The following is a 230,686-nucleotide window of genomic DNA, read 5'->3' as shown; positions in this document are numbered from 1 at the left end:
CAGGATGTATCGGCTCGCGCCCTTCGGGTGACGCATGTGGTTGGCGCGCTCGTTGACGATCGCATCGAAGCCGGCGCTGAGCATGCAGGCGAACCACTTCTCGGTCGCGGCGCCGGTCGTCGGGTCGGTGAAGCGCATCAGGGCGGCGTCGATCGTGCGCGGCGGGCGCTTCAGCGCGGCATCCAGGTGGCGGATGGCGGCCTCGGTGTCGTCGTGCGGGATGCCGAGCCCGCGCGCCATGTCGTTGCCGGTGCCCGACGGCACGAGGCCCATCGGCACCTTCGTGCGGGCGAGCAGGTTCGCGGCGAGATTGACCATGCCGTCGCCGCCGACCACCACGAAGGCATCGGGCTTCGAGCGGATCGCGCGCTGGGCCGAGGCGATCAGCTGCTCGAAGTCGGGCTCGGTGAGCGAGGTGACCTCGTGGCCGGAGGCGCGGAGCGTCCCCACGAGGGCGGGGCCCACGGTCGATTTGGCGCCGAACGAGGCACTGGGGTTGATGGCGACGACGACGCGTCGCGGACGGTCGTCGTCGCGCGGCATGCCTCGCATCATGGCAGAACGCCGCGTCCGCTCCGAGTCGGCGCGCTCCCCCAGTGCGGGGCGCGCGGGCGCACTTAGGCTCGACGCGTGGCTGAGGTGCGGCACGGACTGCGGCGGGAGATCGTCGACGAGGATGCGCGCGACCGCCTCCTCGCTGCGCACACCCGGCTCGGTCTCGACGGGCTGCTCGGGGCCGCCCGCCGCGCGACCGGATGGGCCGCACGTCTGGGCCTGCGCCGTGACCCGGCCGTACCACGAACGCGCCGCATGACGCGCATCCGCTCGACCGCGCCGGCCGCGACGCACACCCTCCGCTGGCACCGGCTCGACGACTGGAGTCAGCGCTGGTGGCCGCAGGGCATCGAGGTCATCCGCCGAGACGGGCGCCGCGTGCTGCTCGTCAGCTGGTACGCGCAGAAGCGGCGCGGCGCGAGCCAGGGATCGCGGCTCAGCATCGTCGACCTGGATGTGCGGCGCCCCCGCTACTGGAATGTGCTGCTCGTGAACGCGGTCACCGACGACGCGGCGTCGGGTGGCGTGCGCTTCGAGCCCGTCGAGGTGCACGCGGGCGGCATCGCCGTGACGGGCGATCGACTGCTGGTCGCGGCCGCGAGCGGCGGGCTGCGCGAGTTCCGGCTCGGCGATCTGCTTCTGCTCGGCGGATCGGGTCGTGCCCGAGCCGGCATCCCCTGGGCCGCCGGCCGGCTGCCGTTCGGCCACCGGATCGTGCTGCCGCAGCACCGCGCCTACTCCTCGCTCGGGGCGCGCGGCCGCCTGCGCTTCTCCTTCATCTCGCTCGAGAGCGGGAAGGCGGGCGGCACCGCGGACGTGGGCACCGGCACCGGCACCGGCACCGCCGGCGCCTACCTCGTCGCCGGCGAGTTCAGCTCGACCCCCGCGGGCGGTCGGCTGCTGCGCATCCCGCTCGACGCCGACGCCCTGCTCGACGGCTGCGGCGCCGACGACGAGCCGGACCGCATCCCGATCGACGACGTGCACCAGCCGGGACTCCGCGGACTGCAGGGCGCGGTCGTCGTCGACGGCACCTGGTTCCTCACCTCGACGAACGGCGACCGCCGCGACGGCGACCTCTGGGTCGGCGGGGTCGGCGACAGCGCGATCGGCACCGGCGCACCGCCCGCGTCGGCTGCGGCCGCCCCCAGCGTCGCCCACGACGACCGCGCCGCCGAGCTCGAGATCGTCGGCGGCTTCGTCCGCCACCGCGAGGTGCTGCCCTCCGGCCCCGAGGACATCGCCGTCGACCCCGACCGCCGCCGCCTCTGGACCCATAGCGAGTGGCCCGGCCGCCGCCGCGTCGTCGCGCTCGACCTGCGGCGCTGGACCCGGTCCTGAGCCCGCGGCGGGCCGCGCCATCCTGAGCACGCACCCGGCGCACCGCATCCGCGTCGCCGGTGCGCGCTAGCGTCGGCGGCATGAAGCTGACGAAGTACGAGCACGCCTGCCTGGTGCTGGAGAAGAGCGACGAGAAGCTCGTCATCGATCCGGGTTCGTTCACCACTCCGCTGTTCGACCTCACGAAGGTCGCCGGCATCGTCATCACCCACGAGCACGCCGACCACTGGACGCAGCAGCAGGTCGAGCGCGTCCTCGAGCTCAACGAGGGCATCCCCGTCTACTCGACCGCTGCCGTCGCCGCCGCCGCGACCGGGTTCGACGTCACCGTCGCCGTGCCGGGCGAGACCGTCGAGGTGGGTCCGTTCACGCTGAAGTTCGAGGGCGGGCGCCACGCGATCATCCACTCCTCGATCCCGCAGATCGACAACGTCGCGGTGCTCGTCGACGGCACCCTGTTCCACCCGGGCGACTCGTTCACGATCCCCGAGGAGCCGGTGGAGGTTCTCGCGGTGCCGTCGAGCGCGCCCTGGCTGAAGGCGGCCGAGTTCATGGACTACGTGCTCGCGGTCAAGCCGAAGCGCACCTTCCCCATCCACGAGATGATCAACTCGCAGGCCGGCAAGGCGATGGCCGAGACCCGCATCGCCGACATGGTCGCGCAGGTCGGCGGCGAGGGCTTCGTGTTGCAGCCCGGTGAGTCGATCGAGCTCTGATCCGGAGCCGGCGCCGGGGCCGCCGGCGAGGCTGCCTGCAGGGCCGCCCCTCGAAAGGGGCGCGCTCGAACTGGGACTGAGATTTCCCGCGCGCGAGGCGCAGGGTGGGCACCGTGAGCACACTCGACACCTCGGCCGTATCCCTCGTGGATGCCGTCGTCGCGTCCGTGCTCGAGCCCTCGGCTCCGGACTCCGAGCCGGCGCCGGTGTCGGCTCTGCGTCACGCGAACGGCGGCGCCGCCGGCGTGATCCTCGCGGACGACGCCGACGAGCCCGTCGCCGACCGGGCTTCCGCCCGCGGCGGACTGCCGCCGGTCGTCTTCGCGACCCTCTCGCTCGGTCTCGGCTCGATCGCCGCCGTGCTCTCGGCGATGCAGGGGACGATGGTCATCGCCGCCGGAGCCGGACTCGTCGGCATCATCGCCGGGCTCATCGTGCTCTCCCGCCGACGCGGTCGCGGCGAGGCGGTCGCGCTCTTCGGGGCCACGCTCTCCTTCTCGGCGGTCTCACTAGCGCTGATCTTCGGCTACACCTCGGCCCCGATCGCGTCCGACTCGGCACTGGCCGGCACCGCAGCGGCCGCGTCGGTCACCGACGACGCCGCGGCGGCGCAGCCCGTCGCCTCCCCCGCTTTCGGCCACACCGTGCACGTCGGCGGCTTCGACGTGACGGTCTCGACGCCCGGCGACTTCGAGCCCACGCGGCGCGCGACCGGCGACGACCAGGATGCCCAGCGCGTCATGACCGTCACCGTCACCAACACCGGCTCGAAGACGGCCGACCTCGATCTGCTCTTCTCCGCCTCGGCGAACGGCGTCGCCGCGACCCCGATCCTCGACCGCCGCGCCGGGATCGACGCCGGCCACACCGGCGAGCTCGAGGCCGGCGACAGCGCGACCTTCCTGCTCGCCTACTCGACCGACGCACCCGACCAGCTGAAGGTGCACGTCGCCTCCGGCTTCTCGTCGGCGACGATCGGCTGAGCTAGCGCGAGCGCCGATCGCGCAGCGCCGCGATCACGATCTGCACCGCCGAGAAGGCGATGAGCAGCGCGAAGAGGATGTTGGCCACCAACGGCGACAGTCCGAACGCGAGAGCGACGCCGCCGAACGACGAGGCGACCGCCGCGACGCCGAGCACCAGCCCCTCGGCCGGGCGGACGAGGTGGGCCCGCACGTTCGCGATCGTGCCCGAGAGCGCGGTGAGGATCATCGCGGCGAGCGAGGTGCCCTTCGCGAGCAGGTCGTTCGCCCCGAACACGGCGATCAGCACGGGTACGACGAGGATGCCGCCGCCGATGCCGAACAGCCCCGACGCGATCCCCATCACGAGTCCCAGCGCGACCAGCCCGATGACGCTCGGCGGCGTGATCGCGAACTCGCCGCCGCGCGACGGCACCTCGATCAGAGTGCGCACGGCGACGACCACGAGCAGGGCGACGAAGAGCCAGCGCAGCCAGCCGAGCGGCAGGCGGCGCAGCAGCCGCGATCCGATCTGCGCGCCGACGATGCCGCCGACGCCGATGATCGCCGCGGCGAGCAGCTGCACCTGGCCACCCGCGGCGTAGCTCGCGGTTCCGGCGATCGCGGTCGGCACGATCGCGGCGAGCGAGGTCGCGGCGGCGCGGCGGTGGTCGAAGCCGACGATCGTGGTGAGCAGCGGCACCATGATGATGCCGCCGCCGACGCCGAACAGTCCCGAGAGGAAGCCGCCGATCAGCCCGACGACGAGCAGGCCGATCCAGTGGCGCACGGGCGAGACGGCGGGGGCGAGGGAGGCTGGCGTGTCGGGCATCCTCGCTAGCCTGTCAGACCGTGGGCTACCTGCGGATCGGCGACGACGACCTCTACGAGGAGGTCGCGGGATCCGGCGACCCGCTGCTCCTGCTGCACGGCGGTTTCTGCTCGCTCGAGCACCTGCGCGCGCAGGGCGAGGCGCTCGTCGCCGACGGATATCGCGTGCACGCCTACGAGCGCCCGGGCCACGGTCGCACGGCGGATGTCGAGGGCCGCTACTCCTACGACGTCGCACTGGCCTCGCTGATCGGCTACCTCGACGCGCACGGCCTCGAGCGGATGGATGTCGTCGGCTTCAGCGACGGCGCCATCCTCGGTCTGCTGCTCGCGCGCGAGCAGCCCGACCGGGTGCGCTCGCTCGTCGCGATGAGTGCGAACCTCGACTACTCCGGTTTCAGCTTCGCGGTGGATGCGCCGGACGCCCCGGCGGGGGCGCGGGTGCTGACGGAGCTCCGAGCCGCCGATGCGGCCGATGCCGCCGATACCGCCGCATCCGCCGCGCCGAAGCCCGACCTCGAGCGGATGCACTACGACCGGCTCTCCCCCGACGGCCCCGCGCACGGCGACGCCGTCATGGCGAAGCTCGTCGAGCTCTGGACCGAGCAGCCGCGCATCGACACGGCCTCGCTCGCCGCGATCACGGCGCGCACGCTCATCCTCTCGGCCGACCGCGACTCGGTGCGGGTCGATCACAGTCTGCTCATCGCGGCGTCGATCCCAGATGCGCAGCTCGCGATCGTGCCCGGGTCGAGTCATGACCTCGTCGCCGACCGGCCCGCGCTGGTCGAGACGCTCATCCGGGAGTTCCTGGCCGGCAGCTGACGCCGCGCACGCGTCGCGACCGCGACCTCAAGCGCGCGTGCGCCGCAGCAGCCAGACGAAGTACGGCGCCCCGATCAGCGCGATCACGAGCCCCGCGGGGATCTGCGACGGCGCGATCACGGTGCGCCCGAGCGTGTCGGCGAGACACACGAGCAGGGCCCCGAACAGCAGCGACACGGGGATGATGCGCCCGTGCCGCGCGCCGACGAGCGCCCGAGCGAGGTGCGGGGCCACGAGCCCGACGAAGCCGACGACGCCGACCGCGACGACGCTGAGCGTCGCCAGCAGTGCCGCGACCGTGAGCAGCAGCAATCGTGTGCGCCCGACCTGCACGCCCATGAGTCGCGGAGTGTCGTCATCGATCGCGACCAGATCCAGTCGGCGGCGCAGGCCGAACACGAGCGGGATCGCGAGCACCAGCCCGATCGCGATCGGCAGCACGTCGACGAACTCGCGCCCGTAGGTGGTGCCCGACAGCCAGGTGAGGATGCGCGGCGTGTTCCACGGGTCGGATCGCAGCAGCAGGAACGTCGTCAGCGCGCTCAGGCCGTAGCCGAACCCGATGCCGACGAGCACGAAGCGCTCGGGCTGCAGCCCGCCCCGCGCTGAGAGCAGCGCGACGGCGGCGAAGGTCGCGAGGCCGATCACGACGGCGAAGAGCACGAGCAGCGGGCGGCTTCCGCCGAGCGCCGTCACCACGATGACCGCGCCGAGGCCCGCGCCCGCGCTGATGCCGAGCACTCCCGGTTCGGCCAGCGGGTTGCGCACCGTGCTCTGCACGACGGTTCCGGCGAGCGCGAGTCCGGCGCCGGCGAGCAGCGCCGCGAGCACCCGCGGCACCCGCTCGTCGAGGGCGTGACCGATCAGGTCGGGCGCGACCCCCTGCAGCCAGAGCGCGACATCGCCGAGCTTGAGCCACAGGCTGCCGGCGAGCACGCCGAGCACGAGCGCGGCGACGGCCAGCACGATCGCCCCGACGAGGATCACGACGAAGCGCCGACGCGTGCGCGCCCGCAGCTTCGCTTGGGGCGGGGTGCGCGCGGCCGACGCGGCCCGGATGCGCAGCGCCAGCAGCACGATCACGACCGCGCCGAGAAGTGCCGTCGGCACACCCGTCGGCACCACCGTCGCGCCCTCGGATCCGAGAATCGCCCGCACCACCGCATCCGCCAGCAGGATCAGCAGGGCCCCGAGCAGACCCGACACCGGCAGGAACAGCACGTGCCGGTTGAGCGAGCGGATGCGCCCCGCGAGCAGGCGGGCCACGACCGGCGCCGCGAGCCCGACGAAGGCGATCGGGCCCGCGACCGTGACCGAGGTGCTGGTCAGCAGCACCGCGCCGACGACCGCGATCACCCGCGTCGAGCGCACCGGCACCCCGAGCGAGGCCGCCGCGTCATCGCCGAGCGTGAGCAGGTCGAGCCGGCGCGCGAGCAGGATGCCGACCGCGACGACCGCGACGATCAGCGGCACCGCACGCAGCGAGGCATCGAGGTTGAGCTGCGCGAGCGAGCCGCTCCCCCACGCGAACAGACCCGTCGTGCTCTCCTTGAACAGGATCAGCAGCACCGCGCTGGCGGCGTCCAGCGCCATCGCCATCGCCGAGCCGGCGAGGATGAGCCGGGTCGTCGCCGTCGCCGCGCCCGCCCCCGCGATCGACAGCACGAGCGCCGCTGCGAGCAGCCCGCCGATGAACGCGACCCCGCCCGACGCCCAGAGCGGGATGCTGATGCCGAACGCTGCGACGGCCGACACCGCGAAGTACGAGCCGGCCGTGACCGCGAGAGTGTCGGGCGAGGCGAGCGGGTTGCGCGTGACCGACTGCAGCAGCGCGCCCGCGACGCCGAGCGCGACGCCGACGGCGACACCCGCGAGCAGTCGAGGCAGGCGGGATCCGGTCAGCACGTCTTCGACCGGCACTCCGCCGACCGTCTCCTTCGCGCCGGTCGTCAGGCGCAGCAGGTCGAGCGGCCCGATGCCCGAGGTGCCCTGCGTCAGGTGCCAGGCGCCGACCACGACGACCGCGACCGCGAGCCCGATGAGCACGAACGCGCCGATCGAGCCTCCGCGGAGGCCGAGGCGGGGGCCGACGCTGGATGCGGCGATCACGGAGCCCGCCGCATCCGGACGCGCCGATGCGCCCTCCGACTCGGTGTCGGAAGGCGCATCGCGCTCGAAGGTCGAACTCACGTGGCGGTGATCACTCCGTGGTCAGGCGGGCCGCCGGCATCCACCCGCGGCCCCGGGCTCAGGAGCTGAGGGCTCAGGAACCGAGGATCGTGTCGACGTAGGCGTCGATCGCGAGCTGGTTCGACTTCGGACCGCCCGCGCCCCACACGCCGGCCGGGAACGCGTGGGCGCGTCCGTCCTTGACCGACGGCAGCGCCGTCCAGATCGGGCTCTTCTCGAGCTCGGGCACGTAGCTGCCCTCCTCCTGGTCGTTGGAGTAGAAGAGGTTCGCGTCGCCGACGGCCGTCAGTCCCTCGATGTCGGTCTGGCCGAGGCCGTAGGCCGGGTCGACGCCGCCGGAGCCGTAGGTCTTGTCGATGTCGTCGGTCCAGGCGCCCTCGAGGCCGAGCTGCTCTCCGAGCGCGGTGAACAGCGCGCCCTGGCCGTAGGGGCGGATGACGACGTTGCCGCCCTCGATCCAGCCGTCGAAGAAGAGGAACTTCTTGGTCGGCAGCGCCACGTCGGCGACCTTGGTCTTCGCCTCGGCGAGGTGCTCGTCGAACTGCTTCAGCACGGCATCCGCGCGCTCGGTGCGACCGGTGGCCTCGGCGATCGTCGAGAACACGTTCTTCATGTTGCCGATCGGGTCGCTCGTGTCGGATCCCTTGGTCACGAGCACCGGCACGTCGCGCTTGAGCAGGCGGGTGACCTTCTCGTCGTCGGCGCTGAAGGCCTCGACGATGATCAGGTCGGGCTTCTGCGCGTAGATCGCGTCGAGGTCGGGCTCCTCGCGAGTGCCGGCGCTCTTCACGCTCTTCGGCAGCGTCTCGGCCTTGACCCAGGTGCCGTAGCCCTCGGGGTCGGCGACGGCGACGGGCGTGACGCAGAGCGTCAGCGCATCCTCGATCTGCTGCCACTCGAGCACGGCGACGCGCTTCGCGGGGGCGTCGAGCTTCACGGTGCGGCCGACCACGTCGGTGATCGTCACCGGGTCGGTCGAGGTCGTCGTCGTGTCGGCCTTGCAGTCGGCGGAGGTCGGCTTCGCCGGGGCGTCGGAGCCCGCGTCGGCGACGGTCGTGGTTCCGCAGGCGCTGAGGGCGAGCGCGACGGCCGCGGCCGTGGCGGTCGCGGCGAGCAGGCGCAGTCGGGTCATGGGGTGGATCCTCTCGGGGTGGATGCGCGGCTCGGCCCGGCCTTCGCACGGGCGGATGCTGTTCCGCGTCGCGCAGGCTCGCGGCCGGCCGCGTCGCGCGGCCTCGCGCGGTGGCGTCCGGTCGTGCGGTGCAGGGTCGTACGCGCTCGGCCGACGGTGCGGCGCTCTGCTCCCGGCCCCGCTCGCGCAGCGCCGGTCAGGTAAGCCTTACCTTGCCTCGAACACCCTAGGTCGCGCGTCATCGTGTCGGCAACCCGGCGCATCCGACACCCGATCCACGTTTCCGGCCAGGCCTCTCGTTCCGCCCCAGATCGGGCCCCGACTCACTGGCGCGCGGCGAAGGCGCCGGGCGTCACGCCGATCACGCGACGGAACGCGGCGATGAAGGTGCTCGCCTGCGCGTACCCGAGCTCGTCGGAGACCGAGCGCACGTCGCCGCCCTCGGCGAGAAGCAGCAGCGCGTGATGCACGCGCCGCGTCTGCCGCCACTGCGCGAACGAGAGCCCCGTCGCGCCCCGGAACGCCCGCGTGATCGTCCGCTCGCTCGCGTCGAGCTGCGCAGCCCAGTCCTCCAGCCCGCGCGGATCGGCGGGATCGTCGAGCAACGCCGTCACGATCGGCGCGATGCGCGCGTCCTGCGGTACCGCCAGAGCGAGTGGATGCGCGGCCGGCTCGATCACGTCGAACACCACCGCCTCGGCGCGCGCTCGCGCCGCCGCATCGAGGTCGGGTCGCGCCAGATAGAGCAGCAGCGATTCGAGCACGGGCGTCATCTCGATCTCGGTCGCGCCGCTGGCGATGCTCCGCTCGCGCGGGTTTCCGACACCTGGGGTTGCGTCACCCTGGATCTCGTCGCGCGTGCGGTCATCGCCCAGCCGGCTCGCGACGTCGTCCGGCGTCGCGTCCACCTCGAAGAACGCGTCGAACAGCTCGCCGCCCGCGGTCAGCCGCCCGGCGTGCTCGACGCCCGCCGGCATCCACAGCCCGCGGCCTTCCGCGATCGTGAACACCCGATCGCCGACGCGCGAGGTCATCGTGCCGCCGCGCACCCACACGAGCTCATGCATCGAATGCGCGTGCGGCACCCACTCAAGCGGAACGTCGGCCACCTCGGATCCGGTGCGGATCACCCGTGGCGTCGCGTCGCCGCCCGGTGGATCGGCCGTCGCCGCCGTGAACGCCCGCACCTCGGTGCCCGGCTCCCGCGCCCACGATCCCCGGGCGCCGTCCGTCGTGGAGGATGCGGGAGCACGTCGCTCGGCTCGAGTGCGCGCCCGGGTCATGCGCCTGAGTGTAGAGCGGGCGAGGAGCGCGGCAGGACCGGCGGAATCGCTCCGGACAAGCAAAAAGCCCCGACGCTGTCGGGGCTGTGAAAAAAGAGCGGGGCTTCGAAAAGCTGGGGTACCTGGACTCGAACCAAGAACAACGGTACCAGAAACCGCCGTGTTGCCAATTACACCATACCCCAAGGCCGTTCCCGAAGGACCGGACCGAGGAATCACTCTACCCTACGCGCGAGCTCGCTCTGACCACTCGCCCACCGACGGCGTCGGCCCGGGCGCGTCTAGCATCCGCCCACCCCGTCAACCCCACCCGGCCGACCGGGCTCCGCGAGAGTACGCACTTTGCGGGCCGACACGCAGGCCGGCGCGAGCAAAGCACGTACTCTCGCGGAGAAGAACAGCCGCTAGAGCAGGCTCTTCGTGTGCCAGACCGTCTTGGTCTCGGTGAACTGGCGGATGCGCTCCAGCGACGGCGCCGCCGCATCCGGGCCCTGCTCGGGCCAGGAGACGCGCGTCACGCTCTCGGCGGCCGCCTGCTCGAGCGCGACCCAGTCGAGGTCGCCCGCGCCGACGAGGTCCAGTGCGTCCACGTCCTGGTGGGATGCGAGCCAGGGCGCGATCTCGGCCGGCGAGCCGGTGAGCACGTTGACGACACCGCCGGGCAGGTCGCTCGTCGCGAGCACCTCAGCGAGGCTGATCGACGACAGCGGGAACCGCTCGCTCGCCACCACGACGACCGCGTTGCCGGTCACGAGAGCTGGGGCGATCGCACTGACCAGGCCGAGCAGCGAGCTGTCCTGCGGCGCGACGATCGCGACGACGCCCGTCGGCTCCGGCACCGAGATGTTGAAGTAGGGGCCGGCGACCGGGTTGGCGTTGCCGGCGACCTGGGCGAACTTGTCCGTCCAGCCCGCGTACCAGACCCAGCGATCGATGGCCTCGTCGACCTGCGCGGTCGCGGCGGCGCGCGAGACGCCCTCCTGCTGCACTATCTCGTCGACGAACTGCGCGTGACGGCCCTCGAGCACCTCGGCCACCCGGTAGAGCACCTGGCCGCGGTTGTAGGCGGTCGCGCCCGCCCAGCCGCTGACGGCGCCGCGGGCGGCGATGACCGCATCCCGGGCGTCCTTGCGCGAGGCGAGCGCGGCGTTCGCGAGGAACTCCCCCGCGGGCGTGCGCACCTCGACGGTGCGTCCCGACTCGCTGCGCGGGAACTTGCCGCCCAGGTAGAGCTTGTACGTCTTGGGCACGGCGAGGCGGGTCACTTGGCGGCCTTCCGGGTCGAGGTCTTCGCGGGCTTGGCAGCGGCGGCTTTGGCAGCCGGCGACTTGGATGCGGCGGGCTTGGTCACGGCCTTCGCGACACGCTGGGCGACCGACGCGGCGGCACCGGCCGCACCCGCAGCAGCGCCCGCACCGCCCGAGGCCGATGCGCCGAGCGCCCCCTGCGCACGCGCCGGAGCCGGCGCGTCCGCCGCCTGCAGGTAGGCGCCGATGCCCTGGCGTCCGCCCTCGCGGCCGTAGCCCGACTCCTTGTAGCCGCCGAACGGCGACGCGGGATCGAAGGTGTTGAAGGTGTTCGACCAGATGACGCCGGCCTTGAGCTTGTCGGCGAGGGCGAGCGTGCGCGATCCCTTCTCGCTCCAGATGCCGGCCGAGAGGCCGTAGGGCGAGTTGTTCGCCTTCGCGACCGCCTCGGCGGGGGTGCGGAAGGTCAGCACCGACAGCACCGGTCCGAAGATCTCGTCGCGCGCGACCGTGTTCGAGGTCGCGACGTTCGTGAGGATCGTCGGGCGGAACCAGAAACCCTCGCTCGGCAGCTCGCACTCGGGGCTCCACGCCTCGGCGCCCTCGGCGATGCCCGCCTCGGTCAGCGCGGTGATGCGCTGCAGCTGCTCGGCCGAGTTGATCGCGCCGATGTCGGTGTTCTTGTCGAGCGGGTCGCCCACGCGCAGGGTGCGCATGCGCTGTTTGAGCCGGTCGATGAACTCGTCGTGGATGCTCTCCTGCACCAGCAGACGGCTGCCGGCGCAGCAGACCTGACCCTGGTTGAAGAAGATGCCCTTCACGACGCCCTCGACGGCCTGCTCGATCGGGGCGTCGTCGAACACGAGGTTCGCGCCCTTGCCGCCGAGTTCGAGCGTGAGCTTCTTGCCCTGCCCAGCGATCGTCTGCGCGATGCGCTTGCCGACCGCGGTCGAGCCGGTGAAGGCGACCTTGTCGACGCCGGGGTGCGCCACGAGCGTCGCGCCCGTCTCGCCGGCACCGGTCACGATGTTGACCACGCCGGCGGGCAGGTCGGCCTGCTGCAGGATCTCGGCGAACACGAGCGCCGTCAGCGGCGTCGTCTCGGCCGGCTTCAGCACGACCGTGTTGCCGGCCGCGAGCGCCGGCGCGATCTTCCACGCGAGCATCATCAGCGGGAAGTTCCACGGGATGACCTGCGCCGCCACACCCAGCGCGCGCGGCGCCGGGCCGAGGCCGGCGTAGTCGAGCTTGTCGGCCCATCCGGCGTAGTAGAAGAACCAGGCCGCGACGGTCGGGATGTCGAAGTCGCGCGTCTCCTTGATCGGCTTGCCGTTGTCGAGGCTCTCGGCCACGGCGAGCTCGCGGGCGCGCTCCTGAACGAGTCGCGCGATGCGGAACAGGTACTTGCCGCGGTCACGGCCGCTGAGGCGCGACCAAGTGGTGTCGTAGGCGCGGCGGGCGGCCGCGACCGCACGGTCGATGTCGGCCGCATCCGCCGTGGAGACCGTCGCGATCCGCTGGCCCGTCGAGGGCGCGATCGTGTCGAAGGGAGCGCCGTTGCCGTCGACGAACTCGCCGTCGATGAAGAGGCCATAGGCGTCTTTCAGCTTGAGAACCGACGTCGACTCCGGCGCCGGTGCGTACTCCAGAAAGCTCATTGTCCGTATCTCCGCAGTTCTCAGTCGATCGTCACGTAGTTCGGGCCGCTGTACCGGCCGGACGCGAGCTTCTGCCGCTGCAGCAGCACGTCGTTGAGCAGCGACGAGGCGCCGTAGCGGAACAGGTGCGGCACGAGCCACTCCTCGCCCAGCGTCTCGGCGACCGTCACGAGGTACTTGATCGCGTCCTTGGAGGTGCGGATGCCGCCGGCCGGCTTCACGCCGATCTTCTCGCCCGTCCAGCGGTGCCAGTCGCGCACGACCTCGAGCATGAGCAGCGTGACCGGCAGCGTCGCCGCCGGGCTGACCTTGCCGGTCGAGGTCTTGATGAAGTCGCCGCCGGCGAGGATCGCCAGCACCGAGGCGCGGCGCACGTTGTCGTAGGTGTTCAGCTCGCCGGTCTCGAGGATCACCTTGAGGTGGGCGTACCTGCCGTCCGTCTTGCGGCAGGCGTCCTTGACCGCGACGATCTCGTCGAAGACCTGGCCCCAGCGCCCCGAGAGGAAGGCGCCGCGGTCGATGACCATGTCGATCTCGTCCGCGCCGGCGGCCACCGCATCCCGGGTGTCGGCGAGCTTGACCGCGCGGGAGGCGCGTCCGCTCGGGAACGCCGTCGCAACCGCGGCCACGCTCACGAGCCCCTGGTCGGGGTCGCCGTGGGCAGCGCCGAGCGCCTCGACCGCGTGCGGCACCATGTCGCCGTACACGCAGACCGCCGCGACGCGCGGCGTCGCCAGGTCGGTCGCGTCGGGCACGAGCGCCTTCGCGACGAGCGAGCGCACCTTGCCGGGGGTGTCGGCGCCCTCGAGGGTCGTCAGGTCGATGAGCTCGATGATGCGGTCGAGCGCCCACTTCTTCGAGCTGGTCTTGATCGAGCGGGTGCCGAGGCCGGCCGCCCGCTGCTCGAGGCCCACCGCATCCACTCCGGGCAGGCCGTCGAGGTAGCCCTTGAGGGCCGATTCGCTCACGTCGCCGCCGAGGATGTCGACCGCGCGCTGCGCGGGGGCGACGGCTCGCTCCATGGTCATTCCAGTCGTCCTCTCTGCCCGGCGCGCGACAGCGCGACGCACGGGGTTCCAGGATGTCACGACCGGGCCCTCCGGTCAGCGTCGTCCTGCGCCGTCCGACGACACAGGGCCGCGTCACCGCGGCGTCGGGCGCGGGATCCGTGCGTGGCACCCGGTAGATTCGTGCGGGTGAGTCACCCCGAGCCCCGCCGTGTTCTCGGCTGGCCGGTTCGCACCGTGGTGATCACCGCCGCGATCGCCGTCGTCGTGCTCGTCGTCGCGATCGTCGCGGCGCGCTGGTGGCGCGGAACCGCGGTCGGCACCGACTTCCTCGCGGCGTACCCCGGCGAGGTACCGCCGGCGGCCGGCACGCCGATCGGCTTCCCCGCCTGGCTCAACTGGTCGCACGCGCTCAACTCGTTCTTCCTCCTCTTCATCGTCGCGTCGGGACTGCGCATCCGCTCGAAGCAGCGCCCGCCCGCGTTCTTCACCCGCGACCCCGAGCGCTTCCCGAACCTCAAGGGCAAGCCGACCCGGCTCAGCATCCACACGTGGTGGCATCTGGTCGTCGACTCGCTGTTCGTGCTGAACGGCGTCGTCTTCGTCGTGCTGCTCTTCGCGACGGGCCAGTGGATGCGCATCGTCCCGCTCAGCTGGGACGTGCTGCCGAACGCGGTGTCGGCCGGCGTGCAGTACCTCTCGCTCGAGTGGCCCGTGCACCACGGCTGGACGAACTACAACGGACTGCAGCAGCTCAGCTACTTCGCGACCGTGTTCCTCGCAGCGCCCCTCGCGCTGCTGACCGGCCTGCGGCTCTCCCCCGGCTGGCCGGCCTCCTGGAAGCGCCCCAGCGGGTTCCTCGGCGACCTGTTCGCCCGTCGCGTCCACGCCCTGGTGCTCTGGTACTTCGTGGTCTTCACGATCGTGCACGTGGGCTTGGTGCTCACGACGGGCGCCCTGCGCAACCTCAACACGATGTACGCCGCACGGGATGCGACGGATGCGGTCGGACTGATCGTCTTCGTGGTCTCGCTGCTGCTCGCGGTCGGCGCCTGGTTCCTCTTCGGGCCGGGACGCGTCATCGCCCTGGCGAAGCGCGCCGGCAACGTGCGCGAGATGCCGGCCCCCAAGAAGCCGTAACGCGCTCTGCGGATCCGGCCCCAGCGGCGCTCAGGGCAGCTGCCACACGAATAGCGACTTCTGCGAGACCGAGCTCCGGACCGCAGAACACCCGTCGGTCACCGCCGCCGGCGCGCTCCAGTCGTCCCCTGACGGCATGGCGGAAGGTCTGGCTCACTCGGATACGGGCGCCGGAACAGCAGCCGCCGAAGCCAGTAGATGAGAGCTAGCGCGGCGACGACCAACGGGATGGCGACGGGCCAGGCGGTCGAGAACCCCACGAGCAGCGCGAGCGCTTCGAAACCGATGAGGGATGCCGCGCCGAGAAAGACACCGGCCGACAGCGTGTGCGCTCGCCACCAGGTGGCGCGGACCAGTCGACGCGTCCAGACCATGACGACGCTCATCGAACCAGGCTACGGGCCGCCTCGACGGCGCGTTAAACAAAAGAAGCCCACCCGTGAAAACGGGTGGGCTTCTCTCGAAAGAAGTCCGGCGGTGTCCTACTCTCCCACGAGGTCCCCCTCGCAGTACCATCGGCGCAGAAGGTCTTAGCTTCCGGGTTCGGAATGTAACCGGGCGTTTCCCCTTCGCTATGGCCGCCGAAACACTATTGATTTAGCGTGTCTGCAGACCTGAAACGATGTTCAGGTGTGCGGTATCCCGACCGTAAATCGGGAACCACAAAGTGGACGCGAGCAACAAAACTTTTGTGTGTTGTCAAGTTATCGGCTTATTAGTACAGGTCAGCTGCATGGGTCTTTAGTCCCCACTTCCACATCCTGCCTATCAACCCAGTAGTCTAGCTGGGAGCCTCTCCCCCGAAGGGATGGAAATCTCATCTTGAAGCCGGCTTCCCGCTTAGATGCTTTCAGCGGTTATCCGTTCCGAACGTAGCTAATCAGCGGTGCTCCTGGCGGAACAACTGACACACCAGAGGTTCGTCCATCCCGGTCCTCTCGTACTAGGGATAGATCTTCTCAAATTTCCTACGCGCGCAGCGGATAGGGACCGAACTGTCTCACGACGTTCTAAACCCAGCTCGCGTACCGCTTTAATGGGCGAACAGCCCAACCCTTGGGACCTACTCCAGCCCCAGGATGCGACGAGCCGACATCGAGGTGCCAAACCATGCCGTCGATATGGACTCTTGGGCAAGATCAGCCTGTTATCCCCGAGGTACCTTTTATCCGTTGAGCGACAGCGCTTCCACAAGCCACTGCCGGATCACTAGTCCCGACTTTCGTCCCTGCTCGAGCCGTCACTCTCACAGTCAAGCTCCCTTGTGCACTTACACTCGACACCTGATTGCCAACCAGGTTGAGGGAACCTTTGGGCGCCTCCGTTACTTTTTGGGAGGCAACCGCCCCAGTTAAACTACCCACCAGGCACTGTCCCTGAACCGGATCACGGTTCGAAGTTAGATATCCAGAGTGACCAGAGTGGTATTTCAACAATGACTCCACGAACACTGGCGTGCCCGCTTCAAAGTCTCCCACCTATCCTACACAAGCCACACCGAACACCAATACCAAGCTGTAGTAAAGGTCACGGGGTCTTTCCGTCCTGCTGCGCGTAACGAGCATCTTTACTCGTAGTGCAATTTCGCCGAGTTCGCGGTTGAGACAGCTGGGAAGTCGTTACGCCATTCGTGCAGGTCGGAACTTACCCGACAAGGAATTTCGCTACCTTAGGATGGTTATAGTTACCACCGCCGTTTACTGGGGCTTAAATTCAGAGCTTCGTCGAAACTAACCCTTCCTCTTAACCTTCCAGCACCGGGCAGGCGTCAGTCCGTATACATCGTCTTGCGACTTCGCACGGACCTGTGTTTTTAGTAAACAGTCGCTTCCCACTGGTCTCTGCGGCCCTGCAGCGCTTCCCGGAGTAAATCCGTTCACGCCTTAGGCCCCCCTTCTCCCGAAGTTACGGGGGCATTTTGCCGAGTTCCTTAACCACGATTCTCTCGATCTCCTTGGTATTCTCTACCTGACCACCTGAGTCGGTTTGGGGTACGGGCAGCTAGAACCTCGCGTCGATGCTTTTCTTGGCAGCATAGGATCATCAGATCTTGCCCTTGCGGGCTCCCCTTCAGGTCTCAGCCTTATATGAGAGACGGATTTGCCTATCCCTCGGCCTACACCCTTGGCCTCGGACAACCATCGCCGAGGACTGACTACCTTCCTGCGTCACACCTGTTAATACGCTAGCCGCACCAGCATGGGGTCGAGCGTTAGGCCGGCAGCTTCACCCCGAAGGGATCCGTCAGCCGGATTAGGACTCTTAGCACCACTGGATTAGCTTGGGCGGTTCTTCGCCGGTACGGGAATATCAACCCGTTGTCCATCGACTACGCCTGTCGGCCTCGCCTTAGGTCCCGACTTACCCAGGGCAGATTAGCTTGACCCTGGAACCCTTGGTCTTTCGGAGGACGTGTTTCTCGCACGTCTTTCGCTACTCATGCCTGCATTCTCACTCGTGTGGCGTCCACGGCTGGATCACTCCGCCGCTTCACTCGCCACACGACGCTCTCCTACCAATCCGCACGGCTGGACCACGAAGGCCTACCAATAATGCGAATTCTACGACTTCGGTGGTGTGCTTGAGCCCCGTTACATTGTCGGCGCGGAATCACTTGACCAGTGAGCTATTACGCACTCTTTCAAGGGTGGCTGCTTCTAAGCCAACCTCCTGGTTGTCTCTGCAACTCCACATCCTTTCCCACTTAGCACACGCTTAGGGACCTTAGTCGGTAGTCTGGGTTGTTTCCCTCTCGACGATGAAGCTTATCCCCCACCGTCTCACTGCTGCGCTCTCACTTACCGGCATTCGGAGTTTGGCTGACGTCAGTAACCTTGTAGGGCCCATCGGCCATCCAGTAGCTCTACCTCCGGCAAGAAACACGCAACGCTGCACCTAAATGCATTTCGGAGAGAACCAGCTATCACGAAGTTTGATTGGCCTTTCACCCCTATCCACAGCTCATCCCCTCGGTTTTCAACCCAAGTGGGTTCGGTCCTCCACGACGTCTTACCGTCGCTTCAACCTGGCCATGGATAGATCACTTCGCTTCGGGTCTAGGGCATGCGACTCAAACGCTCTATTCGAACTCGCTTTCGCTACGGCTACCCCTCACGGGTTAACCTCGCCACATACCGCTAACTCGCAGGCTCATTCTTCAAAAGGCACGCTGTCACCCCTGCTAGGGAGGCTCCAACGGTTTGTAAGCAGACGGTTTCAGGTACTATTTCACTCCCCTCCCGGGGTACTTTTCACCTTTCCCTCACGGTACTTGTCCGCTATCGGTCATCTGGGAGTATTTAGGCTTACCAGGTGGTCCTGGCAGATTCACACGGGATTTCTCGGGCCCCGTGCTACTTGGGATACTCTCCATCGCTGCGCCACATTTCGACTACGGGACTGGCACCCTCTGTGGTCGGCCTTTCAAGACCGTTCGTCTATATCGCGCACGTCAATGTGAACTTCGGCAGAAGTTCGTGAAAGTCCCACAACCCCGACCATGCAACGCCTGCCGGCTATCACACATGATCGGTTTGGCCTGTTCCGGTTTCGCTCGCCACTACTAACGGAATCGCGGTTGCTTTCTCTTCCTGTGGGTACTGAGATGTTTCACTTCCCCACGTTCCCTCTACCCGCCCTATATATTCAGGCGGGAGTCACCAGGTCGCACAAGTACGCACTGGCGGGGTTTCCCCATTCGGACATCCTCGGATCAAAGTTCGCTTATCAACTCCCCGAGGCTTATCGCAGATTGCTACGTCCTTCTTCGGCTCCAGATGCCAAGGCATCCACCGTCTGCTCTTAGAAACTTGACTACATGAGTTTTGTTAGAATCGATCGGCAGCACCATAAAGATGCTGCAGATTGACCAATGATCTATAAAAATAGAATCATCTTGTAGATGAGATCTTTCGATCTCTATCTAAGATGCTCGCGTCCACTGTGTAGTTCTCAAATTACGGGCGGTACCCCCGCGTCCTGGTCACTGACCAGTCGGCAAGAGGTCCGCAAAGAGCCTCAGTCACCCGAGTCCCTCAGGACCCAACAGCGTGCACGCGCCGACTGCCCCGACCAGACCCTTTCCTTGCCTCACAAGTGAGGCCGTACTGAGATCCAGACGATCTATCCGACGCCTATGTCAATGTTCCACCCATGAGCTGACCACCGGACAACGTGTGTGTCCGAAGTGGCTCTGGAACCAGACGAGCTGGTCCAAATGCTCCTTAGAAAGGAGGTGATCCAGCCGCACCTTCCGGTACGGCTACCTTGTTACGACTTAGTCCTAATTACCGATCCCACCTTCGACGGCTCCCTCCACAAGGGTTGGGCCACCGGCTTCGGGTGTTACCGACTTTCATGACTTGACGGGCGGTGTGTACAAGGCCCGGGAACGTATTCACCGCAGCGTTGCTGATCTGCGATTACTAGCGACTCCGACTTCATGAGGTCGAGTTGCAGACCTCAATCCGAACTGAGACCGGCTTTTTGGGATTCGCTCCACCTTACGGTATTGCAGCCCTTTGTACCGGCCATTGTAGCATGCGTGAAGCCCAAGACATAAGGGGCATGATGATTTGACGTCATCCCCACCTTCCTCCGAGTTGACCCCGGCAGTCTCCTATGAGTTCCCACCATAACGTGCTGGCAACATAGAACGAGGGTTGCGCTCGTTGCGGGACTTAACCCAACATCTCACGACACGAGCTGACGACAACCATGCACCACCTGTATACGAGTGTCCAAAGAGTTGACTATTTCTAGCCCTTTCTCGTATATGTCAAGCCTTGGTAAGGTTCTTCGCGTTGCATCGAATTAATCCGCATGCTCCGCCGCTTGTGCGGGCCCCCGTCAATTCCTTTGAGTTTTAGCCTTGCGGCCGTACTCCCCAGGCGGGGCGCTTAATGCGTTAGCTGCGACACGGAAACCGTGGAATGGTCCCCACATCTAGCGCCCAACGTTTACGGCGTGGACTACCAGGGTATCTAATCCTGTTCGCTCCCCACGCTTTCGCTCCTCAGCGTCAGTAACGGCCCAGAGAACTGCCTTCGCCATCGGTGTTCCTCCTGATATCTGCGCATTCCACCGCTACACCAGGAATTCCATTCTCCCCTACCGCACTCTAGCTGGCCCGTACCCACTGCAGACCCGAGGTTGAGCCTCGGGATTTCACAGCAGACGCGACCAACCGCCTACGAGCTCTTTACGCCCAATAATTCCGGATAACGCTTGCACCCTACGTATTACCGCGGCTGCTGGCACGTAGTTAGCCGGTGCTTTTTCTGCAGGTACCGTCACTTTCGCTTCTTCCCTGCTAAAAGAGGTTTACAACCCGAAGGCCGTCGTCCCTCACGCGGCGTTGCTGCATCAGGCTTTCGCCCATTGTGCAATATTCCCCACTGCTGCCTCCCGTAGGAGTCTGGGCCGTGTCTCAGTCCCAGTGTGGCCGGTCACCCTCTCAGGCCGGCTACCCGTCGTAGGCTTGGTGAGCCGTTACCTCACCAACAACCTGATAGGCCGCGAGTCCATCCTTGACCAAAATTCTTTCCAACTCCTAGCCATGCGGCTGAAGCTCGTATCCGGTATTAGACGTCGTTTCCAACGCTTATCCCAGAGTCAAGGGCAGGTTACTCACGTGTTACTCACCCGTTCGCCACTGATCCAGAAGAGCAAGCTCCTCCTTCACCGTTCGACTTGCATGTGTTAAGCACGCCGCCAGCGTTCATCCTGAGCCAGGATCAAACTCTCCGTAAATGAATGACAGCCAGCCGACCGAAATCGACTGACAAATCTTTTGCCCGATCATCGCGGGAAAACGCGACAACCAGACGAGTTTGATCTGACTGAAAGGATCATCATACTGACAATCCGTCAATCCAAAGGAATCTCTCACCCCACGACCGAAATCGCGGAGCCGAGGTTATTTGGCATTTGACATAGTGCACGCTGTTGAGTTCTCAAGGATCGGATGCTCGAAGATCTCACCCTCGCGGGTTCGATCCAAGGCGATCGTCTACCAAGCCATCCCGGTGGGCAGCCGGCTTGCGGGGGTAAAGACCCTGCGAAGCACCGCGCGCTGATCAGGTCAGCGACTCGTCGGAGTGGCGAACCCCATCCAGTAGTTCAGATGGGGGCTTGTCGCTCTTGAGGCCAGGATCCGGGCGGCTGAGCCGCTCTCCGTGTCCCGCTCCTTTGGGCTGACGAGGGATTACTTTACGTACGTCGCGGGGCCGGCGCGAATCATCCGCGCATCCCGGGCGTGTCGCCCGGTTTTCCGGGATGGCGCCGAGCCAACGGCCCGCCGGCTACAGCGTCTGGCGGAAGCGTTCGAGGCGCGCGAGCGTCGACTCCTTGCCGAGGATCTCCATCGACTCGAAGAGCGGCGGGCTGATGCGGCGCCCGCTGACGGCGGTGCGCAGCGGGCCGAAGGCGACGCGCGGCTTGAGTCCGGCGCCTTCGATCAGGGCGACGCGCAGCGCCTCCTCGATCTCCACCCGCCCGAACGAGGTCAGCTGTTCGAGCGCCGCCGTCGACGACTCGAGCACGAGCTTCGCCTCGTCGGCGTTCTTGGGCAGCGCGTCGGGCGCGAACTCGATCTCGGCATCGGGCGTGAACAGGAACGCGAGCATGTCGCGCGACTCCCCCAGCACGATGATGCGCTCCTGGATGAGCGGCGCCGCCTCACGCAGGATCGCCTGCTGCGCGGCGGTCGGCGGGTTCTCGACGTAGCCGGCCAGGTACGGCGCGATCCGCGCCTCGAAATCGTCGGGCTGCAGCATCCGGATGTGGTCGCCGTTGATCGAGTCGGCCTTCTTCTGGTCGAAGCGGGCCGGGTTCGGGTTCACATCCCTGATGTCGAAGGCCTCGATGAACTCGGCCGTCGTGAACACGTCACGATCGGCCGCGATCGACCAGCCCAGCAGCGCCAGGTAGTTCAGCAGCCCCTCGGGGATGAACCCCCGATCGCGGTGGTGGAACAGGTTCGACTCGGGGTCGCGCTTCGAGAGCTTCTTCGATCCCTCGCCGTAGACGAGGGGCATGTGCGCGAAGCGCGGGATGAAGTCGGCCACCCCGATCTCGATCAGCGCCAGGTACAGCGCGATCTGCCGGGGCGTCGACGACATGATGTCCTCGCCGCGGAAGACGTGCGTGACGCCCATGAGCGCGTCATCCACCGGATTGACGAGCGTGTAGAGCGGGGCGCCGTTGGGCCGCACCACCACGAAGTCGGTGAAGCTGCCCGCCGGGAAGGTCACGTCGCCGCGGATCAGGTCCTCGTACGACAGGTCGCTGTCGGGCACCCGCAGGCGCAGACTCGGCTGCCGGCCCTCGGCTCGGAAGGCCGCGCGCTGCTCGTCGGTCAGATCGCGCTCGTGGTTGTCGTAGCCCTGACGCGGGTCGCGACCGGCGGCACGGTTGCGCGCCTCCATCTCCTCGGGGGTGACGAAGCTCTCGTAGACCTTGCCCGCATCCTTCAGCCGCTGGATCACGTCCTGGTAGATGTCGCCGCGCTGCGACTGGCGGTACGGGCCGTTCGGTCCGCCCTTCTCGACGCCCTCGTCCCAGTCGAGGCCGAGCCAGGTGAGCGCCTCGACCAGCTGCTCGTAGCTCTCCTCACTGTCGCGCGCCGCATCGGTGTCTTCGACGCGGAACACGAGCTTGCCGCCCGTGTGCCGGGCGTAGGCCCAGTTGAAGAGCGCCGTGCGCACCATTCCCACGTGCGGGGTGCCGGTGGGCGAGGGGCAGAAGCGGACCTTGACGTCAGGTCCGGTGGCGGTGGTGAAAGGCAGGGCTGACATCGAGGTCAAGGGTAGTGCGGGCGGGGGCTCAGTACTGCTCGACGTACTTGCCGTAGGCGAGATCGTCCGTCACGAACACGTAGCCGACGCCGGTGCCGAGCTCGAGCTGCAGAGCGAGGCGGTCCACGCGACCGCACTCGGGGAACTCGTCGTACTGCAGGAAGGCCGGGGTGCCGCCCACCTTCTCGGGCGCGATGCTGGACCAGACGTCATCGCCGACCCCGCCATCCGCTTCGGGCACGAAAGCCGGATCGAGCTGAGTCGCCAGCTTCGCGACCTCGACCTCGTCGTGCCGCGTCGGCCCGGTCCGCAGCGGCCTCGTCGGCACGACCGGCGAGCCGCCGGGCTGGATGACGACCGCGCTCTCGCCCTGCTCCGGGTCCCAGGTCGGCAGCCCGGGTGCGGCGCTCACGAACAGGTAGGCCGTGTGGCCGGCGCCGCCCGGCACCACATCGTCGTTCAGCGCGATCTGCGCGACGAAGGTCATCGGCGTGCCGAGTCGGCGGCTCGACGGCCACTGCGGGGCCGCGCGCCAGACCGGCTGCCCGCCCCGGCTGGTCGTGCTCGACGTCACGCGCCCGTCACGCCAGGTGATGTAGCCGGCGCGGCGCGGCAGGGAGGGGTGCACCGGCAGCGCGCGAGGACACGAAGCCGTGTGCGGCGCGAACGGGGCGGCGGGCACTCGCGACGGCCGCGAGTTGGGCGTCGGCATCGTGAGGTCGGGATCGTCTCCGGCCGGGTCATCGCTCGGCATGACGCTGGGCTGAGCGGAGGCGCCGTCGAGCACGAAGACACCCCAGCTCTCGGAATCGTCATCCGAGCCGGCGGAGGAGCATCCGCTCATCCCCACCATGACGGCGACGAGGGCCGCCACCGAGATCATGAGCCGATATCCGGTTCGCACGGGGCCAGGCTAGGTGCGACGACCGCCGGCGGGGACCCCCGCGTCCGGGGTACCGAGCGCGCAGGGCGCGGTCGGGTGGGGCGAGAGCGGGGTCGGGTCAGCGAGCGGCGGATCCGCTGATGACCGCGACGTCCCCGGCGGCGCGGGCGCGCCAGAGCAGGAGGGCGACGGCCGCGGCGACGAGGGCGATCGCGGTGAGCGCGAGACCCGGGTAGCCGAGGCCGGCGAGCACGGGGCCGGCAAGGGCGCCGCCGAGCGCGCCCGAGGAGCTCATCACCAGATCCGCGCGGCCCTGGGTGCGGGTGCGCCGGTCGGCACTGGTGGAGGCGGAGACCATCGCCGAGGCCGAGACGGTGGAGGCGCTCCAGCCGAGCCCGATAAGGATGAGCGCGGCGACGACCGCGCCCTCGACCTCGCTGCCGAGCGCCGCCAGCACCAGAGCGAGAAGCAGCGTCCCCTGGCCGAGCGCGATCACCGCGGTGCGTCCGAGTCGGTCGGCGAGCACGCCCCAGAGCGGCGAGAGCGCGTACATGCCCGCGACGTGCAGGCTGATGGTGAGTCCGACGATCTCGAGCGTCGCGCCGCTGTGCGTGAGGTGCACCGGCGTCATCGCCATGACCGAGGCCATCGTCGCGTGACTCAGCGCGAGGATCGCGATGCCGATGCGAGCCGAGCGCGGATCGTCGCGATCGATGGCGGGGGCGGGGCGGGATGCCGGTGTCGACGCGCGCGCGGAGGACGGCGGCTCGGCGGACTTCGGCGGTCCGGCGGGCGAGCCCGCCGCATCCACCTCGGACGACGACGCGAGATCGGCGGCGGGATCGGCGGCAGCACGAGCGGCGGTCGCGTGCGCGAGAGCGCGGGCCAGCCGCAGCGGGTCGGGGCGGAGTCCGAGCGCGTAGATCACCGCTGCGACCGCCTGCGCCGCGATCGTCAGCAGGAAGGGACCCGCGAGCTCGGGGAGGCCGAGCGAGAGACCGAGCCGATTGCCCGCCGAGATGAGATTGGGGCCGACCACCGCGCCGAGCGTCGTCGCCCACACCACGATCGACAGGTCGCGTCCGCGCGTCGACGGCGCCGAGAGATCGGTCGCGGCGAAGCGGGACTGCAGGTTCACCGCCGTTCCGACGCCGATCAGCACGAAGGCGATCAGCAGCAGCGGAAACAGCGACCAGAGCGCGGCGAGGATGCCGAGCACTCCCCCGAGCGCCGCCGTCAGCGCACCCGAGGCGAGCGCCGACGAGCGCCCGGCGCGCTGGGCGAGCGCCGCGAGCGGGATCGCCGCCAGCGCCGATCCGACGGTCGATCCGGTCGTCGCCGAGCCCGACCAGGCCTCGCTGCCGGAGACGAGCGTCGCCAGCAGCGCCCCCGCCGACAGCGTCGACCCCATGCCGAGCCCGGAGAGCACCTGACCGGCCACCAGGACCGAGCGGGTGCGCCGGTGCACGCGCACCGCATCCACCGCCATCGGCAGCTCGGACGGGCTCGAGCTCACGGCGCTACCGGGTCGCCGCGATCACGGGCGGCGTCGGCATCAGCGCGGGTCGCGGTTCAGCGCCGGGTTGGAGAGACGGCCGAGGCCCTCGATGTCGATGTCGACCGTCTGGCCGTGCTCGAAGCTGCCGAGACCGTCGGGGGTTCCGGTGACGATGACGTCGCCGGGCAGCAGCGTCCACACGTCGGTGATGAATTCGATGAGCTCGGGCAGCTTGTGCAGCATCTCGCTCGTGCGGCCGCTGCGGCGCTGCTCGCCATCGACGTAGGTCGTGATCTGCAGGTCGCTCGGGTCGATCTCGGTGTCGATCCACGGGCCGAGCGGGCAGAAGGTGTCGTAGCCCTTCGCGCGCGCCCACTGGCCGTCGGCGAACATCTGGTCGCGGGCCGAGACGTCGTTCGCGATCGTGTAGCCGAAGACGATCGACTGCCAGTCGGCGGCCTTGACCTGCTTGGCGACGCGGCCGATCACGACGGCGAGCTCGCCCTCGTGCACGATGCGCCCCTCCACCGGCGGGATGCGGATCGGGTCGCCAGGGCCGACCACCGCGGTGTTCGGCTTGAGGAAGATGAGCGGGTCGCCGTCGGTGTCCCAGTCCATCGACTTCGCGTGGGCGCCGTAGTTCATGCCGACGCAGACGACCTTCGAGCGCGGGATGACCGGCGCCAGAAGGCGAGCATCCGCGAGGGGGACGCGCTCTCCCGTCGTCTCGTAGCCCGCGAACATCGGGTCGGCCTTGAGGACGACGATGTCGTCGTCATCGATGACTCCGAAACGCGGGTCGTCGTCTCCGGTGCTGAAGCGCGCGACTCTCACCCGACGATCCTACCGACGGGGATGCGGCAACCGTTGAACGATTCCGACAACGCGGTGCCGCGATCGGTGGCGATGAGTGCGGATTCCGCCAATGCAGGACGGCGGATGCGACGGAAAGCGTCGATCTGCATCGCACGCACCCTCGGCGAGATCGCCCGTGACCACTATGACCGCATCCCCCGTCGTGTGCGGGTCGGCCGCGTCGCCGATCAGCCGAAGCGGCCGTTGACGTAATCGGCGGTGCGCTCGTCCTGCGGGTCGCCGAACATCGCATCCGTCGCCCCGTGCTCGACGATGCCGCCGGGCTTGCCGGCGCCGGCGAGGAAGAACGCGCACTGGCTCGAGACGCGCTGCGCCTGCTGCATGTTGTGCGTGACGATGACGATCGTGACCTCGCTGGCGAGCTCGAGCATCGTCTCCTCGATCACACGGGTCGAGGTCGGGTCGAGAGCCGAGCAGGGCTCGTCCATGAGGAGCACGCGCGGCTGGACCGCGAGCGAGCGGGCGATGCAGAGACGCTGCTGCTGGCCGCCGGAGAGTCCGCCGCCGGGCGCGCGCAGACGATCGCGCACCTCCTTCCAGAGGCCCGCCTTCTGCAGCGAGGTCTCGACGAGGAAGTCCTTGCGGGCGCGATCGGCCCGGATGCCGGTGAGCTTGAGCCCGGCGATCACGTTGTCGTAGATCGACATCGCCGGGAAGGGGTTCGGCTTCTGGAAGACCATGCCGATCGCCTTGCGGGCGTCGGTGAGGCGCTTCTGCGGCTCGTAGATGTCGTCACCGTCGAGCAGCACCTCACCGGCGAGGCTCGCCGAGGGCACCAGCTCGTGCATGCGGTTGAGGATGCGCAGGAACGTCGACTTGCCGCATCCCGACGGGCCGATCAGCGAGGTGATCTGGCCGGCCGGCATGGTGAGCGAGACACGATCGAGCACCTGGTGGTCGCCGAACCAGGCGGTGATGCCGCGCGCTTCGAGCATCGCGAGAGGCTCGCGCGGGGTCTCGGGATACGCCGCGGCCGCGGCGGCCTGGTACGCGCCGCTGAAGCCGGCGTCGCCGTAGCCGGGGATGACCGACGGCGCCGCGGAGGCGTAGTGCGGGTCGGCTTCGAGCCGCGCGTCGGCGACGGGCGAGGTGGCCTCCGCGCCGCCGAAGCCGGTGGAGGCGTAGCCGGGGTACGCGGCCGCGGCGGGCACCGGGGTCGGGACGGGCGGCACGAAACCGGTCGCGGGCTCGACCAGCGCCGGGGCCTCGGCGGTCGCGGTCGGAGCGGACCCGGTCGGAGCGGCGGCGGTCCCGGTCGCCGGGTTCGCGGCCGCCGGGTTCGCGGCCGCCGGGGCCGGGGTCGCCGGCAGGACCTCGGTCACCGGGTCGCGGTGCGCATCAGTCATGAGAGATCTCCTCGGGATGGATTCAGAGCACGTTCGGCAGCAGCGGCACGATGCGATCGGCGGCGAGCAGCACGGCGAGTGCGACGACGGGGGCTCCGACGAGCCAGGTCTTGCGGCTGCCGACGCGGCGGCGAGCCCAGACGGCGCCCAGGTGAGCGGCGAGCAGGAACTGCAGGGCGAAGACCAGGCTCCAGACCTCGCGGGTGTCGGCCTGCAGCGCGCGCTCCTCCGGAGGCAGCGCTCCCGTGGTGGTCCAGCGGGCGCCCGCATCCATCACCGGGCTGACGAGGCGCGCATCCACGTAGACGACGCCGTTCGGCGCGAAGGCGGGACCGCGGGCGCTCTGCAGCACGAGCCGGCTGCCGCCGCGGGCCAGCGCGGCCGGCGTCGGGTCGCCGGCATAGCGCACGCCGATGACCTCGAAGGTGCTGCTGCCCTGGCCGGTGCGCACCGTGAAGCGGTCGCCGGGGGCGAGCTCCTGGATGTGCGAGAACGGTCCGCCGTACGCCGCCGCGCGCCCGATGAGCACGCTGACACCGGGCTGGCCCGGCAGCGGGGTGTCGCGGCGGTGGCCGGCGCCGGTCTTGAGGGTGTCGGAGTCGGTGCCCTCGACGAGCACCTCGTTCACCCCGATCTGCGGGATCGAGAGGATGCCGACCGGCGAGGTCGAGCGCAGCATCTTGCCGGTGTAGTCGGCTTCGCTGACCGGCGCGGTGCCGGCGGCGAGCTGCGCGCGGAAGGCGTCGCGGAGGCGCTGCTGCGACTCGAGGTGCTGCAGCTGCGAGAGCACGACCACCTGGAGCAGGAAGGCGAAGAGCAGGAGCACCGCGGTGATGATCACGCTGCGCGACACGGCCTGCGCGGGCGACAGCGGGGCGAGCAGCACGGGCGGCTTCGGCACGCGGCGCGGGGGTCGCGGCACGGGCGGGTACGCGGTGTATCCGGGTTGGGCGGGCGGCGCCTCGACCGGCACCCCGCCGGCAGGTGACGCGGGAGCGGGGGCCTCGATCACGCTCATGCGAAGGCCTCCTGCACGGCGACGCGAGGGCGACGGACCGCGGCGGAGATACCCCAGCCGGCGCCCGCGGCGACGATCACGCCGAGCAGGATCGCCCACGGCGCGATCACGATCGACTGCTCGCGGGTCAGCTTGGCCAGGTCGATGCCGTCGACCGACTTCGGCGGGGTCGCCTCGAGGTGCGAGGTGACGAAGGTCCACTGCCCGACGCCCTCGACCTGCGTGCGCACGGTGCGGTCGGTCTTCGGGGCGAGCACGACGGTGCGCTCGACCGGGCCGCCGATGCGGTTGCCGAAGGGACCGGTCATCCAGAGGCGCAGCTTGACCGACATGGCCGAGGATGTGCCGTTGCGCAGCGTGACCGCGGTGCTGAGCGCGCCCCGGTTCGGCAGCGGCGAGATCTGGTAGCCGAGACGCATCCCGCCGATCGAGAAGGCCGCGTCGGCCGCGGCCGAGGCCGCGGGCTTGCCGTCGGGAGTCGCGCCCGTGTCGACGGCGTCGCCGCCACCTGCCGTCGAGCCGGAGCCCGAGGTCGAGCCGAAGCCCGACGAGCCCGATCCCGAGCCGCCGAAGCCGCCCGAGTCGCTGCCGCCGAAGCCGCCGGAGTCGGATCCGCCCGTCGGCGTCGAGCCGTCGTCGGTGACCGTGACCGAGATCGGGTAGTCGCCGCCGCCGTTCAGGTCGTCGGCCGCGAAGGCCGCGACGGGAGCAGCCGCGGTGATCGCGACGGCTGCCGCGCCGACCAGCAGGGCTGCCGTGAGCATCCGCTTCATCGGTCGGCTCCGAGCTTCTCGGGGGCGCCGCTCTGTCGGGGCGACGAGGCCTCGCTGCGGGCCTGCTCGGCGACGTGCGCCATCCACGCCTCGGCGCGGCGCGCATCGGCGCGGGCGCGGAGGCGGGTGACGAGGATGACGAGACCGATCACGAGCAGCACCGCCAGCAGCAGCCAGGGCACGGCCGCGAGCGAGGTGCTGCGCTCGGTCGTGACGAGCGACGGAGGCTGGATGGCGTCGGGCGAGATCTGCGGAGCGAGCGTGATCGTCGGCTCGAGGTAGCCCAGCGCGGGAACGCCGTGCAGGGTGACGCTCAGCTCGCGCACGTTGCCGGGCAGCAGCTCGGGGAAGTCGGGGCGGGCCTCGGGCGAGGAGAGGCCGAAGCCGAACCAGGTGCGCAGGGTGACGACCGCGAGGCCGCCGAGGGCGACGTTGCCGGTGTTCTTCACCGTCATGTCGATCTTCACGGTGCCGTCGAGCGGGTTCCAGCTGTAGCCGTAGTCGGCCTTCATCGAGCTGACGGTGAGGGCCGCCTGGATGTCACCGGGCACGCGCACGTAGAGGCGCGTCGCGACGCGGCGGTCGACGAGCACCTGCCCGTCGGGGCTGACGGCCGAGAGCACGACGCCGCCGGCGTGGTCGCCGGGGCCGGCATCCGCGGGCACGTCGACCGCGAAGGCGACCGCGCGGGACTCGCCCGGCGCGAGGTCGAGGGTGGCGCGGGGCTGGCCGCCGAAGGTGACCCAGCCGCCGACATCCTTCGCAGTGTCGTCGGTGGGCAGCAGGCCCCAGGAGCCGTCGTCGGTGTTGAAGGCGTCGGTGCCGAAGACGGTGACCGTCTGGCGGGTGGTGCCGGTGTTCTTCACCAGGTACTCGTCGTCGAGGTGCTGACCCGGGCCGACCTGGTAGGTGAAGCGGGTGCGGCCATCGGCGGCGCCGGCCTTCGCGGGCGCGCCCGAGATGCCGATCGTGTCGTCCGCGCGGGCGGAGACGGCCGGGGCGACGCTGAGCAGCGTGGCGGCGGCGACGAGCGCGAGAGCGGCGGCGGCGAGGCGCGCGGCCGGATTCGCGGCGGAGGTCCAGGTGGGCACAGTGTATGAAGCCATCGGTCATTGGCCGCGCGGCGTCCGTCAGGTGAACGCCGACTTAAGTGCGGCCGGGGTGGATCGGGCAGGGCTGAGGCCCCGGACGAGGCCCGCCGTCGCGTGCGACGACGAGCCCGCCCAGGGCCTCGAGAGTGTTACTTCGAGACGAGCGTCAGCGTCACCTTGGAGGTGTACGTGCCGGCCTTCGACTTCGCCGGGGCGACGAAGGTGAGGTCGGCGTCGACGACGCTGGTGCCGCTCGTGCCGGCCGCAGCCGACGCGAACTTGTTGTCACCGGCGGTGCCGGCCTGGTTTCCCGCCGCCGCGGCCGCGGGGCCGGAGGTGACGAGGGGCTTCACACCGAGCTGCTTGGCGTCGATGTCGTCAGCCGAGGTTCCACCGGTGAGGCTGAACTTCGCGACGCCGCTGGTGAGGTCCCAACCGGGGGTCGACGACACGCGGCCGTCCTTGATGGTGACCGAGCCGAGCTTTCCGGTGGAGGTCGAGAGACCGTTCACCAGGGCCGCGGTGCCGAGGGTCGCCTTCGCGCCGGCAGGAACCGAGAGCTCGAGCGCGCCATCCTGCGCCGCGACGGTCGTCGCCGAGACGTCGACCGAAGCGGTCTGCGTGCCGGCCGGCGGGTCGGTCGGCGTGGTCGACTCGGCGGGCGAGTCGAAGGTGTAGGTGTCGGTGCCCTTGACGATGTGGACGGTGTTGAAGATGACGCCGCCGTCCGCGATGGCCGTGCCGGTGTTCTTGGTGAACGCGATGCCGACGCTGTAGTCGCCACCGATCGCCTGGATCGACGCCGCGTTGCCGTTGGTGAGGCTCGCCAGGTCGGCGCTCGGCAGCTGGACGTCCTTGGTTCCGCGCTTGAAGGCGCCGGCTCCGGTCGCGATCCAGTTGGTGATGGTGCGCTCCTCGCCCGGCTTGGAGAGGAACATCACGACCTCCTCGGCGTCAGTCGAACCCTTGAAGTTCGACCACGTCGCGGTGGGGCTGGCCACAGGGCTGTCGCCCCAGTGGAGCACCGTGTCAGCCGCGTACGGCTGAAGGGTGGTGCCGTTGAGGGTGTACCACTTCGCGGCAGAACCGGCAGGGGTGGCCGTTGCGGCGTTGGCCGCCGCGACGGGGCTGATCGCGGCGAGCGCGACGGCGAAGACGCCGGCGATCGCGATGCGTCGCTTGGTGATGATCATTTCGGGATTCCGTTCAGGATCAGAGCGTGACGAACGCGGGCTGCGGCGTGGTGTTCGCCGTCGGGAGGAAGCCGTAGGCGGTCTTGACCGCGCCGGCGCTGTTCGGAGTCGAGCCGTAGTTGATCAGGCTGCGCGGGTTGGTCGGGTCGAACAGACGCGCGAGCGTCGCGTCGTAGTTGCCGCGGCCGCCCGTGAAGTTCTGCTGGACGCGCGAGCGCTCGACGACCAGGAAGGTGTCACGACCGAACTTCGCGTCGGCGTAGTAGGTCGGGTTCGCCTCGAGCGCCGGAGCGGTGCCGGTCACGGGGACGACGCCGGTGACCGCGCTGCCCAGCGACGCGCCGGTGGTGCTGTTGACACCCGAGACGCCGTTGGCCTGAGCGACCCAGCTCGCCACCGAGAAGGGGATGATCTCGCCGGCGTTGAGCACGGTCGCGTCGTTCTCGGCCGTGACGTTGCCGTTGTCGTTCACGGCCGGCGCGCTGTAGACGCTGTTGACCGCGGTGTAGCCGAGGGCACCCAGGAAGAAGCTGCGGGTGCCCGAAGCCGTCTGAGGAAGGCGAGGCTTGATGTCAGCGCCGCCGACGTTGGTCAGGGTGCCGTCATAGATCTGACGGAGCTGGGCAGCGCTGAGGTTGGCCCACGACGCATTGCCGCCCTTGTAGGCGTAGCCCACCGCGTCACGCGCGAACGGGTAGTAGAGGAGCTTGCCGTCAGCATTGGCGTTCGAGCCGGGCGCACTCGAGGAGCGCGCGATGTCGACCTGATTGGTGATCGCGACGGCCTTCACGTTCGGGCTGGTCGTGGCGGAGTAGTTGACGCCGGTGATCGAGGCGCGCAGAGCGGTGACTCCCGCGCCGGAGCCACCGGGACGGCCGAAGAAGGCGCCGTTGGGCTTGGTCTGGACCGCAGGGGATCCGAACGCGTCGAACGAGCCGAGCGTGGCGCCGTTTCCGGTGGTGACGCGCACGAGCGAGCCGGAGATGTCGGTGCCGTTGATGAGAGCGTTGGCGGAATCCTGCAGCGTGTCGGAACCGACCAGCACATAGCTGTTCGAGACCGGCTCCGCGAAGGCGGGGGCGACGAGCGCGGAGCCGGCGACGGCCACCGCAGCGACCGCGGCGAAGGCCGCGATCTTCTTGATCTTCAAGGGAGTGCTGTCCTTTGTCTCAGGGTGGGTTCCGCGCACGTCCCAGTCGGTCGTTCGCGGCTTGGTGCGGGGCGCCGGATCCCAGTCCGGTGCAGCGTGCCCCGCCAAGATCGGGATCAGAGGCGTCTCCGGAAGAGCGAGATGCCGGGCACCGCGAGGGCGCCGAGGAGGCCGGCCAGGAGACTGAGCGGCACGACCGAGTCGAGGCCGCCGGTCTTCGGATCGGCCGGGGTGCGGGAGGCGGAGAGGGAGCTCGCGAGATCGCCGGACGCCGCCGGGTCGCTCGTGCCGGCCGCGCCGGACGCGTCGGGCGAGCCGAATCCGTCGCCAGCCGAGCCGAAGCCCGCATCCGCTGACCCGAAGTCGGAGCCGGGCGAAGCGAGCGAGCCGTCGCCCGAGGCGTCGGTCGGCTGCGTGGCCGTCGTGCCGGCCTGGATCTTCGCGGCAGCGGCGAGCGCCTGGTCGCGCCAGCCCTGCGGCAGTGGTGCGTAGCCCTCGGGGAGCTGTCCGACCCCTTGTCCGGTCGTCTGCGCCGCATCCGATACGGCATAGCGGATGAAGGCGGCGAAGCTCGCTCGCAGGGTCGCATCGGACATCTTCGGGCTCACGGCCGCGTAGACGGGGACCGTCAGAGGGTAGGCGGTCGGGGCGGCGGCTGCGGCCGCTGAGGTGTTGTCGAGCGAGTAGACCTGACGCTGAGTCGGCGTCGCGGTCATCGCCGCCGCCGCCGCCAGCATCGATTCCGCGCTCGGTGCGACGAACTTGCCCGCCGCATTGCGCAGGGAGGCCGTGATGGTCTGGTAGCGCGACGCAGCCGACGTGTCGGTGACGCCGATGACCGCCTGAGCGCCGGGGAGGTCGCGACCGGTCTTGTCGTACTGAGGAGGCGCTGCCTGCGCATTCCATCCTCCGAGCACCTGGCCGTCGCCGCGCAGCGTCTTGTACGCGGAGGTGTCGAGGTCGTTGACGAAGGGTCGCCAGGTGACCAGATTGATCGGACCACCCGTCGCGGATTCGGCGGTCTCGACCGGGTCCGCCTTCGGGAACGTGTCGTTGGGATAGGTGATGGCGAGCGTCTGATCACCCTCGCCCCGCGGTGCGAAGTCGACCGAGTCCGACGCCCACTTGTTCACGGTCATGCCCCACGGATCGGGCTTGCCGCTGAGGAAGTCGCGGGCGTCCTGATCGGACATGACGTATGCCCAGATGGCCCACGCGGAGTCGGAGCGTCCCTGCGGGACGAGAGCGTCGGCGATCGCGGGGGTGGCGATCGCCTGGTACTTCCATTCCGGGTCGTTGATCGCCTGGAAGTCGGGGTCGAAAGCGATGTTCCGTGGATTCTTCGCGATGTGCGAGCGGTCGGAGAAGTAGGGCAGCGCATCGCGGTACGAGCTGGTGAGCAGCTTCGCGACGAGTCGCGGCGTCAGGTTCATGCTCGTGAACGGCAGCTTCGCCCTTTCGAGGTACTCGTCGGGGGTCGAGCCGCTCAGGCTGGGCTGGCGATCGATGGCGAACGAGATCGCGAGCCCGGTCAGCGCGACCGGCGCGTACTGGAGGTCGTCCTCGATGTCGCCCTGGAGCGGACGAGATGACAGCGCCATCGGGCCGGAGTTGGCGCCGTTCGCGATCGCGAGGGCATCGGATTCCGTGCCGGAGAGGATCGTGTAGGCGTCGCCGCCCTTCGCCGTGCAGAGGGTCGGCTGCCACGACGCCACGGCGCCCGCCATCAGCTCGCTTCCCTGCAGCTGACGCTCAGCCGCACCAATCGCGCACACGTCGCCGATCGGGCGGAAGTCGAGCCGAACTGCGATCCGGTGCTTCCACTGGTCCCAGAACAGGGCGGACTGGTCGACCTGCCGACTGCCCGTGTCGGCAGCACCCCGCGGTACTGCGACGAGCCAGCAGGCGCGCCCCGTGACCGTGCCGTCAGCGGCGCGATTCGCGTCACCGCACCCGAGACCCGGCGCCTGGACCTTGGTCTGCATCTCGAACTTGATGCTTCCGGTGCCGTCGGCACCGGAGCCGGCCCACGGCACCTCGTTGGTCGTGTACTTCGTGAAGAACTGGTTCGTGTTCGGGTCGATGCCCGGCATCCGCTGGCCGTCCTTGACGTTCGTGTACAGCGTCCCGTCGACCGCCTGGAACGGGATCGACGTGTAGTCGTTCTGCGAGAACTCCGAGGCGGAGAACGCCACGTCCTGCGGGGCGGCGCCGTTCGCGTCGTGGAACTTGTCGCGAGTCGCGCCGGAGGTGTTGAAGCCTCCGTACTGGCAGGTGGTGCGGTCGGGCTGCGCGGGCTGACCTGCCGGAACCGACGAGTCGTCGCCCCAGCACTGCATGAACTGGAGGAAGTCCTTCCCGCCGTTCTGCTGGCTGGGCTGAGTGGACGGCTTGCCGCCGCTCCAGCTGACGACCACGGCCTGCGACACCAGCCCCTCTGTCTGCGCGACGGTCAGCTTCAGGTCGGGGAACGGAGCGGTCGCGATGTCGGCATCCTGGTCCTTCGCGCTGACCGTCACCGCCGAGCTGTCGTCGGCCTTCGCGGCGGGCGCCGGCGCCGTGACGACCAGGCCGACGCCGAAAGCGAAGCCGGCGCTGAGCAGGCCGGCGATCAGCGAGGCGCCGTACTGACGGGCGCGGCGCGGCTGCGGGGCGGGTGCGGACACGAGGATCTCCAGGCGGGTTCGGGTCGGACTCCCGAGGAATCCGACGAAAGGCTCGGCGCGGTGAGTGACATCGCGGTGAACGGATGGGGAAGGAGCACACGCCGCTGAACGGCTCAGGGGTGCGTCGGCGTGGCGGTGCTGCTCGGGTGAGCGCGCACGCCGGATGACGGCTCGGCGGGGTCGGTCCTCAACGACTCCGCCGAGCCGGGCGCGAGAGGGCGCGAAGGCGGAGCCTCAGCTCCCGTGGCGGCGGTCGGCGGTACGCATCCGCCGTGACAGCAGCGGCGGCAGCACGACGGCGCCGACGAGCAGCAGCACGCCGATCACCATGGCGATCTGCGGTCCGCCGAAGCCGTCGGAGGGCAGCTCGTAGGGCTTCGACACGGCACCCGCGTTGGTGCTGCTGACCAGCTGGCCGTTCTCGTCGTACTGAGCCTCGCCCCCGGCCGCACCCGCGCCGTCGCCGGTCGTCGCGCCGTCACCGCCGGCGCCCGAAGCGGCGCCGCCCGATCCGCCCGATCCGCTCGCGCCGCCGCCGGCGCCCGACGCCGAACCGCCCTTGCCCGAGCCGCTGACCGCGGTGTCGGTCTTGGCGCCCGCGGTGCCGGTCGTGCACTGATCCGGCCCCTTCTTGTCGCAGGCGGCCGGCTGCGGCGCGGTCTGCGCGAGCACGTTGTCACGCTCGCTCTGACCGGGCTTGAAGGTCGGGTTGTTGCACTTGTTGATGTCGACGTTGACGCCCGCGGCGCCGGGGATGCGGGCGATCTGCGTGAATCCAGCCTTCACCAGGTTCATCGGCAGCGGCGAGTAGCCGAGCGCCGAGGCCTGCTGCTGACCCTCGCAGAGCATGTAACTCGCGAAGGTGCCGAGCGTGGTGCCCTTCTGCTCGGTGAAGATGCCCCGCACCTTGAGCGGCACGATCATGTAGCTGTAGCTCGACAGCGGGTAGTTGCGCGGGTCGCCGTTCGTGTAGACGCCGTCGAGGTTCTGGGTCAGATCGCTGTTGATGCCGGCCTGCATGAGCGCGACGGCGACGGAGGCGGCGGTCGGCTCGACGTAGTAGCCGGAGGCGTTGAGCACCTTCGCGACCGGGAAACCGGACTTCATCGCGTAGCTGTACTCGACGTAGGTGATCGCGCCCTCGCCGTAGCTCTGGCTGACGTAGCCGGCGACGCCGAGCGAGCCGTTCTGCGCCTTGATCGCGCCCTTCACGGGGTACTGCGAGGTGAGACCGCTGCGGCCCGAGAAGGCGGACCACTGCGACTGGTACTGCTTCGCCATCCAGAGCGTGAACTGCGCCGTCGAACCCGAGCCGTCGGAGCGCACGACCGGCGTGATCGCCTTGTTCGGCATCGCGAGACCCGGGTTGTCGGCCGCGATCGCCTTGTCGTTCCAGTTGGTGATCTGGTTGGTGAAGATCTTCGTGATCGTGTCGCCCGACAGGCGCAGGTTGGTGACGCGCTTGCCGCCGATCTTGAGGTTGTACATGAACGACGTGCCGCCCGCGACGATCGGCATGTAGGCGAAGCTGCCCGCCTCGGGGTTCTCGGGCTGCGCGCCGGGGACGTCGGGCACGGTCTGGAACGGGATCTCGCTCACCGCATAGTCGACGGTGCCGTTGATGAAGTCGGTGCGGCCGGCCGACGAGCCGGTGCCGTTGTAGTTCACCTGCATGCCGTAGTTGGTGGCGACGTTGCGGCGCCACTGGTCGAGGGCGTTCTGCGACCAGGTCGAGCCGGAGCCCGAGATCGCGACGTAGCTCGCGGCGTGCGCGGGGCCGGTCGCCCCGGAGCCGACCGAGATCAGCGCGGCGAGCGCCACGGTGGAGATCGCGGCGGCGACGAGGCGCCGGGCGGTCGTGCGGATCATCGCGGGGTCTCCTCGGAGTCGGATGCGGTGTCGGGTGATGCGGCTGTGCTGGATGGCGATGCGGTGTCGGGTGATGCAGCGCTGCTGGTCGCGGGCTCTGCGGCGGGCACGGCCGGCGGCACGGCGCCCAGCTCCGCCTCGATGGCCGCGTCGGAACCCGGGTCGGGCTCCGCCTCCGGCTCGAACGGCAGCGGGTCGAACTCGGTGGCGACGACGTGCGCCGAGACCGACGCGAGCGACACGGCGGCCGCGGCCGACGTCATCCGCTCGAGGTCGTCACGCGAGCGCTGCGCGGCACGGCGGCGCTCGCCGGTCGACTGCACGCCCGGCGGGCGCCCGCCGATGACGCGGGCGACGAGGAACAGCAGCAGCACGAGCAGCACGAGCGCGGCGGCGGTTCCGAATCCGCGGGCGATCATGGTCGGCTCGGGCGACTTCACGAACTCGAAGACCTGCAGCGGCAGCGAGATCATCGGCCCGCTGAAGGGGTTGAGGTTCATCACCGCGGTGACGCCCGAGGTCAGCAGCACGGGCGAGGTCTCGCCGATGCCGCGCGCGGTTCCGAGGATGACGGCGGTCACGAGACCCGAGCGGGCCGTCGGCAGCACGACGTGCCACACCGTCTTCCAGCGGTTCGCGCCGAGCGCGTACGAGGCTTCGCGCAGATTGCCGGCGACGAGGCGCAGCACCACATCGGAGGCGCGGATGACGATCGGCAGCATCATCACAGTGATCGCCATCGACGCGGCGAAGCCCGAGCGCTGGTGCGTGACCAGCTGCACGATCGCGGCGTAGACGAAGAGACCGGCGACGATCGAGGGCAGCGCGGTCATCGCATCCGAGATCGTGCGCACGAACCGCGCGAAGCGCCCGCCGACCTCGTTGAGGAACACCGCGGTGAGGATGCCGAGGGGCACCGTGATCACGAGGGCGATGCTGATCTGGATGAGCGTGCCGAGGATCGCGTGCAGGATGCCGCCGTCGGTCAGCGGGTCGAGCGGGCCGGCGAACTCCATCGTCTGCGTGAAGAAGTTCAGGTGGCCGAGCGCGTCGGAGCCGCGCACGAGCGTGAAGCCGACGACGAAGACGAGCGCCGTGAACAGCACGACGCCGGCGCTGATCATCAGCACCGTCATGAGGCGGTCGGTGACGGCGCGGCGATCGCTGCCGATCGCGACCAGCAGGGCGTAGAAGCCGAGGAAGACGACGTAGCCGATGACGAGCGCGCCGAAGGCGCCGGTCAGCGGGCTGAACCACCAGTAGATGAGCGCGGTGAAGCAGATCGCGGCGACGATCGAGCCGATCGCGTCGAACTTCGCCGCCAGCGTCGACTTGCCGAGCCCGCGTCGCGGCGGCTCGGGCACATCCGTCAGATCGGGGATGCTCGTGCGCGGGGGGACGCGCGGCGCCGGGCGCACCGGGCGCGTCGGGGCGGGGAGCTCGGGCTCCATCTCGGCGCGGATCTCCTCGAGGAGGAGCTGCGGGTCGACCTGCTGCAGTGTCATGGCGGTGTCAGTTGGTCTGGGCGCCGGAGCGCGAGCGGGCGACGACCAGCGAGGCGCCGAAGTTGATCACCAGGGTGATGAGGAACAGCGCGAGGCCCGCGGCCATGAGCGCCGACAGGCCGAACTGGCTCGACTCGCCGTAGCGCAGCGCGATCAGCGCCGAGACCGAGTTGCCGCCGGTCTTCAGCACCTCCCAGTTGAAGCTGAACAGCGGCGAGATGATCATGTAGACCGCGATCGTCTCGCCGAGCGCACGGCCCAGTCCGAGCATGGTCGCGCCGATCACGCCGCCGCGGCCGAAGGGCAGCACGACCGCGCGGATCATGCCCCAGCGGGTCGCGCCGAGCGCCAGGGCGCCTTCGCGCTCGCCGACGGGCGCCTGCGAGAAGGCCTCGCGCATGACCGAGGTCTGCGTCGGCACGACCATCAGGCCCACGATGATGCCGGCGATGAAGGCCGACGAGGTGAAGGCGCTGTCATCGCTGAGGGCGTGACCCTGCGCATCCGTCACCCGCAGGAAGGGCAGGGCCCAGCCGACGTAGGTCGAGAGCCAGCGCGACACCGGGATGATGTTGTCCTGCAGGAAGAACAGGCCCCACAGCCCGAACACGACACTCGGCACGGCGGCCATCAGGTCGACGAGCGTGACGAGCAGGCCGCGCAGCCGGCCGCGGGCGATCTCGGAGATCAGCAGCGCCGTGCCGAGCGCGAGCGGAACGCTCACGCACATCGCGACGATCGCGATCGTAACCGTGCCGAAGAGCACCGCCGCGATGCCGAAGTGCTTCGTCTCGGGCGACCACTGCTGCTCGAACAGGAACGACGGGCCGGCGGCGCCGATCGCCTGCGCACCGCGCAGCGACAGGAACAGGCCGACGGCGAGCATGATCGCGACCGTGATGCCCCCGGCCGAGAAAGCGGTGCGGCGGAAGACGGCGTCGGCGAACGACGGACGCGTGCGCAGCGAGCGCGGGCGGATGTCAGCGGCGGTCACGAGCGGATCCTCGGGTGGAGTGCGGGGCGGATGAGTCGGGGCCGCGGCGAGCGCGGGGCGGGCGCGGAGAGCGATCCCGGTGAGCTGTCGAGCGGGGACGCCAGGGCGGTTCCGCCCGGATTCCCAGCAGGGTCGAGACAGTTGAACCGCGGCAGGTGAACACGAGGAGTCCAGGTCATGAAGGCCCCCTGGCCGCTGACGGGGACGGCGAGGGGCGCGCCGGCGACGGGCTCGCGCTGGGCGCACGGCTCGTGACGCGCAGCTCGATGACGGTGCCGATCGCGACCGAGGTGCCCGCGATCGGGCTCGTGCCGGTGGCGACGAGGGCCGTGCCGGAGTCGCCGGTGCCGGCGCCGGTGCTGCCGCCCGAGCCGGAGCCCGAGCCGGAGCCCGACCCGGCTGCGGCGCCGGTGACGTTCGAGCCGAAGCCGGCCGCGGTCAGGGCGTCCTGCGCGGCGGCGACGGTGAGACCGGAGACCTCGGGCACCCGGTTGCGGCCCGAGGCGACGACCAGGTCGACGCGCGAGCCCGCCACGGCCGTGGCCGGGGCGCTCAGCACGGTGCTCTGCGCCTGCGGCGAGTCGCTCTCGCTCACCACGCCGACCGCGAGCCCGAGCTCGGCCAGGCGTGAGGTGGCCTCGCCCAGACCCATGCCGGCGAGATCGGGCAGCACGACGTCGAGCGCCGCCGTCGGCGCGGTCGGCTGCTGCGCCGCCCGGGTCGGCCGGGCGGAGGCGCTCGCCGAGGCTGTGGGGCTCGCCGAGATCGTGCCGTGCTCGCGCACCGAGTCACGGCCGCCGCCGGCGTCGGCGAGCGCCGGCAGGGTCGCGATGCCCGCGACGCCGAGCAGGATGGCGACGGCGGCGATGAGGCCGCCGCGACCGCGGGCGGGCGAGCCGACGGGGTGTGCGGCGCCCGAGGAGGTCGGGTCGGTGCCGGACGGCGCTGCGGTGGATGCCGCGCGCTCGGCTCCGGCGCCGAGGCAGGCGGCGCTCGTCGATCCTGCCGTCGCGATCGGCCTGGTGCGCCGCTGCACGATCTCGGTGCGCGCGTCGCGCGACGCCGCAGCGCCCGTGGCGGCGGCGCCCGCTGAAGCCCCGGATGCCACGGGCGCACCGCCCGCGTCGAGCACGCGTGTCGGGGCGTCCGCGCCGGTCGCCGGCCCGATTCCGGTCGCCGTGCGCCCGAGGGGTCCTGCCGTCCGTCCGCTCGTGTCGGTCGCTCCTGCGGGCCCCGCCGAGGCGTCTGCGATCGGACCGAGGCTCGCGAGCGCATCCACCATCCGCCGCCGCAGCTCCTCGGCGTCGCGCGGACGCCGCAGCGGCGACGCGGAGAGCGCCTCGGCGAGCACACGATCCACCTCGATCGGCACGTCAGCTCCGTCGACCGAGGCGATCGGCGGCGTCAGCACCCCGCCCGCCAGCAGGGCGTCGCGCCGGGCTCCGCGGTAGGGCGGGAGCCCGGTCGCGGCGGCGAAGAGCACCGCGGCCGCCGAGAACAGGTCGCCGCGGCGGTCGAGCGGCAGGCCGGCGAGCTGCTCGGGTGCGGCGAAGTCGGGGTTCGCGACGACGCGCGGCGCCGTGCGCGACTCGGGCTCCGAGCCCGCTCCCCGATCGACGTCGCCATCCGGCTCCGCCGTCGGGTCGAGCCCGAGCACGTCGTCGCCGAGGCTCGCCTCGCCCGACCAGGCCAGCCGATCGACGTCGATGAGCTGCACGTCGGCCGCGCGGACGGGACCGGATGCCGGCACCAGCACGTTCGAGGTCGACACGTCGCGATGCACCAGCCCCGAGGCGTGCACGGCAGAGAGAGCGGAGAGCAGCCCGTCCGCGAGCTCGCGCACCTCGATCGGCGCGAGCGCGGCGCGACGCAGCCGCCGGGCGAGCGGCTCGCCGTCGGCCCAGTCGAGCGCGATCCAGCAGACGACCGTCTCGCCCGAGCGCTGCTCCCCCGCTCCGCGGATCGCGATGACGTTCGGGTGCGCGACGCGGTGCTGCGCTCCCGCGAGGAAGCGCTCGCGGTCGATCGCGCGCACGGAGAGGTGGGGATGCAGCACCTTCAGCGCCGCCCGCTCCCCCGTCGCGACGTGCGTCGCCGCGAAGACGGATGCCGTCGCACCGCTGCCGCTCAGCTCGCCCAGGCGGTAGCCGCCGATCAGGTCGGGATCCGCCGAGGACGAGGATCCCGCATCCGACGACATGCTCGGGTCCGCGGGCGAGCTCACACCCGGGCGCCGCGCCCGAGCTGCGGGTGCGACACCCGCGCGACCGGGGCGACGGTCGCGATCACGAGCGCCTCGAGCGCCGCGAGCAGCGACTTGCGGCGGTCGCGATCGGTCGAGTACCAGCGCGCGCAGGCGATGACGGGCTCGTCGTCGCGCCGCAGGAACCAGCCGAGCGCCGAGCCGTTGAGGTCGCGCACGAGGCGCGGGTCGAGCGCGGTGACGTCGGCGAGCACGGCGGTGGCGTCGGCGACCGCCGCGGCGGCCGACTCGAAGACGGCGACGCTGCGGGCGAGCATGCGGTGGTTCGAGCCGGCGAGGTGCCAGACGGCCGGCTGCGCGCCGCGGTCGGCGTCGATGACGACACGGGCGATGCCGTTCGGGCGCGGCGCGGGGCGATCTCCGGCGAGACCGGCAGGCGTCGGGCCGAGCTCGGCCAGCGGTCGGGCCGGGCGGCCGTCGACGCCCAGCACGACGCCGGCGACGCGGCTCGAGTGCTCGCGCCACGGGGTGATCTTGGGGCTGGCGACGGAGTCGAAGGTCGTGACGACGATGCGCGCGGCAGAGGCCATCGGGCACATCCTTCGGGCTCGGATTCGGGTGGGGCGAAGGAAGATTCGAGCCGCAGGATGAACGCGCCCGCGCGGAATGGTGAACGGGAACAGAACCGGATCAGGTCTCGTGGCACCAGTTCGGGGGTCGACCGTTGTGACCCGTCAACGAACAGACGACAGGCGTCGCGCAACTGTGACCCGTGAGGCTGGTGGGACCTCTCCGGCGCCGCTGACGACGACGGCGCCGCCCCGAGCGGATGCTGCGGGACGGCGCCGGAAGAGCGGTTCGGGAGTCGGACTCAGTCCTCGACGTCGAGACGCACGGTCCAGCCGTGGCGGTCCTCCACGCGGCCGTACTGGATGCCGGTCAGCTCCTCGCGCAGCGACAGCGCGATCGACTCGGCCGGCACCGGGAACTCGATGCGGAGATCGGCGTTGCGCAGCACGGCGATCGGGGTGACGACGGCGGCCGTGCCGCACGCGAATGCCTCGACGATCTCGCCCGAGGCCACGCCCTCGCGCACCTCGTCGATCGACACTCGACGCTGCTCGGTCGTGTAGCCGCGGTCGCGCCCGAGCTGCAGCAGCGAGTCGAGCGTGATGCCCTCGAGGATCGAGTCCGACTCGGGCGTGATCAGCTTGCCGTCGCGCGTCACGAGCACGACGTTCATGCCGCCGAGCTCTTCGAGGTACGTGCCCTCCTCGGCATCCAGGAACAGCACCTGCTGGCAGTCGTTGGCGTAGGCCTCCTGCTGCGCGACCAGCGAGGCGGCGTAGTTGCCGCCGGTCTTCGCCGCGCCCATGCCGCCGTGGCCGGCGCGCGTGTACTTCGTCGACAGCCAGATCTCGAGCGGCTCGATGCCGCCGGTGAAGTACGCGCCCGCGGGGCTCGCGATCACGTAGTAGTTGACCTTCTTCGCCGCACGCACACCCAGGAACGCCTCCTTGGCGAACATGAAGGGGCGCAGGTAGAGGCTCGTCTCCGGCGCGCTCGGCACCCAGTCGGCATCCGCCTGGATCAGCTGCTTGAGCGAGTCGAGGAAGTGGGCCGTCGGCAGCTCGGGCAGCGCGAGACGTGCGGCCGAGCGCTGCATGCGCGCGGCGTTCGCCTCGGGACGGAAGGTGCGGATGCCGCCGTCGGCCCAGCGGTACGCCTTCAGCCCCTCGAAGACCTCCTGCGCGTAGTGCAGCACCGACGCGGCCGGGTCGATCGAGATCGGGCCGTAGGGCTGCACGCGCGGGCGGTGCCAGCCGCCCCACTCCGACCAGCAGATGTCGACCATGTGATCGGTGAAGAACTGGCCGAAGCCGGGGTTCGCGAGGATCTGCTCGCGCTCCTCGACGGTCTTGGCGTTCTCATTGCGGGTCACGGCGAAGGTGAGGTCCTTCGGGGCCATCGGCAGCTGGATGGGCATGTGCTCTCTCCGGGGTCGTGGGATGTCAGTGGGTGGGCGCCGCCGCCGCGACGCGCTGCGCGATCGCCGCCCCGACCTCGGAGGTCGTGCGGGTCGCGGAGCCGCGCTCGGCGAGGTCGGCGCTGACGGCCGCGGTCACGCGGGCGGCCGCCTCCGGGAGCCCGACATGGTCGAGCAGGAGCGCCGCCGACAGGATCGCGGCAGTGGGATCGGCCTTCTGCTGCCCGGCGATGTCGGGAGCAGAGCCGTGAACCGGCTCGAACATGCTCGGGAACGCGCCCTCCGGGTTGACGTTGCCCGAGGCGGCGAGCCCGATGCCGCCGCTGATCGCGCCGGCCAGATCGGTCAGGATGTCGCCGAAGAGGTTGTCGGTGACGATGACGTCGAACCTAGCAGGGTCGGTCACCAGGAAGATCGTCGCCGCATCCACGTGCAGGTAGTCCCAGACCACGTCCGGGTGATTGGCCGCCTCCTCCGCGACGAGGCGCGACCAGGTGGAGCCCGCGTGCGTCAGCACGTTCGTCTTGTGCACCAGCGTGACCTTCTTGCCGCGCTTCTCGGCCAGCTCGAAGGCGTGCTTCACGACGCGCTCGACCCCGTGCGCGGTGTTGATGCTCACCTCGGTCGAGATCTCGTGCGGCGTGCCCTGACGGATGACGCCGCCGTTGCCGACGTACGGCCCCTCGGTGCCCTCGCGCACGATCACGAAGTCGACCTCGCCCGGGTTCGCGAGCGGGCTCGTGACCGAGGGGTAGAGCTTCGTCGGGCGCAGGTTGACGTAGTGGTCGAAGGCGAAGCGCAGCTTGAGCAGCAGTCCGCGCTCGATGATGCCGCCCGCGAGACGCGCGTCGCGGGGGTCTCCGCCCACCGCCCCGAACAGGATCGCCTCGTGCTGCGTGAGCGAGGCCAGGTCGCCGTCGTCGAGGATGTGGCCGGTCGCGAGGAAGTGCTCGGCGCCGAAGGGGTACTCGGTGGTCGTCACCTCGACGTCGGACCCGACCGCGGCCGTCAGCACGGCGAGCGCCTCGGCGACCACCTCGACTCCGATTCCGTCTCCGGGGATGGTGGCGAGGTCGAGAACGCGGGTCACGCAGGGGCTCCTGTCGGTGCGGGAACGGAAGTCGCCAGCCGCGCGGCGGAGCCGCCGTCGACTGCGCGCTCAGCCTACTCCGGCGGTTCCTGGCCCTCGTTGCGACGGCGCTCGCGCCCGCCCGCGCTCAGCCGAGCGTGGAGAGGTACCCGGCGAGGGTGCCGACGAGCGAGACACGACGAGGTTCGCGCCGCAGGATCGCGTCCGGTCGGCGCGGACGACGACGCATCCTGTGGATGGCACACGTGACCCCGTCGCCCGGAGAGGCGACGGGGCCACGTGGTCGGTCGATCGGCCGTCGTCGCGTGGACGGCAGACCGCACCGGAGCGGACCGCCCGCTGCAGCGGCGCAGGCCTCAGATGAAGCGGTAGAACAGGCTGCTGAGCCAGCTGAACGCGAAGCTCAGCACGATGTAGGCCGACAGCGAGAGAGCGATCGCCGCGGGGACCTTCGACGGCTCACGTCGCACGAGCGACAGGATGGCCAGCACGCCTGCGACGAGGGCGATCACCACGACCAGGATGCTGCCGACGAACGTCAGGGTGTTGGCCGCGTCGAGCGCGCCGCTGCTGACGCTGTAGATGAGGGGCGACAGGAGCGCGCGCAGCAGATCGACGATCACCGCGATGAGCACGATGCCCGCGCCGATGCCGCCGATGCCCCAGCGGGTGAGCAGGCTGCCGGAGCGCGGCGCCGCGGCATAGCCGGGGTTCGGGTTCTGACCCGGTGCGCCGTACTGCGGAGCCGCCGTGTACTGCGCGTTCGCGGCGCCGTAGGCGCCGGCCTGAGCCTGCTGCTGCTGCGCGTACTGCTCCGCGCCCGGCTGCTGCGGCTGCGGTGAGCCGCCCTGCTGCGGTGCGGCGCTCTCGGCGGGGTCGGGGTTCTCGACGCCCTGCTCGTGACCCGGCGTCGCCGACGGCGCGGGCTGCTGCTCGTGCTGCGGCGGAGCCTCGTGCTGCGTCGGCTGCTGCGGAGCCCCGAACTGACTCTGCTGCTGCTGCGGAGTTCCCGGCTGCTGCGGAGTCCCGTACTGCCCTGGCTGCTGCGGAGCCCCGTACTGGCCCTGCTGCTGCGGAACGCCGTACTGGCCCTGCTGCTGCGGAACGCCGTACTGGCCCTGCTGCTGCGGAACGCCGTGCGGCTGCTGCGGCTGCTGGGGAGCCCCGTACGGCTGCTGCGGCTGCGCGCCGTACCCGCTGTACTGCTGCGGAGCGCCGTACTGCCCCTGCTGCGGCGGAGCCCCGAACTGACCGGACTGCTGTCCCGGCGCGGCACCCGGCTGCGGGGCGCCGTACTGCCCGGGCTGCTGCGGAGCGGACGGCTGGGCGGGAGCGGACGGCGCCGCCGGCGCTCCGGGCGCTGCGTGCGCAGGTCCGGCGTCGGGCGCGAGCGCGGCGTCCGGTCCAGCCGCGGGAGGCGGTGCAGCCGCGGGATGCGGAGCGGGCACGGAGTCTCCGCTCGGTGCGGCGGGCGGCGCCGAGATGCCGACGGGTCCTGCCGGCGGCGGGGTGATGCCTGCCGGCGGAGCGCCGATCGGCTGCGGCGAGGGAGCCTCACCAGGAGTCGCGCCGGGAGACGCGGAACGGGGCGCGCGGGAGAAGTCGCTGCGCAGGCGCGTCTGCTCCGCATCCTCGTCGAGCGCGTCTGACGGCTCCGGCGCCGACGTCACGGGCGGCTGCGGCTGCTTCGACTGCTCGGCCGGCTGCTGGGGGTCGGTCACGGGGAGCTCCTCACGCGCCGCCCGACGGCGGCTTCGCCTCCAGCCTAGGAGTGCGAGCAGAACTCCGCACCGGCCCGCGCCCCGATGCGACACGCGGCGACGCGACACGACGCATCCTGTTCACCGCGATGCGGGCGAGCCGGCCCGCCACCTCCGGAAGGCCGACGGCCCCGGCGTTGCGGGAGCGTCGGGGCCGTCGGGGCCGTCGAGTGCACGGTCGCGGACGACCGGATGCGGCGACTCAATCGAGCACGATGTCGATCTCGCGCAGCAGGCTCGCGTCGATCGCGGTGCGCACCTTCTCGAGCAGCTCCTCGGGAACGCGCGAGTCGACCGTCAGCACGCTGAGGGCCTGACCGCCGGCGCTCTGGCGGGCGATCTGCATGCCGGCGATGTTGATCTCGGCCTCGCCGAACTCGCGACCGTAGACCGCGACGATGCCGGGGCGGTCGGTGTAGAGCATCACGATGAAGTGCTCGGCGACCGGCAGCTCGACGTCGAAGCCGTTGATCTCGACGATCTTCTCGATCTGCTTCGGGCCGGTCAGGGTGCCCGACACCGAGATCTGGCTGCCGTCGGCGAGGGTGCCGCGCAGCGTGATCAGGTTGCGGTACTCGGGGCTCTCGGGGTCGGTGAGCAGGCGCGTTCCGACGCCGCGCTGCTCGGCGAGCAGCGGCGCGTTGACGTAGCTGACCTGCTCGGTGACGACGTTCGAGAAGACGCCCTTGAGCGCGGCGAGCTTGAGCACGCTCACGTCGTAGTCGACGAGCTCGCCGCGGATCTCGACATCCAGGCTCGTGATCGCGCTGCCCGCGAGACCCGAGAACACCTGGCCGAGCTTCTCGGTCAGCGGGATGCCGGGGCGCACGTAAGGGTCGATGACGCCGCCGGCGACGTTGACCGCATCCGGCACGAGCTCGCCGCCGAGCGCGAGGCGCACGGAGCGGGCGACCGAGACGCCGGCCTTCTCCTGCGCCTCGTCGGTCGAGGCGCCGAGGTGCGGCGTGACGACGACGTTCGGCAGGGCGAGCAGCGGCGAGTCCTTCGGGGGCTCGCTGACGAAGACGTCGAGTCCGGCGCCGGCGATCACGTTCGCCTGCAGGGCCTCGAACAGCGCCGCCTCGTCGATCAGGCCGCCGCGGGCGACGTTGACGATGTAGGCCGTCGACTTCATCTTGGCGAGCTGGTCGGTGCTGATCATCCCCGTGGTCTCGGGGGTCTTCGGCATGTGGATCGTGATGAAGTCGCTCTGCTCGAGCAGCTCGTCGAGGCTCAGCAGGGTCACGCCGAGCTGCTGCGCGCGGTTCGCGGTGACGTAGGGGTCGTAGGCGACGACGTTCACGCCGAAGGCCTGCAGGCGCGCGGTGATGAGCGCGCCGATGCGGCCGAGGCCGATGATGCCGACCGTCTTCTCGTAGAGCTCGGTGCCGGTGTACGACGAGCGCTTCCAGGCGCCGCCGGCGAGGCTCGCGTGCGCGGCCGGGATGTGGCGGGCGAGGCTGAGGATGTGGCCGACCGTGAGCTCGGCGGCGCTGATGATGTTCGAGGTCGGCGCGTTGACGACCATGACACCGGCTTGCGTGGCCGACTTGATGTCGACGTTGTCGAGCCCGACGCCGGCGCGGGCGACGACCTTGAGGCGCGGCGCCGCGGCGATCGCCTCGGCGTCGACCTGGGTCGCGGAGCGGATGAGGATCGCGTCGGCCTCTGCGAGCGCAGAGAGCAGAGCGGGGCGATCGGTGCCGTCGACATCGCGGATGTCGAAGTCGGGCCCGAGGGCGTCGACGGTGGCGGGCGAGAGCTGTTCGGCGATCAGGACGACCGGCTTTGACACAGGCGTAGCGGCTTTCGGTGCGACGGCGGGGGATGCCCGGTCTCGCGGAGCACCGCGTGGGCGATGCCGCATGGTGCAGTCGAGCGGCCAGAGGCGCTGCGGCCGGAGGCGCGCTGTCCGGGCGCGACCAGCCTAGTGCAGGCGCCGAGGGCCTCCGTTCCCGGTGACCTCGCGCGACCGGGCGCCGCCGGGCCGTCGCACGTGGCTCGGATGCGGCGGCGCGGAACCTGCGGCGTCCGGGCCGCTCGCGGGCACGCCGGGCGGCTTTGCGCCCGCGTCCATGCGCCGTGGGTAGCGTCGGGGCGTGCCCGACTTCCGCCGCTCCCCCGTCGCCGCCCGCCGCGTGCGCCAGGTCGCGGTCGCCGCGGCGGCCGCGGGCGGGCTCGCGATCGTGTTCGTGCTCGCCGTGCAGACCGCGCGCGGGCAGCACGTCGAGCAGGGCGTGCTCGACCTGGCCGCCTACTCGGAGTCGTCGGCGCTGCTGGCGCTGGTCAGCATCCCGGCCCTCGTCGTGGCCTGCGTGGTCGTCGCCGGCATCGCCCTGGTGCAGCGCCGCGTCGTCGGGGCAGTCGCCGGCGTGGCCGTGATCGGCGCCGCGAACGTGCTCGGCCAGGCCCTCAAGCACCTGTTGCTCGAGCGTCCGAATCTGGCGGTGGATGCCGCGAACACCTTCCCCAGCGGGCACGCCGTGGCGGTCGCCTCGGTGCTGTTCGCCCTGCTGCTGGTGAGCCCGGCGCCGGCGCGTCTGGTGCTCGCGCCGGCGAGCGCCCTGCTGCTCGGCGCCGTCGCCGTGCAGCTCGTGCACCTCGGCTGGCATCGCCCGAGCGACGTGCTCGGCGGAGTTCTGCTGGCGGCGTCGCTCGCCGCGATCGGCGCGCTCGTGCCCGGTGCCGCCCCGGCCGTCGCGCCCGGACTCCCCCGTCGCGCGACCCGCACCGTCGGCACCGCGCTGGTGGCGCTCGGCGGCGTGGCGGCGATCGTCGCGACGGCCGCCGGGACCGTGCGGGCGCTCGACCTGACGCATGCCTCGATCGTGACCGCCGCCTACGCCTACGGCATGGTCATCGCCCCCGCGCTGCTGGCGCCGGCGGCGCTGCTGTGGGCGATGCCGGTGAACCGGCCCGGAGCGCGAGCGGATGCCGCGCGCGGCTCCGGCCGCACGGGCGGCATCGCGAGCGACACCCGAGTGAGGCTGCGGCTCGACGACCGGCTCACGGTCGATGACGCGCGGAGCGGATCGGGGCGACCCCGCGCCGCGAGGGACGATGCCGACCGATCCATGAATCGCGCCGCATGACCGCCGTCGACGTCGTCGCCGCCGTGCTGCGGGTCGTGCTCGCCGTGCTCTTCGTCGGCATGGGCGTGCTGCACTTCGTCCCCTCGGTCGCCCGGGGGATGCGGGCCATGATCCCGCCGATGTTCCGCCGCCCCGGCTGGCCGTCGCCGCACGCGCTGGTGGTCCTGACCGGGCTGTGCGAGATCCTCGGCGGCATCGGACTGCTCGTGCCGGGCCTGCGCCTGGTCGTCGGCGTGCTGCTCGTGCTGTTCCTGATCGCGGTGTTCCCCGCGAACGCCTACGCCGCCGCGAACCCGGAGCGCTTCGGCCGCACCGCGATCCCGTTCCTGCCGCGTCTCGTCGGCCAGGTCGTGCTCGGCGCGCTCGTGCTGCTCGCCGCCTTCGGCTGAGCGGCGCGCACCGGGTCTGCCCGCGTGCAACCAGGCCGAGGGTGGCCAGAAACTGCACGCGACACGCCGCCGCGGCGAGGCATTTCTGGCCACCCATGCTTCCCGCACATCCAGGGTGGCCAGAAACAGCACGCGACACGCCGCCACAGCGAGGCATCTCTGGCCACCCATCGATCGACTTCTCGCGAGGGGAGGCCGACGCCCGAGACCCCCGAGCGAAGCGGCCTCGGCGCCAGGTCCGCGGCGGCCGGAGCAGCCGCGGGTCAGGAGAGGCGCACGCCCGCCAGGGTGAACCAGTCGAGCGAGAAGCCCAGGGCCGCGTTCGCCGCGAGGGCGACGATGAGGATGAGGGCGCGCTCGAAGGTGGGGCGACCGCGGCCGGCGGACAGCGACGCCACGAAGAGCACGACCGGAGCCGCGACGGCGGCGATCAGCGTCGCCCAGGGGATGTCGGAGTAGCCGTTCGCCTGCAGGTACCGGGGCAGTCCGACCAGGTTGCCGAGCGCGGCGTAGCCGCTCACCAGGAACAGGAACGCGAAGACGATCGCGACGATCAGGTCGGCGACGCCGAAGCGCTGCCGGCGGAGGGTGCCGTCGATCTCGACGTCGTCGTACTCGTCGTCCTCGTCGCCATCCAGATCGCTCTCGAAGGGCTCCGCATCGCGCAGTTCGGCCGGCAGGTCGTCGTCGACGCCCGAGTGCTCGAGGTCGCGGGCTCGGCCGTCGCGCTTCGCGCTCTCGTCGCGGGTCACAGCAGGCTCCCCATCAGGTAGGGCCACGGCAGCAGCAGCGGCGTTCCGAGCAGCATCCAGCCGGCGCGCACGAGCAGGCGCGCGTCGCGGGTGAGGTGCACGACGGTCACGAACCAGAGCGCGCTCGCGACCAGCGCGAGGAACTGGCTGATGCGGGCGATCGCGTCGACCCAGCCGGTCGATCCGCTGCCGAGGGCCGTGCCGACGATGCCCTGCACCGCCAGGATCCAGCCCACCGTGAAGGCCAGGTAGACCACCGCGAAGACGCCGGTGACGAGCAGGCGGACGGGGTCGCGGCGCGGACGCTCGCCGTCCACGGCCAGGTCGGCTTCGAGGTCGGCGGCGGCGGCGGCGCGCTCAGCGTCGTCGTCGAGCTCGACGTCACGCAGCGGACGCCCGTCGACGATCGACGAGCGCGGACGTCGCGTCGCCGACGCCGAGCGCGGGTCGGTCAGCGAGGTCGTGCGACCGAGCTCGTCGTCGCCCTCCCAGCTGAGGGCGTCGTCCTCGTCGGCCGTGTCGTCGTCCAGCTCATCGTGCTGGTCGTCGGCGTCAGCGAGCTGGTCGGGCTCGTCGGGCTTGCTGTCGTCGCGCTCCGCCATGCCTCAGCGGTCCAGGCGCAGCTGCACGACCTCGACGAGCGAGTCGAACAGCGGATGCCCGGGCTCGATCCCGGTGATCTCGCGCGCCAGCTCGGCGGCCGGTCTGCCGCTCGCGAGCAGCGCCTGCAGCTCGACGCTCTCCGCGTCCTCGGGCACGTCGAAGCGCAGCGCGGCGCCGACGGCGTTGAGCAGATCCCAGGCGGGCAGTCCGCGCTCGGCCAGCTCGGCGGCGGGGCCGATGAAGCGCTCGTGGCGGCTCAGCTTGCGCAGCGGGCCTCGGCCGACCCGCTCGCAGGTGTCGGGCAGCTCGGGGTTCGAGATGCGCTTGAGCGTCTTCTCGATGTAGGCCTGCTGCTCGTCGTCGCTGAAGCCGTGCTTCGCCACGAGCAGCGCCTTGGTCTCGGCGAGCACCGCGCGCACCTCGGCCTGCAGCTCGGGGGTGGCGAGGGCCTCGCGGATGCGCGTCCAGCCCCGGTCGAGCCCGTGGTAGGCGGCGGCGGCGTGCGCCGTGTTGACGGTGAAGAGCTTGCGCTCGATGAAGGGGCGCAGGTCGTCGACCCAGGTGACGCCGTGGATGTCGGGGGTCGCGCCGGGGAACGGCGTGCGGTCGACCACCCACTCGTGGAACGACTCGATCGTCACGTCGAGGCCGCCGTGCTGCTCGGGCACGATGCGGTCGATCGCGCAGTTCGCGAAGATCGCGTTCGGCTCGGCGTTGAGCTTCAGCACCTCGGCGGCGAGGATGTCGGTTCCGCCGATCGCGTTCTCGCACGCGATCACGACGAGCGGGGCCGCATCGGGGTCGCGCAGCGCGAGGCCCTGGGCGATGACGGGGGCGACGAAGGGCAGGATGCGGGCGCCCACCGCGGTCGTGACGACCTCGGCCTCGGCGATCGCGGCCACCACATCCGACTCCTGCGAGCGGCTGTTCAGCGCCCGGTAGCCGTCGACGACCTTGTCGACCGCGCCCTCGCCGATCTCGTGCACGAGGTAGCTCGGCTGCGCCTGCAGCGCGCCGATGAGCTCCTCGTTGACGTCGGCGAAGACGACCTCGTATCCGCTCTCGTGCAGGAACTGGGCCACGAAGCCGCGGCCGATGTTGCCGGCACCGAAGTGCACCGCTGATCTGCTCACGCCCTCCATCATGCCGTGCCCGCGGCTGTACGCGACCCGCGGATGCGCCCGGGCGCGGCGGCAGGGCACGACGACGGGGCGGCGGCGCCCGGTGATCGGCGACGGGTCGCCGCGACACGCGCGGGCGGAGGTTCAGGTGGAGCCTCACGGATGCGGCGCACGGCGCGCGGTGCCAGGATCGAGGGATGGAATCGGAGCGGTCGGTGCGGGAGCGTCTCTCCTCCGCCTCCGTGACCGTGGTCGGCGCCGGCGCGATCGGCTCGCGTGTGGCGACGACGCTCGCCGCCTCCGGCGTCGGCACGATCGAGATCGTCGACGACGCCCGCGACGGCGAGACCTGGCGGGCCGAGACCGTCGCCGGGGCGATCGCCGCGACGGTGGCGACCACGCATCCGCAGACCGTCGTGCGCGCCCGCCCGACCCGGCTGGCCGCCGGCAGCACCTTCGATCTGCTGCTCGACGCCGATCTCGTGATCGACGCGAGCGACGACCCGGCGACCCGCTACGCCAGCAACGACGGCGCGGCCGTCGTGAGCATCCCCATGGTGTGGGCGACCGCGGATGCCGAGGGCGGCGAGATCGGCAGCGGCTGGGACGAGATCGAGCTCGATTACCGCGATGCGCACCCCGAGCACGCGGCCGACGGCGAGCCGGCATCCGGCGCGCGCCGTCGGCCGGGCGAGCCCTCCCTCGCCCTCGTCACCGCGACGGCGGCCCTCGCCTCCGAGTTCGCGCTGACGCTGCTGCGCGACCGCGGCACGGCCGGGCTGCTCGTGCTGCTCGACCGCACCGGCACGGTCGGCGAGCGGATGCTGCTCAGCCGCGCCGAGCAGGTGCGGCCGGGCTCGATCGAGGAGGTCACGGCGCCGGTCGAGCATCCCGACGATCTCGGCGTCTCGGCGGTCGAACTGGCGCAGCTGCTCGCGCCCGAGAGCCTCGGGCTGGTCGAGGAGCGCCCCGTGCTGCTCGACGTGCGCGAGCCGGCCGAGGCCGAGATCGCGCGCATCCCCGGATCGCTGCTGATCCCCTTCGGCGAGCTGACGCTGCGGATGGGCGAGCTCGATCCGGCGAAGCCGCTCGTCGTCTACTGCCACCACGGCATCCGCTCGGATGAGGCGCTCACGATCCTGCGCCGCCAGGGCTTCGCCGCTCGGCACCTCACGGGCGGCATCGAGTCGTGGTCGCTCACGGTCGACCCGGCCGTGCCCCGCTACTGACCTCGCCGGCCTGGCTCCGCGAGAGTACGCGGATTGCGCGCTCAGGACACCCTCGGCAGGCGCAAAGTGCGTACTCTCGCGGAGAACGCCGGGACGAGGGCGGATGCGGTCAGCTGCGGCCGGGACGGGTCGTCGGCAGCAGGGCCAGGTCGCGCGTCGAGGGCTTCGCAGGGCCCGCCGTCGTGAGCCCCGTCGTGGCGACCCGCTTCGCGTACTGGAAGGTCACGTGCGCGGTGAACTCGTCATCCGCGTCGCCGTAGCGGTCCTGCGTGCCGGCGGCGATCACGTTCCACGGGCGGTCGTTCGACGGCGAGGCGTCGCTGCCGTTGTCGGCGAGGAACTGCTCGTAGTCGTAGGGGTACGACGCCGTGGCCTTCAGCTGGGTCGAGAAGGTGTCGACCGCGATCGTGCCCGAGGCGAGGTCGAGCTGCAGCAGGCGCTGGAATCCGGTCGCGCGCTGACCCGTGTGCGTGCGGAACTCCTGGTAGTCGGCCAGCAGCTCGACCACGTCGTGACCCGGCAGACCGCCCGCATCCTCGGTCGTGATCTGGCCGATGCCGTGGAAGTGCCCCGACAGCACCGCGATCACGTTGCGGTTCGGCGCGACCACGCGATCCCACAGCTCATCGGCGCGCGACACCCAGCGCGACGAGCTCGACCGCTGCGCGGGCGCATCCCGCAGCTTCGGGCTGAGGTGCTCGTGCGTCGAGACGACGACGTTGCGGTCGGGATGCGCGGCCACGACCCGCTCGGCCCAGTCGATCTCGCGCTCGCCGTAGGCGTAGGGCAGCGACAGCATGAGGAAGTCGGCGCCGCCGGCGCTGATCAGCGAGTAGTTGGCGGCGTTGTCGCCCGGCGCGATGGATCCGCCGTACCAGGGCTGCGCGGCGTAGCGGTCGGGGCCGAAGAACTCGTCGAAGAGCGTGTAGTCGATGCCGCGCTTCGAGTCGTGGTTGCCCGGCAGCACGCTGTTGGGCACGCCGGCGCGGTCGAGGATGCCCTGGATGCTCGACGCCCGCGCGAACTCGGCGCGCGCCCGCACGTCGCTCTGGTCGGGGTCGACCCAGTTCTGCACGAGGTCGCCGGTGTGGGTCGCGAAGGCGATCTTGCGGCTCGCGGCGTTGTCGGCGATCCAGCTCAGCTCCTCGGCGTAGACCTCGGGGTAGGCGTCGCTGAGGTACTGCGTGTCGGTGACGTGCGAGATCGCGAGGTCGTAGTCGTCGGGGTTCTCGAGCCGGCCGTCGATCCCGCCGTCGATCGTGGCCTTCGTGCGCGGGCCGTCCTGCACGAGGGCGATGACCTTGCCGTCGCGGATCTCGCCGGCCTTCAGCGCGCCGCTCAGCGCGATCGGGGCGCCGGATGCGGTCGGGTCGGTGCCGGCGGCGAGGCGACGCCACTCCGAGCCGGTCCAGACCGAGAGCTGCAGCTCGTTGCGGCCCGTCGTCGCGCCCGCCCAGCCGATGCGGCTGCCGGTCTTCAGGCCCGTCGCATCCAGCTCGAAGCGCTGGTATGGGTAGCCGTAGGCGTGATCGACGGCCTCGGGGGATGCCCCGGGTGCGCTGCCGTCGGCGGGCGAGGTCGCGCCGATCGACGCCGGGTCGAGCGGCGTCTCGCCGTCGGCGTGCGCGGCGGTGAGCCGGCCGTTCTGGCTCGCGCCCGACCAGGCGCGCAGCACCGTCGCGGCGGTGCCCGCCAGGGGCTTGGCGGTGGATGCGGCGCCGGTCTTCGCGGCATCGGCCTTCGCGGCATCGGTCTTCGCTGCGCCGACTCCGGTCGGCGCCGTACTCGCCGTCGTGTCGGCTTCCGCCGCGGGGGCCGAGCCCGTCGCCGTGTCGCCCGCGCGCGCCTCGGTCTCGGCGCGGTAGTCCTCGTCGAGCTTCGCGCGCTGACCGGGGGTCGCCTCGGCGGCGCGGAAGTCGTCGGCGTCCGACCCCGTGAAGGCGACGCGCTGGAAGCTCTGGCCGCGCATCCGGTCGACCAGATAGGTCGTGAGCGTCAGCCCCTTCGAGCAGGGGCTGACCGTGTCGATGCTCGAGTCGAGCTCGTTGCGGCCGTAGACGCCGACACTGTCGACCCGCTCGCCGCGCTCATCGGCCAGCCAGACGCCGGTGCCGAGGAAGCTCAGGGTCGTGTCGTAGCTCGCCTGCGCGCCGCGCGCGTCGGTCGTGCCGGCGCGCGCCACGGTCCAGGTCGCGCCAGGCTTCAGCTTCGTGCCCGCCGGGATCGTCGTCTGCACGGCGGGCGCGCGGAGGCCATCGGCCATGCAGCGGCGCAGCGTCCAGCCGCCGACGTCGATCGTGCGCTCGCCGTAGTTGGCGATCTCGATGAAGTTGCGCTGCGTCAGCTTCGCCGGCAGCACCGGAGCGCCCGGGTCGTTCGCGATCTCGCTGATCGCGACGCCGCGCTCCGCCTTCGCGGGGTAGGCGAACGCCGTGCGGAACACGCTCGACTCCCGCGTCGCGTTCGCGGCGCCGGGGGTGCGCGGGGCGATGATCCAGCCGGGGGTGGATGCGGCTGCCGCAGCGTCGCCCGCATCGGCGCTGGCGGCTGCGCTCGACCCCGGCTCGGCCCGCTGCCACGACTCGTCGGCCACCGCATCCAGGATCGCCGGCAGCTTCGCGTCGCCCTCCTGGCAGGCGCTGTCGCCGTACTGGCTCACGGCGACGCGGTCGGCGAGCAGACCGGCCTTCGTGCGCAGCAGGGCGCCCGAGCCGGCGTCGGCGAATCCCGTCTCGTAGCGCGCATCCGCGTCGCCCGCGAAGCCCGTCCCGGCCGCGAGCCAGCGCGCGCCCGGCGCGAGCTCGGTGCCGGCGGCGATCGTGGTCTGCAGGTTGCCGTGATCGAGCCGGCCCGAGGCGGTGCAGCGCAGCAGCTGCCAGCCGCCGATGTCGACGGGCGCCGACCCGTCGTTGCGCAGCTCGACGAAGTCGTCGGCGCTGCCCTTCTTGCCGGCGGTCGCGAACTCGGAGATGACGACGCCGGAGTCGTCGCGCGCCGGGGCGGCGGTCGCGTTGGGCGCGTCGATCGTGGCCGGCGCGGCCACCCAGTCGAGCTCGCTGTCGCCCGTGATCGCGCGGCGCTGCCAGCTCTGGTCGGTCGAGATGTCGAGCGAGTTCGGCAGGTTGCGCGCCGAGCCGGTCGACGGCGTGCACTCGCTCGCCGTCATCCAGGGCTGATTCGGGTAGACGCCGACGCGGTCGGCGACGCGGCCCTGCGGGTCTTCGAGCCAGATGCCGAAGCCGGTGGAGGCGTAGGGCTGCATCGTGTGCAGAGCACCCGGCATGCCGATCTTGCTGATCGTGAGCAGCTGCCCGGGCGCGAGCGTCTGGCCGATGAGATCGGCCTCGACGTCGTTGTCGTTCGCGCGCAGACCGCCCGAACTGCAGCGGTAGACCTTCCAGCCGTCGAGCTGGACCGCATCCGAGCCCCAGTTGCGCAGCTCGACGAAGCCGTCGCTGCGTGAGCGCGAGGAGCCGTTGCTCAGCTCGTTGATGAGCACGCTCGTCGTCGGGGCGTTGACGACGCCGCGGGAGCCGGCTCCCGGCTCGGGTCCTTCGGAGGTGTCCTCGCCGGCGGCGCTCGCCGAGCCGGCCGCGCTCGGGGCGGCGCCGCTGTTCGCGGAGCCGGCGCCGTCCACGGCGCCCGGCGTGCTCGCGGCACTCGGTGCGACGGATGCGGCGGCACTCGCCGCGCCCGGCGCAGCGCGTTCCGCGGCGCTCGCGGGGTCGCTCGCCGGTCCCCCGGCGGCCACACCCCCGAGAAGGATGATCGTGGCGGTCAGAGTGGCGAGGACGAGCCTGAGCACGCGGCCAGGTTCGACATCGCAGATGAACGGCTCGCCTCATCCACCCCCGTGTCGGGTGAACCGCGCATGCCCAGCGCCGCAACGCTGAGCCGACCCGCATCGGAACGCCCCCGCTCGCCCCGACCCGCGCCGGGAACGCGCCGGGAACGCCGGAGGGCGGCCCCGCTGCTGCGGGACCGCCCTCCGGGACGTGCGTGCGACGGGAGCCGCGAGAGATCAGCGCGCGGCCGAGCCCTCGACGTAGTCGGTGTCGGTCTGCTTCCACGCGAACAGCGCGCGCAGCTCCTTGCCGGTGCTCTCGATCGGGTGCGCGGCGGCCTTCTCGCGCAGCGCGAGGAACTCGACGGCGCCGTTGTCCTGGTCGTCGATGAAGCGCTTCGCGAACGCGCCCGACTGGATGTCGGCGAGAACGGCCTTCATGTTCTCCTTGACCGACGGGTCGATGACGCGCGGGCCCGAGACGTAGTCGCCGAACTCGGCCGTGTCGCTGACCGACCAGCGCTGCTTGGCGATGCCGCCCTCCCAGATGAGGTCGACGATGAGCTTGAGCTCGTGCAGCACCTCGAAGTAGGCGATCTCCGGCTGGTAGCCGGCCTCGACGAGGGTCTCGAAGCCGTACTGGATCAGCTGCGAGGTGCCGCCGCAGAGGACGGCCTGCTCGCCGAAGAGGTCCGACTCGGTCTCCTCGGTGAAGGTCGTCTTGATGACGCCGGCGCGGGTGCCGCCGATGCCCTTCGCGTAGGAGAGCGCGAGGTCCCAGGCCTGGCCCGAGGCGTCGTTCTCGACGGCGATGATGTCCGGGATGCCGCGGCCGGCGACGTACTCGCGACGCACCGTGTGGCCGGGGGCCTTCGGGGCGATGAGGATGACGTCGACGCCCTCGGGCGCGTCGATGTAGCCGAAGCGGATGTTGAAGCCGTGCGCGAAGGCGAGCGCCTTGCCCTCGGTGAGGTTCGGCTTCACCGAGTCGGTGTAGATCGAGCGCTGGTGCTGGTCGGGCGCGAGGATCATGATGACGTCGGCCCACGCCGTGGCGTCCGCGACGTTGAGGACCTCGAAGCCCTCCTCCTGCGCCTTGGCGGCCGACTTCGAGCCGTCCTTGAGCGCGATCTTGACCTCGACGCCCGAGTCGCGCAGGTTCTGCGCGTGCGCGTGACCCTGCGAGCCGTAGCCGACGACGGCCACCTTCTTGCCCTGGATGATCGACAGGTCCGCGTCGTTGTCGTAGAAGATCTCAGCCATCTGCCTTGGTATCTCTCTCTGTTGGGGGTGCTGGATCCGGCTGCGTGAGCCGGGATCGGATGCGGGCTCGGGCCCGCGAGTCGGTGCGGCGCACACGGCGCCGCGGGAGGTCAGCCGCGCAGCACCCGTTCGGTGATGCTCTTCGCGCCGCGCCCGATGGCGAGCAGGCCCGACTGGGCGATCTCCTTGATGCCGTAGGGCTCGAGCACGCGCAGGAACGCCTGCACCTTGCCGCTGTCGCCGGTGACCTCGATGACGAGGGCGTCGGTGGCCACGTCGACGACGCGGGCGCGGAACAGGTTCACGGCCTCGAGGATCTGCGAGCGGGTCGTGTTGTCGACGCGCACCTTGATCAGCAGGTGCTCGCGCTGAACCGACTGGTTCGGGTCGAGCTCGACGATCTTGATGACGTTGACCAGCTTGTTGAGCTGCTTGGTGACCTGCTCGAGCGGCAGCTCGTCGACATCCACCACGACGGTGATGCGCGAGAGGCCCTCGATCTCGGTCGGACCGACCGCGAGGCTGTTGATGTTGAAGCCGCGGCGCGCGAACAGTCCGGCGACGCGGGTCAGCAGACCCGGCTTGTCCTCGACGAGGAGGCTGAGCACGTGAGTCGTCATGGCTTTACTCCTCTCCCCACTCGGGGGCGTGGTCACGGGCGTACTGCACCTGCGAGTTGCCGACGCCCTGCGGCACCATCGGCCACACCATCGCGTCGCGGCTGACGACGAAGTCGATCACCACGGGGCGGTCGTTCGTCTCGATCGCGAGCTTGATGGCCGCGTCGATCTCCTCCGGCTTCGTGACGCGGATGCCGAGGGCGCCGTAGGCGTCGGCCAGCTTCACGAAGTCGGGGATCATGCGGGTCTGCTCGGTCTCGTTCACCGAGCCGGTGTTGAGGTCGGTGAAGGAGTGGCGGCCGTCATAGAACAGCGTCTGCCACTGGCGCACCATGCCCAGCGAGCTGTTGTTGATGATCGCGACCTTGATCGGGATGTCGTTGATCGCGCAGGTGGCGAGCTCCTGATTGGTCATCTGGAAGCAGCCGTCGCCGTCGATCGCCCACACGAGGCGGTCGGGCTCGGCGACCTTCGCGCCCATCGCGGCCGGAACCGAGTAGCCCATTGTTCCGGCGCCGCCGGAGTTGAGCCAGGCGTGCGGGCGCTCGTACTTGATGAACTGCGCGGCCCACATCTGGTGCTGGCCGACGCCCGCGGCGTAGACCGCCTCGGGGCCGGAGAGCTCGCCGATGCGCTGGATGACGTGCTGCGGCGACAGGAGTCCGTCATCCGGCTCGGTGTAGCCGAGCGGGTAGGCGGTGCGCAGCTGCTCGAGGCGCTCCCACCACGGCGCGAGGTCGGCGCGCGACTCGGCGGTGATCTCCTTGTAGGCGGCGATCAGGTCGATGAGCACCTCCTTCGCGTCGCCCACGATCGGCACGTCCGCGTGACGGATCTTGCCGATCTCGGCCGGGTCGATGTCGACGTGCACGACCTTCGCGTCGGGCGCGAACTCGCTCGGCTTGCCGGTGACGCGGTCGTCGAAGCGGGCGCCGAGGCTGAACACCAGGTCGCTCTCCTGCAGACCGAGCACCGCGGGAACGGCGCCGTGCATGCCGGGCATGCCGAGGTTCTGCCGGTGCGAGTCGGGGAAGACGCCGCGCGCCATGAGCGTCGTGACGATCGGCGCTCCAGTCAGCTCGGCGAACTCGAGCAGCTCGGCCGCAGCCTCCGCGCGCACGGTGCCGCCGCCGACGTAGAGCACCGGGCGGTGCGAGGAGGCGAGCAGCTCGGCCGCGGCGTGGATCTGCTTGCCGTGCGCCTTCGTGACGGGGCGGTAGCCGGGCAGGTCGACGGCCGAGGGCCAGATGAAGGGCGCCGAGTTCTGCTGGGCGTCCTTCGTCACATCCACCAGCACCGGGCCGGGGCGGCCGGTCGTGGCGATCTGGTAGGCGCGCGCCAGAGCGAGCGGCACCTCCTCCGGCGTCTTGACCAGGATCGAGTGCTTCGTGATCGGCATCGTGATGCCGACGATGTCGATCTCCTGGAAGGCGTCGGTGCCCATCAGCGTCGAGAAGACCTGGCCGGTGAGGGCGATCATCGGCACCGAGTCCATGTAGGCGTCGGCGATGGCCGTGACCAGGTTGGTGGCGCCGGGGCCGGAGGTCGCGATCGCGACGCCGACCCGTCCGCTCGCCGCGGCGTAGCCCTCGGCCGCGTGGCCGGCGCCCTGCTCGTGGCGCACGAGGATGTGGCGCACCTCCTTCGAGGCCATCAGCTCGTCGTAGAACGGGATGATGGCGCCGCCCGGCAGACCGAACACGTCGGTGATGCCGAGCTTGGCGAAGGAGGCGAGGATGGCGCCCGAACCGGTGAGCACCGGCGGCTCACCGGAGTTCGGGCGGGCGGCAGGCGCGGGAGATGCGTCCGCAGTCATGGGGAACCCTTCGTGTCGAGGTGTCTGACGACGCGGATGCGCACGATCGCGCGGTGCCGCGCCGAAGCGGAGAGGAACTACCCGGTGACCGCGCCTTCCGCAGCGGAACGCACGAGCTTCGAGTACTTCGCGAGAACGCCACGGGTATAGCGCGGGGGAAGCGGAGCCCAGCCGTCACGGCGGGCTTCCAACTCGGCCTCATCGACGATCAGGTCGATGGACCGGGAAGCGATATCGACCCGTATCAGATCACCATCGCGCACGAAGGCGATAGGACCTGCGTCCACTGCCTCGGGTGCGATGTGGCCGATGCACAGGCCGGTTGTGCCGCCTGAGAATCGTCCGTCCGTCAACAGTAGTACATCGGCGCCGAGGCCCGCGCCCTTGATGGCCGCCGTGATGGCGAGCATCTCGCGCATGCCCGGGCCGCCCTTCGGGCCCTCGTAGCGGATGACCACCACGTCGCCCTTCTGGATCTCGCCGTTCGTCAGCGCGTCCATCGCCGCGCGCTCGCGCTCGAACACGCGGGCCGGGCCCTCGAAGGTGGCGGCGTCGAAACCGGCCGTCTTCACCACGGCGCCCTCGGGGGCGAAGGAGCCCTTGAGGATCGTGAGTCCGCCGGTCTCGTGGATGGGGTTGTCGAGCGTGCGCAGCACCGAGCCGTCGAGCGCCGGCGGGTTGATGTCGGCCAGGTTCTCGGCCATCGTCTTGCCGGTCACGGTCATCACGTCGCCGTGCATGAGTCCGGCATCCAGCAGCGCCTTCATCAGCACCGGCAGGCCGCCGCGGCGGTCGACGTCGTTCATGACGTACTGGCCGAAGGGCTTGAGGTCGCCGATGTGCGGCACCTTCGAGCCGATGCGGTTGAAGTCGTCGAGGGTCAGCTCGACCTGCGCCTCGCGGGCGATCGCGAGCAGGTGCAGCACGATGTTGGTCGAGCCGCCGAGGGCCATGCCGACGGCGATGGCGTTCTCGAAGGCCTCCTTGGTCAGGATGTCCTTGGTCGAGATGCCCTTGCGCAGCAGGTTGACGACGGCCTCGCCCGAGCGGTGCGCGTAGTAGTCGCGGCGGCGGTCGTAACTGGGCGGACTGGCGGATCCGGGGATCGACAGGCCGAGCGCCTCGGCGACGGAGGCCATCGTGTTGGCGGTGTACATGCCACCGCACGCGCCCTCGCCCGGGGCGAAGGCGCACTCGATCGCGTGCGCATCCTCTTCGCTCATCAGGCCCGCCTTGACGGCGCCGACCGCGGCGAAGGAGTCGATGATCGTGATGTCGTGCTCGCTGCCGTCGCTGAGACGCACCCAGCCGGGGGCGATCGAGCCGGCATAGAGGAACACGCTCGGCAGCTCGAGACGGGCCGCGGCCATGAGCATGCCGGGGATCGACTTGTCGCAGCCGGCCAGCAGCACCGAGCCGTCGAGGCGCTCGCCCTGCATGACCGTCTCGACGCTGTCGGCGATGACCTCACGGCTGACGAGGGAGAAGTGCATGCCCTCGTGGCCCATCGAGATGCCGTCGCTGACCGAGACGGTGCCGAACTGCAGCGGGTAGCCGCCGCCGGCGTGCACGCCCTCCTTGGCGGCGCGCGCCAGGCGGTCGAGGCTCAGGTTGCACGGCGTGATCTCGTTCCACGAGCTCGCGATGCCGATCTGCGACTTGTCCCAGTCGGCGTCGCCCATGCCGACTGCGCGGAGCATGCCGCGGCTGGTCGTGGCTTCGATGCCATCGGTGACAGTGCGGGAGCGGGGCTTGTGATCGATCTGCGACGCGGCGGGCGCGCCGGAATCCTCAGGAGTTGCCGGCATGGGTCGAGTCTAGGACTCGCCGGGGGTGCGGATGTGCGGCGGCGGATGACCGTCGGGTGACGGCGACGGGCTCGCGTCGGCCACTCGGCGCGATCGTGCGGGGTGCTCGCCGGGGTCGCGCCGGGGGCGCGCGGGATGCGCGCCGGATGCGCGCGTTAGCGTGAGGGGATGACCGAGCGCCCCGTCGCCCTCATCACCGGAGTCGGGCGACGCATCGGCATCGCCGCCGGCATCGCAGCGAAGCTCGCCGCCGACGGCTGGGACATCGGCTTCTGCCATCTGCCCGAGGTGGATGCGCGCTTCGGCGTCGACGGAAGCGAGGCCGAGGCGATCGCCGAGGAGCTGCGCGGGCTCGGCGCGCGGGTGTCACGGCGCGCGGTCGACCTGGGCGACCCGGAGGTGCCGGCGCAGCTGGTCGCGGTGGTCACCGCCGAGCTCGGCGCGCCGACCGCGCTCGTGCTGAGCCACGCCGAGAGCGTCGACTCCGACATCTTCACGACCAGCGTCGAGGCCTTCGACCGGCACCACGCGGTCAACGCGCGGGCGGCGTGGCTGCTCATCCGCGAGTTCGCGCTCGGCATCCCCGCGCGAACGGGAGCGGCGGGCGAGTCCGATGATCTCGGCGCCGGCGCGATCGTCGCGCTCACGAGCCCGCACGTCGCGCACAACCTCGCCTACGGCGCGAGCAAGGGCTCGCTCGACCGCATCGTGGTCGGCGCGGCGACCGAACTGGCGCCCCGCGGCATCCGGGCGAACATCGTCAACCCGGGTCCGATCGACACCGGCTGGATGGATGACGCGATCCGTGCATCCGGAATCACCGCACAGCCCACGGGACGCTTCGGCCGCCCGTCCGACACGGCCGAGCTGGTGTCGTTCCTCGTCTCGCCCGCCTCGGCCTGGATCACCGGCCAGACCATCTTCAGCGACGGCGGCTTCGCGCTGTAGCGCGGGAACGTCTTCGCGTCCCGACCAGAGCCCGCCGGGTCAGGCGTCGGCGCGGTCGATGTCGTCGACGAGCTCGTCGGCGACGAGCAGCTCGCGGCGGAAGTTGCCCGTGCGATAGCCCGCGCGACCGACCATGTGGCCCGAGATCGGCGTCGTCAGCACCTGGAACAGCAGCACAGGCGCGAGGGCGAGCAGCGTCGTCCACTGCCGGTCGTTCACCGCGATGGCCGCGAGCACGAAGGCGAGTCCGAGGATCTGGGGCTTCGTCGCCGCGTGCAGACGGCTCAGCGCATCCGGGTAGCGCAGCAGGCCGATGCCGGCGAGCAGCGAGAGCCCGCCGCCGAGCACGAGGAAGAGCGCGGTGACCGCGTCGAGGATCGTGTCGAGGATGTCGGCGTTCATGCGCGCTCCCCCGTTCCCCTGCCCGTCACTGCGTTCGCAGCGCCAGAGGCGTGCAACGCATCGCGGCGATCCGTGAGCGCGTCGTCGTCGTCGGCTGCCGCATCCGCCGCCGCCTCGGCCGCGTTGCGCTCGGCCTGCTCGCGCTCGAGGCGCTCGCGCTCGGCGCGGTCCTGCTTGGTGACGTAGCGGGCGACGGCGATCGTGCCGAACAGCGCGGTCGCGGCGAGCGCGACGAGCAGCGGGATGGTGCGGGTGTGGCCGTCGAGGATCATCTCGATCCCCAGTCCGAGCATGAGGCAGCTGATGAGCACGTCGGTCGCGATGAGACGGTCGAGGATGCTCGGCCCGCGCACGATGCGGACCACGGCCAGCAGGGCGGTCACGAGCACGAGCGCCCCGGCGACGGCAACGCCGACGGACACGAGATCGATTCCCGGGGTCATCGCGAGTCCTCCTGATCCGAGGAGCTGCTCTTCGGCGCGATCTCCTCCGGCACGATCCCCTCCGGCTGGGTCGCCGGCGACGCATCGACGGCGCACACGCGCTCGACGTCGCGCTTCGACCCGACCGCCATGACGACGCGGCGCTCCATGCGCAGGGCCTGGCGGCGCACCCGCTCGACGCCCGCCTCATCCGTCACGCCGATCGCGTGCAGGAAGATCTTCGAGCGCGCCCGGTCGACCTCGATCACGATCGAGCCCGGCACGAGCGACACGGCGATCGAGGTCAGCGTGAGCACGAAGTCGCTCGAGGTGCGCAGGTTGACCTCGACGACGGCGTTGCCGCGCACACCGTGACGGCTGAGGGCGAGGCGCGCGATCTGCACCGAGGCCGCGACGAGCTCGCCGGCGACGGCGCCGATCAGCACGAGCAGACGCCACGGGTTGAAGCGGCCGGACAGCTCGACCGGCGGCAGCCAGAAGGTGCGGCCGACGATCACGGCGACGATCGCGCCCGTGACGAGGCCGAGCACGCTGACGTCGCGCCAGAGGGCGATCCAGAGCAGCACGAGGGCGACGAGCAGCGGCAGCTGCTGCACCAGGATCCAGCGCTTGCGCGGGGCGGCGCCGTTCGCCGAGCCGATGGCTCCGGCGTCAGCGTCGGTCGCGAGCACGGCGCGGTCGACGGCGCCAGTCGAGGTGGATGCCGCGACGGATGCAGAGCCGGCCCCCGATCCGCGCGAGTCAGGTCGACGCGGGTTCTCAGCCATGCGATCCCCCCTCCGTCGCGGTGCCGTCGCCGATTCCGGGCACCCCGTCGGGGAACACGGCCGAGATGTAGCTCGAGCTCTCGAGGCTCTGCCCGGCGCGCTCGGCGAGCTCGTAGAGCGGGCCGGCGCCGATCGTCAGGGCGACGGAGACGAGCACCATGCCCGCGGTCGCGCCGACGAGCAGGGTCGGGGCCGCGCCGCGGCGCCTGCCCTGCGTCGACGGATGAGCGGCGACGGCGCGGCGGGCGTCGTCGCGGGTCGGCACGGCGCGATCAGCGGCGGCCGCGCTGGTCGGCGACTCGGGTCCGGTCGACGAGGGCGAACCGGGGCCGGCGGCCCGCACGACTCCGGTCGGCGCCGCGGCGGTCGAGGACGGCGAGGATGCCGTCGCACTCGACGCGCGCGCGCGCCGCCACCCGGCCGCACGACCTCGACGACGTTCGTCTGCGCATCCACCGCCGTCAGCGACAGCGCACCCGAGTCGGTGCCCGGCTCGCCGGATCCCGCCGCGATCGGCTCGGGTCGCGGCCGCCAGAACGCGAGGCTCCAGGCGCGGATGAGCGCGTAGAGCGTGAGCAGCGAGACGAGCGCGCCGACGCCGATGCCGACCCAGGCGAGCGGCGTGCCGTTCTCGGCGCCCGCCTGGAACAGCCCGAGCTTGCCGAGGAACCCGGAGAACGGCGGGATGCCGCCGAGGTTGAGCGCCGGGATGAAGAACAGCACGGCGACGAGCGGCGAGGCCTGTAGCAGTCCGCCGAGCCTGCGCAGCGAGGTCGTACCTCCGATGCGCTCCACGAGTCCGGTCGCGAGGAACAGGGTCGTCTGCACGACGATGTGATGCACGATGTAGTAGATCGTCGCGGCGGTGCCGACGGCCGAGCCGAGCCCGACGCCGAACACGAGATAGCCGATGTGGCTGACCAGCGTGAACGACAGCATGCGTTTGAGGTCGGTCTGCGCGATCGCGCCGAGGATGCCGACGAGCATCGTCAGCGAGGCGACGACGAGCAGCACGGCGTTGAGCTCCGGCCCCGGGAAGAGCAGCGTCTCGGTGCGGATGATCGCGTAGACGCCGATCTTGGTCAGCAGTCCGGCGAACACGGCCGTGACCGGTGCGGGGGCGGTCGGGTACGAGTCGGGCAGCCAGAACGACAGCGGGAACACGGCCGACTTCACCCCGAAGCCGAGCAGCAGCATGACGTGCAGCACGATCTGCGTGCCCTCGGGCAGCTCGGCGATGCGCAGCGCGAGGTGCGCGAGGTTCACGGTGCCGGTCGCGCCGTAGAGCATCGCGATCGAGGTGAGGAACAGCATCGACGACACCAGACTGACCACGATGTAGGTCTGCCCGACGCGGATGCGCGACTCCGAGCCGCCGAGGGTGATCAGCACGTAGCTGGCCACCAGCACGATCTCGAACCCGACGTAGAGGTTGAACAGGTCGCCCGCGATGAAGGCCGTGAACACCCCCGCGGCGAGGATGAGATAGCTCGGGTAGTAGATCGACACGGGCGTCTCGTCGTGCCCGTCGGCGAGGCCCTGCCCCACCGAGAACAGCAGCACCGCGAGCAGCACGATCGCCGAGACGGCGACGAGCAGTGCCGACAGCCGGTCGACGACGAGGGCGATGCCGAAGGGCGCCGCCCACCCGCCGACCTGCATCACGAGCGTGCCGTGCAGGTCGACGACGACGAGCAGCACGCCGCCGAGCACGGCGACGCCGGCGAGCACCGCGACGGCGATGAGGCGCTGGATGCGCGGACGCCCGGCGAGCGTCAGCGTGATCGCGGCGCCGAGCAGCGGGGCCAGGACGACGAGGGGCACAAGCGAGGTCATCGGGTCGTCCCTTCAGTCGTCGTGGATCGGGAGTCGGAGGCGGAGCCGTCAGGCTCGTGGCCGGCAGAGTCGAGGCCGTCGCCGTCGTCCGGCTCACCTTCTTCGTCGGAGTCGGGCACGGCATCCGCCCCGCCCGTCTCGTCGGCGAACTCGCTGTCGCCGGCCCTGGTGTCGCCGTCGATCTCCTCTTCGGGAACACCCTCGGTGCGCACGGCGACGTCGGCCTCGTCGACCTCGACCTCGTCGGGGCGCCCCAGCTTCCACGAGCGGTAGATGAGCGCGAGCAGGAACGCCGAGACTCCGAAGGTGATGACGATCGCGGTGAGCGCGAGGGCCTGCGGCAGCGGGTCGGTGGTCGCGCCGCCGGCGCCGTCGGCGATCGGGGCGCCGCCGGGCACGCCCGCCATCGACAGGATCAGCAGGTTCGTCGCGTTGCCGACGAGCAGGAAGCCCAGCAGCACGCGGGTCATGCTCTTCTCGAGCATGAGGTAGACGCCGCAGGCGAAGAGCACGGCCATCGTGATCAGCAGCACGAGCGAGAGACTCACGAGCGCACCCCCTCGGCGGTCGGGCCGGCGTTCGACGACGACACGGCGGATGCGGCATCCGGCTCCGGCAGGTCGCTCGCCGCAGCGGCGCCCGGGTCGTCGCCCTCCCCCTGCGCGACCTCGTACTGCCGGTCGACCTCGGCGCCGAGGCTGCGCAGAACGTCGAGCGCGAGTCCGATCACGACGAGGTAGACGCCGACGTCGAAGAAGGTCGAGGTGACGAACTCGAGGTGACCGAGCACGGGCACCTCGGCCTCGAACCAGGTCGAGGTGAGCGCGTCGGCGCCGAGGAACAGCGGAACAGCGGCGGTGCCGGCGGCGAAGATCATGCCGAGGCCGAGCACGCGCCCGGCGTCGAAGGGCGCGGCCGCGGCGAGCTCCTCGCGGCCGCCGGCGAGGTAGCGGCCGACGAGAGCGAGGCCGACGACGAGGCCGCCGGCGAAGCCGCCGCCCGGCGCGTTGTGCCCGGCGAAGAGCAGGTAGACCGAGAACACGACGAGCGCGTGGAACACCAGACGCACGACGACCTCGAGCAGGATCGAGCGGTTGCGCTCGCCGAGGGTGCGGCCGGCGAGCAGCCAGGCGCTGCGGCCGGGCTCCCAGCCGGGCGCGGCCGCGGCGGTGGCACGGCGCTCGCGCAGGGCGTCGCGCTGCTCGCGGCGACCGGGGCGGCGCAGGCGGTCTTCGCGGGTGCGCACGAAGACGAGGCTCGCGACGCCGGTCGCGGCGGCGATGAGCACCGAGAGCTCGCCCATCGTGTCCCAGCCGCGCAGGTCGACGAGGGCGACGTTGACGACGTTCTTGCCGTGGCCGAAGGTGACGGCGAGGTCGGCCCAGTCGACCGAGACGGGGGATGCGGTGCGCGCCGCCGTCACGACGACCGCGACGACCGCCATGAGCACGCCGACGGCGATGCCGATGATCGCGCGCACGACCGGCATGGCGCTGCCGTTGCGCTCGCCGAGCCGCGCGGGCAGGCGTCGCAGCACGAGCACGACGGCGACGAGGGTGACGGTCTCGACGAGCAGCTGGGTCAGCGCGAGGTCGGGGGCGCCCTGCAGCGCGAAGAGCGCGGTCATGCCGGTTCCGGTGACGCCGACGAGCACGACCGCGGTGAAGCGCTTCTGGGCCCGCGCGGCGGCGATCGCGGCGACGATCATGAGCGCGCTGACGGCGACCTGGGCCCAGCCGTCGGCGAGGCGAAGCTCGGGGATGCGCGCGCCCGAGGCGACGACGGCGGTGCCGACGGCGCCGATCGCGACGACGAAGATCACCCCGAGATAGAAGGGCAGCGAACCCCGCTGGGTGGCGCCCGTGACGCGGGCGGCCACGACATCCACCCCGTGCATCGCGGCGCCGTAGGCCCGCGGCGCGAGGCTCTCGCCGGGGGCGTCGGCGGTGCGGCGGCCGACGAGCAGGAACAGCGCGACGCCGAGCACGAGCGTCAAGGCCGAGAGTCCGAGCGCGGGCTCGAGCCCGTGCCAGAGCGCCAGGTGGTAGTGCGCTTCGCCGTGCGAGGAGGCGTCGGCGCCCGCCCGGTTCAGCACGGGGTCGATCAACCCCGAGAGCGGGCCGAGGGCGAGCCCGACCGCGGCCAGCAGCACGGGCGGCGCGAGGAAGCGGGCGTCCGGATGCGCGACCGGCTTGCACTCGGCGACGCCGGGCTTGCGGGCGAAGGCGCCCCAGAGGAAGCGCAGGCCGTAGGCGAGGGTGAGCGCCGACCCGGCCACGACGACCACGAGCACGGCGACGAGCGAGCCGTCGTCGTGGGCGCCCTCGATGAGCCCGGTCAGCACGGTCTCCTTGGCCACGAAGCCGAGCGCCGGCGGCAACCCGGCCATCGACAGCACCGCGGCGAGCGCCGTGATCGCGAGCACCGGGCGCCGACGGCCGAGACCCGAGAGCTTGCGCAGATCGCGGGTGCCGTGATCGTGGTCGATGATGCCGACGGTCAGGAACAGGGTCGACTTGAACAGCGCGTGGCTGAGCAGCAGGGCGACCGCGCCGAGCGCCGCGATCGGGGTGTCGACCACGGCCATCGCCGTGAGGAAGCCGAGCTGCGAGACCGTGCCGTGCGCGAGCACGAGCTTGAGGTCGCTGTGCCGCAGCGCGGTGAGCCCGCCGAGCAGCATCGTCGCGAGACCCAGGACGAGCAGCGTCTCGCGCCAGCCGGGCGCATCCGACAGTCCCGGAGTCAGGCGCAGCGCGAGGTACACGCCCGCCTTCACCATCGCCGCGGCGTGCAGGTAGGCGCTGACCGGCGTGGGCGCGGCCATCGCGGCCGGCAGCCAGAAGTGGAAGGGGATGAGCGCCGACTTCGACGCGACGCCCACCACGATCAGCACGGCGGCGACGCCTGCGATCGGGCCGGTGGGGTGCGCCTCGACGACCCCGGCCAGCGAGGAGGTGCCGGTCTCGACCCGCAGCAGCACGAGGCCGACGAGCATCACGAGCCCGCCGAGGGTCGTGACGATGAGCGCCTGCAGCGCCGCGCGGCGGCTCGTCGCCTTCGCGGCGAGGTGCGCGATGAGCAGGTAGCTCAAGACGCTCGTCGCCTCCCAGAACATGAACATCACGAACATGTCGTCGGCGATCACGAGGCCGTACATCGCACCCGCGAATGCGGTCAGCACCCCGGCGAAGCGGCCGAGCGCCGGGGCTGTCGGCGCGAAGTAGCGCGCGCAGTAGAGCAGCACGAGCGCGCCGACGCCGGCGACGATGAGCGCCATCGTGGTCGAGAGCCCGTCGAGGCGCAGCGACAGGTCGACGCCGAGCGCCGGGATCCACGGCACGACCTCGCGCACCGCTCCTCCGGCGACGACCGTGGGGAGCTGGGCGAGTGCGTGGACGAACGCCGCGGTGGGGATGAGCGCCGCGATCGCGAAGGCCGATCGGCCCAGGAGGCGGATGAGAACCGGCATGACGACACCCCCGAGCGCGAATGCGAGCAGGAGCACGGTCATCTGGTCTCCTTCTCGTCGGGTGCCCGGGGCCGAGAACGAGGTCACGGCAGACGGCGAGGGTGTGCTGCTTGGAGTCTACCGGGCGACACCTGTATGCCGCCGGGTGCGGTCGGGGCCAGCACGGAGGGCACCGCCGCCCCGCGTTGTTAGCGTGCGAGGAGAACTCCGCTCACGGTGGCCCCCGACTCCTGAGGATGCGTGCCATGCCGACTCGCGCGATCACCGGCCTCGGCGCCGGAGCTGCCGTCGCCGTCGCCGGCTGCGCTGTCGCGGGGGCGATCGCGATCGGCCAGCACTCCCCCGTCGCCGTCACGGCGAAGGAGGCGAACACCTTCATGGCGCACGTGATCGAGTCGGGCGCGGGCGTCGGCGAGCCGAGCACCGACGCCGTCGCCTTCTGCAACGACTACGCCGACGATCCGAACCGCTGCTCGGAGTCGGTCGCCGCCGCGCAGAGCGACGATCGCGATCCGGGCCTGAAGGAGGTCACGATCAGCACCCGGTCGGCGTCCGACGGACGCGTGATCGTCACCGTCACCGGCCGCGACGACGACGGGGCGAAGGTCGTCTCCGACGTCGAGCTCATCGCCACCGACGCCGGGATCCGCGCGATCGACCCCGTCTACTGGGTGCCGCGCACGATCACGAAGGGCTGAGAGCCGGGGCCGTCTCCGTCCCGGCGGGCGCGGCGACCGCAGTCGAAGCCTTTCCCGCTTCCGCTCTCTCTCCCGACACCGGGATCGCGGCGAGGTCGGTGTCGCATCCGACCAGACCGGATCCCCACCAGCCGCCGTCGGGCCGACCCGGCTCGGGATCGGAGGCGCGGTCGGGGTCGGATGCTGAGTCGTAAGCGCGCTCCTCGGCCAGCTCGATGACGTGATCCAGTCGGTCGCGCGCCTGCACGAGGCGGTCGATCTGCTCGGCGATGCGGTCGCGGTCGGCGCGGAGCCGCGCGCGCTGGGCCCGCGTGGTGCGGCCCGAGTGCGTGCACGGCAGCAGCTCGCGGATGCTCGAGCTGGTCATGCCGGCCGCGAACAGCTGCTGGATGAACGCGACCCGCGCCGGATCGAGCGCGTCGAACTCGCGCTGGCCACCCGGGGTGCGGTCGGGGGCGATGAGCCCCTGCTCCTCGTAGTAGCGCAGCGAGCGCACGCTCGCGCCGGTCGCCGCGGAGAGATCGCCGATGCGCATGGATGCGTTCCTTCCTCGCTGGTGCGGTCTGGGATGCGAGTGATGGTCGAGGTGCCGACGCGGTCGTCGAGACGCCCGCTTGCACCTCACATTGATGTCAGGTCTTACGGTAACCCGGCGCGTCATCCGCGCGCTCGCATCGACAGCCCCGCCCACCGGCGGCGGCAGCAAGGAGAACCATGAAGATCGACGGAACCGTCGCCCTCGTCACCGGCGCGAACCGCGGCATCGGCCGCCGGCTCGCCGAGCAGCTGCGGGAGCGCGGCGCCGCGGTGTGGGCGGCCGCGCGCCGCCCCGAGACGATCGACCTCGAGGGCGTGCGCCCGCTGCGCCTCGACATCACCGATGCCGAGCAGGTCGTCGCCGCGGCGGCCGAGGCCGGCGACGTGCAGCTGCTGATCAACAACGCCGGGATCGCGACCCGACAGGACCTGATCGCCGGCGACCTCGACCTGGTGCGGCTCGAGATGGAGACCCACTACTTCGGCACGCTGAGCATGGCGCGCGCCTTCGCTCCCGTGCTCGCCGCGAACGGCGGCGGCGCGATCGCGAACGTGCTCTCGGCGCTGTCGTGGTTCAGCACCCCGGGCGCCGGCGCCTACGCGCCCGCGAAGGCGGCCGAGTGGGCGCTCACCGCCGGCATCCGCCTCGAGCTGGCCGCGCAGGGCACACAGGTCACCGGCATCCACCTGGGTGCCGCCGACACCGACATCATGGCCGGCTACGAAGGGCCGATGGTCGACCCGGCGGAGGTCGCCCGCATCGCCCTCGACGGCATCGAGAGAGGCGACATCGAGGTGCTCGTCGACGAGTGGAGCCACCACGTCAAGGGCGCGGTGACCGACCCGGTCGAGTTCTACGCCGAGCAGCTCGCCCAGCTGCGCGGCTGAACAGCTCGCTCAGCCACCCGGCTGAGCTGCGCGGCTGAGCTGCCCGGCTGAGCTGCGCGGCTGAGAGGGGCGCGGGCGTCTACTGCTCGTGCACGTCGCCCTCGCGGAAGGTCGCCAGCGCCGCCAGCGCCGCCGCGACCTCCGCGGGGCCGTCGACGCGGTGCGCCGCGACCGTGTCGCCGCTGCCGCTCTTGAGGCCCAGGTCGTGTGCCTCGAGAGCGGCGAAGGCGTCTTCGTCGGTGACGTCGTCGCCGGCGTAGAACACCGCATCCGCCTTCACGTAGCGCCGCAGGTGCTCGACCGCCTCGCCCTTCGTCGTCGAGCGCACCGAGAACTCGAGCACGTTCTTGCCGTGCCGCACCGTGAGGTTGTCGAGCTCGGCCGCGGTCTCGGTCAGCGCCACCAGGTGGGCCACACGCGAGGCGCGGTCGGAGGCGAGACGCGTGTGCAGGGCGAAGCCGGCCGGCTTCGGCTCGAGCCAGACGTCGTCGAGCGAGTCGGCGACCTCGCCGAGCACCTCGTGCAGCACCTCGACGTCCTCCTGCTCCTGATCGTTGAGAGCGAGGGCGTCGTCGGGGTTGTCGAGTCGCAGCTCGATGCCGTGCGAGCCGACCAGCAGCACGTCGTCGGGAAGATCGGTGACGTGGATGAGGCTGCCGAGCGCCCGCCCGCTGACCATCGCCACGCGCGTGTTCGGCAGGGCGTTGAGCCGCAGCACCGCCGCCCGCGCTTCAGGCAGCGCCCGCGCCTTCTCGGGGTCGTCGACCTCGGGCGCGAGGGTGCCGTCGAAGTCGAGCGCGATGAGCAGGCGGCGCTGGTGCGCGAGCTCGCGCAGCGCCCCGGCGAGCGGGTCGGGAAGCGGGTGCGGATGCGCCGACGCGCGCCCGGTCGCTGCGCGGTCCGGCTCGCGCACCGTCTCCCCTGTGCTCATCGCGGGGCTCCGATCGCGGAGGCTCCCGGGTCGACCCGCGGGGGCGCGGCCTCGTCATGACCGGAGCCGCGGTGCGCTCCCGACGCCGCGTGCGCACCGGAGGCCTCGTGGCCGGGCGGCGCGGTGTCCGGTCCGGGTGCCTGCCCGGCCGAGCGGCGGCTGCCCGACGCGGAGAGCGCCGACAGGTCGTCACCCCGCCGCACGCGACGCAGCGCGTCGAGGAACGTCGCCGACCAGTGCTCGACGTCGTTCTCGCGCACCCGCTTGCGCATGGCGCGCATCCGCCGCCGCCGTTCCTCGCGGGGCATGTCGAGGGCGCCGCGGATGGCGTCCTTGAGCCCGGCGATGTCGTGCGGGTTGATCAGCACGGCCGTGCGCAGCTCGTCGGCGGCGCCGGCGAACTCGCTCAGCACGAGCACCCCGTCGAGGTCGCCGCTGCGGGCGGCGACGTACTCCTTGGCGACGAGGTTCATCCCGTCGCGCAGGGCCGTGACGAGCATGACGTCGGCGGCCAGATAGAGCGCCGCCATCTCCTCCCGCGGGAAGCCGTGGTGCAGGTAGCTGATCGGCTGGTGGCTGATGGTGCCGTAGTCGCCGTTGATGCGTCCGACGGTCAGCTCGACCTCGTCGCGCAGCTGCCGGTAGGTCTCCACGCGCTCACGGCTGGGGCTGGCGACCTGCACGAGCGCGACGTCGCCGACCTCGATGCGGCCGTCGGCCAGCAGCTCGCCGAAGGCCTTCACCCGGTGCCGGATGCCCTTCGTGTAGTCGAGCCGGTCGACGCCGAGCATGATCTTGCGCGGGTTGCCGAGGTCGTGGCGGATCTGCTCCGCCCGCGCCCGCACCTCGGGTCTCTGAGCGAGCTCCTCGAAGCCGGCGGTGTCGATCGAGATCGGGAACGCCTTCGCGAGCACCTGACGCGCGCCGTCGCCGTCGGGCACGTTCACGATCGAGCCCTTCGTCGAGTAGGGCAGCAGGCGCCGCACCGCGCGGGTGAAGTTGCCGGCGTCGGCGACGCGCTGGAAGCCGATCACATCCGCGCCGAGCAGACCCTCGATGATCTGCGTGCGCCACGGCAGCTGCGAGTAGATGCCGTAGGCGGGGAAGGGGATGTGGTTGAAGAAGCCGATCGTCAGATCGGGCCGGGCCTCGCGCAGCATGCGCGGCACGAGCTGCAGCTGGTAGTCCTGCACCCAGACCGTCGCGTCGGGCGCGGCGGCGGCGATGGCCGCATCCGCGAAGCGCCGGTTGACGCTGAGGTAGCTGTCCCACCACAGGCGGTGGTAGCTCGGCGGCGCGATGACGTCGTGGTACAGCGGCCAGAGGGTGTCGTTGCTGAAGCCCTCGTAGTACCTCTCGATGTCGGACTCGCTGAGGTCGATCGGGATGATGCGGATGCCGTCGTGTTCGAAGGGCTCGAGACCGAGATCGGGCTGACCGCCCCAGCCGACCCAGGCACCGCCGGCCGAGCGCATGACGGGCTCGAGCGCGGTGACCAGGCCGCCGGGCGACTGCGACCAGGTAGGTTCCCCGTCGGGTCCGACCGTGCGGTCGACGGGGAGGCGATTCGACACGACGACGAGATGGGATCTGTCGTCAGGCACGAGCCCAGGCTATCGGCGCGCGTTCGGCGGGCTCTCGGGTTGACAGTCGAGTGCCAGGGTGCGGGCTCGCTCAGCCCGCCGTCGTCAGACGAGGATCGCGAGCGTCGCCAGCACGACCGTGAGCGGCGCGACGATCAGCCCGAGCAGGGCGTAGCGCCGCCACGAGATCTCGACGCCCATCGACGTCAGGCGCGAATGCCAGAGCAGGGTCGCGAGCGACGCCCACGGCGTGATGAGCGGCCCCGCGTTGACCCCGACGAGCAGCGCCGCGATGCGGTGCGGGCTCTCGGCGAGCGGCTCGAGCAGCAGATAGGCGGGGAGGTTGTCGATCGCGTTCGCGCCGACGCCGGCCGTGCCCGCGAGCCGCAGCAGGGCGAGCGGGCCCTCTCCTCCGCCGACGAGCTGAGCCAGCATCCCCGTCAGGCCGAGCGCGTGTCCGGTCTCGACGACGAGGAAGAGGCCGGAGGCGAGCACGACCAGCTGCCACGGGATGAGCGCGAAGCGCAGCACCCGACGGCGGCGCACGGCGAACAGCACCCCGAGCACGAGGGCTCCGGCGCAGGCCGGCATCCATACCGGCAGACCCGAGACGAGCAGCGGCAGCAGCGCCGCCACCGTGATCGCCGAGGCACGGAAGAGCACCTTGTCGCCGATCGGCTCGGGCGTTCCCGGCTGATAGCGGCGCAGCAGGTCGCGGCGGTAGATCAGGAATAGCACCGCGCACGGCACGAGCACCGCGACGAGCGCCGGCAGCGCCATCATCGCGGCGAAGGATGCGGCCTGCATTCCGCCGAGAGCATGTTCGGCCAGCAGGTTGGTCAGGTTCGACACCGGCAGCAGCAGCGATCCCGTGTTCGCCAGCCACACCGTCGTGAGCGCGAAGGGCAGCGGCGGCAGGCCGTTGTGACGGGCGAGCTGCACGACGACGGGCGTCAGCAGCACGGCCGTCGTGTCGAGCGAGAGGAACACCGTGCTGATCACAGCGAGCAGCACGACGAAGATCCAGAGCAGCCAGGCGCGGTGGGCGCCCCAGCGGGCCGTGCGCTCGGCGATCGCGGTGAACAGGCCGGCCTCGGCGGCGAGCTCGGTGACGACCGTGATCGCCACGACGAACAGCAGGATGGGCCAGGTGCGGTCGGCGACGGCGAGCGCCTCGGAGAAGGGCAGGAGCCCCGTCGCGACGGCCACGACGCCGAGCACGAGCAGGACGGCGCCGATGATCGCGGTGCGCAACCGTGGTTCCTTCCGCCACCACGACCATCGGGGCTGGCGCTTCACTGTAGACCCTGGGAACACGCCTCCCGCGCCGGGTAGCGTTGGCCGCACTGCTGAGGAGGCGGAATGCGCAAGTACCTGCTGAACACGAGCGTGCTGAGCTCGCTCTTCGGGGCCTTCGGCCTCGTCCAGACCACCCGCAAGGGCCCCAAGGACTGGCGCCTCGCGCTGATGTGGATCAGCTGGGCCATGACCGTCGCGATCGCGGTCGGCACCGTCATCGAAGACAACCGCGAGCTGGAGCTGGAGGACTGATGAATCCGCTCATCCCCGGCGGCGGCCCGGGCTTCGGTCACGGCTACGGTCTGCACTTCATCGGCTTCGGCCTCTGGGCCGCGTTCCTGCTCTTCGTGTTCGCGGTGATCGTGATCCTGCTCGTGCTGCTGGTCCGCTTCCTCGTGGTCGGCACCCGTGCAGCACAGCTCTACCTCGACCGGCACGAGCCGAAAGCGCCGGCGCCCGCACCCGGTCCGGTCGGCGGACCCGGTCAGCCGACCGCGGCCGCTCCGGCTCCCGACTGGACGCCGACCGCTCCCCCGGCGGATGTGGCAGCCGCTGCCGGCGCTGCGAGCGCTGAGGGGTCTCCCGCGGCTCCCACGGGGTCGAGCGCGGGCGGCGCCCCCACGGCCACGGCGCCGAGCGCCTCGGTGACCCCGCACACGATCGCGGCTCCCGCCGGCATCGCCGAGGAGTCGAACGTCACCGGGCCCATCGCGCCGGTGGTCGCCGACAGCGGCACGACGTCGGCGGGCTCCTCGAGCGCCGCGACGACGAGCGCCTCGACCGCGGCGACCGACGAGGATGCGGCCGGAACCGCCGCCGACGACCTCGCCGTCGACGCCGCGGACCGCGCGGGAACCGCGGACACCGCCGTGCTGCCGACGCCGAAGTCGGCCGTCAGCCACGCCAACGCCGGAAGCACCGGAACCGAGACGGCCGCGACCACGGGCGCCGCCGCGAAGCCGGCCCGCAAGCCCGCCGCGGGCCGGTCGAGCGCGTCGAAGAGCACGGCCACCGGATCGACCGGAACGCGCCGGGCCTCGTCCAGCGCCGGCGCGACGAGCGGCTCGACGCCCAAGCCCGCCGCGAAGCCGCGCACCCCGCGCACGCCGAAGACCCCGCCGGCAGGCGACGCCGAGTGAGTTCAGCGGGGATCGCCGCGGCGGTCCCCGCACTCGCGGACTAGCCCCGGGCTGAGCGGGCGCGGCGGTGCTCGGCGGCCGCATCCACCAGTCCGCGGAAGACCCGCAGATCGCCGATCTGCTCGGGATGCCACTGCACGGCGACCCCGAAGGCGTCGCCCTCGAGCTCGATCGCCTGAACGACCTGCTCGGTCGCCCCGGCGCCGGCCGACACGGCCGTCACCCGCAGCCCGTCGCCGAGCCGGTCGACCGCCTGATGGTGGTAGCTGCGCACATCCACGCTCGCCGCACCCTCGTAGAGCCCCGCGATGCGGGAGCCGTCGACCGGCGCGGCCTCGTTGATCGCGAAGACGCCGGCGTCGCCGCTGTAGCGGGTGTCGCCGTCGAGGGCGTCGGGCAGGTGCTGCAGCAGGGTGCCGCCCTGGTGCACGTTGAGCAGCTGCAGGCCGCGGCAGATGCCGAGGAAGGGCAGCTCGGCCGCGATCGCCGCCGTGAGCAGCGCATCCTCCCAGTCATCGCGGTCGTCGCGCGGCGCATCCGTGTGCGCGCCCGCCGGCTGGCCGTAGCGCGCCGGGTCGACGTCGTAGCCTCCCGTGACGAGCAGCCCGTCGAGGCTCGCGATCGTCGCCGCGGCGACCTCCGCATCCACCGGCTGCGGCGGCAGCAGCACGGCGATCCCGCCCGCGTCGATGACGGAGCGCAGGTAGGTCTCGGGCAGGTAGGCGGCCGGCAGATCCCAGATGCCCGAGCGGATGGGCTCGAGGTAGGTCGTGATGCCGATGACGGGGCGGGCGGAGCTCACGCGCTCATCCAAGCACCGCGTGCGTTTCGCGCGTGTTGCGGCGCGAGGGCGGCGTCACACGGGTCGAACCGCCCGGATGTGCGTCATTTCGAGCAGTGTCGGCGAGCGGCCTAGAAGCAGGTCTCGACGAAGCCCACGACCCGCGGCTTCTTCGCGTTCGCGTCGTCGACGACCGGCAGCACGCGCCAGCGGTCGAAGCCGCCGCAGGGGTGCGAGATGCCGAGCCGCACGACGTCGCCGGGCTTCAGCGCGCTGTCCTCCGGCACGCGCAGGTAGGCGTGCTGGTCGTCGAGGCGGAACACCTCGTGACCGGCGAGCGACGTGCCGTCGACGGCGACCGCCACCGGGAATCCGAGGTCGCCGGGCACGTCGCGCTTGCCGGCATCCAGGATCACGAGGCCCTTCTCCGGGCGCGAGATGACGCGGCTCCAGAGGCGCAGGGCCGGGCGCAGCGGATCCTCGACGCCCGACTGCGGGCCGAGCGGCGACTGTGCGCCCCAGACGCCGTCGTCCTGGGCGACGAACGATCCGGCGCGCAGCACGATGCGGGCGCGGTCCTTGAGCGGGGCGAACACCTCGGCGGCCACGTCGAACCAGATCGAACCGCCGACCGTGATCACGGGCGGACGGTCGGCGTCCCACAGCTCGAAGGACTCGATGGTCTCGAACAGCTCGATCAGGCGGGCGTAGTAGGCGCGCACCTTCGCCTCGGACTCGGGGCTGCGGTCGGCGACCAGCGAGCCCTCGTAGCCGGCGAGTCCGTGCAGGCGCACGCGGCTCTCGCGCGCGGCGGCCCAGGCGAGGGCGAGGGCCTCGTCGGAGCTGCGGCGTCCGGTGCGTCCGCCCTGCTCGCCCAGCTCGATCAGCACATCCACGGGGCGGTCGCCGCGGGTCGCGGTGAGCACCTCGAGGCCCTCCTGCGAGTCGAGGAAGCACGAGAACCGGAAGCCGGCGTCGTCGTCGAGCTCGCGGGCCAGCCAGGTCGCGGCCGCGGGGTCGAGCAGCTCGCTCGCCAGCAGCACCTGGCGCACACCCTCGCTGCGGGCGAGCTGCGCCTGCCACGGGGTCGCGACCGAGATCGCGGTCGCGCCCGCCTCGGTCAGGTGCCGCCAGAGGCGCGGCGACATCGTCGTCTTGCCGTGCGGGGCGAACTCGACGCCCTGCTCCTTCGCCCACTGGGCGAAGCGGCGGATGTTGTGTCCCTCGGCGCTCTCGTCGAGCGCGAGCACCGGCGTCGTGAACTCGTCGATGCGGTGGCGCTCGCCGGCGATCTCGGCGGCGGAGCGGTTCCAGAAGCGCGGCGGGATGGACTTGGTGCGGGCGCTGAGGCGGAGGTCAGTCACGGCATCCACGCTACCTTCCGAGCAGGGTCGGCCCGGTGCTGCGACGCGGTGCGATCCGGCGCGGCGGGGCGACGGGCCCGCGCGGCCCGCGTGCCGAGCGGACGCGCGGCGGACGCGCGGCGGCCGCCCGGCGGCCCCCGGCTACGCTCGCCGGGTGAGTGACGAGAGCGCGGCCCGCGCGGGCGACGACGCCGGTACCGAGTCGGCCGACGGAGCGACGGGTGTCGGCGCATCCGGCGCCGGCGCGATCCGCCGTCCGCGCTCCCGCGCCGCGCGGATCGTGCGCCGCGTCGGCTTCGCCGCGCTCGCAGCCGGTCTCGTCGCGCTGCTCGGCTTCGTGATCTGGGCGCTCGACCCGATGCGCGCCGAGCCGAAGCCGCTCGCCGCCCTCGACGACGACACGAGCATCGTCGTCACCCGCAGCGACGCGGGCGTGGTGCTCATCCCGAAGCAGGGCGCGACCGGAGCCGGGCTCGTCATGCTGCCCGGCGCTCGAGTCGAGCCGGCCGCCTACGCCGCCAAGCTGCGCGGGCTCGCCGACGCGGGCGTCGTGGTCGTCATCCCCTCGGTGGCCCTGAACTTCGCACTCTTCGACACGCGCGGCTTCAGCGACCTGACCCAGGTGGCGGATGCCGCGGGCGCGACCCAGGTGCAGCGCTGGTACGTCGGCGGGCACTCGCTCGGCGGCGTGCGCGCCTGCCAACTGGTGGCCGACGACCGTGCGAGCGGACGGAACGCGATCGCCGGGCTCGTGCTCTTCGGCTCGTACTGCGCCGCCGACATCTCCAGCACCGACGCGAAGGTGCTGAGCCTGAGCGGTTCCCGCGACGGGCTCAGCACGCCCGCGAAGGTGCAGGCGGCCCGGCACCTGCTGCCGGCGAGCGCGACGTTCGTCGAGATCCGCGGCGCCGACCACGCCTCCTTCGGCGACTACGGCGAGCAGCCCGGCGACAAACCGGCCAGCGCATCCGATCGCAAGGTCACGAGCACGCTGACGCAGCAGATCCTCGCGCTCATGCAGGGCTGAGCGGCCGCCCGGGCGCCGCGCCCCGGCACCGGCCGGGCGTGCCGCCGCCGTCAGCCCTCGTGCGGCGTCGCCCGCTGCGCGCGGGAGGCGGCGCGGAACGCCGGGTGCACGAGCAGGAAGACGAGCACCAGCACGAGCACCGCGATCGCCACGACGATCGGCAGCGGACCCCACACGCCGTAGAGCGCGGTGCCGAGGGTCGGCGTGATGACGAAGGTCAGGGCGGTGGTGGATGCGGTGAGCCCGGCCAGCCCGCCCTGCTCGCGCTTCGAGACGAGCAGCGTCGGCCCGACCGTGTAGCCGACCATCGCGAGGCCCAGCCCGAGGCCGAGCGCCGCGTTGGCGACGACGAACAGCGGCAGCCCGAGATCGAAGGGCAGGCTGACGAACCCGGCGAGCGCGATCGCGACGCCGACGATCAGCAGGGTGCGCGGGCTCCAGCTGACCCGGCGCGCGATGATCGCCTGCGCGAGCACCATGCCGATCCCGGCAGCGAGCAGCGAACCGCCGGTCACGGTCGCCGCGATGTTCGGGTCGAGGTGGAAGCGGTCCTGCACGAGGAAGCCGACGAGGATCTGGATGAGCCCGAGCGCGGTGAACGCGCCGAAGCCGGCCAGCAGGAACGGCCAGACGCGCCGGTCGCGAGCGCTGACCTTCGGCAGGTCGGCGATGAGCTCGTGCCGGGTCTCGCGCCGCAGCCGGGTCACGACCAGGAGAGCGCCGACCAGAACCAGCCCGGGGATGATCCAGATCGGCACCAGCAGCCCGAACGCGGCGAGCGCGCCGCCCGCCGCCGCGCCGAGCACCATCGCGAGTCCCTGCATCGCGCCGAGTCCGCCGAGCCCGCGCCGGCGCTGCTCCTCGGTCTCGGTCGTGTCGGCGATGTAGGCCTGCGCGGTCGGCATCGCGGCCGAGACCATGAAGCCGTAGAGCAGTCCGCGCACGATCACCAGCAGCACGAAGAGCACGGTCGTCGGCAGGGCGCGCAGCACCCCGAGCTGGGCGAGCACGGCGAACAGCAGCAGCGCGGTCGCCCCGCCGAACATCGAGATCGCGAGCACCGGCCTGCGGCCCCAGGAGACAGAGCGACGGCCCCAGAAGCTGCTGCCGACGACGACCGTGATCGCCGAGATGCTGACCATCAGCCCGATCTGCCACTCGGCGAGGCCGATCTGCCGGGCGAGCGGCGCGACGAGCGGATTCAGCATCATCTGGCCGAGGTAGAGCACGAGCACCGAGCCGAGCACGAGGCCGATCTGGGGCTTCGGGCGGGAGGCGAATGCGCTGTCGGATGCGGGCGCAGCGGATGCGGCGTCGGAGGCGTCGCCGGGTTCGCCGAGCGGCAGGGAGGCGGTGGATGTCATGGGTTCCTCTCGCGGTGGGCGGCAGCGTTCCGCGCTGCCTGGGCGGCCGGCGCTTAATTATGCAATGCCTCTCGCAAAATAGAAACGGGATGCCAGAATGAGCGCGTGACACCCGCCGGCCGCCCGCGCAGCATCGACACCGCCGCGCTCACCGCGGCCGTGCTGGCGCAGCTGGCCGAGCATCCCGCCGCCGGTGAGATCCGGGTCGTCGACGTCGCCCGTCGGCTCGAGGTCAACCCGGCGACCGTCTACCGCGCGATCGACGCACCCGACGACCTCACGCGCCTCGCCCTCGACGACGTGCTGCGCGACATCCATCCGCCCGAGCTCGACGGCGACGACTGGCGCAGCTACCTCGACGACCTCACCTGGCAGTTCTGGCACGCCCTGCGGGCTCGACCCGGCGTCGCGAGCCTGCCGCCGATCGTGCCGATGGGGCATCCGCCGCTGCTCGAGATCTTCGGTGCCGCGCTCGCCACGCTCGAGCACTGCGGATTCAGCGCGCTCGACTCCGCCCTCGCCGTCGACATGGTCATCGACCTCGCCATCGACAGCACCCGCAGTCGAGAGCAGCTGGCGGCGCGCATCCACGAGACCCGCCGCGTCGCCGACGACCAGTGGATGGCGGCCATGCCGCGCGTGACCCGCGACGCCTTCGTCGAGGCGATCAGCGGAGACCCCTCACGCTGGTTCGGCCGCAAGCTGCAGGTCGCGCTCGACGGGATCGGCCACGTGCTCGGGGATGGAGATGCCGGAGCCGGTCGTCAGAAACGAGATGCGGGCTGATCGAGGGAGTGGTCGGGGCAGGGTCGGCCGGTGCGGCAGCAGCAGATCGCCGCGTCGTCGGGTGGTCGACTCGCGACTGGCCGTCGGGACTCGACCCCCGTCCCGCCGATGACCCGGCGCGCATCCTCGCTGACGCGTTCTTGACCGTGCCCCAGGGTCATGGTCTGTACTGCTGACACGAACCCGTCGCATGCGCACCGCGGTCGGGCTCGACGGCCGGACGGGACGGACGTACGCGATGACCGAGGAGGCACGCCGCATGGCCTGGAGCACGCGACAGCTCGCCGAGCTGGCCGGCACGACCGTCAAGGCCGTGCGGCACTATCACCGCATCGGCCTGCTCGATGAGCCCGAGCGGCTCGCGAACGGCTACAAGCAGTACCAGACGGTGCATCTGGTGCGGCTGCTGCAGATCCGGCGGATGAGCGACCTCGGCATCCCCCTCGCCCAGATCGCGGAACTGAGCCGGGCCGACGAGAACCCGGCCGACGCCGTGCGGATGCTCGACGCCGAGATCGACGCCACCATCGAACGACTTCAGCGTGTGCGAGCCGAGCTCGCGGTGGTGCTCGAGTACCGGGCACCGCTCGAGCTGCCGGCCGCGTTCGGCACGGTCGCAGACCAGCTCGATGAGCGCTGGTCGCGGATCTTGACCGTGCTCAGCACGGTGCTCGATGAGCAGCAGCTCGACGACCTGCGTCACCTCATCGCCGCCGACGACGGGCCCGAGGACGACGGCGGGTTCGGCGTCGAGTTCGCCGAGCTGGCCGCCGACGCCGACGCCACCACCCGCGAGCGGCTGGCCCGGCTGATGGCGGCGAGCATCCGGGCGGACCAGGGCCGGTTCCCCTGGCTCAGCGACCCGATCGGAGCGTCGCCCCGCCGCTCGCGGGTGGCCGAGGAGGCCATCTCCGCGGCGTTCCTCGAGGCGTTCAATCCGGCGCAGCTGCTCGTGCTCGCGCGGGCGGATGCGCTGGCGCGCGAGGGGGCGGATGCGGCGGTCCAGGACGGCGTGACTGCGTCGCCGCGCGGCGCGAGCGCCGGCATGTGAGGTACGAGCCCGACGACAGTCAGATCCCGTTGACACGGGGTGTCTCGCCGAGCCGGTGCGCCTGCGTCGATGTCGGTGGAATGTGCATCTGATCTGCGATTCGTGTGCGCGCTCGTGTACCGGTGAATGTCGGTGGCGGATGTCACAGTGCAGGTATGGAGAAGCCCACGACGACACCGCTCAGCACCGGCGCGACGCCGACTGCTGACGGAGTCGTCGCCGGGACCGTGACGCTGACCGGCCTGGTCGGCGAGGCGGAGGTCGCACTCGCGACTCTGACCGCGGGTCAGGTCGCGGAGGTGCGGATGCTCGCCCGCGCCGGGCAGCTCGCCGAAGCCGAAGCAGCCGGCGCACCCGCGAACGTGCGCGCCCACGACATGGCGCTCCGGTCGATCGCGGCCGAGATCGGCGGAGTACTCCGCTCGCCCGACCGGACCATTCAGCGGCGGATCGGCGAGGCCCGCGAGATCGTCGAGTTCTACCCGGCCGCCCTGTCGGCATGGGAACACGGCTTCATCACCCGCGGCCACGTCGCCGTGATCGTCGACGCCGGACGGATCGTCCCAGTCGATCGGCGGGGAGAGTTCGAGCGGGAGGCGATCGAGCGCAGTCTCTTCGATACCCCGAACCGGGTTCGCGCCAGCCTGGAGCTCTACGCCGAGAAGCTCACCGAGCGCACCTCCACCGAACGCCACGAAGACGCCACCCGTGCTCGGGCCGTGCGCCTGATCTCAGGCAGGGATGGGATGTGCGACGTGATCGCGACCGTCCCCACGGTCATCGGCGACGGCATCCTGGATCGGCTGACGCGGATGGCGCACGCAGTGCAGGACACCGCCGACCCGTCCGGGACGAGATCGCACGAAGCTCCGGCGCGGGAGATCTCCGACCGCCGCACGGCCGACCAGATCCGCGCGGACGTGTTCGCGGATCTGCTCCTCGCCGGCACACCCGCGCTCGATCCGACCGCGTTCGGTGACGGGCCCGGTGCGCTGGGCGCCATCCGCGCGCAGGTGCAGGTGACCGTCTCCGCATTGACCCTGCTCGGCGATGACGAGAACCCGGCCGACCTGATCGGGCGTTCGCCGATCGATACCGGTACCGCCCGCTACCTCGCCGGCGACACCAGCTCCTGGACCCGCCTGCTCACTGATCCCGTCGACGGCGCCACGGTTGCGGTCGACCGGTACCGGCCGAGTCTCGATCAGCGCCGCCACCTGCGCGCCCGTGACCTGCACTGCCGCTTCCCCGGATGCCGGATTGCGGCGATCCGCTGCGAACTCGACCACACCATCGATGCCGCCCTCGGCGGCCCGACAAACCTGACCAACCTCGCCCACCTGTGCCAGCGACATCACTCGATGAAGCAGTTCACCGCCTGGAGAGTGGAACAGCATGCCGGTGGGCTTCTCGAATGGACCTCCCCGACCGGGCGCACCTACCGCGAAGACGCACCCGCTCCAGCGGTCGCCTTCGTGCCACTCGAACACCCGATCCGCCACCTCCACGATGCCCGCGATCGGCAGCGCGACCGGGGCGATCCGTCTGAACCGGTCGCCGGCTCGCCCTGTCCTCCGCCGCCCCGAGCAGGAGTTCCCGACGACCTTCTCGAGTACCTCGACCCCGCGCCCTTCTAAAGACTGAACGCGCGGCGCGTCAAGCGGCGGCGACCTCCGCGAGCCACTGGCGCGGCGAGCATCCCAGCCGCTGGCTGAACACCCGCGAGAGCGCGGAGACGCTCGCGTAGCCGAGCTGGAGCGCGACCGACTGCACCGACGATCCGGCCCGCAGCCGCTGCTGCGCGAGCGTCAGCCGCCACTCGATCAGGTAGTCGTTCGGCGGCTGCCCGACCGTCGCGCGGAAGCGCTCCGCGAAGGCGCTGCGCGAGAGCCCGGCGGTGCGCGCCATCTGCTCCAGCGTCCACGGGGCGCCCGGGTTCTCGTGCAGCGCGACGAGCGTCGCCGTCAGCCGCTCATCACCGAGCCCGAGCAGCAGCCCCGGCGGCAGCGCCATCTCGCCGCTGTTGTCGAGGATCCAGCGCAGCAGGCGGATGAGCACGACCTCGAACAGGCGATCGGCGACGAGCCGGCTGCCGCAGCCCACCTCATCCACCTCGGCGAACAGCAGCTCCAGCGCCGGCGCGAGCGTGCCGACGGCATCGAGCGGCAGCACGACCAGCGACGGCAGTGTGCGCACGAGCGGATGCGTCGCGCCGCCCTCGAAGTCGACAGCGGCGCAGGCGAAGTCCGAGTCGTCGGTCGGGGCGTTATGGAAGGAGTGCTCGAGCGGACGCGGATAGAACACGAGGCTCGGCCGGTCGACGACGGTGCGCCGCATCCGCCCGTCCGGCTCCTGATGGGTGACCTCCATCTCGCCCTCGCGCAGCACATGCAGGAACCCACGGCCCGGCTGAGCGGCGAAGGTCGTGACCCCGCACAGCGGCCCGGTGTGGAACAGCTTCGTGCGCACGCGGAAGTGCTCGAGCAGCGCCGCGAGCCGATCCGGCGCCGCGACGACCGGCTCGGCGAGTGCGGAATCGGACACGAGTGCTCCTGAGCGACGGGGCCGGATGAGCGGCCGGGCGACGGCCCGACTGACAAGGCCGGACGAATGGGCAACTAATGCGGATGCATTGCGCCCGATCATCCTGCCACGAACCGGATGCTGGTCTCACTCCCCCGCAGAACCCGCGGCGCGGAGCACGAACAGAACGCCCGATCCCCGGACTCGAACCTCCGCCGGACCCACGGCATCCACTCACCAAGGAGAACCCCATGACCCACGTCGCCCTCGTCGAGCGCGAGACCGCCACCGGCACCGTCAAGGAGCAGCTCGACCAGATCAACGCCGCCTTCGGCGCCGTGCCGGCGATGTTCCGCGCCGTCGCCAACTCGCCCGCCGCGCTCACCAGCATGTGGGGCTCGTTCGGCGCCTTCGGCGGCGGCAAGCTCGGCGCCGCGATCGGCGAGCAGCTCGCCGTCGCCGTCGCCGACCGCAACCGCTGCGAGTACTGCCTCGCCGCGCACACCGCCCTCGGCCGCAAGGCGGGCGTCAGCCGCGAGGCCCTCGCGAGCGCCCAGGCGGGTCAGTCGGACGACCCGAAGATCGCCGCCCTGCTCACCTTCGCCCTGAAGCTCGTCGACGACCACGGCCAGATTCAGGCGAGCGACGTGGATGCGGTGCGCGCCGCCGGCTGGAGCGACGAGGAGATCGTCGAGACCATCGGCCAGGTCGCGCTCAACATCTTCACGAACTACGTGAACGTCGCCCTCGGCACCCCGGTCGACTTCCCGTCGATCCCGTTCCGCAGCGGCACCGCCGCCTGAGCCGAGCGCCCGCGTCGCGCCCTCCGCCGCGACGCGGGCATCGACGTCGCAGCGCGCATCCGCAGCCCCCGGATCGACGCTCCCTGGATGCGCCCCCTCGCCGGTGCCACGCTCGAGGCATGACCGAGATCCCCGCCGCCATCCAGCGCTTCATCGACACCACCAACGCCGCCGACAGCGACGCCTTCGTCGCGAACTTCACCGACGACGCCTACCTCGAGGACTGGGGCCGCGGCTTCCACGGCCACGACGGCGCCCGCTCATGGGACGCCTCCGACAACATCGGCAAGCGCTCGCACTTCGCGCTCGTCGACGCCGAGCAGCAGGGCGACGACTGGATCGTCACCGTCACGGTCACCGGCGACGGCTACAACGGCACCAGCCCGATCCGCTTCACCGTCGACGGCGACCGGATCTCGCGGATGCTCATCACGCCCTGACGCTCGACGCCCGCTGACCGACGCCCGACCGTGGTCGCGCATCCCCGCTGATGAAAGCTCAGCGGCGGGTTACAGTGAGCCGTCTGCGCAGTGAAAGGCTCCTCCCGCACATGCCCGCCCCGGCCTGGTATCCCGACCCCGTCGATCCGCACCTGATCCGCCTCTGGGACGGCGAGCGCTGGACCGGGCAGACCCGACCGCGGCCGGTCGTGACGGCCCCGGTTGCGACGGAGCAGTATGCACCGGCTCAGGGCGCACCCGCCCAGGTCGCACCTGCCCAGCCCTCGCCCGCGCTCGCCTCGCCGCCGCCGACCGCGTCCCCGTCGTCGCAGGGCTGGGTGCCGCCGAGCGGATACGTGCCACCGCGTGCGGCGCCGCCGCCGCAGCACGCCTCTCAGCAGTACGCCTCGCAGCAGTACGCGCCGCAGCCGCCGGCGTCCCCTTCTCCGTACGCGACGCCGGCCGGCCCGCCCCTGCCGTCGTACCCGCAACAGCACCTGCCGCAGCAGTACCCGCCGCAGAACCTCGCACCTCAGCTCTACGCACCGCAGCCCTACCCGGCACAGCGATCCTTCGCTCCGCAGCAGCCGTACGCCCCGCATCCGGCGTACGCGCCGTATCCGCCCTACCTGCAGCCGCAGCGCCCGCCCGCGCGGGTGCAGTCGGGCATGCCCACCTGGGGCAAGGTGCTGCTCGGCGTCGGCGGAGGCGGTCTCGGCCTGCTCGCGCTGCTGCTGATCGTGGTGATCGCCGCCGGCGCGATCCTGCGCGGGTCCGCCGACTCCGCCTCGGGTTCCGGCACCGCAGCGCCGCGCACGCCGAAGGAGGCGATCGCGCTCTTCGATCAGAAGCGCGCCGACCTGGTCGCCTACCTCGACGAGCACCGCTACGGCTACGAGCTCGTCCGCAGCCAGGCGAGCCTCGATCGCGCGACGTCCGAGGTCGACGACGAGCGCTCCTCGTCCAGCCCGCGACTGTGGATGATCACCTCGTCGATCAGCGTCGTCGACGACCTCGCGGCCGAGATCGCCGAGGAGGTGGCCGACTGGGAGACGACTTACGCGCCGAAGGCGGCGAACATGGTCAACACGACCGGCAGCCCCGCCGAGGCCGCGCTCGACCGCATCAGCGGTGGCATCGCCGAGTTCGAGTTCAGCGACGCCACCTGCGGCAACGGCACCGACGGCACCCAGGCCTGCGTCTCATCCCGCTGGCCGACGAAGGTCATGGCGCCCACCGTCTACCGCGCCGCCGCGACCGCCGGGCAGGACACCTGGGATGACGTGATGGTGCACGAGTTCTCGCACGTGCTGCAGAACCGCGTCGACGACCGGATGAAGGCCGACCCCGACTTCACCCGCCTGTTCACCGACCAGGCCGGGCAGATGCCCGACTGGATGGCGGGCCTCAGCTGGGAGTACGAGGCCTCGGCCGAGTGCATGTCGCTCGTGCAGAAGCCCGATTACCGCATCAACTACCCGGTGACCTGCACCCCGGAGATGCTCGCGGTGGCGAAGAAGATCGTCGACATGACGATCTGACCCGGCCGGCATCCCGGACGCCGATGCCGCGGGGTTGACACCGTCACGCCACACGCCCAATATATGAACGACTGTTCATATGAACAGACGGGAGAGCATATGGGCGCCGGACACAGCCACGGTCTCGCCATCGGCGACGCCGGCGCCGACAGCGCCGGCAGCGCCGGCAGCCGCCACCTGCGCGCCCTGGTCATCGCCGTCATCCTCACCGGCGCCTTCATGGTCGTCGAGTTCATCGTCGGCTTCGCCACGAACTCGCTCGCCCTCATCTCCGACGCCGGGCACATGGGCACCGACGTGCTCGGCCTCGCGATGGCGCTCACCGCCATCCTGCTCGCGCGTCGCCCCGCGACCGCCCAGCGCACCTACGGCCTCTATCGGCTCGAGGTGCTCGCCGCCCTCGCCAACGGCGTGCTGCTGTTCGGCGTCGCCGGCTACGTCATCGTCGAGGCCGTGATGCGTCTCGGCGATCCGCAGCACGTGCCCGGCCCTCCGCTGCTGATCACCGCGGTCGTCGGCCTCGCCGTCAACATCGTCAGCTTCCTGCTGCTGCGCTCCGGCGCCCGCGACAGCATCAACCTGCGCGGCGCGATGCTCGAGGTGATGGGCGACATGCTCGGCTCGGTGGGCGTGATCGTCGCCGCGATCATCCTCTGGACGACCGGATGGGCGTGGGCCGACCCGATCATCGGCGTCGGAATCGGGCTGTTCATCCTGCCGCGCACCTTCCTGCTCACCCGGCAGGCCCTGCGCATCCTGCTCGAGGTCGCCCCGAAGCACGTCGACGTGCCGAAGCTCGTGGCCCGCATCGAGGCGCTGCCCGGCGTCGACAGCGTGCACGACCTGCACGTCTGGACTCTCACCTCCGGCATCGAGAACTGCACCGGACACGTGCGCGTCGCCGAAGGCGCCGACTACGCGACCGTGCTCGAGTCGACGCAAGCCGTGCTCGACGAGAACGGCATCCACCACGCCACGATCCAGTGCGAGCCGGCGAGCTTCCGCGGCGAGCGCGAGCTGCCGGTCTGAGCCGGATTCGAGACCGACGGGGGTTATCGTGAGCGCGATGAGCAGCAGCGATGCGAGGGATGCGGCGGCCGCGACGGCGCCCGTTCCGGCTGAGGACGCCCGCGCTGCACTCCCCAGCGCCGCACTCCCCAGCGCCGCACTCCCCCGCGACGACGCGGTGGAGCACGTCGCCGACGTCTTCTCGCTGCTGGGCGATCCGGCCCGCGTGCGCATCCTCTCGGCGCTCCTCAACGGGCGGATGCGCGTGCGCGATCTGGCCGCGGCCGTCGGTTCGAGCGAGTCGTCGGTGTCGCACGCGCTGCGCCTGCTGCGCGCACACCGCGTCGTGAGCGTGCACCGCCAGGGCCGCGAGGCGCACTACGAGATCGACGACGCGCACGTGCGCGCGCTGCTGCAGCTCGCCCTCGATCACGTCGGCCACGCGAACCCGCTGCATCCGGTCGGCGACGAGCACTGACGGCGGCGGCCGGATCGGCCCAGTCGGCGCCGTCGGCTCCGCCGAACCAGCCAGCCTCCAGTCCGCCCGGCGCCCCACCCGCCGAGCCCGGCGCCTCGCTCATCCACTCGGCGAGATCCCAGGGAATCCTCCCTCGCCCGGCCGAGCCGGGGCAGGATGCGCGCATGGACGCCGGGCGCAGCGCGACAGGCGGGCCCGACGCTGCGCCGCTCGCGACGCGGACCGCCACGCGAACGGCCGCACGATCCGCTGACGCACGCGGCCTCGTCGCGGGCGCGATCGCGCTGGTGGTCGGCGCTGTGTTCGGCGCGATCCTGAGCTCGCCCGCTCCGCTGTGGGGCGCGGGATCGGTCGGGGCGGTCGCCGCGATCTTCGCCGGGCTCGCGGGCGGGGCCTCGTTCGCGGTCGGCTACGTGCTCGCGAGTCGCGGCGGCGCCCGCTGGCGCGCCCGTCGCCTGTGGCGGCACGTGCTCGACACCGTCGGCCTCGCGTTCACAGCCGCCGGCGTCGCCGTGCTGCTCACCAGCTCGCTGTTCGCGGTGCTCGCGCTCGCCTTCCGCGACCTCGAAGTCGATCGCCTCGCCGCGTCCGCCGTCGTCGCCGCGACGACCGGAGCGAGCGCCCTGATCATGTCGGCGATCGCCTCCGACATGACGACGCGCCGCCTCTCGGTGCTGCTCGGCCTGTTCCTGCTGGCCGGTTGCTTCGCCAGCATGCTGACGACCGAGCAGCCGGACTGGTGGCGCGCCAACTTCAGCACCCTCGGCGCCGGCACCGCGGTCTCGGCCGCCACCTTCAATCTGACGATCATCGTCGCCGGCACCGCCATCCTGACCCTCGCCGACTTCGTCACCTTCGACCTGCACGCCCGCAGCCGCCGTGCCGAGCGGGTGCACGGCCCGACGGTAGTGCGGGGCCTGCTGTTCGTCGTCGGAGTCGCGCTCATCGGCGTCGGCTGGGTTCCGGTCAGCGAGAACGAGCCGCTGCACAAGGTCTTCGCCTACGGGCTGCTCGCCGGCTTCGCCGCGCTGATCCTCGTGGTGCCGCTGGCGATCGCCGGGCTCACCCGCGCCTTCACGTCGACGACGACCGTGTTCCTGGCGGTGCTGCTCGGCATGGTGCTGCTCTACTGGCCCGTCGGCTACTTCAACACGACCGCGCTCGAGCTGCTCTCGGTCATCGTGATCTTCGGCTGGCTCATGCTCTTCGCCCGCACGATCGGCGACCCGGCGGAGTCGCCTCGCCTGCTCGAGACAGCGGACGCGCGCTCGGTCGGAGCCTCGGCGCGCGGCCTCGGCGCGGTCGCCGCGACGCCTTCTGCGGGGTTCACGGGATCGACGCGATCGCAGGGATGCACGCGACCCGGGTCCTTGGGATCTGCGCGAGCCCTCGGTCCGCTCACGGTCGACGCCGTGCTCGGGATCTCGGCGGGTCTCGCCGCCGGGCTCCTTCTCGGCCGGCGATCCTCGCGATGACGCTGGGCGGGACGCCCGGGGCGCCGCCCTGCGGCGGCGGTCCCGTCGAAGCGCTCCGGAACCTGGCGTGGCGACGGACCGAGGTCAGCCCGCCGTCGCCCCGGACGACCGGCCCCGCAGCGAGTGGATGCGCTCGATCAGAAGACCGATGCCGAGCGCCAGCAGAGTGCCGAGCAGTGCGCTGAGCAGGGGGCTGCCGCTGCGCCATCTTCCGGCGAAGATCCCGATCACCGCGCTGAACACGGCCCACGACAGCGCCGAGACCAGGCACAGCGGGATGAAGCGTCGTCGCGGGAAGCGCAGAGCACCCGCGGTCATGTTGATCACGACGCGGCCGACCGGGATGAACCGCCCGGCGAGCAGCAGCGGCGCAGGCCGGCGATCGAGCGCGTGCCGCGCACGGCCGATCGTGGCAGCCGAACGCGGCGTGCGCATCCAGCGGAATCGCGTCGACCCCACGCCGTGTCCGATCGAGTAGGCGATGTTGTCGCCGATCGCCGCGCCGAGCGCCGCGACCAGGCACAGCAGCACGACGCTGAGCGGATCGCTCGCCGAAGCCGCCACCGCGATACCCGCGACGAGCACGGTCTCGCTCGGCATGGGCGGGAAGAACCCGTCGACGATCGTCAGCGCGAACACGATCGGCAGCAGCCACGGCGAGGTGGCGGCCTGGGAGATGAGCTCGTTGACGACGTCCATGATCCGACGCTACGGAGCACCGCAGTGCACCACATCGACCGGAGGTCCCGAGGTCGTCAGACCAGGGAGTGACTCCACGGGGGACACAGCACTCGGGCGGAAGCAGCGCAGAGCGGATCATGCAGGGGCGACGCTGGTCGATCTCCCGACTCCCTCGCTGCGGCGGGCGCCTCAGCGCGACGCGTCCGACCACGTCGAAAGCCCCGAGACGACGAGATCCCGGGGCCTTCGAGCGCCGTGAGCGGACGGCGCGGACCGGCGGCGGGCAGCAAGCGGCATCAGGATGCCCACCCCGGCCGGGTCGGCGGGCGCTCGAAGCGCCCGGTCGGTGCGGAGGCGGCGGACCGCCCCCCGAGTCGGTGGGATGCCTCGGCTCAGAGCTCCCGCGCGAGGGCGGTCAGCACCTCGTCGTAGATCCCGAGGGCCTGCGCCGCCTCGTCGTCGGCGACCACGGCCGGCGGCACGACGTGGATGCGGTTGTCGGCCGTGAAGGGCAGCAGTCCGCGCTGCATCAGGAGCTTCTTCGCGCGGCCGATGTACCCGGCGGCGAGGGGTTCGCGGGTTCCGCGGTGGGCGACGAGCTCGAGGGCCCAGAACACGCCGGACCCGCGCACCTCGCCGATCAGCGCATGCTTCTGCTGCAGCTCGGCGAGTCCCGGGGCGAGCACGTCGGCACCGATGCGCTTCGCGTTCGCGACGATGCCCTCGGTCTCCATCGCGTCGAGTGCGCCGACGATCGACGCCATCGCGAGCGGGTGGCCCGAGTAGGTGAGACCGCCGGGGAAGACGCGCTCGTCGAAGGTCGCCGCGATGGCATCCGAGATGACGATGCCGCCGACCGGCACGTAGCCGGAGTTGACGCCCTTGGCGAAGGTGATCAGGTCGGGGGTGACGCCGAAGGCGTCGAGCGCGAACCACTCGCCGGTGCGGCCGAAGCCGGCCATGACCTCGTCGAGGATGAACACGATCCCGTAGCGGTCGGCGATCGCCCGCACGCCTTCGAGGTAGCCGGGCGGCGGCGTCAGGATGCCGGCCGTGCCCGGGATCGTCTCGAGCAGGATCGCAGCGACGCTGTCGGGTCCCTCGGCCTGGATCGTGCGCTCGAGGTGGCGCAGCGCGCGCTCGCTCTCCTGCTCGGGGGTCTCGGCCCAGAACTCGCTGCGGTAGAGGTACGGTCCGAAGACGTGCACGTGACCACGCGCGAACTCGTTGGGCACGCGGCGCCAGTCGCCGGTCGCGACGACGGCGGCGCCGGTGTTGCCGTGATAGGAGCGATAGGTCGACACGACCTTGTCGCGGCCCGTGTGCAGACGGGCGAGGCGGATCGCGTTCTCGTTCGCATCCGCACCTCCGTTGGTGAAGAAGACCTTGTCGAAGCCGGCGGGGGCGTGGCCGAGGATGCGCTGCGCGGCCTGGCCGCGCACGGCGACCGCGTGAGCGGGGGCGACGGTCGCGAGCACGGCGGCCTGCTCCTGGATCGCGCGGATCACGGCGGGGTGCTGGTGCCCGATGTTGGTGTTCACGAGCTGGCTGGAGAAGTCGAGGTAGCGGCGGCCGTCCGCATCCCAGACGGTGCTGCCCTCGCCGCCCGCGATCGTGAGCGGATCGAGCGAGCCCTGGGCCGACCAGGAGTGGAAGACGCTGCGATCGAGTTCGCGGATGCGATCGGCGCTGGTCGCCTGATCGAAGTCGTAGCCGCTCGTGAGGGTCATGGTGCTCGCGTTCCTTCCATCGGCGGCCGCTCCGCCTGGATTCATGGTGCGCCGATCCGACCGTCGAAGCGATCACGAAATGGAGCGACAGACAGCCGGCGATCACCACTCTGGCACGCTGGGCGCTGTTAGGGTCGGCGCACGGATCCTGTCGAGCGGAGGACCATGGAGCCGACGATCGACGGACTGCTCGCGGTGCGCGAGCTGCGGCTCCGGCTCGCCGGAACCGGCCCCGGCGGCAGCGCGACCGACACGACGGCCTATGGCATCGACGCCTTCGACGACACGGTGAGCCGACGTCGCCGCACGGCCCCGGTCGACTGGGTGCACAGCTCCGACCTCGACGACCCGACCGAGTTCCTCTCCCCCGGCACGCTGCTGCTGACCGACGGAAGCCAGTTCGGGCTCGAGCATCCGGATCGCTACGACTTCGGCCCTTACATCGACCGGCTCATCGGCGCCGGCGTCATCGGGCTCGGCTTCGCCACGCAGTTCCTGCACGCCGGCACTCCACCGCAGCTGCTGGCGGCCTGCGTCGACCGGTCGTTCCCGCTCGTGGAGGTGCCCGACCGCATTCCCTTCATCGCGATCATCCGCCACGTCGCCGAGGCGACCGCGGCCGAGCGCACCCGCGCGATGGAATGGTCACTCGGCGCCCAACGCGCGATCGCCCTCGCCGCGCTCAAACCCGATGGCATCTCCGCGATCCTCGTCGAGCTCGAATCGCGCCTCGCCTGCCGCGTGGCGCTCTTCGATGGCGCCGCGCGGCCGGTGCGTGTGCCGGCGGCGCGCGGGGTGGATCTCGCACTGCTGCCGACGATCACCGACGAGGTCGTGGCGGTGCTGCGCCGCGGACGCCGCGCCGCGTCGCGCCTCGACGCCGGCGGCGCCCGGGTGACCGTGCAGACTCTCGGGCAGCCCGGCGGCCTGCGCGGGGCGCTGGTGCTGCAGCACGAGCAGCCCCTCGACCGCGCCGCGACCGAGCTGGTCACGAGCGTGATCGCCCTGGCCAGCCTGGCGCTCGAACAGAACCGCGCCCTCGACGAATCGCGGCGGGCGCTGCGCGCGGGCCTGCTCGAGCTGCTGCTGGCCGGCAGCACCGCGGTCGCACGACAGACCGCCACGGCGGTCTGGGGCGGGTTCCCCGACGACCCCGTCACGGTGGCGCTGCTCGAGTCGTCGGCCGGCGGGGCGGAGCTGCGCGACGCGCTCGAGATCCTCGCCGACGAGAGCGCCGGATCGGTGTTCCACGCCGAGCGGGCCGGCCGCACGATCGTGCTCGTCGAGGCGGGAGGCGTCGACGCCGTGACCGAGGTCGCCGCCCGGCTGGGTCGCGTCGTCGGGCTGTCGTCGCTCGTCGCCTACGCCGAGCTCGCGGTCGGCGTCGACGAGGCCGCACACGCGCTGCGGCACGCGGCGCGCACCGGTGCGACGTCAGCGCGTTTCGACGATTTCCTCGGCGATGGGGTGCTCGGACTGCTGCACTCGGAGAAGGCGGAGCGCGTCGCCGCTCGGGTGATCGCGCCGCTCGCCGACTACGACGCCGAGCACGATGGCGACCTGATCGAGGCGCTCGACGTCTGGCTCGACGAAGGATGCTCCTGGGAGCGCGCCTCGCAGCGGCTCGGCATCCACCGCCACACCCTGCGCAGCCGCATCCGCCAGGCCGGAAAGGTGCTCGGCGTCGACCTCGACGGCTTCGAGGGACGACTCGAGGCGTGGACGGCGCTGCGGTTCCGCGCACGGGGCTGATCGCACCCGCTCGGGCAGATCGCCGGCGGAGACAGAAAGGTGCGGACCCGCGCCCATGTGGCGGGTCCGCACCATGGCGCGAGCCGGAGGACCACCTCCGCCGGCTCGCACCGGGGCAGCCGAGCCGCGCGGGGCGAGCGACCACCCCGCGCGAGCTGCCGGTTGTGTTCCGGCTTCCTCTAGTTCTGGGATCTCCGACTAGTTCTGGGGGAAGCCGAGGTTGATGCCGCCGTGGGAGGGGTCGAGCCAGCGGGAGGTGATGGCCTTCTCCTGCGTGAAGAAGTCGAACCCGGCGGGGCCGTAGGCCTTGTTCGCACCGAAGAGGGAGTCCTTCCAGCCGCCGAAGCTGTAGTACGCGACGGGGACGGGGATGGGGACGTTGATGCCGATCATGCCGACCTGGATCTCGGTCTGGAAACGACGTGCGGCGCCGCCGTCGTTGGTGAAGATCGCCGTCCCGTTGCCGAACTGGCCCGAGTTGATGAGCTCCACACCCTCCTCATACGAGGCGACGCGCACGACGGACAGGACCGGTCCGAAGATCTCCTCCGTGTACGCACGCGACGTGGTGGGCACGTTGTCGAGCAGCGTCGGCCCGAGCCAGAACCCATCCGCCTCGCCGTCGACGTCGATACCCCGCCCGTCGACGACGACCGTTGCCCCGTCGGCGGCGGCGATGTCGATGTAGCTGGCGACCTTGTCCCGGTGCGCCTCCGTCACGAGCGGTCCCATGTCGGGCTCACGGCGGCCATCGCCGATGCGCAGCTTGCCGATCCGCTCGGTGATCTTCGAGATGAGGTCATCCGCGACCGGCTCGACCGCGAGCAGCACGGACACGGCCATGCACCGCTCGCCCGCGGAGCCGAAGCCCGCGTTGATCGCGGAGTCGGCGACGAGGTCGAGGTCCGCATCCGGGAGCACGAGCATGTGGTTCTTCGCACCACCGAGGGCCTGAACACGCTTGCCGTTCTTCGCGGCGGTCTCGTAGATGTACTGCGCGATCGGCGTGCTGCCCACGAAGGAGATCGAGCGCACCTCGGGGGCGTTCAGCAGGCCGTCGACCGCGAGCTTGTCACCCTGCAGCACGTTGAAGACACCATCCGGCAGGCCGGCTTCCTTCCACAGCTCGGCCAGCCACAGCGCCGCCGACGGATCCTTCTCACTGGGCTTGAGGATGACCGTGTTCCCGGCGGCGATCGCGATCGGGAAGAACCACAACGGCACCATCGCCGGGAAGTTGAACGGGCTGATGATCCCGACCACGCCGAGGGGCTGCTTGATCGAGTAGACATCCACACCGGTCGAGACGTTCGAGGAGTAGCCGCCCTTGATCAGGTGCGGGAACCCCGTCGCGAGGTCGACGACCTCCAGGCCGCGGGCGACCTCGCCGGCGGCATCCGAGACGACCTTGCCGTGCTCCGACGTGATGATCTCGGCCAGCTCACGCGAACGCGCGTTCAGCAGCTCGCGGAAGGCGAAGACGACCTGCTGGCGCTTCGCGTTCGAGGTCGAGCTCCAGCCCGGGAACGCGGCCTGCGCGGCAGCCACCGTGGCGTCGATCTCGGCCTGATCGGCCAGTACGACCGACTTCGTCTGCTGCCCGAGAGCGGGGTCGAAGACCGGCGCGGTGCGACCGGATGCCGACTCGCTGATGGCGCCGTTGATCCAGTGCTGGACGAGGGGGAGGGAGTCGGACATGAGGGCCTTTCCGGGAGTGGTGACCGGGCCAGGCTAGGTCGGCGGCGGGATCTCATCCCGTGCCCGAATGTCGAGAGGATGGCCGACTCGACGCCATTTCGGGATGCCCTCGGCATCCGGTCCGGATCAAGGGTCAGACGATAGGGTCAGACAATCAGACGTGAGCGGCGCGATTCGACGCCGCGACCACCCCAGTCAAGGAGACGCACATGAAGATCGCCGTGCTCGGCGCCTCGGGCCACATCGGATCCAGCGTGGTGGATGCGCTCCGCGACCGCCACGAGGTCGTCGCCGTCACCCGGAGCAGCGCCCCCGGGCTCGACGCGACCGACGCCGCCGCGGTGACCGCGTTCTTCGAGAGCATCGGCGAGCTGGATGCCGTCGTCGCCGCCTTCGGCTCGGTCGCCTTCAAGCCGCTCGCCGAGCTGACCGCCGACGACTACCGCGATGCTCTCGCGAACAAGGCCCTCGCGCAGATCTCCGTCGCCCAGGAGGCCGTGCGCGCGCTGCGCGACGGGGGCTCGATCACGCTCACCAGCGGCATCCTCGCCCGCGAGGCGATCGCGACCGGCGCCGCCGCCTCGGCCGCGAACGGCGCCATCGAGTCGTACGTCATCGGCGCCGCCGCCGAGCTGCCGCGCGGCATCCGCATCAACGCCGTCAGCCCGACCGTGCTGCTCGAGGCCACCGGCTACCACTCGGCGTTCCCGGGCTTCAAGCCGGTTCCCGCGGCCGATGTGGCCCTCGCCTACGTCAAGTCGATCGAGGGTGTGCAGACCGGCCGCATCTTCGCCGTCTGAGCAGGGCGGCCATGCGCGCACCCGACGACGAGACGCCCGCTGGCACGGCTGACGACGGCTGGACGCCGGACTCCGTCGCGACCGGATCGATCGGCGCCATCCCGGTTCCGGCTGAGCCGACGACGACCTACCGCCGGTGGCCGGGGATCCTCGCGCTGATCATCCACCCGCCGATCTCGCAGTCGGGCGCCGCGCTGGCGGCGATCGCGATGACCTCGATCGGTCCGCCTGGCGTCGTCGCGATCCGCCAGCTGGTCGCGGCGGCCGTGCTGCTGCCGATCGCGCGCCCTCGCTTCTGGCGGTTCAGCCGCCGCACGCTCGGGCTGGTCGCGCTGCTCGGGCTCGCGACGGCGGTCATGAACCTGGGCCTCTACGGGGCGATCGATCGGCTGGGTCTCGCGCTGGCGGTGACCCTCGAGTTCCTCGGTCCGCTCTTCGTCGCGGTCGCCGGGGCGCGCCGTGTGCGCGACTTCGTCGCCGCCGCGCTCGCGGCGGTCGGCGTGCTCGTGCTGGTCGGCCCGGGCGGCACGACGGACTGGCTCGGTGTCGGGTTCGGTCTGGCCGGCGCCGCCGGCTGGGCGAGCTACATCTACCTCAACCGCTCGGTCGGCGCCGCCGTGCCGGGGTTCCAGGGCCCCGCTCTCTCCGCGTCGCTCGGCGCTGTGCTGACCGTCCCGTTCCTGATCGTCGCCGCGGTGGAGGGCCGGGTCACCCCGCTCGCGCTGCTGCTCGCCGCGGTGGCCGGCGTGTGCTGCTCGGTCGTGCCGATGGCGGCCGACGTGTTCGCGCTGCGCCGCATCCCGCCGCGGGTCTTCGGCGTGATGGCGACCCTGAACCCGGTGGCGGCCGCGGTGGCCGCCGTCGTGATCCTGCACCAGGCGCCGACCGTGACGGAGTGGGTCGGCATCGCCGTGATCGCCACCGCCAACGTCGCCGCCACGATCGACGTGCGCCGCCGCCGTGCGCGCCCGAGCAGCGAGGAGGCTGCCGCATGACCGAGACCACGACCGATCCCGCGGCGAAGCACGAGGACGACACCGTGCTCGTGGACGCCGCCGAGCTGCAGCGCTTCGCCGAGCAGGTTCTCGGCGCGATCGGCGCCCGCCCCGACGACGCTCGCGACATGGCGACGCAGATCGTGACCTCGGAGCTGTCGGGGCACGAGTCGCACGGGCTGCGCCGACTTCCGGAGTACGTCGCCCGCGTGCAGTCCGGAGCCACCGACCCGGCTGCGACGACCGAGATCGAGATCGACCGCGGCTCCGTCGTGCGGCTGCACAGCGCCCGCGGCTTCGGTCACCTCGCCCTGCGCGACGCCACCACGGTCGCGATCGACCGAGCCCGTCGGCACGGCATCGCCGGGGTCGCGCTGCACGGCAGCGACTACGCCGGTCGCCTGATCGACTTCGCCGAGCAGGCCGCCGAGGCGGGGGTCGCGCTTCTCGTCTTCACGAACAACAGCGGCTCCGGCCAGGTCGTCGCACCCCCGGGAGCGACCGAGGGCCGCCTGTCGACGAACCCGATCGCCTTCGGCATCCCGCGCGCGCAGGCGCCCCATCTGGTCATCGACCTGGCGACCAGCGCGGTCGCGATGGGTCGCGTCTCCGAGTGGCGCGACCGCGGCGAGACCATTCCCGAGGAGTGGGCGTCGGGCGACGTGCTGCACCCCTTCGGCGGCGCCAAGGGCTTCGCACTGTCGCTCGTCGCCGAGGCGCTGGCGGGCTCGCTCACGGGAGCGGGCACCGTCTCCGACGGTCCCGGAGCCGATGGGCAGGGCGTCTTCCTGGTCGCGATCGACGTCGCCGCGATGCGTCCGCTCGCCGAGTTCACCGCCGACCTTGATGCCGCGGCGGCGCACATCACGTCAGCCCCGGTCGCCGAGGGCGCTGCCCCGGTGCGACTGCCGGGAGAGGGCTCCTTCGCGACGGCGGAGCGCCGCCGCGCCGAGGGCACTCCACTGCAGCGCTTCACCTGGGATGAGATGGGTCGACTCGCCGAGCTCTGCGGCGTCGCGCCGCTGTCGCCGCGCGCCTGACGTCTCTCCCGCCCGAGCGAATCGAGCACGCAAGCGTCCCGATCACGAGAACGGCCCCGGACACCACCACAGGTCCGGGGCCGGATCGACGCGGATCGCGTCGGAGGATGACGACTCAGACGGTCGACATCCAGGTATCCGCCACCGTGAAGCCGGTGGGGTACGGGTCGGTGTGATCGAGCACGAGCTGCGAGAAGCCGCTGATCCACGCCTGCCCCGCGATCGCCGGGACGACAGCGTCGTAGGCGCCGACCGAAGTCAGGTCGTCGATCTCGCAGGTGAAGCGGCTGCTCGTGATCGACTCGTGCACGAAGGTCTCGCCGGGCTCGATGAGCCCCTGCGCGTGCAGCAGCGCGAGTCGAGCCGAGGTGCCGGTGCCGCAGGGTGAGCGGTCGCAGCGCCCCGGCGAGACGACGACCGTGTTGCGCGCGGTCAGCACGCCGTCCTCCCGGCGCAGCGGCCCCGTCCATTCGAGGTTGGTGATCCCGGGGATCGCGGGGTTCACAGGATGCTCGACCTCGACCTGCTCGATCGCCGCGGTCTTGATGCGCTCCCCCACCTCGGTGAGCACGCGCGCCTCGCTCGGGTCGAGGGTGTAGCCGAAGTCCTCCGCATCCACCATCACGAAGGTCATGCCGCCGTAGACGATGTCGGCCCGCACCTGGCCGATGCCGGGCACGTCGATCGTGAGGTCGCGGTGATAGACGAAGGCGGGCTGGTTGACGAGACGCACGCTCGTGACCTTGCCGTCCTTCACCTGACAGCGCACGCGGATGAGCCCGGCCGGCGACTCGAGCGTGAGCTCGGTGACCGGCTCGACGATCGGCAGGATTCCTGTCTCGAGCAGCACGGTGGCGACGCACATCGTGTTAGAGCCCGACATCGCCGGGTACTCCGTGGTCTCGAGGATCACGTAGCCCATGTCGGCCTCGGGGTGATTCGAGGGCAGGATGATGTTCGCGTTGTGCCACACCGCTCCCCGCGGCTCGAACAGCACGAGCTTGCGGATCTCGTCGCGGTTCTCTTCGAGGAACACGCGCTTGTCGAACATGGTCTCGCCGGGGACCTGCCCGACGCCGCCGACGATGACGCGGCCGCTCTCGCCTTCGGCGTGGGCGTCGACGACCTGCAGCATCCGGTCGAATCTCATGCGTACCTCCGTGGGTGTGGGCTGTGGCGCCGGAGCGGACTGCGGCGCGCGATGGTCTCGCGACCGAGGCGGGGTGGATGCTCAGCGCACGTAGTCGGCGCCGGTGACGTCGATCGTGGTGCCCGTCGCGTGGCGCGCGCGTCCGCTGGCGAGGAAGCCGACGACGGCCGCGACCTCCTCGGGCGGCGTGACCTCGCCGAGCGGGAGCGTGGCGGCGAGCTTCTCCAGCTCCTCGCCGGCGGCCAGCTCGGTCGCCACCCACGCCGGAGACACCGCGTAGGCGAGCACGCCCTGCTGGGCGTAGCCGCGCGCGATGCCGCGGGTCAAGGCGAGCAGACCGCCCTTGGCCGCCCCGTAGGCGAGGTGGTCGGCGTCGTCGCCACGGTGCGCCGAGCGACTGGTGATGTTGACGATCACCCCGCCGCGGCCGGCGAAGTGCTCGATCGCGAGGCGGCTGAGGTCCGCGGGCGCCTGCAGGTTCAGCGCGAGGTTGCGCTGCCATCCGGTCGCCCACGCCTCCGCGTCGTCGACGGGCGAGGAGAGCCAGGCGCCGGCGTTGTTGACGAGCACGTCGACGCGGCCGACGGCGGCGACCGCCGCATCCCACACCCGCTGGGGGCCGCCCGCAGCGCTGAGGTCGCCGCCCGCGAGGTGAACGCGGTCGCCGAGCTTGGCCGCGATCAGCTCGGCGGCGGAGCGGTCGGAGTTGAAGTGCACGACGACCGTGAGGCCCTGGGCGTGCAGCTCGCGCGCGATCGCGGCGCCGATCCCCTTGGACGCTCCGGTGACGAGGGCCGTGTGCGGCTGCACGACGGGTGCGGCGGTCATGAGACGGCCTGCGCGCCGGTGATCTCGACGACCGTGCCGGTCAGGTAGGGCGTCTCGTGGGAGGCGAGGAAGGCGACGAGCGCGGCGATCTCGCTCGGCTCGCCGATGCGCCCGAAGGGCACCAGCTTGTTGAGGTCGTCGACCGTGCGCCCGGTGCGGGCGAGGTTCGCCTCGACCATCGGCGTGCGCACCTCACCCGGGGCGACGGCGTTGACCCTCACGTTGTGCGGCGCGTAGTCGCGGGCGAGGCTCTGCGTGAACGACACCACCGCCGCCTTCGAGACGTTGTAGCCGATGTGACCGGGGGCCGGGTGCAGGCCCCACTGGGATGCGGTGTTCACGATCGCGCCCGTGCGCCGCTCGACCATCTGCGGCAGCACCGCGCGGGTGAGGTGGAAGATCGCATCCACGTTCACGTCGAAGGTGAGCGCCCAGTCGTCGTCGCTGAGTTCGAGCAGGGCGCCGCGGCGGTTGACGCCGGCGTTGTTGACGAGCACGTCGATGCGGCCGTGCTCGGCGAGCAGACCGGCGACGGCCGCGCGGATCGCCTCGGGCGAGCGCAGGTCGAAGGTGCTCGGCACCGCGGCGCCGCCCCCGGCGACGATCTCGTCGACCGTCCTCTGTGCCGCCTCGGCGACGACGTCGGCCACGATCACGGTCGCGCCCTCCTCGGCGAGGCGCGCGGCGATCGCGCTGCCGATTCCGCCGCCCGCGCCGGTGACGAGGGCGATGCGGTCGGTGAAGCGTGCAGTCATCGGTTGTCCCCCGGGTTCGCGAAGATGGTGCGGTGCCAGTCGCGGCGAGCCTCGCCCGTGCGGTCGTACATGACGTGCTTGACGACCGTGTACTCGTCGAAGGAGTACGTCGACATGTCCTTGCCGAATCCGGACTGCTTGAAGCCGCCGTGCGGCATCTCGCTGATGATCGAGATGTGGTCGTTGACCCAGACCACGCCCGCGCGGATCTCCTGCGTGGCGCGCAGCGAGCGGTAGACGTCGCGAGTCCACACCGACGAGGCGAGGCCGTAGACCGTGTCGTTGGCGAGACGGATGGCTTCGTCATCGCTGTCGAAGGGCGTCACCGCGAGCACCGGGCCGAACACCTCGTCCTTGACGATCTCGCTCTGCGGGTCGGCATCGGCGACGAGCGTCGGGCGGTAGTACGAGCCCTGCGCGAAGACGTCGCCCTCGGGGATGCCGCCGCCGATCACACGGGCGTAGTCGCGCGCGCGGTCGACCATGCCGGCCACCTTGTCGCGGTGGTCGAAGCTGATCAGCGGGCCGAGATCCGTGTCCGGATCCGCGGTCGGGCCGAGCACGACCTTGCCGTACAGCTCGGCGACGCCGTCGACGAAGTCCTGATAGAGCGAGCGGTGCACGATCGCGCGCGTCGCGGCCGTGCAGTCCTGGCCGGTGTTGATCAGGCTGCCGGCGACGGCGCCGTGGATCGCGGCCTCGAGGTCGGCGTCGTCGAAGACGACGAACGGCGCCTTGCCGCCGAGCTCCAGGTGCACGCGCTTCGCGGTCGTAGCCGCCGCATCCAGCACGGTGCGGCCGACGCCGGTCGAGCCGGTGAACGAGAGCATGTCGGTCTCGGGATGGCGCAGCAGCTTCGCACCGACCTCGCGCCCGCGACCGGTGACGACGTTGATGATGCCGTCGGGCACGCCGGCCTCGGTGGCGACCTCGGCGAACAGCGTCGTCGTCAGCGGGGTGGTGTCGGCGGGCTTCAGCACGATCGTGTTGCCGGCGGCGATCGCCGGCAGGATCTTCCACGCGGCCATCTGCAGCGGGTAGTTCCACGGCGAGATGGATCCGATCACGCCGATCGCCTCGCGGCGGATCGAGGAGGTGTGCGCGCCCGAGTACTCGGCCGTGGCCTTGCCCTCGAGGTTGCGGGCCGCGCCGGAGAAGAAGGCGACGTTGTCGATCGTGCCCGGCACGTCGAACTCGCGGGTGAGGCGGATCGGCTTGCCGGCCTGACGGCTCTCGAGCTGCGCGAACTCCTCCGCGCGCTCCTCGAGCAGGGCGGCGAACCTGCTCAGGGCAGCCGAGCGCTCGACCGGGGCCGCGGTCGACCAGCCGGGGAACGCGGCGCGGGCGGCCTCGACGGCCGCGTTCACGTCGTTCTCGTCACCGACGCTGACAGTGGCGACGACCTCGCCGTTCGACGGATCGATGACGTCCTGCGTGACGCCGGACTCGGATGCACGGCGACGGCCGTTGATGAACAGGCTCTCGCTCATGACGTATCAGCTCCTTGTGCTGCGGATGGTTCTGGTGCGGTGCGGGGTGGTGCGGATGGTTCTGCTGCGCGACGGCAGCGGGCCGCGGGCGCGGACGCCTACTGCGGTCCCCAGATGTCGCCGACCGTGTAGCCGGCGGTGAAGGGATCGCTGGGGTCGAGCGTCCAGCTGGCGCGCCCGGTCAGCCAGGCGCGGCCGGTGACAGTGGGCTGCACGGCGCTGCGGCCCGCGACCTCGGTCGCGGCCGTCAGCTCGCCGACGAACTCGGTGCCGATGATGCTGCGGTGCACGAACTTCTCGCCGATCTCGAGCTGGCCGCGCGCGTGCAGAGCGGCCATGCGCGCCGAGGTGCCGGTGCCGCAGGGCGAGCGGTCGAGCGCGCCCGTCCAGGTGCGCGGGTCGGCGGCCGAGAGCGGGCCGTTGGTCAGCACGACGGTGTTCTGCGAGGTGACGCCGGGCCTCCGGTCGCCGCTGTGCAGCATGATCAGGTTGACCGCGTCGATGGCCGGGTTCAGCGGATGCACGACATCCACCTGCTCCTGCGCGGCGAGCTTCACGAGCGCACCGGCGCGGGCTAGCTCCTTGCCCCGGGCCGGGTCGAGCTCGAGCCCGAGATCGGCGACGGCGACCTGGGCGAAGAACTGCCCGCCGAAGACGATGTCGACCGGCACGATGCCGAACTCGGGCACGTGCAGGGGGCGGTCGATGTCGACGACGAACGCGGGCACGTTGACGACGGTGACCGAGGTCACCTTGTCACCGCTGACGTTCGCGAGCGCGGTGACCGTGCCCACCGCGGTGTCGATGCGCACCTCGGTCACCGGCTCGACCATCGGCACCAGGCCGCCCTCGAGCGCGGCGGTCACGGCGCACATCGTGTTGCTGCCCGACATGGGCGTGAATCCGCCCTGCTCGAGCACGACGACCCCGAAGTGCGATTCCGGGTTCACCGGCGGCAGCAGGAAGACGGCGCAGAGGCCCGGGTAGCCGCGCGGCTCGCGCAGGATCGCCCGCCGGAGACCGTCGAGGTTCTGCACGCAGAAGTCGAAGCGCTCGGCCATCGTGTCGCCCTCGACGAAGTCGGCGGCGTTCACGATCACGCGGCCGGGCTCGCCCTCGGCGTGGACCTCGATGGTCTCCAGGCGGAAGATCGGCTCGGTCATGCGGCGGCGGGAGCGGCGAGCACGCCGAGGCGGTCGAGGATGCTGGCGAGACGCTCGCGCTCGGCGGCCGGCAGCGGCTGGATGGGCGCGCGCGGCGGGCCGGCGGGGTGGCCGATCAGCTCGAGCGCGGCCTTGATGCCGGCGACGTAGTTGACCGACTCGAGGAAGTCGCTGAGCGCCCAGAGCGGACGCCAGAGCTCGCGGGCCCGGTCGATGTCCTTCTCGTCGACGGCGACGCGCCACAGCTCGGCAGCCTGCTCGGGCACGATGCCGGCGACGCCCCAGACCGAAGCCTCCGCGCCGCTCGCGATCGCCGCGAGCGTGAGCGTGTCCCAGCCGTTGAAGGCCTTGATCTCGTCACCGCGCACGGCGACGAGCTCGGCGAAGGCGACCGCATCCCCCGAGGTGTCCTTCAGGTAGTCGACGCGCGGGATGCCGCCGAGCTCGGCGAGCTCGGCCGCGCCGAGCTTCACCCCGGTCGCGCCAGGCACGTTGTAGTACATGATCGGGATCGTGATGGCATCGCTGACCGCCGTCAAGAACACCTTGACCGCGTCGAACGACAGCGGGTCGTAGAACGGCGGCACGACCATGACGGCGGCCGCGCCGACCTTCTCGGCGTGCTGGGCGAGCTCGATCGCGCCGGCCGTGGTCAGGCTGCCGATTCCGGCGATGACGGGAACGCGGCCCGCCGCGGCCTCGACGTAGACCTCGATCACACGGCGGTACTCGGCCGGGGTGAGCGAGGTGAACTCGCCGGTCGTGCCGGTCGGCACGAGTCCGTGCAGGCCGCCGGCGACGAGGCGGTCGACCTGGCTGTGCACGGTGGCCTCGTCGAGGGCGGAGCCGTCGGCGGTGAACGGGGTGGTGACGGCGGCGAGGATGCCGGTCAGCTGGAGGGACATGGTGCGGTCCTTTCGGTGTGTCGTGAGGTTCAGCGGCCGCCGCGGAAGCGCGCGGGGGTGAAGGGCGCGAGCAGGGGCGAGGTCGCGCCCTGCAGGATCAGATCGGCGACGACGCGGGCGTTGCCGGGGGCGAGGGTGACGCCGAGCATCCCGTGACCCGTGGAGACGTAGGCGTTGCGGATGCCGCCGAGCTGGCCGATGATCGGCAGCCCGTCGGGCGTCATGGGCCGCATGCCGGCCCGGGCGACGGGGGCGGATGCCGGCGGCTCCCAGTCGCGGAAGTAGGCCTTCGGCGCGCGCAGGATCGCATCCACGCGCACCTGGTTGATGTTCTCGTCGAGCCCGCCGAACTCCATGGTGCCGGCGAGGCGCAGCTTGTTCGCGAGCGGGGTGATCGCGACCTTCGCGTCGCTGAGGTTGACGGCGCTCTTCAGCCCGTAGGGCGCGACCTCGACGCTGTAGCCCTTGCCGGGGCGCACCGGCAGCGGCTGCCCGAACAGCTTCGAGACGGGACCGGTCCAGGCGCCGGCGGCGAGCAGGAAGCGGTCGCCGTCGAAGCGGCGCGCACCGGAGCGCACCGCGGCGACCCGGTCTCCGCTGCGCTCGACCGCGTCGATCGGCGCGTTCTCGACGAGCTCGACGCCGAGATCGACGAGCTTGGCGTGAAGCGCCCGCATGAGCGACTCGGGGTCGACGTGGCGCTCCTTCGGGAAGAAGAGCCCGCCCTGCACCGCGTCGCTCATGAGCGGCTCCTGCTCGCGCACCTGGTCGCCGACGAGCGTGGTCGGCGCGAGGCCGTGGCTGTCGACGAGGTCGTAGTGGGTGAGGTGGTGCTCGAGGTTCGACTTGTCGAGGAACGCCATGAGCAGTCCCTCGTTGTGCATCTCGAAGTCCATGCCGTCGGCGCGGTACTCGTCGAACACCTCGATGGTGTTCTCGGCGAGCGCGAGGTGCGCCGCGAAGCCCGCGTGCTGCGCCTTCGCGTTCGAGGCGCGCCACATGCCGAGCATGAAGGAGACGAACGAGGGGGCGAGCGACGGGCGGATGTAGAGAGGACTGTCGGGGCGCAGCATCCACTTCAGCGAGGTGAGCACGACGCCCGGGCCGGGGACCGGCGCCGCCTCGGCGGGCACGATCCAGCCCGCGTTGACGGCCGCGGCTCCGAGGCCGGTGCCTCGGGCGTCGACCAGAGTGACCGTCTCGCCCTGACGAGCGAGTTCGTAGGCGGTGGTGAGTCCGATGACTCCTCCGCCGATGACTACCGTGTGCACAGCTGCAGTGGTCCTTCGTGTTGCTGGGTGATGGGATGGGCCGCCGGAGCGGGAGGCGGATGTCCGGCCACCCGCCCCGCGGATCAGAACCGCACGGCCTCGAGGAACTTCGCGAGGTCGGGGTTGTCGTTGTGGTTGAACGCCTCATCGGGTGTGGCGTTGACGGCGATCTCGCCGTCGTGGAAGAACACGACGCGGTCGGCGGCCTTCGACGCGAAGGCCATGTCGTGCGTGACGAGCGCGACCGCGATGCCCTCTTCCTGCTTGAGGCGCCGCAGCACCTCGAGCACCTCCGCCGCGACGGGCGGGTCGAGGGCGCTGGTGATCTCGTCGCAGAGCAGGAGCTTCGGCCGCATCATGAGCGCCCGGGCGATCGCGACGCGCTGCCGCTCGCCGCCCGAGAGCTGGGTGGGCCGGCTGCGCAGGTGGTGGGCCATGCCGACCTCTTCGAGCGCCTGCTCTGCCCGCTCCTTGGCCTCGGCTTTCGAGTAGCCGAGTCGCTTGAGCGGCGCGAGGGTGAGGTTGGCGAGCACGTCCATGTGGGGCCAGAGCGTGTAGGTCTGGAAGACCATGCCCACGTGCGCCTCGACGTCGTACCAGTCGTCGGTGCGCTCCTCGTCGTCGAACACCGTCTTGCCGTCGAAGTAGATGTAGCCGGCGTCCGGGTCGGTCAGTCCGGCGAGCGCACGCAGCAGCGTGCTCTTGCCGGATCCCGACTTGCCGATGATCACCGTGATGTCACCGAGCGACATGTCGAAGTCGACGTTCTTGAGGATCTGCCGGCCGCCGAAACTCTTCTGCAGTCCGCGAGCCGAGACGAGCACATCGCCCATCGAGGCCGTGAAGGTCCCGACCGCGGGGGTCGGTCCGGTGCTGGATGTCTGGCTCATGCCGTCGTCACCGCCGCTTTCGTTCGATTTCCCGGGAGCATCCGGGAGAGCAGGCTCGGGCCGCTGCCGCCGCCGCGCTCGTTGCCCTCGATCATGTTGCGCTCGATCTTGCTGGTGACCAGCGAGACCGGGAACGCGATGACGAAGTAGACCAGCGCCGCGACCGTGAACATCTCGAGCGAGCGGTAGCTGGTGGCCACGATGCTGTTCGAGACGAACATGAGGTCGGCGACGGCGATCGTCGAGACGAGCGCCGTGTCTTTGAACAGCGAGATGTTCAGCGACAGGATGACCGGCAGCTGCTGGCGCAGCGCCTGCGGGATGATGATGTGGATGGTGCGCTCGAAGGGCGTGAGCCGCAGCATCTGCGCCGCCTCGATCTGCTCCTTCGGCACCGCCTGGAATCCGCTGCGGTAGGCCTCGGCCATGAACGCCGTGAGGTTGAGCGTCAGGGCGATGACCGCCGAGGCGAACCCCGGCAGCGTGATGCCCGTCAGCGTCGGCAGCGCGTAGAAGATCCAGAAGAGCTGCACGAGCAGCGGGGTGCAGCGGAAGATCTCGATGTAGATCTGGGCGATCCACCGCACCGGGGCGACGCTCGACATGCGAGCGATCGCCACCGGCGCGGCGAGGATCATGCTGAGCACGATCACGATCACCGCGATCTCGAGCGTGGTCAAGAGCCCGTTCAGGAGCTCCGGGATGTTCCCGGTGACCACGCTCCAGTCGAAGTTGTAGTTCATTGCTCTCTCGTTCTCGTCGGTGCGGTCTCGTGCTCAGCCGCGATCACTGCTTCTGCAGATCGCCCAGGTTGTCGATCTCGAGGTAGCCGACCTCGGTGAAGGCCTTCTTCAGCTCGCCGCTGTTCTGCGTCGTCGCGATGGCGATGTTGATGACCTGCAGCGAGCGCTCGTCGATGTTCGCGGGCACGCCATAGGCGGCTCCCGACTGGTAGAAGATCGGGTCGGGCACGATGATCTTCACGTCGGGATCGGCCTGCGCCTGGCCCACGGCGGTGGGCGAGTCGGTCGCCTCGGCGGCGGCGCGGCCGGCCTTCACGGCAGTGAGCGCGCCGGTGTAGTCGGGCAGGTCGGTGACGGTGTATCCGGCGGCCTTGGCGCCGGAGCCGACGGCCGAGCCCTGAGCGCTGGCGATCGGCTGACCCGAGGAGAGGATCTGCTCAGCGGTCGAGTAGGGCGAGTTCGCCGGCACCACGAGAACGCCCTGGTAGGTGAGCACGTTGTCGGTGAAGCGGATCGACATCGAGCGCTCGACGGTCGGGTCGAGGTAGGCGGCGAAGTCGTAGCGACCCGCCTGCAGACCGGCGACGATGTTGCCCCACTCGGCCGGGACGGTGGTCACCTTGACCTTGAGCTGCTTGGCGAGGTTCTCGAGCGGCAGGATGTTGGGTCCGCCGTACTTGCCGCTCTTCAGCTTGGCGGTGAGCGGCGGCGCGAGCGCGATGCCGATGCGCAGTTCGCCGCGCTGCTTGATGCCGTCGAGGAACGGCGTCGTGGCAGCCGCGCTGCTGCCGGGTGCGGCGGCCGCGCCGCCGCCCCTGACCGTCGCGCCGATGTAGCCGCCGAGCAGGGCGAGGATGATGACGCCGATCACGATGAGGACGGAGCGACCGGTCGAACCCTGCTGCTTGCGCTTGCGGGAGGAGGTTGAGGACATGGCGACCCTTCTAGAGGCAGTGCGAGGGAGTGCTGCGTGGAGGACGCGGATCGCCGAGGGACGGCGATCCACGGGTGACGGCTAGGCCGTCGGTCGTGCCGTGGATCCGCGGTCAGCGAGGAATTGCCCTGGTGCGGGGATACGTCGTTGCATCGGGTGAGCCTTCTGACTTCGTTGTCACAGCGTCTTACAATCTGGCAATTGACGTCAAGGTACCCGCGGTCACGAACGGACGCAAGCGTCGCCGCGACATCCACGCCGAAACGCGGATGTCACGCGACCGACTCCGCCGCGTCATCAGCCGAAGCGCCGCTCAGCCCTGATCGGGCATTTCCGCGCACGCCGAGAAGACACGCGCGCCCGAAGGGGCGCGTGTGACGGTCGTGTGAAATCCGCCGGAGGTCAGCTCGACGCGGCGGCGCGGCCGGCGCCGCGCGTCGCCTTCGGGGCGGCAGGCGCCGCTCCGAGCAGCGCGACGAACTCCTCGGCGCTGTCGATCGTGTGCTGGATGAAGGTGCGCTCGATGGTCGCGCGGTCGCGCGTGCGGATCGCCTTCATGAGCTCGTCGTGCAGGCGATGGGCGCGATCGGGATCGGACCGCGCCGTCTGGTCTTCGGCGAGCGCGAGGGTGATGTGCGCCTCGGTCACCGGCCAGAGGTTGATCAGCAGATAGTTGCCCGACGCGACCCAGATGTCGCGGTGGAAGGCGATATGGGCTTCGTGCTGCGCGAGCGGGTCGTCTTGCGGCGCCCGTTCGAAGTTGTTCCACACCTGCTCGACGTCGGCGAGCTTCTGCCCCGTCTCATCGGCGAGGATCGCGTCGATCGCCACCATGTCGAGCGCGACGCGGGCGCGCGCGATCTCGAGGATCTGCGCCGGCGTGACCTCGGCCACCCGGGTGCCCCGGTACGGCTGCTGGACGATGAGCCCGTCGCGGATCAGCTGATTCAGCGCCTCGCGCACCGTCGGCCGGCTGACGCCCAGCGATTCGGCGAGGTGCTGCTCAGTGAGCTTGTCACCCGGCTTCAGCTCGCCGAGGACGATCGCACGGCGGATCTCCGTAGTCACCGCATCCTTGCGCGACATGGCAGCGAGACGACTCGGCGCCCAGCTGACGCGATCGGACCTGCCGGGCGAGGCGAGGGACATAGCGATCCATTCGACGGATGTTGTGTCAGACAATCTACAACCCCCGCGGATGATCGCCGCGCTGACACGTTGCCGACGGGCGATCTGTCGCATCAGGGTCGCCCACCACGACAGCATGCCCTCGGGCATCGTCGAGCCAGAATGCAGAGAAGGCGATGCGTCGGAGGATCACAGCAGCGTGGTCGGGGATGGCAACCGATCACGGTCATCCGGCATGAGGACATCCCGCCGACGCCCGCACAGTCCCTCTTGGACGAGCCGTCGGGAGCCTGAGCCCCAGCGCCGAGTTGACCGCCCGTCGAACAGCGCACATCCAGCGCACCTCATGACGCGAGCGACCCCGGCTCGAACGAGAAAAGGCCCGGAACCATTGAGATTCCGGGCCTTCGTGGTACACCCCCCGGGACTTGAACCCGGAACCCACTGATTAAGAGTCAGTTGCTCTGCCAATTGAGCTAGAGGTGCATGCCTTGCGGCTGCCGATTCGGAAGAACCGAACCGAGGGACAACGATAGCAGGTCTTTCGGGTGCCGTTGACCACTCGGCACGACCGTAGGCTCGACGGGTGACCGAACGCCTGCAGCCCGGAGACCTCGCCCCCGATTTCTCGCTCGTCGACGACCACGGTGACACCGTGACGCTCGCGTCGCTGCGAGGCCAGCGGGTCATCCTCTACTTCTACCCGCAGGCCTTCACACCCGGATGCACGACGCAGGCGTGCGACTTCCGCGACAGCTCCGCCCCGCTGCAGGCCGCCGGCTACACCGTGCTCGGCATCTCGCGCGACAGCGTCGAGAAGCTCGCCGAGTTCCGCGAGGAGGAGCACCTGCCGTTCCCGCTGCTGAGCGACCCCGACCACGCCGTGCACGAGGCCTACGCCGCCTGGGGCGAGAAGCTCAACTACGGCAAGACCATCACCGGCGTGCTGCGCTCGACCTTCGTGATCGACGCCGAGGGCAGGGTCGAGCAGACCTTCTACAACACGAAGGCCACCGGCCACGTCAACATGCTGCGCAAGAAGCTGGGGCTCGCGGCCACCTGAGCCCACGCCGGAGCGCTCAGCCACTGGAGCGCTCAGACGCCGGTGCTGCGCAGCCGCTGCAGGATCTCGGGGCCGCGCCGGTCGAGCAGCCGGCCGCCCACGCGCACGCCGATCGCCAGCACGATCGCGCCCTCGACGAGGCCGACGACCAGCGTCGCCCAGCCGAGAGCGGGCCGGTCGAACACGATCGCGAGCACCCCCGGCACGATGGTCGGGATGCCGACCAGCGCGGTGATGCCGGTGACGGCATATGAGCCGATCACCGACGTCATCCCGGCGCCCGCCGAGCCCGCGAAGGGGTTGCGGCCCGTGCGCGGCACCGGCACGACGACCAGCGCCGACGAAACCGAGATCACCCCGAGCGCCCCGAGCAGCACCGCCGCGCTCATGCCGAGGATCGGCGGCAGCAGGTCGAGACGGCCGACGACGACCAGCCCGATCACCGCGATCGCGACGGTCGCCGGGCCGGCGATCACGCCGATCGCCGCGGCCCGGCCGACCCGATCCGCCCAACCCGGAACCGGCGCCATGAGGTGCCCGGCGAACGCCGTGCCGTCGTAGGAGATCGCGCTGAACATCGTCAGCGGTAGCAGTCCCGCGACCAGCGGCGCGACCGCGATCCCGAGGCCCGGCTGGTCGATCAGCCGCGCCCAGAAGATCAGCAGCACGGGCAGCAGGGGCACGACCACGAGCTGCCGCGCGTAGCGGGTGTCGCGGAACCAGTAGGTCAGCGAGCGCGCCGCGATCGCCCCGGCCGGGTTCGCCGGCATCCATCGCAGCGCCCCGAGGCGCCCGGCGGCGACCGCGCGGCCGCCGGCGTCGCCGGTGGTGCGCGCGACCGCGAGCACCGACGCGCGCCAGGCGATGACGAGCGCCGCCAGCACCAGCACCCCGAGCGCGACGGCGCCGAGAGCGGCGAGCGGATACCCCGTCGCGACCAGCCCCGCAGCCGACCAGACGACCGCGAGCGGCGTCCAGGCGAGCGCGTCCACGACACCGCCGACCGGCTCGGCCGCGCGCAGCCCGACCAGCACCGCCACCGCGATCGGCAGCACCAGCACCGCGAGCGCCGCCGCGATCACGCCCGCCCGCAGCCCGGCGCGCCGCGAGGCGATCGCCGCGGTCGTGAGCGACGCCGCGAGCCGGCTGCCGACCACGCAGATCAGCACCCCGGGCACGGCGCAGAGCACCGCGACCGCGATCGCCGGCCCGCGCCAGACCGCGGCTGTGGCGAGCGCGGCCAGCACGGTCAGCGCTCCGGGGATCCAGGTCAGACCGACGAGCACCTGCGCCCCCAGCAGCGTGCCGACGCGGATCGGGAAGCGCGCCAGTCGTCGCGGATCGAGCGTGTTCTCGACGCCGCTCGTGATCAGCGGCACGATCATCCAGCCCAGCGTCAGCACGAGCCCGCCGGTCACCACCGTGCGCTGCCGCACCTGCAGCGCGCCAGGATCGTCGCCGCCGAGCAGCCCCAGCAGCACCAGGCCGACGATCGCGAGCGCCGTCACGATCGCGCCCTGCGCGCCGCCGAGGATCACGAGCACGAGCTGCAGCACGTTGCGGCGCAGCGTGTTCAGCAGCACGCGGAACCGCAGCCGCAGCAGCAGCGCGATCGCGGCGCGCTCGCTCAGCTCCCCCGCAGCCACTCCGGCCCCTCGTCGTGCCGGCGACCGCCCACCAGCTGCAGGAAGCGGTCTTCGAGCGTGCCCTCGCCGCGCACCTCGTCGACGGTGCCGGCCGCGAGCACCCGGCCGGCGGCCACGATCGCGACGTGGTCGCACATCCGCTGCACCAGATCCATGGAATGGCTCGACACGACGACCGTGCCGCCCGAGCGCGCGAAGCCGGTGAGGATGTCGCGGATGTTCGCCGCCGACACCGGATCCACCGACTCGAAGGGCTCATCGAGCACGAGCAGCCGCGGCGAGTGCACGAGCGCCGCCGCCAGACCGATCTTCTTGCGCATGCCCGCCGAGTAGTCGCTCACCGGCGAGCCCGCGCTCGGCGTCAGATCGAGCAGGTCGAGCAGGTCGGATGCGCGACTCGCGACCGTCGCGCGGTCGAGCCCGAACAGCAAACCCGTGTAGACGATCAGCTGCTCGCCGGTGAGCCGGTCGAAGAGCTCGATGCCGTCGGCGAGGTTGCCGATGATGCGCTTCGCCGCGAAGGGATCGGACCACACGTCGAGGCCATGCACCCGGGCCGTGCCCGCATCCGGTCGCAGCAGCCCCGTCGCCATCGACAGCGTCGTCGTCTTGCCGGCGCCGTTCGGGCCGACGAGCCCGAAGAACGAGCCGCCCGGCACGATCAGGTCGACGCCGTCGACGGCCGCCTTCGCGCCGAAGCTCTTGCGCAGGCCGCGCAGCTCGAGCGCCGCGGTGACGGGGGTCGTGCCGGGGGTCGTGCCGCCGGCGTCAGCCACGCCGGCCCGTGCCCGTTCCGCCGGAGCCTCGTCCGTTCGGACCCGCGTCGTCCGCCTCCTGCTGACCGGGCTCCACGCGCACCGTGCCGTCGCCGCGCAGCCGCAGATGATGGCGCACGGCGGGAACCTGCATGAGCGCGAACAGCGCGACGCCGACGAGGATGAGCGGCCACCCGATCTCCGGTTGCGAGCCGGCACCCCACAGGGCGCTGACCCCGACGAGGATCGTGAGCAGCTGCGTCACGATCACCGCGGTGCGCGCCCACGCCCGACCGCGCAGCGTCGCGACGGCGAGACCCGCGAGCGCGACGGTGGCCAGCACGGCCAGCACCAGCAACGCCCAGGCGCTCGCGAGCGAGTCGGCGCCGCCCGCGATCAGCCCGACGACCACCCAGATGGTTCCCGCGAGCGCCACCAGAGCTTCACCCGCCAGCAAGACGACGGCCACCGTCACGACAGGCGGGCGATGCTGGCGATTCACAGGCGCACTCCATTCGAACCTATTGATCTGACGTAACAAGTATGAAACAGTGATTGACGGTTGATTGAGCGCCGACGATGAGGTCGACGTCCTCCCGAAATCCACGTCATCTCATCTTCGCTGAATCGTGCGGATTCATTCCCCGCTTCAGCGTGTCCCCGCAACAACCCAAGGAGCACCACCATGGACTGGCGCGATAATGCCGCCTGCCTGACCGCTGATCCCGAGCTGTTCTTCCCTGTCGGGAACACGGGCCCCGCCGTCGACCAGATCGAGAAGGCCAAGTCGGTCTGCGCTCAGTGCTCGGTCACCGAGATGTGCCTGCAGTACGCCCTCGAGACCAACCAGGACTCGGGCGTCTGGGGCGGCCTCAGCGAAGACGAGCGCCGCGCCCTCAAGCGCCGCGCCGCTCGCGCTCGCCGCGCTTCCTGAGCCGACACCTCATCTTCGCGCGGCCCCGCCGCTGACGCGAACTCACGCCGTCATCCCGCGTCACCTTCGTGACCGGGTGGCGGCGTGAGTCGTATCCCGGTCAAGTCTGAGACTGACTCAGCGTCAGGACGACGGGTGCCGCCCGGGCGCCGTCGTCAGCGCTGCTTAAGCGTCAGCGCTTCTCGAGCCAGCGCAGCGGCACCTCGATGAGCACCTCGGTGCCCTCGCCGTCGCGCGAGTGCCACTCGATCGATCCGCTCAGCTCGCCCTGGATGAGGGTGCGCACGATCTGCGTGCCGAGACCCGATCCGACGCGCCCCTCCGGCAGCCCGGCGCCGTCGTCGCGCACCGACACCGTCAGGCTGTGCTCGCCGCGCTTGGCCTCGATGTCGACCTGACCGTCGCGGTCGCGCAGGCCGTGCTCGACCGCGTTCGTGACCAGCTCGGTCAGCGCGAGGGCGAGCGGCGTCGCGTACTCGCTCGGCAGCACGCCGAACTCGCCGGTCTTCACGGGGCGCACGTGCGAGTTGTGGCTCGCCGCGACCTCGGCCGTCAGCATCACGACGCGATCGAAGACCTCGTCGAAGTCGACGTTCTGGCTGAGCCCGGTGCTGAGCGTGTCGTGCACGACCGCGATCGCGGCGACCCGGCGCATGGCCTGGGTGAGCGACTCGGTCGCCTCCTCGCTGCGGCTGCGGCGGGCCTGGATACGCAGCAGCGAGGCGACGGTCTGCAGGTTGTTCTTGACGCGGTGGTGGATCTCGCGGATCGTCGCGTCTTTGGTGATGAGCTCCTGCTCCTGGTGGCGCGCCTCGGTCACGTCGCGCACGAGCACCATCGCTCCGACCCGGGTGAGGCCGTGCCGGATCGGGATGGTGCGCAGCGTCATCGTCACGCCGGCCGCCTCGATGTCGGTGCGCCACGGTGCGCGACCGGTGACGACGAGCGGCAGCGACTCGTCGACGATGAGCTTGCCCTTGATGAGCTCGGTCGTCACCTCGGCGAGCGACAGTCCCTCGAGCTCGCCGTCGAAGCCGAGGCGGTTGAAGGCGGAGAGGCCGTTGGGGCTGGCGAAGGTGACGACGCCATCCACGTCGAGGCGGATGAGCCCGTCGGAGGCGCGCGGGGCGCCACGGCGCGGACCGGCGGGGGCCTGCATGTCGGGGAAGTCGCCGGCGGCGATCATCTCGAACAGGTCGGTGGCGCACTGATTGAAGGTCAGCTCCTGGCGGCTGGGGGTGCGCGCCTCGCTGAGGTTCGAGTGCCGGGTGATGACGGCGATCGGCGAGTCGGTCGTGGTGGTGCTGCTCGGGTCGAGCCGGCGCATGACCGGGATGGCGCTGACGCGCGTCGGCGTCTCCTCGTACCAGTCGGGGGCGGCGGTGTCGACGATCGCGCCCGACTCGAAAGCCTCGGTGACCTGCGACTTCCACTCGGGCTTGATCTGCTGCCCGACGAAGTCGCGGTAGAAGAGCGTGGCCGCCGACGAGGGACGCGAGTGCGAGACGGCGATGAAGCCGCCCTGGTCGGTGGGCACCCAGAGCACGATGTCGGCGAAGGCGAGATCAGCCAGCAGCTGACCGTCGGCGACGAGCACCTGCAGCCAGTCGACGTCGGCCTGGGACGACCGCTCCTGGGCGAGAACGGTCTCGGAGAGGGTGCTCACCGGTTCAGGCTAGCCGCTGCGCGCGCACGCTCCGTCCACCCCCGCGAGCGGCGCGGCTCGCCTTCTCCTCCCGGCGCCGACGTGCCCGGCTCGGCGTCGCGGCCGGCGGCGGCAGCAGCTCGGAGTGAACGAGATCGCGGATGGCGCTCAGCGCCGGCGAGCGCGGCGCGACCGCCGCGAGCGTCGTCCCCGACAGTACGGCGGCGTCGAAGGCGGCGGGATCGTCGGGCACGAGCACCGGGCGCTCGATGCCGCCGAAGCGCTGCAGCGTCTGCCGCACCTGGCCGGCCGCATCCAGCCCGATCGCGCTCGCGCGCACGCGGTTGAGCACGACGGTGGTGCGCGGCGGTGCGGCCACCTCGAGCAGCTCGGCGTGGGCGTGCAGGAATCGGGCGATCCCGACGGGATCCGCCCGACCGACCTCGATCACGTGATCGGCGGCACCGAGCACCGCGTCGGTCGCCGCGTTGCGGCGCGGGGCGAGCACGTCGCTCGTGAGCTCCTCATCGTGCTCGAGGCTCGCGGCGACGTCGATCACGAGGTAGTCGACCCAGTCGCGGGCGGCGGCGATCACGGCGCGCACCCGGTCGCCGCTGATCTCGGGCCAGCGGGCGGCTCGGGTGAGTCCGGTGAGCACGTGCAGCTGCGAGCCCGGAGCCTCGTGGATGCGCGCCAGCCGCTCGAACTCCTCGGCGTCGAGCGAGCCGGCTCCGGCGAGGCGGCAGGCGGCGGCGAAGCCGGGCGCCTCGTCGAGCAGCCCGAGGGAGGGCGCGACGGCCGCCGCATGCGTATCGGCGTCGGCGAGCGCGACGCGGGCACCCGACGCCGCCAGTTCGGCGGCGACGGCGATGGCCATCGCCGTGCGCCCCGGAGCGCCGTGCGGTCCCCAGACCGCGATCACGGCGGCGGGGCGCCGTACCGAGGCAGGCGCGGTCGCGACGCCCGGATCGGTGCCGGCGCCAGCGCGGGTTCCGGCGCCAGGATCGAAGCCGCCCGGCGACCGCGCGGCGTCGTCGCCGTCGGATGGTCCGCTGGAGAACGCCGAGCCGGAGAACACCGAACCGGAGAATGCGGTGTCAGAGTACGCGGCGCGAGAGAAGCCCTCCTCCGGCGCGAACTGATCATGCGAGGAGGCCCTCGCCGACGCCGCACCTCCGGAGCCGGAGCCGGAGCCATATGCAGCACGCCGCCCACCCGGGACCCCCCTCGCTCCTGCGGCGTCGGCATGATTCTCCTGGCCGTCCGCACCCGCCTCCGCTCGCCGACCACCTCCGCGGCGGAGCAGCGACCAGCGCGACCTCGTTCCCCGCGACCGTCCCGGTGCTGCACCGCGCTCATCTGCTTCGCGCTCACCTGCGCCCCGCTCAGCCTCACCGACTCCGTTCGGCGCCGCTCCCGAACCCGACTCCTCCCGCGGACGCGGCACTCGGGTCGGATCCTCGAGCAGCTCCCAGCGCGCGGGGCCCGCGACCGCATCCACGACGCCGAGCGACCGCGCCCAGCGCTCGCCACCCGGCTCCGCCACGACCACCATCCGCACTCCCGCGCGGTCGCAGACCTCGATCAGCCGTGCGGTCAGATAGCGCGGATCGGCGGCCACGAGCACGAGCTCGGGCGGAGCCGCCGCGACCCGCGACGCGAGCTCGTCGGCGCCCGAGCAGCGCAGCGCGACCCGATGGCCGTGACGCGCCGCCTCGGCCGCGAGCCGCTCCTCCTCGGCGAAGGGGAGCGCGAGCCCGACCTCGGTCATGCCGCTCCCCCGCCGGCCGCGACGAGCGAGAGGCGCTGATCGTCGGCGACGGCCTGCAGCAGTCGCGCGATGCGCTCGCGCGGCACCCGCAGTTCGACCGCCACGCTCGACGAGCCGGCGACCAGTCCCTTGTCATCGAGCACCTGCACCACGATCGCGTCGGCGGCGAGCACGCTCGGCGGCGCGGATGCGTCGTCGTCCGCTCCGCGCTCGGCGGCGGTCGCGCCCCAGACGTCGACGACGGCCCCCGGGGTGATCGCCGATCCGATACGGCCGTCGACCTGCACGACGAGCCGGGCCGCATCCACCTCGTCGCCGCCGCCGACCGCCTCACGCGGCACGAGCTCGCCGCCGTGGATCGTACGGGTCACGACGAGCCCGGCGCGCGACAGCTGCCCCTCGCGCAGGTAGTGCGCGTCGGCCCCGTCGAGCGCGACGCTGCGCAGCACCAGGTCGTCGCGCCCGACGTGCTCTCCCGGCGTCAGGGTGCCGCCGGCGGCGTACACGCGCACCGTGCGATCGGTCGCGGCCACGACGCCGACGACGCCCGCGACCGAGACGAGCACGAGTGCCAGCCCGATGAGCAGGCGCGGGTCGATGGGGCGTCGACGGCGGGGCGATTCAGTGGTCACGGATGACATGGTGACGCCGATCACGGATGCGCCGAGAGAGTTATCCACAGCCCGCCGGTGACCGCCCCGGGCGGAAGTCGGCGGGACCATACTCGAGTCATGGCCGGTGCCGATTCCTCCGCGAGCGTGGGGCGTTTCCTGACCCTCGCCGACACGGCGGAGGTGCTGAACATCTCGCTCAGCCAGGCCTACACGCTCGTGCGCACGGGCGAGCTGCCGGCGATCAAGGTCGGCGCCCGCGGGCAGTGGCGGGTCGAGCGCCCGGTGCTCGAGTCCTACATCGAGGCCAAGTACGAGGAGACCCGCCGACTCAACCGCTGGAACCAGTCGGATCTGGGTGACGCCGCCGGGATCGTCGAGATGTTCGGGCGCGATTCGCGCTTCTGATCGCGCTGCTGACCATCCGCGATGGATCCGGCAGCGCCTGCGCTGTCAGCGTTCGACGCCGCCGTCGCGTCGGCCGGCGCTCCTCCTCAGTACCGCACGAACAGGATCTCGGAGAAGGGCACGAGCAACGTGCGCCGCACGGCGCGTCCGCGGCGCTGGGCGCCCGGCTCGTGCTCGGCGAGATCGAGATGGTCGCGGCCGATCCGGTCGATCGTGCCGTGCACGCGACCCCAGCTCGTCGCGAGGTCGACCGGGCTGCGCCGTCGGCTCAGCTCGCGCAGCACGAAGCCGAGACCGAGTCGGGCCGAGAGCTCGGGCTGCGGATCGCCGACCGGCGGTGCGCCGAGGCTCACGGCGAGCTGGTCGCCGCGGGGTGCGACCGCGCCGATGGACGCGATCGGCAGGATGCAGGCGGCGCGCACCCGGGTGTCGCCGCGCAGCTCGCCGGCGATCCAGTCGCGCCCCGACGAGCCGACGGCGAGCAGGATGCGCGAGCCGTCGCGCAGCACGAGGTCGAGCTCGGCGCCGGCCTCCGACCGGATCATCTCGGTGAGGCGGTCGCGCAGCGCGAGCCGGCCCAGCCGGAGACGCTCCTCCTCGGCGACGAGGTCGGACTGCTCGGCATCGAGCTCCTGCTCGAGCTGGCTCTCCAGATCGTCGAACAGGCGGTCCCAGCGCATGCGGGCACGGTAGCGCCGAGCCCGGCCGGGGCGGGCACATTATCCACAGCCGTGGTCCCGTCGACACAGTTCTCCACAATGTGATTGATCCTCTGGACGCATGCACGGGCGGCGTGGTTGAGTGAACATCACCCCCGAACGGGGGTAGACGCTCTCCCTCTTACTTCTAGGCCAGGTGAATCGCATGTCCGAAGCCCGCCCCGCTCTCGCCGTCGTCGTCGACGGCACCTCGGCCCGGGCTCCACGCGGTCGCTACGATGCCGACACCTGGTTCGGGCACCAGCCCTCGCGCACCGATGACCTGCCCGATCCGCGGCCGCTGCTCGAGAACCTCACGCGCTGCGTCGTCGAGATCCTCGCCGGCGCGCGCGAGCTCGAGCAGATCGCGCGCTGGGTCGACGACAACGTCTACAAGCACCTGCTCAAGCGGGTCGTGCTCAGCACGAGAGCGCGCCAGGCGCGCGGCGCGAAACCGGTGCGACCGGCCGTCGCGATCGGATCCGTGATCGTGACGCATCCCGCCGACGGCGTCGTCGAGGCGACCGTGATCGTGCTCGGCCGCGGTCGAGCCCGCGCCGTCGCCTTCCGTCTCGAGGGACTCGACCGACGCTGGCGGGCGACCGCGATCCACGTGCTCTGACCCGGCGGCGCTGACCCGGCGGGTCTGACCCGGCGGGTCTAACCCGCGGCACCACGCGGCGGACGCCGGCAGCATCATCTGCATCATCGACTGCAACGACCGCGAGGGCGGGCGATCGTCACGATCGCCCGCCCTCGCGGTGTCTGCTCAGCGGCGGGATGCCTCAGCGCCCCGCCGCCGCGCTCATTTCTTCTTCTGGGCCGCCCGGCGGTCGGCGCGGTTGGCCGGAGCCGCCGCCCCGTCGCCATCGGTGCGCTGCCCGAAGGCGCCGCGCGCCGCCGGCTGAGCAGGCTCAGCGGGCTGCTGCTGCGCCGCGGCGCCGCCGCCCTGCTGCGCCGCCTGCTTCTGCTGCGCGCGCGCCGTCGCGGCGCGCTCGACCTGGCCGCGCTGGTTGCGCACCTCGACGTCGCCCGAGGCATCGTCGCTCGGCGCGGAGTAGCTGAGCTGCTGCTGCGGAGCCTCGTCGCCGTTCAGACCCTTCGCATCCACGTGCTGGTGGTCGCCGTGGGCGGTCACCTCGACCTCGAGGTTGAAGAGGAAGCCGACGGTCTCCTCGCGGATCGAGCCCATCATCTGCTGGAACAGCGTGAAGCCCTCGCGCTGGTACTCGACCAGCGGGTCGCGCTGCGCCATCGCGCGCAGGCCGATGCCGTCCTTGAGGTAGTCCATCTCGTAGAGGTGGTCACGCCAGCGGCGGTCGATCACGCTGAGCACGACGCGGCGCTCGAGCTCGCGCATCGCGCCCTCGCCGAGCTCCGCCTCGCGGCGCTCGTAGGCGATGTGCGCGTCGGAGACGACCTCCTCCTTGAGCGACTTCGAGGTGAGCTTGCCGCGGCTGCCGCCCGACTCGGTGACGACCTCGTCGATCGTGATCGACACCGGGTAGAGCTGACGCAGCTCGGTCCAGAGGCCGTCGAGGTCCCAGTCCTCGCTCTGCCCCTCGGAGGTGCGCTCGTCGACGACCTCGCCGATCACATCGTCGAGGAACTTCTGCGTGCGGTCCTGCAGGTCGTCGCCCTCGAGGATGTGACGACGGTCGCTGTAGATCGCCTCGCGCTGGCGGTTGAGCACGTCGTCGTACTTGAGCACGTTCTTGCGGATCTCGGCGTTGCGCGACTCGACCTGCGACTGCGCGGAGCGGATCGCGTTCGAGACGGTGCGCGACTGGATCGCGACGTCGTCGGGCGCGCGCGACATGAGCGCCTCGGCGGCGCCCGTGTTGAACAGGCGCATGAGGTCGTCTTCGAGCGACAGGTAGAAGCGGCTCTCGCCCGGGTCGCCCTGGCGCCCGGAGCGTCCGCGCAGCTGGTTGTCGATGCGGCGCGACTCGTGGCGCTCGGTGCCGAGAACGTAGAGACCGCCGGCGGCGATGACCTTGTCAGCCTCGTCCTCGACGACCTTCTTGGTGGCGGCGAAGACGCCGTCCCACTCCTTCTCGTACTCGTCGGGGGTCTCGGCGGGGCTGAGGCCCTTCGCGTTCATCTCGGCGACGGCCATGAACTCGGCGTTGCCGCCGAGCATGATGTCGGTTCCACGACCGGCCATGTTGGTGGCGACGGTCACGGCGCCGAGGCGGCCGGCCTGGGCCACGATCGCGGCCTCACGCGCGTGGTTCTTGGCGTTGAGCACCTCGTGGCGCACGCCCTTCTTGGCGAGCAGGCGCGAGAGGTACTCGCTCTTCTCGACGCTCGTGGTGCCGACGAGGACGGGCTGGCCCTCCTTGTGGCGCTCGACGATGTCCTCCACGACCTGGTCGAACTTGCCCTTCTCGTTCTTGTAGACGAGGTCGGGCTGGTCCTTGCGCACCATCGGCTTGTTCGTCGGGATGGGCACGACGCCGAGCTTGTAGGTCGACATGAACTCGGCCGCCTCGGTCTCGGCGGTTCCGGTCATGCCCGAGAGCTTCTCGTAGAGGCGGAAGTAGTTCTGCAGCGTGATGGTCGCGAGGGTCTGGTTCTCGGCCTTGACCTGCACGCCCTCCTTCGCCTCGATCGCCTGGTGGATGCCCTCGTTATAGCGGCGCCCGACGAGGATGCGGCCGGTGTGCTCGTCGACGATGAGCACCTCGCCGTTCATCACGACGTAGTCCTTGTCGCGCTTGAACAGCGCGCGGGCCTTGATCGAGTTGTTGAGGAACGAGATCAGCGGGGTGTTCGCCGACTCGTAGAGGTTGTCGATGCCGAGGTAGTCCTCGACCTTCTCGATGCCGGGCTCGAGCACACCCACGGTGCGCTTCTTCTCATCCACCTCGTAGTCGTCGTTCTCGATGAGGCGCTTGGCGATGTTGGCGAACTCGCCGAACCAGCGGTTCGCCTCGCCCGACGACGGGCCGGAGATGATCAGCGGGGTGCGGGCCTCGTCGATGAGGATCGAGTCGACCTCGTCGACGATCGCGAAGAAGTGGCCGCGCTGCACCATGTCGCTGGCCTGCCAGGCCATGTTGTCGCGCAGGTAGTCGAAGCCGAACTCGTTGTTCGTGCCGTAGGTGACGTCGGCGGCGTACTGCTCGCGGCGCTCCTCGGGGGTCTGGCCCGAGACGATGCAGCCGGTCGTCATGCCGAGGGCGCGGAAGACGCGGCCCATCAGCTCGGACTGGTAGCTCGCGAGGAAGTCGTTGACCGTGATGACGTGCGCGCCACGTGCGGGGATGGCGTTGAGGTACGCCGCGAAGACCGCGGTCAGGGTCTTGCCCTCACCGGTCTTCATCTCGGAGATGTTGCCGAGGTGGAGGTTCGCGCCGCCCATCGCCTGCACCTCGAAGGGGCGCATGCCGAGGGTGCGCTTGGCCGCCTCGCGCACGGCCGCGAAGGCCTCGGGGAGCATGTCGTCGAGCGACTCGCCCTTGGCGTAGCGCTCGCGCAGCTGCACGGTCTCGTCGCGCAGCTCCTCGTCGGTCAGCTCCTCGAAGGCCTCTTCGAGCTGATCGACCGCCTTCGCGTAGTTCTTGAGGCGTCGCAGGACGCGACCCTCGCCGACGCGGAGGACCTTCTCGAGCACGTTCGCCACAGCGACTCCGTTTCCGTTGAGCGGCACGCGGCATCGCCGCTGTTACCAGCGCGTTACTCTACCAATCCGCCGCGCCGGGATCCTGGGCCTCACTGACCCCCGACCGGGGCCGCCGCCGCGCCGGCTCCGGCACACGCGACGGGGCGACGACCCGAAGGCCGCCGCCCCGCCGCACGCTGTCTTCCGTGCGGGCTGTCGTCAGCGCTGGCCGACCAGCTCGTCCGCCGACTCCTCGAGTCCGATCACGCCGTAGTCCCACCCCTTGCGGCGGTAGACGACGCTCGGGCGATCGGTGCGCGCGTCGATGAAGAGGAAGAAGTCGTGACCGACTAGCTCCATGTGGTCGACCGCGTCCTCTTGCGTCATCCGGCTCGCGGGGAAGACCTTCTGGCGGATGACGACCGGGCTCCAGCCCTGTTCCGCCTCGGGCTGCACCGGAACGCTGCCGGTCGCGACCGCCTCGATGGCCTCGGCCGACGCGGCTTCGAGGCCCGCCGTGCGGAAGCCGTCGGCGCTGGCCTCGCGCAGCGAGGTGGGCCGGTGCTGGCCGCGGTGCACCTTCTTGCGGTCCTTGGCCTGGCGGATGCGCTCGACCATCTTGTCGAGCGCGAGGTCGAAGGCGGCGTACTTGTCGCCGGCGCCGGCCTCGGCGCGCACGATCGGTCCCGGTCCGATGAGGGTCAGCTCGACGCGATCATCGCCGGTCGATCCCCCGGCTTTCTCATGATGGCGACACACCTTGATCTCGAGAGCGAGCGCCTTCTCGGCGAGCTTCGCGACCTTATCGGCCTTCTCAGTGGCGTAATCCTCGAACCGCTCCGGGATTCCGACCCCCCGGCCGGTGATCGTGACGTCCATGCGCGACCTCCTGTCTCCGGCGTGTGCTCCGCCCGGTTCCAGGCGGTCATCCCTTCACGCCGTGTTGGTGGGGCCACGCTATCCCTGCCGACCCCGCGTTGTCACGGCCCGTTCTCGGTGCATTGCCTTAGAAGTCCGTCAGCGTTCACCGTCGCCTCGCGCGGCGCCTCGACGGGATGCCCGGAACAGCTTCGGCGTCGATGCGACGGCGATCGCGCCGACCACCTCGGCACCCGCCTCGCGCGCGGCGCGCGCCGCCTCGAGCAGCGTCGCTCCCGTCGTCACGACGTCGTCGACGAGCACCAGGCGACAGCCCGCGAGCGAGCCCGGGGCGCGCATCGCGCCGCGCAGGTTCTCGGCCCGCTTGTCGACGCCGAGCTGCTTCTGCCGGGCCGAGCGCGGGGCGACGCGCAGCAGCGAGCGGGTGCGCAGCCCGGCCCGCACGGCGAGCTGCGCGACCGGCTCGCGCCCGCGCCGGCGAAACGCCCGGCGCGAGGTGGGCACCCGGCACAGCTCGAGCGCGGGGACCGGCTCGGGCCCCGCAGCGAGGTCGGGGGCGGGAGCATCGGGCACCAGCTCGGCGAGTCGCACGGCGGCCGCGGCGAGCGCCGGCGCGAGCGCTCCGAGCAGCTCGGTGCGCTCCTGCTCCTTGAGCGCGACGAGCGCCCGTCGTGCGACGCCGCCATACGCGAGCCCCGCGACAACGAGCAGCGGCGGATCGTCGGGGCCGCCGAGCCGGCGCTCGTGCGGCAGCGGCTCCAGCTCGCCACGGCAGTCGTCGCAGATCGCCCGGTCGGGAGCGCCGCAGCCGACGCAGTCGACCGGCAGCACGACGGCGAGCGCGTCCAGCAGCGCCGAGCGCAGGACGGCCCAGCGCCGTGCCCGGCACCCACCGGCCTCGCGCGCGCCGGACCCGGTGGTCGCGTCGAGCCCATCGGATGACTCGGATCGGCTCGGCGGACCAGGCGGGCCAGGCAGACCAGGCAGACCAGGCACACCGGCTGGGGCGTCGGGATCGCTCACCCGGCCAGCGTGAGGCATCGCGCATCCGCGCCGGGCCTGCTGTGCCGCATCCGTGCAGACCTCCTGCTGCACCCGGCTGGGGAGGGATGGCGCTCGGCCGACCTGGTGCCCGCCCAGCACGGCGCGGCGCGCGCTCCGACGCCGGGGAGTCCGCTCCCCGCCGCTACTGCTGCGTCGCCAGCACCGACGCCGTCAGCCCGGTCGCCTGCCAGCCGGCGCCGCCGCGCTGCATGACGCGCCCGTCGGCGCCGAGCACCCGCAGGCCGCCCGACCCGCCGTTGCCGCCGACGATGCGCACCCCCGAGTCGAGGCGCCCGGCGTCGGTCGACTTGCCGCCGATCTGCAGCACGCGCACCTGCACGCCGCCGTCGGCCCGCGTGCTCAGCACCGCCACGTTGGTGCCGTCGACCCAGGCCGCGTCGAGGATCGCGCCGGTCGTCGACGGCAGCGGCAGCTCGAGCGCCGCCCCGAGCCGCACCGGAACCCCCTGCCCGTCGCGCTGCACCGCCGCGACGAGCGCGATCGGCCCGGTCGGGGTGTTGAGCGAGAGGATGACGCGAGCGCCGTCACGCGCCACCTCCAGGTCGGCGAGCCGCGCCCCGGTCGGGATCGGCGACGCGAGCGCGACCGCGTGCTGGCCGCCCTGGTCGTCGACCGCGATGATCTCGCCCGGGCTCGCGGCGGGCGCCGTCCAGATGAATCCCTGCGGGTCGATGCCGGGGGCGACGAGCCCCGCGCGGCCGTCGACGACACCCGAGGCGTTCGCGGCGATCACCCGCGACACCCCGGCACTCGACAGCACGGCGGCCGAGCTCTGATCGCGGTCCAGCGCGATCGCCGTCGGCGCGAGGGCGACGACCCGGTCGCTCAGCGCGCCGAGGTCGCGCACGCCGCCTGGCGCGAGGTAGCCGAAGGCGCCGTCGCGGATGCCGAGCGGCGAGCTGTCGACCTGCGGGTCGGAGTCGACGCCGGTGGCCGGGCCCCCGGGCACATCCACGACGATGTCGCCGACGGTCATCTCGGCGCTCGTGACCGTGTTGAGGCTGCGCAGGCTCGCCTCGAGCTGCAACAGCATCCGCCGCTTCTGGACGGTGGACTCGCCGAGCACCCCGTCGCTCACATCGACGCGGGCGGTGCCGTCGTCGCCGACGGACACCCGGTTGCCGCCGAGCTGCGTTCCGCTCGGGAAGGCGCTGATCACGGCGCCCGAGCCGAGCCACGCGGCCGGCCCCTGCAGCAGGGTGCGCACGATGCGCTCGGAGGTGGAGGGCAGGGTCGGGAACCAGCGCAGGTCGGGCACGAGGAAGTCGCCGCTGGGGTCGAAGAAGTAGAGCGGATAGGCGGCGAAGATGAGCGAGAAGTTGCCGGGAGAGAGCACCGTGCCATCGGGGGCCTCGGCGATGCGCCACTGCCCCTTCTCCTTGGCGAAGCGGAAGCTCATCGAGTCGACGACCGAGCCGGGCAGCGCGCGGTACTGGCCCGTCGCATCCACCCGCGCCGTGACGGTCGTGTCGAGGCTCAGGGTGTCGTCGCTCTCGCGCTCGACCGTGTCGTCGCTGCCGTCGGAGATCGTGACGGCGGCATTGGGGTTCCACGACGAGGAGAAGTCGGTGGTGAGGAAGCTGCGGGCGACGGCGTAGCGGTCGTCGGGTCCGAGGCCGGCGCGCAGGAAGCCGCGCAGGATCTCCTCCTGGCTGTCGCCCTTCTGCGGCCCGCGCGGCAGGTAGGCGAAGCCGCCGTCGCTCGAGTCGTCAGTCTGCTTCTCGTGCGCGGTCACGCCGCCCGAGGTGGGGATGCTGACGCAGCCGGCGAGCAGGGCGATCGCGGCCGCCGCGGCGACGAGCAGGGCGAGGGGTCGGCGCGCGGTCACGAGTCGGCCTCCGTCGGGGCGAGCGTCGTGTCGAGTCCGTCGTCGGGCGGGAGACCCAGCGGCGACTCCCCCGGCTCCTCGCCGCGGCGGCGCGGCAGGGTCAGCCGGAAGCAGCTGCCCTCGCCGACGCGCGACCACAGTTCGAGACGGCCGGCGTGCAGCACCGCATCCTCGAGGGCGATCGCCAGTCCGAGTCCGGTGCCGCCGGTGCGCCGCTGCCGCGAGGGGTCGGCGCGCCAGAAGCGGTCGAAGACGCGCTCGACCTCCTCGGCGCTCATGCCGATGCCGTAGTCGCGCACGGCGATCGCCACGGCATCCTTGTCGCTGTCGACGTGCACGACGATCGGCAGCCCCTCGCCGTGGTCGATCGCGTTGCCGAGCAGGTTCTGCAGGATGCGGCGGATGCGACGCGAGTCGACGTCGGCCTCGAAGTACCCGCCGGGCGCGACGAGACGCAGCTCGCTGCCGCGCTCGAGCGCGAGCGGCTGCACCGCCTCGATCGCGTCTTCGGCGAGCCGCACCAGGTTGGTCGGCTCGGTCTCGAGCTGCACCGCGCCGGCGTCGTAGCGGCTCATCTCGAGCAGATCGCCGAGCAGCACCTCGAAGCGCTCCGTCTGCGTGTGCAGCAGCTCGGCGGCGCGGGCGGTGGCCGGCGGGAAGTCGTCGCGCTGGTCGTAGAGCACCGAGCCGGCGAGGCGGATCGTCGTGAGCGGGGTGCGCAGCTCGTGCGAGACGTCGGAGACGAAGCGCTGCTGCACCCGCGACAGATCGGCGAGCTGGCGGATCTGGCGCTGCATGCTGTCGGCCATGCCGTTGAAGGAGCGCGCGAGCGTGGCCAGCACGTCGTCGCCGCGCACGGGGATGCGCTGGTCGAGCTCGCCGGCCGCGAGCCGCTGACTGGTCAGGGCCGCGACGCGCACCGGGCGCACGACGAGCCGCACGACCGCGTACGACACCGCCGCGATGAGGAACACGAGCGCGATGCCGCCGATCGCGATGGTGCGCTGCACGAAGTCGAGGGTGGTCTGCACGTCGCGCAGGTTGTAGACGACGAAGAGCTCGTAGCGGCCGCCGCCCGGCACGTCGAGCACGCTGCCGGTGATGATGCCCGGGTCGCCGCCCTCCTCGCCGGCGATCGACAGCGGCTGCGAGTAGACCTCGCCGCGGGAGTCGGCATCCACCGCCGAGCGCAGCGCCGCGCTGACCATGGTGCTCTCGTCGAAGCCGCGGCTGACGAGGTTCTGCATGACGACCGGGCCGTCCTGTCCGGCGACGCGCAGCATCGCGACGAGCGTGCCGCCGGGGCTGGTCGTGCTGCGGGCGATCGCCTCGCGCGCGCTCGACTGGGCCTGGTCGAAGTCCTGCGAGTCGCTCAGCTCGGCGGCGTTGCTGAACTCGCTCTGCGCGTTCTCGGTGGCGCGCTCCGACTCGGCGACGACCTGGTCGCGGCGCGAGTCGAAGAGGTTGCTGCGCACGCTCGTCGAGATGAAGCCGCCGATCACGGTCACCGCGAGGCCGGAGAGCAGGATGGTCGCGAGCACCGTGCGCAGCTGCAGCGAGGTGCGCCAGGCCCGCAGCGCTCGGCCGAGCCACAGTCGCAGCGAGAGCCGGTTCACGAGCAGCCCCCGTTCACGAGCGGCGCCCGTTCACGACGAGAGCCGCATCGCGACGCGTGCCGAGATCCACGGCCCGGCCCGCCGTGCTCAGGCCGCGCCGCCGCCGGCGCGGTAGCCCACGCCGCGCACGGTCGTGACGATGCGGGGGTTGTCGGGGTCGTGCTCGACCTTGGCGCGCAGGCGCTGCACGTGCACGTTCACGAGCCGGGTGTCGGCCTTGTAGTGGTAGCCCCAGACCTGCTCGAGCAGCATCTCGCGGGTGAACACCTGCTGCGGCTTCGCGGCGAGCGCGAGCAGCAGCTGGAACTCGAGCGGCGTCAGGTTGATGCGATCCTCGCCGCGGCGCACCTCGTGGCCGGCGACGTCGATGATCAGGTCGCCGACGGCGATGGTCTCGGATGCGGCGGGCTGGCTGGGGCGCAGTCGGGTGCGCACACGGGCCACGAGCTCCTTCGGATTGAAGGGCTTGACCACGTAGTCGTCGGCACCGCTCTCGAGGCCGCGCACCACATCCGAGGTGTCGGTCTTCGCCGTGAGCATGATGATCGGCACGCCGCTCTCGGCGCGGATGTCGGAGCAGACCTGGATGCCGTCGCGCCCGGGCAGCATGACGTCGAGCAGCACGAGATCGGGGCGCACGGAACGGAACTCGGCGAGCGCCGCCGACCCGTCGGCGCAGAACGCGGGGTCGAAGCCCTCGGCGCGCAGGACGATGCCGATCATCTCGGCAAGCGCGGTGTCGTCGTCGACAACCAGGATTCGCGCGTTCATGTACCTCGTCGCTTCGGGTTCGGGGGCGGGCGGCCCCGGGGGCCCGCCGACTTCTCACCCTCAGATTAGTCGAGTGTGGAAACATGGCTGAGGATCACCCCGTTTCGGGGCCACGACACGGGTGGAGGGGCTCGCGTGAGCGACGACCAGCGGTGGGGAGCGCAGCAGTCTCCCGGTGACCAGCAGCCTCCGGCGGCTCCGCCGCAGCAGGGCTGGGGCGGAGTGCCGCAGCCGGGCCCGCCGCAGCAGTCGTGGGGTGGAGCACCGCAGCAGCCGGTCCCGCAGCAGCCCTGGGGCGGTGCGCCCCAGCAGCCCGTGCCTCAGCAGCCCGTTCCTCAGCAGCCCTGGGGCGGAGCGCCCCAGCAGCCGGTTCCTCAGCAGCCCTGGGGCGGAGCGCCCCAGCAGCCCGGCCCCGGATTCCCCGGCGGCATCCCCGGCGCCCCGCAGAACGGCAGCTGGCGTCCCCCGCCCAAGCCGGGACTCGTGCCGCTGCGCCCGCTCACCCTCGGCGAGATCCTCGGCGCGACGTTCCAGGTAATGCGCCGCAATCCGGCCCCGACCTTCGGCATCGCCCTGCTGCTGCAGGTGATCGCCGGCATCGTCTCCTCGGCGCTGATCGGCGGCGTGCTCTGGGCGACCATCTCGCGCGTCGACTCGGCGGCGAGCGCCGACCAGGATGCGATCATCGCCGGCGGCGTCGCCGCGGGCATCGTCGCGGGTCTCGTCGGCCTGGCGCTGAACCTGATCGTGACCGCGATCATCCAGGGCCTGGTGACTCTCGAGGTCGCGCGCGGCACCCTCGGAGAGCGCCTGCGACTCGCCGGGATGTGGCGGCGCATCCGCCCCCGTGTCGGCGCCCTGATCGGCTGGGTCTCGCTGTTCACGGGCGTGAACCTGGTCGTGATCGGCGGCTTCGCGGCGGCGCTGTTCGCGCTCGGATCGCTCGGCGAGACGGCGATCGGCATCGCGATCGCCCTCGCCGTCATCCTCTCGATCGCCTACGCGGTCGTCGGCGCCTGGCTGGGCGTGAAGCTCATCTACGTGCCCTCCGCGATCACGCTCGAGCGCCTCGGCGTGCGGGCCGCGATCCGCCGCTCGTGGACGCTCATCCGCGGCTCGTACTGGAAGACGCTCGGCATCTACCTGCTCGTCTACGTCATCTACTACGCGGCCTCGCAGATCATCTCGACCCCGCTCGGCATCATCCTCGGCGTCGTCGGCGGCCTGCTGGGCACGAACGGCGGCGACGAGACGAGCGCGACGATCACGATCGTCGTCGTCTACGCGGCCTCGATCATCCTCAGCCTGGTCGTCGGCGCGATCGGCACGGTCATGCTGTCGGCGACGACGGCGCTGCTCTACCTCGACCTGCGGATGCGGCGCGAGGGGCTCGACCTCGAGCTCGCCCGCTTCGTCGAGGCGCGCGCCGCCGGCCAGGAGGGTCTGCGCGACCCCTATGAGCCGCCGCTGGCCACGGCAGGCGTCGCGCCGAGCGGCCACGGCGGCCCCGCCGCTCCCGGTCAGTACCCGGGCTCCGGCCCCGCCGCGCCCGGCGGCACCGTCTATCCCCCGAGCTCCGGGTCTCCGTGGGCCTGATCTCCGAGGTCGCCGGCGCCGCGCCCGCGCTCCTCCGTCTCGCCGAGCCTCCCGTGACGCCCGACGGGCCCGAGGCGCGCGAGTGGATCCTGCGCGAGCTCGCGAAGAGCGAGTACCAGGCGGCGAAGCCGACCCTGTTCGACATCATCGCGAAGCGCTTCTGGGACTGGTTCAACTCGCTGCAGGTGCCGGTCGCCGAGGGCGCGCCGCCGCTCGGCGTGCTGCTGATCCTCGGCGCCGTCGTCGTCGCGGTGATCATCGCGCTGCTGATCTGGGGCGTGCCCCGGTTCAACCGCCGCAGCCGGCTCGCGGGCGGCGGGCTGTTCGGCGAGAGCGACGAGCGGGATGCGGCTGCCATCCGCCGCGCGGCCGAGCAGGCGGCGAAGGCGGGCGACTGGCCGCTCGCGATCAGCGAGCGCTTCCGCGCGATCGCGCGGGCGCTGACCGAGCGCACCGCCGTGACGCTCATGCCCGGCACGACGGCGGCGGATGCGGCCCGTCGCGCCGCGGCCGTCTTCCCTGCCCAGGCCGACGGCCTCGCGAACGGCGCCGCCGTCTTCGATGCGGTGCGCTACCTCGGCGGAGCGGGCAGCCGCGACGACTACGAGCGGCTCGTCGCGCTCGATCGCGAGCTGGCCTCCGCCCGTCCCCGCCTCGACGCGGCCGAGCCGGTGTCGGTGGTGCCGCGATGACATCCACGCAGACCGGCACGCCCACGGGTCAGAACTCGGGCTCCGTCTCGAGCTCGACCGGCACGGCCCCGCGCGCCGGCGCAGCCACGACCACCGGTGACGCCGTCGCGCTGACGCCGACCGTCGGCGCCCGCGCGCGCCGCGCCTCCGGCTGGGTCGTGCTCGCCGTCGTGGTGCTCGTGCTGCTGCTCGTCGGCGCGCTGCTCGCCCGCGGCGGCTCGCAGGGCGATCCCTTCTCGGTCGAGGATCCGGGCCCGCAGGGCTCCCGCGCCGTCGCCCAGGTGCTGCAGCAGCAGGGCGTGACGGTCACCGCCGCCGACAGCCTCGACAGCGCCCGCGCCGCCGCCGGCGACCCGGCCGGCACCACGCTGCTCGTCTACGACGTGAACAGCATCCTGTCGGCGCAGCAGATCGCGCAGCTGCCCGAGCTCGCCGACCGCATCGTGCTGGTCGAGCCGGGCACGCGCCTGCTCACCGGGCTCGCCGCCGGGGTGAACGCGCGGGGCGCGGCGTCGGGCGTGCGCGAGGCGGACTGCTCGCTGCCCGCGGTCGAGCGCGCCGCACGCGTCGAGGTGACCGGCAAGGCCTACAGCGCGACCGACGCGGTGGATGCGCGCTGCCTCGGCGACGAGAAGAACGGCTACAGCGTCGTGCAGACCGAGCACGACGGCGCGCAGGTCACGGTGCTCGGCGCCTCGCGCGCCCTGCAGAACGAGGGCGCCGACCAGGTCGGCAACGCGGCGCTGGTGCTGAACCTGCTCGGCGAGAGCGACGAGCTCGTCTGGTACCGCCCGGGTCTGGGCGATCTGCCCGCCTCGGCGACCGAAGGCAGCATCCAGCCCGACTTCTACATCCCGCTCGCGGTGCTGCTGTTCCTCGTCGGCTTCGCGGCGATCCTCTGGCGCGGGCGCCGCTTCGGGCCGCTCGTGGTCGAGAACCTCCCCGTCACGGTGCGCGCCAGCGAGACGATGGAGGGACGGGCGCGGCTCTACGCGCGCTCGTCGGCCCGACTGCGGGCGCTGGATGCGCTGCGTCTGGGGACGATCGACCGGCTCGCCCGCGCCGTCGGGCTGCCGAGCGCCGCCACCGTGACCGAGGTCGTGCTGGCGGTCGCCGAGCTGATCGGACGCCCGCCCGCCGAGATCGGCGCCCTGCTCGTCGACACCGAACCCCGCAGCGATGGCGAGCTCGTCGACCTCTCCGACCGGCTGAGACGGCTCGAGCACGACGTCGCCGCCCGACTGCCCCACTGATCCCGCACCACTGACCTCGGCCCTCGGGCCGCACCGACCGCACCGACCACCGATCCGCATCGCGAAGGAACGCCTCCATGACCGACCCGCAGAACCCCCACGGGCACGAGCAGCGCGACGAGCACGGCGAGCAGCCGGCCTGGGCGCAGCAGCCCGCACCCCAGCCGGCGGAGCCGCACGAGGCATCCGCGGCCCCGGCCGACGCCGCTGAGGGCGCCGGCGCTGAAAGCACCGCCGCTGAGAGCACCACCGCGGATGCGCCAGCCTGGGGCGCGCCCGCCGCCGACAGCTCGGTGGGCGCGGAGTCGCCCGACGAGGATCAGTCCGCCGCCACGCCGGCCTGGACCGACTGGGCAGCCGCTCCGCCGCCCCAGCCCGCGACGCCGCAGAATGCCGAGCAGCCCATCTGGGCCGCGCCGCCGGCGCCGGCCCCGACCGACAGCGTGCCCGCGACCTGGCCCGAGGCCGGCGCACCGAGCTTCGACGGCGAAGTTCCTCGCGTCGAGGGCGAGACTCCGAGTCTCGACGCCGAGTCGGCCCGCGTCGACACCGAGCAGCCTCAGGCCGGGGTCGCGCAGCCGAGCTGGGCGCCTCAGGGCGACGCCGCTCAGGCGGCGGCCGACCAGCCGACGGCCGCCGAGCATCCGGCGTGGGAGAACCAGCCCGCGCCGCTCCCCGAGCAGCAGGTGCCGGTCGACGAGGCGCCCGTCTGGGCTTCCTCCCCTGACGCAACACCCGCCTGGGGCGCCCCCGAGGCTCCGGCTCCCGCCGAGGCTCCCGTCGCCGCCGAGGCTCCGGCCGAAGCTCACGCCGCGCCGGATGCCACCGCGGGCTCCAGCGACGCTCCGGCCTGGGCGACGCCCCCGGCCGCCAGTGACGCGCCCGCCGACTCGTCGTGGGCGCCGGACCAGCAGCTCGGGCAGCCGAGCGACACCGCCGCGGACGGCACGTCCGGATGGGCGCCGGAACCCGTTGCATCCGAGTCGGCCGCCACGGCGCCCGCCTCGTTCGATGCCGCGGAGACCGCCGTGCCCGGCTCGCCGGCAGCCGCGCCGACGGAACCGGTCGCGCCCGAGTTCGCGAGCTTCGCACCGAGCGTCGACAGCGCAGAGCCGCCGCGCCCGTCGGGCCGCCGCGCCGCGCAGCCCGCGTCGGATCTCGAGCCCGCGCCGGAAGCCGACGGTGCTGACGCCGCTGACGCCGGCGTCGCCGCAGCCGCCCCCGCCGAGTTCGCCGCCGACGCGTCCATCGCGGCGCCCGCGGTGCCCGACGCCGTCATGCCGACCGAGGCCCCGGCCGCATCCACCCCGCCCGCCGCCTCCGACGCCGAGCTGCGCGATGCCGTCGCGCGCGTGCGCAGCGAGGTCGCCAAGTCGGTCGTCGGGCAGGACGGCGCCGTATCGGGCCTGCTGATCGCCCTGCTCGCGGGCGGCCACGTGCTGCTCGAGGGCGTTCCCGGCGTCGCGAAGACGCTGCTCGTGCGCACGCTCAGCCACGCGCTCAGCCTCGACACGAAGCGCGTGCAGTTCACGCCCGATCTGATGCCCGGCGACATCACCGGCTCGATCGTCTACGACGCCAAGAGCGGCGACTTCGAGTTCCGCGAGGGGCCGGTGTTCACGAACATCCTGCTCGCCGACGAGATCAACCGCACGCCCCCGAAGACGCAGTCGTCGCTGCTCGAGGCGATGGAGGAGCGCCAGGTCTCGGCCGACGGCGTCACCCGCCGCCTGCCGGAGCCCTTCCTCGTCGCGGCCACGCAGAACCCGGTCGAGTACGAGGGCACCTACACGCTGCCCGAGGCGCAGCTCGACCGTTTCCTGCTCAAGCTCGTGCTCGAGCTGCCCGAGCGCGACGCCGAGGTCGAGGTGCTGACCCGTCACGCCGCCGGCTTCAATCCGCGCGATCTCGCCGCGGCCGGCGTCACCCCGGTGCTGGATGCCGAGCAGCTGGCCGCCGCCCAGGCCGCCGTGCGCCAGGTTCCGGTGTCGCCCGACGTGCTCGGCTACGCCGTCGATCTCGCCCGCGCCACCCGCACGAGCCCCTCGGTCAAGCTCGGCGTCAGCCCGCGCGGCACCACCGCGCTGCTCGCGGCCTCGCGCGCCTGGGCGTGGATGACCGGCGCGGCCGGCGTGACCCCCGATCACATCCAGGCGATGGCGATCCCGGTGCTGCGGCACCGCATTCAGCTGCGCCCCGAAGCGGAACTGGAAGGAGTGGGCGCCGACACGGTGCTGCGGTCGATCCTGCAGCAGGTGCGGGTGCCGATCTGATCCATGGCGGTCTCCGGTTGGTTCGTGCTGCTGCTCGCGCTCGGCGTCGTGCCCGTGATCGCGGGCGGCGGCTGGGAGTGGGTCGGCATCTGGGTGGGCGGCGTCGTCGTGCTGGTGATCCTCGACCTGGTGCTGGCGGGGTCGCCGCGGCGGCTGCGGCTCGAGCGCGATCTGCCCGGGCGGATGCGCCTGGGCGAGTCGGTCTCGTCGACCCTCTACGTCACGAACACCGGCCGCCGCAGCGTGCGCGGGGTGCTGCGCGACGCGTGGACGCCGTCGGCCGGCGCGACGCCGACGCGACGCAGGGTCAGCATCCCCCGCGGCGAGCGCCGCGCGGTGCAGCAGACGCTGACGCCGTTCCGCCGCGGTGAGCGCCGCGCCCAGCACGTGACGGTGCGATCTTTCGGTCCGCTGCGTCTCGCCGCTCGCCAGGCGACCCTGCAGGCGCCCGGCGCAGTGCGCGTGCTGCCGCCGTTCAACTCGCGCAAGCACCTGCCCTCGCGTCTCGCCCGGCTGCGTGAGCTCGACGGCCGCACGAGCGTGATGATCCGCGGCCAGGGCACCGAGTTCGACAGCCTGCGCGAGTACGTGCGCGGCGACGACGTGCGCTCGATCGACTGGCGCGCCACCGCCCGCCGCCGCGACCCGCTGCTGCCGAGCGCGCTCAAGCTCGTGGTGCGCACCTGGCGCCCCGAGCGCGACCGCCGCGTCGTGCTGATCGTCGACTCCGGCCGCACCGCCGCCGCGCGCATCGCCGACGAGCCGCGCATCGACACCGCCTTCGAGGCGAGCCTGCTGCTCGCCGCCCTCGCCTCCCGCGCGGGCGACCGCGTCGACCTCGCGATCTACGATCGCCGCATCCGCGGGCGCGTGCAGGGCCAGACCGGCGCCGAGCTGCTCGCCCGCATGGTCGACACGATGGCGCCGGTCGAGCCCGAGCTGATCGAGGCCGACTGGACGGGTGTTCCCGGCATCGTGCGCTCGATCACCTCGCAGCGTGCCCTCGTCGTGCTGCTGACCTCGATCGACGCCCCCAGCGCATCCGCGGGTCTGCTCTCGGTGCTGCCGCAGCTCACGCGCAAGCACCTCGTCGTCGTCGCCTCGGTGACCGACCCCGACGTGCTCGAGGCGACGCGGCAGCGCGCCGATCGGCACGAGGTCTACCGCGCCGCCGCCGCCGAGCGCGCCCTGCTGGATGCGTCGCGCGTCGCGGCCGCGATCCGCCAGCTCGGCGCCGAGGTCGTCACGGCCGCGCCGTCGGAGCTGCCGCCGGCCCTCGCCGATCGCTACCTCGCCCTCAAGGCCGCCGGCCGGCTCTAAGACTCAGCGGTTCATCCGGTCAGCGCCTCATCCGATCGGCGCCTCATCCGGGCGTCCGGTCATCCGGCGACGAGCTTCTCCTCGCCGGCCTCGAAGCGCTCCAGGTCGCCGGTCTGTCCGGCCCGGAAGGCGCGCCGGCCGACGACCCACTGGTAGAAGAGCCAGGCCAGCAGCGCGACCGTGCCGATGCCGATCTTGATCGGCCACGGCCAGTCCTGGCGGGTCACGATGCCCTCGATGAGCCCCGAGGTCAGCAGCATCAGCGTCGTGCCGATCACGAGCGTGAACAGGGCGCGGCCGTCCTCACGCAGGGCCTGCGCCCGCGTGCGGTGACCGGGCGCGACCCAGGCCCAGAAGATGAGGATGCCCGTCGCCCCTGCCAGGAAGATCGAGTACAGCTCGAGCTGGCCGTGCGGGGCGATGTAGAGGAAGAAGTCGTCGAGCCGCCCCTCGTGCGCCATGATCGCGCCCGAGACGCCGACGTTCTGCGAGTTCTGCAGCAGCGCGTACGGCGCCCAGACGCCGAGGATGCCGAAGGCGATGCACTGCGCCGCGATGAAGGCGTTGTTCGTCCACACCTGGCCTGAGAACGCCGCCTCGGAGCGGTTCGAGTAGTAGTCGACGAACTGCTGCGGGTACGCCTCGATGTTCGACTGCCCGACCACGGCGACGAGGTTGCGCGGGTCGCTGCCGAGCCACACCCCGTAGGCGACCCCGATCGCGACGCAGGCGACCGTCACCCAGAAGGTGATCCAGCGCACCCGATAGAGCGCGGCGGGCAGCGAGGCGGTGAAGAAGATCGCGATCTGCCGCAGCGGGTTCGCGGGCGTACCGGTGAACTTCAGCCGCGCGCGCGACATCGCGAGCGACAGCCGGTCGGCGGGGATGCTGCGCCCCATCGTCGAGGTCATGGTCGACAGCTCGGTCGCGCCCGACTGGTACAGATCGATCAGCTCGTCGGCCTCGCGGCCGTCGAGGCGACGCATCCCGCCGAGCTGCGTCAGGCGATCCCATTTCGGGCCGTGCGCATGTGAGTAGGCGTCGAGATCCATGTGGTTCGATGATACGCATGGCACGCACGCCGGAGGCGGACTCGATCGACTACGACGACACCGTCGACGAGCTCATCGTCGGCGAGGCGGTCGCCCTCGATCTGCGGCCCGCGAGCTTCGCGGTGCGCGCCGGCGGATGCGCGATCGACGCCCTCGTCTACGGCGGCGGCTACGTCGGCACGATCATCGCCCTGTCGTTCTCGGGCCTGTTCGATCAGATCGGCGAGGCCGAGGCGGCGATCCTCAGCGTCGTGCTGCTGGTCAGCTGCCTGATCGTGGCGCCCATCGTGGTCGAGCTCGCCAGTCGCGGCAAGTCGCTCGGGCGGCTCGCGCTCGGCACCCGCATCGTGCGCGACGACGGCGGGGCAATCGGATTCCGGCACGCCTTCATCCGCAGCATCGTCGGCCTGGTCGACTTCTGGTTCACGAGCTTCGGCGCCGCCGCGCTGACCGGGCTGCTGAACCGCCGCAGCAAGCGCCTCGGCGACCTGCTCGCCGGAACCTACGCGCAGTACGAGCGGGTCTCGAAGGCGCAGAAGCCGGTGTTCGGCGTGCCTTTCCAGTTGAGCGGATGGGCGCAGACCGCCGACGTCGGACGGCTGCCGTCGCCGCTCGCCCGGCGCATCGCCCAGTTCCTCGCGCAGGCGCCGAAGATGACGCCCGACCGCCGCGTGCTGCTGGCCCGCTCGCTCGCCGACGAGGCCGCCGTCTGGGTGTCGCCGATCCCAGTCGGGGCGGATGCGGAACTCTTCCTCGCCGCCGTCACGGTGCTGCGCCGCGACCGCGAGGCGACCGCCCTGCAGCTCGAGGCCGCTGGGCTGCAGCGCCTGCAGCCGGCGCTGCGCGGCACGCCGCACGGCTTCCCCGACCGCGGCTGACGCCGGCGCGCACTCGTCGCTGGCGCCGACGCGCGCGCTCGCGCGCCGCTCCCGCGGGAGCGGCGGCGGCTCCGTCGCTCAGTAGCGGTAGTGATCCGGCTTGTACGGGCCGTCGACCTCGACGCCGATGTAGGCGGCCTGCTCGGGCGTGAGGGTCGTCAGCTCGACGCCCAGCGCATCGAGGTGCAGGCGGGCGACCTTCTCGTCGAGGTGCTTCGGCAGCACGTGCACGTCGGTCGCGTAGCGGTCGCGGAAGGCGTAGAGCTCGATCTGCGCGAGCACCTGGTTCGTGAAGCTGTTGCTCATCACGAAGGAGGGGTGCCCGGTCGCGTTGCCGAGGTTCATCAGGCGGCCCTCGCTGAGCACGAGGATGCTGCGGCCGGTCGGCAGACGCCACTCGTGCACCTGCGGCTTGATCTCGATCTTCTCGGCGCCGGGCACGGCCTCGAGCCCGGCCATGTCGATCTCGTTGTCGAAGTGGCCGACGTTGCCGACCACGGCGAGGTGCTTGAGGCCGAGCAGGTGGTCGACGGTCACGACATCCTTGTTGCCGGTTCCGGAGATGAGGATGTCGATCTGGTCGATCACGCTCTCGATCTTCGCGACCTGGTAGCCGTCCATGGCGGCCTGCAGCGCGTTGATCGGGTCGACCTCGCTGACGATGACGCGAGCGCCCTGGCCGCGCAGGGCCTCCGCGGCGCCCTTGCCGACATCCCCGTAGCCGGCGACGAAGGCGACCTTGCCGCCCATCAGCACGTCGGTCGCGCGGTTGATGCCGTCGGGCAGCGAGTGGCGGATGCCGTACTTGTTGTCGAACTTGCTCTTGGTGACCGAGTCGTTGACGTTGATCGCCGGGAAGAGCAGCTCGCCCGCACGCGCCAGCTCGTAGAGGCGGTGCACGCCGGTCGTGGTCTCCTCGGTGACGCCCTGGATGTCGGCGGCGGTGCGCTGCCAGCGGTCGGGGCTCGCGTCGAGCGAGCGGGAGAGCACGCCGAGGATGACGCGCCACTCCTCCGGGTCGCCGTCCTCGGCGGCGGGCACGGTGCCGGCGAGCTCGAACTCACGGCCCTTGTGCACGAGCAGGGTGGCGTCGCCGCCATCGTCGAGGATCATGTTCGGGCCGGTGAAGTCGGCGCCGGCCGCGGCGGCCTCGCCGCTCCAGTCGAAGATGCGCTCGGTGCAGGCCCAGTACTCCTCGAGCGTCTCGCCCTTCCAGGCGAAGACGGGCACGCCCGCGGGCGCATCCACGGTTCCGGTCGGGCCGACCGCGACGGCGGCGGCCGCCTCATCCTGCGTGGAGAAGATGTTGCAGCTCGCCCAGCGCACCTGCGCGCCGAGCGCGACGAGGGTCTCGATGAGCACCGCGGTCTGCACGGTCATGTGCAGGCTGCCGGCGATGCGGGCGCCCTTCAGCGGCTGCGTCGGGCCGAACTCCTCGCGCAGGGCCATGAGGCCGGGCATCTCGTTCTCGGCGAGGCGGAGCTGGTGGCGACCGGCCTCGGCGAGGGCGAGGTCGCGCACGACGAAGGGGGCGGCGGTGTCGACGAGAGGCATGACAGCGATTCTCTCAGACGCGGGGATGCCCGCCGCCCCTGGTCGTCAGTGTTCGCGGATGAGGCCGAGCACACGGTCGCGCAGGCGCTCGAGGGTCGCGGCGGTGCGCGCCTCGGCGTTGAGCCGCAGGTAGGGCTCGGTGTTCGACGGACGCACCGTGAACCACCACCAGTCCTGGCCGTCCTGCCCCGAGACGGTGAGCCCGTCCAGCTCGTCGAACTCGCCCTCGTGCGCGAAGGACTCGACGATGCGGGCGTAGGCGGCGGGCACGTCGTCGACGGTCGAGTTGATCTCGCCGCTCTGCGTGTAGGGGTCGAAGCGCTCGGCGAAGGCGGAGAGCGGACGCTCCTGCGCACCGAACTCGGCCAGCACGTGCATCGCCGCGAGCATGCCGTTGTCGGCGCCCCAGAAGTCGCGGAAGTAGTAGTGCGCGCTGTGCTCGCCGCCGAACAGGGCGCCGGTCTCGCGCATGCGGTCCTTGATGAGCGAGTGGCCGACGCGGGTGCGGATCGGCGTCGCCCCCGCCTCCTCGATCGTCTCGGGCACGGCGCGGGAGACGAGGAGGTTGTGGATGATCGCGATGTCGGCATCCGGCTCGGTGCGGCGGATGCGGGCGATCTCGCGCAGCGCCACGATCGCCGTCACTGTCGACGGGGTGACCGGCTCGCCGCGCTCGTCGACGACGAAGCAGCGATCGGCATCCCCGTCGAAGGCCAGACCGAGGTCGGCGCCGTGCTCGACGACCGCCGCCTGCAGGTCGACCAGATTCGCCGGGTCGAGCGGGTTGGCTTCGTGGTTGGGGAACGAGCCGTCGAGCTCGAAGTAGAGCGGCACGATCTCGAGCGGCAGCTCGGGCAGCCCGGCGGCGGTGCCGAGCACGGCCGGCACGGTGAGTCCGCCCATCCCGTTGCCGGCGTCGACGACGACCTTCAGCGGACGGATGCCGGAGAGATCGACGAGCGAGCGCAGGTACGCGGCGTAGTCGGGCAGCACGTCACGGGTCGCCGCGGCGCCGATGCGGTCGCCCTCGAGCTCGCTCAGCCCCTCGTCGAGGTAGACCTGCGCGCGATCGCGCACCGCACCGAGGCCGGTGTCGATCGAGATCGCCTGCGCGCCCGCGCGGCTCAGCTTGATGCCGTTGTAGGTGGCGGGGTTGTGCGAGGCGGTGAACATCGCCGCCGGCAGCTCGAGGGCGCCCGAGGCGTAGTAGCTCTCGTCGGTCGAGCAGAGCCCGAGGCTCACGACGTCGGCGCCGCGCGCCTGCGCGCCGCGCGCGAAGGCCGCCGCGAAGGCCGGGGAGGAATCGCGCATGTCGTGACCGACCAGAACCGACGAACCGGAGGCGCCCAGCTCATCCACGAACGCCGCGCCGACCGCGGCGACGACCTCCTCGGTCAGCTGCGAGCCGACCAGTCCGCGGATGTCGTAGCTCTTGACGAAGTCGGCCAGGCGCACGGGATGGGTCACGCATCCATCGTAGGGATGCGCTCGTGGGAGGAGGCTCGAGCTCGCCGCCGCGCGCCGGCTGTGCTTGCTAGTCCCCGACGGGACTGTGCTTGCTAGTCCCCCACAGGGACGTGCCGGATGACGCTCCAGCCCTGCGGCACCGAGAGACGGCCCGCGTGCTTGGCGCAGAGGTCGTAGCTGTGCGGCTCGTGCTGGGTGCTGAGCGGGCCGAGCACGGCCATCGAGTCGGCGTACACGTAGGTGAGCGTCGAGACCGCCTGCTCGGTGCAGGCGACCTTGCTGCAGGTGCGGTCGCTCATCGTCGTCAGCTTACGACCTGGCGCCGACACCGGCCGGGCGGCGACGGCCCCGGTGCGAGGGACAGCGGCGCCCGCCCCGGCGGGTTCGCCGACCTAGACTGACGCCATGCCCCGCTCGTCCCGTCGATCCCGCGTCCGCCGCGGCGCCGGGGAGCGACACGGCCGAGGGATGCGCTCCCCCGTCACCGGGCCCGATCTGCCGCTGCTGACCAGCCGCAACTCCTTCTTCGAGTCGTGCGCGGCCGAGGCCGTCGAGTACGTGCGCGGGCTCTGGCCCGACGAACTCGCCGGCGTCTCCTTCGAGATCGCCGGCCTGCCGCTCGGCCCGGCCGGCCCTGCCGGCGTCGACCGGTGGCGGGTCGACCGCAAGGCGCGCCGCGTCGTGCTCTACCGGCTGCCGATCCAGCGGATGGCGCACCTGCACAAAGAGGACGACTGGCACCGGCGCAGCTTCATCGAGAGCTGCGTGTTCCGCGCGACGGCCGAGCTGCTCGGCCGCGACCCCTGGGACATCGCGCCGGAGCGCTACCGGCACTTCTGACCGCGCGTCAGCGCGTCAGCGCGTCAGCGCGTCAGCGACGGATCGTGATCGGACCCGAGGTGGGCCCGGGCGACGCGATCGCGTAGCCCGCGAGCGCGCTCGCCCCGCGATAGGTGACGGCCCCGTGCACTCCCGCGCCGCCCTCGACCGCATAGCTCGCGCCCGGCACCAGCACGGCCGTCAGGGCGCCGCGGGCCGGCACCTCGAAGGGGATCGGAGCGACCCCGCTCGAGGGATGCAGAACGAGCGACACCGCCGCCGAGGTCGGGTTGACCAGGTGCAGCGTCGGCGCGTCCCCGAGCGCGGTGGTGAAGGCGGCGCGGTCGCCCAGAGCCGTCGTCGCGACGCTCCACGCGAAGTCGGTGGCGGGGGCCGACGCGGAGTCGGCGGCGGGCGTGAACACCGAGGTGCGCATGGCCCCGACGACCGGCGCATCCGACTCGAGCGAGACGGTGTAGCCGCCGGCGGGCTGCTCCTCGATCGGCACGTCGACCGTCGTTCCGGCGGCGACCGGGATGCGCTGGGTGGTCGCCTCGGCGCCCTTCTGCTCGGGCACGATCGAGACGTCGACCGTCGCATCCACCGTGCCCGGGTTGCCGAGGCGCAGGGCCGAGGCGAGATCCGCGTAGCCGGCCTCGCCGAGCTGCGCGCCGACGGTGTCCGGACCCGGCATCTGCACGCCCGGGATCGTCTGCTTCGTCGCGGGCGCGGCCGTCTCGCCGATCAGCTCGACCCCGCCCGGGTCGACGCCGCGGGTGATGCTCTGCTGCAGCGCAGCGACCACCTGGCCGCCTCGGCTGACGACCTCGATCATCGGCGAGGCGAGGTTCTGGGCGAAGCCGGCGAGCGAGAGCACCCGCTGCGAGTCGGGCGGCACGACGATGCCGGTCATGCCGGGGGCCGAGACGGCGCCGTTCTCGCCCCAGATGTCGAGCGCCACGGTCGCCTCGACGCCCGTCGGGTTGCTGAGGGTGATCAGGGTCGTGCGGCCGATCGCGGTCGAGCCGCCGACCAGCCACGCCGTCGACGTCGCCTCGCGGCAGCTGGCGGCGGCGAAGCCGGACAGCTCGTCGCCGCCGAGGCGCTGCGACTGGGCGCCGGAGAGCAGGGCGTCGTCGGCCGGGTCGGCGGTGATCACACGGGCCGTCGACGGGGCGTTCGGGATCGGACTCGACTGCGCGTCGCCGGCGGTGGCGCTCTCGCGCACGACCGCGCCGTCGACCGCACTGGCGGTGCCGGCATCCTGACCGCTGTCATCGCCCAGCCGCAGAACCGCCCCGGGGCACACCTGCTGCAACTCGGCGCGCTCGGGGGTCACCGGGAACCCGGCGACCGGCTCGCCGAAGCTCGGCAGGGGCAGCAGGCCGACGGCGGCGATGGCCGCGGCCGCGATGAGCACCCCGACCCCGCCGGTCGTCGCACGGAGTCCGGCGAGGGCACGGCGACGCGCGGCGCCGTCGACCGGGGTGCGCTCGGGGCGCTCCTTCTTCACGCGCTCGGGCTTCACACGCTCGGCTCTCGCACGCTCGGGCTTCGTGCGCTCGGGCTTCGAGCGCTCGGTCTTCGCGAGCTTCGGATCCGCGGATCCGCTCACGGCTTCCGCGGCCGCCTCCTGCTCCGCGTTCGGCACGATCGCCTCGCCGTCGCCCGGCTGCTGCTCGTTCGTCGACTCAGGCATCCTCATCCTCCGCGAAGGTGTCGGCGGGGTCCTCGCCCGGCAGGCCCGTCTCGGAGACGACGCGGCGACGGCGGCGGGTCGGCACCGCCAGCAGCACGGTCGCGCCGAGCACGATCAGCTGCACGGTGGTGAGAACCGGATCGGGCGCGGCGGCAGGCGCGGGCGGGATCTCCGTCGGCTCGGCGGCCGGGAAGCGCCAGAGCGCATCGCCCGACCGGGTCTCGCCGGCGCCGACCGGGGTCAGCGCCGAGGTTCCGTCGAGCGCTTCGGTGATGCGCACGCGCACCGCGGACTGCTCGGCGCTCGCCCCCTCGACGGCCTTCGGCACGACGACGTAGACGATGCCCAGAGCGCGCAGCTCGTCGCGCGGGTCGAGCCCGCTGCGGGAGGCGAGATTGCCGGCCAGCGTCGCGAGCCGGCGCTCGTCGGCGCTGAGGCGCGGGCTCGTGCTCACCCAGGTCGACTGCCGATCGAGCGTCGCTCCGGAGCCGCGGATGATCTCGGCCGCGGCGGTGCCGTCGGCGAGCGGCGTGATCACGAGAGTGGTGATGCGCGGGGTGCTCGCGGCCTGCGCCCCCACGGCGGCGGGCAGGGTCTGGCCGGTGCCGGCGTGCGCGGGCGTCTGCCGCAGCGCGAGCCCGACGCCGAGCGGGCCGACGGCGAGAGCCGCGCAGGCCAGCACGACCACGCCGGCGAGCACGCCGAGCCGGTCGAGCGACTGCAGGGCGACGGCGCCCGCGGCGAGCAGTCCCATCCAGAACAGGCTGAGTCCGGCGCCGGGCCAGAGCGCGACCGCATCCGCCCCATCGGTCACGAGCACGAGGTGCCCGGCGGCGACGGCCGTCAGCAGTCCGAGCAGGGCGAGCACGAGGGCCGGGATGGCGCGCTGCGATCCCCGCAGGAAGAGCGCCGCCAGCGCGGTCGCCGCGAGCGGCGCGAGCAGGGCGGCGACGAGCACCTGGCCGTAGACGTGGCCGAGGCCGACCGCGGCGGCGATCGCCTCCCATCCGTTCGCCCCGTCGCGCGGTTCGAGCAGGCTGAGGCCCCAGCCGCTCGAGGCGGCGTAGTGCAGCACGACGCCGGGGTCGGCGAAGATCGCGAGCGGCGTTCCCCGGCCGAGCTGCGCGATCGCGAGCGGGGCGAACACGGCGAGCGTCGGCAGCGGCACGGCGATCAGCCGGTGCAGGGCGCGCGGGTGCGTGACGAGCCAGCCGAACCAGGCGATCAGCAGCGCCGGCAGCAGCGACGGCGCCGCGGCGCCCGTGACCGCGAGCAGCAGGCCCGCGGTGGCGGCGGCGCTCCACGAGCGGCGGCCCTCGATGAGCGCGAGCACGAACCACGGCAGCGCGAGGTGCGCGATGACGGCGCCGATGCGTCCGTCGCCGAGGGCGACGAGCAGCGGCGGCGCGAGCGCCCAGAGCAGGGCGGCGACGGCCGGCGGCCAGGCGCGGCGGCTGATGCGTGTGGCGCACCACCAGGCGCCGAGCGCGGCGAGCGGCAGCGCGACGATCCACAGGGTCACGATCGCGACCGAGGGCGACCAGAACGTGATCGAGCCGAGCAGCGCCAGCAGCACGGCGAAGGGATCGGCGGGCCCACGCGAGCCGGCGCCGAGCTCGCGCCAGCCACCGAGGGCGTTGTGCCACAGCTCGCCGAGCGAGCCGGAGAGCGGCAGCAGCGCGCCGCCCTGGATGGCGTTCGCGCCGATCAGCCACCAGAACAGGCCGACGCCGAGCGCCGCGGCGATGAGCACGGCCCACACGCCGCCGCCGGCGAAGAACTCGGCGCGCACGAGCGGCGCCTCCCCCGCGCGGGCCTCCTCGGCGCGCTCGCGCAGCGACGAGCGGCGCTCGCGCAGGGCCATGCCGGTGAGGCGCAGCGGGGCGACCGCCGCCCATCCCAGCTCCCGGTGACGGCGGATGCGGCTGCGAGCCGCCCCGACACCGCGGGGCGCGAAGGCGGCCGCGAAGGCCGCGGCGAACTCTCCCCCGACGGCGGAGGGGCGCTTGGCGAGCAGGTGCCCGATCGAGCGGAGCACCGCGAGCGGAACGAGCACGAGCCAGTGGATGGGCAGCGCGGCGCCGGGCGCGTAGGCGAAGCGGCGGTGCAGCTGGGCGCGCCGGGCGAGGCGGCGGCGCGTCGAGGGACGGGTGGCGCGGCGGCGCCCGAAGTCCTGCGGCGGGGCGAGGCGCTCGACGCGTGCGGACGGCACGCGCACCACGCGGTGCCCCGCCAGTCGCGCGCGCACCGAGAGGTCGAGACCGGAGTCGGTCGACGGCAGCGCGGCGTCGAAGCCGTCGAGCGCATCCCAGACGTGGCGGCGCACCAGCATCCCGGTGGCGCCCACGCCGAGCACGTCATCGTCGCGGTCGAACTGGGCCTGGTCGAGCTCGCGGTCGACGAGGGCGACACTCGAGCCGAGCGCCGTCATCGTGCCGCCGTACTCGAGCAGCAGCGCGTGGTCGTCGCGGTCGACGACCTTGGGCCCGGCGATCGCGACCGAGGGGGCGACCTCGACGGCGCCGAGCAGGGCGGCGAGAGCGCCGGGCTCGGGGGCGGTGTCGGCGGCGAGGAGCCAGATCCATTCGTCCGTGCCCTCGACCGGGGGCAGGGTACGCGTCGCCGCACGGGCGCCGGCGCCGAAGGTGCGCCCGGCGGTGCGGATGCTCTGGGTCGCCGGCGTCGAGCCCGCCGCGGCGTCGAGCAGCGCGGCCGTGCCGTCGCCCGACTCGACGTCGACGAGCACCGCCTGATCGACGGGACGGGTCTGGGCCGCGAGTGCGGAGAGGGTGCGGCCGAGGTGCTCCTCGCCGTTGTGGGCGACGACGATCGCGGTGACTCGGGGCTGCATCGAGTCGAGGCTAGGCGCGGGTGCGACGAGCCAGGGGATGACGCGCGGGGCGTCGGAGACGTGACCCCCGCTTAGGTGTCAGCGCTCGCGGCGTCGCGGGCGCTGATCGCGCGGCGCGGGATCGGGCGGCGGGAGAGCTCGTCGGCCGGCTCGCGGATCAGGCGATGCGGCTGCGACGCAGCTTGCGGCGCTCGCGCTCGGAGAGGCCGCCCCAGATGCCGAAGCGCTCGTCGTTCTCGAGCGCGTACTGCAGGCACTCCGAGCGCACCTCGCAGCCGGTGCAGATCTTCTTCGCGTCGCGGGTCGAGCCGCCCTTCTCGGGGAAGAACGCCTCGGGGTCGGTCTGCGCGCAGAGCGCGTCCGACTGCCAGGAGAGCTGGTTCTCCTCCTCGTCGACGGCCGGCTTGCGGACGCCGGGGATGCCGAGACGCACGGGGTCGACGAACCAGTCGTCCGGCACATGCGGGCGGTACTCGTCGATCGCCATCAGGCCTCTCCCCTCGATGCGTCCGGTTCCCAGTTCGGATCGCTCCGTCTTCGGATCGACCGAATCCGGATCGCTGGGAGTAATTACACCCGTGTGATTCTCATGAGTCAAGTCGCGGATGATATTTCGTGTCTCGTTCACTCAGCGCTGCGACGCGCCGCGCCGCGCGTCCCACGCCGAGCGCACCATGTCGTCGAGCGTGTGACGCATCGCCCAGTCGAGATCGCGCGCGGCGAGCTCGCCCGTGGCGACGATCCGCGCCGGGTCGCCGGCCCGGCGCGGGCCGATCTCCGGGGTGAAGTCGATGCCGGTGACGCGCGCCATCGCCGCCATGATCTCGGCCACCGAGACGCCGTCGCCGCTGCCCAGGTTGTAGGCCGACTCGAGTTCGTCGCCCGCATCCAGTCGCCGCGCCGCGGCCGCGTGCGACACCGCGAGGTCGGCGACGTGGATGTAGTCGCGCACGTTCGTGCCATCGGGCGTCGCGTAGTCGTCGCCGTTGATGCGCGGGGTGCGCCCCTCGACGAGCGCGTCGAAGACGAGCGGGAAGAGGTTGTGCGGGCTGGTGTCGTAGACGGCCGGGTCGCCCGAGCCGACGACGTTGAAGTAGCGCAGGCTCGTGTGCCGCAGCCCCGCCGCGACGCCCTGGTCGCGCAGCAGCCACTCGCCGATGAGCTTCGACTCGCCGTAGGGCGACTGCGGGTTCTTCGCGGTGCCCTCGGTGACGAGGTCGACGTCGGGGGTGCCGTAGACGGCGGCACTCGACGAGAACACGATGCGGTCGACCCCGCGGTCCGCCATGACCGCGAGCAGGGTCGCGGTGCCCGTCACGTTCTGCTCATAGGTGTGCAGCGGACGCTGCACCGAGACGCCGGCGTACTTGAAACCGGCGACGTGGATGACGCCGGTCACGCCGTGCTGGGTGATCGTGCGCTCGAGCGCCTGGCCGTCGAGGATGCTCCCGCGAACCGCCGGCACGTCCTCCGGCACGAAGGACTCGTGACCGGAGGAGTAGTCGTCGAAGGCGACGGGCTCGAGGCCCGCGTCGCGGAGGGCGCGCAGCACGTGCGCGCCGATGTATCCGGCGCCGCCGGTCACCAGCCAGGTCATGGCGCCCAGGCTAGCTGGGCGACGGCGGTAGCCGTCGAAGGCGATGGTGCGGATGGTCGAGGCGACGCCGACGAGGCCGGCGGCGCCGAGCAGGAGGAGGAAGGCGATGCTGAACATGGCAGAAACGCTAGGCATCGACAGATCCCGCCACGAGTGGCAGGATGGCCACAGTTCGGCACATTCCTGCCAGGTGCCATCCCCGCCCTCCCATCCGTCGCATCCACCGGAGCCCGCATGCTGCGCAAGGTCGTCACCCTCGTCATCCCCGGCACCGCGCCCTTCGAGTTCGGCATCATGTGCGAGGTCTTCGGCATCGACCGCAGCGCGACCGGCGGTCCCGCTTTCGAGCACCACGTCGCCACCGCCGTCCCCGGCCCCGTGATGACCAGCCAGGGCTTCTCGATGAACATCGACCAGGACCTCTCGGTCTGCGCCGACGCCGACCTCATCACCGTGCCGGCCCACATGATCCAGAAGAACGACGAGCGCTACCTGCAGGTCATCCGCGACGCCGAGGCCCGCGGCGCCTGGGTGCTCAGCGTCTGCAGCGGCGCCTTCGTGCTCGCCGAGGCCGGCATCCTCGACGGGCGCCGCTCGACGACGCACTGGATGCACTCCGACCGGCTCGCCGCCGAGTACCCGCAGACGGAGGTCGACCCCGAGGTGCTCTTCGTCGAGGATCGCCGCGTCATCACGAGCGCCGGAACAGCCTCGGGCATCGACGCCGCCCTGCACCTGCTGCGCATCGAGTTCGGCGCCGCCGCGGCGAACGTCGTCGCCCGCCGGATGGTCGTGCCGCCGCAGCGCGACGGCGGGCAGGCCCAGTTCATCGAGGTGAGCGTTCCCGAGTGCCGCGACGATTCGCTCGCGAGTTTGGCCGACTGGATGCTGGAGCACCTCGACGAGGAGCTCGCCGTCGACGACCTCGCCCGCCGCGCCCTCATGTCGGGCCGCACCTTCGCCCGCCGTTTCCGCGCCGAGTTCGGCACCACCCCGGCCGCCTGGCTCAACCGCCAGCGCCTCATCCGCGCCCAGGAGCTGCTCGAGCAGAGCGACCTCGGGCTCGAGCCGCTCGCCCAGCGCGTCGGCTTCGGCACTGCCGCGGTCATGCGCCACCACTTCCTCAAGGTGCTCGGCACGACCCCGACCGACTACCGCCGGGCGTTCGGCGCGCGCGTCGCGAGCTGAGGCGCGTCAGCCGCGAGGCGATGGGGCGCGGGTGAACTCGCCGCTCAGTCCGCGGCCAGCACCGCTCCCTCGCCGCTCGGACCGTGAGGCTGCGGCGCCGGGCTCTCGAGGTACTGGCGCGACAGCGTGCGGTACGACCGGGTGAGGAACGCCAGCGCCGCCGCGACGACCATCACGAGCCCGGCGACCAGGAACACCAGCGCGATGCCGCGCGCCTCCCCCTCGCCGACGAGCCATCCCAGCTGCTTACGTCCCGCATCCGACTTCATGAAGGGGATGATCGCGAACTCGGCGATCGGCGCGATCAGGAAGGCCGTGATCGGCGCGGCGGCCGACTCGAACGCGGCCGCGAAGCCGAAGACGCGCCCCTGGGTGCGGAACGGCACGACCCGCTGGATGACCGTCTGCTCGGAGGCCTCGACCGCGGGGATCAGCATCATGTAGAGCCAGATGCCGACGGCGTACAGCCACCACCACTCGCGGATCGTGAACAGCGCGCCGAGCACTCCCATCACCATCACCAGGATGAGCAGGGTGCGGATCGGGTTCCTGCCGAGCCCGAACTTCGCGATGAGCAGCCCGCCGATGATGAAGCCGGTCGCAGCCACACCGAAGACGACACCCCAGATCTCGACCGGGAACAGCTCGAGCCCGTAGGGATCCATGAGCGCCATGTAGACGCCGCCGATGAGGTTGTTGAAGGTGGAGAAGATCAGCAGGGCGAACAGCCCGGTCGCGGCGCGCACCGCGCGAACGCTCCCGCGGATGTCGACCAGCGGCTGCCGCTCCGACTCGCGCTCGGGCTGCGCCTCGGGCACCGAGAGGAACAGCAGGTGGATGAGGGCGACCGCCGACAGCACGATCGCGATGAGCAGGGTCCAGCCCATCCCGAGCAGGCCGATCGCGAGCCCGCTGAACACGCTCGTGACGATGAACGCGAGCCCCTGCACCGTGCCCACGAGACCGTTCGCGTTCGGGCGCCGCTCCTCGGGCACGAGCAGCGTGACCGTCGTCGAGAGCGCGATGTTGCGCATGTTCTCGATCACGGCGCCGAACAGGATGATCGCGGAGAAGACCCAGAACATCGGCCCGCCCAGGTCGAGCAGCGCCGACTCGGGGAAGAGCAGGTAGAGCACGCCCGCGATGCCGAAGGAGATGAGCGTCGTCACGCCCGCGAACACCATGACTCGGTGCTTGCGGTGGCGGTCGACGATCGTGCCGAAGAGCATCGAGAACAGCGCCACCAGCAGCATGTAGGCGCCGCCGATGATGCCCGTCGCGAGCACCGACCGCGTCTCGAGGTACACCCAGAAGGTCAGGGCGAACCAGAGGAAGCTCGTCGTCAGGTTGGCGACGGCGGTGTTGACCAGGATCTGCCCGAAGGTCCGCATGTGAACACTGTAAACATGACCGCCCACATCGGGAAGACCTAGGGAGCGCAGTAGTGGGCCGCCCAGACCTCCGCCGCGCCGGTGAGCTCCGTCTCGCCGAGAGCCGCGTCTCCGCGGAACTGCATGAGCGAGTCGGCGCAGACGAAGGTCAGCGTGGGGTAGCCGGCCGTCGACCCGTCTTCGAAGACCACCCGCTCGACGCCCGCCACGTCGAGCGCACGGCCGCTCCGGCCGAGGATGGCGGCCATCAGCTCGTCGAACGCCCAGCGGCCGCCGGCGACCGACGACACGCGCAATCCGCTGTCGCCGACGCAGTCGACCCGGGGCCCGCCGAGCAGGGCCCGGGTCTCGAGATGCCCTGCGCCGTCACCGCCCCACTGTCCCCAGGTGATCGTCGACTCGCCGATGGCGGCGGGCAGCGCACGATCCGGATCGATCGCCGCGCAGTCGGGAGCCCCGCGCATGGTCAGTGCAGAGGGAGGCACCCAGACCGCATCGGAGACGGTCGCGGCGGCGACCGCGGCGATCGCCTGCGCAGCGACGATCCGGAATGCGTCCTCGCGTCCCGGCCCCGCCTCGAGATCGGAGACGACGATCGCCGCTGTCGCGGTCGCGGCGGTCGCCGAGCATCCGAAGCCGTCACCGCAGTCGTACCGGGGCGACGCCGGCGTCGCGATCGGCGAAGCCGGGTCGGAGACGTCCTCGTGGAAGTACTCGAGCACATCCGGCACCGCATCGATCGGGAGGGCCGTCACCCGCAGTCGGGCCTCGTACGCATCCCAGTTGCAGGCGAGCCCGCCGACTTGCTGGAACGGCACCAGCTCGATCCACGTCGGGGTGTCGCGGCGCAGTTCAGCCCCCGCGGGGTAGTACGCGTCGACGGCGGCGCGGTCGAGCACGCTCTCGCAGTCGATGCGCACGCGCGGCGACGGCTTCTCCGCCGGCTTCGGCGATGCCGATGGGGATGCGGAGGCGGACGCGCTCGGCTTCGGCGACGCGCCGGCCTCCGACTTCGGCGCGGGCGCGAGCAGCAGCGCCGCGATCACAGCGCCGACCGCCACCACAGCGACGCCGCCCGCGATCGACAGCGGCAGAACCCAGCGCCGACGCGGGCGACCTCCGTCAGGGCGAGGGCCGTCTCGGTAGGGGTGCGGATCGGTCATCTCAGAATTTCTCAGTCACGGTTCCGGCTCGGTCGGGACGGGGTGGCTCAGTCCACGTAGTGCGCAAGCCAGGCCTCAGAGGCGCGCGCACTCCGCGACTGCGCCTCGACTTCCGAGTCGGCGTAGGAAGAGAACCGCAAGATCGCGTCTCCCGCTAGCACTGTGATCTGGGCCGTGAACGTCCCGGAGCCAGCGTTCCCCAAAACGACCACAGCTTCTTCGGCTCCCGCAACCTGCGTCGGCACGGCGCCATCGGCGATCGATCCGGCGCGCACCGGATCCCAGGCCCAGCGTCCACCCGGCGCCGCCGAGAAAACAGGCTCCTCGGAGCTGCTTGCGCACTCGAGGTAGGGACCGTCGACGATCGAGCGGATCACGAGCGCGTCCTCGCCGTCGCCACCGGGCACCGTCCAGCCTCCCGGCTCGATACCGAGCGCTCGGGCCATCACGCCATCGGGATCGACACCGTCCTCGCACTCCGCAGGCAGGCGGACCGTCGTCGGGTAGGGGGGCACCCACGCCGGGACGACCGGCGCCGCGGCGACCGCCGCGATTGCCGTCCGGGCGAGATCGGGAAAGCCAACGGTGTCAGGCTCGTCGTCGTAGTCGAGGTCGGTCACGTAGATCACGACGCGATCCGTCGCCGCCTTGGCACTGCAGTAGGGCATGCATTCGATGGCGGGATCGGCGGGCGGCGGTACGACGATGTCGCCTTTCACGCCGGTCGACCAGTCACGCAGAACTTCGTCGACTCCGGGGAATGCATCACGCGCGAGGGCTGTGACGCGCAAGTAGCGGTTGCCCGATTCCCATGTACATCCGAGACCGCCGACCTGCAGCCAGGGCACGCCCTCGAGGTACCGCGCCCGATCGGCGGTCGCGCTCGGCGCTGCTCCGAGATAGGCGGTGATGATCGTGCGATCGAGCACGCTCTCGCAGTCGATGCGGATGCGCGGCGACGGCTTCGCGGCCGGCTTCGGCGATGCCGACGGCGACGCGGAGACGGGTGCGCTCGGCTTCGGCGACGCCCCGGCCTCGGGCTTCGGCGCCGGCGCGAGCAGCAGCGCCGCGATCACGGCACCCACCGCCGCCACGGCGATACCGCCCGCGATCGACACCGGCAGAACCCAGCGCCGACGCGGCGCGCGCGTCGGCTTCTCGTCACGGTAGGGGTGCGGATCGGTCATCTCAGTCGTTCTCCGGATTCGTGTCGTGCACGAGGGTCCGCACTGCGGATCCCGTTCCCTCGGCGATCATGCGGCGTACCGGTTCAGCCACGCGCTCAGCGCGGCAGTCGCGGACGAGTCCGAGGGATCGGTCGTGTAGACCTCGACGATGACGATGGCGTCGCCGCGCAACGCGTAGACCTTCTGAACGGATGTCTCGTGGAACGCCGCGTCCGCCCCGGCGAGGTCGATCCCGGCCGCCCCGTCTGCGACCCGCGCCGCCTTCAGCCGGTCCCAGGCCCAGCGGGCGTCGGGCAGCACGTCGACGGTCAGCGTCCGGTCCGTGCCGGAGACGACCGCGACGCACATCCGGGCGGCGCTCCCGAAGAGCGCAGCTCCTTCGAGCAGCGGCGGATCCTCGTAGCCGGCCGCTTCGAATAGGACGGAGCCGCCCAACTCGGCGCCGATCACACCATCGGGGTCGAATGCCGAGCAGGTGTCGATCGTGGGCACGACCTGGTCGTTCGGCACCGTCCACGGCGCCGTCGGACCGCCGGCGGCGGCGATGCGCGTCATGGCCGTCACCGCCAGCGGCTCGAAGGCCGCCGCGTCGCCGAGGCCGACCCCGGCTCCCCGCATCGACACGTCGACGACGATCGCCACGGTGTCGGTCGCAGCCCGCGCGCTGCATCTCGATTCGAGGACGCAGTCGACCAGCGGAGCGTCCACGAAGGGCAGTGGACCGGTGTCGCTCATCGAGGCCCGCAGCCCGCTGACGAACGAGTCGGGCATCGCGTCGAGTGGCAGCGCGCCGACCCGAAGCCGATGCTCGCCGGCAGACCAGGTGCATCCGAGCCCGCCCTGCTGCAGCCACGCGACCGAGAGCAGGTCGACCGGGGCGTCGCGCTGCAGGGTCGGAGCAGCTCCGAGATACGCGGCGACGTCAGCGCGGTCGAGCACCTCCTCGCAGTCGATGCGGATGCGCGGCGAGGGCTGGGCCGGCGGCTTCGGCGACGCCGATGACGAGGGCGCGGCCGAGGTCGCCCCGGTGCTCGGCTTCGCCACCTCCGGCTCCGATGCCGGTCGCAGCACCAGCGTGACCGTGACGGCCGCGGCCGCGAGTGCCGCGACTCCGCCGATGATGGCCGGCAGCACCCAGCGCCGCAGCCGACGCGGCTCATCGCGGAACGGATCGCGCCCGTCGCTCATCTCGCTCCCCCTGTGGTCGTCACTTCGCTCCCCCTCAGCACGCACGGAGTGTCAGCTCGACCGGCTCGCGAGCCAGCGCTCGACCCCGGCCCGCATCGCCGCCTCATCGGCTTCGTCAGCGGAGAACTCGTACACCGATCCCCCATGCAGCAGGGTGATCGTGCACGTCCGGTATCCCCCTCCGGAGCCGCACGTCTCGATCACGTCCTCGGCTCCCCGCAGCTCCAGGGGCCGGCCGCCCTCCGCTGTCGCGCGGCTGCGAACGGCATCCCACGCCCAGCGCGAGCCGATCAGTCCGTTCAGCTGCACGCCGCGCCCTTCCTCGTCGAGGAAGCTGCAGGCGACGGCGCCCGACACCGTGAGGGCGATCTGCTCGAGCGTCGACCCGAAGTTCGTGGGCATGGGGATGCCGTCGGGCGTGCCTCGCACCGGGAACCCGGAGGTGAGCGCCCCGTCCGGATCGACCGCGGCGCAGTCGGTCGCGGCGTCATCGACCGGGTACGGCGGAGTCCACGCGGGCCGCGGCGCCGCGCTGTCGAGCACGCGACCGATCGCGGCACCGAGATGGTCGACGACGGCCTGCTGATCGACGATCTGATCACCCTGGCGGGACGTGCCCGTGGTCATCTCGACGTGCAGCTTCGCGCCGACCACATCGATCATGCAGCCGCCTCCCGCGGACTCGACGCCGCTGCACCAGATGCGCGAGGTGACGCCGAAGTCGTCCCACCGCGCACCCGACGCGGCGTCGGCCGTGCGATCGCCCCAGAACGACGAGCCGAGTCCGGCGGGGTCGACATCGATCGGCAGCACCCGCAGGCGCAGGTAGTCGACGTCGCTGAAGCCCCAGTCGCAGGCGAGGCCGCCCGCCTGCACGAACGCCGCGGTCGACAGCGTGTCAGCGCGCACCGGCTGCGGCTTCGCCGAGTCGCCGAGATAGGCCCGCGCCTCGGTGAGGGAGAGCACCGACTCGCAGCCGATCCGGATGCGCGAGGCCGGCTTGGCAGCGGCAGCCGGGCTGGCCGTCGCCGACGGGGTCACGGAGGCCCGCGGCGACGGGGGCGCCGCCGCCGTGTCGCAGGCCGCGAGCACGAGGACGAGCGCGACGGAGGCGACGGCGGCGAGAGCCGCGCGAGCGGAGGGCATGCCTCGGAATCTACTGGCGCGATAGCGAACCACGACACGTGTCGCGATCACGAAAGCGCAACATTCCTCGCGTTTCATTCCGCGAGCGGAATACGACCGAGGGACGGCGCTGACGAGCGCGGCAGGGGCGGCCCTCAGCCGAGGCTGGCGACGAAGACGAGGCCACTGCCGCACACGGTCGCGACCGGCTCCTCGGCGAGGTAGACGGCGCCGCCGTGAGCGACATCCTCGCCGTTCACCGCACCGCTCCCCTGCGCCCAGAGCGCGATGGCGGGGCGGCCGTCGAGCGCGAGGTCGGCGCCGTCGGCGAGCGCCGCCTCGTCGACGACCGTGAGCACGAAGTCGGGCACGTCGGGGCGGAACACCCGCACGCCGGGGCGCGGCGTCTCCGGCGCAAGGTACGGCACCGGCAGCGGCCGGAAGTCGAGCACGCTCAGCAGCTCGGGCACATCCACATGCTTCGGCGTGAGCCCGCCGCGCAGCACGTTGTCGCTCGAGGCCATGAGCTCGATGCCGAGGCCGCCGAGGTACGCGTGGATGTTGCCGGCCGGCAGGTACAGCACCTCGCCCGGCGTGAGCTCGACCGTGTTGATGAGCAGCGAGATGACGATGCCGGGGTCACCGGGGTAGGCGTCGGCGAGCAGCCGCACCGTGTCCCAGCTGAGTCCGCGGGCCGACTCGGCGGCCGACGCCGACACGACCGCGGCGATGAGCGCATCCACGCCCTCGCCGCGCGTGATCAGCCACTCGAAGACGGGGCGCAGCTGCGCGTCGTCACCGAGGCGCTCGATCAGATCGGCGATGGCGGCGTCACCGGCCGCATCCGCCAGCACCGCTCGGGTCTCGGCGGTCGCGCGGAAGCCGCACAGCGCGCGGAACGATGAGCTGAGCGCGTAGATCAGCTCGGGCTTGTGGAAGGAGTCCTTGTAGTTGCGCGTCGGATCGTCGAGCGCGACGCCGGCCTCCTCCTCGCGGGCGAAGCCCTCCTCCGCCTGCTGCGGGGTCGGGTGCGCCTGCAGCGACAGCGGCGAGCCCGCGGCCAGCACCTTGAGCAGGAAGGGCAGGCGCCCGTCGACCACGTCGAGCAGCGTGCCCGTGCCGTCGACGAGACGCGCGGGCGAGCCGGGGTGCGCCCCGAGCCACAGCTCCGCCTCGGGGCCGCCGCTCGGCGTCGTGCCCAGCAGCTCCGCGATCGCGGTCGTCGAGCCCCAGGCGTAGTCACGGGGCGTGTTGGTGATGGGCACGAGCATGCGAGAGATCTCCTGGCGGATGTCCACCACAGCATCCCGGCGACGGCTGTGGCGACCTACAAGACGGCCAGGGTGGTCTGGGCCGCCGATGCATCAAACTACCAAGCCGTTCGGGCATCCCCAGCGAGCCGGACTAGCCTGCCGACGCCACCCGCCGACTCGGACCGATGGAGACACCGATGACCCTCACCTCCGACCCCGCCGCCACCGCGAGCGACGCCGCCGCGTTCAGCACCCTGCGCAGCGACTTCTACGGCTTCGAGGATCTGCTGCCCGAGCACGAGAAGACCGCGCTCGCCGGCCTGCGCTCCTACCTCGAGGCCGAGGTCAAGCCGGTCGTGAACGGCGCCTGGGAGAAGGCGGAGTTCCCGCGCGAGATCCTGCCGGGCCTGCACCGCCAGCCGGTGTTCGGGATGCAGTGGGACGAGACGAAGACGTTCGAGAACTCGGCCGTCTACCGCGGCTGGGTCGCCCTCGAGCTCGCGCGGGTGGATGCGAGCGTCGCCACCTACGTCGGCGTGCAGAACGGCCTCGCGATGGGCGCGATCGGCGTCGCCGGCTCGCCGGAGCAGCGTGCCGAGTGGCTGCCGAAGCTCGCCTCGGGCGAGCTGATCGGCGCTTTCGGCCTCACCGAGCCGCTCTCGGGCAGCGACAGCGCTCAGGGCCTGCGCACGGTCGCCCGCCGTGACGGCGACGACTGGATCCTCGACGGCGCGAAGCGCTGGATCGGCAACGCGACCTTCAGCGACGTGACCGTCATCTGGGCGCGCAAGGCCGACGACGGCCAGGTCACCGGCTTCATCGTGCCGAACGACACTCCCGGCTTCACCGCCACCAAGATCGAGAACAAGCAGAGCCTGCGCATCGTGCAGAACGCCGACATCGTGCTCGAGGGCGTGCGCGTTCCCGAGCGGCTGCGGCTGCAGAACGCGAACACCTTCCGCGACACGGCCGCCGTGCTGCGCCTCACGCGCGCCGAGGTCGCCTGGGCCGCCGTCGGCAACTCGATCGGCGCCTACGAGGCCGCACTGAAGTACGCGACCGAGCGCCAGCAGTTCGGCAAGCCGATCGCCGCGCACCAGCTCGTGCAGGATCTGCTGGCGAAGAGCATCGGCAACATCACCGCATCCATCGCCATGGTCACCCGCGTCTCGCAGATGCTCGACCACGGCACGCAGCGCGACGAGCACGCCGCCCTCGCGAAGGCGTACGCGACGGCCCGGATGCGCGAGACGGTCGCCTGGGCGCGCGAAGCCATGGGCGGCAACGGCATCGTGCTCGACTACGACGTGGCCCGCCACTTCGCCGACGCCGAGGCGCTTTACAGCTACGAGGGCACCCGCGAGATGAACACGCTCATCGTCGGCAAGGCGATCACCGGGCAGAGCGCCTTCGTCTGATCCGCTCGCCCCAGCGCTCTCGCGAGCTCCGCGCACCCGGCGCGCACGACGGGTGCGCGGAGGTCGCGCCGATACGCTTTCCCGCATGACGCTGTCGAGCCGCTACCACCGCGCCCTCGCCGCGTCCGCCTTCTTCACGGGCCTCGCCGGCGACGTGTTCCGCTACGGCATCGGCTGGGCCGGATGGGGCGTCGTCGTCGGGCTGATCGTGCTGCTCTGCGTGATCGAGCTCGTGCGCAGCCGCACCCGCCTCGACGCCGTGCCGGTGGCGCTCGTGCTGTTCCTCGGGGTCTGCGCCGCCTCCACCGCCTGGTCCGCCTACCCGGCGCTGACCGGTCTCGCCACCGTCGTCACGGTCGCGACCGTCGCCGTCGGCCTCTTCATCGCGACCGCGCTCGACGGCTACGGCATCGTCAGGGCGCTCGCCGACGCGGGCCGCTGGATCCTCGGGCTGTCGCTGCTGTTCGAGTTCGTCGTCGCGGTCTTCGTGCGGCAGAAGGTACTGCCGTTCTTCAGCTTCTGCGACCTCTCGGGCGACATCCCGCGCGCCTGCTACTGGTCGCGCGACCTGCTCTTCCACGGCGGCCGCATCCAGGGCATCCAGGGCAACAGCAACCTGCTGGCGATCGCGGCGCTCATCGCGCTCATCGCCTTCGGCGTGCAGCTCGCGGCCGGGATGGTGAGCCGGGTCGCCGGCATCTTCTGGATCGGCGTCGCGGTGCTCGTGCTCGCGCTCACCCGCTCGTCGACCGTCATCGTCGCCGGTCTCGCGGCGGCCGTGGTGCTCGTGATCGTGCTCGTGATCCGGCGCCTCAGCGGGCGAGCCCGCGCGGCGGCCTACGGCGTCTCGGCCGCGGTCGTCGTGGCCGGCGTCGCGGGCGCGATCGTCTTCCGCGCACCGCTGCTGGCGCTGCTGCAGAAGAGCCCCGACCTCACCAACCGCGGCCAGATCTGGAAGGCCGTCGTCGACCTCGCCCAGCAGCGCCCCGCGGGCGGCTGGGGCTGGGCGACCTACTGGATGCCGGGCGTGCACCCTTTCGACTCCGACGCCTTCGTGATCAAGGGCGTGCGCTACAGCCAGGCGCACGACGCCTGGCTCGACCTGTGGCTGCAGGTCGGCATCGTCGGCCTGATCGTCTTCGCGCTCTTCGTGCTCGGCCTGCTGGTGCGCAGCTGGCTCGCCGCCGTCGACCGCGGCGCCGCTGCCGACTCGGCCATCACCGCCGGCACCCGTCCGGTGGCGGCGCTCACGATCGCGCCGCTCCTGATCGCCGTGGCGCTGCTGGTGCAGAGCCTCGCCGAGAGCCGCATCCTCATCGAAGGCGAGCTGCTGCTGCTCGTGATCATCGCGATCACGACCCGCTCGCGCGACCTGCGCACCTTCCGCTGGCTGCGCCGCGGAGAGCGGGGACAGTGAGCGGCCGTGCGGCGACCCCGGCACCGCGGCGACTCATCGTCGTGGAGCTGATCGCGCATCCGCGCACCAGCCAGGCGCTCGCGGTCATCATCGCGACCTCGTCGCTCGCCTCGGCCTTCCTGCGCTCGCTCATGGGATGGGGCGGCCTGCTCGCCGTGCTCACGGCGACGCTCGTGCTGGCCGGCATCTCGCTGTGGAGCCAGCGCGAGCGCATCGAGTGGCGCGGCGTGCTGCCGATCAGCCTGCTGGCCTTCTTCGGCTGGATGGTCGTCAGCGTCTTCCTCAGCCAGTACACCTGGATCACGGCCGGCGCGGTCGTCTACGCGCTGCTGTTCGGGCTGCTCGGCACCTGGCTCGCGCTCGCCCGCGATCTCATCCAGGTGATCCGCGCCTTCGGGGATGCGCTGCGGGCGATCCTGCTCACCTCGCTCGTGCTCGAGGTGCTCAGCGGCATCATCCTCGACGTGCCGCTCAAGGTCTTCGGCATCACCGGGTCGATCGCGAGCGGTGGCCCCATCCAGGGCATCGCGGGCACCCGCAACTACCTCGGCTACCTCGCCTGTCTGGCCGTCATCACGTTCCTGACCGAGTGGCGCACGCGCTCCGTCGAGCGGCCGCGCGCGATCTTCTCGCTCGTGCTGGCCGCTGTCACCCTGCTCTTCGCGCGCTCGCCCGTGACCTTCGTCGTGCTCGTCGTCGTCGGGGTCGCCGCGGTCGCCGTGTACGCCCTGCGGCGGGTGCCGGCGCGCCGGCGTCCGATCGCGCAGTTCGTCGTCGCCGGCGTGGTGCTGATCGGGGCGGTCGCGGCCTGGCTGCTGCGCGGGCGCATCATCCAGCTGCTCAACGCGACGAGCGACTTCGACTCGCGCTCGGGGCAGTGGAGCCGCATCCTGCAGCTCTCCGAGCTCCACCAGCTCGAGGGATGGGGCTGGGTCGGCGTCTGGCGCCCCGAGGTGTTCCCCTACAACGTGCTCGCCGACGACGACGGCAAGCGCTACGACTCGGCGCTCAACGGCGCGCTCGACGTCTACTTCCAGCTCGGCATCGTCGGCGTCGTCCTGCTCGGCATCGCCTTCGCGCTCGCCCTCACCCGGGCCTGGCTGGTCGGCACCGAGAACCCGAACACCACCTACGCCTGGCCGGCGCTCGCGCTCGTGCTGCTGGCGGCGACGAGCCTCGCCGAGAGCTACCTGCTGTTCGAGGGCGGACTGCTGCTCTTCGTCACCTGCGCACTCGCCGCCGCCCGCAAGAGATCGTGGCGGCACCGGCTCTCGGCGCCGAAGGGCACCGGCCTCGAAGACGCCCCGCGGGCCGACTGAACGCGAGCGCCGTTCGAACTCGCGGGAAGGCCGTGGCAGGATGGTCCCCCGTGAAAGGCATCATCCTCGCCGGCGGCTCCGGCACGCGGCTGCACCCGATCACCCTCGGCGTCTCGAAGCAGCTGGTCCCTGTCTATGACAAGCCGATGGTCTACTACCCGCTGTCGACGCTGATGCTCGCGGGGATCGACGACATCCTCGTCATCACGACCCCGCACGACGCCGACGCCTTCGAGCGCCTGCTCGGCGACGGCTCGCAGTTCGGCATCAAGATCACCTTCGCCCAGCAGCCCTCGCCTGACGGCCTCGCCCAGGCGTTCACGATCGGCGCCGACTTCATCGGCGACGACACGGTCGCGCTGGTGCTCGGCGACAACCTGCTCTACGGCCCCGGCCTCGGCAACCAGCTCAAGCGCTTCCACGACATCAAGGGCGGCGCCGTGTTCGCCTACTGGGTCGCCGAGCCGAGCGCCTACGGCGTCGTCGAGTTCGACGCCGACGGCCACGCCGTCTCGCTCGAGGAGAAGCCGACGCAGCCGAAGAGCAACTACGCCGTGCCCGGCCTCTACTTCTACGACAACGACGTGGTCGAGATCGCCCGCAACCTGAAGCCCAGCGCGCGCGGCGAGTACGAGATCACCGACATCAACCGCGTCTACCTCGAGCGCGAGCAGCTGCAGGTCGAGGTGCTGCCCCGCGGCACCGCCTGGCTCGACACCGGCACCTTCGACCAGATGACCGACGCCAGCGAGTACGTGCGCACGATGGAGCGCCGCACCGGCATGCGCATCGGCGTGCCCGAGGAGGTCGCCTGGCGCATGGGCTTCCTGGATGACGACGGCCTGCGCGAGCGCGCGAAGCTGCTCACGAAGTCCGGCTACGGCACCTACCTGCTCGAACTCCTGGAAAGGGGCCGTTGATGGCTCGTCTGCTCGTCACCGGCGGCGCCGGCTTCATCGGCTCGAACTTCGTGCACCACGTGATCGGGCACACCGACCACCACGTGACCGTGCTCGACAAGCTCACCTACGCCGGCAACCAGGCCTCGCTCGCTGGCCTGCCCGCCGACCGCCTCGACTTCGTGCAGGGCGACATCGCCGACGCCGAGCTCGTCGACGGCCTGGTCTCCGCGGCCGACGCGGTCGTGCACTACGCCGCCGAGTCGCACAACGACAACTCGCTGAACGACCCGCGGCCGTTCCTCGACACGAACATCATCGGCACCTACACGCTGCTCGAGGCGGTGCGCCGTCACAGCACCCGCTTCCACCACATCTCGACCGACGAGGTCTACGGCGACCTCGAGCTCGACGACCCGCAGCGCTTCACCGAGAACACGCCCTACAACCCGTCGAGCCCGTACTCGTCGACCAAGGCCGGCAGCGACCTGCTCGTGCGCGCCTGGGTGCGCTCCTTCGGCGTCGAGGCGACGATCTCGAACTGCTCGAACAACTACGGCCCGTACCAGCACGTCGAGAAGTTCATCCCGCGCCAGATCACGAACGTGCTGCGCGGCGACCGCCCCAAGCTCTACGGCACGGGCGAGAACGTGCGCGACTGGATCCACGCCGACGACCACTCCTCGGCCGTTCTGACGATCCTCGACAAGGGCGTCATCGGCGAGACCTACCTCATCGGCGCCGACGGCGAGAAGAACAACAAGGATGTCGTCGAGGCGATCCTGACCGAGCTCGGTCAGCCGGCCGACGCCTACGACCTCGTCACCGACCGCCCGGGTCACGACCTGCGCTACGCGATCGACTCGACGAAGCTGCGCACCGAGCTCGGCTGGGCGCCGTCGTACGGCGACTTCGAGACCGGCCTGGCCGCGACGATCGCCTGGTACCGCGACAACGAGGCCTGGTGGGCGCCCGTCAAGGACACCACCGAGGCCTTCTACGCCTCGAAGGGGCAGTAGCCGACCACCGGCGCCGATGGCGGGCACGCGCCGCAGACCACTCTGCATCCTCCCGCGCGAACCTAGACTGCCCGGGGAGGGCGACTGTGGCTGATTCCGGCGTGCGGACGAGCGCGATCCCGACCGGGCCGCGATGGCTCGCGCCCGCGGCTCTGGCGGTCGTCGCCCTCGTCGCCTTCGCCCTGCACTTCCGGCCGTGGGAGGTGGCGTTCCTCGAGGAGTGGCCGCTCGCCGATCAGTGGCAGCACGACGGGTTCCTCAGTGTCGTGTCGACCTCGGGCTGGACGCTGAGCCGCCCGCTGCACCTGGTGCTCACCTTCGTCGGTCTGGCCATCGGCGGCGGCTCGCCCGCCGGCATCTTCGCGATGATGGGCCTCGTCGCGGCGGCTCTCGTGGTCTTCACGGTGTGGGCGCTGCGGCCGGTCACCCGCTCGTTCTGGGTGAGCCTCGCGATCGGCGCCTTCGCCGCGATGCACCCGCTCTTCGCCGGCGGGTACCTGCAGCGCTTCCTGCCGGCGCAGACGGCCACCCTCGGCTTCGTCATCGCGGCGGGTCTGCTGCTGCGCTGGCTCCTCGACGGTCGGCGTGGTCACCTGGTCGGCACCTTCCTGGCGCTCGTGCTGGGCCTCGCCGTCTACCCGGGCACCGCGGTTGCGGCTCCCCTGCTGGCGCTGGTCATCGGCCTCGCCGCCGACACGACGTGGCGTCGGCGCCTCGCGGGGGTGGTGGCGGCGATCGCCAGCTCGGCCCTCGTCACGCTCTACTCGCTCGTCATCACGCGCCTGATCGCGCCCGACACCCAGACCTACGAGACGAGCAACCTGGGCGGAGCGGTGCAGGGCCCGCGGCAGTTCATCGAGCTCGTCGGCGGCACCCTCATCGAGAACGGCCTGAGTCTCGTGGCGGGCGTCATCGGCATCGCCGTGCTCGGTGCGGTGCTGGCGCTGACCGGCGCGATCCGACCGACCGCCGGCTGGATCATCGCGGGCACCGCGATCGTGAGCCCGCTCTGCACTCTCGTCTTCTTCGGCAATGTCGCCTGGCTGGTCGACATCGACCGCATCCAGTACGCGACCTCGCTCGGGCTGCTCGCGGCCCTGCTGGTCTGGGGCTCGACCATGACGGGGGCGCTGCCGCGCCTGACCACCGTGGTCGCGGTGCTGCTCGTGATCGTCTCGATCGGCGGCGGGGTGCGCGGCGTTCGGCACTGGCAGCCCTACATCGCGCTGCAGCACCAGCTCTTCCAGGAGCTGAAGCCGGCGATGCAGAAGGCGAAGGGCGACGACATCGTCACGATCGTCGATCACACCGGAACCTTCGGCGGCATCTACACGCTGCCGCAGTACTACATCGCCGCCGCCGCGCACGTGATGAACGACGACGACAGCCCGGTCTGGCTCTGCTACGAGAAGGGCGACCCGGCCAACTCCGGCGCGAACCTCTGCAAGCAGGAGGACACCGGCACCGACCTGCAGCTGGTGACCGCCTACGAGGTGAACGGCGGCGAGGTCGACATCTACGTCGGGAAGCCGGAGTCGGATGACTGACGCCGCAGCCCGGCTCCCCGCCTCCGCCTCGTCGTCGGCCAGGTCGACGACGCACCGCAGGGACCTCGTGCGCAGCTGGGCGCCGCGCATCGCGCTCGCGGCGCTCGCGGTGGTCGCGTTCGCCCTGCACTTCCGGCCGTGGGAGGTGGCCTTCCTCGAGGAGTGGCCGATCGCCGAGCTCTGGGACAAGGTCGGGCTCGGCGGCACGATCGACAACTACGCGCAGTGGAGCCTGAGCCGACCGCTGCACCTCGTACTGACGCTCGTCGGCCTCGCGATCGGCGGCGGTTCGCCCGCCGGCATCTTCGCGGTGATGGGCGTCGTCGCGGCCGCGACGGCCGCGCTCACGGTCTGGGCTCTGCGCCCGCTGAGCCGCTCGCCTTGGGTCTCTCTCGCGGTCGCGGCGTTCGTCGCCCTGCACCCGCTCTTCCCCGGCGGCTACCTGCAGCGCTTCCTGCCCGCGCAGACCGCCGTGCTGACCTTCGTCGTCGCCGCCGGGTTCCTGATCCGCTGGCTGCTCGACGGCCGTCGGCGATGGATGGCGGCGACCTTCGCCGTGCTGATAGCGGGACTCTGCGTCTACCCCGGCACCGCAGCCGCCGCGCCGCTGCTGGCGGTGGCCGTCGCGCTGTCGATCCCGTCATCCTGGCGCCGACGGATCGTCGCGGTGGTGGTCGTCGTCGCCGCCTCGGCTCTGATGACGGTCTACTCGCTCGTCATCACCAAGCTGATCGCACCGGGTGGCGAGACCTACGAGGCCGGCAACATCGCGCAGGGCGGCGTGCACGGTCCGCGCGACTTCGTCGAGCGGATCGGCTCGACCCTGATCGGCAGCGGCCTCACGGTCGTGGCCGCCGTCATCGCCGTCGCCGCGCTCGGAGCCGTGCTGGCCCTGTCGGGCGCGGTTCCGCATCCCGTCGGCTGGCTGATCACCGCGACCGCGCTCGTCAGCCCGCTGTGCACCGTCGTCTTCTTCGGCAACGTGGCGTGGCTGGCCGACATCGACCGCATCGAGTACGCCACCTCGCTCGGCCTCACCGCCGCGCTGATGCTCTGGCCGATCGGGATGAGCGGTCTCCGGCTGCGGCCTCTCGCCGTGATCGCGGCCGTGGTCATCCTGGTCTCGGTCGTCGGCGGGGTGCGCGGCGTGCGGCACTGGCAGCCGTACATCGCCCTGCAGCACCAGCTCTTCCAGGAGCTGAAGCCGGCGGTCGAGCAGGCGCACGGCGATGAGATCGTCGTGGTCGTCGACCACTCGGGAACGTTCGGCGCGATCTACACGCTGCCGCAGCACTACATCAGCTCGGCCTCGCACATCATGAACGACGACGCCACCCCGGTCTGGCTCTGCTACGAGAAGGGCGACCCGGTCACCGGCGGCAGCACCCTCTGCGCGACCGCCGACACCGGTCGGGATCCGCGCTTCGTCTCCAGCTACGATCTGCCGGGTGGCGAGGTCGACATCTACATCGGGAAGCCGGAATCGGATGACTGACACCACGACCGCGTCCGCACCGCGGCCCCGCCGCCTCTCGCTGCCCCGGCCAGCGCCGCTGCACCTCGCCGTCACCGTGCTGGGCGCGCTGCTCGTCGCCGCCGCGCACTTCCGTCCGTGGGAGGTCGCGTTCCTCGAGGAGTGGCCGCTCTCGGTCGACTTCACCACCGGCGGTTCCGGCGCCTTCACCTCCGACTACGGCCAGTGGACGCTGAGCCGCCCGCTGCACCTCGTGCTCACCGAACTCGGGCTCGCGCTCGGCGGGGGCGCGCCGGGGGCGATCTTCATCGTGCTGGCCGCGGTCGCGGTCGCGCAGTTCCTCGTCGTGATCTGGACTCTGCGCGCCGTCAGCCGCGCCTTCTGGCTGCCGACCGCGATCGCCTTCGTCGTGGCGATGCACCCCCTCTGGCCCGGCGGCTTCCTCCAGCGCTTCCTGCCGGCGCAGACCGCGGCTCTCGCCTTCTTCATCGCCGCGGGACTGATCCTGCGCTGGCTGCTGCGCGGGCAGGTGCGCTGGATCGTCGCCGCCGCGCTCACCCTGCTGGTCGGCTTGCTCGTGTACCCGGGCCCCGCCGTCGCCGCCCCGCTGCTCGCGGTCGTGCTCGCGCTCGCGGTGCGCGCGTCCTGGCGGCGCCGCATCGTGACGGTCGTCGTCATCACGGCGACCTGCGCCTTCATGACGCTCTACTCGCTCGTCATCACCATGCTGATCGACCCGGGCGGCGAGAGCTACGAGGCCGGCAACATCGCCGTGGCCGCGGTGCGTAGCCCGCGTGAGCTCGTCACCTACGTTGCGCACACCTACCTCGGCAGCGGACTGACGCTGGTGGCCGGCATCCTCGCCCTCGCCGTGCTCGGCGCGGTGCTCGCGCTCAGCGGCGTCGTGTCGCAGCGGATGGGATGGCTCATCACCGGCGTCGCGCTGGTCAGTCCGGCGACGTCGATCGTCTACTTCGGCCACGTCGGCTGGCTGCAGGACATCGACCGTCTCGGCTACGTCGCGACGCTCGCGCTCGTCGCCGGCCTGCTGCTCTGGCCGCTCACGTCGACGGGTGCACGCCCGCGAGTGCAGACCGTCATCGCGATCGGGATGCTGCTGGTCACCGCCGTCGGCGTCGTGCGCGGCATCCAGCACTGGCAGCCCTCCATGCAGACCCAGAAGCAGCTGCTCGCCGAGCTGAAGCCGATCGTGAAGAAGGCGAGCGGCGACGAGATCGTGGTCGTCATCGACCACTCCGGCACCTACGGAACGCAGTTCACCTTCCCGCTGCAGTATCTGGGCTCGGCGTCGCGGGTGATGAACCAGGACAGCACCCCGGTATGGTTGTGCTTCGACTCCACCGACCCCTATCAGATCCCGGGCGGCGGCGTGGAGTGCGACCCCGATGACACCGGGACCGACCTGCGCCTCCAGACCGTGGTCCACCGCCCCGGGGGCGACGTGGACATCTACCTCAGCCGGAAGGACTCGGATGACTGACGTGCGACGCGTCGCCCCGTTCAACGACCTCTCCCGCGGCATGGCCCGCGACCGCGCCGCCCTCCTCGAGGCGACGGCGGAGGTGATCGACTCCGGCTACGCCATCCACGGCAAGCAGCACGCCGCGTTCGAGGCCGAGCTGCGCGACTACCTCGGCGCGGGCGACGCGATCGGCGTGGCGAGCGGCACCGACGCCCTCGAGCTCGCCATCAAGGCGGTCATGCCGGAGGGCAAGTCGGTCGTGCTGACCGCCGGCAACGCGGGCGCCTACACGTCGACCGCGACGGTGCGCGCCGGCTTCACGCCGCGCTACGCCGACATCGACCCGGTCACCCTCTGCCTCACCGCCGAGACGATCGCGGCGCGCCTCGACGACAGCGTCGGCGTCGTCGTCGTCACCCATCTCTACGGCTACCTCGGCGACGTCGCCGCGATCCGCGCGCTGCTCGACGAGCGCGGCGTGGCCCTGGTCGAGGATGTCGCGCAGGGCATCGGCGCGACGCGCGACGGACGCAAGGCCGGCACCTTCGGCCACGCCGCGACGATCAGCTTCTACCCCACCAAGAACCTCGGCGCGATCGGCGACGGCGGCGCCGTCATCGCCGAGACGCCGGAGATCGCGGCGCGCGTGCGCCAGCTGCGCCAGTACGGCTGGGAGACGAAGTACAACGCGACCCTCGCCGGCGGCACCAACTCGCGCCTCGACGAGCTGCAGGCCGCGTTCCTGCGCATCCGCCTGCGTCAGATCGACGAGTTCAACGCCCGGCGTCGCGAGATCATCGGCCGCTACGCCGCTGCCGCAGCGGCGCTCGACCCGCAGCTGCTCACGGTGCTGCCGGCCGAGGGCGAGCAGCATGTCGCCCACCTGGCGATCGCCCGCAGCGCCCGGCGCGACGCGGTGCGCGAGCAGCTGGCGGCGGCCGGCGTGCCGACCGACATCCACTTCCCGCTCGCCGACTGGGAGCAGCCCGCCTTCGCGCGCTTCGCGCCCGACGTCGAGCTGCCCGCCACGCTCGCGGCCCGCGCCGCCGTGCTGAGCCTGCCGCTCTTCCCCGAGCTCACCGACGACGAGGTGGATGCGGTGGGCGCCGCTCTCGGAGCGCTCGCGTGACCGACTTCTCGATCGTCATCCCGGTCTACGGCAACGAGGAGAACATCCCGCACCTCGTCGCCCGCCTGTCGGAGCTGATGGCCGATCTGCCGGAGGCGACCGAGGTCGTCTTCGTCGTCGACGGGTCCCCCGACCGCTCGTACGAGCTGCTCGCCGCCGCTCTGCCGACGGCGGGCTTCAGCTCGCAGCTGCTGCAGCACTCGCGCAACTTCGGCTCCTTCGCCGCGATCCGCACCGGCCTCGCCGCCGCGAACGGCGCGACGATCGGCGTCATGGCGGCCGACCTGCAGGAGCCGCCGGAGCTCATGGTCGAGTTCCAGCGCGCGCTGGCCTCGGGGTCGGTGGATGTCGCCGTCGGCCGCCGCATGGCCCGCGACGACCCGGCGATGTCGAGCCTGAACTCGAAGATCTTCTGGGGCTTCTACCGCCGGGCGATCATCCGCGACCTGCCCCCGGGCGGTGTCGACGTATTCGGCTGCACGCGCCAGGTGGCGCAGCAGCTGGTCGCGCTCGGCGAAGCCAACTCGAGCCTGGTCGCCCAGCTCTACTGGGTCGGCTTCCGCCGCGTCGAGGTGCCCTACAGCCGCCAGGAGCGCGAGCACGGCTCGAGCAGCTGGACCTTCCGCAAGCGCGTGCGCTACCTGCTCGACAGCGTGTTCTCGTTTACGAACCTGCCGCTCGACCTGCTGCTCGCGGCGGGCGTGATCGGCGCCTTCGTCGTGCTGGTGGTCGGCATCGTCGTGCTCGGCTTCTATCTGGCCGGCGGCATCAGCGAGCCCGGCTACGTGCCGCTCATGCTCGCGATCCTGTTCTCGACGTTCCTGATCATGACCTCGCTGGGCATCGTGGGCGCCTACATCTGGCGCATCTTCGAGAACACGAAGCAGCGCCCGTCGTCGATCGTCATGTCGCACGAGTCGTGGTGACCGAGCCGGTCATCCCCGATCCCGACGCACCGCAGGACGTCGGCCCCTCGGGTCAGCGCAGCGTCGGCGCCTCCGCCTGGCGCTTCCTCATCGTCGGCGGCACGAACACGCTGATCACGACGGCGCTGCTGGTCGTGCTGAGCTATCTGATGCCCGGCTGGCTGGCCTACACGATCGTCTTCGCCGCCGGCCTGATCTTCAACTCGATCATGGCGAGCCGCTGGGTCTTCACCCGCGAGGGCTCGTGGAAGGCGACGGCCCTCTACGCCGGCAGCTACCTCGTGATCTACGTCGTCGGCCTCGGCGTGGTGCAGCTCATGCACCTGCTCGGCTGGCCGCACTGGACGAACGCGCTCAGCGTCGTCGCCACGGCGCCCCTCGGCTTCGTCGCCGGGCGACTAGTCTTTCGAGAGCGCCGACGTGAGGAGAACGTGTGACCGAGCCGACCGAGTACTTCGTGCACCCGCAGGGGATCTGCGAGAGCACGGATGTCGGACCCGGGAGCCGCGTGTGGGCCTTCTCGCACGTGCTGCCGGGCGCGAAGATCGGCAGCGACGTCAACATCAACGACCACGTCTTCGTCGAGAACGACGTCGTGATCGGCGACCGCGTCACGCTGAAGTCGGGCGTGCAGGTCTGGGACGGCCTGCGTCTCGGTGACGACGTCTTCGTCGGCCCGAACGCGACCTTCACCAACGATCCGTTCCCGCGCAGCAAGCAGTATCCCGAGTCGTTCGCGCAGACCGTCGTCGAAGACGGCGCCTCGATCGGCGGCGGAGCGGTCATCCTCCCGGGCGTGCGCATCGGCCGTCGCGCGATGATCGGCGCCGGCGCCGTCGTCACCAAGGACGTGCCGCCCTACGCGATCGTCGTCGGCAATCCCGGCCGCATCGTCGGCTACGCCGAGACCCCGCAGCAGCGCACGACGGTCGAGACCGTCACGGCCGACCCCGAGGCGGATGCGCGCATCCACCGTCTGAAGACCTTCGGCGACGCGCGCGGCGACCTGCTGCCGCTCGATCTGCCCGGCAGCCTCCCCTTCACCGCGCAGCGCGTGTTCTTCGTCTACGGCGTGCCCTCGAAGGAGGTGCGCGGCGAGCACGCGCACCGCCGGTGCCACCAGTTCCTCGTCGCCGTGCACGGCAGCGTCTCGTGCATCGTCGACGACGGCGCCACCCGCGCTGAGTACGTGCTCGACTCCCCCGGGCTCGGCCTGCACATGCCGCCGCTCACCTGGGGCACGCAGTACAACTACAGCCCGGATGCGGTGCTCGCCGTCTTCGCGTCGCGCCCCTACGAAGACGCGGACTACATCCGCGACTACGACGAGTTCCGCGCGCTGACGCAGGCCTGAGACGCGGGCCGGCGTCCGGCGCGAACGGCCCCTGGCTCGGGTCGTGCGCGGGCGTCAGCTCGGAGCGAGCCACCGCTCAGTGCCAGCCACTGCTCAGGGCCGGCCGCTGCTCAGATCGAGCGCAGCTCGCTGAGACGCGGGTGCGCCTTGTCCTTCTCCGACAGCTCCGCCTGGTCGAGCGGGATGGGCCACGCGATCGCGGCCTCCTCGTCGGCGAGGTTGAGGAAGGTGTACTCCCCCTGCGCCTCGGCGCTCCAGTGGTCGTTGACCAGGTAGGTGTACGCCGTGTTCGGCTCGAGCGTCTGGTACGAGTTGCCGACCCCGCGCGGGATGTAGATCGCCGTCGACGGGTCGAGCTCGGTCGTGAAGACGGTGCCGAAGGAGTCGCCGGGGCGCAGGTCGACCCACGCGCCGAAGACGCGGCCGAAGGCGATCGAGATGAACTTGTCCCAGGGCTCGGCGTGGATGCCTCGCGTGGTGCCGACCGCGTCGTTGAACGAGATGTTGTTCTGCACCGGCCCGAAGTCGGGCAGGCCGATCGCGGTCATCTTCTCGTGCTGCCAGTTCTCCTTGAACCAGCCGCGGTTGTCACCGTGGACGGGGAGGTCGATCAGCAGCACGCCCGGGATCGGGGTCTCGTGCGCGCGCAGCGGCTTTCCGTATTCGAGAGGCATCGCCGTTCAGCCTAGCGGCGGGTCAGTGCTCCCGAGCGGCGAGGATCTCGCGGATGCGGGTCGCATCCCCCCACACCGCCGGCGAGTCGTAGGGACGGTCGGGGAACGCCCCGTACTGCAGCGTGATGCCGAGCTCGTTGTCGCGGATGAACTGCTCGACCCGGTCGGCCAGCGAGACCGGCTCTCCCGAGGAGACGTTGATGACGCCGGTCGCCCCGGCGGTCGTCGACGCGATCGCGATCTGCCGCCCGAGCTCGGCGACGTCGATGAAGTCGTACTTGCTCTTGCCGGTCGTGAACGGGAACTCGGTCTTGCCCTCGTCGGCGGCCTCGAGCAGCTTGGCGAAGATCGAACGGTTCCGGCGGTCGTCGCCGAGGATGTAGTAGGCGCGCAGCCAGACGTACTCGGCGCTGTCGCCGATCACCAGCGTGGTCGACCGGCGCAGGGCGTCCTTGGCGATCCCGTAGAGCGAGGTAGGCGCCGTGGGGGTGTCGGCGTCGATCGCGCCCTCCCAGTACCCGACCTCGTGCATCGTGCCGAGACCGGCGATGCGCGGCACCCCGGCGGCCGCGAGACCGGTCAGGAAGCGGTGGTGCGCGGGGATGTTGTCGATGTGCGACGGGGCGTTGTGGGTGAAGCCGTCCTGCCACGCCAGGTGGATGACCGCGGCGGCTCCGCCCGACTGCTCCAGCAGCGCGGAGACCTCGAACCCGGGGGCGAGGATGTCGGCTTCGACGCGACGCGCGCGCGGGTCGACACCATCGGCGCGACCGGGTCGCGTGACCGCGACGGCGTCGTAGCCGAGATCGAGGAGCGCGGTCACGACGTGGCGGCCGACGTAGCCGGCGGCGCCCGTGACCAGGACAGGGAGGTTCGACTGGTCGCTCATGGCAGGTCGAGTATATTCGTGGGGTGATCAGCGCATACCCGGAGCAAGGCACCACGCGTGACAGCTGAGGCGCGATTCGAGCGCCTGTCTGCGACGCCGATGCGCTCGGTGACCGGTCAGGGCGCGCGCGGCGGGCTCCACCCGGTGGCCCGGATCCGCGAGATCCTCCAGCACCGGCAGCTGCTCTGGCTGCTGACCCGACGCGACCTCCAGGTGCGCTACCGCGGCAGCGCTCTCGGCTTCCTCTGGACGCTCATCAAGCCGCTCGTGATGCTCGCCACCTACTACCTGGTGCTGGGGCAGATCCTCGGCGCCGCCCGCGGCATCGAGGACTTCGCGATCTACGTCTTCTCGGGCCTCACGATCTACGCCCTCTTCTCCGAGAGCGTCGGCGCCGCCGCCGGCTCGATCGTCAACAACGCCGGCCTGGTGAAGAAGATCTACGTGCCGCGCGAGGTGTTCCCGCTCGCCTCGGTCGGCGGGGCGCTGTTCCTCGTGGGCATGCAGTTCGTCGTGCTCGTCGGCGCGATCGTGTTCTCGGGCGCCTGGCCCGACTTCAGCGGCATCGGCTACCTCGTGCCGTCGATCCTGCTGATCCTCATCTACGCGCTCGGCTTCGGACTGCTGCTCTCGGTGCTCAACGTCTATCTGCGCGACGTGCAGTACATCACCGAGATCGTGCTCACCCTGCTCATGTGGAGCGCCCCGATCGTCTACTCGTGGCGCCGCGTCTCCGACGTCATCGGCGAGTTCCACCTGCCGACCTGGATCCTCGACGTCTACACCTCGAACCCGATCACGATCGCCGTGCTCGGCTTCCACCGCTCGCTCTGGGGCGGCGGCACCGCCGCCGACTACCCGGGTGACCTGTGGGAGCGGATGCTGATCGCCGGCCTGATCGGACTCGTCTTCCTGGCCTTCGCGCAGTGGGTCTTCCAGCGCCGCCAGGGCAACGTGGCACAGGAGCTGTGATGACCGAGACCACCGCCCCGGAGGTCGTGCGCCTCGACGACGTGCGCAAGGCCTTCGTCGTGCGCAAGGACAACACGCTCAAGGACCGGGTGCTCACCTTCGCGCGCGCACGCCGGCACCGCACCAGCTACACCGCCGCCGACGGGATCAGCCTCAGCATCCACGCCGGCACCACCGTCGGGCTGCTCGGCGCGAACGGCTCGGGCAAGAGCACGCTGCTCAAGCTGATCGGCGGGATCCTCTCCCCCGATTCCGGCTCGGTGCAGATCCGCGGGCGCATCGCCGCGCTGCTCGAGCTCGGCGCCGGCTTCCACCCCGACCTCAGCGGCCGCGAGAACGTCTACCTCAACGCCACGCTGCTCGGTCTCTCGCGCAGCGAGATCGACGAGCGTTTCGACGACATCGTCGAGTTCTCGGGCATCCGCGAGTTCATCGACAACGAGGTCAAGTTCTACTCCTCGGGCATGTTCATGCGCCTGGCCTTCGCGGTCGCCGTGCACACCGACCCCGACATCCTGCTCGTCGACGAGGTGCTGGCTGTCGGCGACGAGGCCTTCCAGCGCAAGTGCATGGACAAGATCCGCAGCTTCCAGCGCGAGGGCCGAACGATCATCCTCGTCAGCCACGCCGCGGCGCAGATCCAGGAGCTCTGCGACACGACCTTCGTGCTCGACTCGGGCGCGGTGGCCTTCGCCGGCGACACCCTCGAGGGGCTCGGCGTGCTGCGCGATCTGCTCGAGCGCGACCGTCGTGCCGACGCCGCGGCGGCGGCCGCGGCCGCGGGCACGCCGATCGAGGACGAGGACGACGACGAGGCCGAGAGCCGCGTGCAGGTCGTTAAGGCGACCGTCTTCGACGCCGAGGGCAACGAGACCACGAAGGTGCGCCAGGGCTCGTCGGTGACGCTGCGCCTGCACCTCACCGCGAACGGGGACGTCGACGACTGGATGACCGGGTTCGGCATCGACACCCCGAACGGCCAGATGGTGCTCGGCACCAGCACCGACCGTCTGAAGGCGCCGGCGACCTCCCACCGCGCCGGCGACACCTGGGATGTCGACTTCGACATCGAGGAGCTGAACTTCGGCGTCGGCGACTACTTCATCAACGCCCGCGCCGAGGACTTCGCCGAGGGCACCTCGTCGATCCTCTGGCAGGCAGCTCTGCTGCACGTGAGCGGCAGCGAGTCGTCGGTCGGCACGGTCGCGGCGCGCGTCACGACCCGCGAGTCCGCGACCTCCTGAGCCGGCAGCGGGGTCGGCTCCGGCCTTCCCCGCTGTTCCCGCGCGCGGTCAGCCCTGGCCTGCGGCGCCGTTGACGACGTCGATGATCTTCGGCCCCAGGTAGGGCATGATGCTGCGCGAGTACGACGTCGAGACGTGCCGCTCGTCGGCGAAGACGACCACGCCGCCGATGACCGGATAGCAGGTGCTCGCGTCGCAGAAGGCGTCGGTCAGGTCGATGTAGGTCACCCGGCCGCCCATCTTCGGCAGCACGTCCTCCTGCGGAGTCCACAGCTCGAGTCCCTTGCGCGGCTTCGCGCAGGCGAGGGGGTCATCCGTGTTCGTGGACAGGCAGGTCGGGATCTTGCCGACGCCGAGGTCGGGCGAGGTGCGCACCCAGGCGATCTTCTTGCCGGCGTCGAGCAGCTGGTTCCACGAGGCCTCGACGTCGCTGTCCTGCAGCGAGATGTCGTCGAGCGCCTGCGTGGCGGGGTGGCCCATCGCACGCCCGATGAACACCACGGTCGAGATGTCGGTCCGCTCGATGAGCGTCTCGCGGGCCCGCTCGCTCCAGACGCGGCAGTTGACGTACTCGGTCTGGTCGGAGTTCGCGGGCTCGTAGTCCGCCGGAACCGGCTGACCGAGCGCCGGGCACCCGAATCGCGTGTAGGTCTCGACCTTGTAGCCCTGGCTCGTGAAGTAGTCGTCGAACGCGACGGTGAACGAGGCCGCGTAGGAGTCGCCGACGAGGGCGATCGTGCCCTTCGCCTTCGCCGAGGTGTCGCCGACCTCGCAGGTGCGCCAGGTCTCGGTGAACCAGGTCAGGCACCAGCGGCTCGTGTCGAGGTCGGCGCCGGCCGCCGCGAGGTCGGTGTCCTGCGGCAACGCGTAGGGGTCGTCGCATTTCTTGCCCGAGAGCAGCGCGCCCGCTCCCACGCAGCTGCTGGCGGTGACGTCCACGGTCGGCAGGGGCTTGGGCGCCGTGACCGTGCCGATCACGAGCGCGCTCGCGACGATCACGGCGGCGCCGCCCGCGGCGAGGCTGTAGGAGGGCCAGCGCAGCTTCGTGAACGGCTTCGCGGTGCGGAACGGGTCTTCGACGAGGATCTTGGTGAGCCAGGCCAGCAGCACGGTCGCGGCCACGATCACGAGGCCCGACTTCCAGCTGGCGGGATGCCCGACGAAGTTGGTGAAGCCGATCAGCAGCGGCCAGTGCCACAGGTAGGTCGAGTACGAGATGTCGCCCAGGAACTGCACCGGCTTCACCGCCAGCACCGGGGCGAGCGAGGTGCGCGGGCCGAAGCCGCCGACGATCACCAGCAGGGTGCCGACCACGGGCAGCAGCGCGGTGGGCGCAGGGAACGGCCAGGAGCCGTCGATGATGAACCCGCCGACGAAGAGCACGACGATGCCCGCGAGCGTCAGCAGTCGCGACTGCCCGAGGACGGGATTCTCGCGCAGGCGCTGGAAGGCTCGAGGGAACAGCGAGACGAGCCCCGCCGTGAGCGCGCCGAAGGCGAACTCCCACGCGCGCGAGAAGGTGTCGAAGTAGGCCAGCGAGGGGTCGAAGGTCGTGCGGTTCAGCGAGTAGACGAGGGAGACGACGACCACGGCGGCCGTCAGCGCCACGAAGAGCACCGCGGTGCCGCGCCCGCGGGCTCCGTTCGCCGCGCCCGCGACCGCAGCCGACCCGAGCGTGTCCGCATCCGCCGAGCGACGACGCAGACGGCGCACCAGTGCGATCACGAGCATCCCCAGCGCGAGCAGGATGGGCAGTGCGATGTAGAACTGCTCCTCGACCGACAGCGACCAGAAGTGCTGCACGACCGTCGGCGGGTTCTCGGCGGCGAGGTAGTCGACCGACTGCAGGGCGAGCGCCCAGTTGACGACGTAGAGGCTCGCCGAGCCGACCTGGGTCAGGGTGTCGGGCCACATCGTCTTCGGGATCGCGACGAACATGATCGCGATCGCGGCGATGAGCACGAGGAACGAGGCCGGCAGGATGCGGCGGATGCGGCGCACCCAGAACCGGGTCAGCTGCACCCGTCCGTTGCGCTCGGCGTCGCGCAGCAGGTGACCGCCGATCAGGAAGCCGGAGATGACGAAGAAGATGTCGACGCCGACGAATCCGCCGGGCAGCGCGCCGGGCCAGACGTGGTAGACGACCACGAAGGCCACGGCGATCGTGCGCAGCGCCTGGATCTCGTAGAGCTTGTTCTCGACGACCGGCTTGTCACCGCGTCGACGGCGCTCCGCACGGCGTGACTCAGCGCGCGACGGGAGCTCCCGGTCGCGCTCGGAGACCGCCGTCACGAGGTCGTGAACCGGACGGCACCGTTCGCATCAGAGCGGCCGACGCCGTTCTGGAAGTTCTGAACGCAGCCGTTCGCCGAGCAGGTGGGGGCGGATGTGGGCCAGCCGAGCCAGGTCGCCTCGGCGCCGTAGCTCTTCCACGACGTGAGGATCGGGCCTGTCGGGCTGAACAGGGGGGAGCCGTTCGACACCTGCGTAATGGTACCCGCGGTGAACTCCTGAACCCATCCACCGCCGTTGGCCGTGCTGTAGCGGGTGCCCGAGATGGCCGGGCCGACCTTGGCGATGCCGCCGGCCGCATCCCACGCACCGGCGAGACCGCCGATCACGAGGAGGGGGCTGCCGTTGGGCCGCACCGTGACGACCGCGTTGGTGAACCGCTCGGCGCAGGCGTTCGCGGCGCACTGCTGCGCGGCGATCGGCCAGCCGAGCGAGCCGCGCTCGCCACCCGTCTGATACCAGTAGCCGTAGAAGAAGTCATACGGGAACCGGGTGACCGTGCCCGCCGTGGTCTGCACGATCGCGGCCTTCTCGAACTGCTGGATCCAGCCGCCCCCCGCGGCGTTGCTCGCGCGCAGGTCGTCGAACGCGGCGCCGAGCGAGTCGAGCCCGCCCTGCGCCCGCCACAGCGAAGCGTAGCCCCATAGGATCGCGTGGCTGCCCCACTGCTTGGTCGTCGACAGCGCGCCGTTCTGGAAGTCCTGAGCGCACGAGGCTCCCACGCAGCGGTAGTCGCTCGTCGGCCAGCCGAGCGTGCCGCCGATGCCGCCGTAAGCGATCCAGCTGCTGCCGGTGGTCGACTTCGAGACCGCGTACGACCCGAAGTTGCTGGCGGAGTAGTAGGCCCACTGGAAGTCCTGCACCCAGCCCGCCGAACCCGAATTGGTCGCGTACTCGGTGTCGCTCATGGGTGCGCCGAGCGGGCCGGTGGGACCGCCGCCCTTGAGCCACGCGGTCGCGATGCCGCCGTAGATCACACGGGCGCCGATCGTCGGCGCGGCGACGATGGTGCCGCCGGTGAAGCTCTGGTAGCAGATGCCGTTCGTGGCGCAGACCTGCTCAGAGGTCGGCCAGCCGGTGCCGCCCGACTGCGCGTAGAGCGACGCGTACTTGGTCATGAACTCGTTGTTGAACACGAAGGCGGTGCCTCCGGCGCTCGTGTAGAGGATGCCGTTGCGGAAGCGCTGGAAGTAGCCGCCCCCGTTCGACTCGTCGCGCGTGAGGTAGCCGGTGGCGGCGCCCATGACGCCGTTCGCGCCGCCGCGGGCGTCGTAGTACCAGGCGAATCCGGGCGCGACCTCGTAGCGCAGCGGGTTGCCGAACCAGTCGGTGAAGATGCGCCAGAAGTTGCGGTTGCCGTAGGAGGAGCAGCCGTCGCCGATGCCGTAGAGGTTGCCCATCGCCGCGGCGTTGGGCGTGTAGGGCGTGTAGTTGTAGAGGCCGGCGGTGGCGTTGTTGTAGATGTAGACGCTCTTCGTGCCGCATCCCGCGTTCGGGTTGAGCAGGATGTTCTTGGTCGTGCCGGCGCGGTGGTTGAAGCTGTTCGGGTTGGCCTTGTAGATCTGGAACTGCCGGGCGGCGTAGTACACCTGGTAGTAGAAGCCGCCCACGTTGGGGTCGCAGGGCGCCGTGTCGGGGCAGCCGAAGCCCGTGGCGGCGTCGTAGGCACGCTGGCTCGGTCCGGTCGACGAGACGATGCCCTGCTCCTTCTCGAGCAGCACCAGCAGCGCACGCTGGTTGATGCTGCAGGCGCGGGCCGCCTTGTCGATGATCATCGCCGCGGTGTCGTACGAGCTGCCGGAGTAGCCCGAGCAGTAGCGGTCGGCGGGGATGGTCGTGGTGACCTGCGCGTAGCCCTTCAGGCAGGTGCGTCCGGCCTGGCAGGTGCCGACGCGCGAGTTGAGGAACGACTGCACGTCGAGGTAGTTCATCGAGCTCGCGTCGTAGAAGATCGCGTCGTCGATGAGGTAGCCGGGGTCGAAGTCAGCCGCGTTCGCGGCCTCGGCCGACTCGGTCTGCGCGAGCGGCATCAGGGTGCCCAGCACGACCGCTGCGAGCGCGACCGCGGCCTGCGCGATGACCGATCGGCGCATCCATCGCCGTCGACGCGTTCCATCCTGCTGCGCTGTCATGACACCCGCCCCCTCGAGCGTGCGCACGCAGAATCGCGCCCGCACACCGCTCCAGAGTAACCCGGCGTGCTCGGCGGGCCCGCGATTCCGGGGTCGCGACGCGCCCGGAGACGGTCAGGGAACGCGCGTCTCGGGCTCTTCGGCCGTCGTCTGCGGCGCCTCGCCGGTCGTCTCGGCGGTCTCGAGCGCGGCGAGCGCCTGCTCGCGGCGGTAGCGGCGCACCCGAGGATCGACGACCGACTTCGCGAGCCAGTAGGCGCGCCGCATCGGGCGGTACACCGCGCGAACCGGCCGGTAGACGGCGCGCACCGCGGGGTAGATGCGCGGGTGCCGCAGCTTCGTGTAGGCCATCACGTAGCCGGCGGGACCGCCGCCGATGAAGGTGCCGGAGCGGTCGAGCGTGCTGATCTGCTCCTCCGCGTAGCCGGGCACGTTGGCGCTCATCCGGTCGAGCTTGTACTCGAGCGAGGTGTGGCTGATGGCCGCGTAGCGGGTCGTCGCGACGGTGCGGGTGTGGTAGCCGAGCTCAGCGGCCGCGTAGCTGAAGAGCCGCTCCTGCACGTGCGCGATGCTGCCGTCGATGTGCTCCGTCGGCAGGGGGTAGTCGTCGTACTCCCACTCCGGGTCGGTGAGCAGACTCAGCGACTCGGGCCGGAAGGCGAACATGCAGCCGTAGGGCGCGAGCGGGGTGGGCTCGTCGAAGGGCACGCGGATGCCGAGCTCGTCGGCCATCTCGCGCGCGGCCTCCTTGTTGTCGAACCAGCCGCGGCCGAGCGTCGGATAGCCGATGTGCAGCGTCGGCGCGTAGGCGAGCCCGAGGTCGGGGTGCTGCTGGAACAGCGCCACGAGGTTCGCCGCGTAGCCGGGCGAGTTGAGCAGGTTGACGAGCTGATGCCGACGGAACAGGTCGCCGGCGTTGGCGCCCTCCTGCACGGTCTTCTTCGAGTGGATCTTGAAGATGACGTCGTAGTCGCGGGCGCGCAGCACATCCGCCATGCCGACGAAGAAGGCGCCGATATCGCGCCCGCGGTTCGAGGGGAGCACGCGGATCTCGCTGCGCTGCAGCTTCGGGTCGGCGCGGTCGTCGATGATCTGCTGGATCGCCGCGGCGCGGTCGTCGTCGGTCGTGGTGATGTAGACGTCGTAGTCCGAAGGCAGGTTGGCCGCGGCGCCGAGCAGCTCGTCGGCGAGCTCGACGTAGAAGATGTGGATCATCACGGCGATCCGCAGCGGCGACTCCGGGTCGTAGCTGATGTCGACGTCGGGCATGATCTCGAGCATCGCCGCATTGGTGTTGAGCACCTTGGGCTGCGCGTCGCGCGCCATGTTCTGCAGGATCAGCTCGGTCGGGTAGCCGAGCGAATCGGCCTTCTCGAGGAAGCGGCGCGGGATGATCGCGTGCCGGTCGACCAGCAGCGGGTCATGGAAGAACGGGCGGCGCTTGAGCACGGGGCAGCCGTCGTCGAGCAGCGCCTCGGCGTCGTAGAACGCCGGGTGCCAGGTCGAGTAGTCGCGCCGTTTGTAGGCGATGTCGACCGTGAAGCCGGCCTCACGGAAGTGGTGGGTGAACTTCGACTCGTGGCTGAGGATCGAGTCGGTGTACGACACGATCGGCGGCATCGTGTCCCAGTACTCGGCCCACTCGTCGCTGAGGAACATGCTGCGGCGCACCGAGATCCAGTGCGACTGGATGTGCGCGTGCAGCTTGCCGGTGCGGGTGAACGGGTTGGGCGTCTGCTCGCCGTGCTCGGTCATGCCCCAGAAGTCGAGCTTCTGCGCATCCATGCGCTCGAAGATCGGCTCGAAGGGGTTGACCGGCCCGAACCAGGTGTAGTTCATGAGCAGGAGCTCGTCGTAGTCGGCGAGGCGGTCGCGGCCGAACTCCTCGAGCGCCTTCTTGTAGCCCCAGACGTCGAAGCCGACGTTCTCGCGCTGCCAGATCGTGTCGGAGACCGTCGCCATGCGCTCGTGCGCGGCCGGCGTGAGCTCGCCGTTGACGACGACGAAGATGTGCTCGGCGAAGGGGCGCAGACGCTCCAGCTTGTAGAGCACGTAGTCGTCGACCTCGCCGCGCGGGTCGTAGTACAGGTAGAAGATCACCCGTCGTCCGTTCGACGGGAATGCCGCCAGCTCCCCTACTCGACCAGTCACTCGCCGCTCATCCTCTTTCTCGCCGGACAACCGGGAGAGTCTACCGCGCGAGCGCGGACCCGACCTGGACCCCTCGGTCGACCCTCCTCAGCGGCGAGAACCTCCGGCCCGCTCCTTCTGCACCGAAGCAGCCGCCGCATCCAGCTCGGCCGCGCGAGCGTCGAAGCTGTGCTCGCGGCGGATGCGCTCGGCGATGACGTGCAGCTCGGCGTCGGCGGGGAAGAGCTCGGCGGGGTCGCGGCGCAGCAGCTCGACGAGCTCGTCGGTGTCGCGGTAGACGACGACGGCGCCGTCGAAGAGCTCGGCGAGGCCGTCGACGTCTTCGCTGACGACGCGGCCGCCCGCAGCGACGACGTCGAAGGGGCGCATCGCCATGAAGCCCTCGCGGCGCATGGCCGGCCAGTGGTCGTTGAGCACCATCGACGCGGTCTCGTAGCGGGAGCTGAGCTGCGCGTTCGGGATCGAGTCGGCCACGATCGCCGAGGCGGGGATGTAGCCGCGCCAGTCGGGGCCGTAGACCGCGACGGGGATGCCGGCCTCGAGCGGCGCGACGACGCTGGGTCGCGCGATGCCGCGCGAGGTGCCGACGAAGACGATGTCGTCGCCGCGCGGCGCCCCGGTCGGGGCGAACTGGTCGGCATCCGTGCATTCGAGCAACGGCGCGATCGGCACGCCCAGCCGCTCGGATGCCGTCGCCGACCAGCGCAGCGAGGCGGCGAAGACGCGGTCGAAGCGGCGCACCTCGGCGCTCGTGATCTCGTCGGGGTGGCTGATGATCCACTCCAGGCGCGCACCGGTGTCCGGCGGGTCGATCGGGCGCGGGCCGCGCACGACGACGGTCACGTCGTCGAGGTAGGCGGTGCGGCGGTCGCGCGCCTCGTAGGCGTCGATCACGACCTGGTGCCCGCGCCGGCGCAGGGCCTTCGCGAGGCCGTGCGCGAAGTGCGTGTCGCCCCAGACGTCGCCGGCGGGCCCGGCGGGCGAGCAGATGCGGATCGCCCAGCGCTGGGCGACGGCGCCCCCGTCGGTGCCGTCGGTGCCGTCGCCGCCGAGGGCGCCGCGGCCCGCGGACGACGGGATGCGGCGCAGGGTCGGCTCAAGAGCGCCGGGCTCTCCCCGCGACTCCCCGTCCACGATCTCGAATCCGGCTGTCGCGAGCAGGTCGGCTGCGCGGTCGCGGTCGCCTGCGCCGCCGCCGATCGCCGTCCCGCCGATCGCCGTCCTGCCGATCGCCGTCCCGCTGCGCGCCGCCGCAGCGCGATCGCGTCGCGCGAACGCCCGCTCGGGCGCGTACTGACCGGCGGCGAGCGCGGTGACGACGACGAGCTCGACGGCCGGATCGGCCGCGCGCCACCGCGACGACAGCGTCTCGAGCTCGAGGTCGTTCACGAGATCCGTGTCGAGTCCGCCGAGGCGGTCGAGGTCGGCGGTGTGCAGCGCGACGGTGCGTCCGCTCAGCAGCGGCACCGGGATCGTCGCGCCGGCGAGACCCTCGAGGTCGTCGACGGGATGCGCGTCGAGCACGCGCCACGGACGCCCCACCCCGAGCGGAACGGCTCCGACGGCTTCGATCGTGCCGTCGGCGGCGACCTGCACGGGCGTCGCCGCGCGGCCGGGGCGCGCCTCGGCGGCCAGAGCGCGCACCTCGTCGGGCGTCGGCGCGACGCGCGGATCGACGACGACGAGCGCGGTTCCGCGCGCGATCCGGGCGGCCGCGGCGACGGCCCGCGCCCAGGTCGTGTCGGCGCGGAGGTCGAGCACCCGCAGGCGCGGATCGATGAGCGCGAGCAGGGCCGCGCCGACCCGCTGACCCGGGTCGGCGCCGATCGTGACGAGCAGCGCCTCCGCTCGGTCGACCCCGCCGTCCGCGGCGAGCGCCGCCGCGACGCGCAGCTTCTCGTCGTAGCGGCGGTCGCCCGCCTGCAGCAGGCGGACGAGGGTGAAGTCGGGGACGGATGCGAGCTCTGAGCCGGCACTGATCTGCGCCGGCGGGGCCGGATCAGCCGACAGCGCAGTCGCGTCGGCCGGGGCGCGACGCGCCGCCGCGATCGCCGCCGCACGCAGCTCCCCCAGCGTCAGGGTGAGCGTTGCGCCCGCAGCGGCCCCGCCAGCACCGGCACCGGCACCGGCACCGGCACCGGCACCGGCACTGAGCGTCAGCTCGACCGCGCTCCCCCGCCCCCAGGCGTGCTCGAGCGGCGCGGCCTTCGCCGCGGCGGAACCCTCCGCCCGCGCGTACCCCGGCGCATCCCACCACGGATGCACCCGCACGGTCGCCTTGTCGCTCAGCAGGTAGGCGTAGAGCGCGGGAACCCGCGCCACCTCGGGCAGCCCGCGGCCCATCACGAGCTCGTCGACGAGCGGGTTGAGGCTGAGCCCGCGCCGCCAGCCGCCGGCGACGTAGTCGAGAACCGCCCGACGCGCATCCGCCCGCCGCCAGCCGCGCTGCGCCGCATAGAACTCGGCGTCGACGAGACCGGATGCGGCGATCGCCCGGTACCACCAGGCGCGGTCGCCGAGGCGCACGAGCGCGCCGACCCCCGGCAGTGCGCGCCCGATCCGCCACAGTCGACGCAGCGGCGACACCTCAGCCCCGCCCGGTCACGCGATCGCGCACGCGGCGCAGCACCCGGGTGATCGGGCCGCCGGCGCGCAGCAGCTTCGTCTGCTGCGCCGTCTGCCGCTCGATGAGCCCGGCGACCATCAACGGCACGCCGAGTCCGTGGTCGCGGATGTAGAGGCGTAGCGCCCGGTCGCGCACCAGGGTGTCGTAGCGCTCGTGGATGTCGCCGAGCGCGTACATGCTGTTGCCCTCGTGCCCGCGCGACGCGGGGCGCAGCGACCAGTAGGCGAGGATGCGGCCCGCGATGAAGCCGATCTCGCCGGCGACCAGCACGCGCAGGTAGAACTCCCAGTCCTCGACGGCCTCGAGGGTCTCGTCGTAGAAGCCGACCTCGTCGTGCAGAGCGCGACGGTAGAGGAAGGAGATCGGCACGGCGCGGTTGATCTGCAGCATGTCGAAGAGGGTGATCTGCTTCAGGCCCGGCCAGAGCGGCTCCCGCCCGGTCTCGACCCACTCGGCGCCGCGCTGCTTCTCGTAGACGATCTCGATCGGCACCATCACGCCGCCGTGCTCGGGATGCGCATCCAGGTGCTCGACCGTCGTCGCCAGGAACTCGGGGTGCCAGCTGTCGTCGTCGTCGTGCAGCACGACATACCCGGCGTCGACGGCGCGGAGGCCCTGGTTCGCGGCGGCGCAGCGGCCGTTCGGCGCGACGACGTCGAGCACGGTCAGCCGGCCGGCGAGCTGCTGCTCGAACGGAGCGAGGGCGGAGCGCACCTGCGCGGCGTCGCCGCCGTCGTTCGCGACGACCAGGTGCCAGTCGGCGAAGCTCTGGGCGAGCACGTCGCGCACGGCCCGCGCGAGGAAGACGGGCCGGTTCTTGGTGCGGAGGACGATCCCCACCCGGGGCGCTGCAGCGGTCACCGCCCCATCCTGACAGCCCGCGCCGCTCAAGTAGGCTCGTGCAGTCCTGTTCCCGGCGAGAGGCTGCGATGACCACCGTGCGACCGGATGCCGCCCCCGAGCCGGGAGCGCTCCTCGCCCGGGTGCTGCCGGCGGAGTCCGCCGACGAGCGCGCCCGCGCCCTGCACCGCGCGCCCGACGGCTCGTTCGCGGCCTACTTCAGCGCCTTCCCCGCGTCCTACTGGGCGCACGGCACGGTGCTGACCGCCGTCGAGCTGCGGGTCGCGACGACCGGATCGGGGCGCCTGCGCCTGCGCCGCTCGGATGCCGACGGCTCGGCGAGCGACGTGCAGGTGCTCGAGGTCGTGGGCGACGACGACGCAGCCGTGCCGGGCACGACCGTGCTGACGGCCCCGCTCACCGGCTTCGACGACGGCGGCTGGCTGTGGTTCGAGCTCGACGGCGGCCTCGAGCTCGTCGAGGCGGGCTGGCACGCGCCGTCCGGCGTCGAGCGGGTGCGGCGGATGCGCCCGTCGATCGGCATCACCACCCTCGACCGCGAGGCCTACCTGCTGCCCGTGCTCGCGACGCTCGCCGCCGACCGCGACGTGCTCGAGCTGCTCGACAAGGTCATCGTGGTCGACCAGGGAAGCCGGCGCGTGGCCGACGAGGAGGGCTTCGCCGAGGTGCGCGACGCGCTCGGCGAGCACCTGCTGCTCGTCGTGCAGCCGAACCTCGGCGGCTCCGGCGGCTTCGCCCGCAACATGCTCGAGTCGCTCGACGCCGGCAGCGACGGCGTGGTCATCCTCGACGACGACGTCGCGGTCAGCCCCGAGGGCATCCGCCGCGCGATCCGCTTCGCCGAGTTCGCGACGGTCCCGACGATCGTCGGCGGGCACATGTTCGACATGCACGTGCGCAGCCGTCTGCACGCCTTCTCGGAGGGCATCCGCGCGAAGAAGTTCTTCTGGGAGACCAACGGGCCCGCCCGGCACGACTTCGCCGCGCATCCGCTGCTCGGCCCCGAGAGCACCTGGCTGCACCGCCGCGCCGAGGCCGACTACAACGGCTGGTGGATGTGCCTCATCCCCGCCGAGGTGCTGCGCGCGATCGGCCTGGCGATGCCCTTCTTCATCAAGTGGGACGACGCCGAGTACGGCGTGCGCGCGGCCGCGGCCGGCTACCCGACGGTGTCGCTGCCGGGCGCGGCGATCTGGCACGTCTCCTTCGACGAGAAGGACGACACGGTCGCCTGGCAAGGGTATTTCCACGCTCGCAACCGGCTGGCGAGCGCCCTCATCCACTCCCGCTTCCCGGGAGGCGGCTCGGTCGTCTGGGCGAACTTCTCCCTGTCGGTGCGCTACCTGCTCGCGCACGAGTACGGCGCGCAGAAGCTGCGCAACCAGGCCTACCGCGACGTGCTCGCCGGCCCGGCAGGCCTGCACGCCTCGCTCGCGACCAAGATCGGCGAGGCGAACGCGACCCTGCGCGCCACGCCGAGCGGAGCCGCGATCCCCGAGGCGGAGTGGGATCGCCTGACCACCCGCATCGCCCGCTCGGAGCGGATCGCCGCCCAGGGCGAGCACCCGGGTGGCGCGCAGATCATCCTGCGCGCGCTGCCGATCGTGCTGCGCGGGCTGATCGTGAAGTCCGACCGCCCGGCCGACGCCCCGCCGCAGGCGTGGATGCCGGTGCGCGACGCGCGCTGGTGGAACGTGGGCCGCTACGACAGCGTCGCGACCGGCAACCCGAACGGCTCGGGCGGGCGGTGGATGCGGCGCGACCGCGCCGAGTTCCGTCGCCTGCTGCGCGAGGCGTGGACGCTGAGCCGCGAGCTCAAGAAGCTGTGGCCGACCCTGTCGGAGCAGTACCGCGCTGCGGCGCCCGGGCTGGTCTCGGTCGACACCTGGCGCGAGACCCTGCAGCGCCCGAAGGCCTGACGCGGAGCGGCGCCGGGTGGCGCCGCACGGGCGTCACGTCCTCAGGCGCCCTCGGGCCGCCGGGTCGCGAAGCGGCGGTACAGCCAGGCACGGGTGCCCGGCGGGATGAGCCGGTACGGCGCCCGCACGAGCAGGTTGCGCGCGCGCTGCGCCCGCGAGGTGATGCCGGCCCGCCGCAGCTCGCGCTGCAGGGCGATCTCCGAGCGCAGCTGGTCGAGGCCGCCACGACGGGCGTAGGCGCCGTCGTCGGCGCGGTAGTAGAGCAGCAGGTCGGGCAGGTTGTCGACCGCGGCGCCCGCGGCGACGAGGCGGGCGAACAGCACGTAGTCCTCGAAGCGGCCCACGCCGGTCGGGTAGCCGCCGACCTCCACCAGGGTCGAGCGGCGCAGCACGACGCTCGGGTGGTGGAAGGGCTGGCGGAACGGGATCGTGCGGCGGATCTCGTCGCCGCCGACCGGAGGCGTGCGCACGGCGACGACCTTGCCGATCGCGCCCTGGAACTCGACCAGGCCCGTGCCCAGCACATCCAGCCGGCGCTCGCGCATGACCGGCAGCTGCCGGGCGAAGCGCTCGGGGGCGCTCACGTCGTCGGAGTCCATGCGCGCCACGAACTCCGTCGTGACGACCTCGAGGCCCGCATTGAGCGCGGCGGCGAGGCCGACGTTCTCGGGCAGCTTCACCCGGGTGACCGGCGAGGGGCTGTCGGCCTCGAGCTGGTCGAGCAGCGTCGCGAGCGGGCCGGGCAGCGGGCCGTCTTCGACGAGCACCACCGCATCCGGCTTCAGCTCCTGCCGGTGCACCGATGAGCGGAACGCCTCGGCCAGCTGGTCGACCGCGTTGCCGCCGTAGACCGGCAGCAGCAGCGTGAAGGCGCCGTCGGTCATCCCCCTGCGGCTCCGCCCGCGCCGGCCGCACCCCCGGCGAAGGCGGGCGCGAGCACGGCGTCGTTGTCGCGCGGACGGGTGCGCCAGCCCTCGCGCCACCCGCGACGGCCGGCGGCGCCGAGCACGGCACGGTCGGAGGAGCGCAGCCAGGTGCGCAGCCAGCGTCGCGCGGTCGCCGCGATGTAGAGCAGGCGCTCGCCCAGCCCGAACGCGGGAGAGAAGCGGAACAGCCAGATCTTGTTGCGCACTTCGAAGAAGAAGCGCTCGCCCGGGTCGGCGTCGCTCGAGCCGAACACCTTCGTCTTGTGCATCACGACGCTCGCGGGGCAGTACCAGCCCTCGGCCGAGCGCAGCAGGCGCGCCGTGAACTCGAAGTCGTCGTTCCAGATGAAGTAGGCCGCGACCGGAGCCCCGACGCGGCGCACGGCGCGCGCATCCACCAGCAGCGACACGAACGAGGCCGAGCGCACCGGGATGGCGCCCTGCGCCTGCGCGGCCGAGATCGACTCGGCGGGCGCGCCGATGCGCTGCTTCGGCGTGTTCATCGGATGCTCGCGGCCGTCGGTCCAGATCGCCTTCGATGCCTGCAGCGCGAGATCGGGACGGGTCGAGCGGATGCGCAGCAGCTCGGCGAGCGCCGTCGGCGTCGGCATGGTGTCGTCGTCCATGATCCACACCAGGTCGGCGTCGTGCTGCTCGAGCGCGCGGTCGATCCCCACCGAGAATCCGCCGGCGCCGCCGGTGTTCGCGCTCAGCCGCACCAGGTCGAGGTCGGGGAAGCGCTCGGCGACCATGTCGGGCGAGCCGTCGGTGGAGGCGTTGTCGACGACGACGACCGCGTCGACCGGCCGGGTCTGCGAGGTCAGCGCCTCGAGGCACTCGCCGAGCAGCTCGAGACGGTTGTAGGCGACGACGACCGCCACGACACGGGATGCATCCCGGTCGGACATGCGACCACCTCCGCTGCGCTCGAGCACGACTCATCGCACCGGCGCGCGACCCGAACAATCTACCGGGCCGGTCGGATCGCTCCGTCCCCGGGCGGTGCCGGCGCACGACGGCCGGGCGCTCAGGGGCCCGATGCTAGCCTTGACCGGCCCATCCGCCCCCGAACCCTGAGGTGCAGCACACGCATGAATCCGGACCTGATCGTCGTCGGATCCGGCTTCTTCGGCCTCACCGTCGCGGAGCGCGTCGCGAACGAGCTGGGCCTCAAGGTGCTCGTGCTCGAGCGCCGCAGCCACCTCGGCGGCAACGCCTACAGCGAGCGCGAGCCCGAGACCGGCATCGAGGTGCACCGCTACGGCGCGCACCTCTTCCACACCTCGAACCAGCGCGTGTGGGAGTACGTGAACCGCTTCACCACGTTCACGCCCTACGTGCACCGGGTCTACTCGAACGTCGGCGGCGAGGTGTTCCCGCTGCCGATCAACCTCGGCACGGTCAACCAGTTCTTCCGCGCGGCTCACACGCCCGACGAGGCCCGCGCGCTCGTGGCCGAGCAGGCCGCCGAGATCACCGCCAGCCCTGAGAACCTCGAGGAGAAGGGCATCTCGCTGATCGGCCGCCCGCTCTACGAGGCGTTCATCAAGGGCTACACCGCGAAGCAGTGGCAGACCGACCCGCGCGAGCTGCCGGCGTCGATCATCTCCCGCCTGCCGGTGCGCTACAACTACGACAACCGCTACTTCAACGACGACTTCGAGGGCCTGCCGACCGACGGCTACACCGCCTGGCTCGAGCGGATGGCCGATCACCCGAACATCGAGATCCGCCTCGACACCGACTTCTTCGACCCCGAGCAGCCGTTCAACAAGGACGCCGTCGTCGGGCGCATCCCCGTCGTCTACACGGGCCCCGTCGACCGCTACTTCGACTACGAGCACGGTCGTCTCAGCTGGCGCACGCTCGACTTCGAGCAGGAGGTCGTCGAGGTCGGCGACTTCCAGGGCACCTCGGTCATGAACTACGGCGACGAGGAGGTGCCGTTCACGCGCATCCTCGAGTTCCGCCACTTCCACCCCGAGCGCGACTACCCGAGCGACCGCACCGTCATCGTGCGCGAGTTCTCGCGATTCGCCGAGGCCGACGACGAGCCGTACTACCCGGTCAACACCCCCGACGACCGCGAGCGCCTGAAGAAGTACCGCGACGACATGGAGTCGCAGCCGCAGGTGATCTTCGGCGGCCGTCTCGGCACCTACCAGTACCTCGACATGCACATGGCGATCGGGTCGGCGCTCTCGGCCTTCGACAACAAGGTCGCTCCGCTGCTGAAGAGCTAGGCGGCCGCCGTGTCGCTCGTCGTCGCGGTGCTCGGCGCCGTCGCGCTGCTGCTCGTGCCGGGTGCGCTCGTCGCGCTGGCGCTGCGACTGCGCGGGCTGTGGTTCGTCGCCGCCCTCGCCCCGCTCTCGATCGCCTTCATCGGCGTCGCGCCGGTGCTGACGGCGTGGATGCGGGTGCCCTTCGCCTTCTGGCATCCGGCGGCGCTCGCGCTGATCGCGGCGGTCGCGATCGAGGCGGTGCGCCGCCCGCTCGCCCGGCGCGGGCGCTGGCCCCGTCTCGGGCGCTGGGAGCGCACGCTCCCGGTCACGGGGATCGCGCTGGTCGCCGGCGCCGTGGTCGTGACGCTGCTGCTGCTCGGGATCACCGCGCCGGCCGGCGTGAGCCAGACCTACGACGGCATCTTCCACCTCAACGCGGTGGCCTGGATCCTCGACACCGGCGACGGCTCGTCACTGCACCTCTACCGCATCACCCATCCGGGCGACGGCCTCGAGTTCTACCCAGCGGCGTGGCACGACCTCGTCGCCGGCATCGTGCAGCTCACCGGCGGCGCGCTGACCGAGCCCGCCATCCCGGTCGCGACGAACGCCGCCTGGCTCGCGACGACCTGGCTGGTGTGGATGCCGTCGGCCGCCCTGCTGACGCGCGTCGTCGCCGGACGCACCCGCGGCATCGCGGTCGAGGCGGTCGCCGCGCTGCTGTCGGCGGTCGCGGGGGCGATGCCGTGGCTGCTGCTCGGCTGGGGCACGCTCTACCCGACCGGGGTCGCCACCGCGCTGCTGCCCTTCGGCCTCGCGCTGGCGGTGACGTTGCTGCGCCGGGGCGGCCGCCGCCACCTGCCGACCGTGCTGGTGCTCGCCGCGCTCTGGTTCGCCGCCTGCGGGCTCGCGCATCCGCGGTCGCTGGTCAGCGTCGCGCTGCTCGTCGCCCCGCTCGTGCTCTTCGCGCTGATCGGCTGGGCCCGACGCACGGCGGCCTCGCGGCGAGGCCGACGCATCGTCGTGGCGGTGATCGGCGGGCTCGTCGCGGCCGTCATCGCGGTGGTCGCGGTCGGCGCGATCTACGTCTACCGCAACTTCGACGTCGCGAACCGGCCGATCTCCGACCACCTCAACGGCGGACCCGCGACCGCGACGCGCACGCTCGGCGAGGCGTTGCTGCAGGCGATCGGCCTGGCCGCGCCGCTGCCCGACTCCCCGGGCACGGCCGCGCCGCAGCTCGCCCTCGCCCTCGCGCTGCTGGTCGGCGTCGTCATCGCGGCACGGTCGCGGCGGATGCGCTGGCTCGCCCTCGCCTGGGTCATCGCCGTGGTGCTGTACGCGGCCGCGGCCGGGTCGAACTCCGACCTCGCGAAGGTGCTGACCGGGGTCTGGTACAAGGACAAGTTCCGGCTCTTCGTGCTGCTGGCGGTCGTCGGCATCCCCCTCGCGGCCGTCGCCCTGCACCAGGTCGGCACGCTCGTGCCGCGGCTCGCGGAACGCCTCCTGCGCCGGGAGCATCGGGGAAGCGCCGCCGACGACCGCGATCGCGCCCGCTCGGCCCTGCGGATCGCCGCGGTGCTCGTGCTGACGCTGGCGGTGGCGGTGCCGGCCGCGATCGGGCCGGGGATGCGCGACCTCAGCACGTCGACCGCGCGCGAGTTCGCGCTGAACGACCAGGGATTCCTCGGGCGCGCGGACTACCGCCTGCTCGAGCGGCTCCCCGAGCTCGTGCCGGCCGGCGAGACCGTCGCCGGCGACCCCTGGGACGGCTCGACGCTGACCTGGGCGCTGGGCGAGCGCGAGGCGCTGTTCCCGCACCTCGCCGGGCTCTGGACCCCCGACCAGCTCACGGTCGCGCAGCGACTCGACCAGGCCGCCGTCGATCCCGAGGTCTGCGCTGCCCTCGATCGACTCGACGTGCGATTCGTGTTCCACTCCCCCGGCTTCCTCTGGGGGGCGCCCGCCGAGGCGGCGGGCTTCGCCGGCATCGACCGCGCGGTCACGACGCCGGGGGTGCTGACCCCGGTCGCGAACGACGGCGCCTCGACCCTCTACCGCGTCTCGGCCTGCGACGGCGCGGCAGAGCAGTGAGTCGCGGCAGGGTCGTGAGCGCGATCTCCCGATGGATGACGCCGTGCGCGGCGGTCCAGCACCGGTCGACTAGCCTCGGAGAGCCATGACAACCCTTCGCGTCGTGATCGACGGCATCCTCGACCCGTCGACGCGCGGCCTCGCTCGCTACACCGAGGATCTGACGCGCGCGCTCATCGCCACGGCGCCCAGCAACTGCGTCGTCGAGGGGATCGTGTCGGCCTCGTCCGACGACGACTACCGCGAGCTCGAACGGCGTCTGCCGGGTCTCTCCGGGCTGTTCAAGAGCGTGCTCGCCCGTCGCGAGATGGCCGCGGTCTGGCAGCACGGCTTCACGGTGTCGCCGAACGGCGGCATGATCCACGCGCCGAGCCTGCTCGCCCCGTTGCGCAAGCACGATCGCGCGCTGACCGGCGACCAGACCATCGTCACGATCCACGACGCGCTGCCGTGGACGTCACCCGACACCATCTCCGGCCGCTCGGCGAGCTGGCACCAGGGCATGATCAAGCGGGCCGAGCGCTACGCCGACGCCGTCGTCGTGCCGACCCACGCCGTCGCGGCCGAGCTCGCAGAGCACGCCGACTTCGGCGACCGGGTGCGCGTGATCGGCGGCGCCGTCTCGCCGGGGCTGCTCGTGCCGTCGGACGCCGACGAGCGGCTCGCCCGCCTCGAGCTGCCCGAGCACTTCGTGCTCACCCTGGCCGGCCTCAACCCGCGCAAGGCCCTGCGTCCGCTGCTGTCGGCGATGGCCGGCGTCGAGGTGCCGCTGGTGATCGTGGGCGACCCGAGCTGGGGCGACGACACGCTCGAGCGCGCGATCGCCGACTCCGGCATCCCGGCCGAGCGCGTGATCGCCCTCGGCGCGCTCGACGACGCCGACCTCGCCCTCGCCTACAGCCGCGCCCGCGTCTTCGTGAACCCCAGCCGCGAGGAGGGCTTCGGGCTCGCCTCGCTCGAGGCCTTCGCCTTCGGCACGCCCGTGGTCAGCTCGGATGCACCTGCTCTGGCCGAGGTCGCCGCCGACGCCGCGCACCTCGTCGAGCGCAGCGCCGACGACGCCGCCTACGCCGAGCGGCTGCGCGAGGGCGTGCTGCACGTGCTGCTCGACGCCGAGGTCGCCCAGCGGCTCAGCACCGCCGGCGCCGACCGCTCGCGCGCCTACAGCTGGCGGGATGCGGCCGAGAAGGTCTGGCAGCTGCACGCCGACGTCTGAGCCGCCGGCGATCCGCCGGAGGCTCAGCCGTCTGCTCCGGCGCGCGGGCGCCGAGCCGGTCGGCGCCGAGCCGGTCGGCGCTGAGCCGTCGGGCGCCTAGCCGTTCGGCGTCGGGCTGGCGCTCGCGACCTTCGTGACGCCGGCGACCATCTCGCGGATCGCGTCGTAGTCGGGATCCCAGGTCTCGACCTGCGGCGGCACGAGCTCGAGGTCGGTGATCTTCTGCTTGCGCGACAGGTCGGCCAGGTCGACGAACTTGCCCAGCATCGGCTGCGGGATGTCGGTCTCGACGATGTTGCCGCCCGCGGTCGCGATCGCCTGGAACTTGGTGAGCACGTTGGCCGGCGTGAACTGCTTCAGCATCGCCGTCTGCACTTCGCGCTGGCGCGCCATGCGGTGGTAGTCGTCATCGGCGTGACGGGAGCGGGCGTACCAGAGCGCGGTGTTGCCGTCCATGTGCTGCTGACCGACCTCGATCCACTTCTTCACCCCGGTCGGGCGGCCCTGCGAGTCCTGTCCGCCGCCGATGGGCAGGCGCGTCTTCACGTCGATGTCGATGCCGCCGAGCGCGTCGATCAGCTGCGAGAAGCCGTTCATGTCGATCATCGCGTAGTACTGCACCTTCAGGCCGGTGACCGCCTCGACGCCGTCGCTGGTCGCCTCGATCCCGGGGCTGGAGCCTTCGCTCTTCGCCTTCGGGTAGAGGTCGGGGTGCTCTTCGCCATAGGTGTAGAGCGCGTTGATGAGGCAGTCGGCGCAGCTCCAGCCGTCGGGGAACTGCTTCGCCATGGGCGACTTCGCCGGGAACGGCACCTTCTCGAGGTTGCGCGGGATGCCGATGATCGAGGTCTGCCCGGTGCTGGCGTCGATGCTGACGAGCGAGATGCTGTCGGGGCGCAGGCCCACGCGATCCGCACCGGCGTCGCCGCCGAGCAGCAGGATGTTGTAGCGGCCGTCGACCGGGTCGGCGATGTTGCCGTCGCCGAACACGGTGCCGAGCACCCCGGCCGTGATCCCCGCGTTCCAGGCTCCGTAGAGGGCGCCGCCGCCGGTGATGACGAGCGCGGCGACCGAGAACAGCGCGGCGATCGTGCCGGCGACGCGGTGCACCCGCACGAAGCGCACGAGCCGCAGGGTGTCGAGGGTGCAGATCACCCACAGCAGCGCATAGAAGACGAGCGCGACGACGATGATCCAGAGCACGATCGGGTTGGTCACGATCGTGACGACGGTGCTGCGGGCCACCAGCAGGCCGGCGATGAGCAGGACGCCGACGGCCCAGAACACGAGGTCGGCGCCGAGCGCGAAGCGGCCGAGCCGTCGGTTGCCGGCGAGCACCTGCGCCGAGCCCGGGATGAGCACGTTGAGCACGACGAGCCACCAGGCCCGACGGGTCATGAGCGACTCGGATCGCAGATCCGGGTAGCGGACGGGGGTGACGCTGGTCACGAGTCCGAACGGTCGGTCAGGCTCGCCTGCAGTCGCGCGTTCTTCTCGGCGACCATCTCCTCGAGTGAGGCGGCGTAGTCGGCGAGGCGTGCGGCGAGCGTCGGGTCGGTCGCTCCGAGGATGCGCGCGGCCAGCAGGCCGGCGTTGCGGGCTCCGCCGATCGAGACGGTGGCGACGGGGATGCCGGCGGGCATCTGCACGATCGACAGCAGCGAGTCGAGTCCGTCGAGGCGGGCGAGCGGAACGGGCACGCCGATCACGGGCAGCGTGGTGACCGAGGCGATCATGCCGGGCAGGTGGGCGGCGCCGCCGGCGCCGGCGATGATCGTGCGGATGCCGCGGCCGGCGGCCTCCGAGCCGAACTCCATGAGCCGGCGGGGCGTGCGGTGCGCCGAGACGACCTCGACCTCGTGGGCGATGCCGAACTCGCCGAGGGAGGCGGCGGCGTCCTGCATCACGGACCAGTCGGAGTCCGATCCCATGACGACGGAGACGAGGGGGGTGGATGGCACGGGAGCCATCGTAGGAGTCAGCTGCTGAAGAACTCCGCCGCGGCACGCGCTCGGGCGAGAGTCTCACCCGCATCCCCACCCGTCGTGGTCACGTGGCCGACCTTGCGGCCGGGGCGGGACGCCTTCTCGTAGTAGTGGAACTTGACGTCGGGATGCGCGGCGAGCGCGGCCGGGTAGACGTCGAGCATCGAGCCGGAGGAGGGCCCGCCGAGCACGTTGACCATGACGCTGACGGGCGCGAGCTCGTCCGTCGCGCCGAGCGGCAGGTCGAGCACGGCACGCAGGTGCTGCTCGAACTGGCTGGTGACGCAGCCGTCGATCGACCAGTGGCCGGTGTTGTGCGGGCGCATCGCGAGCTCGTTGACGAGCAGGCGCCCGTCGCGGGTCTCGAACAGCTCGACCGCGAGCACGCCGGTCACGTCGAGGCCTTCGGCGATCGAGAAGGCGAGGGCGCGCGCCTCGGCGACGAGGGTGCCCGCGTCCTGCGCGGGCGCGGTGACCTCGGCGCAGACGCCGTCTCTCTGCACGGTCTCGACGAGCGCCCAGGCGACGGCGTCGCCCGAGGGGCGGCGCGCGACCGACTGCGCGAGCTCGCGGGTGAAGTCGACGAGCTCCTCGGCGAGCAGCCCGTCGCCGGAGCCGGCCTCATCGAGCACGGCGAACCAGTCGTCGGCGGCGTCGGCGCTGCGCACGACGCGCACGCCCTTGCCGTCGTAGCCGCCGCGCGGCGTCTTCACGACGGCGGCGCCGCCGTGCGCCTCGAGGAAGTCGGCCAGCTCGGCGCGGTCGCGCACGACGCCCCAGCTGGGAACGGGCGCGCCGAGGGCGGTGAGCCGCTCGCGCATGACGATCTTGTCCTGCGCGACGGCGAGCGCGTGCGGGCCGGGGTGCACCTGCACGCCGGCGTCGAGGAGCTGCTTCAGCACGTCCTGCGGCACGTGCTCGTGGTCGAAGGTGATCACGTCGACGTCGCGGGCGAAGGCGAGCACCGCATCCGCGTCCGTGTAGTCGCCGACCGCGGTCGCGGCGATGCGGGCCGACATGCCCTCCTGCTCGGCGAGCACCCGGATGTCGACGCCCAGCCCGATCGCCGGGGGCACCATCATCCGCGCCAGCTGACCTCCGCCGATGACACCGACTCGCACGAACAGCCTCCCGGGCTCTCAGGGCGCCGCCGGAGCACACCGGGGCGGTGGATGCGGCGGTTAGACTGCCGCGACGTCGAGCCTAGCCGCGAGGAAGAGGAGCCGGATGCGCCGCCTGATCTCGCAGCTGCTGCGCTTCGGCGTCGTCGGCGGCGTGGGCTTCGTCATCGACGTCGGCCTGTTCAACCTGCTCAGCGCGACCGTGCTGCACCCCGCGAACCTGCACGAGGGCCCGCTGATCGCGAAGACGATCTCGACCACCGTCGCGATCGTGGCGAACTGGATCGGCAACCGCTTCTGGACGTTCCGCGAGCACCGCGGCCCGCGCATCTGGCGCGAGGGCCTGCAGTTCGGCGTCGTCAGCGTCGGCGGTCTGCTGATCGGCCTCGGCTGCCTCTGGATCTCGCGCTACGCGCTCGGCTTCGACAACGTCGTCGCCGACAACATCGCCGGCAACGTCGTCGGCCTCGCCCTCGGCACCGTGTTCCGCTTCTGGCTGTACCGCGTGTGGGTGTTCGCGCCGCACACCCCGGTCGAGGCGGCCGAGGATGCGATGCACGACGCCGATGCTGCGATCGCCGCGCCGCTCAGTCCTGCTGCGGCCAGTTCCCCGGATGCCAGTCCGGCTCGTCGCCGCGTCGGCCGAGTTCGCCGCTCTGCCGCAGCGAGCGCTCCTGCTGCCTCCGCGCCGCGACCGGATTGAGGCTGCGCTCCATCAGGTCCTGCAGCGCCTCCTGCACGAGCGCGGCGTGCGGGACGTCGCGCAGCCGCACCGGCGCATCCAGCCCGGTGTTGACGAGGATGTCGCCCGAGCTGCCGAGCAGCTGCCCGCCCGAGCGGCGCATCGTCACGTCGTAGCCGCGGCTGTGCAGCAGCTCCTGCCGGGTGCGCACGAGGAAGCCGGAGCGGATGACGATGCGCCGGGTCGTGATCGTGTAGCTGCGCGAGAGCCAGCGCAGCAGCGGCACCAGCACGCCGACGATGACGAGCACACCGGCCAGCGCGAGGGCGGCGATCCGCATCCACGGCTCCGGCAGCAGCGAGGGCGCGTACGCGGCCGCGCCGGCGAGCACGATGAGCAGCAGCGCCGACCAGAGCAGTCGGCGGGCGCTCGGGCGCAGGCGCGCGACGACGATCTCGGGGGTGCGGTTCGCCGCGGTGTCGGGGGCCGGTTCGGTCACGGGCGTCGCCGCATCCCTCAGCCGTGCCGCAGGTGGATGACGTCGCCGGCCGCGACGACGAGGTCGCCGTGCTCGGTCGCGACCACGAGCCGGCCGAGTTCGTCGAGGTCGCGGGCGGTACCGTGCCGGGCGTCGGCGCCGGGCAGCTCGACGCGCACGCCGCCGCCGAGGGTGCCGCACAGCTCGCGGGCGCGCTGGCGGAGTCCGCTGTGGTCGGCGTCGCCGTGCGCGGTGAGCAGCGCGGTCACGTGCGAGCGCAGCCGCTCGAGGTAGTCGGCGAGCACGCGGTCGGCGAGGTCGCCATCGGCCTCGCCCGAGGTCGCGGCGGCGCCCTCGAGCACGAGCGAGGTCGCGGTCGGCACGGGCAGCTGCTCGGCGCTCATGGTCAGGTTCACGCCCGCGCCGATCACGACGGCGCCGGCGGCGGGCACGAGCTCGGTGAGGATGCCGCACACCTTCTTCTCGCCGATGAGCACGTCGTTGGGCCACTTGAGGCTCACGGTCGCGTGCGGCAGCAGCTCGGCGATCGTCTCTGTCATCGCGACGCCGGCGGCGATCGGCAGCCAGCTGAGCCGCTCCGGTCCGACGGGACGGCCGACCGGATCGTCGGTGCGCAGCAGCACCGAGATCGCGAGGCTCGTGCCGGGCGTCGCGGTCCACACGCGGTCGAGGCGTCCGCGGCCGGCGGTCTGCTCGAGCGTGACCAGCGCGGTCGCATCGGGCAGCTCGCGGCCGGCATCCCGCGCGGCCAGCGCCACCAGCTCGGCGTTCGTCGACGGGCTCGATTCCCGCACGATCAGCCGTCCGGCGACGCGGGCGCTGCGCGGGAGATCCATGCGGTCAGGCTAGCCGCCGGGTCCGACGTCGCCGCGGCGCATCGCCGGAGCGCTGCTCAGCATCTGGTGGCGGCCGGCCTCCGGCAGCGACCGTCCCGCCCGCGGCTGATCACGACATCCTCATGATCTAGGCTCGTCCGCGACATGGACGACCCTGCGACGGCGCCCGGCGCGCGCGCCCTCGTGGTGATGCCGACCTACGACGAGGCCGAGAACCTCGAGCGCGTCGCCGGCGCCGTGCTCGCGGCGGTGCCCGACGTCGACCTGCTCGTCGTCGACGACGACAGCCCCGACGGCACCGGCGACATCGCCGACCGGATGGCCGCCGCCGATCCGCGCGTCACGGTGCTGCACCGCACCTCCCGCGACGGCCTCGGCCGCGCCTACCTCGCCGGCTTCGCCGAGGCCGACCGCCGCGGCTACCCGGTCGTGGTCGAGATGGATGCCGACGGCTCGCACCCGGTCGAGAGCCTCGCCGCGCTGCTCGACGCCGTCGCCGAGCCCGGCGGCCCCGGCCTCGCGATCGGCTCGCGCTGGGTTCCCGGCGGCCGCGTCGTCGACTGGGCGCCGTGGCGCGGCTGGCTGAGCCGGGCCGGCAACACCTACGCCCGCCTCGCCCTCGGCATCCCCGTGCGCGACGCCACGGCCGGCTACCGCGCCTACCGCCTCGAGGCGATCCGCGCCGCCCACCTCGACGACGTGCACTCGCGCGGCTACTGCTTCCAGATCGACATGGCCCTGCGCGTGCTGGATGCCGGGATCGAGGTCGTCGAGGTGCCCATCACCTTCCGCGACCGCATCGCCGGCACCTCAAAGATGAGCGGAGCGATCGTCGCCGAGGCGATGCTGCGGGTCACCGGATGGGCCCTCGCCCGCCGTCTCGGACGCCGCCGCCGAACCTGACGCGCTCCTGACGCGGCCCTGACGCGCCCGGCATCCGGCGCACCCGCCGCCCCGCTGCACGACGCGCCCCCGCCGACCCTCGTGGATTCCCCACGATCAGGCCCGCGATCCGCTGTGGGAGTCCTCCAGAGCCCTCGCCGGAGGCCTCGCTAGGCTGGCAGGCGTGACCGACGCAGCATCGACGCCCGATCCGTACACCACCGCCGGCAAGCTCGCCGACCTCAAGGCGCGGTACCACGAGGCCGTCACCGCCAGCGGTGAGGCCGCGATCGCCAAGCAGCACGCCAAGGGCAAGAAGACCGCCCGCGAGCGCATCGAGCAGCTGCTCGACCAGGGCAGCTTCGTCGAGCTCGACGAGTTCGTGCGCCACCGCACCCACGCCTTCGGCATGGAGCGCAACCGCCCCTACGGCGACGCCGTCGTCACCGGAACCGGCACGATCCACGGCCGCCAGGTCGCGATCTACGCCCAGGACTTCACGATCTTCGGCGGCTCGCTCGGCGAGGTCGCCGGCGAGAAGATCATCAAGGTCATGGAGCTCGCGCTCAAGACCGGCGTGCCGATCATCGGCATGCTCGACTCGGGCGGCGCCCGCATCCAGGAGGGCGTCGTCGCCCTCGGCAAGTACGGCGAGATCTTCCGCCTCAACACGAAGGCCTCGGGCGTCATCCCGCAGATCTCGATCATCATGGGGCCGGCCGCCGGCGGCGCCGTGTACTCCCCCGCGCTGACCGACTTCGTGATCATGGTCGACAAGACCAGCCAGATGTTCGTCACCGGCCCCGACGTGATCAAGACCGTCACCGGCGAAGACGTCGCGATGGAGGACCTCGGCGGCGCGCTCACGCACAACACCCGCTCGGGCGTCGCTCACTACCTCGCCGACGATGAGGACGACGCGCTCGACTACGCGCGGAGCCTCATCAGCTTCCTGCCCGACAACAACATGTCGGAGTCGGTCGTCTACGAGAACGAGGTCGAGCTCGAGGTCACCGACGCCGACAAGAGCCTCAACACGATCATCCCCGACTCGCCGAACCAGCCCTATGACGTGCACACGATCATCGAGCAGCTCGTCGACAACAGCGACTTCCTCGAGGTGCAGCCGCTGTTCGCCCCGAACATCCTCATCGGCTTCGCCCGCATCGAGGGCCGCAGTGTCGGCATCATCGCCAACCAGCCGAACCAGATGGCCGGCACGCTGAACATCGAGGCCGGCGAGAAGGCGGCCCGCTTCGTGCGCTTCTGCGACGCCTTCGGCATCCCGGTGCTGACGCTGGTGGATGTGCCGGGCTACCTCCCGGGCACCGACCAGGAGTGGACGGGCGTCATCCGCCGTGGAGCGAAGCTGCTCTACGCCTACGCCGAGGCGACCGTGCCGCTCGTGACGGTCATCACCCGCAAGGCCTACGGCGGCGCGTACATCGTCATGGGCTCGAAGCAGCTCGGCGCCGACATCAACTTCGCCTGGCCGACCGCCGAGATCGCCGTCATGGGCGGTCAGGGCGCGGTCAACATCCTCTACCGCGGCGAGATCAAGGCCGCCGAGGAGCGCGGAGAGGATGTCAACGCGGTGCGCACGCGCCTCGCGAACGAGTACACCTACAACGTCGCCTCGCCGTTCCTCGCGGCGGAGCGCGGCGAGCTGGACGGCGTGATCGAGCCGGCCGCGACGCGCGTGGCGATCATCAAGGCGCTGCGGGCGCTGCGGGGCAAGCGCGCCGAGCTGCCCCCGAAGAAGCACGGGAACATCCCGCTGTGAGCGGCCGTCACGCAGCGAGCGACCCGGCGCAGGCCGGCGCCGCCGACATCCGCATCATCGCCGGCTCGCCGAGCGACGAGGAGCTCGCGGCGGTCGTCGCGGTGCTCACGACCTCGCTCGACGCCCTCGCGTCGGAGAACCGCGAGCAGCTGGACGCGGCCGAGGCCCGACCCGGCGCCTGGCGCCGCAGCCAGCGCGCCCCGCGGCGCGGCGTGACGCTCGGCGCCTGGCGCACCTTCGGGCGCTGAGCATCCGGGCAGGCGCTTAACGCCTGACTCATCCTCACCGCTCGGGATCCGAAGCGAGAGGATGCGGAATCCGTCGAATCGGCGGGGGTGAACAGAGCTTTCGACCCGACCTCGCGTTCTGTACCCCGGCTGATTCTCCGCGGAATGCCCGTTCTGCGCCGCGGATTCCCGTTGTCGCCCGGTTTTTCAGGGAATGTCCCCCGTGAGTCCCCCGAAATGATGACTTTTTCACGGGGTACAGATGGGGCATTCTTTTCCTACAGCGATCCTCATCGTGATCGCGACACACACCGGCTGACAAGGGTAAGCACGTCGGTGATGTGGGGGCGAGTCAGGGCGATATTCGGGTTGTCGCCCTGACTCGAAACGTCAGAAGGGCCGGAGCGGGGAGCTCCGGCCCTTCTTCTTCGCCGTCCTGCTTCGTCGCTCTCACGACGTCAGCTGGCGTCCTGCTCGACCTCGATACGCGGGATCTCGAGCCAGAGCGAGACCTCCTCCTCCTCGTCGCGCCCGAGCAGCGCCGCGGCTCCGTCGCCGGTGCCATCGAGCCCGACCACCGTGACCGCGACATCCGATCCCTCGGGCACGGTGCGCACGATGACCTTCTCGGCGCGGGTGCCGCGCAGCGCCTCGGCCAGGGCCCCGTGCACCCGCATGAGCTCGTCATCCTCGAGCTCGTCGATGCCGCCTTCGTCGAGCAGGGTCACGACCGTGCCGCGGCGGCGGGCCAGCATCACCTGCTCGCGCACCCGGTCGTCGAGCAGCTTGCGGCCGCGGATCTCGTCGCGGATCGCGCCCTCGAGGTGCAGGCACTCGAGCCGCTCCTCCTCGCTGAGGTCGCCGCCGGCACGGCGGATGGTCTGCAGCATCGGCAGCGCCATCACGCCCGTCTGGCCCAGGCGGAACTGCCGCTCGCTGAGGTGGGCCTCCTGCGCCGCCTGCCACTCCGTCGCCTCGCGCTCCGCCATCGCGAACTGCTGCGAATCGCGGGCCGCCTTGGTGAGCGTGTTCGTGATGATGTGCGCCACGCCGACCCACGCCGCCGAGCCGATCACGCCGATCGGACCGAGCGATCCCGGCCCGCCCCAGAGCAGCGACTGCACGACGAGGAAGGCGATGCCCGCCCAGGCGAAGCCGGCGCGGTAGCGCGTCGCAGCGATCGTCAGCAGGGTGCCGACCGCGGCCACGTACCAGGTGCCGTAGCCGTTGCCGCCCTCGCGGTCGTTCTGCAGCACGCTCGTCACGATGAGCGGCAGCGACACCGCGACGGCCAGCACGAACACCGAGACCCAGACCGGCATCCGCTGGGATCCGGTGGGCAGCAGCGACACGAGCGTCGCCGCCGCGTAGAGCACGATCGCGACGATGACCGGAGCCGCGTCGCTCGCGTAGGGGAACGACAGCGAGTAGGCCGCGAGCACGACGTGATAGCTGGAGAACAGCGCCGCGAGGGCGATGATCACGAACTTCGGGGCGACGATCTTCATGACGCCGACTCCTCCGCACGAGCGTCGGAGGCCGCAGCCGCGGTCGCCGGCCAGCGCAGCCGCACCCGCGTGCCCTCCCCGGGCGCCGAGTCGAGCTCGGCGACGCCGCCGGCGCTCGCCACGCGCTCGAGGATCGAGACCCGCACGCCCAGTCGCTCGGTCGGCACGACCCGCGGATCGAATCCGCGGCCGGTGTCGCCGATCTCGATGCGGATGCCGTCGCCCTCCGCCTCGACCGTCACCCAGCGATTCGCGCCGTCACCGGCGTGCTGCAGGCTGTTGACCATCGCCTGCACCGCCGCCGAGTAGACGGCCTCGGCGACGGTGATCGGCACGACCGCCCGCCCGGCCTCCGCCACGGTGACCTTGAACGGCTGCGACATCGTGCTCGCCGCATCCGCCACGCGGGTCGCGACGACGGCGACGCGCACCTCGGCATCCGAGTCGGGCGCGACGGCCGCGGCGTCGCGCAGGTGCCCGATCGCGTTCGACGCCATGGTGCCCGCGAGCTCCTTCGCCTCCGGCGTGTACGCCCGCGCCGCCGACAGCAGCGTCGTCAGCACGCTGTCGTGCACGATCGCATCCACCTGCACGCGCTCCGCCTCGATCGCGTGCTGGCGCACCGCGTGACCGTAGCGCCGCAGGGCCATCTGCTGGGCGGTGTCGACCGCACGGGCGGCCCGCCGCAGCACGATGATGATGATCGTGATGACGCCGCCGAGGATCACCGAGTAGACCGAGTCGAGCACGGCCTGCGTGAGCGAGACGCCGCCGCCGGCCGGCGTGATGCGCACGATCGCGTAGATGAGCGGCAGCACGATCACGAACAGCGTCGCCCAGCGCGCATCGAGGCCGATCGTCGCCATCGCCGTCGCGATGGTCAGCAGGAAGTAGAGGAAGAAGCTCGTGTCGGGCGCGCGATCGACATCCAGAACCGCGAAGGGCCAGCTGATCAGCGCCACCGTGTAGACGATCGCGAAGGCGACGTGCATCACGCGCACCCACCGGCGCACGATCGACGCGACGACCGCGCCGGCGAGGGTCAGCACGAGCGCGCTCATCAGCACGCCCGACCACCACACGTTGAGGTTGCCGAGCTGAGCCATCGCGACCGGGATCGACTGCACCAGGAACGCGACGCCGAAGCCCGCTCCGGTGCGGGCGAGCGCCGTGTCGAGCCGAGTGAGGCTCAGCGGATTCGTGACGGAGCGCGGCGGCGGCGCCGAGCCCAGTCGCGGGGCGGCGGTGCTCACCGCCCGTCGGCGGAGTCGTCGAGGCCCGGCAGGATGCCGTCCTCCACCGCGCGACGCAGCAGGTCGACCTTCGTCGGGGCCGGGCGGCCGACCTCGACGTACTTCGAGCGGATGCGATCGAGGTACTCGCGCGCCGTCGAGTAGCCGATGCCGAGCTTCTCGGCGGCGAGCTTGAGCGGCAGACCCGAGGCGTAGAGGTGCAGGATCTCGCGCTCACGACGCCCCAGCTGGGCCTTCGCGAAGTCGCGGTCGGCGTCGATCGCCGTCGCCCACTCCAGGTTGTTGAGCACGTCACCGCGGGCGACCGTCGCGGCGGCCTCGATGACGGTGCTGGTGGCCGAGGCCTTGGGGATGACGCCCGCGGCTCCCGCGGCGAGCGCCTCGCGCACGAGGGCGACGCGGTCGGCGATCGAGTGCACGAGCACGGCCGAGCCGGCCGCCTGCACGCGCTTGACGTTCTCGGTCACGCTCGAGCCGTCGCCGAGCGACAGGTCGAGCACGGTCACGTCGACCTCGCGGCCGCTGAGGCCGCCGATGAGCTCGTCGACGTTCGACGCGGCGAGCACGAAGTCGTAGCCCCGGTCGGAGAAGGCGGCCTTGAGGCCCAGCCGCACCGACTCGTGGTCGTCGACGACGGCGACGCGCACCGCCCGGGTGCCCTGCTCGCTTGAGATGCCTGCATCCACGATCTGCGCGCTCATTCCACCCCCGGTCGTCGGGGCCGGTACGCCCCGCCGCTCATGGTAGCCCGCGGGGTCGCCGCGATCAGGATGACGTCACCGCGTGACGGGGACGCGATCTGCGCTCAGGTCGCGGTGCTCGGCGTCCGCGACCCCCGGCATCCCGGCCGCTCAGACGCGGCGGAAGGTGCCGACCGTCTCGACGTGGTGCGTGTTCGGGAACAGATCGAAGGCGCGCAGGGCGCCGAGCTCGTAGCCGTGCTCGGCCAGCAGCGCGGCGTCGCGGGCGAAGGCGACCGGGTCGCAGGCCACGTAGACGAGCTGCGCGGGGCCGACCGCGGCGAGCGCCTCCACGACCTGCTTGCCGGCGCCGGCGCGCGGCGGGTCGAGGATGACGGTGGCCGCAGCCAGACGCGCCTTCTCGTTCGGCGACCAGTCGGCGAGCGAGCGCACCCAGTGCTCGACCTTGCCCGTCACCGCGCTCGCGCCGAGCCAGTCGGCGAGGTTCTCACTCGCGTGCTCGGTCGCGCGCTCCTCCGACTCGACGCTCGTGATGCGCACGCCCGAGCCGAAGCGGTCGCCGACGGCCGCCGCGAGCAGGCCGACGCCGCCGTAGAGGTCGAGGTTCGCGGCCTTCGGGTCGAAGAGCTCGGGGTCGATCGCGCTCTGCACGGCTTCGGTCAGCACGGTCGCAGCGCTGCGGTGCACCTGCCAGAAGCCGTTGTCGTCGAGCACGAACTCGCGGTCGCCGACGACCTCGGTGATCATCGAGGGCGACTGCTCGCCGATGATCAGGCGCGCGCCGCCGGCGCCGCTCGGCTCGATCACGTCGACCGTGCCGATCTCGGGCGCGAACTCCTCGCGCAGCGGCGCCGTCTCCTGCACGCCCGGCGTCGCGAGCGGCAGGTCGGGCACATAGACGACCTTGTTCGAGCGCGACGCCATCGGGCCGAGGTTGCCGCGCTCGCCGACGTGCAGCCGCACGCGGGTGCGCCATCCGGTTCCGTCGTCGGGCCCGGCGACCTTCTCGACCTCGACCTCGCGGTCGATGCGCGCCATCCGCTTGAGCGAATCGGCGATCACGAAGGCCTTGAGCGCACGCTGGTGCTCGGGCGTGATGTGGCCGTAGTCGGCGCCGCCGGCGCGCTTCGCGGGCGTGCGCTCGAGCGAGGCCGCCTCCCAGATGTGCGGCTGACGGTGCTCGCTCGCCTCGATCACGCTGAGCGTCTCGGCGCGCAGGAAGCTCTTCTTCTGCTCGGTGATGCGGGCGAGCACGCGCTCGCCGGGGATCGTGTCGGGCACGAACACGACCCGCCCGTCCAGGCGCGCGACGGCGATGCCGCCGTGGGCCATGTTGGTAGCCTCGAGCTCGACCTCACGGCCGATCTGATCCTGCTTCGACGTGCTGGCCTTGTCATTCATCACGACGAGCATAGGAGCGCTTGATGCGCCTGTTCCTCGCCTCGACCTCCCCGGCCCGGCTCGCCACGCTGAACGCCGCCGGAATCGAGCCCCTCGCGATCGCGCCCGGAGTGGACGAGGAGGCCGCCGTCGCCGAGCGCGAGCAGCGCGACGGGCCGCTCGCTCCCGCCGACATGGTGCAGCTGCTCGCCCGGCTGAAGGCCGAGGCGGTCGTGCGCGATGTCGAGGATGCGCTGGCTGCCATGCGCGGCACTGCAGACGGTGCCGACGGTGCCGACGGCGGCCGGCTCTCCCCCGGCGCTGCCGACGGGTCCGGCTACCCGGCCGGATCCGACAGCGCGGCGCGCTCCGCCGGCGCTGACGCCGACACCTCCGGCGACGCCCTGATCTTCGGCGGCGACTCGGCGTTCGCCTTCGGCGGCACGATCTACGGCAAGCCGCACCTGCCCGAGCGGGCGCGCGAGCGCTGGCTCGCCTACCGCGGGCACGACGGCGTCGGCGGGGTCGGGGTGCTGCACTCCGGGCACTGGCTCATCGCCCTGCGCGACGGACGGGTCGTGGATGCGGTGGGCGAGCACTCCCAGGCCGAGGTGCACTTCTCGGGCGACCTGACCGAGGCCGAGATCGACGCCTACGTCGCGACCGGCGAGCCGCTGAAGGTCGCGGGCGCGTTCACGATCGACGGCCGCGGCGCCGCCTTCATCGACCGCGTGGTCGGCGACCCGTCGACCGTGATCGGGCTCAGCATCCCCCTGCTGCGCCGCCTCGCGGGCCGCCTCGGCGTCGCCTGGCCCGAGCTCTGGAACCGCGCCTGAGACTCCCGCCGACCCGGCCGCTTGTCCGACTCCTCACAGGGCCGGGATCGGGTTTTGTGGCGGTGCGACAACCACGCCCCCCGAAGGTGTGAATAGGCTCGTTAGTCATGGCGCCCATCACGAAGGTCCTCGTCGCTAACCGTGGAGAGATCGCAGTCCGGGTCATCCGGGCCGCGCGGGACGCCGGACTCGGGTCCGTCGCCGTCTACGCCGACCAGGATCGCGACGCCCGTCACGTCAAGCTCGCCGACGAGGCCTACGCCCTCGGCGGCACCACGAGCGCCGACACCTACCTGGTGATCGACAAGATCCTCTCCGTCGCCCGACGCTCCGGCGCCGACGCGATCCACCCCGGGTACGGCTTCCTCGCTGAGAACGCCGACTTCGCCCGCGCCGTGATCGCCGCCGGCATCACCTGGATCGGCCCGAGCCCCGAGGCCATCGAACGCCTCGGCGACAAGGTCTCGGCCCGTCACGTCGCCGAGAAGGTCGGCGCCCCGCTCGCCCCCGGAACCCTCAACCCGGTCGCCGACGCGGCCGAGGTGCTCGCCTTCGTCGACCAGGTCGGCCTCCCCGTCGCCATCAAGGCGGCCTTCGGCGGCGGCGGACGCGGCCTCAAGGTCGCCCGCACCCGCGAGGAGGTGCCCGAGCTCTTCGAGTCGGCCACCCGCGAGGCCGTCGCCGCCTTCGGCCGCGGCGAGTGCTTCGTCGAGAAGTACCTCGACGAGCCGCGCCACGTCGAGACCCAGTGCCTGGCGGATGCGCACGGCAACGTCGTCGTCGTCTCCACCCGCGACTGCTCGCTGCAGCGCCGCCACCAGAAGCTCGTCGAGGAGGCGCCCGCGCCCTTCATCACCGACGAGCAGAAGGAGCTGCTCTACAGCTCGTCGAAGGCGATCCTCAAGGAGGTCGGCTACGTCGGCGCCGGCACCTGCGAGTTCCTCATCGGCAAGGACGGCACCGTCTCCTTCCTCGAGGTGAACACCCGCCTGCAGGTCGAGCACCCCGTCTCGGAGGAGGTCAGCGGCCTCGACCTCGTGCGCGAGCAGTTCCGTCTCGCCGAGGGCGAGGAGATCGGCTACGGCGACCCCGAGACCCACGGTCACTCGATCGAGTTCCGCATCAACGGCGAGGACCCGGGCCGCAACTTCCTGCCGACGCCCGGCCCGGTTCAGGTGCTGCGCTTCCCCGGCGGCCCCGGCGTGCGCGTCGACTCCGGCGTCACGACCGGCGACGTCATCTCCGGCTCCTTCGACTCGCTGCTGGCGAAGCTCATCGTCACCGGCTCGGACCGCGAGGATGCGCTGGAGCGCGCCCGCCGCGCCCTCGACGAGTTCGAGGTCGCCGGCCTGCCGACCGTGCTGCCCTTCCACCGCAAGGTCGTGCGCGACCCCGCGTTCACCGCGGAGGACGGGAAGTTCGGCGTCTACACCCGCTGGATCGAGACCGAGTTCGTGAACGACCTCGAGCCGTGGGGCGGCATGCTCGCCGACGCCCCGGGCGAGGACAAGCGCCACGAGGTCGTCGTCGAGGTCGACGGCAAGCGCATCGCCGTCTCGCTGCCCACCCGCCTGCTGCCCGCCGGCGGCGGCGGCTCGGTGTCGAGCGCCCCGGCCCCGAAGCGCCGCGGCAGCGGCAGCTCGGGCGCGGTCGGCGCGACCGGGGATGCGGTCAAGTCGCCCATGCAGGCGACGATCGTCAAGGTCGCGGTCGCCGAGGGCGACAAGGTCGTCAAGGGCGACCTCGTGCTGGTGCTCGAGGCGATGAAGATGGAGCAGCCCATCTCGGCCCACAAGGACGGCACGATCGGCGCGATCACGGCCGAGGTCGGCGCCACCGTCTCGGCGGGCCACCAGCTGCTGACGATCGCGGACTGACCCCCGGGTCGTCTCTCGCGCTGCTCGCCCGGCGCCGGCTCAGCCGGCGTCGGGCGCTTCCGTGTCCGGGCGGTGCTCCCGACCGGATGCCGCACGACCGCCTCCCGAGCGCAGTCGACGGATGCGGCGCACGACCAGCCACGCGATCACGCCGACGACCGCGGCGATGACGACCCAGTCGAGCACTCCCGACCATTCGTCGATCAGCTCGTACTGCGAGCCGAGCGCAGCGCCGAGTCCGACCAGCAGGGCGTTCCAGGCCGCGCTGCCGACGACCGTGAACAGCGAGAACCGCCAGAGCGGCATCCGCTGGGCGCCGGCCGGGATGGAGACGAGCGAGCGCACGCCCGGGATGAGCCGGCCGAACAGCACCGACCGCCCGCCGTGCCGGGCGAACCAGTCGGACGATCTCTCGAAGTCGTCGCGGTCGACGAGCGGCAGCTTGGCCAGCAGCCGGATCGCCCGCTCGACGCCGAGCTTCGCGCCGAGCGCGTAGAGCACGAGCGCGCCGAGGTAGGCGCCGAGCGCCGCGGTGATCATCACCAGCACGAGGTTCATCGAGCCGAGCGAGGCGAGGAACCCGGCGAGCGGCAGCACGATCTCGCTCGGGATCGGCGGGAACACGGTCTCGGCGAAGGTCAGCAGCCCGACGCCCCACTCCCCCAGCGCGTCGATCACGCGGGCGGCGATGCCGACGAGCCCGTCGAGGTGCTCGGCGTCGGCGGGGTCGCCGCCGGACGCCTCCTGCGGTCGTGCGAGGGAGAGCAGCGGGCTGGTCGTCGTCAGAGCGGCGGCGGTCATCCCGAGCATCATCCGCGACCAGGATGTGCGTCTCCGGTCAGCCGGATGCACGAACGCCGGTCGCCGCCGTCACCGCGCGGCGGGGCGGACAGCCCGGGGCGGGTCAGCTGACGATGTGCATCGCGCGGGCGGCGTCGGTGATGCTGCCCGAGAGCGAGGGGTAGACGCTGAAGGCGCGGGCCAGCTGGTCGACCGTGAGGCGGTGCTCGACGGCGAGGGCGATCGGCAGCACGAGCTCCGAGGCCTTCGGGGCGACGACGACGCCGCCGATCACGGTGCCCGAGCCGGTGCGGGCGAACAGCTTCACGAAGCCGTCCTTGATGCCCATCATCTTCGCGCGCGGGTTCGACGCGAGCGGCAGCTTGTAGATGTCGCCCTGGGCGATGCCGTCTTCGATCTGCTTCTGCGACCAGCCGACCGTGGCGATCTCGGGCTGCGTGAAGATGTTCGAGGTGACGTTGCGCAGCTCGGTGGGATTCACCGCATCCCCCATCGCGTGGTAGACCGCCGTGCGGCCCTGCATGGAGGCGACGGAGGCCAGCGGCAGGAAGTCGCTGCAGTCGCCGGCGGCGTAGATCGACGGCATCGAGGTGCGCGCTACGCGGTTGACGCGGATGTGGCCGCTGTCGGCGAGCTGCACGCCCGCCTCCTCGAGTCCGATGCCCTTCGTGTTCGGGATCGAGCCGACCGCGATGAGGCAGTGCGATCCGCGCACCTCGCGGCCGTCGGAGAGCGTCACGACGACCTCGTCGCCATCGCGGGTGACGCTGTCGGCGCGGCTCTTCGAGAGCACCTGCATGCCGTTGCGGCGGAAGACGTCCTCGATCACGCGGGCGGCATCCGCGTCCTCACCCGGCAGCACCTGGTCGCGGCTCGAGATGAGGGTGACGTCGGCGCCGAGCGCGCGGTAGGCGCTGGCGAACTCGGCGCCGGTGACGCCGGAGCCGACGACGATCATGTGCTCGGGCACGTCCTGCAGCTGGTAGAGCTGGGTCCAGGTGAGGATGCGCTCGCCATCGGGCTTGGCCGTCGGCAGCACGCGCGGGCTCGCGCCGACCGAGACGACGAGGGTCTCGGCGTCGATCTCGTCGAAGTCGGTGCGCTTCGAGCCCTTGCCGGTGGAGACGACGATGCGGTTCGGGCCGTCGAGGCGGCCGTCGCCGGTGACGATGTTGACGCCCGCCTTGATCAGCTGCGACTTCATGTCCTCCGACTGCTGCCGGGCGAGCATGAGCAGGCGCTGGTTGACAGCGCCCAGGTTGACCGTGATCTCGGGCTTGACCGCGCGGCCGTTGTCGCCACGGGCGAAGAACTGCACGCCCAGGTCGGCGGCGCCGCCCACCTGAGTGCCCGCCTCGGCGGTCGCGATGAGGGTCTTCGAGGGCACCACGTCGGTCAGCACGGCCGAGCCGCCGACGCCGACGCGCTCGACCAGGGTCACCTCGGCGCCGAGCTGCGCGCCCGCGAGGGCCGCCTCGTAGCCGCCGGGCCCGCCTCCGAGGACGGCGATGCGCTGCTTCCGGTCGAACTGGTAGGGCATGCCCCGATTCTTCCAGGTTCCGAGGGCTCCCGCCGACGACGGCGAGGTGGATGACGCGTGCACGTTCGGAGCGGGTTCCGTCACCGCCGAGGCTTAGGCTCGGAGCATGGCGACGACGCAGCAGAACCCCCTCGACGACCCCGCGGCCGATCCCTTCGCGATCGCCGCCCACGCGGCCGAGCAGCTGGCCGCCGCGACCGGCGTCGCCGTGCACGACATCGCGCTGACGCTGGGCAGCGGATGGGCCAAGGCCGCCGACCTGCTCGGCGAGACGGTGGCGACGATCCCGGCCACCGAGATCGCCGGCTTCAGCGCCCCTGCGCTCACCGGGCACGTCGGCAACCTGCGCAGCATCCGCCTCGCCGACGGCCGTCACGCGCTCGTCATCGGCGCGCGCACGCACTTCTACGAGGGCCACGGCGTGCGTCGTGTGGTGCACTCGGTGCGCACGGCCGCCGCGGCCGGCGCGAAGACCATGGTGCTCACCAACGGCGCCGGCGGCATCAAGGACCACTGGACGCCCGGCACCCCGGTGCTGATCAGCGACCACCTCAACCTGACGGCCGCGTCGCCGCTCGAAGGCGCGACCTTCATCGACCTGACCGACCTCTACTCGGCCCGCCTGCGCGCGGTAGCCCGCGAGGTCGACCCGACGCTCGACGACGGCGTCTACGTGCAGTTCCGCGGGCCGCACTACGAGACCCCGGCCGAGGTGCAGTACGCCAAGACGATCGGCGGGCACATCGTCGGCATGTCGACCGCGCTCGAGGCGATCGCCGCGCGTCAGGCCGGCATGGAGGTGCTCGGATTCTCGCTCATCACGAACCTCGCCGCCGGCATCTCGCCCGACCCGCTGAGTCACGCCGAGGTGCTGCAGGCCGGCAAGGACGCGGAGCCGGTCATCAGCGACCTGCTCGCCCGCGTGGTGGCGAAGCTGTGAGCGACGGCGTGGCCCCGCACTCGACGCTCGCCGCCGCGCGCGCCTGGATCGCGCAGGACCCCGACGAGACCACCCGAGCCGAGCTGCAGAAGCTGGTGGATGCGGCCGGCGACGACGTCGCGACGGTCGCGGCCGATGACGCCGGCGGCGCGGGCGAGCACGCGGCGCACGCCGCCCGCGAGCTGGCCGCCCGCTTCGACGGTCGCCTCGAGTTCGGCACCGCCGGACTGCGCGGCGAGCTCGGCGCCGGGCCGCAGCGCATGAACCGCGTGCTCGTGGCGCAGGCCGCCGCCGGGCTGGCGTCGTTCCTGCTCGCGCGCGAGTCGCATCCGACGATCGTGGTCGGCTTCGACGGACGCCACAACAGCGAGGTCTTCGCCCGCGACACGGTCGAGCTCATGCAGGGCGCCGGCGTCGACGCCCGACTGATGCCGCGCCGCCTGCCGACGCCCGTGCTCGCCTTCGCCGTGCGCCGCCTCGACGCGAGCGCCGGCGTCATGGTCACCGCGAGCCACAACCCGGCCCGCGACAACGGCTACAAGGTCTACCTCGGCGGCGCGGACGCGGGTTCGCAGATCGTGTCGCCCTCCGATGGCGAGATCCAGGCCGAGATCCTGCGCGTCGCGGCCGGATCGATCGCCGACCTGCCGCGCTCCGACGCCTGGCAGCTCGTCGACGAGTCCGTCGTCGACGAGTACGTGTCGACCACAGCCGCCGTCGCGAGCGACGCGGCACGGCCCATCCCCTTCGTCTACACGGCCATGCACGGCGTCGGCTACGAGACGGCCGCGCGCGTGTTCGCCGCTGCCGGCTTCGGCGAGCCGGTCGTCGTCGCCGAGCAGCGCGATCCCGACCCCGACTTCCCGACGGTCCCCTTCCCCAACCCGGAGGAGGAGGGCGCGATGGATCTGTCGTTCGCGCTCGCGGCCCGCAGCGGGGTGAAGCTGATCATCGCGAACGACCCCGATGCCGACCGGCTCGCGGTCGGCATCCCCGACGCCTCGACGACCGAGGGCTGGCGCCGCCTCACCGGCAACGAAGTCGGGCTGCTGCTCGGCGATCGCGCCGCGCGGCTGGCGGTCGCCGCGGTGGCGGATGCGGCGGATGCGGACGCGTCCGGCCCGGATGCGACCCCGCGCCCGATCGGGACGCTCGCCTGCTCGCTCGTCTCCTCCCCCGGCCTCGGCGCGATCGCGCGTGCCGCCGGGCTCGACCACGCCGAGACGCTCACCGGCTTCAAGTGGATCTCGCGCGCACCCGAGCTCGCCTTCGGCTTCGAGGAGGCGCTCGGCTACCTGGTGAACCCGGGCAGCATCCGCGACAAGGACGGCATCTCGGCAGCGGTCGCGCTGCTCGACCTCGCCGCCGGGCTGGATGCCGAGGGCCGCACGATCGCCGACGCGCTCGACGATCTGGCCGAGCGCGTCGGCGGCTACGCCTCGGGGCAGATCTCGATCCGCGTCGCCGAGCTGGCCGACATCCCGCGGATGGCCGGCGCGCTGCGCGCCGCGCCGCCGACGTCGATCGGCGGCGTCGCCGTGGTCTCGGCCGAGGACTTCCTCGAGGGGGTCGGCGATTACCCGAAGGGCGACATCCTGCGCTATCGGCTCGAGGGCGACGGCCGCGTGATCGTGCGCCCGAGCGGCACAGAGCCGAAGCTCAAGGTCTACATCGACGCGGCATCCACGACCGGCCCGGGCGCCGAGCGCCTGGCCGCCGCGCGCGAGCTCGTCGCGCGACTCGATACGGGGATGCGCGAGCTGCTGAGCTGAACCCGGGCGAGGTCAGCCGAGGGCGGACTCGAGCTTCGTCGTCAGCTCGGCCGTGTCGAAGTAGTTGTCGATCACGATGACGTCGGCGAAGGTCTTTCCGATCTGCGCCACGAACTCGGGACTCGTCAGGATGACCTGCGCGTCATCCGCCTCGGCCTGCAGCGAGTCGAGGTCGGTCGCGACGACGGCCGCCGTGATGCCGAGCCGCTGCAGCACGCGCTCGGCATTCACCTTGAGGATGCCGCTGGTGCCGATTCCGGCGCCGCAGATCGCCACGATCTTCATGGGCACGATGATGGCACGCGCGCACCGCGTGACGGGACCTCAGCGTTCTCGACCGGAGCAGCCGACCGACGGAGCAGCCGGTCAGCCGGGTCAGCCGGGTCAGCCGGTCAGCCGGGTCAGCCGGGTCAGCCGGCGAGGATCGCGCGCACCGCATCCGCGTCGTCGGCGGCGGCGAGGCGCTCGGTCGTGTCCGAGTCGTTGAACACGTTCGCGAGGTCGGCGATCGCCGTCAGGTGCCGCGCCGGCGTCGCGACCGCGAGACCGAGCACGACCCGCACCGGATCGTTCTGCGGATGCCCGAACAGCACCGGCTCGGCCAGCGTGACGACCGAGAGGCCGTCGGCCAGCACATCCGGCCCCGGGCGGGCGTGCGCGAGCGCGAGTCCGGGCGAGATCACGGCGTAGGGGCCGTGCTCGTCGATCATGCGCACCATCGCGTCGCTGTACGCGGGGCGGGCGGCGCCGCCGCGCACGAGCGCATCGCCGGCCAGCCGGATCGCGGCACGCCAGTCCGCGGCCTCGCCGCGGATCACGATCACCTCGTCGCCGAGAGGGGGAAGAGCCATCTCAGTCGAGACCGAAGCCCTCTTCGATGCGGGCCTGCAGCTCGACGCGGTCTTCGAGCGGCAGGAAGGCGCCCTCGGCCGCGTTGAGCTGGAAGGTGAGCAGGTCGTCGAGGTCGTAGCCGAAGGCATCCGACAGCAGACCCAGCTCCCGGGTGAGCGAGGTTCCGCTCATGAGGCGGTTGTCGGTGTTCACCGTGACCGCGAAGCCGAGCTGGTACAGCGTGTCGAAGGGGTGGTCGTCGAAGTCGGATCCCCACGCGGCGAAGGCGCCGGTCTGCAGGTTCGAGCTGGGGCTGACCTCGAGCGGCATGCGGCGGTCGCGCACCCACTGGGCGAGGCGGCCGAGACGCACGCCTACGGCCTCGCCGTCGTCGCTGACGATCTCGATGTCCTCGCGGATGCGCACGCCGTGGCCGAGACGCAGCGCGTGCCCGTCGATCAGGGCGCTGCGGATGGAGGCGAGCCCGGCGGCCTCGCCCGCGTGCACGGTGATGGGGAGCCCTTCGCTGAGCAGCAGGTCGAAGGCGTCCTTCATGCGGCTGGGCGGGAAGCCGTCCTCGGGGCCGGCGATGTCGAAGCCGTGCACCCCGTCGTCGCGGTGTCGCAGCGCGAGCTCGGCGATCTCGACGCCGTTGTCGAGGTGGCGCATGGCGCTCACCAGCTGACCGGCGCGGATCCAGCCGCCGTTCGCCTCGACGCTCGCGACGGCCTCGTCGATGCCGGCCTGCACGGCCTCGACCGCCGCATCCGTCGAGAGGCCCTGCTGCACGTGCTGCTCGGGTGCCCAGCGCAGCTCGCCGTAGAGCACGCCATCGGCGTGCAGGTCTTCGACGAACTCGCGGGCGACGCGGCGCAGACCCTCCTCGGTCTGCATGACGGCGATCGTGAGGTCGAAGGTCTTGAGGTACTCGACCAGGCTGCCCGAGTCGGACTGGGCACGGAACCAGGCTCCGAGCGCCTCGGGGTCGCTCTCGGGCACCGCGACGCCGGCTTCGGCGCCGAGCTCGATGATGGTGCCGGGGCGCAGGCCGCCGTCGAGGTGGTCGTGCAGGGAGACCTTGGGCAGGTCGACGAGGGCGACGCCCTCGACTGCGGTGCTCGGAGTGGCGGCGGAGGCGTCGGTCATGGGGTCAAATCTACCCGCCCTGACCCGCCCCGATCCTGCGCGGATGCGACTGCCGCAGCCGTGCACGCATGTGCGGCCGGTCTGGGCGCGACGCCGTCGGGCGCGTGCGCCGGCGACCGCGAACGGGAGGGATGATGGAGCCGTGACCCGACGCATCCTGCTCGACTGCGACCCCGGCCATGACGACGCGATCGCGATCCTGCTCGCCGCCGGCGACCCCGGCGTCGAGATCGCCGCGATCACGACCGTCAGCGGCAACCAGAGCATCGAGAAGGTGACGCGCAACGCGCTCGCCATCGCCGAGCTCGCCGGCCTCGACCCGGCCGTGCCGATCGCGCGCGGAGCGCACCGCCCGCTGCTGCACGAGGTCGAGTACGCGCCCGAGTACCACGGCGAGTCGGGCCTCGACGGGCCGCAGCTGCCCGAGCCGACGCGCGCGCTCGATCCGCGTCACGGCGCGCAGGTGATCATCGACACGATCATGGGCTCCGAGCCGGGCGAGATCACGCTCGTGCCGACCGGCGCCCTCACCAACGTCGCGCTCGCGGTGCGGCTCGAGCCGCGCATCGTCGACCGCGTGCGCGAGGTGATCTTCATGGGTGGCGGCGTGCACGTCGGCAATCACGGCCCGTTCAGCGAGTTCAACATCGCGATCGACCCCGAGGCGGCGCAGATCGTGATCAGCGCCGGCTGGCCGATCACGATGGTCGGGCTGAATGCGACCCACCAGGCGGTCGTGACGCCCGAGATCCGCGCGAAGCTCGACGCCGTCGGCACCCGCTCGTCCGCCTTCGTCGGCGGCCTGCTCGACTTCTACGGCGCCGCGTACGCCGGGCACGGCTTCGCGCATCCGCCCGTGCACGACCCGGTCACCGTCGCGATGGTCATCGACCCCTCGCTCGTGCGCACTGTCAAGGCCCCGCTCGCGGTCGAGCTGTCCGGGGCCCTGACGAAGGGGATGACGGTCGCCGACCTGCGCGAGCCTGCGCCGGCGACGACGCCCACCTCGGTCGCGCTCGGCGTCGAGAACGAGCGCTTCTGGGATGTCGTGGCCGCGGCGCTCGCCCGCCTGCCCTGACCGCCGAGTCGCCGCGTTCCGAACGCGGCGACTCGGCGCGGATGTCAGACGATGCGGTCGACGATCAGCGGGCGCGCAGCCGGTGCGGTGTCGGCGATCGACCAGGCGCCCGCGACCGACTCGAGCGCGCGCTCGAAGCGGGCCGGGTCCTCGGCGCCGAGGGTGAAGAGCGGGTCGCCCGCCTTGACCGCGGTGCCGGGCTTCACGTGCAGGTCGATTCCGGCCGAGTGGATGACCGGGTCCTGCTTGCGGGCACGGCCGGCGCCGAGACGCCAGGCGGCGATGCCGAAGGGCAGCGCCTCGAGGCGGTCGATCACGCCGTCGCGGTCGGCGACGACCGTGTGGGTCTCGCTCGGGGTCGGCAGCTCGGCCTCCGGGTCGCCGCCCTGGGCTCGGATCATCGCGTTCCAGCTGTCCATCGCGCGGCCGTCCTTCAGCGCCTCCGCCGGGTCGGCGTCGGGCAGGCCGGCGAGGTCGAGCATCTCGCGGGCGAGCGCGACGGTCAGCTCGACGACGTCCGCGGGACCGCCGCCGGCGAGCACCTCGACCGACTCGCGCACCTCGTTGGCGTTGCCGATCGCGAGGCCGAGCGGCACATCCATGTCGGTGAGCAGCGCGCGGGTCGCGACGCCGGCGTCCGTGCCCAGGCGCACCATCGTCTCGGCCAGCTCGCGGGCGCGCGCCGGATCCTGCATGAAGGCGCCCGAGCCGAACTTCACGTCGAGCACGAGCGAGGCGGTGCCCTCGGCGATCTTCTTCGACATGATGCTCGACGCGATGAGCGGGATGCACTCGACCGTGCCGGTGATGTCGCGCAGGGCGTAGAGCTTGCCGTCGGCGGGCGCGAGGCCCGATCCGGCCGCGCAGATGACCGCTCCGACCGAGTCGAGCTGGCTCATGAACTCGTCGTTCGAGAGCGCCGCACGCCAGCCGGGGATCGACTCGAGCTTGTCGAGGGTGCCGCCGGTGTGACCGAGGCCGCGGCCCGAGAGCTGCGGCACGGCGACGCCGAACGCGGCGACGAGCGGAGCGAGCGGGAGCGTGATCTTGTCGCCGACCCCGCCGGTGGAGTGCTTGTCGGTCGTCGCCTTCGACAGGCCGGAGAAGTCGAGGCGCTCGCCGCTCGCGATCATCGCGAGGGTGAGGTCACGGATCTCGTCGCGCTGCATCCCGTTGAGGAAGATCGCCATCGTCATGGCCGACATCTGCTCGTCGGCGACGTAGCCGCGGGTGTAGGCGTCGACCAGCCAGTCGATCTGGTCGGTCGTCAGCGCCCCCTTGTCCCGCTTGGTCCGGATGAGATCGACGACATCGAAGCGCTCTACCACCCGACCAGATTACGGCGTGTGACGGCCGGGTGGATGCGCGGCTCAGCTATTCGCGACGGGCGAGGCGAAGTTCATCCAGACCTGGCTGTCAGTGCAGGCGAGGACGCCCGCATCCGGCACGAAGACGGCCGCGAAGGAGTGCGGCGGGTAGATGCGCCAGCCGTCGCCCTTCTCGGTCGCGCAGCCGGTCGCGCCGCCGCCCTGCAGGTTCGCGACGCGCACGACGGCGGTCGCGGTGCCCCCGGGCTGGATCGTGACGGTCTGGATCGCGGGACCGTCGGCCGGGCACTCGGCCGGCACGCCGAGCTGGGTGCCGTCGCCGTGGCCGACGATGACGGGACGGTGCGGTGGAGCTCACGCGCGCGACGCTACGCTCGCGCCTCCCGCGCCCCACCCGCGTCCAGAGGACTCTGCGACAGCGTTGTCAGAGCGTCCAGGCCCGAACCCAGCTGGTCGGACGCGGCGCCCGCATCGGTTCGCTCAGGCCGGCTCCTCGCCGCGGTAGACCGCGAGCGTGCGCGGGCCGAAGGCGTCGGGGATGACCTCGTCGATCGTGCGGATGCCCGAGACCGTGGCCAGCAGCATCCCCTCGGCGGAGTGCTCGAAGAGCAGCTGACGGCAGCGTCCGCACGGCATGAGCGCGTCGCCGTTGCCGTCGACGCAGACGAAGGCGGTCAGCTTGCCGCCGCCGGTCATGTGCAGAGCCGACACGAGCGAGCACTCGGCGCAGAGGGTCAGGCCGTAGGAGGCGTTCTCGACGTTCGCCCCGGAGATCACGCGGCCGTCGTCGACGATCGCGGCCACGCCGACGGGGAACTTCGAGTAAGGCACATAGGCGTGCGCCAGCGCCTCGATCGCCACGTCGCGCAGCCCGGCCCAGTCGACCTGGGTCTCGGTCGGGGATTCGGTCTGGTCGGTCATCCGCTCGCCCTCAGCTCTTGATGTACGGCTTGCCGGCGGCCGCCGGTCCGCGCACCTGGCCGACGAGGCCGGCGACCGCGAGCACGGTGATCAGGTACGGCAGCATCAGCAGGAACTCCTTCGGCACGGCGGTCACGCCGGCCGCGCTGAGCGAGTTCTGCAGGCTGGTCGCGAACCCGAAGAGCAGTGCGGCGAGCACGGCCCGCACCGGATCCCAGCGGCCGAAGATGACCGCGGCGAGCGCGATGAATCCGGCGCCGTTCGTCATCTCCTTCGAGAACAGGCCGATCGCGTCGAGCGACAGGTAGGCGCCGCCGATGCCGGCGATCGCGCCGGCGAGCGACACGTTCCAGAAGCGGGTGCGCGCGACGTTGATGCCGACGGTGTCGGCCGCCTTCGGGTGCTCGCCGACCGCGCGCAGGCGCAGGCCCCAGCGGGTCTTGTTGAGGCCGAACCAGACCGCGAAGACGGCGATGTACATGAAATACACCAGCAGCGAGTGCCGGAACAGCAGCGGTCCGACGACCGGGATCTCGCTGAGCAGCGGGATCGGCACGGTCGGGAAGCGCGCGCCGGCGGGGATCTTGTCGAGGTCGATCACGCCCGCGAGGAAGGTCGTGAGTCCCGTCACGAGCACGTTGAGCACCACACCGACGATGACCTGGTCGACCAGGTACTTGATCGAGAACGCGGCCAGCACGAAGGAGACCAGCATCCCCGCCACCGCTGCTGCGACCAGCGCCGCCGCCGCGTTGCCGGTGGCCACGCCGACGAGCGCCGCCGAGAAGGCTCCGAACAGCAGCTGACCCTCGATCGCGACGTTGACGACGCCGACCCGTTCGGAGAGCACGCCGCCGAGCGCGCCGAAGATGAGCGGCGTGCTGACACCGAGCGCGCCCACCAGCAGGCCGGTGAAGGGCAGCAGGCCGTCGGCGACAGCCCAGGTGAGGAACGCGAAGACGAACAGCACCGCGAAGACCACGACCAGCCAGAGCGGCACCTTGGCCGCACGGCCGCGCGCCACGAACACCGCGGCGGCGATCGCGAGCAGCGCGAGCAGCACGGCGGTCACGGCCACGGCCGGCTGGGTGGCGACGGCGATCGGGTCGAACTGCAGCGCGTCACGCGAGGTCGACAGGCCGAAGCGGGTGGTGCCGGTGCGCGGGAACGCGAACGCCGCCAGCAGGGCGAGCAGCGCGAAGACGCCGAGGATGACCGGCGCCTTCGGGCTGCGCACGACCGCCTTCTCGAGCACGATCGGGGCGTCGGCCGCCGGGGCGACCGGGGTGCTGGTCTGGGCGCTCATCGGGCCACCTCCGCCGTGCGGCGCGGTCGTCGGGCCTTCGGCGCGGAGCCGGGGGCCGGGAGTCGGAACACCGCGCGCACGAGCGGCGGCGCGGCGATGAAGAGCACGATGACCGACTGCACCACGACGACGATGTCGATCGGGATGCCCTGCGACGCCTGGATCGTGTAGCCGCCGGCCTTGAGCGCGCCGAAGAGGATGCCGCTGAAGAACACGCCCCAGGGTCGCGACCGCCCGAGCAGCGCGACCGTGATCGCATCGAAGCCGATGCCGGCGTCGATGCCGTCGCCGAAGCCGTCGGTGTTGGTGCCGAGCACCTGGATCGAGCCGGCGAGTCCGACGAGCGCGCCCGAGATGATCATCGCGAGCACGAAGACCCACTTGACGTCGATGCCGGCGACGCGCGCGGCGTGCGGGTTCTCGCCCACCGCGCGGAAGCGGAATCCGGTGCTCGAGCGGTTCAGCAGCCAGGCCACGAACAGCGTCGCGAGGATGACCAGGATGAACCCGACGTTGAGCCGGAACGAGCCGACCTGCGTTCCGCCGTTGAGCGCCGTGAGCAGGTCGCTCAGCGTCGGCATCACGGCGCTGGGGTCGGTGCTCGGCGACTTCGGGTTGCTCGTGCCGGGCGCCTGCAGCGCTCCCGGGGTCTTGAGCAGGAACTGGATCAGGTAGAGCGCGACGTAGTTGAGCATGATCGTGAGGATCACCTCGTGCGCACCCGTGCGGGCCTTGATGAACCCGACGAGACCGCCCCAGATCGCGCCGCCGACGAGGGCGCCGGCGACGGCGACGAGCATGTGGATGAACGGCGGCAGCGGGAACGACCACGAGATCCAGCCGGCGACGGCCGCCGCGATGAGGATCTGGCCGCGTCCGCCGATGTTGAACAGCCCGACGCGGAACGCCACGGCGACGCCGAGTCCGGCGGCGATGAGCGGCGCCGCGAAGGCGAGGGTCTCGGTGATCGGCTTGATGCCGTTGATGAAGCCCGGGCGGCGGAAGTTGTAGACCGCGCCCTGGAACAGGCTCGAGTAGGCGCCGCCGATCGCGTCGCCGATCGCTCGGAACGTGTCGCCGGGCCGGGCGAAGAAGTAGCCGGCGGCCTTCTGCACGTCGGTGTCGGTGACGACGATGAGGATGCTCGCCACGACGAGCGCGAGCACGATCGCGAGCAGCGTCATCAGCCAGTTGCTGGAGAGGATCTCGCGCAGCACCGTGTTCGCCGCGGGCGGCGGGGGCACCGCGCCCGCGGTGGTCGCGGCGGCACCGCCCTCGGCGGCTTCACCGGTCGCGGGCGACGCCTCCGGGTCGGCGGGCGCCGCCGGCTCGGTGTCGGCCAGCGGACCCTGCGCCGACTGCGGCTCGGGGGCGATGGGCGGGACCTGGCCGGGGGTCGGCAGCTGGTCCTCTCCGGGGATCTTCTCGCTCACTGGGCGGCTCCGGTGGTGGTGGCGGAGGTGGCGGACTCGGGGCTCTCGCCGGCCATCATGAGGCCGAGCACGTCGCGCGGCGTATCGCCCGGCACGATGCCGACGATCCCGCCGCGGTACATGACCGCGATGCGGTCGGCGAGCGCGAGCACCTCGTCGAGCTCGGTGGAGACGACGATGATCGGCACGCCCTCGTCGCGGGTGGCGACGATGCGCTTGTGGATGAACTCGATCGAGCCGACGTCGACGCCGCGGGTCGGCTGCGCGGCGACGAAGAGCCGCAGCTCGCGGCTGAGCTCGCGCGCGAGCACGACCTTCTGCTGGTTGCCGCCCGAGAGCCGGCCGACCGGGGTGCCGATGCCCTGGGCGCGGATATCGAACTCGCGGACCTTCTCCTCGGCGAAGGCGTCGAGCACGTCCTTCTGCACGGCGCCGCCGCGCACGAAGGGCGCGCCGTTCGACCGGTCGAGCATCAGGTTCTCGCTGATCGTGAACTCGCCGACCAGGCCGTCTTCGCCACGGTCCTCGGGCACGAAGCCGACACCGGCATCCAGGATGCGGCGGGGCGTGGCGCCGGCGATCTCGACGCCGTCGAGGGTGATCGATCCCTCGGTGCGTGCTTGGAGCCCCAGCAGCGCCTCGGTGAGCTCGGTCTGGCCGTTGCCCTGCACGCCGGCGATCGCGAGGATCTCGCCACGGCGCACCTCGAAGTCGACGTGCGAGACGACGTACTGGTCGAGCGCGTCGATGACCGACAGGTCGCGCACCACGAGCGCCGCTTCCCCCGGATTCGCCGGGGCCTTCTCGACGGTGAGCGAGACGGAGCGGCCGACCATCATGGCGGCGAGCTCCGAGTTGGATGCGGTGGGCGACGCCTCGCCGACGACCTTGCCGAGGCGCACGACGGTGATGCGGTCGGCGACCTCGCGAACCTCGCGCAGCTTGTGGGTGATGAAGACGATCGCGGTGCCCGACTCCTTGAGCTGGCGCATGATGCCCATCAGCTCGTCGGTCTCCTGCGGCGTGAGCACGGCGGTCGGCTCGTCGAAGACGAGCACGCGGGCGTCGCGCGAGAGCGCCTTGATGATCTCGACGCGCTGCTGCACGCCGACCGGCAGGTCTTCGACGCGGGCGTCCGGGTCGACGTCGAAGCCGAAGCGGGCGGAGATCTCGCGCACCTTCGCGCGGGCCGCCGCCAGGTCGAGCAGTCCGCCGGCGCGGGTCTGCTCGTGGCCGAGCATGACGTTCTCGGCGACGGTGAAGACGGGGATGAGCATGAAGTGCTGGTGCACCATGCCGATGCCGGCGGCCATCGCGTCGCCGGGTCCGGAGAAGTGCTGCACGGCGTCGTCGAGCAGGATGCTGCCCTCGTCGGCCTGGTAGAGGCCGTAGAGCACGTTCATCAGCGTGGACTTGCCCGCGCCGTTCTCGCCGAGGAGGCAGTGGATCTCGCCGGGCTCGACCACCAGGTCGATGTGGTCATTCGCCACCAGAGCGCCGAAGCGCTTGGTGATGCCCTGGAGTTCGAGCTTCATGTCGTCAATCTATGTCGCCGGATGGTGCCGGGGAAACCGGGGCGGCACGTCGTCGTGCGCTCCGGGAAGGGTAGCCGAGCGGCGGAGGGATGGGGGCCGCGCGGTGCGCTCGCCCGACGGGTGCGGTCGGGCGGCGAGGTGGTGCGGACGAGTTCGGGGAGGCCGGGCCAGCCGACCTCCCCGATGCACGTCAGGTGCGCGGCGCCTTACTTGGGCGACGCCTTCGAGGTGACCTTGATGTCACCCGAGATGATCTTCGCCTTGATGGCGTCGAGCTCACCCTGCAGACCCGAGTCGACCTTCGACTCGAAGTCGTGGAAGGGGGCCAGGCCGACGCCGTCGTTCTTCAGGGTTCCGACGAACGGGGTGTTGTCGAACTTGTCGTCGGCCGCGGCCTTGACGACGTCCTCCACACCGGCGGCGATGCCCTTGGTGACCGAGGTCAGCAGCAGGTCCTTCACCGACGGGTCGGAGAGGTAGACGTCGGCGTCGACGCCGATGAGGGCGATGTCGCCGCCCTTGCCGCGGATCGCCTCGGCGGCGCTCTGGTAGATCGGACCGCCGACCGGCATCAGCACGTCGGCGTTCTGGTCGAGCAGGCCCTGGGCCGCCGTCTTCGCCTCGACGCCGGCCGCGAAGCCGCCGGTGAAGACGCCGTTCTGGCTGTCCTTGTCCCAGCCGACGACCTTGACGTCCTTCTTCTTGGTCTCGTTGAAGTACTTCACGCCGTCGACGAAGCCGTCCATGAAGATCGTGACGGGCGGGATCGGGATGCCGCCGAAGGTGCCGACGACGCCGGTCTTCGAGTAGCTGGCGGCGGCGTAGCCGCCGAGGAAAGCGGCCTGAGCCGTGTCGAAGAGGATCGGCTTGCCGTTCTTCACGTCGACCTTGCCGTCACCCGTCGGCTTGCCGTCGTCGCCGGTGGCGCCCTCGTTGTCGAGGCCGTCGTCGATGCTGGCGAACTCGACGTCGGCGTTGTCCTTCGCGGCGGTGATCGTCGCGGCCGACAGCTTGAAGCCGACGGTGACGATGAGGTTGCAGCCCTCGTCGAGCAGGTTGTCGATGTTCGGCTTGTAGTCGTCTTCGCTCGACGACTCGACGTTCTTGTACTTCGCGCCGATGTCGTCGGCGCCCTTCTTCAGACCCTCGAGACCCGACTCGTTGAACGAGTGGTCGTCGTAGCCGCCGTCGTCGGAGACCATGCAGGGAAGGAAGTCGGACTTGGCGCTGCTGTCGCCCGAGTCGCTGGGCGCGCTGGCGCATCCGGTGAGCACGAGCACGCTCGCGCCGAGGGTGGCCAGGCCGGCGAGACCGGTCTTGCGCAGGGTGATTGTCACGTGGGGTCCTCCTGGGAAGCGCGGGCATGGTGAGAGCCCGCCGGATTTGGGGACACGTTACCCCGCGTCACAGGTGACGAAAGCCCCGGTCCCGGGGTCGAGTCGGAAGCGTTACAAAGCCGCGTCCGCCGCGAAACGAGACGGAAACCGGATGCGCGCGGCGCCGCCCGATCACGCCGTGCTCGGCGCCGGGACGGGCGGCGTCAGAGGAGGCCGGAACGCCCCTGCGCCTTGATCGCCTCGACCGTCTGCTTGACCCGCTGCGCGTGCTCGGTCGTGGTGACCAGCAGCGCGTCCTCGGTGTCGACGACGACGACGTCGCGCAGGCCGATGAGCGACACGAGCCGCCCGCCGCTCGCGACCACCAGACCGGAGCTGTCGTCGGCGATGACCTGGTCCGCGTCGCCGAGCGTCACGAGCTGGTTCGGCCGCCCGGCGGCGCCGAGGCGGGCGATCGTCGCGAAGTCGCCGACGTCGTGCCAGGTGAAGCGGCCGGGCACGACCGCGAGGCGTCCGGCCGCGGCGGCCGGCTCGGCCACCGAGTAGTCGATCGCGATCTTCGGCAGCGCCGGCCAGATGCGCGCGACGGCCTCGGCTCGGGCATCCGTGTCCCACACCGCGGCGAGCTCCTCGAGACCCGCCACGAGCTCGGGCTGCTCGATGCGCATCCGCTCGAGCAGCACGTCGGCCCGGGAGACGAACATGCCCGCGTTCCACAGGTAGTCGCCGGTCGCGAGGTAGCCGATCGCCGTCTCGAGGTCGGGCTTCTCGACGAAGCTGTCGACCTGCAGCACGCCCGGCACGTCGGCGAGCGCGCTCGTCGCGCGGATGTAGCCGAAGCCGGTCGCGGGCTCGGTCGGCGGCACGCCGATCGTGGCGATGTAGCCGGCGTCGGCCACCGCGACCGCCTGGCGCACGGCCTGCCCGAAGGCGGCGACGCCGCGGATGACGTGGTCGGCGTGGAACGAGCCGACGATCACGTCGGGCTCGCGGCGCACGAGGATCGCCGCCGCCAACCCGATGGCCGCCGACGACTCGCGCGGCTCGTCCTCGAGCACCAGGTTCTCGTCATCCAGCTCAGGCAGCTGCTCGCGCACCGCATCCGCGTGCGCGCGCCCGGTCACGACGAGGATGCGGCCCTCGCCGCTCAGCGGGGCGACGCGCTGCCAGGTGTCGCGCAGCAGGCTCTCGCCGCTGCCGCTCAGCGGATGCAGGAACTTCGGCGCCCCGGCCCGCGACAGCGGCCAGAGACGCGACCCGACGCCGCCGGCCGGGATCACGGCGTGGAAGCGGTCGAGACCGGGCGAGGGAGCGCTCATGCCCGTCACCGTACCCGGCGGCGTCTGAGCATCCCGCGACATCCGCGGCCCGGTGCCTGAGCGCTCGTTCAGACGGCTGTCGCCCGCTCGCCCTCGCACGGATGTCTCGACGTCGAGAGAGGTTAGGCCCGCCTGACCTGCGGCACCCTCGAGCCGGGCCTAGACTCGGAGCAGCTCCGCAGCAGAAGCGACACCCTTCGCACACCACCCTGCGCCGGGCGGAGCTCCAAGGAGGGACTCCCGTGTCGAGCCAGGTTCAATCCGGCCCCGCCACCGCCCCCCGCATCCCCTCACCGAAGCGCCCCGCAGGAACCCTGTACCGCGGCCGCGAGGGAATGTGGTCGTGGGTGCTGCATCGGATCACCGGTACCGCGATCTACTTCTTCCTCCTGGTGCACATCCTCGACACCGCACTCGTGCGCATCAGCCCCGACGCCTACGACGCCGTGATCAACACGTACAAGACGCCGGTCATGGGCATCGGCGAGGCCGGCCTGGTCGCCGCGATCGTGTTCCACGCCTTCAACGGCCTGCGCATCATCCTCATCGACCTCACCGCGTGGGGCGCGCGCCACCAGCGGCTCATGTTCTGGATCGTCGTCGGCCTCTGGGCCGTGACGATGGCCGGCTTCCTGCCGCGCCACCTCAGCGTCGTCTTCGGAGGCCACTGATGACCGCCACGATCCCCGCACCGCGCTCGAGCTCCTCCCGACCCCGCAAGGTCAACTGGGAGAAGTGGGGCTGGCTCTACATGCGCATCAGCGGCGTGCTGCTGCTCGTGCTCGTCTTCGGCCACCTCTTCGTCAACCTCGTCGCCGGCGACGGCGTGCACGCGATCGACTTCGCGTTCGTCGCGGGCAAGTGGGCCGACCCGTTCTGGGTCGTCTGGGACACCCTCATGCTCTGGCTCGCGCTCATCCACGGCGCCAACGGCATGCGCACCCTCACCAACGACTACGCCCGCGGGCGCCTGCGCAAGGTGCTGCTCGGGGCGATCCTCGTCTCCACCATCGTGCTGATCCTTCTCGGGAGCCTCGTGATCTTCACCTTCGACCCCTGCATCGGAGCCGCCCAGGGCGGCGACCTCGCCCAGTTCTGCGCGGCGAAGGGCTGAGCGGCATGGAATTCGAAGACGGAGCCGTCATCGACGGCGTGACGTACCACCAGTACGACGTGGTGATCGTCGGCGCCGGCGGCGCCGGCATGCGCGCGGCCATCGAGGCCGGCCCGCAGGTCAAGACCGCGGTCATCACGAAGCTCTACCCCACCCGCTCGCACACCGGCGCGGCGCAGGGCGGCATGGCCGCAGCGCTCGCCAACGTCGAGGAGGACAGCTGGGAGTGGCACACCTTCGACACGGTCAAGGGCGGTGACTACCTGGTCGACCAGGATGCCGCCGAGATCCTCGCGAAGGAGGCCATCGACGCGGTCCTCGACCTCGAGAACATGGGCCTGCCCTTCAACCGCACCCCCGAGGGCAAGATCGACCAGCGCCGCTTCGGCGGTCACACCCGCGACCACGGCAAGGCGCCCGTGCGCCGCGCCTGCTACGCGGCCGACCGCACCGGCCACATGATCCTGCAGACGCTGTTCCAGAACTGCGTCAAGCTCGGCGTCGAGTTCTACAACGAGTACTACGCGCTCGACATGGTCATGACCGAGGTGGATGGCGTGGAGCAGCCCTCGGGCATCGTCGCCTACGAGCTCGCGACCGGCGCGATCCACGTCTTCCAGGCGAAGGCGATCATCTACGCGACCGGCGGCTTCGGCAAGGTCTACAAGACCACCTCGAACGCCCACACCCTCACCGGTGACGGCGTCGGCATCATCTGGCGCAAGAAGCTGCCGCTCGAGGACATGGAGTTCTTCCAGTTCCACCCGACCGGCCTGGCCGGCCTCGGCATCCTGCTGACCGAGGGCGCCCGCGGCGAGGGCGCGATCCTGCGCAACGCCTCGGGCGAGCGCTTCATGGAGCGCTACGCCCCGACCATCAAGGACCTCGCGCCGCGCGACATCGTCGCGCGCTGCATGGTGCAGGAGGTCGCGGAGGGCCGCGGCGCCGGCCCGCACAAGGACTACGTGCTGCTCGACTGCACCCACCTGGGCGCCGAGGTGCTCGAGACCAAGCTGCCCGACATCACCGAGTTCGCCCGCACCTACCTCGGCGTCGACCCGGTCGTCGAGCCG

At 71.6% G+C, this 230,686-nt stretch carries 193 protein-coding genes, 2 tRNA genes, 3 rRNA genes and 2 pseudogenes (2 of these 200 cut by a window edge); 70 read left to right on the top strand and 130 right to left on the bottom strand.

Going from position 1 to position 230,686, the window contains the following annotated elements:
* On the bottom strand, positions 1-543 hold the 5' portion of the coding sequence (locus BJ979_RS07555; RefSeq protein ID WP_179566718.1) for a diacylglycerol/lipid kinase family protein. The gene continues 384 nt to the left of window position 1, outside the view; 543 of the gene's 927 nt are visible here — the first part of the coding sequence; the start codon lies at positions 541-543; its stop codon lies off the left edge, out of view.
* An 87-nt stretch (positions 544-630) separates the two neighbouring features.
* Here BJ979_RS07555 and BJ979_RS07550 point away from each other — a divergent pair, with 87 nt between their 5' ends.
* The 3 genes from BJ979_RS07550 (at position 631) to BJ979_RS07540 (ending at position 3,595) form a co-directional block, all read left to right on the top strand.
* The gene (locus BJ979_RS07550) at positions 631-1,896 is read left to right on the top strand and encodes a hypothetical protein (RefSeq protein WP_179566716.1); all 1,266 of its coding nucleotides are present in this window, start codon (positions 631-633) and stop codon (positions 1,894-1,896) included.
* A gap of 80 nt (positions 1,897-1,976) precedes the next feature.
* Positions 1,977-2,612 (top strand): MBL fold metallo-hydrolase, encoded by a 636-nt coding sequence (locus BJ979_RS07545; protein WP_179566714.1) that lies wholly within the window; start codon positions 1,977-1,979, stop codon positions 2,610-2,612.
* Positions 2,613-2,725: 113 nt separating this feature from the next.
* Positions 2,726-3,595: a hypothetical protein gene (locus tag BJ979_RS07540; RefSeq protein ID WP_179566712.1), complete on the top strand. Its 870-nt coding sequence runs from the start codon at positions 2,726-2,728 to the stop codon at positions 3,593-3,595.
* A 1-nt stretch (position 3,596) separates the two neighbouring features.
* Here the strand turns inward: BJ979_RS07540 and BJ979_RS07535 are convergent, their stop codons facing one another.
* Positions 3,597-4,406, bottom strand: a complete 810-nt coding sequence (locus BJ979_RS07535) for a sulfite exporter TauE/SafE family protein (RefSeq protein ID WP_179566710.1) — start codon at positions 4,404-4,406, stop codon at positions 3,597-3,599.
* 20 nt (positions 4,407-4,426) lie between these two features.
* Between BJ979_RS07535 and BJ979_RS07530 the strand changes: the two genes are divergently transcribed.
* Positions 4,427-5,230, top strand: a complete 804-nt coding sequence (locus BJ979_RS07530; protein WP_343046633.1) for an alpha/beta fold hydrolase — start codon at positions 4,427-4,429, stop codon at positions 5,228-5,230.
* 27 nt (positions 5,231-5,257) lie between these two features.
* Here the strand turns inward: BJ979_RS07530 and BJ979_RS07525 are convergent, their stop codons facing one another.
* From BJ979_RS07525 to deoC, 7 genes are all read right to left on the bottom strand, one after another.
* Complete coding sequence (locus BJ979_RS07525) at positions 5,258-7,420, bottom strand: iron ABC transporter permease (RefSeq protein ID WP_343046632.1); 2,163 nt, start codon at positions 7,418-7,420, stop codon at positions 5,258-5,260.
* 73 nt (positions 7,421-7,493) lie between these two features.
* On the bottom strand, positions 7,494-8,552 hold the full coding sequence (locus BJ979_RS07520; RefSeq protein WP_179566708.1) for an iron-siderophore ABC transporter substrate-binding protein: 1,059 nt from the start codon (positions 8,550-8,552) through the stop codon (positions 7,494-7,496).
* Between the two features lie 323 nt (positions 8,553-8,875).
* Positions 8,876-9,835, bottom strand: a complete 960-nt coding sequence (locus BJ979_RS07515; RefSeq protein ID WP_179566706.1) for an AraC family transcriptional regulator — start codon at positions 9,833-9,835, stop codon at positions 8,876-8,878.
* A gap of 113 nt (positions 9,836-9,948) precedes the next feature.
* Positions 9,949-10,020: transfer RNA gene (locus tag BJ979_RS07510), tRNA-Gln, on the bottom strand.
* 219 nt (positions 10,021-10,239) lie between these two features.
* Entirely contained in the window at positions 10,240-11,100 is an 861-nt protein-coding gene (locus BJ979_RS07505) for an aldehyde dehydrogenase family protein (RefSeq protein ID WP_179566704.1), read from the bottom strand.
* Positions 11,097-12,740, bottom strand: coding sequence for an aldehyde dehydrogenase family protein (locus tag BJ979_RS07500; protein ID WP_246286722.1), 1,644 nt, complete (start codon positions 12,738-12,740; stop codon positions 11,097-11,099). Before BJ979_RS07500 ends, BJ979_RS07505 begins: the two co-directional genes overlap by 4 nt.
* A gap of 20 nt (positions 12,741-12,760) precedes the next feature.
* Positions 12,761-13,768: a deoxyribose-phosphate aldolase gene (deoC, locus tag BJ979_RS07495; protein WP_179566702.1), complete on the bottom strand. Its 1,008-nt coding sequence runs from the start codon at positions 13,766-13,768 to the stop codon at positions 12,761-12,763.
* Between the two features lie 168 nt (positions 13,769-13,936).
* Here deoC and BJ979_RS07490 point away from each other — a divergent pair, with 168 nt between their 5' ends.
* The gene (locus tag BJ979_RS07490) at positions 13,937-14,887 is read left to right on the top strand and encodes a cytochrome b/b6 domain-containing protein (RefSeq protein WP_343046631.1); all 951 of its coding nucleotides are present in this window, start codon (positions 13,937-13,939) and stop codon (positions 14,885-14,887) included.
* A gap of 98 nt (positions 14,888-14,985) precedes the next feature.
* On the opposite strand, the gene BJ979_RS07485 is transcribed toward BJ979_RS07490, so the two are convergent.
* From BJ979_RS07485 to serA, 25 genes are all read right to left on the bottom strand, one after another.
* Positions 14,986-15,273, bottom strand: a complete 288-nt coding sequence (locus BJ979_RS07485) for a hypothetical protein (RefSeq protein WP_179566700.1) — start codon at positions 15,271-15,273, stop codon at positions 14,986-14,988.
* An 83-nt stretch (positions 15,274-15,356) separates the two neighbouring features.
* Positions 15,357-15,473 (bottom strand): 5S ribosomal RNA (gene rrf / locus BJ979_RS07480).
* Positions 15,474-15,582: 109 nt separating this feature from the next.
* A 23S ribosomal RNA gene (locus BJ979_RS07475) occupies positions 15,583-18,702 on the bottom strand.
* Between the two features lie 412 nt (positions 18,703-19,114).
* Positions 19,115-20,638, bottom strand: a 16S ribosomal RNA gene (locus BJ979_RS07470).
* Together the 16S, 23S and 5S rRNA genes form the textbook arrangement of a ribosomal RNA operon.
* A gap of 551 nt (positions 20,639-21,189) precedes the next feature.
* Entirely contained in the window at positions 21,190-22,692 is a 1,503-nt protein-coding gene (gene gltX / locus BJ979_RS07465; RefSeq protein ID WP_425502465.1) for a glutamate--tRNA ligase, read from the bottom strand.
* A gap of 19 nt (positions 22,693-22,711) precedes the next feature.
* Positions 22,712-23,587, bottom strand: coding sequence for a hypothetical protein (locus BJ979_RS07460; RefSeq protein WP_179566696.1), 876 nt, complete (start codon positions 23,585-23,587; stop codon positions 22,712-22,714).
* Positions 23,588-23,684: 97 nt separating this feature from the next.
* A complete protein-coding gene (locus tag BJ979_RS07455; protein ID WP_343046630.1) occupies positions 23,685-25,082 on the bottom strand; it encodes an MFS transporter in 1,398 nt (465 codons plus the stop codon).
* Between the two features lie 39 nt (positions 25,083-25,121).
* The gene (locus tag BJ979_RS07450) at positions 25,122-25,898 is read right to left on the bottom strand and encodes a fumarylacetoacetate hydrolase family protein (protein WP_179566694.1); all 777 of its coding nucleotides are present in this window, start codon (positions 25,896-25,898) and stop codon (positions 25,122-25,124) included.
* Positions 25,895-26,029 (bottom strand): hypothetical protein, encoded by a 135-nt coding sequence (locus BJ979_RS17930; RefSeq protein ID WP_281360917.1) that lies wholly within the window; start codon positions 26,027-26,029, stop codon positions 25,895-25,897. Before BJ979_RS17930 ends, BJ979_RS07450 begins: the two co-directional genes overlap by 4 nt.
* Before the next feature lie 78 nt (positions 26,030-26,107).
* A complete protein-coding gene (locus BJ979_RS07445) occupies positions 26,108-26,875 on the bottom strand; it encodes a phosphate ABC transporter ATP-binding protein (protein ID WP_179569823.1) in 768 nt (255 codons plus the stop codon).
* A 433-nt stretch (positions 26,876-27,308) separates the two neighbouring features.
* Positions 27,309-28,304 (bottom strand): sortase, encoded by a 996-nt coding sequence (locus BJ979_RS07440; RefSeq protein ID WP_246286719.1) that lies wholly within the window; start codon positions 28,302-28,304, stop codon positions 27,309-27,311.
* Positions 28,301-29,077 (bottom strand): hypothetical protein, encoded by a 777-nt coding sequence (locus BJ979_RS07435; RefSeq protein ID WP_179566692.1) that lies wholly within the window; start codon positions 29,075-29,077, stop codon positions 28,301-28,303. The genes BJ979_RS07440 and BJ979_RS07435 overlap by 4 nt, the downstream gene beginning before the upstream one ends.
* Positions 29,074-30,183 (bottom strand): COG1361 family protein, encoded by a 1,110-nt coding sequence (locus tag BJ979_RS07430; protein ID WP_179566690.1) that lies wholly within the window; start codon positions 30,181-30,183, stop codon positions 29,074-29,076. The genes BJ979_RS07435 and BJ979_RS07430 overlap by 4 nt, the downstream gene beginning before the upstream one ends.
* Before the next feature lie 134 nt (positions 30,184-30,317).
* On the bottom strand, positions 30,318-31,361 hold the full coding sequence (locus BJ979_RS07425; protein WP_179566688.1) for a hypothetical protein: 1,044 nt from the start codon (positions 31,359-31,361) through the stop codon (positions 30,318-30,320).
* 19 nt (positions 31,362-31,380) lie between these two features.
* Positions 31,381-32,511 (bottom strand): substrate-binding domain-containing protein, encoded by a 1,131-nt coding sequence (locus BJ979_RS07420; RefSeq protein ID WP_179566687.1) that lies wholly within the window; start codon positions 32,509-32,511, stop codon positions 31,381-31,383.
* A 116-nt stretch (positions 32,512-32,627) separates the two neighbouring features.
* The gene (locus tag BJ979_RS07415; protein WP_179566686.1) at positions 32,628-35,177 is read right to left on the bottom strand and encodes a hypothetical protein; all 2,550 of its coding nucleotides are present in this window, start codon (positions 35,175-35,177) and stop codon (positions 32,628-32,630) included.
* Positions 35,178-35,411: 234 nt separating this feature from the next.
* Positions 35,412-37,046, bottom strand: a complete 1,635-nt coding sequence (gene pstS, locus BJ979_RS07410) for a phosphate ABC transporter substrate-binding protein PstS (RefSeq protein WP_179566685.1) — start codon at positions 37,044-37,046, stop codon at positions 35,412-35,414.
* A complete protein-coding gene (pstA, locus tag BJ979_RS07405; protein ID WP_246286718.1) occupies positions 37,043-38,551 on the bottom strand; it encodes a phosphate ABC transporter permease PstA in 1,509 nt (502 codons plus the stop codon). Before pstA ends, pstS begins: the two co-directional genes overlap by 4 nt.
* Positions 38,552-38,558: 7 nt before the next feature.
* The gene (gene pstC / locus BJ979_RS07400; protein WP_179566684.1) at positions 38,559-39,545 is read right to left on the bottom strand and encodes a phosphate ABC transporter permease subunit PstC; all 987 of its coding nucleotides are present in this window, start codon (positions 39,543-39,545) and stop codon (positions 38,559-38,561) included.
* Between the two features lie 175 nt (positions 39,546-39,720).
* Positions 39,721-41,769 (bottom strand): protein kinase domain-containing protein, encoded by a 2,049-nt coding sequence (locus BJ979_RS07395; RefSeq protein ID WP_179566683.1) that lies wholly within the window; start codon positions 41,767-41,769, stop codon positions 39,721-39,723.
* Positions 41,766-42,338, bottom strand: a complete 573-nt coding sequence (locus BJ979_RS07390; protein ID WP_179566682.1) for a hypothetical protein — start codon at positions 42,336-42,338, stop codon at positions 41,766-41,768. The genes BJ979_RS07395 and BJ979_RS07390 overlap by 4 nt, the downstream gene beginning before the upstream one ends.
* Before the next feature lie 281 nt (positions 42,339-42,619).
* Positions 42,620-43,735: a branched-chain amino acid aminotransferase gene (locus tag BJ979_RS07385; protein WP_218853462.1), complete on the bottom strand. Its 1,116-nt coding sequence runs from the start codon at positions 43,733-43,735 to the stop codon at positions 42,620-42,622.
* Positions 43,736-43,760: 25 nt separating this feature from the next.
* On the bottom strand, positions 43,761-44,825 hold the full coding sequence (locus BJ979_RS07380) for a 3-isopropylmalate dehydrogenase (RefSeq protein WP_179566681.1): 1,065 nt from the start codon (positions 44,823-44,825) through the stop codon (positions 43,761-43,763).
* Positions 44,826-45,181: 356 nt separating this feature from the next.
* Positions 45,182-46,546, bottom strand: a complete 1,365-nt coding sequence (locus BJ979_RS07375; RefSeq protein WP_179566680.1) for a DUF5336 domain-containing protein — start codon at positions 46,544-46,546, stop codon at positions 45,182-45,184.
* Positions 46,547-46,787: 241 nt separating this feature from the next.
* The gene (gene serA / locus BJ979_RS07370; protein WP_179566679.1) at positions 46,788-48,380 is read right to left on the bottom strand and encodes a phosphoglycerate dehydrogenase; all 1,593 of its coding nucleotides are present in this window, start codon (positions 48,378-48,380) and stop codon (positions 46,788-46,790) included.
* A gap of 304 nt (positions 48,381-48,684) precedes the next feature.
* Between serA and BJ979_RS07365 the strand changes: the two genes are divergently transcribed.
* Both BJ979_RS07365 and BJ979_RS07360 read left to right on the top strand, forming a co-directional pair.
* Entirely contained in the window at positions 48,685-49,677 is a 993-nt protein-coding gene (locus BJ979_RS07365) for a phosphatase PAP2 family protein (protein ID WP_179566678.1), read from the top strand.
* Complete coding sequence (locus tag BJ979_RS07360) at positions 49,674-50,066, top strand: DoxX family membrane protein (RefSeq protein WP_179566677.1); 393 nt, start codon at positions 49,674-49,676, stop codon at positions 50,064-50,066. Before BJ979_RS07365 ends, BJ979_RS07360 begins: the two co-directional genes overlap by 4 nt.
* 263 nt (positions 50,067-50,329) lie before the next feature.
* Here the strand turns inward: BJ979_RS07360 and BJ979_RS07355 are convergent, their stop codons facing one another.
* Genes BJ979_RS07355 through BJ979_RS07345 form a run of 3 tightly spaced genes read right to left on the bottom strand, consistent with a single transcriptional unit; the run spans position 50,330 to position 52,554 of the window.
* Entirely contained in the window at positions 50,330-50,818 is a 489-nt protein-coding gene (locus BJ979_RS07355) for a hypothetical protein (RefSeq protein ID WP_179566676.1), read from the bottom strand.
* The gene (locus BJ979_RS07350) at positions 50,815-51,420 is read right to left on the bottom strand and encodes a hypothetical protein (protein ID WP_179566675.1); all 606 of its coding nucleotides are present in this window, start codon (positions 51,418-51,420) and stop codon (positions 50,815-50,817) included. Before BJ979_RS07350 ends, BJ979_RS07355 begins: the two co-directional genes overlap by 4 nt.
* Before the next feature lie 3 nt (positions 51,421-51,423).
* Positions 51,424-52,554 (bottom strand): mannitol-1-phosphate 5-dehydrogenase, encoded by a 1,131-nt coding sequence (locus tag BJ979_RS07345; RefSeq protein WP_343046629.1) that lies wholly within the window; start codon positions 52,552-52,554, stop codon positions 51,424-51,426.
* A gap of 185 nt (positions 52,555-52,739) precedes the next feature.
* Here BJ979_RS07345 and BJ979_RS07340 point away from each other — a divergent pair, with 185 nt between their 5' ends.
* Positions 52,740-53,771 carry a ThiF family adenylyltransferase gene (locus BJ979_RS07340; RefSeq protein ID WP_179566674.1) on the top strand — a complete coding sequence of 344 codons (1,032 nt, stop codon included), beginning with the start codon at positions 52,740-52,742 and terminating at the stop codon, positions 53,769-53,771.
* A gap of 109 nt (positions 53,772-53,880) precedes the next feature.
* Here the strand turns inward: BJ979_RS07340 and BJ979_RS07335 are convergent, their stop codons facing one another.
* The 5 genes from BJ979_RS07335 to ilvD form a co-directional block, all read right to left on the bottom strand.
* Positions 53,881-57,576, bottom strand: a complete 3,696-nt coding sequence (locus tag BJ979_RS07335) for a lamin tail domain-containing protein (protein ID WP_179566673.1) — start codon at positions 57,574-57,576, stop codon at positions 53,881-53,883.
* Positions 57,577-57,792: 216 nt separating this feature from the next.
* Positions 57,793-58,818, bottom strand: a complete 1,026-nt coding sequence (gene ilvC / locus BJ979_RS07330; protein WP_179566672.1) for a ketol-acid reductoisomerase — start codon at positions 58,816-58,818, stop codon at positions 57,793-57,795.
* A 110-nt stretch (positions 58,819-58,928) separates the two neighbouring features.
* Positions 58,929-59,438: an acetolactate synthase small subunit gene (gene ilvN / locus BJ979_RS07325; protein ID WP_179566670.1), complete on the bottom strand. Its 510-nt coding sequence runs from the start codon at positions 59,436-59,438 to the stop codon at positions 58,929-58,931.
* A 4-nt stretch (positions 59,439-59,442) separates the two neighbouring features.
* Positions 59,443-61,254 carry an acetolactate synthase large subunit gene (locus BJ979_RS07320; RefSeq protein ID WP_179566665.1) on the bottom strand — a complete coding sequence of 604 codons (1,812 nt, stop codon included), beginning with the start codon at positions 61,252-61,254 and terminating at the stop codon, positions 59,443-59,445.
* Positions 61,255-61,331: 77 nt separating this feature from the next.
* Positions 61,332-63,062 (bottom strand): dihydroxy-acid dehydratase, encoded by a 1,731-nt coding sequence (gene ilvD / locus BJ979_RS07315; protein ID WP_179566663.1) that lies wholly within the window; start codon positions 63,060-63,062, stop codon positions 61,332-61,334.
* Positions 63,063-63,230: 168 nt separating this feature from the next.
* Between ilvD and BJ979_RS07310 the strand changes: the two genes are divergently transcribed.
* Positions 63,231-64,010, top strand: a complete 780-nt coding sequence (locus BJ979_RS07310; RefSeq protein WP_179566661.1) for an SDR family oxidoreductase — start codon at positions 63,231-63,233, stop codon at positions 64,008-64,010.
* 39 nt (positions 64,011-64,049) lie between these two features.
* Here BJ979_RS07310 and mnhG read toward each other — a convergent pair whose 3' ends face one another.
* From mnhG to BJ979_RS07275, 7 genes are read right to left on the bottom strand one after another with little or no spacing between them, the layout of a single operon-like run.
* Positions 64,050-64,412, bottom strand: a complete 363-nt coding sequence (mnhG, locus tag BJ979_RS07305) for a monovalent cation/H(+) antiporter subunit G (protein ID WP_179566659.1) — start codon at positions 64,410-64,412, stop codon at positions 64,050-64,052.
* Positions 64,409-64,855 carry an MrpF/PhaF family protein gene (locus tag BJ979_RS07300; protein WP_218853460.1) on the bottom strand — a complete coding sequence of 149 codons (447 nt, stop codon included), beginning with the start codon at positions 64,853-64,855 and terminating at the stop codon, positions 64,409-64,411. Before BJ979_RS07300 ends, mnhG begins: the two co-directional genes overlap by 4 nt.
* Positions 64,852-65,622 carry a Na+/H+ antiporter subunit E gene (locus BJ979_RS07295; protein ID WP_179566657.1) on the bottom strand — a complete coding sequence of 257 codons (771 nt, stop codon included), beginning with the start codon at positions 65,620-65,622 and terminating at the stop codon, positions 64,852-64,854. Before BJ979_RS07295 ends, BJ979_RS07300 begins: the two co-directional genes overlap by 4 nt.
* Complete coding sequence (locus BJ979_RS07290; RefSeq protein WP_179566655.1) at positions 65,615-65,782, bottom strand: hypothetical protein; 168 nt, start codon at positions 65,780-65,782, stop codon at positions 65,615-65,617. The genes BJ979_RS07295 and BJ979_RS07290 overlap by 8 nt, the downstream gene beginning before the upstream one ends.
* Positions 65,758-67,458, bottom strand: a complete 1,701-nt coding sequence (locus BJ979_RS07285) for a Na+/H+ antiporter subunit D (RefSeq protein ID WP_179566653.1) — start codon at positions 67,456-67,458, stop codon at positions 65,758-65,760. The genes BJ979_RS07290 and BJ979_RS07285 overlap by 25 nt, the downstream gene beginning before the upstream one ends.
* Positions 67,455-68,006 carry a Na(+)/H(+) antiporter subunit C gene (locus tag BJ979_RS07280; RefSeq protein ID WP_179566651.1) on the bottom strand — a complete coding sequence of 184 codons (552 nt, stop codon included), beginning with the start codon at positions 68,004-68,006 and terminating at the stop codon, positions 67,455-67,457. The genes BJ979_RS07285 and BJ979_RS07280 overlap by 4 nt, the downstream gene beginning before the upstream one ends.
* Entirely contained in the window at positions 68,003-70,969 is a 2,967-nt protein-coding gene (locus tag BJ979_RS07275; protein WP_179566649.1) for a Na+/H+ antiporter subunit A, read from the bottom strand. The genes BJ979_RS07280 and BJ979_RS07275 overlap by 4 nt, the downstream gene beginning before the upstream one ends.
* A gap of 203 nt (positions 70,970-71,172) precedes the next feature.
* Between BJ979_RS07275 and BJ979_RS07270 the strand changes: the two genes are divergently transcribed.
* Positions 71,173-71,625 (top strand): hypothetical protein, encoded by a 453-nt coding sequence (locus tag BJ979_RS07270; RefSeq protein WP_179566647.1) that lies wholly within the window; start codon positions 71,173-71,175, stop codon positions 71,623-71,625.
* Here the strand turns inward: BJ979_RS07270 and BJ979_RS07265 are convergent.
* Positions 71,612-72,160: a MerR family transcriptional regulator gene (locus tag BJ979_RS07265; protein ID WP_179566645.1), complete on the bottom strand. Its 549-nt coding sequence runs from the start codon at positions 72,158-72,160 to the stop codon at positions 71,612-71,614. The two genes, BJ979_RS07270 and BJ979_RS07265, sit on opposite strands and share 14 nt — an antisense overlap.
* A 179-nt stretch (positions 72,161-72,339) precedes the next feature.
* Here BJ979_RS07265 and BJ979_RS07260 point away from each other — a divergent pair, with 179 nt between their 5' ends.
* Complete coding sequence (locus BJ979_RS07260; RefSeq protein WP_179566643.1) at positions 72,340-73,050, top strand: SDR family oxidoreductase; 711 nt, start codon at positions 72,340-72,342, stop codon at positions 73,048-73,050.
* 79 nt (positions 73,051-73,129) lie between these two features.
* Here the strand turns inward: BJ979_RS07260 and otsB are convergent, their stop codons facing one another.
* The 3 genes from otsB to BJ979_RS07245 form a co-directional block, all read right to left on the bottom strand.
* Positions 73,130-73,981, bottom strand: coding sequence for a trehalose-phosphatase (gene otsB / locus BJ979_RS07255; protein WP_179566641.1), 852 nt, complete (start codon positions 73,979-73,981; stop codon positions 73,130-73,132).
* Positions 73,978-75,585 carry an alpha,alpha-trehalose-phosphate synthase (UDP-forming) gene (gene otsA, locus BJ979_RS07250; protein ID WP_343046628.1) on the bottom strand — a complete coding sequence of 536 codons (1,608 nt, stop codon included), beginning with the start codon at positions 75,583-75,585 and terminating at the stop codon, positions 73,978-73,980. The genes otsB and otsA overlap by 4 nt, the downstream gene beginning before the upstream one ends.
* Before the next feature lie 84 nt (positions 75,586-75,669).
* The gene (locus BJ979_RS07245) at positions 75,670-76,818 is read right to left on the bottom strand and encodes an SLC13 family permease (RefSeq protein WP_179566632.1); all 1,149 of its coding nucleotides are present in this window, start codon (positions 76,816-76,818) and stop codon (positions 75,670-75,672) included.
* Between the two features lie 108 nt (positions 76,819-76,926).
* Here BJ979_RS07245 and BJ979_RS07240 point away from each other — a divergent pair, with 108 nt between their 5' ends.
* Both BJ979_RS07240 and BJ979_RS07235 read left to right on the top strand, forming a co-directional pair.
* Positions 76,927-77,115 carry a hypothetical protein gene (locus BJ979_RS07240; protein ID WP_179566630.1) on the top strand — a complete coding sequence of 63 codons (189 nt, stop codon included), beginning with the start codon at positions 76,927-76,929 and terminating at the stop codon, positions 77,113-77,115.
* A complete protein-coding gene (locus BJ979_RS07235) occupies positions 77,115-78,002 on the top strand; it encodes a hypothetical protein (protein ID WP_179566628.1) in 888 nt (295 codons plus the stop codon). The genes BJ979_RS07240 and BJ979_RS07235 overlap by 1 nt, the downstream gene beginning before the upstream one ends.
* A 40-nt stretch (positions 78,003-78,042) precedes the next feature.
* On the opposite strand, the gene BJ979_RS07230 is transcribed toward BJ979_RS07235, so the two are convergent.
* Together BJ979_RS07230 and BJ979_RS18115 are read right to left on the bottom strand one after the other, a co-directional pair.
* Complete coding sequence (locus tag BJ979_RS07230) at positions 78,043-78,804, bottom strand: gamma-glutamyl-gamma-aminobutyrate hydrolase family protein (protein ID WP_179566626.1); 762 nt, start codon at positions 78,802-78,804, stop codon at positions 78,043-78,045.
* A 110-nt stretch (positions 78,805-78,914) separates the two neighbouring features.
* On the bottom strand, positions 78,915-80,147 hold the full coding sequence (locus tag BJ979_RS18115; RefSeq protein ID WP_179566624.1) for an alanine racemase: 1,233 nt from the start codon (positions 80,145-80,147) through the stop codon (positions 78,915-78,917).
* Positions 80,148-80,301: 154 nt separating this feature from the next.
* Here BJ979_RS18115 and BJ979_RS07220 point away from each other — a divergent pair, with 154 nt between their 5' ends.
* The gene (locus BJ979_RS07220) at positions 80,302-81,174 is read left to right on the top strand and encodes an alpha/beta hydrolase (RefSeq protein ID WP_343046627.1); all 873 of its coding nucleotides are present in this window, start codon (positions 80,302-80,304) and stop codon (positions 81,172-81,174) included.
* A 50-nt stretch (positions 81,175-81,224) separates the two neighbouring features.
* Here BJ979_RS07220 and BJ979_RS07215 read toward each other — a convergent pair whose 3' ends face one another.
* Positions 81,225-82,538, bottom strand: coding sequence for an MFS transporter (locus BJ979_RS07215; protein ID WP_179566622.1), 1,314 nt, complete (start codon positions 82,536-82,538; stop codon positions 81,225-81,227).
* A 105-nt stretch (positions 82,539-82,643) separates the two neighbouring features.
* Here BJ979_RS07215 and BJ979_RS07210 point away from each other — a divergent pair, with 105 nt between their 5' ends.
* The 3 genes from BJ979_RS07210 (at position 82,644) to BJ979_RS07200 (ending at position 86,012) form a co-directional block, all read left to right on the top strand.
* Complete coding sequence (locus BJ979_RS07210) at positions 82,644-83,324, top strand: TetR/AcrR family transcriptional regulator C-terminal domain-containing protein (protein WP_179566620.1); 681 nt, start codon at positions 82,644-82,646, stop codon at positions 83,322-83,324.
* 259 nt (positions 83,325-83,583) lie between these two features.
* A complete protein-coding gene (locus BJ979_RS07205) occupies positions 83,584-84,375 on the top strand; it encodes a MerR family transcriptional regulator (protein ID WP_179566618.1) in 792 nt (263 codons plus the stop codon).
* Positions 84,376-84,530: 155 nt separating this feature from the next.
* Positions 84,531-86,012, top strand: a complete 1,482-nt coding sequence (locus BJ979_RS07200; protein WP_179566615.1) for an HNH endonuclease signature motif containing protein — start codon at positions 84,531-84,533, stop codon at positions 86,010-86,012.
* Positions 86,013-86,031: 19 nt separating this feature from the next.
* Here BJ979_RS07200 and BJ979_RS07195 read toward each other — a convergent pair whose 3' ends face one another.
* Positions 86,032-86,919 carry a cupin domain-containing protein gene (locus BJ979_RS07195; RefSeq protein WP_218853458.1) on the bottom strand — a complete coding sequence of 296 codons (888 nt, stop codon included), beginning with the start codon at positions 86,917-86,919 and terminating at the stop codon, positions 86,032-86,034.
* Positions 86,920-87,149: 230 nt separating this feature from the next.
* Here BJ979_RS07195 and BJ979_RS07190 point away from each other — a divergent pair, with 230 nt between their 5' ends.
* The 6 genes from BJ979_RS07190 (at position 87,150) to BJ979_RS07165 (ending at position 92,643) form a co-directional block, all read left to right on the top strand.
* Positions 87,150-87,701, top strand: coding sequence for a carboxymuconolactone decarboxylase family protein (locus tag BJ979_RS07190; RefSeq protein WP_179566611.1), 552 nt, complete (start codon positions 87,150-87,152; stop codon positions 87,699-87,701).
* Between the two features lie 119 nt (positions 87,702-87,820).
* A complete protein-coding gene (locus tag BJ979_RS07185) occupies positions 87,821-88,141 on the top strand; it encodes a nuclear transport factor 2 family protein (protein WP_179566609.1) in 321 nt (106 codons plus the stop codon).
* A 110-nt stretch (positions 88,142-88,251) separates the two neighbouring features.
* The gene (locus BJ979_RS07180; protein WP_179566607.1) at positions 88,252-89,682 is read left to right on the top strand and encodes a DUF2510 domain-containing protein; all 1,431 of its coding nucleotides are present in this window, start codon (positions 88,252-88,254) and stop codon (positions 89,680-89,682) included.
* Positions 89,683-89,781: 99 nt separating this feature from the next.
* Positions 89,782-90,711, top strand: a complete 930-nt coding sequence (locus tag BJ979_RS07175; RefSeq protein WP_179566605.1) for a cation diffusion facilitator family transporter — start codon at positions 89,782-89,784, stop codon at positions 90,709-90,711.
* Positions 90,712-90,748: 37 nt separating this feature from the next.
* Positions 90,749-91,168, top strand: coding sequence for an ArsR/SmtB family transcription factor (locus BJ979_RS07170; protein WP_179566603.1), 420 nt, complete (start codon positions 90,749-90,751; stop codon positions 91,166-91,168).
* Between the two features lie 164 nt (positions 91,169-91,332).
* Entirely contained in the window at positions 91,333-92,643 is a 1,311-nt protein-coding gene (locus BJ979_RS07165) for a DUF998 domain-containing protein (RefSeq protein ID WP_179566601.1), read from the top strand.
* A gap of 84 nt (positions 92,644-92,727) precedes the next feature.
* Here BJ979_RS07165 and BJ979_RS07160 read toward each other — a convergent pair whose 3' ends face one another.
* Positions 92,728-93,342, bottom strand: coding sequence for a DedA family protein (locus BJ979_RS07160; protein ID WP_179566599.1), 615 nt, complete (start codon positions 93,340-93,342; stop codon positions 92,728-92,730).
* 374 nt (positions 93,343-93,716) lie between these two features.
* Positions 93,717-95,054 carry an aspartate aminotransferase family protein gene (locus BJ979_RS07155; RefSeq protein ID WP_179566597.1) on the bottom strand — a complete coding sequence of 446 codons (1,338 nt, stop codon included), beginning with the start codon at positions 95,052-95,054 and terminating at the stop codon, positions 93,717-93,719.
* Between the two features lie 165 nt (positions 95,055-95,219).
* On the opposite strand from BJ979_RS07155, the gene BJ979_RS07150 reads away from it, so the two are divergent.
* A complete protein-coding gene (locus BJ979_RS07150) occupies positions 95,220-96,806 on the top strand; it encodes a PucR family transcriptional regulator ligand-binding domain-containing protein (RefSeq protein WP_179566595.1) in 1,587 nt (528 codons plus the stop codon).
* 198 nt (positions 96,807-97,004) lie between these two features.
* Here BJ979_RS07150 and BJ979_RS07145 read toward each other — a convergent pair whose 3' ends face one another.
* Complete coding sequence (locus BJ979_RS07145) at positions 97,005-98,504, bottom strand: CoA-acylating methylmalonate-semialdehyde dehydrogenase (RefSeq protein WP_179566593.1); 1,500 nt, start codon at positions 98,502-98,504, stop codon at positions 97,005-97,007.
* Between the two features lie 209 nt (positions 98,505-98,713).
* On the opposite strand from BJ979_RS07145, the gene BJ979_RS07140 reads away from it, so the two are divergent.
* From BJ979_RS07140 to BJ979_RS07130, 3 genes are read left to right on the top strand one after another with little or no spacing between them, the layout of a single operon-like run.
* On the top strand, positions 98,714-99,304 hold the full coding sequence (locus BJ979_RS07140) for a short chain dehydrogenase (RefSeq protein ID WP_179566591.1): 591 nt from the start codon (positions 98,714-98,716) through the stop codon (positions 99,302-99,304).
* An 11-nt stretch (positions 99,305-99,315) separates the two neighbouring features.
* Positions 99,316-100,299, top strand: a complete 984-nt coding sequence (locus tag BJ979_RS07135; RefSeq protein WP_246286716.1) for an EamA family transporter — start codon at positions 99,316-99,318, stop codon at positions 100,297-100,299.
* Positions 100,296-101,339 carry an Ldh family oxidoreductase gene (locus BJ979_RS07130; RefSeq protein ID WP_179566589.1) on the top strand — a complete coding sequence of 348 codons (1,044 nt, stop codon included), beginning with the start codon at positions 100,296-100,298 and terminating at the stop codon, positions 101,337-101,339. Before BJ979_RS07135 ends, BJ979_RS07130 begins: the two co-directional genes overlap by 4 nt.
* A gap of 115 nt (positions 101,340-101,454) precedes the next feature.
* Here the strand turns inward: BJ979_RS07130 and BJ979_RS07125 are convergent, their stop codons facing one another.
* From BJ979_RS07125 to BJ979_RS07070, 12 genes are all read right to left on the bottom strand, one after another.
* Positions 101,455-102,489 (bottom strand): proline racemase family protein, encoded by a 1,035-nt coding sequence (locus BJ979_RS07125; RefSeq protein WP_179566587.1) that lies wholly within the window; start codon positions 102,487-102,489, stop codon positions 101,455-101,457.
* Positions 102,490-102,570: 81 nt separating this feature from the next.
* Positions 102,571-103,317 (bottom strand): SDR family NAD(P)-dependent oxidoreductase, encoded by a 747-nt coding sequence (locus BJ979_RS07120; protein ID WP_179566585.1) that lies wholly within the window; start codon positions 103,315-103,317, stop codon positions 102,571-102,573.
* Positions 103,314-104,072, bottom strand: a complete 759-nt coding sequence (locus tag BJ979_RS07115; protein WP_179566583.1) for an SDR family NAD(P)-dependent oxidoreductase — start codon at positions 104,070-104,072, stop codon at positions 103,314-103,316. Before BJ979_RS07115 ends, BJ979_RS07120 begins: the two co-directional genes overlap by 4 nt.
* The gene (locus tag BJ979_RS07110) at positions 104,069-105,562 is read right to left on the bottom strand and encodes a gamma-aminobutyraldehyde dehydrogenase (RefSeq protein ID WP_179566581.1); all 1,494 of its coding nucleotides are present in this window, start codon (positions 105,560-105,562) and stop codon (positions 104,069-104,071) included. The genes BJ979_RS07115 and BJ979_RS07110 overlap by 4 nt, the downstream gene beginning before the upstream one ends.
* Before the next feature lie 98 nt (positions 105,563-105,660).
* Positions 105,661-106,725, bottom strand: coding sequence for a proline racemase family protein (locus BJ979_RS07105; RefSeq protein WP_179566579.1), 1,065 nt, complete (start codon positions 106,723-106,725; stop codon positions 105,661-105,663).
* Positions 106,722-107,630, bottom strand: coding sequence for a dihydrodipicolinate synthase family protein (locus BJ979_RS07100; RefSeq protein WP_179566577.1), 909 nt, complete (start codon positions 107,628-107,630; stop codon positions 106,722-106,724). The genes BJ979_RS07105 and BJ979_RS07100 overlap by 4 nt, the downstream gene beginning before the upstream one ends.
* A gap of 29 nt (positions 107,631-107,659) precedes the next feature.
* The gene (locus tag BJ979_RS07095) at positions 107,660-108,901 is read right to left on the bottom strand and encodes an FAD-dependent oxidoreductase (RefSeq protein ID WP_179566575.1); all 1,242 of its coding nucleotides are present in this window, start codon (positions 108,899-108,901) and stop codon (positions 107,660-107,662) included.
* Between the two features lie 83 nt (positions 108,902-108,984).
* Positions 108,985-109,791 carry an amino acid ABC transporter ATP-binding protein gene (locus tag BJ979_RS07090; RefSeq protein ID WP_179566573.1) on the bottom strand — a complete coding sequence of 269 codons (807 nt, stop codon included), beginning with the start codon at positions 109,789-109,791 and terminating at the stop codon, positions 108,985-108,987.
* On the bottom strand, positions 109,788-110,534 hold the full coding sequence (locus BJ979_RS07085) for an amino acid ABC transporter permease (protein ID WP_179566571.1): 747 nt from the start codon (positions 110,532-110,534) through the stop codon (positions 109,788-109,790). The genes BJ979_RS07090 and BJ979_RS07085 overlap by 4 nt, the downstream gene beginning before the upstream one ends.
* A 43-nt stretch (positions 110,535-110,577) precedes the next feature.
* The gene (locus BJ979_RS07080) at positions 110,578-111,468 is read right to left on the bottom strand and encodes a substrate-binding periplasmic protein (protein WP_179566569.1); all 891 of its coding nucleotides are present in this window, start codon (positions 111,466-111,468) and stop codon (positions 110,578-110,580) included.
* A gap of 402 nt (positions 111,469-111,870) precedes the next feature.
* Positions 111,871-112,536: a GntR family transcriptional regulator gene (locus BJ979_RS07075; protein ID WP_343046626.1), complete on the bottom strand. Its 666-nt coding sequence runs from the start codon at positions 112,534-112,536 to the stop codon at positions 111,871-111,873.
* Positions 112,537-113,006: 470 nt separating this feature from the next.
* Positions 113,007-113,082: transfer RNA gene (locus BJ979_RS07070), tRNA-Lys, on the bottom strand.
* A 100-nt stretch (positions 113,083-113,182) separates the two neighbouring features.
* Here BJ979_RS07070 and bcp point away from each other — a divergent pair.
* A complete protein-coding gene (gene bcp / locus BJ979_RS07065; protein WP_179566565.1) occupies positions 113,183-113,659 on the top strand; it encodes a thioredoxin-dependent thiol peroxidase in 477 nt (158 codons plus the stop codon).
* A gap of 32 nt (positions 113,660-113,691) precedes the next feature.
* Here bcp and BJ979_RS07060 read toward each other — a convergent pair whose 3' ends face one another.
* From BJ979_RS07060 to BJ979_RS07050, 3 genes are read right to left on the bottom strand one after another with little or no spacing between them, the layout of a single operon-like run.
* On the bottom strand, positions 113,692-115,305 hold the full coding sequence (locus tag BJ979_RS07060; RefSeq protein ID WP_179566563.1) for a transporter: 1,614 nt from the start codon (positions 115,303-115,305) through the stop codon (positions 113,692-113,694).
* Entirely contained in the window at positions 115,287-116,081 is a 795-nt protein-coding gene (locus BJ979_RS07055; RefSeq protein WP_179566561.1) for an ABC transporter ATP-binding protein, read from the bottom strand. Before BJ979_RS07055 ends, BJ979_RS07060 begins: the two co-directional genes overlap by 19 nt.
* On the bottom strand, positions 116,074-116,562 hold the full coding sequence (locus tag BJ979_RS07050; protein WP_179566560.1) for a hypothetical protein: 489 nt from the start codon (positions 116,560-116,562) through the stop codon (positions 116,074-116,076). The genes BJ979_RS07055 and BJ979_RS07050 overlap by 8 nt, the downstream gene beginning before the upstream one ends.
* A gap of 183 nt (positions 116,563-116,745) precedes the next feature.
* Between BJ979_RS07050 and BJ979_RS07045 the strand changes: the two genes are divergently transcribed.
* On the top strand, positions 116,746-116,994 hold the full coding sequence (locus BJ979_RS07045; protein ID WP_141161725.1) for a WhiB family transcriptional regulator: 249 nt from the start codon (positions 116,746-116,748) through the stop codon (positions 116,992-116,994).
* 172 nt (positions 116,995-117,166) lie between these two features.
* Here the strand turns inward: BJ979_RS07045 and BJ979_RS07040 are convergent, their stop codons facing one another.
* Genes BJ979_RS07040 through BJ979_RS07030 form a run of 3 tightly spaced genes read right to left on the bottom strand, consistent with a single transcriptional unit; the run spans position 117,167 to position 121,042 of the window.
* Positions 117,167-118,660, bottom strand: coding sequence for a histidine kinase N-terminal domain-containing protein (locus BJ979_RS07040; RefSeq protein ID WP_179566558.1), 1,494 nt, complete (start codon positions 118,658-118,660; stop codon positions 117,167-117,169).
* Between the two features lie 4 nt (positions 118,661-118,664).
* Positions 118,665-120,410, bottom strand: coding sequence for a CpaE/TadZ family protein (locus tag BJ979_RS07035; protein WP_179566556.1), 1,746 nt, complete (start codon positions 120,408-120,410; stop codon positions 118,665-118,667).
* Positions 120,407-121,042 carry a hypothetical protein gene (locus BJ979_RS07030; protein WP_179566554.1) on the bottom strand — a complete coding sequence of 212 codons (636 nt, stop codon included), beginning with the start codon at positions 121,040-121,042 and terminating at the stop codon, positions 120,407-120,409. The genes BJ979_RS07035 and BJ979_RS07030 overlap by 4 nt, the downstream gene beginning before the upstream one ends.
* 99 nt (positions 121,043-121,141) lie before the next feature.
* Here BJ979_RS07030 and BJ979_RS07025 point away from each other — a divergent pair, with 99 nt between their 5' ends.
* Positions 121,142-121,429, top strand: coding sequence for a helix-turn-helix domain-containing protein (locus BJ979_RS07025; RefSeq protein WP_179566552.1), 288 nt, complete (start codon positions 121,142-121,144; stop codon positions 121,427-121,429).
* 86 nt (positions 121,430-121,515) lie between these two features.
* On the opposite strand, the gene BJ979_RS07020 is transcribed toward BJ979_RS07025, so the two are convergent.
* Positions 121,516-122,109, bottom strand: a complete 594-nt coding sequence (locus tag BJ979_RS07020) for a hypothetical protein (RefSeq protein ID WP_179566550.1) — start codon at positions 122,107-122,109, stop codon at positions 121,516-121,518.
* Between the two features lie 184 nt (positions 122,110-122,293).
* Here BJ979_RS07020 and BJ979_RS07015 point away from each other — a divergent pair, with 184 nt between their 5' ends.
* Entirely contained in the window at positions 122,294-122,749 is a 456-nt protein-coding gene (locus BJ979_RS07015; protein ID WP_246286712.1) for an Rv3235 family protein, read from the top strand.
* A 183-nt stretch (positions 122,750-122,932) separates the two neighbouring features.
* Here the strand turns inward: BJ979_RS07015 and secA are convergent, their stop codons facing one another.
* The 6 genes from secA to mtrA all read right to left on the bottom strand — a co-directional run bounded on the left by secA (position 122,933) and on the right by mtrA (position 131,893).
* Positions 122,933-125,755, bottom strand: a complete 2,823-nt coding sequence (secA, locus tag BJ979_RS07010) for a preprotein translocase subunit SecA (RefSeq protein ID WP_179566548.1) — start codon at positions 125,753-125,755, stop codon at positions 122,933-122,935.
* Between the two features lie 198 nt (positions 125,756-125,953).
* Positions 125,954-126,613: a ribosome hibernation-promoting factor, HPF/YfiA family gene (gene hpf / locus BJ979_RS07005; protein WP_179566539.1), complete on the bottom strand. Its 660-nt coding sequence runs from the start codon at positions 126,611-126,613 to the stop codon at positions 125,954-125,956.
* 138 nt (positions 126,614-126,751) lie between these two features.
* On the bottom strand, positions 126,752-127,444 hold the full coding sequence (locus BJ979_RS07000) for a ComF family protein (RefSeq protein WP_343046625.1): 693 nt from the start codon (positions 127,442-127,444) through the stop codon (positions 126,752-126,754).
* 355 nt (positions 127,445-127,799) lie between these two features.
* Entirely contained in the window at positions 127,800-129,506 is a 1,707-nt protein-coding gene (locus BJ979_RS06995) for an LpqB family beta-propeller domain-containing protein (protein ID WP_179566529.1), read from the bottom strand.
* Positions 129,503-131,122 (bottom strand): MtrAB system histidine kinase MtrB, encoded by a 1,620-nt coding sequence (gene mtrB / locus BJ979_RS06990; RefSeq protein WP_179566527.1) that lies wholly within the window; start codon positions 131,120-131,122, stop codon positions 129,503-129,505. The genes BJ979_RS06995 and mtrB overlap by 4 nt, the downstream gene beginning before the upstream one ends.
* Before the next feature lie 87 nt (positions 131,123-131,209).
* Positions 131,210-131,893: an MtrAB system response regulator MtrA gene (gene mtrA / locus BJ979_RS06985; RefSeq protein WP_179566525.1), complete on the bottom strand. Its 684-nt coding sequence runs from the start codon at positions 131,891-131,893 to the stop codon at positions 131,210-131,212.
* Between the two features lie 135 nt (positions 131,894-132,028).
* On the opposite strand from mtrA, the gene BJ979_RS18110 reads away from it, so the two are divergent.
* The 5 genes from BJ979_RS18110 (at position 132,029) to BJ979_RS06960 (ending at position 139,027) form a co-directional block, all read left to right on the top strand.
* A complete protein-coding gene (locus tag BJ979_RS18110; protein WP_179566523.1) occupies positions 132,029-133,489 on the top strand; it encodes a glycerophosphoryl diester phosphodiesterase membrane domain-containing protein in 1,461 nt (486 codons plus the stop codon).
* Complete coding sequence (locus BJ979_RS06975; RefSeq protein WP_179566521.1) at positions 133,480-134,181, top strand: DUF4129 domain-containing protein; 702 nt, start codon at positions 133,480-133,482, stop codon at positions 134,179-134,181. Before BJ979_RS18110 ends, BJ979_RS06975 begins: the two co-directional genes overlap by 10 nt.
* On the top strand, positions 134,178-135,434 hold the full coding sequence (locus tag BJ979_RS06970; RefSeq protein ID WP_179566519.1) for a DUF4350 domain-containing protein: 1,257 nt from the start codon (positions 134,178-134,180) through the stop codon (positions 135,432-135,434). Before BJ979_RS06975 ends, BJ979_RS06970 begins: the two co-directional genes overlap by 4 nt.
* A gap of 1,277 nt (positions 135,435-136,711) precedes the next feature.
* The gene (locus BJ979_RS06965) at positions 136,712-137,707 is read left to right on the top strand and encodes an AAA family ATPase (RefSeq protein WP_179570098.1); all 996 of its coding nucleotides are present in this window, start codon (positions 136,712-136,714) and stop codon (positions 137,705-137,707) included.
* A 3-nt stretch (positions 137,708-137,710) separates the two neighbouring features.
* Entirely contained in the window at positions 137,711-139,027 is a 1,317-nt protein-coding gene (locus BJ979_RS06960) for a DUF58 domain-containing protein (protein ID WP_179566517.1), read from the top strand.
* Positions 139,028-139,086: 59 nt separating this feature from the next.
* Here BJ979_RS06960 and BJ979_RS06955 read toward each other — a convergent pair whose 3' ends face one another.
* The gene (locus tag BJ979_RS06955) at positions 139,087-140,079 is read right to left on the bottom strand and encodes a stage II sporulation protein M (RefSeq protein ID WP_179566515.1); all 993 of its coding nucleotides are present in this window, start codon (positions 140,077-140,079) and stop codon (positions 139,087-139,089) included.
* Between the two features lie 17 nt (positions 140,080-140,096).
* On the opposite strand from BJ979_RS06955, the gene BJ979_RS06950 reads away from it, so the two are divergent.
* On the top strand, positions 140,097-140,957 hold the full coding sequence (locus BJ979_RS06950; RefSeq protein ID WP_179566513.1) for an RDD family protein: 861 nt from the start codon (positions 140,097-140,099) through the stop codon (positions 140,955-140,957).
* Positions 140,958-141,035: 78 nt separating this feature from the next.
* Here the strand turns inward: BJ979_RS06950 and ahcY are convergent, their stop codons facing one another.
* From ahcY to BJ979_RS06935, 3 genes are all read right to left on the bottom strand, one after another.
* Complete coding sequence (ahcY, locus tag BJ979_RS06945; protein WP_179566499.1) at positions 141,036-142,511, bottom strand: adenosylhomocysteinase; 1,476 nt, start codon at positions 142,509-142,511, stop codon at positions 141,036-141,038.
* 45 nt (positions 142,512-142,556) lie between these two features.
* The gene (locus tag BJ979_RS06940; protein ID WP_179566497.1) at positions 142,557-143,978 is read right to left on the bottom strand and encodes a phosphomannomutase/phosphoglucomutase; all 1,422 of its coding nucleotides are present in this window, start codon (positions 143,976-143,978) and stop codon (positions 142,557-142,559) included.
* 92 nt (positions 143,979-144,070) lie between these two features.
* Positions 144,071-144,277 carry a DUF3499 family protein gene (locus BJ979_RS06935; protein ID WP_179566495.1) on the bottom strand — a complete coding sequence of 69 codons (207 nt, stop codon included), beginning with the start codon at positions 144,275-144,277 and terminating at the stop codon, positions 144,071-144,073.
* Positions 144,278-144,446: 169 nt separating this feature from the next.
* Between BJ979_RS06935 and BJ979_RS06930 the strand changes: the two genes are divergently transcribed.
* Entirely contained in the window at positions 144,447-144,818 is a 372-nt protein-coding gene (locus BJ979_RS06930) for a metallopeptidase family protein (protein WP_343046624.1), read from the top strand.
* 31 nt (positions 144,819-144,849) lie between these two features.
* Here the strand turns inward: BJ979_RS06930 and BJ979_RS06925 are convergent, their stop codons facing one another.
* From BJ979_RS06925 to galE, 4 genes are all read right to left on the bottom strand, one after another.
* A complete protein-coding gene (locus BJ979_RS06925) occupies positions 144,850-146,496 on the bottom strand; it encodes a DUF5719 family protein (protein ID WP_179566491.1) in 1,647 nt (548 codons plus the stop codon).
* The gene (locus tag BJ979_RS06920; protein ID WP_179566489.1) at positions 146,489-149,347 is read right to left on the bottom strand and encodes a glycosyltransferase family 2 protein; all 2,859 of its coding nucleotides are present in this window, start codon (positions 149,345-149,347) and stop codon (positions 146,489-146,491) included. The genes BJ979_RS06925 and BJ979_RS06920 overlap by 8 nt, the downstream gene beginning before the upstream one ends.
* A 157-nt stretch (positions 149,348-149,504) precedes the next feature.
* Complete coding sequence (locus BJ979_RS06915) at positions 149,505-149,834, bottom strand: WhiB family transcriptional regulator (protein ID WP_179566487.1); 330 nt, start codon at positions 149,832-149,834, stop codon at positions 149,505-149,507.
* Positions 149,835-149,975: 141 nt separating this feature from the next.
* Positions 149,976-150,944: a UDP-glucose 4-epimerase GalE gene (galE, locus tag BJ979_RS06910; RefSeq protein WP_179570097.1), complete on the bottom strand. Its 969-nt coding sequence runs from the start codon at positions 150,942-150,944 to the stop codon at positions 149,976-149,978.
* Between the two features lie 234 nt (positions 150,945-151,178).
* On the opposite strand from galE, the gene BJ979_RS06905 reads away from it, so the two are divergent.
* Positions 151,179-152,132, top strand: coding sequence for a GlxA family transcriptional regulator (locus tag BJ979_RS06905; protein WP_179566485.1), 954 nt, complete (start codon positions 151,179-151,181; stop codon positions 152,130-152,132).
* Positions 152,133-152,176: 44 nt separating this feature from the next.
* On the opposite strand, the gene BJ979_RS06900 is transcribed toward BJ979_RS06905, so the two are convergent.
* The 6 genes from BJ979_RS06900 to manA form a co-directional block, all read right to left on the bottom strand.
* Positions 152,177-153,523, bottom strand: a complete 1,347-nt coding sequence (locus BJ979_RS06900; protein WP_179566483.1) for an MFS transporter — start codon at positions 153,521-153,523, stop codon at positions 152,177-152,179.
* A 38-nt stretch (positions 153,524-153,561) separates the two neighbouring features.
* Entirely contained in the window at positions 153,562-154,686 is a 1,125-nt protein-coding gene (locus tag BJ979_RS06895; protein ID WP_179566481.1) for a hypothetical protein, read from the bottom strand.
* A 47-nt stretch (positions 154,687-154,733) separates the two neighbouring features.
* A complete protein-coding gene (locus BJ979_RS06890) occupies positions 154,734-155,873 on the bottom strand; it encodes an RAD23 family protein (RefSeq protein ID WP_179566479.1) in 1,140 nt (379 codons plus the stop codon).
* 66 nt (positions 155,874-155,939) lie between these two features.
* Positions 155,940-157,061, bottom strand: coding sequence for a hypothetical protein (locus tag BJ979_RS06885; protein ID WP_179566477.1), 1,122 nt, complete (start codon positions 157,059-157,061; stop codon positions 155,940-155,942).
* A gap of 51 nt (positions 157,062-157,112) precedes the next feature.
* Positions 157,113-158,207 carry a hypothetical protein gene (locus BJ979_RS06880; RefSeq protein ID WP_179566475.1) on the bottom strand — a complete coding sequence of 365 codons (1,095 nt, stop codon included), beginning with the start codon at positions 158,205-158,207 and terminating at the stop codon, positions 157,113-157,115.
* A gap of 134 nt (positions 158,208-158,341) precedes the next feature.
* Positions 158,342-159,457, bottom strand: coding sequence for a mannose-6-phosphate isomerase, class I (gene manA, locus BJ979_RS06875; RefSeq protein ID WP_179566473.1), 1,116 nt, complete (start codon positions 159,455-159,457; stop codon positions 158,342-158,344).
* A 179-nt stretch (positions 159,458-159,636) separates the two neighbouring features.
* Between manA and BJ979_RS06870 the strand changes: the two genes are divergently transcribed.
* From BJ979_RS06870 to BJ979_RS18255, 13 genes and pseudogenes are all read left to right on the top strand, one after another.
* Positions 159,637-160,857, top strand: coding sequence for an acyl-CoA dehydrogenase family protein (locus BJ979_RS06870; RefSeq protein WP_179566471.1), 1,221 nt, complete (start codon positions 159,637-159,639; stop codon positions 160,855-160,857).
* An 85-nt stretch (positions 160,858-160,942) separates the two neighbouring features.
* A complete protein-coding gene (locus BJ979_RS06865) occupies positions 160,943-162,274 on the top strand; it encodes an O-antigen ligase family protein (RefSeq protein ID WP_179566469.1) in 1,332 nt (443 codons plus the stop codon).
* The gene (locus BJ979_RS06860) at positions 162,271-163,593 is read left to right on the top strand and encodes an O-antigen ligase family protein (RefSeq protein ID WP_179566467.1); all 1,323 of its coding nucleotides are present in this window, start codon (positions 162,271-162,273) and stop codon (positions 163,591-163,593) included. The genes BJ979_RS06865 and BJ979_RS06860 overlap by 4 nt, the downstream gene beginning before the upstream one ends.
* Before the next feature lie 50 nt (positions 163,594-163,643).
* On the top strand, positions 163,644-164,513 hold the full coding sequence (rfbA, locus tag BJ979_RS06855) for a glucose-1-phosphate thymidylyltransferase RfbA (protein ID WP_179566465.1): 870 nt from the start codon (positions 163,644-163,646) through the stop codon (positions 164,511-164,513).
* On the top strand, positions 164,513-165,511 hold the full coding sequence (rfbB, locus tag BJ979_RS06850; protein WP_179566463.1) for a dTDP-glucose 4,6-dehydratase: 999 nt from the start codon (positions 164,513-164,515) through the stop codon (positions 165,509-165,511). Before rfbA ends, rfbB begins: the two co-directional genes overlap by 1 nt.
* A gap of 86 nt (positions 165,512-165,597) precedes the next feature.
* A complete protein-coding gene (locus BJ979_RS06845) occupies positions 165,598-167,058 on the top strand; it encodes a hypothetical protein (protein WP_179566461.1) in 1,461 nt (486 codons plus the stop codon).
* Positions 167,051-168,553, top strand: a complete 1,503-nt coding sequence (locus BJ979_RS06840; RefSeq protein WP_179566459.1) for a hypothetical protein — start codon at positions 167,051-167,053, stop codon at positions 168,551-168,553. Before BJ979_RS06845 ends, BJ979_RS06840 begins: the two co-directional genes overlap by 8 nt.
* Positions 168,546-170,033, top strand: a complete 1,488-nt coding sequence (locus BJ979_RS06835) for a hypothetical protein (RefSeq protein ID WP_179566457.1) — start codon at positions 168,546-168,548, stop codon at positions 170,031-170,033. Before BJ979_RS06840 ends, BJ979_RS06835 begins: the two co-directional genes overlap by 8 nt.
* Complete coding sequence (locus tag BJ979_RS06830) at positions 170,026-171,144, top strand: DegT/DnrJ/EryC1/StrS family aminotransferase (RefSeq protein WP_179566455.1); 1,119 nt, start codon at positions 170,026-170,028, stop codon at positions 171,142-171,144. The genes BJ979_RS06835 and BJ979_RS06830 overlap by 8 nt, the downstream gene beginning before the upstream one ends.
* Positions 171,141-172,070, top strand: coding sequence for a glycosyltransferase family 2 protein (locus BJ979_RS06825; protein ID WP_179566453.1), 930 nt, complete (start codon positions 171,141-171,143; stop codon positions 172,068-172,070). Before BJ979_RS06830 ends, BJ979_RS06825 begins: the two co-directional genes overlap by 4 nt.
* Positions 172,067-172,507, top strand: a complete 441-nt coding sequence (locus BJ979_RS06820; RefSeq protein ID WP_179566451.1) for a GtrA family protein — start codon at positions 172,067-172,069, stop codon at positions 172,505-172,507. Before BJ979_RS06825 ends, BJ979_RS06820 begins: the two co-directional genes overlap by 4 nt.
* Positions 172,504-172,971: pseudogene (locus BJ979_RS18260) on the top strand (acyltransferase); the annotation flags it as partial. The gene BJ979_RS06820 and the pseudogene BJ979_RS18260, both read left to right, overlap by 4 nt.
* Complete coding sequence (locus tag BJ979_RS18255; protein WP_425502504.1) at positions 172,960-173,424, top strand: sugar 3,4-ketoisomerase; 465 nt, start codon at positions 172,960-172,962, stop codon at positions 173,422-173,424. The pseudogene BJ979_RS18260 and the gene BJ979_RS18255, both read left to right, overlap by 12 nt.
* A 122-nt stretch (positions 173,425-173,546) precedes the next feature.
* Here the strand turns inward: BJ979_RS18255 and BJ979_RS06810 are convergent.
* Together BJ979_RS06810 and BJ979_RS06805 are read right to left on the bottom strand one after the other, a co-directional pair.
* Positions 173,547-174,098 (bottom strand): annotated as a pseudogene (locus tag BJ979_RS06810) (dTDP-4-dehydrorhamnose 3,5-epimerase family protein); the annotation flags it as partial.
* A gap of 22 nt (positions 174,099-174,120) precedes the next feature.
* Complete coding sequence (locus BJ979_RS06805) at positions 174,121-174,987, bottom strand: NAD-dependent epimerase/dehydratase family protein (protein WP_179566445.1); 867 nt, start codon at positions 174,985-174,987, stop codon at positions 174,121-174,123.
* Positions 174,988-175,044: 57 nt separating this feature from the next.
* On the opposite strand from BJ979_RS06805, the gene BJ979_RS06800 reads away from it, so the two are divergent.
* Together BJ979_RS06800 and BJ979_RS06795 are read left to right on the top strand one after the other, a co-directional pair.
* On the top strand, positions 175,045-175,959 hold the full coding sequence (locus BJ979_RS06800; RefSeq protein WP_179566443.1) for an ABC transporter permease: 915 nt from the start codon (positions 175,045-175,047) through the stop codon (positions 175,957-175,959).
* The gene (locus BJ979_RS06795) at positions 175,959-177,203 is read left to right on the top strand and encodes an ABC transporter ATP-binding protein (RefSeq protein ID WP_179566441.1); all 1,245 of its coding nucleotides are present in this window, start codon (positions 175,959-175,961) and stop codon (positions 177,201-177,203) included. Before BJ979_RS06800 ends, BJ979_RS06795 begins: the two co-directional genes overlap by 1 nt.
* Before the next feature lie 48 nt (positions 177,204-177,251).
* Here BJ979_RS06795 and BJ979_RS18100 read toward each other — a convergent pair whose 3' ends face one another.
* The 5 genes from BJ979_RS18100 to BJ979_RS06770 form a co-directional block, all read right to left on the bottom strand.
* Positions 177,252-179,495, bottom strand: a complete 2,244-nt coding sequence (locus BJ979_RS18100; protein WP_179566439.1) for an acyltransferase family protein — start codon at positions 179,493-179,495, stop codon at positions 177,252-177,254.
* Entirely contained in the window at positions 179,492-181,588 is a 2,097-nt protein-coding gene (locus BJ979_RS06785; RefSeq protein WP_179566437.1) for an LGFP repeat-containing protein, read from the bottom strand. Before BJ979_RS06785 ends, BJ979_RS18100 begins: the two co-directional genes overlap by 4 nt.
* Before the next feature lie 153 nt (positions 181,589-181,741).
* Positions 181,742-183,778 (bottom strand): rhamnan synthesis F family protein, encoded by a 2,037-nt coding sequence (locus BJ979_RS06780; protein WP_179566436.1) that lies wholly within the window; start codon positions 183,776-183,778, stop codon positions 181,742-181,744.
* A gap of 87 nt (positions 183,779-183,865) precedes the next feature.
* The gene (locus BJ979_RS06775) at positions 183,866-186,364 is read right to left on the bottom strand and encodes a glycosyltransferase (protein ID WP_179566435.1); all 2,499 of its coding nucleotides are present in this window, start codon (positions 186,362-186,364) and stop codon (positions 183,866-183,868) included.
* Position 186,365: 1 nt separating this feature from the next.
* Positions 186,366-187,265, bottom strand: a complete 900-nt coding sequence (locus BJ979_RS06770) for a glycosyltransferase (RefSeq protein WP_179566434.1) — start codon at positions 187,263-187,265, stop codon at positions 186,366-186,368.
* A 68-nt stretch (positions 187,266-187,333) separates the two neighbouring features.
* On the opposite strand from BJ979_RS06770, the gene BJ979_RS06765 reads away from it, so the two are divergent.
* Positions 187,334-189,184 carry a glycosyltransferase gene (locus BJ979_RS06765; protein ID WP_179566433.1) on the top strand — a complete coding sequence of 617 codons (1,851 nt, stop codon included), beginning with the start codon at positions 187,334-187,336 and terminating at the stop codon, positions 189,182-189,184.
* Between the two features lie 41 nt (positions 189,185-189,225).
* On the opposite strand, the gene BJ979_RS06760 is transcribed toward BJ979_RS06765, so the two are convergent.
* Entirely contained in the window at positions 189,226-190,068 is an 843-nt protein-coding gene (locus BJ979_RS06760) for a glycosyltransferase (RefSeq protein ID WP_179566432.1), read from the bottom strand.
* Positions 190,065-191,018 (bottom strand): glycosyltransferase, encoded by a 954-nt coding sequence (locus BJ979_RS06755; protein WP_179566430.1) that lies wholly within the window; start codon positions 191,016-191,018, stop codon positions 190,065-190,067. Before BJ979_RS06755 ends, BJ979_RS06760 begins: the two co-directional genes overlap by 4 nt.
* A 183-nt stretch (positions 191,019-191,201) precedes the next feature.
* Here BJ979_RS06755 and glf point away from each other — a divergent pair, with 183 nt between their 5' ends.
* The 3 genes from glf (at position 191,202) to BJ979_RS06740 (ending at position 195,642) form a co-directional block, all read left to right on the top strand.
* Positions 191,202-192,353, top strand: coding sequence for a UDP-galactopyranose mutase (gene glf, locus BJ979_RS06750; protein WP_179566428.1), 1,152 nt, complete (start codon positions 191,202-191,204; stop codon positions 192,351-192,353).
* 9 nt (positions 192,354-192,362) lie between these two features.
* Positions 192,363-194,426, top strand: coding sequence for a DUF6541 family protein (locus BJ979_RS06745; protein WP_179566426.1), 2,064 nt, complete (start codon positions 192,363-192,365; stop codon positions 194,424-194,426).
* Between the two features lie 85 nt (positions 194,427-194,511).
* Positions 194,512-195,642, top strand: coding sequence for a glycosyltransferase family 4 protein (locus tag BJ979_RS06740; RefSeq protein WP_179566424.1), 1,131 nt, complete (start codon positions 194,512-194,514; stop codon positions 195,640-195,642).
* A gap of 96 nt (positions 195,643-195,738) precedes the next feature.
* On the opposite strand, the gene BJ979_RS06735 is transcribed toward BJ979_RS06740, so the two are convergent.
* From BJ979_RS06735 to BJ979_RS06725, 3 genes are read right to left on the bottom strand one after another with little or no spacing between them, the layout of a single operon-like run.
* Entirely contained in the window at positions 195,739-197,091 is a 1,353-nt protein-coding gene (locus BJ979_RS06735; RefSeq protein ID WP_179566422.1) for an LCP family glycopolymer transferase, read from the bottom strand.
* On the bottom strand, positions 197,088-197,612 hold the full coding sequence (gene purE, locus BJ979_RS06730; RefSeq protein ID WP_179566420.1) for a 5-(carboxyamino)imidazole ribonucleotide mutase: 525 nt from the start codon (positions 197,610-197,612) through the stop codon (positions 197,088-197,090). Before purE ends, BJ979_RS06735 begins: the two co-directional genes overlap by 4 nt.
* Before the next feature lie 8 nt (positions 197,613-197,620).
* Positions 197,621-198,754 (bottom strand): 5-(carboxyamino)imidazole ribonucleotide synthase, encoded by a 1,134-nt coding sequence (locus tag BJ979_RS06725; RefSeq protein WP_179570096.1) that lies wholly within the window; start codon positions 198,752-198,754, stop codon positions 197,621-197,623.
* Positions 198,755-198,854: 100 nt separating this feature from the next.
* Here BJ979_RS06725 and BJ979_RS06720 point away from each other — a divergent pair, with 100 nt between their 5' ends.
* The gene (locus tag BJ979_RS06720) at positions 198,855-199,451 is read left to right on the top strand and encodes a GtrA family protein (RefSeq protein ID WP_179566418.1); all 597 of its coding nucleotides are present in this window, start codon (positions 198,855-198,857) and stop codon (positions 199,449-199,451) included.
* Here BJ979_RS06720 and BJ979_RS06715 read toward each other — a convergent pair.
* Both BJ979_RS06715 and BJ979_RS06710 read right to left on the bottom strand, forming a co-directional pair.
* Positions 199,336-199,929 (bottom strand): PH domain-containing protein, encoded by a 594-nt coding sequence (locus BJ979_RS06715; protein ID WP_343046623.1) that lies wholly within the window; start codon positions 199,927-199,929, stop codon positions 199,336-199,338. The two genes, BJ979_RS06720 and BJ979_RS06715, sit on opposite strands and share 116 nt — an antisense overlap.
* Positions 199,930-199,946: 17 nt before the next feature.
* Positions 199,947-200,765, bottom strand: coding sequence for a biotin--[acetyl-CoA-carboxylase] ligase (locus tag BJ979_RS06710; RefSeq protein WP_179566416.1), 819 nt, complete (start codon positions 200,763-200,765; stop codon positions 199,947-199,949).
* A gap of 144 nt (positions 200,766-200,909) precedes the next feature.
* Here BJ979_RS06710 and BJ979_RS06705 point away from each other — a divergent pair, with 144 nt between their 5' ends.
* The 3 genes from BJ979_RS06705 to BJ979_RS06695 all read left to right on the top strand — a co-directional run bounded on the left by BJ979_RS06705 (position 200,910) and on the right by BJ979_RS06695 (position 203,678).
* The gene (locus tag BJ979_RS06705; protein ID WP_179566414.1) at positions 200,910-201,668 is read left to right on the top strand and encodes a polyprenol monophosphomannose synthase; all 759 of its coding nucleotides are present in this window, start codon (positions 200,910-200,912) and stop codon (positions 201,666-201,668) included.
* A gap of 154 nt (positions 201,669-201,822) precedes the next feature.
* Positions 201,823-203,430, top strand: a complete 1,608-nt coding sequence (locus BJ979_RS06700) for an acyl-CoA carboxylase subunit beta (RefSeq protein WP_218853648.1) — start codon at positions 201,823-201,825, stop codon at positions 203,428-203,430.
* Positions 203,427-203,678, top strand: coding sequence for an acyl-CoA carboxylase subunit epsilon (locus tag BJ979_RS06695; RefSeq protein WP_343046622.1), 252 nt, complete (start codon positions 203,427-203,429; stop codon positions 203,676-203,678). Before BJ979_RS06700 ends, BJ979_RS06695 begins: the two co-directional genes overlap by 4 nt.
* Positions 203,679-204,115: 437 nt before the next feature.
* Here the strand turns inward: BJ979_RS06695 and BJ979_RS06690 are convergent, their stop codons facing one another.
* The 4 genes from BJ979_RS06690 to BJ979_RS06675 form a co-directional block, all read right to left on the bottom strand.
* On the bottom strand, positions 204,116-205,165 hold the full coding sequence (locus BJ979_RS06690) for a hypothetical protein (RefSeq protein ID WP_179566412.1): 1,050 nt from the start codon (positions 205,163-205,165) through the stop codon (positions 204,116-204,118).
* Positions 205,162-206,418, bottom strand: a complete 1,257-nt coding sequence (locus BJ979_RS18095) for a sensor histidine kinase (RefSeq protein WP_179566410.1) — start codon at positions 206,416-206,418, stop codon at positions 205,162-205,164. The genes BJ979_RS06690 and BJ979_RS18095 overlap by 4 nt, the downstream gene beginning before the upstream one ends.
* On the bottom strand, positions 206,415-207,119 hold the full coding sequence (locus BJ979_RS06680; RefSeq protein WP_179566408.1) for a response regulator transcription factor: 705 nt from the start codon (positions 207,117-207,119) through the stop codon (positions 206,415-206,417). Before BJ979_RS06680 ends, BJ979_RS18095 begins: the two co-directional genes overlap by 4 nt.
* A 150-nt stretch (positions 207,120-207,269) precedes the next feature.
* Entirely contained in the window at positions 207,270-208,520 is a 1,251-nt protein-coding gene (locus tag BJ979_RS06675) for a class I SAM-dependent RNA methyltransferase (RefSeq protein WP_179566406.1), read from the bottom strand.
* Between the two features lie 23 nt (positions 208,521-208,543).
* On the opposite strand from BJ979_RS06675, the gene BJ979_RS06670 reads away from it, so the two are divergent.
* Positions 208,544-209,335 (top strand): Maf family protein, encoded by a 792-nt coding sequence (locus tag BJ979_RS06670; protein ID WP_179566404.1) that lies wholly within the window; start codon positions 208,544-208,546, stop codon positions 209,333-209,335.
* Between the two features lie 107 nt (positions 209,336-209,442).
* Positions 209,443-211,212 carry an acetyl/propionyl/methylcrotonyl-CoA carboxylase subunit alpha gene (locus BJ979_RS06665; protein ID WP_179566402.1) on the top strand — a complete coding sequence of 590 codons (1,770 nt, stop codon included), beginning with the start codon at positions 209,443-209,445 and terminating at the stop codon, positions 211,210-211,212.
* A gap of 39 nt (positions 211,213-211,251) precedes the next feature.
* Here the strand turns inward: BJ979_RS06665 and BJ979_RS06660 are convergent, their stop codons facing one another.
* Positions 211,252-212,013, bottom strand: coding sequence for a DedA family protein (locus BJ979_RS06660; RefSeq protein ID WP_179566400.1), 762 nt, complete (start codon positions 212,011-212,013; stop codon positions 211,252-211,254).
* A 103-nt stretch (positions 212,014-212,116) separates the two neighbouring features.
* Positions 212,117-213,553 carry an NAD(P)H-quinone dehydrogenase gene (locus tag BJ979_RS06655; protein WP_141161787.1) on the bottom strand — a complete coding sequence of 479 codons (1,437 nt, stop codon included), beginning with the start codon at positions 213,551-213,553 and terminating at the stop codon, positions 212,117-212,119.
* A gap of 106 nt (positions 213,554-213,659) precedes the next feature.
* Here BJ979_RS06655 and BJ979_RS06650 point away from each other — a divergent pair, with 106 nt between their 5' ends.
* On the top strand, positions 213,660-214,493 hold the full coding sequence (locus BJ979_RS06650) for a purine-nucleoside phosphorylase (RefSeq protein WP_179566398.1): 834 nt from the start codon (positions 213,660-213,662) through the stop codon (positions 214,491-214,493).
* A complete protein-coding gene (locus BJ979_RS06645) occupies positions 214,490-216,265 on the top strand; it encodes a phospho-sugar mutase (RefSeq protein WP_343046621.1) in 1,776 nt (591 codons plus the stop codon). The genes BJ979_RS06650 and BJ979_RS06645 overlap by 4 nt, the downstream gene beginning before the upstream one ends.
* A 12-nt stretch (positions 216,266-216,277) precedes the next feature.
* On the opposite strand, the gene BJ979_RS06640 is transcribed toward BJ979_RS06645, so the two are convergent.
* The 3 genes from BJ979_RS06640 to BJ979_RS06630 form a co-directional block, all read right to left on the bottom strand.
* Positions 216,278-216,550 (bottom strand): PTS sugar transporter subunit IIB, encoded by a 273-nt coding sequence (locus tag BJ979_RS06640; protein ID WP_179566396.1) that lies wholly within the window; start codon positions 216,548-216,550, stop codon positions 216,278-216,280.
* Between the two features lie 125 nt (positions 216,551-216,675).
* The gene (locus tag BJ979_RS06635; protein ID WP_179566394.1) at positions 216,676-217,116 is read right to left on the bottom strand and encodes a PTS sugar transporter subunit IIA; all 441 of its coding nucleotides are present in this window, start codon (positions 217,114-217,116) and stop codon (positions 216,676-216,678) included.
* A gap of 1 nt (position 217,117) precedes the next feature.
* Positions 217,118-218,242, bottom strand: coding sequence for an adenosine deaminase (locus BJ979_RS06630; protein ID WP_179566392.1), 1,125 nt, complete (start codon positions 218,240-218,242; stop codon positions 217,118-217,120).
* Between the two features lie 142 nt (positions 218,243-218,384).
* Here BJ979_RS06630 and BJ979_RS06625 point away from each other — a divergent pair, with 142 nt between their 5' ends.
* The gene (locus BJ979_RS06625) at positions 218,385-219,320 is read left to right on the top strand and encodes a nucleoside hydrolase (protein ID WP_179566390.1); all 936 of its coding nucleotides are present in this window, start codon (positions 218,385-218,387) and stop codon (positions 219,318-219,320) included.
* A 44-nt stretch (positions 219,321-219,364) separates the two neighbouring features.
* On the opposite strand, the gene BJ979_RS06620 is transcribed toward BJ979_RS06625, so the two are convergent.
* From BJ979_RS06620 to BJ979_RS06585, 8 genes are all read right to left on the bottom strand, one after another.
* Entirely contained in the window at positions 219,365-220,648 is a 1,284-nt protein-coding gene (locus BJ979_RS06620) for a thymidine phosphorylase (RefSeq protein WP_179566388.1), read from the bottom strand.
* Positions 220,649-220,690: 42 nt separating this feature from the next.
* Positions 220,691-220,981 carry a DUF4232 domain-containing protein gene (locus BJ979_RS06615; protein ID WP_343046775.1) on the bottom strand — a complete coding sequence of 97 codons (291 nt, stop codon included), beginning with the start codon at positions 220,979-220,981 and terminating at the stop codon, positions 220,691-220,693.
* Between the two features lie 147 nt (positions 220,982-221,128).
* Entirely contained in the window at positions 221,129-221,569 is a 441-nt protein-coding gene (locus BJ979_RS06610; protein ID WP_179566384.1) for a cytidine deaminase, read from the bottom strand.
* A 10-nt stretch (positions 221,570-221,579) separates the two neighbouring features.
* Positions 221,580-222,875, bottom strand: coding sequence for an ABC transporter permease (locus tag BJ979_RS06605; RefSeq protein ID WP_179566382.1), 1,296 nt, complete (start codon positions 222,873-222,875; stop codon positions 221,580-221,582).
* The gene (locus BJ979_RS06600; RefSeq protein WP_343046620.1) at positions 222,872-224,308 is read right to left on the bottom strand and encodes an ABC transporter permease; all 1,437 of its coding nucleotides are present in this window, start codon (positions 224,306-224,308) and stop codon (positions 222,872-222,874) included. The genes BJ979_RS06605 and BJ979_RS06600 overlap by 4 nt, the downstream gene beginning before the upstream one ends.
* Positions 224,305-225,843 (bottom strand): ABC transporter ATP-binding protein, encoded by a 1,539-nt coding sequence (locus BJ979_RS06595; RefSeq protein WP_179566380.1) that lies wholly within the window; start codon positions 225,841-225,843, stop codon positions 224,305-224,307. The genes BJ979_RS06600 and BJ979_RS06595 overlap by 4 nt, the downstream gene beginning before the upstream one ends.
* 206 nt (positions 225,844-226,049) lie before the next feature.
* A complete protein-coding gene (locus BJ979_RS06590; protein ID WP_179566378.1) occupies positions 226,050-227,180 on the bottom strand; it encodes a BMP family lipoprotein in 1,131 nt (376 codons plus the stop codon).
* A gap of 203 nt (positions 227,181-227,383) precedes the next feature.
* Positions 227,384-228,499 (bottom strand): mannose-1-phosphate guanylyltransferase, encoded by a 1,116-nt coding sequence (locus tag BJ979_RS06585; RefSeq protein WP_179566376.1) that lies wholly within the window; start codon positions 228,497-228,499, stop codon positions 227,384-227,386.
* 242 nt (positions 228,500-228,741) lie between these two features.
* Here BJ979_RS06585 and sdhC point away from each other — a divergent pair, with 242 nt between their 5' ends.
* The 3 genes in view from sdhC to sdhA are tightly spaced (at most 5 nt apart) and all read left to right on the top strand, a layout consistent with a single transcriptional unit that may run on beyond the window.
* Positions 228,742-229,170, top strand: a complete 429-nt coding sequence (sdhC, locus tag BJ979_RS17540) for a succinate dehydrogenase, cytochrome b556 subunit (protein ID WP_343046619.1) — start codon at positions 228,742-228,744, stop codon at positions 229,168-229,170.
* Positions 229,170-229,613 (top strand): succinate dehydrogenase hydrophobic membrane anchor subunit, encoded by a 444-nt coding sequence (locus tag BJ979_RS06575; RefSeq protein ID WP_179566372.1) that lies wholly within the window; start codon positions 229,170-229,172, stop codon positions 229,611-229,613. Before sdhC ends, BJ979_RS06575 begins: the two co-directional genes overlap by 1 nt.
* A gap of 5 nt (positions 229,614-229,618) precedes the next feature.
* Positions 229,619-230,686, top strand: the 5' portion of a protein-coding gene (gene sdhA / locus BJ979_RS06570) for a succinate dehydrogenase flavoprotein subunit (protein WP_179566370.1). It continues 729 nt past the right edge of the window; 1,068 of the gene's 1,797 nt are visible here — the first part of the coding sequence; it begins with the start codon at positions 229,619-229,621; the stop codon falls past the right edge of the window.

Origin of the sequence: Schumannella luteola, from assembly GCF_013408685.1 — a bacterium.
GTDB lineage: Bacteria > Actinomycetota > Actinomycetes > Actinomycetales > Microbacteriaceae > Schumannella > Schumannella luteola.
The sequence above is the reverse complement of the archived record's forward strand: the minus strand, read 5'-3'. Positions and strand labels throughout refer to the sequence as shown.

Bases quoted from the DNA above. Each gene is read 5' to 3' on its own strand.
- BJ979_RS07545 (WP_179566714.1), top strand. From the start codon at position 1,977: ATGAAGCTGACGAAGTACGAGCACGCCTGCCTGGTGCTGGAGAAGAGC.
- BJ979_RS07535 (WP_179566710.1), bottom strand. From the start codon at position 4,406: ATGCCCGACACGCCAGCCTCCCTCGCCCCCGCCGTCTCGCCCGTGCGC.
- BJ979_RS07520 (WP_179566708.1), bottom strand. From the start codon at position 8,552: ATGACCCGACTGCGCCTGCTCGCCGCGACCGCCACGGCCGCGGCCGTC.
- BJ979_RS07515 (WP_179566706.1), bottom strand. From the start codon at position 9,835: ATGACCCGGGCGCGCACTCGAGCCGAGCGACGTGCTCCCGCATCCTCC.
- BJ979_RS07500 (WP_246286722.1), bottom strand. From the start codon at position 12,740: ATGAGCTTTCTGGAGTACGCACCGGCGCCGGAGTCGACGTCGGTTCTC.
- deoC (WP_179566702.1), bottom strand. From the start codon at position 13,768: ATGACCATGGAGCGAGCCGTCGCCCCCGCGCAGCGCGCGGTCGACATC.
- BJ979_RS07485 (WP_179566700.1), bottom strand. From the start codon at position 15,273: ATGAGCGTCGTCATGGTCTGGACGCGTCGACTGGTCCGCGCCACCTGG.
- BJ979_RS17930 (WP_281360917.1), bottom strand. From the start codon at position 26,029: ATGCAGATCGACGCTTTCCGTCGCATCCGCCGTCCTGCATTGGCGGAA.
- BJ979_RS07445 (WP_179569823.1), bottom strand. From the start codon at position 26,875: ATGCTCGAAGCGCGCGGCATCACCGCCTGGTTCGGCGACCACCAGGTG.
- BJ979_RS07440 (WP_246286719.1), bottom strand. From the start codon at position 28,304: ATGAGCGTGATCGAGGCCCCCGCTCCCGCGTCACCTGCCGGCGGGGTG.
- BJ979_RS07435 (WP_179566692.1), bottom strand. From the start codon at position 29,077: ATGAAGCGGATGCTCACGGCAGCCCTGCTGGTCGGCGCGGCAGCCGTC.
- BJ979_RS07430 (WP_179566690.1), bottom strand. From the start codon at position 30,183: ATGGCTTCATACACTGTGCCCACCTGGACCTCCGCCGCGAATCCGGCC.
- BJ979_RS07425 (WP_179566688.1), bottom strand. From the start codon at position 31,361: ATGATCATCACCAAGCGACGCATCGCGATCGCCGGCGTCTTCGCCGTC.
- pstS (WP_179566685.1), bottom strand. From the start codon at position 37,046: ATGATCCGCACGACCGCCCGGCGCCTCGTCGCCGCCGCGATCTCCACC.
- pstA (WP_246286718.1), bottom strand. From the start codon at position 38,551: ATGACACTGCAGCAGGTCGACCCGCAGCTCCTCCTCGAGGAGATCCGC.
- BJ979_RS07390 (WP_179566682.1), bottom strand. From the start codon at position 42,338: ATGGCCTCTGCCGCGCGCATCGTCGTCACGACCTTCGACTCCGTCGCC.
- BJ979_RS07385 (WP_218853462.1), bottom strand. From the start codon at position 43,735: ATGCCCATCCAGCTGCCGATGGCCCCGAAGGACCTCACCTTCGCCGTG.
- BJ979_RS07360 (WP_179566677.1), top strand. From the start codon at position 49,674: ATGACCGCCGTCGACGTCGTCGCCGCCGTGCTGCGGGTCGTGCTCGCC.
- BJ979_RS07350 (WP_179566675.1), bottom strand. From the start codon at position 51,420: ATGGCGGAGCGCGACGACAGCAAGCCCGACGAGCCCGACCAGCTCGCT.
- BJ979_RS07340 (WP_179566674.1), top strand. From the start codon at position 52,740: ATGGAATCGGAGCGGTCGGTGCGGGAGCGTCTCTCCTCCGCCTCCGTG.
- ilvC (WP_179566672.1), bottom strand. From the start codon at position 58,818: ATGGCTGAGATCTTCTACGACAACGACGCGGACCTGTCGATCATCCAG.
- ilvN (WP_179566670.1), bottom strand. From the start codon at position 59,438: ATGACGACTCACGTGCTCAGCCTCCTCGTCGAGGACAAGCCGGGTCTG.
- BJ979_RS07320 (WP_179566665.1), bottom strand. From the start codon at position 61,254: ATGACTGCGGACGCATCTCCCGCGCCTGCCGCCCGCCCGAACTCCGGT.
- ilvD (WP_179566663.1), bottom strand. From the start codon at position 63,062: ATGCCGGCAACTCCTGAGGATTCCGGCGCGCCCGCCGCGTCGCAGATC.
- BJ979_RS07310 (WP_179566661.1), top strand. From the start codon at position 63,231: ATGACCGAGCGCCCCGTCGCCCTCATCACCGGAGTCGGGCGACGCATC.
- mnhG (WP_179566659.1), bottom strand. From the start codon at position 64,412: ATGAACGCCGACATCCTCGACACGATCCTCGACGCGGTCACCGCGCTC.
- BJ979_RS07300 (WP_218853460.1), bottom strand. From the start codon at position 64,855: ATGACCCCGGGAATCGATCTCGTGTCCGTCGGCGTTGCCGTCGCCGGG.
- BJ979_RS07295 (WP_179566657.1), bottom strand. From the start codon at position 65,622: ATGGCTGAGAACCCGCGTCGACCTGACTCGCGCGGATCGGGGGCCGGC.
- BJ979_RS07290 (WP_179566655.1), bottom strand. From the start codon at position 65,782: ATGGTGCTCGTCTCCGTCGCCCTGACGATCGGCGCCGGCCCGCTCTAC.
- BJ979_RS07285 (WP_179566653.1), bottom strand. From the start codon at position 67,458: ATGACCTCGCTTGTGCCCCTCGTCGTCCTGGCCCCGCTGCTCGGCGCC.
- BJ979_RS07275 (WP_179566649.1), bottom strand. From the start codon at position 70,969: ATGACCGTGCTCCTGCTCGCATTCGCGCTCGGGGGTGTCGTCATGCCG.
- BJ979_RS07270 (WP_179566647.1), top strand. From the start codon at position 71,173: ATGCCGACTCGCGCGATCACCGGCCTCGGCGCCGGAGCTGCCGTCGCC.
- BJ979_RS07265 (WP_179566645.1), bottom strand. From the start codon at position 72,160: ATGCGCATCGGCGATCTCTCCGCGGCGACCGGCGCGAGCGTGCGCTCG.
- BJ979_RS07260 (WP_179566643.1), top strand. From the start codon at position 72,340: ATGAAGATCGACGGAACCGTCGCCCTCGTCACCGGCGCGAACCGCGGC.
- otsB (WP_179566641.1), bottom strand. From the start codon at position 73,981: ATGAGCACAGGGGAGACGGTGCGCGAGCCGGACCGCGCAGCGACCGGG.
- BJ979_RS07240 (WP_179566630.1), top strand. From the start codon at position 76,927: ATGCGCAAGTACCTGCTGAACACGAGCGTGCTGAGCTCGCTCTTCGGG.
- BJ979_RS07235 (WP_179566628.1), top strand. From the start codon at position 77,115: ATGAATCCGCTCATCCCCGGCGGCGGCCCGGGCTTCGGTCACGGCTAC.
- BJ979_RS07215 (WP_179566622.1), bottom strand. From the start codon at position 82,538: ATGACATCCACCGCCTCCCTGCCGCTCGGCGAACCCGGCGACGCCTCC.
- BJ979_RS07205 (WP_179566618.1), top strand. From the start codon at position 83,584: ATGGCCTGGAGCACGCGACAGCTCGCCGAGCTGGCCGGCACGACCGTC.
- BJ979_RS07200 (WP_179566615.1), top strand. From the start codon at position 84,531: ATGGAGAAGCCCACGACGACACCGCTCAGCACCGGCGCGACGCCGACT.
- BJ979_RS07190 (WP_179566611.1), top strand. From the start codon at position 87,150: ATGACCCACGTCGCCCTCGTCGAGCGCGAGACCGCCACCGGCACCGTC.
- BJ979_RS07185 (WP_179566609.1), top strand. From the start codon at position 87,821: ATGACCGAGATCCCCGCCGCCATCCAGCGCTTCATCGACACCACCAAC.
- BJ979_RS07180 (WP_179566607.1), top strand. From the start codon at position 88,252: ATGCCCGCCCCGGCCTGGTATCCCGACCCCGTCGATCCGCACCTGATC.
- BJ979_RS07175 (WP_179566605.1), top strand. From the start codon at position 89,782: ATGGGCGCCGGACACAGCCACGGTCTCGCCATCGGCGACGCCGGCGCC.
- BJ979_RS07170 (WP_179566603.1), top strand. From the start codon at position 90,749: ATGAGCAGCAGCGATGCGAGGGATGCGGCGGCCGCGACGGCGCCCGTT.
- BJ979_RS07165 (WP_179566601.1), top strand. From the start codon at position 91,333: ATGGACGCCGGGCGCAGCGCGACAGGCGGGCCCGACGCTGCGCCGCTC.
- BJ979_RS07160 (WP_179566599.1), bottom strand. From the start codon at position 93,342: ATGGACGTCGTCAACGAGCTCATCTCCCAGGCCGCCACCTCGCCGTGG.
- BJ979_RS07155 (WP_179566597.1), bottom strand. From the start codon at position 95,054: ATGACCCTCACGAGCGGCTACGACTTCGATCAGGCGACCAGCGCCGAT.
- BJ979_RS07150 (WP_179566595.1), top strand. From the start codon at position 95,220: ATGGAGCCGACGATCGACGGACTGCTCGCGGTGCGCGAGCTGCGGCTC.
- BJ979_RS07145 (WP_179566593.1), bottom strand. From the start codon at position 98,504: ATGTCCGACTCCCTCCCCCTCGTCCAGCACTGGATCAACGGCGCCATC.
- BJ979_RS07140 (WP_179566591.1), top strand. From the start codon at position 98,714: ATGAAGATCGCCGTGCTCGGCGCCTCGGGCCACATCGGATCCAGCGTG.
- BJ979_RS07135 (WP_246286716.1), top strand. From the start codon at position 99,316: ATGCGCGCACCCGACGACGAGACGCCCGCTGGCACGGCTGACGACGGC.
- BJ979_RS07130 (WP_179566589.1), top strand. From the start codon at position 100,296: ATGACCGAGACCACGACCGATCCCGCGGCGAAGCACGAGGACGACACC.
- BJ979_RS07125 (WP_179566587.1), bottom strand. From the start codon at position 102,489: ATGAGATTCGACCGGATGCTGCAGGTCGTCGACGCCCACGCCGAAGGC.
- BJ979_RS07120 (WP_179566585.1), bottom strand. From the start codon at position 103,317: ATGACCGCCGCACCCGTCGTGCAGCCGCACACGGCCCTCGTCACCGGA.
- BJ979_RS07115 (WP_179566583.1), bottom strand. From the start codon at position 104,072: ATGACTGCACGCTTCACCGACCGCATCGCCCTCGTCACCGGCGCGGGC.
- BJ979_RS07110 (WP_179566581.1), bottom strand. From the start codon at position 105,562: ATGAGCGAGAGCCTGTTCATCAACGGCCGTCGCCGTGCATCCGAGTCC.
- BJ979_RS07105 (WP_179566579.1), bottom strand. From the start codon at position 106,725: ATGACCGAGCCGATCTTCCGCCTGGAGACCATCGAGGTCCACGCCGAG.
- BJ979_RS07100 (WP_179566577.1), bottom strand. From the start codon at position 107,630: ATGTCCCTCCAGCTGACCGGCATCCTCGCCGCCGTCACCACCCCGTTC.
- BJ979_RS07090 (WP_179566573.1), bottom strand. From the start codon at position 109,791: ATGAGCCAGACATCCAGCACCGGACCGACCCCCGCGGTCGGGACCTTC.
- BJ979_RS07085 (WP_179566571.1), bottom strand. From the start codon at position 110,534: ATGAACTACAACTTCGACTGGAGCGTGGTCACCGGGAACATCCCGGAG.
- BJ979_RS07080 (WP_179566569.1), bottom strand. From the start codon at position 111,468: ATGTCCTCAACCTCCTCCCGCAAGCGCAAGCAGCAGGGTTCGACCGGT.
- BJ979_RS07045 (WP_141161725.1), top strand. From the start codon at position 116,746: ATGGACTGGCGCGATAATGCCGCCTGCCTGACCGCTGATCCCGAGCTG.
- BJ979_RS07035 (WP_179566556.1), bottom strand. From the start codon at position 120,410: ATGACCGAGGTCGGGCTCGCGCTCCCCTTCGCCGAGGAGGAGCGGCTC.
- BJ979_RS07025 (WP_179566552.1), top strand. From the start codon at position 121,142: ATGGCCGGTGCCGATTCCTCCGCGAGCGTGGGGCGTTTCCTGACCCTC.
- BJ979_RS07020 (WP_179566550.1), bottom strand. From the start codon at position 122,109: ATGCGCTGGGACCGCCTGTTCGACGATCTGGAGAGCCAGCTCGAGCAG.
- BJ979_RS07015 (WP_246286712.1), top strand. From the start codon at position 122,294: ATGTCCGAAGCCCGCCCCGCTCTCGCCGTCGTCGTCGACGGCACCTCG.
- hpf (WP_179566539.1), bottom strand. From the start codon at position 126,613: ATGGACGTCACGATCACCGGCCGGGGGGTCGGAATCCCGGAGCGGTTC.
- mtrA (WP_179566525.1), bottom strand. From the start codon at position 131,893: ATGAACGCGCGAATCCTGGTTGTCGACGACGACACCGCGCTTGCCGAG.
- BJ979_RS06970 (WP_179566519.1), top strand. From the start codon at position 134,178: ATGACATCCACGCAGACCGGCACGCCCACGGGTCAGAACTCGGGCTCC.
- BJ979_RS06965 (WP_179570098.1), top strand. From the start codon at position 136,712: ATGCCGACCGAGGCCCCGGCCGCATCCACCCCGCCCGCCGCCTCCGAC.
- BJ979_RS06960 (WP_179566517.1), top strand. From the start codon at position 137,711: ATGGCGGTCTCCGGTTGGTTCGTGCTGCTGCTCGCGCTCGGCGTCGTG.
- BJ979_RS06955 (WP_179566515.1), bottom strand. From the start codon at position 140,079: ATGGATCTCGACGCCTACTCACATGCGCACGGCCCGAAATGGGATCGC.
- BJ979_RS06950 (WP_179566513.1), top strand. From the start codon at position 140,097: ATGGCACGCACGCCGGAGGCGGACTCGATCGACTACGACGACACCGTC.
- ahcY (WP_179566499.1), bottom strand. From the start codon at position 142,511: ATGCCTCTCGTCGACACCGCCGCCCCCTTCGTCGTGCGCGACCTCGCC.
- BJ979_RS06935 (WP_179566495.1), bottom strand. From the start codon at position 144,277: ATGAGCGACCGCACCTGCAGCAAGGTCGCCTGCACCGAGCAGGCGGTC.
- BJ979_RS06930 (WP_343046624.1), top strand. From the start codon at position 144,447: ATGCGCTCCCCCGTCACCGGGCCCGATCTGCCGCTGCTGACCAGCCGC.
- BJ979_RS06925 (WP_179566491.1), bottom strand. From the start codon at position 146,496: ATGCCTGAGTCGACGAACGAGCAGCAGCCGGGCGACGGCGAGGCGATC.
- BJ979_RS06920 (WP_179566489.1), bottom strand. From the start codon at position 149,347: ATGCAGCCCCGAGTCACCGCGATCGTCGTCGCCCACAACGGCGAGGAG.
- BJ979_RS06915 (WP_179566487.1), bottom strand. From the start codon at position 149,834: ATGGCGATCGACGAGTACCGCCCGCATGTGCCGGACGACTGGTTCGTC.
- galE (WP_179570097.1), bottom strand. From the start codon at position 150,944: ATGACCTGGCTGGTGACCGGCGGCGCCGGATACATCGGCGCGCACGTG.
- BJ979_RS06905 (WP_179566485.1), top strand. From the start codon at position 151,179: ATGCTGCGCAAGGTCGTCACCCTCGTCATCCCCGGCACCGCGCCCTTC.
- BJ979_RS06900 (WP_179566483.1), bottom strand. From the start codon at position 153,523: ATGCGGACCTTCGGGCAGATCCTGGTCAACACCGCCGTCGCCAACCTG.
- BJ979_RS06895 (WP_179566481.1), bottom strand. From the start codon at position 154,686: ATGACCGATCCGCACCCCTACCGAGACGGCCCTCGCCCTGACGGAGGT.
- BJ979_RS06890 (WP_179566479.1), bottom strand. From the start codon at position 155,873: ATGACCGATCCGCACCCCTACCGTGACGAGAAGCCGACGCGCGCGCCG.
- BJ979_RS06885 (WP_179566477.1), bottom strand. From the start codon at position 157,061: ATGAGCGACGGGCGCGATCCGTTCCGCGATGAGCCGCGTCGGCTGCGG.
- BJ979_RS06880 (WP_179566475.1), bottom strand. From the start codon at position 158,207: ATGCCCTCCGCTCGCGCGGCTCTCGCCGCCGTCGCCTCCGTCGCGCTC.
- manA (WP_179566473.1), bottom strand. From the start codon at position 159,457: ATGCTCGTGCCCATCACCAACACGCCCCGTGACTACGCCTGGGGCTCG.
- BJ979_RS06870 (WP_179566471.1), top strand. From the start codon at position 159,637: ATGACCCTCACCTCCGACCCCGCCGCCACCGCGAGCGACGCCGCCGCG.
- BJ979_RS06865 (WP_179566469.1), top strand. From the start codon at position 160,943: ATGACGCTGTCGAGCCGCTACCACCGCGCCCTCGCCGCGTCCGCCTTC.
- rfbB (WP_179566463.1), top strand. From the start codon at position 164,513: ATGGCTCGTCTGCTCGTCACCGGCGGCGCCGGCTTCATCGGCTCGAAC.
- BJ979_RS06840 (WP_179566459.1), top strand. From the start codon at position 167,051: ATGACTGACGCCGCAGCCCGGCTCCCCGCCTCCGCCTCGTCGTCGGCC.
- BJ979_RS06835 (WP_179566457.1), top strand. From the start codon at position 168,546: ATGACTGACACCACGACCGCGTCCGCACCGCGGCCCCGCCGCCTCTCG.
- BJ979_RS06830 (WP_179566455.1), top strand. From the start codon at position 170,026: ATGACTGACGTGCGACGCGTCGCCCCGTTCAACGACCTCTCCCGCGGC.
- BJ979_RS06805 (WP_179566445.1), bottom strand. From the start codon at position 174,987: ATGAGCGACCAGTCGAACCTCCCTGTCCTGGTCACGGGCGCCGCCGGC.
- BJ979_RS06795 (WP_179566441.1), top strand. From the start codon at position 175,959: ATGACCGAGACCACCGCCCCGGAGGTCGTGCGCCTCGACGACGTGCGC.
- BJ979_RS06785 (WP_179566437.1), bottom strand. From the start codon at position 181,588: ATGCGCCGATCGGTCATCGCGCAGGCCGCGGTCGCGCTCGCAGCGGTC.
- BJ979_RS06765 (WP_179566433.1), top strand. From the start codon at position 187,334: ATGACCACCGTGCGACCGGATGCCGCCCCCGAGCCGGGAGCGCTCCTC.
- BJ979_RS06760 (WP_179566432.1), bottom strand. From the start codon at position 190,068: ATGACCGACGGCGCCTTCACGCTGCTGCTGCCGGTCTACGGCGGCAAC.
- BJ979_RS06755 (WP_179566430.1), bottom strand. From the start codon at position 191,018: ATGTCCGACCGGGATGCATCCCGTGTCGTGGCGGTCGTCGTCGCCTAC.
- glf (WP_179566428.1), top strand. From the start codon at position 191,202: ATGAATCCGGACCTGATCGTCGTCGGATCCGGCTTCTTCGGCCTCACC.
- BJ979_RS06740 (WP_179566424.1), top strand. From the start codon at position 194,512: ATGACAACCCTTCGCGTCGTGATCGACGGCATCCTCGACCCGTCGACG.
- purE (WP_179566420.1), bottom strand. From the start codon at position 197,612: ATGGCTCCCGTGCCATCCACCCCCCTCGTCTCCGTCGTCATGGGATCG.
- BJ979_RS06720 (WP_179566418.1), top strand. From the start codon at position 198,855: ATGCGCCGCCTGATCTCGCAGCTGCTGCGCTTCGGCGTCGTCGGCGGC.
- BJ979_RS06710 (WP_179566416.1), bottom strand. From the start codon at position 200,765: ATGGATCTCCCGCGCAGCGCCCGCGTCGCCGGACGGCTGATCGTGCGG.
- BJ979_RS06705 (WP_179566414.1), top strand. From the start codon at position 200,910: ATGGACGACCCTGCGACGGCGCCCGGCGCGCGCGCCCTCGTGGTGATG.
- BJ979_RS06690 (WP_179566412.1), bottom strand. From the start codon at position 205,165: ATGAAGATCGTCGCCCCGAAGTTCGTGATCATCGCCCTCGCGGCGCTG.
- BJ979_RS06680 (WP_179566408.1), bottom strand. From the start codon at position 207,119: ATGAGCGCGCAGATCGTGGATGCAGGCATCTCAAGCGAGCAGGGCACC.
- BJ979_RS06675 (WP_179566406.1), bottom strand. From the start codon at position 208,520: ATGAATGACAAGGCCAGCACGTCGAAGCAGGATCAGATCGGCCGTGAG.
- BJ979_RS06670 (WP_179566404.1), top strand. From the start codon at position 208,544: ATGCGCCTGTTCCTCGCCTCGACCTCCCCGGCCCGGCTCGCCACGCTG.
- BJ979_RS06665 (WP_179566402.1), top strand. From the start codon at position 209,443: ATGGCGCCCATCACGAAGGTCCTCGTCGCTAACCGTGGAGAGATCGCA.
- BJ979_RS06660 (WP_179566400.1), bottom strand. From the start codon at position 212,013: ATGACCGCCGCCGCTCTGACGACGACCAGCCCGCTGCTCTCCCTCGCA.
- BJ979_RS06655 (WP_141161787.1), bottom strand. From the start codon at position 213,553: ATGCCCTACCAGTTCGACCGGAAGCAGCGCATCGCCGTCCTCGGAGGC.
- BJ979_RS06650 (WP_179566398.1), top strand. From the start codon at position 213,660: ATGGCGACGACGCAGCAGAACCCCCTCGACGACCCCGCGGCCGATCCC.
- BJ979_RS06640 (WP_179566396.1), bottom strand. From the start codon at position 216,550: ATGAAGATCGTGGCGATCTGCGGCGCCGGAATCGGCACCAGCGGCATC.
- BJ979_RS06635 (WP_179566394.1), bottom strand. From the start codon at position 217,116: ATGGCTCTTCCCCCTCTCGGCGACGAGGTGATCGTGATCCGCGGCGAG.
- BJ979_RS06630 (WP_179566392.1), bottom strand. From the start codon at position 218,242: ATGACCGACGCCTCCGCCGCCACTCCGAGCACCGCAGTCGAGGGCGTC.
- BJ979_RS06610 (WP_179566384.1), bottom strand. From the start codon at position 221,569: ATGACCGACCAGACCGAATCCCCGACCGAGACCCAGGTCGACTGGGCC.
- BJ979_RS06605 (WP_179566382.1), bottom strand. From the start codon at position 222,875: ATGAGCGCCCAGACCAGCACCCCGGTCGCCCCGGCGGCCGACGCCCCG.
- BJ979_RS06595 (WP_179566380.1), bottom strand. From the start codon at position 225,843: ATGAAGCTCGAACTCCAGGGCATCACCAAGCGCTTCGGCGCTCTGGTG.
- BJ979_RS06585 (WP_179566376.1), bottom strand. From the start codon at position 228,499: ATGAGCGCTCCCTCGCCCGGTCTCGACCGCTTCCACGCCGTGATCCCG.
- BJ979_RS06575 (WP_179566372.1), top strand. From the start codon at position 229,170: ATGACCGCCACGATCCCCGCACCGCGCTCGAGCTCCTCCCGACCCCGC.